This is a genomic window from Gracilibacillus kekensis (assembly GCF_900143085.1).
Lineage (GTDB): Bacteria > Bacillota > Bacilli > Bacillales > Amphibacillaceae > Gracilibacillus > Gracilibacillus kekensis.
This window is the reverse complement of sequence record NZ_FRCZ01000001.1, coordinates 692,059-922,744: the sequence shown is the minus strand read 5'-3', so window position 1 is coordinate 922,744 and position 230,686 is coordinate 692,059. Positions and strand designations below refer to the sequence as shown.

Genomic DNA, 230,686 nt, shown 5'->3' with positions numbered 1-230,686 from the left:
TTAATATAGTGAGAACAACTCTTCTTAGTTGCATTAGGTAAATGAATATGATCTGCTTCCTCCATCAGCCACACGGATTTCTCTGATAAACTCAAGTAATTCGTGTTTATTTGTTCATAGGTATCTCTATCTAGATTTACGAGCCCATTGTTATTAATCAGCCACCTATTTTCAAAGCTGACTAAAACGATATCCTCAATACCAGTCTCAATGGTTTGTAAGTGAATTAAGTCCTTCCGAAGTTTGTGAAATTCACTGAAGGAACTGGCATTCATATCTTGATTAATGAATTCTCTCGTTTGTGCAGAACGTATGAAATAAGTAGTAGATAAATCAATATAACGGAGCACTTGTTCCACATTTGTTTGAATTTGATAAATATTTTGTTTTTTTTCATCATTTGAATAGTCAACAATAGCTTTTGATGACTGCCAATACGATAGACCGCCTGTAATTATTACAGGAACCGTACTTAATATAATTAAAAAAGCAATCAATTGAAAATAATGTTTGGTTGAGAATTTTTTCATAAGTATACTTCCTCATATCGATATATTTTGTGTAACTAAGTATAGCGCTAGGAAGTTGAAAGGGTTGACTCCTCTATCTGTTCTTGTTGTTTTTTTAATAACTGATTAAAACCTATATTGATAACAAACATACTGATATAAGCACTTACACTAAAACTAAAGAAAAGTGTAATACCAGGGAATTTTAGGGAAGTGTAATACATTCCAGCTAAAACAGTTAGCGCACAGATAGAGTAATGTAAATTAACCGCTCCTATTGATACCGCATAACGAATATACTGCCAAAAACCAAGTTCATAATGGACAAACACTGGGCCAATATAAAGGATCAGCAAAACATAAAAAACACTTGCTAATATGAATATGCCAAAAAGCAAAGGATATAAGTCACTTTCACTCATCATTCCTGTATATTTCAAAAACACGGATAAAATGTACCCGATGACATAAAGTACGAGACCGAATAAATTGGAACGAAAGAAGTTACGTTTATATTCCTGAAAAAACAATTTATGAACAGGGAAATCAACTTCTTTTAAAACCCACTTCCGCACAACTGCAAACATAGCAATCGTTGCAGGCATAATCCCAAACAAGATGAAACCAATTAAAGTAAAAACGATCCATAGTATATTTAACCATGCAAATCGAGTAACCCATACACTAATCCGATAAAAACCGCCCCATATTCCTGTTAACTCCATGCAACCCCACCTATTTCTGTAAAATAAATGATAATATATATAGAATACTCGTTTCTTTCCAATCCGTAAATAGTAAAAATGAAGCGCTTTCAAAAAATAATCATCATATTAGTTGGGTGAAGGTCAGATATTTAAAGGAATATTTACTTTTTAGATAAACAAAATAATCATTTTTGCAGATGATTATTAACTAGAATAAATAATGATTGTTTTAAAAAAAATATTAAAATTAATGCTTTATAGGTAAGCGTTTTCAAGTAACTCTGATAAAGTGATTATATACAAAGAATTTTTAACTCCTTACTATTAATGGTGTACACGACATACTGCTGTACAAATCAAATAAAATCTCGGAGGGTGGTTAATTTGAGAAATTGGAAAACGGTAATGGGAATCATGTTTTTACTATTAATGCTTACATTAGTTGCATGTAATAGTGATAGTGCTTCAGAGGATGATAGTGACAACACTTCATCAGAAGAAAACACTAATGAGGAAGCAGAGGATGATTCAGGTGCAGAGGAATCAGAAGAGCCATATGCATTCACGATTATGGCAAACTTACACACACCAGAAGTTCCTAATGAAAAAGTATTAGAAAAAATTGAAGAAGCAACAAACACTGACATTGAGATTCAGTGGGTACCTGATAACAACTATGAAGATCGCTTAAATACAGCTTTTGCAACGAATTCACTACCTGAGGCAGTCTTTCTTAAGAACCAAGCGACATTTATTCAATTCCGTGATGCCATGGAAGATGAACAATTTTGGGAAGTCGGTCAATATTTAGATCAGTTCGAAAATCTATCCAAGCTTAAAAGTAATGTCCTTGATAATACGCGAGTTAACGGAAATCTTTATACATTATATCAAGGTCGTCCATTATCAAGACAAGGTTTAATTTATCGTAAGGATTGGGCTGATAATCTAGGGTTAGAAGCACCAACTACAACAGATGAATTCATGGAAATGGCTAGAGCCTTTACAGAAGATGATCCAGACGGAAATGGTGAAGATGATACATTTGGCGTAACAGATCGTAGTGATTTAATATATGGAGCATTTAAAACAGTTTCCTCATGGTTTGGTACTCCGAATAATTGGGGTGAAAAAGATGGGCAATTATTACCGGAATTTATGTTTGATGAATATAAACAGACCATGGATTTCTTTAGAGAAATGCATGAAAACGGATATATTAATCAAGATTTCCCAGTAACGAGTAAACCCGACCAGCAAGAATTCTTTAAAAACGGAACAGCAGGTATGTATGTAGGATCAATGGGGGACGTAGGAAGTCTCAACAATGACGCTGTTGCCATTAATCCGGATGTAGAGTTTGATGTTCACAATAATATTAAAGGGCCAGATGGTGAATTTGGTATTTGGGCAATTCCTGGTTATGGTAGTTTAATGATGTTTCCGAAAAGTGCAGTTGAAACGGAAGAAGATTTAATGAAAATTTTAGGCTTTATAGACCAACTAATGACACCCGAAGTAATGAACTATGCTTATTGGGGAATTGAAGGAGAACACTACGAAGTTCAAGAAGATCGTGCATTACCAACTGATGATCAATCATTATTTGATCGTGAGGTTAAACCATATCAAGCGCTTGAAATTGGTGAACCAGAGACAAATGGTAGATATGAAGGGTACTTCGACTACGAAGTGAAAGCAAAATCAGAAGAATTATTTAAAGACAATGAAAACTACCTAATCGAAGACCCTACTGTACCGTTATATTCTGAAACATATGTGAATGATGGTGCTATCTTACAAGAAGGTATTACGGATGCAACGTACCAATATATTTTAGGTCAAATTGATGAAGCAGGTTTCGATGCTGCCATCGAGAAATGGAAAAACGAAGGTGGAGATGCAATTATTGAGGAATTCAATGCATCAAACTAATTAAGTACAGAACAAATAGGGCTCTTAAAATTTAAATTTTAAGAGCCCCCTCTATATCACGAAAGAAAAGAAAGCATACAAAACATAAGAATATAAATCAAATTGATGTGTAAAGGAAGATACTGCGCAATATATGATGTGGTAATTTTGAAATTGTTTTAACTGGTTAACATCCGCTCCGGCTGCCCACTTTCCTTTCCGTGGGGTTTTCCCTTCAGCTAACTTTTTCAAGCAAAGAACGCATGAAAAAGTGGATCTTCAGGTAAAACATTCCCACAGGAGTGAAAGTGGGCGGCCTGCGCTATAAATATATTTTACAACGGTTGTAATAGATATCAATTCGAGCTTTCTAGAATTGTTTATTGTTTCGTCTACATGATGAGATAGAAGTCGTTATTTAAACTCTTGCGTTGTTGTAGAACTATACTTTGCGTAGGCGTCCACTTCGACTCCTAGGGGATTAGCTGAAGCCGCGCCCCCTGGTATAGGATACACTGCGAAAGCTTGCTTGAGCAGATGTTGACTTAAGCCCGTGGTAAAAGCGAAGTGGGCAAGCCGGAGCGGTTGTTACACTCATATTTTCTATCAAAGTTACTACAACGCAAAAATTTACTTTACAGCAACCTTTGTATTAAGCAGGTTGTTTGATGATTAAGGATGAAGGTGGGAGATGATCATTATGTTATGTTAGTTGCTTGTATGAACTAATACTTCCACGAAAATACCTGTACAACAGTGATTGAAGTAACTCGTAAGATAATGATTATTTACGTTATATATCCTTTTAACGTACGATTTGAATAAGCCAAGGTAATAGAAAAGAAAACTTTGAGAAAGGATACTGCTTATGGAATCAACTACACTTACCGCAAAAGAAGAATCAAAACAAGTAAAAAGAATGAAACGATCAGAAACATGGAGAAAAGTGAAGCGCAACAAAATGATTTATTTAATGATTCTGCCAGGTTTGATTTACTTTTTAATTTATAAATACTTACCAATGTATGGATTAATTATTTCGTTTCAAGATTATAAACCATATAAAGGTATATCGGAAAGTGAATGGGTGGGATTTGAGCATTTCACAAGGTTATTTACAAGTTCTGAATTTTGGATGATTTTTAAAAACACTTTAGTATTATTTGGTCTTCAAGTATTTATCTTTTTTCCAATACCGATCATTATTTCGTTAATGTTAAATGAAGTACGACATAGTTTTTTTAAACGAGGTGTTCAGACGCTTATTTACATTCCACACTTTATGTCATGGGTTGTAATTGTCTCGATTTCTTATGTAATGCTAACCCTTGATGGCGGTATTGTAAACGCTATCGTGGATTCGTTAGGGTTTGAAAAAATCAACTTCTTACTAAACGATGCTTGGTTTCGGCCAATGTATATTTTACAGGTAATATGGCGGGAAGCTGGTTGGGGTACGATTATTTTCTTAGCAGCGATAACTGCGGTTGATCCTCAATTATATGAAGCAGCACGAATGGATGGAGCAAATCGTTTCAGACAAATGTGGCATATTACGATACCAGCTATTCGAAACGTCATTATTGTCTTGTTAATTTTAAAAATTGGCGATGTTTTAGAGTTAGGGTTCGAGCATGTTTATTTATTACTTAATGCATCTAACCGTAATGTGGCGGAAATTTTTGACACATATGTCTATGTGGCCGGTTTACAGCAAGGTCAATTTAGTTATAGTACAGCAGTCGGTTTCTTTAAAGGTATAGTCGGTTTAATAATGGTTGTATTTGCGAACTGGCTAGCGAAGAGATTTGACGAGGAAGGCATTTACTAATAAATACAACAATAAGCGAGGTGTAAAAAATGGCAAAACAACGAAGAATCTCTGCCGGTAGTAGAGTATTTGATTACTTTAATTATTTTTTATTAGCACTGTTAGCTTTGATAACGATATTACCATTTATTCATGTTGTTGGTAGTTCGTTTGCTACAAGTGCAGAAGTTGCCAGAACTAAATTTTTATTATTTCCAACGGAATTTTCATTAAAGGCTTACGAGTATATTTTTTCAACAGATACGATATTTAGAGCTTTAGGCGTATCAGTAATTATAACGGTGGGAGGAACATTATGGAGCATGTTTTTCTCTACCTTAACCGCGTATGGGTTATCAAGGAGAGACCTTGTTGGAAGACGTGCGATAAATTTTATGATTGTTTTCACATTATTGTTTAATGGCGGAATGATTCCAACCTTCTTGGTAGTTCAGCAAACCGGTTTATTGAATACGTTATGGGCACTTGTCATACCTGTTACGATTAATGCGTTTAATATGATTATATTGCGAAGTTTCTTTATGAATTTACCAGCAGGTTTGGAAGAATCAGCAAAGATAGATGGTGCTAATGATTTCAGTATTTTATTTCGAATCGTTATCCCGATTTCATTACCAGCGATTGCAACGATCTCTTTATTTTATGCCGTAACCTATTGGAACACGTATATGCATGCGATTCTCTACTTAGCAGATGCAGATAAATGGCCCGTGCAAGTATTGCTAAGACAAATTGTTGTGTTGGCGAGCGGGATGAACTATGACGCAGAAGCTTATTCCGATGTACCACCTCCAGAGGTAACGGTAAAAATGGCAACCATTGTAGTTGCGACAGTACCTGTATTACTTGTCTATCCATTTTTGCAAAAATACTTTGCGAAGGGTGCCTTGTTAGGATCTGTTAAAGGTTAATGGTGTCAAGGAGAGGAAGTATCAACAATGAATTGGAGAGAACAGCAACAATTACAATTAGATGGTATGTTTCATGGATTGTTTTATTGGCTGCAAAAGCAGTTTGATCCTGTAACAGGTGGGTTTTATTATGCAAGGAGTTCGGTTAGTGATGACCGATTTACACCCGATATAGAATCGACAGCACAGGCGCTCAATATTTTATTGAGGTATAACCTTTTGGAAGGGATGCCCTTTGCAACTAAAAGTAAGGTTATTCAGTTCTTCCAGTCGAAACAGGGGGAGCATACCGGTTATTTTTATGATAATAATCCACAAATGGCAAAAGACGAAGTAATGGTCCATCGGGCATTAAATTATGCCTATCATTCTTTGAAAAGACTTGGAGCTGAACCGTTATATAAGATGCCGGTGGAGGTAAAGCAAGCGCCCGCCTACACGAAATCATTAGAGGCTTACCAAGAAAAATGGGGAAGTATTGATTTACGAAACAGTTGGCGTGGTTGTGACCTCTTAGCTTCTTCCACCGTTTACATCGCTCAAATGGAGGAAAATAAGAGAGATAAATTTGTGCAGGCAATGACGAGGTTACTAGCAGAAATACAAGATCCCAAAACAGGTTTATGGGGGAAAGGTTCGTTATATGTCCGACTTTCCGGCACTTTTAAATTACACACCTTTTACCGGAAATATCAGATACCGATGCCGAACCAGGAAAAGATTTATCAAAGCATTTTAGCATGTTTGCGAACCGAAGATGCAGTAGATATGTGCTATATTCGTAATCCGATAGATTTATTATCGTATCTTCAAAAAGAGATTCCTGAGCAGGAATTAGAAGAGATTACAAGAATCACGATTACAAATATGGAACGATTAAAAAGAAAGGATGGGGCATTTTCCAGAGAATTAAAACACTCTCCCAAAGCACCAAATGTCGCCCAAGTAAAAGCAGATGATTATTATCCGAATATGCCAGAGCCCGTTGAAATAGGATTAGGTCTTTGTGAAGGTGATATGAATGCAACGACTCAGGCAACCTTAATTCGTCAACAAATACATCAGTTATGGGGGATAACTCCAAATCGATTAATAAGCAGTGATCAATTTTGGCAATTATGGTGATTGTGATCTAAAAACGTTGACAGAAAGAAGTGTACCGCTTGATTCAACAGATGAAACAGAAGCAGGAAAAACGACTATCAGCCCATGCTGTCAATATTTTAATTAATCATGCAATTTTTCAATTCGGTGGTTCGTTATCGATTATATTTGTGAACTTATATTTGTGGCGCTTGACGAATAGTTTATGGGTTAATGGCTTGTATAACTTAATTGCGATTTTAACTCAAGCAGTGACCACTTTTTCAATTGGAAAAATGTCTAAGAAAAAAGGCAGAACGACGATTTACCGCTATGGCATTTTGATGACAGCGCTGTTTTATTTACTTATTGTTATGGTGCAAGAAGAGATTGTTACCTATTTTTATTTGTTCGCATTACTTCGTGGCATTGCTCAGGGCTTATATTGGGTCGCTTATTTTACGATCGTCCATGAAGTGTCATCTAATCAAAATAGGCACCGTTATTTAGGTTGGAATCAGATCGTAATGGGATCGACTAACTTAATCGCCCCAGCATTAGCTGGATTTATGATTAGTCTTTTTAATGGATTGGCAGGGTATTTACTCGTTTTTTCAATTGCTTTTTTGATGTTTTTTGTGGCAACCCTTAGAAGCTTTCAAATTAAAAAGGAATCGATTCGTCATCGGAATTATTATATGAAGTATCTCGGGCAAATTGTGGAACGAAATAAAGCGTTTCGAAATGCGTTAATTGGTTGGTTTATTATTGGCTTTCCCCAAGGGATTCTTATGTATATACCAGCGATTTTAATTTATAGCATTTTTGAAAATGAAAGTATTGTCGGTTATTTAAATGCTTTATTTTTAGCAGTATCAATACTCGCAAGCTTTATTATCTCACGTTTTGCCAATATTCAACAAACGAAGAAATACTTATGGATAGCAGCTACCGGATTTTTGGCATCTGGATTATTTTTAACGTGGGAAATTGCGATTGTCAGTGTCATTCTTTTTATGGTGACCCAAAATGTATTTAAACCGTTACAGGCAAATGCATATGCGGCCTATTATTTCGAGTGGTTAGATCGGATTCCCTTAGGAATTGAATTCCGTGTAGAGTCAGTCGTGTTGCGAGAAACGATAATTAATATCGGAAGAGGATTAGGGATCATCGTCTTTATGATCTTCTCTAATGAAATTGATACGAACACAGTGGCGTATGTGATTGTACTGGCGATGTCGATTCAATTTATTCTACCGATCATTACGAAACTGAAGGAGGAATCATAATGGCAGTTAATCAATGGGAACAGGCAGAACCAGGAGTGAAAAGAAAAATCCATGCACCTGGAAAGCAAGTAATGATGATGGAAGTAGTATTTGAAAAGGGGGCAAAAGGATCTAGCCATAGCCATCCACACGAACAATTAACATATTGCTTATCAGGCAAGCTCGCCTTTCATATCGATGGAAAAGAAATCGTGATCGAAAAAGGGGATTCACTTCATATCCCCTCCAATGCGGAACATGGAGTGACGGCATTAGAAGATAGTCAGTTACTCGACGTGTTTACACCATTACGAGAGGATTTACTATGTAACAATAAATGAACGAAATCTTTTTAGGCAGGTGAAGGCATGAAAACATTTAAAAATCCAATTATACCAGGTTTTTATCCTGACCCCTCTATTTGTAGAGTTGGGGAGGATTATTATTTGGTAACCTCAAGTTTCGAATATTTCCCTGGTGTACCCATCTTTCATAGTAAGGACCTTGTTCACTGGAGGCAGATTGGTCATGTCCTGGATCGTCCGGAGCAGCTGAATTTAGATCAAACCCCAAATTCTCGGGGGATTTATGCTCCTACCATCCGTTACCATAACGGTATATTTTATATGATTACTACGTTTGTTGTCAGTAAGAAAGGTGCTAGACGAAATTTTTATGTAACTGCAGAAGATCCTGCTGGTTCTTGGTCAGACCCTATATGGCTGGAAGGTGCTCCCGGGATTGATCCGTCGTTCTTTTTTGATGACGATGGAAAAGTTTATTATACCGGTAATCGTAAACCACCCGAAGGTCAGCGCTATCTAAAGCATAATGAGATTTGGTTACAGGAACTTGATTTGGAGAAAAAGCAATTAGTTGGACCAACGTATAGTTTATGGGATGGTGCTTTGAAAAATGCCCATGCCCAGGAAGCGCCACATCTATATAAAATAAATGGCTGGTATTATTTAATGATTGCTGAAGGTGGCACAGGGCATACACATGCAGTCACGATCGCCAGGAGTCGAAATGTTACAGGCCCTTATGAAATGACAGAGACCAATCCAGTTTTAACACATCGGCATTTAGGAAAAAATCATCCGATTGTAAACGTCGGTCATGCCGATATTGTCGAGACACAAAATGGAGATTGGTGGATGGTCTGCCTCGCTTCAAGACCATATGGGGGATATTACCGGAATCTCGGTCGTGAAACATTTCTAGTACCTTTCGACTGGGAAGATGGCTGGCCTATTGTAAACAAAGGAAAAGGAATGATTGAATCGAGAGTAGAATTTCCAAACCTGCAAGAACATAAATGGCCGGAAAGCTCTTATGTTGATTCATTTGAATCAGCACAGCTGGATGACAAGTGGAATTTTTTGCGAACGCCTAGAGGAGAGTTTTGGTCACTTACGGAACGTCCAGGTTATCTACGATTAAGGGCTAAAAAAGAAACAATTAGGGAAGAAGAAAATCCTGCCTTTATCGGAAGAAGACAACAACATATTCATTTTTTTGTACAAACAGTCATGGAGTTTCGGCCAAAGTCGGCACATGAAACAGCAGGAATCGTTTTGTTGCAAAATCAGGATTTTCAGTTTCGTGTAGAAGTGTTATTGGAAGATCAGCAGCGAATGATTCGATTAATAAGAAGAGAAGCTGGTGTGGAACAAGTTATTGAAAAGCAACCAATAGAAGCTAAGAAAATATATATGAAAGTAGAAGCAATTGGTCAAGATTACCGTTTTTATTACTCTACAGACCCATTTGACTGGAAGCAGCTCGCTCATAATGTCGATGGGAGAATTCTAAGCACAGATGTTGCGGGTGGATTTGTTGGAGCATATATCGGCATGTATTGTTCTGGCAATGGAAAAGAAAGTGAGAATTACGCTGATTTTGATTGGTTTGAATATCATGGAATAGAGGAGTGAGAGACGGATGACGGTACAGCAATTAACAGCATTAGATTGGGCTAAGGCAGCATGTGATACCTTAATGAACCAGTTCCGGCCTGTTAAATTACCGCCAAGAGACCGTTGGCATTATCATCAAGGTGTTTTTCTTTGTGGCATGCAGGATGTGTTTTCGTACACAGGGGAAGAGAAGTATTTTGATTATTATAAGGAATATGTAGATTGTTTAGTAGATGAGCAAGGTAATTTTTATTTTGCCAGAAGTGAATTGGATGCGATCCAACCAGGGTTGCTATTATTACCTTTATATAAAGAAACGAAGGATAAACGATATAAAATTGCTGCTTCGAAACTCAGACATTTATTAAATACATTAAACAAAACAAAAGAAGGTGGTTTCTGGCATAAGGACAAATATCCTTATCAAATGTGGCTTGATGGCTTATATATGGCAGGCCCATTCGCTATCCAATATGGTCAAATGTTTGATGAGCCGGAATTAATTGATCTTGTAATGGAACAAGAACGGTTAATGCGTACGTATACTAAGAAGGAAAATGGTCTCTATTATCACGGTTATGATGAAAGTAAACAAACACCATGGTCGACAGAAAAAGGTCATGCTCCAGAAATATGGGGAAGAGCTCTTGGTTGGTATAGCATGGTGACAACGAATTTTATCGAAATGTTACCGGTTCATCATCCAAAGCGAGAGGAATTAAAAAAAGTCGTAAAAGAGTTAATCGATGCCATCATTACATTCCAGGATGAACATACAGGTTTGTGGTATCAAGTAGTTGATAAAGCAAGTAAACCGGATAATTATTTAGAAAGCTCCTGTTCTTGTTTGTTCACCTATGCAATAGCTAAGGCAGTGAATATGGATTACATTGACAAAACGTATTGGAAAGCTGCCGAAAAAGCCTACCAAGGATTAATAGAGCATAAGGTGGAAGTGGATCAGCAGGGAGGGTTCCAGTTAAAAGACATTTGTATTGGCACATCTATCGGCACTTACGACTATTACGTGCAACGCGAAACAAGTACAAACGATTTACATGGAGTCGGTGCATTTGTATTAGCGAGTATTCAAATGCAAATCGGAAATGAGGATAGGTAAATGCAATTATTATTAGCTGGTGACTCGACAATGGAAAAGGTTGAAGATTCAAAATATCCTAGAATGGGATGGGGGCAAGTATTGAGTCAATATTTCACCAATGATATCCAAGTGAAAAATCATGCAGCCTCTGGTCGGAGCACAAAATCATTTATCAGTGAAGGTAGATGGGATAGGTTGGAGCAGGATTCCAAAAAGGGTGATTATGTGCTTATTCAATTTGGCCACAATGATCAAAAGCAAGATCGAGAACGGGCCACAGAACCTTTTACAAGCTATCAGGATAACCTTCGTTTTTTCATCAGTCGAGCGCATTCTTTTGATATAACACCTATTCTTTTAACGTCTATTGCCAGAAGACACTTTGATAAAGAAGGGAACCTATTAGAAACGCATGGGGTCTATCCACAAGCTGTTCGGGAACTTGCAAAAGAAGAAAATATCGTATGCATTGATATGTTGGCTAGAACAAGAGAAGTATTACAACAGGCGGGTGATGAGCAATCGAAACAGTGGTTTATGAGGTTAGAGCCTGGTGAATATCGAGCATACCCTGATGGAGAGAAAGACGATACCCATTTAAGTGAAAAAGGAGCACATCAACATTGTCACATTTTTGTTCGTGAATTAATACGTCTAGGTCATCCAATTGCGCATTTCGCCACTGGAAATGGGGTGAGCTCATGAGGAAATTAAATGTTTTAAGCAATCTTAAAGCACAAAAAATCGTAGCAGTGATCCGGACAGATACAGTGGACCAAGCAATAAAGGCAGCAGATGCATGTATTACAGGTGGTATAAAAATAATAGAATTAACATATTCCATCCCGCATGTTGAGAAGGCAGTGGAGAGCCTGCAGCAAAACTATCAAGATGATCCACAAGTCTCGATTGGTGTAGGCACGGTGCTGGATCCCTATACCGCGAGACAAGCAATTTTTGCAGGGGCCACTTTTATCGTTGGACCATCTTTTGATAAAGAAACAGCTAAACTATGTAATTTGTATCAAATTCCTTATATGCCCGGATGTCTAACGGTGACAGAAGTGAAGGAGGCAATGGAAGCAGGAGCAGATGTCGTAAAAATATTTCCGGGAAGTAATCTAGGACCTGCTTTTTTAAAAGCGATTCACGCACCTTTTCCACAAGCAAATATGATGCCTACTGGAGGGGTGGATCTCGAAAATGTCCAGGAATGGTTGAATCACGGAGCTTTTGCAGTAGGAATTGGGGGCAATTTAATAACACCAGCGAAAGATGGAGATTATCAAAAAATCATCGAGTTAGCGAAAGAGTACGTCAGAAAAGTAAAAGAGGTTACGCCATGAAGGTGTTAACATTTGGCGAAATGCTGCTCCGTTTATCATCAGATCCGACTGTGAAATTACCGCAAACCAATCAGTTATTCTTTTATTATGGTGGTGCTGAAGCAAATGTTGCCGTTTCTTTAGCTCATTTAGGAGTACCGACAGAGTATCTGACAAAGGTTCCTGATAACAATATTGGAGATGGCTGTAAACAATACTTATTATCAAATCATGTTTCAATAAATCATCTATTGCTTGGTGGTGATCGACTTGGTCTTTATTTTGTAGAAACAGGAATTGCAAATCGGGTAAGTAACGTCACGTATGACCGGAAATATTCAAGTTTTTCTAAAGTGAAAGCAGAGGAGTTTGACTGGGATACGATTTTAGCAGATGTCGACCTTTTTCATACAACAGGCATTACATTAGCATTATCGCAGGAATTACGTGATATTACGTTACATGCGATGCAAGCTGCAAAAGAAAAAGGTATAAAAGTTAGTTTCGATTTTAATTATCGTGCTAAGCTCTGGTCACAGACAGAGGCGAAAAATGCATTTGAGCAGGTTTTAGACTATGTCGATATAGCATTTTGTAATCATATGGATGCGATCTATTTATTAGGTATCACACAAGCGGAAGCAGATTGGGATGAGGAACAGCAATTAAACTATTATTACCAAAATATCCAAAAGAAATATCCATCTATTCGTTATCTTGCATCCACTACAAGAAAAGTATTTTCTTCTTCCAAACATTTATTACAAGGGAATCTATTTGCTAATGGCAGGTTATATCGAAGTTCAGAATATGCGATTGAGCCAGTTGTTGATCGAATTGGTGGGGGGGATGCCTATGCAGCAGGGATCATCTTTAGCTACTTAAATCAATGGCAGGAAAACAAAATGGTCTCTTTTGCAATTGCAAATGCTGTCTTAAAACATACCATTAAAGGAGATGGAAATGTGTTCAAAGCAGAAGAAGTGGAGCAATTTATGGGAACTGTAAATCAAGAGATTAGTAGATAATCTTAATAGGAGGAATGAATCATGGAAGTACGTTATGCCAATCACCCAGAGGAAATAAGAAGATATAATACCGATGAATTAAGAGAAAAATTTTTAGTAGAAAAATTATTTGAAGCAGGAAAAGTGCACTTAACTTACACCCATGTTGATCGTATGATATTCGGTGGCGTGACACCTGCGTCAGAAGAATTAACAATTACACTGGATAAGCAACTGGGAGTAGATTATTTCCTGGAGCGGAGAGAATTAGGAATTATTAATATTGGTAATCCTGGTTACGTTGTCTTAGATGGAGAAAGGTATGAGATGAAACGTCATGACGGTTTATATGTCAGTCGTGGTACCAAAGAAGTTTGGTTTGGTTCGAACGATCCGGCAAACCCTGCTAAATTTTACACGTTATCATCGCCCGCTCACCATACGTATCCAACAGTGAAAATTGATATTAAAGACATTAAGCCTTTAGAGTTGGGGGAATCTGGAACATTAAATGAAAGAAAAATTCATCAATATATTCACCCTAATGTATGTGAAAGCTGTCAGCTGCAAATGGGCTTAACCATGCTGCAACCGGGAAGCGTCTGGAACACGATGCCTGCTCATACGCATGATCGTCGTAGTGAAGTCTATCTCTATTTTGATATGGAAGAGGATACACGTGCCTTTCATTTCATGGGGGAACCAAGTGAAACAAGACATCTTATTCTCAAAAATGAACAAGCGGTCATTTCGCCAAGCTGGTCGATACATTGTGGAACGGCAACAAGTAATTATACGTTTATCTGGGGAATGTGCGGCGAAAACATTACCTATACGGACATGGATCACATAAAAATGGAGGAATTACGCTAAGGAGGATGTTTTATGGGTGAAGGTTTACAGGATTTTTCAATAGATTATTTTTCTTTAAAAGGAAAAACAGCGATTATCACAGGGGGAAATACAGGATTAGGGCAAGCCTATACCATTGCGCTTGCGAAAGCTGGTGCCAATGTATTTGTCGTAACACATGGCACCAATTGGGGAGAAACAAAAGGATTTCTACGAGATGTGGAAGCTAAAGTGGAATTCTATCAAGCAGATTTAGCGGCTCGTGATCAACTTCAAAAGATTGTGCCCGCGTGTTTAGAGAAATTTAATTCTGTAGATATTCTTGTTAATAATGCTGGTACGATACGACGAAATTCAATATTAGAGTATAAGGATGAGGATTGGGATGAGGTATTGGCATTAAATCTAGATGCAGTCTATTTATTAAGTCAAGCTGCAGCCAAAGTGATGGTTAGCCAAAGCTCAGGAAAAATTATTAATATAGCCTCCATGCTTTCTTTTCAAGGTGGTAAATTCATTCCACCGTATACCGCAAGCAAGCATGCTGTCGCAGGTTTAACCAAATCATTTGCAAACGAATTGGCGGAACATGGTGTTCAAGTAAATGCAATTGCACCGGGATATTTTGCCACAAAAAACACTGCCCCTATTCGAGAAGATGAGAAAAGAAATGCAGAGATTTTATCGCGCATCCCTGCAGGTTATTGGGCAGATCCAAGCGATTTAATGGGTACCGTTGTTTACTTAGCAAGCAAAGCCTCGGATTATATGAACGGCCATGTTCTGGCTGTCGATGGTGGCTGGTTGGCAAGATAAGTGCAAATGACTAGCTTTATATGAAGCTAGTCATTTCTATATGATCACTTAATTAGCGAAAGTGCCCGGATTATGGATAAAAGTGCCCGGAAAGACAAAAAAGTGCCCGAAAAATCATGAAAAGTGCCCGAAATATAACAAAAAGTGCCCGTAAAAAGGAGCTGGTGTAATATGAAGCTGAACTTAGGAATTCGTGGTCATGACATTGATTATCAAGACCCCAATCAAATAGCAAAGACTATAGCCGCAAAAGGATTAGGAGTTGCTCAACTAGCACTAGCGAAATCTTTTCCAACGATTCCAACCAATACGGGCTCGTTAAGTCCAGGATTTGCTAAATATATGAGGAATGCTTTTAGACAAAATCAGGTAGATATTGCTGTGTTAGGATGTTATATTAATATGATTCATCCCGATCAAGAGAAACGTAAGCTATTACTTGATAGATTCAAAGAACATATTCGCTTTGCTAGAGATTTTGGTTGTAGCATTGTCGGTTCAGAAACAGGAAACGTAAATGAAAAAATGGGATACACAGAGAACAATTTTACAGAAGAAGCCTTTCGTAAGGTCGTTGACAGTGTGCGAGAATTAACAACGGAAGCAGAGAAATGGGGAATAATTGTTGGAATAGAAGGTGGTATTAATCATCCGATCCATACCCCTGAGAAGATGAAGCGATTATTAGATGAAGTCAATTCCAATCATCTGCAAGTTATCTTTGATCCAGCTAATTTTATGTCGATGGAAAACTATCAGAATCAGGAAGGTGTATTACAAGAATCATTTCAATTATTTGGCGATCGGATTGTAGCTATACATGCGAAAGATTTTGTCATCGAAGATAACTGGATTAAGATGGTGCCAGTAGGAAAAGGTCTTTTGCGCTATGACCTCCTTTTTACGTGGTTAAAAAAGCATAAGCCATTTATTGAAGTGTTGCTAGAGAATACAAAGGAACCGTTCATCGATGAGAGTATAGATTATTTAAATAAGCAATATGAGAAAGCGAATGACGGATCATGAAGTCATTCGCTTCTTTTGTCTATTTTGTTATAATAGATAAAAACATAAAGGAGCTACAACATGAATGGTACAAAAAGAGATAACATTAGAGTAGGTGCAAAAGTAAGAGTGGTCCAAAAGCAGGATCAACGCTCTGGCAAATTAACCGAAGGCACTGTATCAAAACTACTTACCAACTCTGCGACACATCCTCACGGAATAAAAGTTAAATTAGAAGATGGTACAGTTGGCAGAGTAAAAGAAATAATAAACTAAATGAGGTGATGTAATGAGATCACACCCTCCTGATCAGGAACATACCGATGAGCACATGATAAAAGTGGAAGTGAACTTAGATGACACGCCAGGCGAATGGCTCGGGTTTGTCATGGATAAATTATTTGAAGCAGGAGCCAACGATGTATATTATACTCCGATTTATATGAAGAAAAACCGTCCAGCAGTTCAACTGCAATTATTGTGCAGCCAAACAAAATTTGAAGAGATAAAGCAAATTATTTTATCAGAAACGACAACTTTAGGTATTCGCTATTACCCAATTACAGTCTTTCGAATGGAAAGGCGAACCCGAGTGATCGAGACCGAATATGGAAACATAACCGTTAAAGAAGGCTTGCAAGATCATCAGGTAATTAAGTCATCGCCAGAATATGAAGATTGTAAGCAATTAGCAGAAAAACATAATGTACCGTTGAAGGATGTTTATGCTTCCGTTTGGCGTGAACTAAAGTAAATCAAAACAAGAAATTGTTCATTGTCTTGTTTTGATTAACTTATTTCTTTTTAATAATTCGTTAATAAATTTCTGCTTGTTATCCGGAGAAATTTTAATACTCCCCCAAAATCCACTTTTGTAGAAAATTTCGATTCCATTTTTGGAAGACAATATACGATAGCCTGTCCATAAGTCATGGCTATCTTCTATTCTTGTAATGTCTTCGTAGGTAATTTTATTACGAAAAGGACCACCGATAATTAATAGATAATCCTCGTAAAAGATATACTTTATATGTAAGACTGGCCAAAGTATAAGTATTGCTGAACATAGGAATGTCATCGATAAGATAATGATTGCCTCTAGTGGAACCTTAGGAACGAATAGGATTGGTACTAAGGTAACCCCTGCCAAAATAAAAATGACGATAGTTAAAAAAATTTTTACAGTACGATCCATTTTTGAACGAAATATCAATAATCCCACCTCCCTTATTACATACGAATGTTAAGAGAAATAGGTTTCGTATTACTTAGAAACGGGCCCTGCACTTTGTCTCTCTGTTAAAGAAGGCGTCAATTTTTTTACGGAATCCCCATCTTCATCTAATTCAATTCGCTCTATAATAGCATTTACTATTTCCTCTGCTAATTCATCAACTGGGACACCGATACATGTCATTGGGATTTCCATTGTTTCCATTTGTGGAATATTATCATAGCTGACTAATGATAGTTCTTCAGGAATTTGTATGCTTCTCTCTTGCAGTGCTCGGAGAACCCCGCCACTTATATCATAACTACCCCCAATAATCGCTGTTGGACGCTTTTTGCTAGTAAGTAATTCATCCACTGTACGATAGCCGTCAAACCAGTTCAAGCCATCTGTATTAAATGATTGAGTCTCCAAATTTAATTGCTTCATCGCTTTTTGATAACCCTCTACCTTTTCGTTTTGCAAAGTATCAACGGTATCCGTTAATCCTACATAGGCAATATCGCGGTGGCCGAGATCATAGAGATACTGTACTGCAATTTCCATCGATTTTTCATGATTTGCATCAATAATTGGATAACTGGCTTTATTTTTACCTGAGACTCCATAAGCAACAAGTGGAAAATTGTCTTGTGTAATTGTATGACTGGATTCAGCAAAGACAATCATGCCATCTACTTGGAACTTTTTAAACGTATCCATTGCTGTTTCTGGGGTATCGACGGATAAGATCATGGAATAGGGTGTGGTTTCAAATGCTTTACTGATATTAGTCACCAATGTAGCTAAAACAATTCGTTCTATCGTTGGCCATAGTAAACCAATTACTTCGGTTTTTTTGCGAACCAATTGTTTAGCAGCCAAATTAGGTTCATAACCCATTTCTTTCGCTACTCTTAATATTTTTTGTCTCGTTATTTCTTTAACTAAAGGACTGTTATTCAAAGCTTTAGATACCGTTGAATAACTTACATTTGCTTCTTTTGCAATATCTTTAATCGTTACACTCATTCGTAATCACCTAATTCTTTCTTGAAAAAATTCTTATATTTGTTGTGTTCTATTTTTAAATAGTATATCATAAAAATAACAACGTTGTTATTATTTTTTTAGAACAATATGAAACCGTTCACAATTAAAAGGAGTGGAGAGTATGGAGCAATTTCAGAGAGTAGTAGCTGATATAGTAGCAGGGAAATTACCACAGCAATCGGATAATGTCACCATTTACGAGCGTTCTTTTGAGAAAATTGAGGGATCAAACATCATTATGACTAAATCAGGAACAGAAAAGTATTTAGTCGTAGCGGGAAATGGTGCACTTTATAATGAGTTAGATGGAGAAAGTGTTGGTGACGGAAAGGTTTGTGCACTAACACATCATAACAGCAAAGTATTAAATAAACACTTTGAATATACGAAACCACAAGCTTTTGGTACAGAGATTGCAACAATGGGTCTTGGGGATCGTCTAGGGGTAGCCTCACCAGGACATATTGAAACAGTAATGAACAGAAAAGTGAAGCCGATTTTAGCACAGCAAAGTATTCGTGAATTAACATTATTAAATAGAACGATGACAGATATATTAGACGCTGCTACTTTTGCAGTGTTCCAGGAAGGCTACAAAGACGGTTATGGCGCCGATGCGGACCATATTAAGTTAGAAAAGGATATTGAATATGCATTAGGTCTTGGTTTTTCCTTTCTGACACTAGATTGCTCGGAGCAGATCCGCAATGATATTGAAGGAGCAACAACAGATGATATTCATAAGGAATTTGCAAGTCTCCCGGTAGATCGTAAAGAGTATTATAAAAATCATTATTTGAATAAATCCTTTGAAGTTCAGGGATTAGAAATTAGCTATGATGAGGCAAGTCTTCATAAAAATGTATTAGTGTATGGTGAGGCGATCGATTTTATGGAACACGTCTATACCGAATACATCGCGAAAGCAGACAGAGCGATCGATTTCGAGATTTCAATTGATGAAACAGAAACAGTAACAGCACCAGAAGCGCACTTTTTTGTAGCAGAAGAGTTACGCAGGAGAGGTGTCACGGTTCAAAGTTTGGCTCCAAGATTCTGTGGTGAATTCCAAAAAGGAATTGATTACATTGGTGACATTAATCAATTTGAAAAAGAGTTACACGAACATGCTGAGATAGCAAAATACTTTGGGTATAAATTAAGTATTCACTCTGGTAGTGATAAATTCAGTGTTTTCCCTATTATCGGTAAATACACAGAAGGTTTATTGCACATTAAAACAGCAGGAACAAACTGGTTGGAAGCTGTTCGAGTAATAGCGCAAGTTAATCCAGATCTTTACCGACGCATGCATAAATATGCAGAGGAACATTTTGAGGAAACATTGAAGTATTACCATGTAACACCAGATCTGGACAGTGTCGCACCTCTGGCGAAAACAGCGGATGAAGATTTACCAGCCTATATGGATCATGACGCGTCTCGTCAATTGTTCCATGTTACGTATGGTATTTTATTAACAGCGAAAAGCAGTGAATCTGGTGCAGATTTATTCCGTACCGAATTTTTCACAACATTAATGAATAACGAAGATGCATACAGAGCATCCCTGGTAAAACATATTGGCAGACACTTGGATTTATTAGGATTGTAAGTGTGCTATAAAGTTATCAATTGAATTTTCAACGTATTCAGTGTTCTTCACTGGATAATACATGCTCTTAACGGGATAACTCTCTCGCTTCACGGGATATCAAGACTTATCCCGTCAAGCCAAACGAATATCCCGTCTGCAACATTCAATATCCCGTGAAGCGACTCACTAGTTAGTGTTTTATAAAATTATAAGAAAGTGGGGATATAATGAAGGGATTTATGGATGATAATTTTGTACTAAATAATAAAACCGGAGAGAAGTTATACCATGAATATGCAAAAGACTTACCAATTATCGATTACCACTGTCACTTAAGCCCACAGGAAATTTATGAAAATACTCAATTTAAAAATATTACAAAAGTTTGGCTATATGGTGACCATTATAAGTGGAGAGCGATGCGAGCAAATGGCGTAGAAGAGAAATATGTTACCGGAGATGCCAGTGACTATGATAAGTTTCTCGCATGGGCTAAAACTGTTCCACAATTGATCGGCAATCCGCTTTATCATTGGACACACTTAGAGTTAAAGCGCTACTTTGGTGTGGAAGAGCCATTGAATGAAGATACAGCACCAGCCATCTGGGAAAAAGTTAATACACTATTAAACAGTGGAGACTGGAATGTACGTGACTTCATTGTTAAATCAGGTGTTGAAGTAGTCTGTACAACAGATGATCCAGTTGATTCACTCGAATATCATAAAAAAATAAAAGCAGATAAAGAGTTTGATGTAAAAGTCTTACCAAGCTTTCGTCCTGATAAAGGATTGGAGATTAATCGAGAAGGGTTCACTGACTGGGTCAGTAAGTTGTCAGCTACTTCAGGAATAACGATCGATTCTTATCAAATGTTATTAGAAGCGCTTTCGAATCGAATCGAATTTTTTCATGAGATTGGCGGGCGTGTCTCTGACCATGCGCTAGATAGCATGATGTATGAAGAAGCTACTGAGGAAGAAGTGGCAGCCATTTTCAAAAAGGCATTAAATAGCGAAAAAGTAACAAAAGAAGAAGAGAAACAATACAAGTCATTCACGCTTACCTTTTTAGGGAAAAAATATCACGAAAAAGGCTGGGCTATGCAATATCATATTAATGCTCACCGTAATAATAATGCCCGCAAGTTCAACCAATTAGGTCCAGACACTGGTTTTGACTCTATGAATGATGATTTAATCGCTAAGCCTTTAGTCAAATTGTTAGATTCATTGGACCGTGCAGATGCATTACCTAAGACGATACTGTATTCATTAAATCCACGAGACAATGTCACGATTGCTACTATAATAGGCAGCTTCCAAGGCGGTGGCGTTCCTGGTAAAATGCAATTTGGTACGGCATGGTGGTTTAACGATACTAAATTAGGCATGATTAACCAAATGGAGACCTTAGCAGATATCGGTGTATTTAGTCGCTTTATCGGAATGCTTACCGATTCAAGAAGCTTCTTATCCTATACCCGACATGAATATTTCCGACGTATCATGTGTAATTTAATAGGGGAATGGGTGGAAAATGGTGAGTACCCTAATGATGAGAAAACATTAGGCAAGATTGTCAAGGACATCTCTTACTATAATGCAAAAGAATTTTTTGATTTTTAATGATTAGCGCTCAGTATTTTTCTGAGCGCTTTTTACTTATTGTGAAACTTTTGTTCGTGAAAGGTCGTTAATACTAGTAAGAGTAAAAACGTATAAGAAGTGAATCTTATCACACAAAAATTAAAGAAGTCGGCAAATGATAAGGTATGTATGGAGTTTGTGGAGGAATCACTAATTTCTTTGGCATCTCATCCTTTATTATACGAGCTATTTTTCTTGTAACGATCTCTGTATCTTTTTGGGTTTACGTGTGACTTGTCTGGGCATTAGATGAGGAACCTTCGCTTTAAGGCGAATTGCGAGGAGAAAAAAGGAGTGAGCGAATGATAACAGAAGCTGTGATGCTACAAGTGAAACAAGGGATGGAAAAAGAATATGAACAGGCATTTAACAAGGCATCTACTATAATTGTTTCCATGAATGGGTATATCTCTCATGAATTGCAACGGTGTTTAGAAGTGAAGGGAAAATACTTGTTGATCGTCCGCTGGCAAACGTTGGAGGATCACACTATTGGGTTCAGACAGTCCAAAGAATATCAGGAGTGGAAGAAAATACTGCATCATTATTATGATCCTTTTCCAACTGTCGAGCACTTTGAGGCTATTTAACATAACTTAGTAAGAGGAGAGGGGGAAAAGAAATGTATACGCTAAAAGAATTGATAAAAATAACAAGAAAACAGTTAGCATTAGATTATAATTGTGATATCACAGATTTTGTGAAAAAGGGGAATACTATTACAACGAATGATTTATTAAACGACAGACGTATTTACAGTCATGATGGGTGTTTACTAAAAATATTATGCTATCGTGGTATAGCGATTATTACTACTGATAAAGAGTTAATTCCTTGGGTAAAGGAAAAGTTGAAAGACGAAGATGCGAGCTGGCTTTTTGAGTATCCGAAGCTGCGATTGATTGATAGAAAATTAAATGATTTTGGACACGAAATTGCCGATATCCATCATTACTATATTCCTGATGCTAAGGCACAGTTCATTACACCCTTATTTGATATCAAATGGTATGAGCACCAGGATATTCATCAATTTAAAAATGACGACAGGTTTAATGAAGCCTTGGCATTTGAAGAAACCCATCCTGATATGCTTGCCGTTGCTGCCTTTGATGGTGATCAAATTATGGGAATGGCTGGAGCGAGTGCAGATAGTAAAACTATGTGGCAAATTGGTATAGATGTGCTTCCAGAATATCGAGGAAAAGGTGTTGGTGCGAACCTTACCGCATTATTAAAGCAAGAGATCTTAAAACGAGGTAAGGTCCCTTTTTACGGGACCGTGGAGTCACATGATATCTCTAAAAACATCGCTTTTCGTGCAGGTTTTTTGCCTGCATGGGCAGAGGTCCATTCACAAAAGATGGAAAGTTAAGATTTTTTTTTATAAAAGGAAAGCTGCTAATGCAGTCTTCTTTATCCTACCAATACTTTCACATGAAATTTGCGATTTCGTGGACCGTCAAACTCACAGAAATAAATACCTTGCCATGTTCCAAGTACTAACCTTCCATTTGTTAGAACTAGAGTCTGATTATGCCCTACAGTGCTAACCTTCATATGAGCAGCTGTATTACCTTCCATGTGTAAGTCCTTGGAATGCTCCCATGGATATACTTCACGTAAGCGGCGGAGAAAGTCGGTTTTCACATCGGGATCGGCATTTTCATTCACGGTAATTCCAGCGGTCGTATGAAGCGAGGATACAATGACGATTCCATCCTGCACGTTTTGTTCGCGTAAATAGCTGGCAACTTCAGAGGTAATATCAAGCATTTGATCATGGTGAGTGGTTTTTAAATTAAATGTTTTTTCCATCAGTATCATCCTTTTTAAAAAATGTTGTTATAATTATTCTACTAAAAAACGTTTCTATGTTAAAATTTTCTGTAAGTACAAGATTGAAAGGAAGCGATAAAATGGTAAAAGCAATACATACAGATAAAGCACCCCAAGCAATTGGGCCATATTCTCAGGCAATTGATGTTGGCAATTTAGTATTTGTATCAGGGCAAATCCCACTGAATCCTGAAACTATGGAAGTAGTGGAAGGTGATATTACGGTGCAAACAGAGCAAGTGATGAAAAATTTAGAAGCAATTTTAACAGAAGCGGGCTTAACCTTTGCCAATGTAGCCAAGTTCACCATTTATATTACTAATATGGCTGACTTTGCTACAATTAACGAAGTCTACGCCAAATTCCTGCAAGAACCTTATCCTGCAAGAGCAACTGTAGAAGTTAGCCAGTTACCTAAAGGTGTAGGAGTCGAAATGGATGTCATCGCTAAAAAGTAATATTCAGAACTCCTAGACTAGTAGAAGCTAGGAGTTTTTTAGTCTATAAATTCTCGAAATCATGGTTTAAGAATAGCTATATAAGGAAAAAGTATAGAAAAAAGCCAAAATTTCTTCCCATATTTATAAAAATCTATCATAATATAGGAGTAAGTATAAAGGAAAGGGAGTTAATCTATGAAAAAGATAACATGGATGCTTGTTGTAGCTTTACTATTAGGACTAGCTATGACACCGACTGCTTTAGCAAGTGATGGCGAGGAAGAAGAAGTTATTGACGAGAGATATGGAAAACCGAAAGTAGTACTCGGTGAAGCATTATCTGACTCTGATAAAGATAAAGTAAGAGAACTATTAAGTGCGACCAATCCTGATCAAGTGGAAGAGTATACTGTTACAGCAGAAGATTTAGTTAATTACATTGGGGGCGACCCAAGTTCTAATATGTATTCCTCTGCAAAGATCACACGAAAAGATGAAGGACATGGTGTGGTTGTTCAAGTTGTGAATCCAGAGAATATAACACAAGTAACAAATGAGATGTATGCGAATGCCTTATTAACGGCAGGTGTGGAAAACGCCTTAATTGAAGTGGCTTCTCCGTTAAAAGTTACCGGTCACTCAGCTTTAACTGGTATTTACAAAGCGTTTAATGTCGATGGTGAATCGTTAGATAAAGATCGTATGGAAGTGGCGAATGAAGAACTAGATGTCGCGACGGATTTAGCAGAAGATGCTGGTATTGATCAGGAAAAGGTAAGCGAGCTATTAAGTGAAATAAAACGAGAAATTTCTGAGCAAAATCCAGCTACAAAAGAAGATGTAGAGCGTATTGTGAGCGAGCAATTGGATCAGTTAAATATTGAATTAAGTCCAGAGGATCGTGAAATGCTTACAAATCTTTTTGAAAAGATGCGTAATCTTGATATTGATTTTGGGCAAGTTGCAGACCAGCTAGAAGGTATCGTCTCTGACATTCAAGGGAAGTTAGATGAAGTAACAGGAGAAGATGTTGAAGGATTCTGGCAAGGTGTAAAAGACTTTTTCCAAAATTTAATGAACAGCATCAAAGGCCTATTCAACTAATTTCGAATATATACAAAATACGAAATATAAAACAGTGTCCTTCACAGGATACTGCCTGTTCTTGACGGGATAGTTCCCTCGTTTAACGGGATAACACGATTTCTTGACAGGATAACTAGGTTTATCCTGTCAAGCGATCACTGTATCCCGTGAACACAAACGGTTATCCTGTCTACAGCATTACTTATCCCGTCAAGCAGATCATTATTGCTAATATCTCCATAATTTCAACGATTTGGAGAACTATCTGCTGGCTCTAGTAAAGAAACCGTCACCGTTTGATAGAAACGATGGCGGTTCTTTTTAGACTAATCTCTTTCTAATGAAACCGGATATTTGATCAATTATGGTCACAGTGATGATGATGACTAAAAGGATCATTCCAACCTCTTCCCAATTCCGATTCATATAAGCAAAAGTAATGAGAGTACCGATCCCGCCTGCACCTACGATACCTAGCACGGAGGATGCACGAACATCGATTTCAAATCGATAGATGGCATAAGATAAAAATTCAGGTAATACTTGTGGCATAATACCATAAAACAGTATTTGCATCTTATTGGCACCACTTGCTTCCAATGTCTCAATCACATTCATATCAATGGATTCAATTACTTCGGAATAAAGTTTGCCAAGCATACCGGTGGAACCAATTGCAATTGCCAATACACCAGCAAATGGGTTAGGTCCGACCGCTGCAACGAAAATAATTGCTAGCACAATCTCTGGAAATGCCCTTACTGCTCCCAAAATCCACATTCCAATATTATTTAAGAATTTGTTTCTTACCATATTGGAAGCACATAAAAAGGCTAATGGAACGGCAATTACTGCTGCTGCCAGAGAGCCTGTGTAGGCAATGAATATGGTTTCAATCATCATTTCCATAATCGAACCTGTTTCTTCAAAGGCAGGTTGGAAAAAACGCGGGATAATCCGGTCAATATTCTCTAATGTCCGCACACTGAAAATCGATTCCCACCGAATGCTTATATTAGAAAAGGTCCAAATATAGATAAGTACAATTGCAATTAAAACAATTACACGCTTCACTAATTTGAGTTTACTTTTAGGTTTTTTTGGAAGGGTTAATGGCTGATTTGACATTATACAAGTCCCTCCCTTAATTTTCCGCTAATATAATCAATCACGACAACCACAGCAAATACAATAATAATAATCGTACTTACAGCAGGATAATTCATGAAATTGATCTCTTTATTTAACAATTGTCCGATCCCGCCTGCTCCAACTAAACCTAGTACTAGAGAAGCTCGTATATTAATCTCAAATACGTATAAACTAAATGAAATAAACTGTGGAAGTACTTGTGGAACTATTGCAAAACTTATCGTTTGCAGCCCATTACCTCCTGATGCCCTAATTGCCTCTGTTGGGTTCATATCAATTGTTTCAATCACTTCACTCATCAATTTCACAAGAATACCGATTGCAAAAATAATCAGTGCAATAATACCCGAAAAGGCACCAATTCCAAACAAACCAACAAATACAACTGCTAGAATAATATCAGGAATAGTTCGAGTGATATTTAATAAAAAACGCATGAATTGGTAAATCCATGTAGTTGTTGTCACATTATTTGCTGTCAATAATGAGAATGGGATACTAATGATGACAGCTATAGTTGTAGCAATTATTGCCATATGTATAGTTTCAAAAAGTTTTGGCCAAACTTGCTCAAGGTAACTCCAATCAGGTGGAAAAAAATCACCGATTAATCCAATAACATTAGGAAATTTCACAAAAAAATGCCAAATAAATGACTCTGTTCTGATCGAACTTATTAAATAAAAACTTATGACAACAATCAAAGATAGACTGATGATCAGTATCGTTTTAAATGGATAAAGCCCTTTTGGAACATAGGAAGAATGTTTATTCATCTTCCACCCCTCCTCGCCGATCCTCATCACGGATGGAGCGACCATAGATCTCTTCGAACGTTTTTTCTGTCACTTCACTTACAGGGCCATCAAATACCACCTCACCAGCACGCATACCAATGATTCGGTCTGCATATTCCATCGCCATATCAATAAAATGCAGGTTTACGATCGTTGTGATGTTATCCTCCACATTGATTTGTTTTAAATATTTCATGACTTGGTGTGACGTAGGCGGGTCCAGGCTCGCTACCGGTTCATCTGCTAATATTAATTTCGGTTTTTGAGTTAATACCCGAGCGATGCTTACACGCTGCTGTTGACCACCGCTTAGCTCATCTGCACGGTTATATAATTTTTCCTCAATGTTAACCCGTTTTAAATTCTCATATGCTAACAATTTGTCTTCTTTTGAAAAGATATTCAAGATACTTTGTAATGTACCGGTATAACCTAACCGCCCTGAAATCACATTTTTAATAACAGTTGAGCGCTTTACCAGGTTATAACTTTGAAAAATCATACCAATCTTTGTTCTTAATTGTCGCAGGCCTTTTCCGTTTAGTTGAAGGACATCTTCATCCTCCACAAACAAAGCACCATTTGTTGGCGTTACTAACCGGTTTATACTTCGAATGAAGGTAGACTTTCCAGCGCCTGATAAACCTACAATCACAACAAATTCACCTTCATTTATTTTCACATTTATATTTTTAAGTCCTTCTGTTCCATTTGGATATACGAGTGAAAGATTTTGAAATTCTATCAACGTTTCTTGCCCCTTTCTTTATATGGAAACAGGAGAGAGCATGCTCTCTCCTGCGTAATTATTATTCATCTAGACTGATGCTGTCCCCAAATTTATTATAGGTGCTACGTACCACGTCATATTCACTGTCTTTAGCTTCGATAATGGCATCCCAGCTGTACACATCATTCATGATTTGGATCATTTCCTCATCATCATTAAAGCTTAAGAATGCATCTTTAATCGTTTGTACTAATTCATCACTTAATTCTTCTGTAACAGAAATCGTATCATTTGGAATTTCGTCTGTATAACCTAGAATTTTCGTTTTGTCCATGATGTCTGGGTACTCTTCTTCAAGTTCTCCACGAACATCATCAAAGGTAGTAGCTACATCTGCACGTCCTTCATAAACTTCAATAGCAGAGTTATCATGACCACCCGTTTGGAAAGCTTCAGAGAAAAATTCAGTTTCTGGGTTCTCTACGTCAAACTCATCCATGATTTGTGCTGCGGGGAATAAATAGCCACTAGTTGATGTAGGATCTCCATATGCCCAAATAGCCCCTTCTAGATCAGCTAATTCTTCATAGTCAGAATCTGCACTAACAATATATTGTGCTTTATAAGTACCACTGCCATAACGTTCAGATTTCAAAATAACTTCTACATCATGCTTATCATTAGCTAACACGTAAGCAAAAGCAGGAATGAAACCAATTTGCACTTCATTGGTACCCATAGCTTCGACTAATGCTGTATAGTTTGTCATTACTTTACCTTCCACTGGAATGCCTAATTCTTCTGACAGTTGATCAGCTAATGGAGCAACTGTATCTGCAATTGTTTCAGAGTCTTGTGAAGGTACAAATCCCATGATAATTTCTTCTGGCATATCTGTTTCTTCACTAGCTTCTCCTTCACTTGCATTCGCTTCATCTGTATCTGTTTCCTCATTTGCATTTTCAGTTTCTTCATTTTCACTATCACTTCCGTTTGTATCATCGCTTGTACCACAAGCTGTAATAACAAACATCGTTAGTAGTGCGACAAATAATAGGATTAATTTTTTCATTTTCTCTTTCCCCCTTGGAAATTTTATGTTCTGCGAGAATATTATCGAAGAACATGTTGAATAAATCTATGAGATTGTCTGTCATCCTAATTTCGATAGATTATATCTCGCATGGTCATTATCTATTGATTTTTTGGAAAAATCTATATGATTTACGGAAACAACATAATTTTATAAGTGTATTTACAAATTTTACAGAAGCTTAATACGGATGAATGGAGTAAGCGCTTTAAATTCGCTATAATGAAATATAGAAATAAGACTTTACCGCAGAGCACTAACAAAACCTGTTAATACCGTGTATTATTAGAGGTCGGAAGTCGACTAAACTGCACCGTGATAAAATGGAGGCACATGATGAAGATAATTTTTAAATATGCGGATACATATCGAAAGTCAATGGTCATTGCATTACTTTTAATGATCGTTGAATTAATCGTTGAACTTATACAGCCAATCCTGATGGCGAAAATAATAGATGATGGTATTCTTTCCGAAGACATGAGCACCATTTATGTTTATGGAACTATTTTATTAGGACTGACACTGATAGCTTTTACTGCTGGAATAGCAAGTTCTTTTTTTGCTGCTGAAGTCAGTCAAGGAGTTGGTCACGATTTACGAAGAGATATGTTTCGAAATGTTCAAATGTTTTCTGCGATGAAGATTCAACAATTTGCAACTTCTTCATTGCTTACGAGAATGACGAATGACGTGACACAGGTGCAAAACTTATTATTTGCGTTCATGCGTATTATGCTCCGTGCCCCCTTATTTATTATATTTGGTATTGTCATGTCTTTTACATTGAATATACCGCTAGCTTTGATACTGTTGGCAACAATACCATTATTGATGGTAGCCATGTTTTGGCTAATGATCAGAGGGATGCGACTATTCAGACAAGTTCAAGAGCGAATAGATCAAGTAAATAACGTGATCAGAGAAAATCTGTTAGCCATTAAACTAGTAAAAGCATTTCATCGGATGGCCTTTGAAAATAACCGATTTGCTAGTGTGAATACTACCTTGAAAGATAAAAATAAACAGGCATTATGGGTGATGGAATTTGTTATGCCCATCGTAATGCTGATTATGAACCTCGCCATGATCGGTTTGTTATGGTTAGGATATATCCAATTAGATACGGGGACCGCTCAAGCCGGTGAAGTGGTAGCCGTAATTAACTACGCAACAAGAATGTTAGCTTCATTTGGTGTCTTTTCATTCTTGTTAATGAATGTATCTCGTGGCAGAGCTTCAGCTAAAAGGATCAATGATATTTTAGATCAATCAGCAGATGATGTTGTCAATCATAATCAAAATCGGGAAAAGATCAAAGGGGATGTCCGCTTAGAACGGGTATCTTTTCACTATCCAAAAACAGAATATAATGTACTAAGGGATATTAGTTTTGATGTAAGTTCTGGTGAAAGAATCGGGATTTTAGGAGAAACTGGTTCAGGAAAAACGACATTGCTAAATCTTATCCCATATTTGTTTCACCCGTCAGCTGGAACTATCTATATAGATGGTCGTCCTATCAAACAATTAGGCAATACCGTGAGGCATGATGTTACATTAGTACCTCAAGAAGGATTTTTGTTTTCAGGTACCATCCAGGAAAATATTAGGTGGGGGAATGAACATTTATCTTTTGAACAAGTAAAAAAAGTAGCTAAAGACGCGCAATTACATGATTTTATAATGACCTTACCAAATGATTATCATACATTAATCGGGCAAAGAGGCGTAAATTTATCTGGCGGACAAAAACAACGATTATCTATAGCAAGAGCATTAGCGGATGATCCTAAAATTCTATTATTAGATGACAGCACAAGTGCACTTGATGCCACAACAGAAGCACAAGTATTACGTGCGATAGGAAACAGACGCTGTACAACGTTTGTTGTCTCACAGAAAATAAGTTCGGTGTTGGATGCTGATCAGATCATTGTGTTAGAAAAAGGTGAAATAGCTGGAATTGGTAAACATCAGCAATTAGTAGAGTCCAACTCGCTCTACCAAAAAATCTGGCGCTCACAACAAAAAAAAGGGGTGGTACTTGATGAACACTAAGAGAGCGGTTGTGCAATCACCCCAAGGCTCATCAAAACATCATCCACCTATTGGAAAAAAGCCAAAAGTAAAAAATTTTAGGGCAACCATTACACGGATATGGAGCTATATGGAAACAGACAAAGCAATGTTTTGGATAGTATTAGCAATGATTTTTCTAAGTTCTCTTTTATCATTGTTAGGTCCTTATTTTATTGGAGTTGCGGTAGATGTGATGACAGGTGCAGATTTTTTATTTTCGTTTACAAATATTTTAATTATTCTCATAGTAGTATTCATCATGCATTCGGTTACTTTAGCGTTGCAAAATTATTGGATGATCGATGTATCACAAAAAACAGTTTATGCCATGCGTAAAGATTTATTTGAGCATGTGTTACGGTTGCCAGTGATCCAATTTCAAAAATCGCAAAGCGGCGATTTGATGAGCCGCTTAACCAATGATATTGAAAATGTTAGTCGTACACTCAATACCGCGGTTATTCAACTCTCGACAAGTATTCTTACTTTAATTGGAACACTAGCTGTTATGTTGTGGTTAAGTCCTTTACTGACATTGATGACGGTAGCCATTGTGCCATTAATGTATTTCGGAATGAAATGGATTACGAATCGAACGAGTTATTATTTTAAAGAGCAACAGAAAGAATTAGGTGAGATGACAGGCTTCCTTGAAGAAACCCTTTCAGGCCATTCGATGGTAAAGCTATTCCATCAAGAACATCGAGTGATCGAGCAATATCGTACCCGTAATGAACAATTAAGGAAAGTAGGATACTGGGCACAAGTGTATTCTGGGTTTATTCCAAAACTAATGAACAGTTTAAATAATTTCAGCTTTGCTATTATAGTCGGATTAGGTGGTTGGATTGTGCTATCTACAAGTGCTACGTCAATTACCATCGGGATAATCGTTACCTTTACCACATATGCCCGTCAGTTCACTAGACCACTAAATGATTTAGCAAACCAGTTTAACACGATTTTATCTGCAGTAGCTGGTGCAGAACGCGCATTTGAAGTGATAGATCAGGATGAAGAAGAACTAGATAAAGGAAAAAAAGATATCCATAAGGTAAAAGGAGATATTGTCTTTCGTAATGTTTCTTTTTCCTATCAGGAAGAGGAAGCAGTACTAACTAATGTTTCTTTTCATGCTAAGCCAGGGCAAACCGTAGCTTTAGTCGGCCCGACTGGTGCAGGAAAGACAACGATTATTTCATTGTTAGCGAGATTTTTTGAAGAAGTGAGCGGTGAGATTTTATTAGATGACCAATCGATGAAAACTCTAACGAATAAAAGTATTAGAAACCACCTGGGAATGGTTTTACAGGATTCGTATTTATTTGAGACTTCGATTAGAGAAAATATACGTTACGGAAATCTGGATGCTACCGATAACGAAGTGGAAGAGGCAGCAAAACTTGCGAATGCTCACTCTTTTATTGAACAATTACCTAATAAATATGATACGTTATTAGAAGGAAACGGCCAGGGTATTAGCCAAGGGCAGAGACAGTTAATTGCGATTGCTCGGGCAATGCTTGCGAATCCGACCATACTAATATTAGATGAGGCAACGAGTAGTATCGATACGATCACTGAGATTAAAATTACTGATGCTTTAGAAAAACTAATGAACGGAAAAACCAGCTTTGTGATTGCCCATCGCTTGAATACGATTGAGAAGGCTGATATTATTCTTGTTTTAGACGATGGCCAGATTATTGAAAGTGGTAACCATTCGTCATTAATGAAAGAAAAAGGTTTTTATGCTAATCTAGTTTCAACACAAAAAGTGCATCAATGATTGATAATATAGTTTATGTATTTAGGGAATATACTATATAACAACAGATACACGTCATGGAGGTGGAATCAGTGACAGACAGGCAAGAGAATAAAGACTGGCAACTTGAAAAGAAGCGAGTAACACAGGTTGTACAGGAAATAACCAAAAAAATTACAACGTTAAGATCCCGGGTCAAGCATTTAAAAGAGGATGTTATTGATATTAGACGCGACTTTTGGGAAGACGTTTCCGTCAATATAGAAGAAATGGACGATAAAATAGAAACAGAAGCTAGTATAAAGCAACAAGCTGAATTTCTCTCTGAGCGTGAAAGAAGTCATGGTCAAATCAGTGAACGTTTGGATATATTAAATCGATTGAAAGAAAAGCCATATTTCGGAAGAATTGATTTCAAAGAAGAGAATGAATCCTCAGCACAACCGATATATATTGGTTTAGCATCTGTAATGGATGAGGACGATGAACATTTCCTCGTATATGACTGGAGAGCACCGATTTCGAGTATGTACTACGATTTTCCTCCAGGACCAGCAAATTATGACACAATTGACGAAAATATTTCCGGGGAAATAACATTAAAACGTCAATATATGATCCAACATGGAGAATTAAAAGGAATGTTCGATACAGGATTAACAATTGGTGATCATTTATTGCAATCTGTATTAGGTAATCAGGCAAGTACAAAAATGAAAAGTATTGTATCAACTATACAAAGAGAACAAAATCAAATTATTCGTAATGAAAAAGCGAAAGTACTTATTGTCCAAGGTGTGGCTGGCAGTGGAAAAACATCAGCAGCTTTGCAACGTGTGGCGTATTTACTATACCGTTATCGAGAAACGCTGACGTCAGAACAAATTGTGCTTTTTTCTCCAAATCCGTTATTCAATAGTTATGTCGCCACTGTACTGCCAGAACTTGGCGAAGATAATATGCAGCAAATGACTTTCTATCAGTATCTGCATCGCCAATTAGAGGACAGCTTTCGTCTGGAAACGCCATTTGAACAAATGGAATTTTATTTGCAAAAACAAGATGAAAATTATCAAGCAAGAGTTGAAGCTATGCATTATAAAGCAAGTCTTGCTTATAAGGAAGTGATTGACCACTTCTTAACTATGCTTTCGAAAAAAGGATTAATGTTTCGTAACATCACATTTAGAGACCAAACGGTAATACCTAAAGAAACAATAAAAAAATACTTCTATCAAACAGAAAAAACCTTATCGATCCCTGATCGGTTAGAGAAAGTGGCTAACTGGATATTGTATCAGTTAAAGAAATTAGAACAGTTAGAAAGAGAAAAGGATTGGGTGTTAGAGGAAAGTGAATTATTAGATAAAGCAGATTATGTAGATGTTCATCAGACATTGCAAGAAGAAAATCGTTTCTCGGAAGATACATTTAACGATTATGATCGTGAAGAAGAATTATTACGGAAGCGAATAGTTGCACGGCGTCTGCGTCCATTACGGCAAAAAGTGAAGAAATTGGCTTTTGTTGATCCTTTAAAAACATTTCGACAACTATTTTCTAATGAAAATTGGTCGATTCCCGCTAGCGAGTCTCTACCGACTACATGGGAGGAAATATGTCACATCACTGAAGCGAATTTAAAACAAAAGTTTTTGACTTGGGAAGATGCGCCAGCCTACATTTATTTTGAAAAGAGTATCTTAGGATTTGAAGCTCAAAGGTCGATTCAACATTTATTTGTTGATGAAGCACAAGATTACACACCTTTCCAGTTTGCGTTAATGAAAAAAATGTTTCCAGTCAGTCGTATGACATTATTAGGGGATATTAATCAGGCTATCTATGCACATGCATTAAGAGATGAGACATTATTGTCAGACAAGTGGCAGGAAAGACATGAAAAAATCGTTTTAACCAGAAGTTATCGTTCTACTAAACCGATTGTACAATTTACAAAATCTTTTATGCCTAATGGTGATTTAATTGAACCTTTTGAAAGAGAAGGTAACTTACCAACGCTTCTAGAAGTAGACCAACAAGAAATAGCAAATGAAAAAATTATCGAACAAATTGTACAATATCAGGAGCAAGGTTATGAAACAATTGCTCTCATAGGCAAAACCCTTGGAGAATGTAAAGCAATCTATCAGCAAATAAAATCCCGTTTGCAAATAGAATTAATTACACAGGAAACACATATTTTCGGCAAAGGTATCGTAGTTATACCTGCTTACCTTGCAAAAGGAATAGAATTTGACGCAGTTATTATTGTAGATGCTTCAGATAATAATTACCATGATGCACTAGAACGTAATTTATTTTACACAGCATGTACGAGAGCCATGCATGAACTTTCGCTATTCTCAATCGGAGAGCCAAGTAAGTTTATTAAAAGTGCATCTTTTTCTCAATACAAACACTATAAGATTCATCAAATTTTATTAAATAATGATTAAAGTACCAACAATCAGGGAATGACATTTAGGGACAGTAAATGCAAGTAATCGAGGAGGAATCACTTTGGTAAACAATCTACAATCAACGACAACATTGCACAATGGAGTGAAAATGCCATGGTTTGGTCTTGGTGTTTTCCAGGTAGAAGACGGTGAAGAAGTTTACAATTCTGTGAAATGGGCTTTGGAACACGGTTATAAAAGCATTGACACTGCAGCTATTTATAAAAATGAAGAGGGTGTAGGTAAAGCAATTAAGGATTCAGGCATCCCTCGTGAAGAATTATTTATTACATCAAAATTATGGAATTCAGATCAAGCATATGAAGACGCATTACAAGCTCTTGAAACAAGTTTGGAAAAATTAGGATTAGAATATCTTGATCTATATCTCATCCATTGGCCGGTGCCTGAGCAAAATAAATATAAAGAAGCATGGAAAGCGATGGAGAAGTTATATAAGGATGGTAAAATCCGTGCAATTGGTCTCAGTAACTTTAAGGAACATCATATAGAGGATTTATTAGAAGACGCTGAAGTGGTGCCAATGGTGAACCAGGTGGAATACCACCCACACCTTCAGCAAAGAAGCTTACATGAATTCTGTAAGCAGCATAATATTCAACTTGAGGCATGGTCACCATTAAAACAAGGTCAAATTTTAGCTGATCCAATTTTAACAGATATTGCAAAACGCCATGAGAAGTCAACAGCACAAGTTATTTTGCGTTGGGATCTTCAACAAGGTGTTATTACAATTCCGAAGTCTGTGAAACAGCACCGTATTCATGATAATGCAGATGTCTTCGATTTTGAATTAACAGATGAAGAAATGAAGCTCATTGCAAATATGAACAAAGACGAACGTATCGGACCAGATCCAGATACATTTAATAAAAGATAGAGGAAGAAAAGCATTTAGCGAAACGCTAAATGCTTTTTACATCAGTGTATAAAAAAGTTTTTCACGGGATAACTCCCACGCTTGACGGGATAACATGGTTTATCCCGTGAAGGGAAACAGTTATCCTGTCTACAACATTACATATCCCGTTAGCAAAATCCATTTTTTTACAAAAGTTCATTTTTACTTTTTAGATAAGCAAAATAGGCTGAAACACTTGCATTTTTTGTCGAGAATGCTTTATCGTATAAGGTAGTTCTAAACGATCTAGGGGGATATGAGGATGGCGTTTGTAATTACAGCACCTTGCGAAATGGAGAAATCTGGGGAATGTACAACGGTTTGTCCAGTAGATTGTATTGTAGAAGGTAAAGATCAATTTTATATAGATCCAGATATATGTATCGATTGTGGCGCTTGTAAAGCAGTTTGCCCAGTGGACGCAATCGAAGAAGAATATGATCTTACACCAGATCAGGAAGTATATTTGGAAAAAGCCGAAGCATTCTTTGGTAATGATTAATTGAAGCGACCATGTCATCATGGTCGCTTTTGTTCTAAGTAAAGAAAGTATATAAGCGTTGTCATGTCTAGCTCCGAGCCCCCAGAAACTAGGCGATTTCACGAATCACCTTACGATAAGTCATCATCGGCTCGTAAACTCACCGTGATTCCTTTATCTCAGTTGATGCGCTCCAGTCGCTACGTTTCTAAGCGGGGGCTCTGCGCTTTTCTTATTTGTTTGACACAGGTTGTTGCATAATGGAGGTATTTTTTAATCGGGATAAAATTAACAAACCAATAATTGCCCCTGTAATACTACTGACAAGAAAACCAGGTAAGAAAGCTAGTGCACCTACAGGTGTATCCATTAAAACTTTTGCGTAAGGAACCGATAATAGTGCTCCAACAACACCAGTGCCTATAATTTCACCAACACCTGCTAATGTTTTCTTTTTTGTCCAACGATAGAACACCCCTGCAAGAAGTGCGCCAATCATTCCTCCCGGAAAAGCTAATAATGTACCAAGCCCTAGTAAATTTCGCAATAAACCTATGATAAAGGCAATAATAATAGCTGGGACGGGTCCTAATGTTACAGCTGCCATTACATTTACCGCGTGCTGAACAGGGTATGCTTTCGCAATTCCAGTCGGAAACCATAAAAATTGTGAACCAATGGTACCAATTGCAATAAAAACAGCCATGGTTGTTAATAATAATGTGCGATTCACTTCTTTTCCTCCTTTTTAAAAATAGCGTGTAAACAGTACTTGTAAGGAAAAAAGAAAAACCAGATCCTTATAAAAAAGGACCTGGCTATACCAATTTAGTTTAGCTACTTCCCTCCGCTGGCATAAACCAGATCAGGTCCTTAAGAGTTGAAAAGCTTTTTAGCGCTTTTCTCTCAGCCTATACTTAAAGGCACCCCTAGTAGTGATTACACGTATGAACTTATAAAAATTTTAACAAAAAAGATAAATAAGTCAAGATGCTTTTGTTACGCCATAACTGTCACTAGGATAAAAGGATGCTAAAACTCCGATAAGTATAGTAATCTCTAAATAACTCTCTTTATTTTGGATTCGAGATAATGAATCGTATATAATAGAAGCAACATCTTAGGAAAACGAGGAGGAAAATCAATGGAACTAAAAGGAATCCATCATGTTTCAGCAATCACAGCTAATGCTAAAAAAAATTACCAATTCTATACAGATATATTAGGAATGCGATTAGTAAAAAAAACAGTGAATCAAGATGATCCAAGTATGTATCATTTATTTTATGCAGATGAAGTAGGTCGTCCTGGTACAGACTTAACCTTTTTTGAAATTAAAGGAGCGGGGCACACATATCCAGGAAATAATAGCATTTCGTATACATCTTTAAGAGTAGCAAATGATCAAGCGTTAAAATATTGGGAGGAGCGATTGGATCAATTTGATGTTGTTCACGATGGCATCTCGGACCAATTTAACCGAAAAGCATTATCCTTTCAAGATCATGAAGGACAGCGAATCGTACTTGTTTCCGATCAATCCAATCAAGGGGTAGAAGCTGGTATTCCTTGGGATAAAAGCACTGTCCCGCAGAAATTTGGGATTACTGGTTTAGGCCCCGTCCGATTAACAGTACCAGATTTAGAACCAACAAAACGAGTGTTGCAAGATATTTTAGGATTTCGAGAAAGTGGCTCCTATCCAGCTTATGAAAAGGGACAACCAGATATTCAGGTTTTTGAAACAGGTGAAGGTGGAACAGGTGCGGAAATTCATGTGGAAGTTCGGGATGATTTATCAAAAGAGCGACCAGGAAGAGGTAGTGTACACCATGTGGCCTTCCGTGTTGCAGATTATCAGGAGCTTTCTAATTGGAAGGATAAAATTAGTAAGGAGAGGCTCGCTAATTCTGGTTTAGTAGATCGGTACTATTTTCAATCACTTTACTTTCGAGAACCAAATGGAATTTTATTCGAATTAGCGACAGATGGACCTGGTTTCGCAACAGACGAAGACGTAAATCATCTTGGGGAGAACGTAGCGTTACCTCCATTCTTAGAAGAGAAAAGAAACGAAATCGAAAAAAACTTACATCCTATAAACACAACCAGAAAATAATTTCTTCAACAAGCTCATTCAATATTGATGAGCTTGTTCTCAGTTATTGTTGTTCTTAATTCATGCTATACTAAGGTCTGCTAACTAATAAGGGGGACAAAACATGACCTTTTTTCCAAAAGCTATTTGTTTAGATATGGATGGTACGCTGCTAAATAATCAAAATCAATTAACGGAACAAACGTTAAATATCATTCAATACATCAGGAAACTTGGAGTTCGAACATTTATCGTAACTGGACGTTCCTATAACGAAATCTTTGATTCTGCACCACGAGATCTAGTTTTAGATGGGTTTGTGACAGCGAATGGCATGATCACGTATGTGGATGGTGAGAAATTATTAGAACATACTTTATCTATAGAACTGGTAGATAGAGTAATCCAGTCTGCGAGAGAAAATAATATATATTATGAAGCACATCCAAATGATGGTGAAAGGCTTGCTTTAAAGCAAGATCAACCCTTTATGAGTCAAATGATCAGCGGGGTTAAGCCAGACGAAGTAGCGATAAGTGAATGGCTAGAAAGACAAGCAGCAATCAAGGATGAAATTTTGTGGACTGACAATTTGCCAACACAGAAATATGCTAAAATGTATTGCTTCCATAATGAGCGTCACACAATGAAAGCATGGATTAAAAAACTAGAAGAAATGAAAAAAGAAACAGATTTCACTACCTCATCATCTTCTGCCCATAATGTAGAAGTAATGGTGGAAAATGTGAATAAATCAACAGGTATACAAGCATTATTAAACCATTATCAAATTAATCCAAAAGAAACGATGGCAATAGGAGATAGTAATAATGATATTCCAATGATGAAATATGTGGGATATCCGGTCGCAATGAAAAACGCAACAGAACAAATTAAGAATTTAGTGAAAGAAGAGACAGAATATACTAATGATCAGCAAGGAGTTTACCATTATTTAGAGTCTTTTTTAAAGACAGGGACAGAAGAATTTTATAATTAGTAAATCCCAATGAATAAGCCTTTAATATGCATGCGCTTGGAATTTTATGCGTCTTAGGAAGATACTGCGCAATAACTAACGCGGTAATTTTAACAGTTATTATGAGCGTATCAACCGCTACGGCTTGCCCATTTCGCTTTCCGAGGGGCATGCTCTTCAGCTAACTTTGAAAAGAAAAACACTTTTCAAAGTGGATCTTCAGATCATGCTAATCCCTCAGGAGTCGAAGTGGACGCCTGCGCTAATTTGATATTATACAACGCTAGCATGAGGTTGCATTATGATATTACTTTCATGTGAAAAATTCGTTTATTGGAGTAACAGGCTCAAAATGTTAACTGTCACAATAGTTGTAGAACCATTATATTAGCGCAGGCCGCCCACTTTCACTCCTGTGGGAACGTTTTACCTGAAGATCCACTTTTTCAAGCGATCTTTGCTTGGTAAAGTTAGCTGAAGGAAAAAAACCACGGAAAGGAAAGTGGGCAGCCGGAGCGGATGTTAACCAGTTAAAAAAATTTCAAAATTACTACATTATTTGTTGCGTAGTATCCTTATATTGCGCATCAATATAAATATTGCATCAAGCATGTTTGAAGTTAAGGAAATTATTTATGTATCAATCTCTTTTTTTATTTTTGTTTTCTTCTGTGATAGAATAAAAACAAACATAAATAAAAATTAAACGGGTATTTGTATACGTTTTCAATCAAAAAAGGAGGAATAGGCATGGCGCGTTATATGTTTATTATGGAATGTAAGGAAGGTTCTGAAGAAGAATACAAAAGACGCCATCAGTCCGTACATTCAGAGTTACTGAAAGCATTAAAAGAAGTGGGAATTAGTAATTACAGTATTTTTATGGATGGTACTAAACTATATGCCTATATGGAAGTTGATGATTATCATCGAGCTATGAAAGAGCTAGAAAGAAACCCTGCCAACCGCAAATGGCAAGAATTCATGAGTGATATTTTGGCAATGGATGAAAAAGGTGACCCGAAAATGTATCTTATCGACCAGGAAGTGTTTCACTTAAAATAGCGAAAAGCTTGAATTGTTTCCAATTATTTCATATAGTCAGTAATAGAAATGTTACGATTGAAGAAGGCAGGAGAATCGAATGTTAGTTGCAGAAAGGCATCAAAGGATTGTAGAAGTCGTTAATCAGAAAAAAAGTATACGAGTATCAGAACTTGCACAACTTTTTTCTGTTACAGATGAGACAATTCGTCGAGATTTAGAGAAATTAGAAACCGATAAAAAGTTAGCTAGAAGTCATGGCGGAGCTGTGAGTATTGAGTCCGACAATCATGGACCAGAGAGGCCATTCCAAGAACGAGAAGTAATGTATATGGAAGAAAAAAAAGAGATAGCCCAAGAAGCCGTTAAACATATTGTAGAGTCAGATAAAATTCTGTTGGATGCAAGTACAACAGCATGGTATGTCGCTAAAAACTTACCCAATATTCCGATTACCGTATTAACCAACGCTGTTAATGTTGTTTTGGAATTAAGTAAAAAGAATCGTATTACAGTTATCTCTACTGGCGGGACATTGTTAACAAGGTCTCTATCCTACGTGGGACCATTGGCAGAGCGTTCACTTGATTTATATCATGTAAATAAAGCATTCCTGTCGAGTAAGGGAATCCATTTTGAAAAAGGTTTTAGTGAATCAAACGAACAACAAGCTAGAGTGAAACAAAAAATGATCGATATAGCAGATACAACGTATATATTAGCAAACCATCATAAATTTCACCTTCAGGCCTTTGCCTATGTAACAACACTATCAAATGTGCAACGTATTATTACGGATAGTAATGTGTCCGATCAAGATGTGAGTGAATTACAAGAAAAAGGATTAGAGGTAATAAAAGCACTACGTTAAACGATCCCTTAACGTAGTGCTTTTATTTGATAATTAACACATAAGAGACTTCGTATTCTATCTATAAAAAAAGCGGACATCCCCATTTGTTAGCACATGCTGAACCTATCCCCTTATTCACTTTAACATAAGATAAATACTTTTCAGATTTCTTCATACTAAATTCACTAGTGAGCAGGTTCTGTCGATTGTATATAAAATAGCATGAGTTTATTATAATCAATAGTTTCCTGATTTACTTTTTCATAGTATAATAATACTATTACTTAGGTTATCGGTTGAACAAAGTATGAGTTCTCATGGAGTGTTGTACATGTTTAATTATATAAAAAAATGGAATACGTTACGAAACCAGTTATTGGTTGTCTATTTGATTGTGATGTTTATTGTACTATTTATTGTAAGCACTATCACCTATATCTTAGTGGAGGATTTGCTTCAAGGTAATGCGGAAGATCAAATAAAACAGACTGTAATAGAATCATCAGGACGTTATGATTCATTATTTGAGCAATTGAATATGGTTACAAAGCAAGTATTAACAAATGAAGAAGTTCAGGAAGCTTTGTTAATGGAATCAAGAGGAGAAATTACCTCGTTTAATAACAGACAATCGTTAATGAGTACAACAAACCTGATTCAGGCAAATGCAGATGGCATTTATTCCATTGAGATTTACAATGATGAGTACAAAAGAATTATTCCGATTGATTCTACCATTTTATTAGATCGTATTGACCCTCAATGGATTATTCGGGCAAATGAACAAGGAGGTCGTTTAATTTGGTTAGGTGAAGACCCTTTGGATCAAAACTACTTTCTAGTAGGAAGGCAGATTAATTTAATAGATGATAATTTTAAGCATGGTGGCTATATAATCGCACGAGTCAATCGGAGTTATTTTCAATTAAACCCTAACCAGCAAGATGGTGAAACGAAAGATATTACTATTTTGGTAGACGAAATGAATGAAATGATTGTAAGTAATTATCATGGAGACGATTTTGAAAAAATACTAGCTGAAAAATCAGAAAAGATAGATATTAATAACCAGGAATATATGTTAGTTAAAGAAACTTCACCATTAACTGGATGGACAATGTATAATTTATCACCAGTTAATCAATTGACCTCAGGTATTTCCACTGTGCAATCAGGTATATTGATTGCTGGAGTTATTGGATTATTGATTTTTTTCATTTCTTCACTTTTTTTGTCTACGTTTATTACAAAACCAATTACAAGACTTACTAAGACAATGAGAACAGCAGGTGAAGGGGTACTTGCACATAATCCTGTCGTGAATTCTACAAATGAGATTAATGAATTAAATCAGACTTATAACCAATTAGCAGCAGAAACCAATTATTTAGTACAAATGGTGTATGAAAAAGAAATTATTAAAAACAGAACCGAACTAAAGGCATTACAGGCCCAAATTCATCCTCATTTTCTTTTTAATACATTGGACGCATTATACTGGTCTTTAGATGAAAAAGAGGAAGAAGAACTTGCCAATGTTGTACTAGCAATGTCAGAGTTATTCCGTTATACGATAACTAAAGAAAATCAAGATGAATGGGTAACAATTAAGGAAGAATTGGATCATATTGAAAGATATATGAAGATTATGCGAATGCGTTTTGGAGACCGATTGAATTGGGAGAAAGATGTCGATCCGGAATGGTTACATGTGATGATTCCAAAATTGATGATCCAACCTTTTGTAGAAAACGCAATTTTACATGGAGCCGGAAATGTTGTTGGTAATAGTCATATTACAGTAACTATTGAGAAGGTATCTCATGTTAATAGACTAAGAATTGTAGTTGCAGATAATGGTCCAGGGATGAGTGATGAGAAATTAGCTGAAGTTAAGAAATTGATGGAGGGCGGTCTGAGTCAACAAAAACAACATGGCCTAGCATTACAGAATGTCCAACAACGCTTAAGGATGTATTATGAATCGGAAAGGTGTAGGGAGATTACCATTGCGAGTGAAGAGGGGAAAGGAACAATGGTAAGTTTCGAAATTCCAGTATAAGGAGGTCATTAGTGTGAATGAAAAGGTAATTCTTGTGGTAGACGATGAACCTAGAAGCCGGCAAGGTATTAAAAAAACAATAGAAAGATCTACTGAACATCATTATCAGGTTATTACAGCGGAAAACGCAGAAGAGGCATTAAATCTTATTAATCATGAAAAAATACATGTACTTATTACAGATATACGGATGCCGGAAGTCTCAGGTTTAGAGTTACTGAAACAACTCAAGAAAAAGGCGCAAGATCCAGTGGTTATAGTTATTTCTGCCTATTCTGAATTTGAATATGCCCACGAAGCACTTGAACTTGGGGTAGTCAATTATTTGTTAAAGCCGATAGCTAAAGAAAAATTGATGGAAGCAATTGAGAAAGCCATGGATATTGATAAGCAACGGGAAAAAACAGACATTTTCAATAAAATTGTGGATGATAAATTAATCGAAATGCAACAGTTGAGTAAGTACAATAGAGGCGTAAAAGAAGCGATGGATTATATTGATCAACATTTTAATCAAGAGTTAACATTAAAGGAAGTAGCAAGCCAAGTACATTTAAACGCTAGTTATTTAAGTGCGTTGTTTAAAGAAGAGTTAGAAGTTACCTTTAGTGAGTATCTAACAAGAAAGAGAATTCAAGAGGCTAAAAGGTTACTTCTTTCTACTGACCTGACAGTATCTGAAATTGCCGAGCAGAGTGGTTATCAAACATCAAAATATTTTATTAAATTGTTTAAGCAATTTGAAAGTACGACACCAAATGGATTCAGAAAAATGAATGAAAGCGATTCCTAAAATAAGTGGTATTTTACCTAATCGTTGTTACCTTACAATAGAACACCCTTGGTGCTACACTTTAAGAGTACTTAAAAAACTTATTTTATATGGGGGTATATTCAAATGAAAGATCTATCAAAGAAAATATTATTTTCATTTGCATTAGTTCTATTGTTTGCGCTTGCAGCATGCGGTGGAGATTCTGATTCAGAACAAGAAACAGGCGGAGAAAACACTGACGCTGAATCTACAAGTGAAGAAAATGAAAGCGATTCAAGTGGAGAGGAAAAAACAATCGAGTTTATGCACTTATGGCCTGAAGGAAGTTCAAAACAACACCATGATATTGTAAACGAGATTATTGCAGATTTCGAAGCAGAAAATGAGAATGTATCTGTAGAAGTAGAAATTTTAAGTAATGAACAATATAAAGAAAAACTAAAAGTATTATCGACTTCTAATGAACTACCAGATGTTGGTATGACTTGGGCAGCAGGATTTTTAGAGCCATATGTAAGCGGTAATATGTTTGCTTCTTTAGATGACTTATTAGAAGGTCCATTAAATGACATGTTCGTTCCTGGGACAGCAGAAGCTTATGCTTTAGACGGAACAACTTATGGTTTACCTTTAGAGCTAAACATTACACCTCTATATTACAACAAACGAATTTTTGAAGAAAATGGAGTAGAAGTTCCTGAAACATTTGAAGAATTCAAAGAAGTTTCACAGACATTAGTGGATAATGGCGTAACTCCTATCGCACTTGGTAACAAAGATCGATGGACTGGTTCAATGTGGTATATGTATCTTGCAGATCGTATTGGTGGAGCTCAATTATTAAATGATGCAATCCTAGGTGAGGCGAGCTTTGAAGACCCAGCTTTAATTGAAGCGGCAGAAGAAGTGAAAAACTTAGTAGATATGGGAGCATTCCTAAATGGATTTAATGGTTTAGGAAATGATGAAGCAAAAGGTTACTTCCTTAATGAACAAGCTGCTATGTATCTAATGGGATCATGGGATTTACCTGAATTCACAACAAGTGAAGAAAATTCACAAGAATTTAAAGACTCTATCGATTATATGAAATTCCCGATCGTAGAAGGTGGAGAAGGTGATCGAGATAGCTTTGTCGGTGGTCCTGGTGTTGGTATGTTTGTTGCTGAAAACTCGGAAGTAAAAGACGAAGCAAAAGAGTTTGTTTCATTCTTCGTACAAAAATGGGGAGAACAGTCTGTTGAAAAAGCAGGTGTTATTCCAGCAACTAAAGTGGATACTGAAAGTGTAGATTTACCTCAAATGTATGTTGATGTACTAAATGATCTAAATGAAGCGTCTAATATCACACTATATGCTGATGTTCAGTTAAGCGCTGCTGCAGCGGAGACTCACTTGGATATGATTCAAGCACTATTCGGTGACGCTGTTACACCTGAAGAATTCGCACAAAATCATGAAGAAGCAATATCTTCAGGAGAATAAGGTGAAGCTTCAATAAATTGGGAGTATAGTACTCCCAATTTATTGTTGACGAAACGTACGATCATGGCTACCGTCCGATAATACCCACTAGACTCTTTGTTAATTCTTTTAACGTACAGAGCGGGCATTGCGGACGGTAAGCGCCGTGATAAACAAAAATGTACACGTACCAATGTGGTAACTATAAAAAGTTATAAGTGCTTGCAACCGTTACGGCTGACCATTTCCCAATGGAAGCGAAATGGTCAGCCGAAGCGGATGTCTAGCATATCCTATATTTTAAATTGGAGAACGGGAGTTACTGAACATTCTCTGGATTTAATGAAATCTAATAATTGAAATAAAAATGCGATATTACGACATAAAGGAGCAATAACGATGAACAAAGTAATGTCAAATAAGGCAGTCATTGCTTTATACGTTCTGCCAGCTCTTGTTTTGGTAATGGCTGTTATTTACGGGCCGATGCTAATAACAGGGTATTATGGTTTAATGGAATGGAACGGTATTGGAGAAATGACATTTATAGGATTAGAAAACTATAAAGTATTAATTCAAGATGCAAAATTTTGGGAAAGTGCTTGGCACTCATTCTTATTAGCAATATTCTCAACAATAAGTTTAGCAGGCTATTTAATCGTATCTTTGATTTTAGCAGGTAAAATCAAAGGTTCGAATATATTAAGAAAAATTTATTTAATTCCCATGTTGCTATCTTCAGTTGCGATTGCACAATTATGGGTAAAAATTTACGATCCAAATAACGGGGTATTAAATAGTTTATTATCTTCATTTGGTATGGAGAACCCACCAGTTTGGTTAGCTGACACCGATTTAGTTTTATACGCAATTTTTGTTGCCATACTGTGGCAATATGCTGGTTTCTATATCATCATTTATTATGCTGCACTCAAAGGTATTCCAGAAGAACTAATCGAGGCAGCGCGTATTGATGGTGCTAATCCTGTTCAAATTGCATATAAAATTAAGGTTCCTTTAATTTCTGGTGTTATAAAAGTTACCATCGTACTAGCAATCGTAGGATCATTAAAATACTTTGATTTAATCTACGTTATGACAGGTGGAGGGCCAAACGGAGCAAGTGAAGTAATTGCCTCCTACATGTATAAAAAAGCATTTGATACTTTTGATTTCGGTTATGGTAGTGCAATTGCCTTTTTCTTACTAATTATTACACTAATTGTGACATGGATTACTCGCAAACTTACTGCGTCGGAAGATGAAGTTCAATACTAGGAAGGATGGAAGACAGATGGCTCAGATTCAAAATGAAGGGCAAAATGAAAAAACGATGTTGACTAGAATCGGGATGATTCTTCTCTATATTTGCTTAATCGTTGTTGCCCTTTTTCAATTATATCCATTAATATGGCTAGCAATGTTCTCGTTAAAAACAAATACAGAGGTTTTCGGTTTATCTCCATTTGCTTTACCACAGGACCCACAATGGGTGAATTACCTGAATGTGTGGGAAAATGGCAATATTAATGTCTACTTTTTTAACAGTGTATGGATAACTGTTACTTCAGTAGTATTGACATTACTGTTAGCAAGTTTTGTGACATTTGCGATTACCCGTATGAATTGGAAACTGAATAAATTGACGTTAGGTTTATTTATGGTTGGCTTAATGGTGCCGATTCACTCTGCTCTAATCCCGTTATTTGCTTTTTTCTTAGAGTTGAATATAGTGAACCACCCGTTATCGCTAATCCTTGCATATACAGCATTTAATTTACCATTAACGATTATGATATTGTTAGGTTTCTATTATACATTACCTAAAGAAATCGAAGAGGCAGCGGTTGTTGATGGCTGCTCTGTACACCGTATTTTCTTCCAAATTACGCTGCCAATGACAACACCTGTTATGGCAACAACAGCGATCATTAACATGATTTATAATTGGAATGAATTTGTCTTTGTTAATACCTTTATCAGTTCAGATAAATGGAAGACCTTAACAGTAGGTATTCAAAACTTTATTGGGCAGTATTCTACAGACTGGGGTGCAATTGGTGCTACATTAATGATAAGTATCATACCAGTATTAATTGCCTTTTTAGTATTAAGTGACCGTATTGTAGAAGGTATTGCTGCAGGTTCTGTAAAGGGATAGACCAAATCAAAATTAGTACGTTATTTAAAAGTAAACGAGCTTGGGACAATAGAATTCTATAACTAGAAAAATCCAAACAAATCGTTTGGATTTTTCTGCGTAGTAGGAGTGGTAATTTTGAAATGTATCGTCTGTTAAGCATCCGCTCCGGCTGCCCACTTTCCTTTCCGTGGAGTTTTCCCTTCAGCTAACTTTTTTAAGCAAAGAACGCTAAAAAAAGTGGATCTTCAGGAAAAATGTTCCCACAGGAGTGATAGTGGACGGCCTGCGCTAATATATTTGTTCTACAACTACTATGACAGATAGCATTTTGAGCTGGTTCCCTATTATTTCTTTTTTTCATAATAGAAATGACGTAATGCTATCTCATGCTAGCGTAGTAGAGTATCAAATCAGCGTAGACGTCCGCTTCTATTCCTATGGGATATTTTTATCCGAAGATCCACTTTGGTAAGTGATCTTTGCTTACCAAAGTGCTGAGGAGAAAAAACCATGGAAAGAGAAGTGGACAAGCCATAGCGGTTTTTAAGCACACACCCCATGTCAAAATTATTACTTCATTTGTGTTTTATTTAAAAAAACATTTATGTTCCGGCATTGTCTTCTACTATTGTTTCTTTTTTTACTGCGACTTTTCTAAATGCATGATAACAGGTCCCCATTATAATATAACCGACTAAACTAGCACCAAAAAAGAACAAAGATCCTGGGAACGAATACATTACGTATAATACAGCACCAGCACCAACTACCATAGAGATATTGTGTAGGGGGTGAATAAGCATAACAAGAAAAGCATTTTTCCAAATATCTAAGAAACGTAATTCATAATGAACAAATGTTGGTATAATATATAACAATGTTAAAGAAATTGCTAGCATAAAAATATATAAGGGTACTTTAACAACGTCATAGAATCCACCCTGATAAAACTGAATGAACTGAAAATTAATATAAAAAAGTAGACCGATTACATAAAACACTAATCCTATCAAGTTGCTTTTGAGGAATTCCTTTCTATATGTTTGCCAAAAGCGGGTGAAGACAGGTTCATCTGTATTTCCCATGATCCATTGTCTAATTAAAGTGAACATTGCAACTGTGGCAGGAAAAAGACCAAATATACCAAGGCCTACTATGGTAAAAGCCATCCATAAAATATTGACATAAGCGAATCGGGTTATCCATTCTGTTGCAGCAAATAATGAATTTCTCATGTTTTCTCTCCTAAAATAGTAGTCTATCTTTATTGCGATGTACGTCCTTAATACCCCGCATTAAGATTAGTTTCATCGAGCATAGTGAAAGTTAACGCTCCCACAGATTAAAGTCTCACTTAATCACGGTGTAAACGTCCGTAATACCCAATATCATGTTCGAGTAATAAAAGAGAAGTTAAGTGGGGAAGAACGGATGCTAACTTCCTGATAAGTCTCGCTAACAATCAGCGAGAGTAAAACTCCCAATGATTGAAGTCTCAATTTATTTTACCACAATAAGAAGAACATCAAAACGTTAACGATTAACTAAAATAAACCGTAATACAGTGACAATACAAACTTGTGATAGGTATCTGCCGCGAAATCATGCTTTAAAGAAAAGATAGGAGATAAAAAATGAATAGAGAACAATTACGAAATGTCGCACTTGGAGAAGCGGAGGCAGATTGGTTGTTGACGGGATAACTCCTTCGCTTGACGGGATATTAAGACTTATCCCGTCAAGCGACCACATTATCCTGTGAAGGCAATTAGTTATCCCGTCTACAACATTACATATCCCGTCACGGAATGACCTTTAAAAGTTGTCTCTAGTTAGCAATAATATAAAGAAGGTGAAGCATGGGAATCCCAGCTTCACCTTTGTTTAACCTTTTACAGAACCCATCATACCGGCGACGAAATGTCTTTGCATTAGGAAGAAGACAATTGCAGTTGGTAATGTAGCAATAACGATAGCTAGCATAATAACACCATAGTCAGGCGTGTAACCTGCACCTAAATTCGAAATTAATAATGGTATCGTCTGTTTTTCTGGAGATTGTAGCACTACTAATGGCCATAGATAGTTATTCCAACTATTCATAAAGGCAATAATAGCTGCAGCTGCATAAGTCGTTTTCATCGTAGGTAAATAAATTCGGAAAAAGATACCTAGTTCACTTAGTCCATCAATACGACCCGCTTCCACAAGTTCTCTCGCAAACATTTTTGTATTTTGTCTGAAAAAGAAAATGAAGAAAGCTGTAATGATAGTTGGTAAAAACGCAGCTGCTAGTGTATCTAAACCAATTAATGGCGCATCATTTGATATTTGACCAAAAAGTCGATACAAAGGAATCATAATCGCAGCAAAAGGAATCATCATCGAAAGAATTAAGATATTAAATACCACATCTTTCATCTTAGATCGGTAAATTTCAAAACCGTAACCTGCTAAAGAACCTATCAATAAGGTTAAGAAGGTAGTAATTACAGCAATTACAAGAGAGTTCCATATTGCTAAACCTATTTGAGTTTGCTCTAATAAATTTCTGAAATTCTCAATTAAGTGTGTTCCTGGTATTAAACGACCAGCCGTAACATCCACGGATTTATTTGTCATACTCACAAGCATCCATAAAAATGGAAAAATAGACACGATAGCTGCAGTGCTTAAGAATAGGTATATAAATACACGTTTAAATTTTTTCAATCTCGATCACCTGCCAGTTTAAATTGAATAAAGGATAGTACGACAACTATGATTAAAATGACATAAGAAACAGTAGCTGCATATCCAAAGTCTGGTGTGTATTCAAATGATAAATTATAAATATACATCGATATTGTCATCGTTGCATTACCAGGGCCACCACTTGTAATATTCATTACTTCATCGAATAATTGTAACGTACCAATCGTAGATACAATTGAAGTGAAGAGAATGATTGGTTTTAGTAATGGAATGGTTATAAAGAAAAACTGTTGCAGGGCAGAAGCTCCATCAATTCTAGCAGCTTCATACATTGATTTATCAACGTTTTGTAATGCAGATAAATAGAAAATCATATTATAGCCAGTCCATCTCCATGTAATTGCTATAATAATCGTTATTTTTGCCCAAAATGGATCAGAAAGCCAAGCGATTGGCTCAGACATAAGGTTCAAACTTATCAGCAAGTCATTTACTATTCCATCATTTCCAAATAAATACTTGAAGATTACCGCGTATGCTACCAGTGAAGTAACGGCAGGTAAGAAAATGGCGGTACGGAAAAAACCTCTGAATTTTAATGTAGGATCATTTAATAACACGGAAAATATTAAAGCCAATACAATCATTACTGGAACTTGAATTAACAAGTACAATATCGTATTAGTTAATGCTGTAATAAATGTCGGATCATTAAATAATCTTACATAATTATCGAAACCAACAAAGTCTAAGTTGGCTCCCATCCCAGACTGGAGCGATAGTATGAAAGCTTGCACCATAGGATAAAAGTAAAAAAGGCTGATTCCCACTACAGATAATAAAATGAAAATCCAACCAATATAATTCTTTTTAAAACGTTGCATAAACGTAGGTTTTACTGTTTGTGATAGTTGTTGGTTCAAGATGGTCCCCCTCCTCATATTTCTTAATATAGAAGAGAAAACCCAAAAGAAGGGTTAACTCTACTATTTAAGATTGCTATTCTGTCCAACTTATTTAAATTGGTTCTCAGCTTGAGTCTGTGTATCTGCTAATACATCTTCAATACTTTTTCCATCTAAATATTGTTGTATTTCTGCAGATAGAATATCCTCGATTCCATATGTGTTCATACCATAGTCTACTTGTGGAATTTCTTCCATCCATTGAGAGAATTCATATACTACTTGCTGATTGTTAAAGAATTCATTTTCGAACTGGTATGCATCACCTTCAGAAGCAGGTTTATACGTACCAATCGCACCAATTTCAGTAACTAAATCCTGGTAGAAGTCTACATTAGATCCGAATGTACCACCTAGGAATTCTGCAGCTGCTTCTTTGCCATCGATGTTTAACACATACCATGAGCTACCACCTTGGTTGGAAGCATTAGCCGCACCCTCCATGTCTAAGCGTGGTGTAGGAGCAACTTTCCATAATCCTGATTGAGATTCTTCTGCCTCAATACTAGCTGCAATCCAGTTACCAGCTGGAACAGTTGCAACGTCACCACTATTAAATGCTTCTAAATATTGACTCCAGTCAGAGTTTAATTTAACTACGCCACTATCCATTAGCGCTTTGTAGTTTTCTAATGCCATTTTTAATGGCTCATTACCTTCAATTTGAATTGTTCCTTCTTCATCTGTATACCATGTTCCGGTAGTTTGCATCATAACACGTAAAATACCTAAATCATTAGGGTCTAAAGAAAGCATTGCATGACCTGTTTTTTCTTTAACATCTTTTGCAATTTCAATATATTTTGTCCATGTAATATCTACCAAATCTTCATGAGTATATCCAGCTTCCTCAAGATAATCTGTACGATAGAATAAACCAGTTACCCCTGTGTCAAATGGAAGTCCGTATTGTTTTCCATCAAGACTTGTTGGTGCCAATTTATACTCAGCGAAGTCATCAGGGTTAAAATAATCACCGATTGGGTAGAATGCGTCCGGATAAGACTGTAAGAAACTTTGTGCACGTTGGTCTTCGATTAATACAATGTTAGGCATACCCTGCATTGTTCCAGAACTTAGACCAGTATTTAACTTCTGTACAATATCATCTTGAGCATTTTCAATAATTTCCATATTGAAATCCTCATTGTCATAATGTTCCAAAGCTAATTCTAAAGCTCCGATGTTAAAGTTAGGATCCCAAGCCCAAGCTGTTATTTCTGCGCCTTCATCACCTGAAGTGGATTCACCTTCATCACTCTCGCCACCTTCAGAAGAATCATCATCTCCACCAGAGCATGCTGCTAATACTACTGTTGTTAATAGCGCTATCATTAACAACCAAAATTTCTTTGTAAATGTTTCTCTCACTATAAAAACCCCCTATAAAAAATGTTTTTAACGTTGAAATCGTTTTCAACGCTGTAATGAAATTGTAACAAAAAATACTAAAGACCTCTTGGACGATCTTTAGTAAAAAATGAAACTATTTTTAGAATGTACAGAACCGATAAAAAATATTAGTATTTTTTTTATAATCGGTAATATTTTTAGTAAGAAAATAATGTAAATTAGTGAAATTAAGATTGCAGTGGTAATTTTATTAATACCTTGGTACCTTGTAATGGTTTACTCTCTATTTCAACTCCATAATCTTTTCCATATAACAATTGAATTCTTTCATGCACATTTTTAACCCCTATTCCACTGAATAGCTGTCGCTTCTCTTTCGTTTTTATGGTTTTGTTATCTAGTTGATCAGCTATCATTCCATCACCATTGTCAACAATTTCACAGATTAAATTTTTCTCGCGATTTGCAATCAATATCTGTATATAACCAGTTTTTTTCTGAGTGAAGGCATGAAAAAAAGCATTTTCGATAAAAGGTTGGATCACTAGTTTAGGTATCAACAGATCTAAGCAATCTGGAGAAATTAAGTAATTTACTTTAATACGCTCGCCGTAACGAGCTTGGTTAATTTGTACATAGCTTTTTAAATTATCCAATTCCTGTCTTATAGTAATCGTCTCGTCTACATTACTTAATGAATTTTGTAATAGTGATATAAAAGAGTCGATGGTATTTGATGCTGTTTCTTTTTTCTCTTGTCGTATCATGAATTTTATCGAAGCTAGTGTATTATAGATAAAATGTGGATTGATTTGGTGTTGTAGTGCTTCTAATTCAGCTTTTCGTTGCTTATCCTGTGTGTTCATTAAAATCTGCACATAATCCTGTAGTTCATTTAACATATAATTAAAGGCCTTAGCAATTTTACGTGTTTCATATCCGCCAGCTTCTTTTAATGGTTTATTAAACTGATATCTTGCCATGTCGGATATTTGTCGAACTAATTGACTAATGGAAACGGTCATCTTACGCAAAATTAAAAAGGCAACTAATACAGCCAAGCCAACAATGACGATCGCAATTAATAAAATATCACTTGTATTAATGACATTGTCTGCCACTACCTCTTGATTGATTAAATTTACGAGGTATATGTCCATGCTAGGGATATATTGTGAAAGAAACACAAATTCCTGTCCAAACACATTAATATTACGATATTCTAAATCTTCTCCTCTTACTCCTTCTGCATAGCTCAACAGTTCCAAAGAGGAGTCGCCGATAAGTTCTTCTTGATTACTTGATATAATTTCTCCTTCTGGAGTAATTAATAAGACGTTATTTCCTTCACTTGTATAGCTCTCATAGAACTTTCTTAAATCTGGCTCTGTCAACGAAAAGAATAAATAGCCATATATCTCATCTGATCTTAATTTTAGAGCTTTGGAAGCAATCACCATCGGAACCCCATTCGTTACCTCCGATTGTTCAAACTGATAGACAATATCTGTGTCACTCTTTTCTATGCGATCAATAATCTCATGATTTGCCAATAGCTCCCCATCCACTTGCCATTTAATATAATTCATATTGAAAACATCTTGTTGATTACTTAAAATCACCATATTGGCATCATTTGGATCAACTTCAGCAAATATTTGCTTCATTTCGTTTGTCATATGATAATAATATATTGATTTTTCACTTGCAGTATCATGCTCAACTTGTAACAATTGCTTAATCGTTCCATTTGTTTCCACTTCGAGTGAGGCAGAAACAATCGAATTGGTAAAAAGATTAAATCTTTCTGTAATTTGATCCATAATTTTGGAATTAGTTATACTAAATGTATCAAGAAATAAGTTAGTAGACATGCGTATGCTGTTATAAGTGATCATAATTGATACAGCGATAACGCTTATTACCATCACTAAAAAGATCTTTATAAATAAATTATTTGCTTGAAAGATACCTATGAGTTTCTTCATTTGAGATGTCCTCAATTCTGTCTTTTGTTTTCTTTACGGTAGGTACTAGGAGAAGTGTTTGTCACTTTCTTAAACACTTTTGTGAAATAGCTAGGATCTGAGTAGCCAACTGCTTCACTTATAGAAGAGATAGACTTATCACTAGATTCTAGTAGCTGCATTGCATTTTTGATTCGAACAAAATTTAAATAATCGCTAAAGCCTTCTTTGTGATGTTTGCTAAAGTAACTTGACAAATAAGAAGGATTAAAATGAAAATGCTTTGCTAATGTACTTAATGTAAGATGACTATCATAATGTTCTTCAATATAATCCAGTAATAATTGAATATTGGACATTGCTTCTGCATTTTCGGGTGAAACTTTTTGCTCTACTTTGGATAGAAATTGGTCAAAGGTAGACACTGCTTCTCTTACGTTAAAAGCTTCATTAATCTCTTGGAAATAATGGTATTTTTCTTTTTCGAGTTCTTCAATGGTATAGTTCATATTGCCAAGTAATACAAGGATGTTAAAGATTATGTTTTCCAACCATGATTGAAACTCGAAAACGTCAGTATTGTATTGATTCGATAATAATCCAATGTGTTTGTTTAAGTAAATAAAAGCTTCTTGGAATTGCTTTCGTTTGAATAAGTAGATCATATGATTTAAATCAAATTCAGTATTTGCGATTTCTGGCTCCGGTAAATTATCATAGAAAAGAAAATTCACCTCAGGCAAATAAAAGTGGTATTGGATGATTTTTTTATGAGTTGTTTCATAATTAGTCTTCAGATCTTCCAATGAATCAAAAGGATTGCTTATTAACCATTTTAATTGGTTCGCAGATATATTTTTATCACTATCATATACAGCTTCTTTCAGCTCATTTATCGATATTTCTGAGAAATTAACTAAATAGAGTGCACTTTTTTCTTTAATAGGGATGCTATGAAGTATGGTATTACTAAGCCTATTTTCTAATTGATTTGTAATAATATGATGGGATAATTGCTGATCTGTTCTTATATTCCAAAAAGCTTCAATGAGGATAAATGTATCCTTAGATAAATGTTCACGAGCATAATCCATTTCACGAATGGATTGATATCCAGCTATTATCTTTTGCAAAATCTCCTCAATAGAAGGGGTTGACTCTTTAGATTGAGTCGTTTTCTTTTGTGATTTTGTGACTCTGTTTAATGTTTGTAACAGTTCATTTGTTTGTAATTTTGGTTTTAAGATATAATCAGCAACACCATTTTGAAAGGTCTGTTTAACATAATCAAAATTTTCAAAGCTACTTAGAACAATGATTTCTGTTTCAGGATAAGACTCTTTTACGTTTTTTACTAACTCTATTCCATCCATCCCCGGCATCACAATATCTGTAATGATAATATGGGGGTGATGAGTCTCCATTAACTGCATGGCTTCCACACCATTCGAGGCTTCCCCAATAATTTTATACCCTTCATTTTCCCATTCTATATAATTGATAATGCCTTGGCGAATCAACATTTCATCATCTACAATTAATACTTTATAAAATTCTCTCATTAATATACTAGTCCTCCTTGTATTAGGATTGACAGGTTACGGTATGTTTTACGTATGTACTCCCTATCATACCAAACCATTTCCTATCGAGCGATAATATGTATAAAATCTGAAGTGAGATTTTCGGGTATGGTCAAGCGGATTCTTTTTCAACATCTATAAAAGAGAGTATAATACAATGTGGAAGCGTAAACAAAAAAGGAAGGTGGCATCGTTATGACAAAAGTAGTAATTACAGGCGGAAGTGGTTTATTAGGGCCTTCTGTTATTCAAGAGTTTTTAGACCATGGGTATGAGGTGTTAAATGTCGATCAAAAGCATCCGGAAAACCCAAAATGTAAAACCGTTATCACAGACTTAACAAATCTTGGGGAAGTATATGGAGTATTAGAAGGTGCGGATGCTGTAGTGCATTTGGCTGCAATTCCGGTAGCATATTCCCATCCGAATGAAGTGACATTTCAAAACAATGTGATATCCACCTATAATATATTAGAGGCTGCTGGGACGTTAGGTATTAAAAAAGCAGTGATCACTTCGAGTGAATCCTCTTATGGATTTGTTTTTACAAAACAAAATCTTCAACCATTATATGTACCAATTGATGAAGAGCATCCACAAATGCCTGAAGATAGCTATGGATTATCTAAAATTGTCAATGAAAAGACAGCCGAAATGATTCATCAGCGTACTGGTATGCAAGTTGTTTCTATGAGAGTTGGCAACGTGATTGCGCCGCATATGTATGAAAATTTCCCGGATTTTATCCACAAGCCAGAACTGAGAAAGCCAATTCTATGGAGTTACATAGATGCTCGTGATGCTGGAGCTGCGTATCGTTTAGCAGTAGAAAAAGATGGCCTGGGAACCGTGGAACTAAACTTAGCCGCAGATAATTCCAGTATGGATGTTACAAGTAAAGAGTTAATGGAAACCTCTTTTCCGAATGTGGCAGATATCCGTGAACCAATCGATGGATATGAGACATTATTAAGTAATAAGAAAGCAAAAGAAGTATTAGGTTGGCAACCGGTTCATAACTGGAGAGATTATGTAAAATTCAATGATTAGTTAATGAGAAAGGGAGAGATTATATGCAATACCGTCAATTTGGAAAAACTGATATGAAAATAAGTGAACTAAGTTTTGGTACATGGGCCATTGGGGGCGCTTGGGGCCAAACGAATGATAAAGAGGCGCTGGAAGGTTTAGCACGTGCCATGGATGCTGGTGTCAACTTCTTTGATACAGCAGATGTTTATGGAGATGGACATAGTGAAGAATTATTAGCAAAAGCGACAAAAGGTAAAGAAGATAAAATTCATATTGCGTCCAAATTTTGTCGTGCGGGTGATATCCATGATCCGAAAACTTACTCCGAAGAGTCGGTTACCAATTACGTGGAAAATAGTTTGAGAAGATTACAACGTGATCAACTAGATTTAATTCAAATTCACTGTCCTCCAATCGAAATTTTACGTGATGGGGCAGTATTTGAAGTCTTGGATAAATTACAACAACAAGGGAAGATTCGTCACTATGGCGTAAGTGTAGAAACGGTTGAAGAAGGTTTATTATCGATGGAAAATCCTAATGTTGCGGCATTGCAGGTGATCTTTAATATCTTCCGTCAAAAGCCAGTAACGGAATTATTCCCGGTTGCACAGGAGAAAAATGTTGGTATTTTAGCAAGAGTACCATTAGCAAGTGGTTTGTTGACCGGTAAATTTTCAAAAGGCCATACGTTTGAGGAGGATGACCATCGTAAGTTTAATAAAGATGGGGAAGCCTTTAATGTAGGGGAAACTTTTGCTGGTTTACCTTTTGAAAAAGGTGTAGAACTTAGTGAGCAATTAAATTGGATTGCGGATGGTCGTGGCAACATGACTCGTGCTGCATTAAAATGGATTTTAAGCCATGATGCGATTTCTTCTGTTATTCCTGGTTTTAAAACGGTAAAACAGGTGGAGGATAACTTGGCTGCAATGGATGTCCCAGACTTTTCCGCTGAGGAGCTAGCTAAATTAGAGTCTTTTTATCAAAAAGAAGTACACGACCACATTCGTGGACCATATTAATAAAAAGGAGGTATGGAAACTATTCCATACCTCCTTTTACATACCATAAAAAAAGCATCATTCCTATCATAAAATATATATTGTCACTCAGATACTGAATTAAAGCAGGACTATGCGACATAACTCTTGTGGTAATTATGAGATGTTAGAACTGCGTAGTAAACACTTTGGCTTGCCCACTTCCCTTTCCGTGGGGTTTTACCTTCAGCTAACTTTTTCAAGCAAAAACCGCATGGAAAAGTGGATCTTCAGGGAAAACGACCCCACAGGAGTGAAAGTGGCTGCCTACGTTTAGTGGGACTCTACAACTATTCCAAATGCTAATATTTTGGGTTGTTAAAATTAGACAATAAATCAGCTTATATTGATAACAATGATAAGTAATCTAATGATAAATTGATGGGGAAACGCCAGCATGATTATTCTTGCTTGAATGGTAGAGTTTAAAAAAGCCGGAGCGATTGCAAAGCACATATAACATTTCATAATTACCACAATAGTTATGTCGTATAATACTTCTTAATATACATCTACATCACTACTTAACCTGAGGAATTCTTTAAGTGCAATTGGATATTATGGTATACTTATTAAAGTATATTAAGAAAGTTGGGGGAAACATGCAGCGTGGAAGTTTTCAATGGATGAAGTCATTAAATAAATCAATTATATTAAACAAAATACGTTCAGCCGGCTCGATTTCTCGAGCGCAAATTGCTAAAGAAACACAACTCACACCACCGACCGTAGGAACAATTGTCAAGGAGTTATTAGAACAGGATCTTATCAAAGAAAGTCAGTTAGGTATTTCACAAGGTGGGAGAAAACCTACAATGTTAGTGTTAAATACATCTGGTTTTCATATTATTGGTATAGATGCAGGACCTAGTGATGTGCAATTTATTGTTTCAGATCTATCAGGTAAAATAGTGGACCAGATCAAAAAAACGGTAAATGTAGGAATTGAAGAGGATGATTTTTTGCAAATGCTCGTAACAGGAGTAAAGCATTTAATCTCACAAAATAAATCTTTAAAGTTTATAGGCATTGGTGTCGCTATGCATGGTGTAGTTGATGCTACACAAGGTATAGCCGTTTTTGCACCAAACCTAAATTTACGTAATATGGATATTAAATCAGAACTAGAATCTACTTTTGATATGGATGTAAAAGTAGAGAACGATGCCAAAGCATTAGCACTAGGAGAAGCGTGGTTTCAAAATCAAACAGCGAATACTAGTATGATTGCGATCAATGTAGGAAGAGGGATTGGTGCGGGATTAGTGATAGATGGAAAGTTATATAGCGGGGAACACGGCATAGCTGGTGAAATTGGTCATATGACAATCGATATACATGGCGAAAGATGTACATGTGGGAATGATGGTTGCCTTCAGACAGTTGCTTCAGGCCCAGCTATTGCAGAAAAAATGGTGAAGATGATTGAGCAAGGGAATTCTACTATTCTATCTGAATATAATAATACAGATTTAACAGCAGAAAAGGTGCATCACGGAGCCATAGAAGGGGATAAACTATCAATTGATATTCTAGCAGAGGCAGGAACATACCTGGGTATTGCTCTTACAAATCTAATTCATGTGTGTAATCCAAGTACCATTATTCTTGGAGGAGGTGTCTCTAAGGCTGGTAAGTTCATCCTCAAGCCAATTAGAAAGACGATTCAAAGCCGAGCTATTTCAGAGCAAGCCCAACAGACACCTGTCTATGTATCAAAGTTAGGTGACTATGGATCCTCCCTTGGCGCAGTTGCATTAATTTTAAGTGAACTATTCGAACCAGCTATAGACTAAACTACTATCTATTGAGATAGTAGTTTTTAATAATACGCATTAATAGTATAAATACCCATCAATTCCTACACATAAAAAGGATTATGCGACTCTATTGTAGAAGTAATTATGAGATATTATATGTGATTTGCAATCGCTTCGGCTTATCCGTTTCCCTTTCCGCGGGTTTTTCTCCTTAGCTAACTTTTTAAGCAAAGTGCGCTTAAAAAGTGGATCTTCGGATAAAAACATCCCGCAGGAGTGGAAACGGACACCTGCGCTTTTTGATGCTTTACAACTTAAGTACGAATAAACATGTTAGGCTTTTAATCCATATCGTCCATCATATTATGAATAAAAGGTAAAAAGTTTAGCTGAAGGGAAAACCCATGGAAAGCGAAGTGGGCAAGCCGGAGCGATTGTTACGCAGTTATCAGCTTTCAAAGATTATTTCACAGCAAAAGTTATGTCGCATAATACTTCTTATACGTATGTAATGATAGGGTGAATTGGGGTTTGCTCGTTTTACTGTTTAGTAGAAATATACTATTTTGCGATTATGATAATATCGTTTATAATATAGATATATATAACTATTTACTATGAAAGTAGTGATAAAGTGGCTGAGAAAAAACGTTTTACCTTTTCTGTTTCTGAAAACCCCTTGCCTGTGTATATCGAAAGTATCGGTTATAATCCATATGAATTGGATTTCGACCGACAGGAAGGTTATCCATATTATCATTGGTTACAAACAGTTAAAGGGGAAGGTGTCATTGAATTAGCCAATCAGGCTTTTTCTTTACCTGAAGGCAAAGGTATTTTATTAACACCGTATACCCCTCATAAATATTATTCTGATCACAATGCAACCGTACATTGGGAAACATACTATATTACCTTTACTGGAGCAGCGATAGATCCAATACTGAATGCGTTAGATATGAACTATTCGGCATTTTATGAAGAAACGGATAACATTTCTTTTAAAAATCATATGGATAAAATGATAGGAAAACTAGAACATTATCAGGATCCACATCATTTATCACATGAAATTTCAGCGGATTTATATCAATTTTTAATGCATTTAAAAAAGTATGGTCAAATGAACAATAAACTGTCGGTTCTTCAGTCCTTCGAAAAAATTAAAGCGACAGTAGAATGGTTAGAACAAGTTTATCCTCAAGATATAGGATTGCTGGAAATGTCTGAAAAAGCACAGGTAAGTTCTCAGCATTTAAATACAATGTTTCATGATACATTTGGAATAAGTCCCTATTCCTTTTTAGTTCAATTAAGAATTCGGGAAGCGAAACGGATTTTAATCACTATACCAGGCTTATCTTTAAAAGAAATCGCAAAAAAGGTAGGTTTTAATGGGGTGAGTCATTTCGTCACAACTTTTAAAAAACGTGAAGGGGTTACACCGAGTACTTATCGAAGCCTGCATCAATGAAAGATGCAGGCTTTGTTTCGTTTTTTGAAAGTAGGCTAGAATAATTTGATATATCTATCAAGTTGAAATCGCTTTATAATAAAAAATGTAAAGATAATTAATTTAATTTATTAAGGAGGTCATGAAGTTGATTAAAAACAAAACTTTATGGGGTTTATTATTAATGGTATCATTTGTTCTTTTACTTACAGCATGTGCACCAGAACGTGAGGGAGCAGAAGAAGCTACAGATAATGAAAATAGTAGCGAAGAGAATAATGAAGAAAGTCAAAGTGCAGAGGAAGATAAACCAGAAGAACTAGTAGTATGGATCAATGATGAAGATATTGCTGAAGAAGTATCAACGCAAATGTTTGATAAATATACAGAAGAAACTGGTATTGAAATTAAATATGAACGTGTTGCTATTCCAGATCAAGTTCAGGAATTAGCTTTAGCTGGTCCAACTGGTGACGGTCCAGATTTATTTTTTCAACCACAAGATAGTCTAGGTGACATTGTGGCACAAGGTTTAGCAATGCCAATTGAGTACACAGATGATGAAGCTGGAGCTTTTACAGATGTAGCAATGGACGCATTTTTGTATGAAGGCGAAAATTACGGTGCTCCAGTAGCAATCGAAACATATTTTGCTTTTTATAATAAAAGTTTAATTGACACAGTTCCAGAAACAATTGATGATGTGCTTGCTATGTCACAAGAATTGACAGATCCAAGCAATGACGAATATGGATTTTTAATTTCACCTGAATTCTACTATTTATATTCATTTATGAATGCATATGGTGGTTATGTATTTGGTGAAGAAGGCGGCGTATATGATCCTACAGATATCGGATTAGATAATGAAGGATCTATCGAAGGTCTACAAAAATATAAAGAATTTATCGACGAAGGTTTGCTACCTAAAACGTTAACCGTTGACGTGTTAGATGGATTGTTTAAAGAAGGAAAAGTAGGAATGGTTGTTAGTGGTCCTTGGAATATGCCAATTTATAAAGAAGCTCTTGGTGATGATGTAGCTACTGCACCACTACCAAAAATGAACGGTGAAGTGGCGCCATCTTTTGTAGGTGTGAAATCTTGGTTAGTATCTTATTATAGTGAGAATCAGAAATGGGCAACAGACCTTGCTAAATTTATGACGAATGATGAAAACTCTCAATTGTACTATGAAGTTACGGGTGAATTACCACCTAGACCTGAAATTTTAGATGCAGTGGAAGACCCAATTTATGCAGGTTATACGGAACAAGTCCCACACGGTACATTAATGCCAAATATTCCTGAAATGTCACCAGTTTGGGATATGGATATCGCGATTGAATTGATTAACAATGGTTCAGACGTAGAAAGTGCTGTTACAGATACTGTTCAATCTATTAAAGATAAGATTGGTACGATGGGTACTTCAGAATAAGACGGAAGAGTGGAAAAGAAGTTTCTTTTCCACTCTCCCATTTATATGAAAGAGGTGGAATAGATGGCTCAAAATGAAGAAAATAATGGACATCTACCAAAGAATCAGAAAAAATTAAATCCGAATGTTGCAATGGTACTCTCCATTTTATTAGCCGGATTAGGACAAATATATAACAAGCGCTATATGAAGGGAATTTCTTTCATAATTTTGGAAATTGCCTTTATCTTAGCGACTTTTGATTTTCTTTGGTTAGGTCTGTGGGGAATTACTACGTTAGGTACCATTCCTGGTGTTGATCACTCTATTTATTTGCTTGTTTATGGAATTGTTTCATTGCTTTTATTAGCTTTGGCAGCTATTTTTTACGTATTTAATGTGATCGATGCAAAAAAACAAGCACAAAAAATTAATGATGGATGGGTTATTCCAAGTATTAAACAATCGCTGAAAAATCTCTATGATAAAGCATTCCCATACATTATGACTGCTCCGGGATTAGTACTATTAATCTTTACAGTTGTATTTCCATTGTTATTTGCGATTGCTTTAGCTTTTACAAATTATGATTTGTATAATTCACCACCACGTAATTTAGTGGAGTGGATTGGTTTTGGCAACTTTATGGATTTAGCTACAGTGCCAATTTGGCAGGATACATTTGCAAGTGTTTTTGTTTGGACGATTGTTTGGACAATTGTAGCAACTTCGTTTCAGATTGTCGTTGGATTAATCCTTGCTGTTCTAGTAAACGATAAGCGTGTAAAATTCAAAAAAACAATTAGAACAATTCTAATTTTACCATGGGCAGTTCCAGCGTTTGTCTCCATTCTCATTTTTGCAGCGATGTTTAATGACGAATTTGGTGCAATAAATCGAGATATTATTATTCCATTAATAGGTGGGAATGGACTGCCTTGGCTGACAGATCCTTTTTATACAAAGATTGTCTTAATTATGATTCAGACATGGTTAGGTTATCCATTTGTATTTGCCTTATTTTCAGGGGTTCTTCAAAGTATATCCTCTGAATGGTATGAAGCAGCAGAAGTTGATGGGGCAACAAGATGGCAAAAATTCCGCAATATTACGTTGCCACACGTTTTATTTGCGACTGCTCCATTATTAATTATTCAATATACGACAAACTTTAATAATTTTAATATTATTTATTTGTTTAATGAAGGTGGACCAGCTGTGCAAGGGCAAAATGCCGGAGGTACTGACATCTTGATATCTTGGGTATATAAGCTAACATTTGAAACAAACGATTACAGTATGGCTGCAGCTATTTCATTAATCATTGGTTTAATGGTTTCAATTTTTGCCATTTTCCAATTTAGACGAACGAAATCATTTAAAGAGGAGGGGAATATATAATGAGTCCAAAGTTGAAATCCAATCTAGAATTATTGGGGATCTATGCAATCTTTGCTTTTATGTCCGTCATCATTATATATCCAATTATTTGGGCATTAGGAATGTCGTTAAACCCTGGAAATAGTTTATATTCGGCTACCATTATCCCAGAAAATTGGTCCTTCGAACACTATAAGTGGTTATTTACAGACCCTAATAGTAATTATTTATTATGGTATAAAAACAGTATGATTGTGTCCGGTAGTACAGCTGTGCTATCTGTTATCATGACGTCTTTTGTAGCCTATTCTTTTTCCAGATATAACTTTGTTGGGCGAAAATCTGGATTATATACATTTCTTATTCTACAAATGTTCCCTGTAATGATGGCGATGGTAGCATTGTATATTTTCCTTCATTTAATTGGTCTACTTGATTCATTAACAGGTTTAATTCTGATTTATATTGGTAGTCAGATTCCGTTTAATGCGTGGTTAGTAAAGGGGTACTTAGATACGATTCCAAGAGGATTAGATGAAGCTGCAAGAATTGATGGTGCTGGTCATTTTACGGTATTTATTAAAATTATTATGCCTTTAGCTAAACCGATTCTAGCTGTGGTAGCGCTATTTAATTTTATGACACCGTTATTTGATTTTATTTTACCTTCTATCGTTTTAAGAAGTCCTGAAAACTTCACGATTGCTTTAGGTTTGTTTAACTTTATCAATGATCAATTTTCAAATAACTTTACAAGATTCGCAGCTGGTGCCATTTTAATCGCGATACCAGTAGCAATTATTTACTTGTTTTTACAACGATTCCTAATATCAGGTTTAACTGCAGGTGGTACAAAAGGATAATTATTTGCTTGGAGGAACACAATTATGACACAGGAAAAATTTATTAAGGGTGTCGATTTGTCATTTGTTGATGAAGTGGAAACAGAGGGCGGCGTTTATTATGAGAATGGAAAACCTGCTGATGTGATCGGTATTTTGCATCGAGCAGGGGTTAACGCTGTTCGACTTCGCTTATGGCATACACCCACTGGGGGATATACTAATCTAGAAAGAACGATAAAAATGGCTAAAAGAATAAAGGAATACGATATGGATTTTTTGCTAAATTTTCATTATTCGGATTATTGGGCAGATCCTGGTAAACAAACAAAGCCTAAAGCATGGGAATCATTAATATACGATGAGTTAGTAAAGGCTGTCTATACGTATACAAAAGAAGTCATTGAAGCATTTGATAAAGAAGATATACTACCTGACATGGTGCAAATCGGTAACGAGATAACAAACGGAATGTTATGGGAAGAAGGAAAAATATATAAAGAAGAAAATAGCGAGAAGGTTGAAAATTGGGACGGTATTCTACCGCTTATTAAAGCGGCTCTTGATGGAGTAGAGGCTGCCACAAGAGAAGAGAATACAGTTAAAACGATGATACATATTGATCGTGGTGGTGACAATGAAGGAACTCGTAAATTCTATGACCAAATCACAAATTATGGTCTTAAATACGATGTAATCGGTTTATCCTATTATCCTTGGTGGCATGGTCCATATGGAGATTTTGAAGCCAACTTAGTGGATACAGCTAATCGTTATCATAAAGAGATTATGGTAGTCGAAGTTGCATACCCATGGATTGTACCGGATGAGATTCCCGTAGTGGACGATGCACCAGATTTCCGTGAACATCTGGTACCAGGGTTTCCTGCTTCAGTAGATGGACAGAAAGCCTATTTAGAAAAACTGATAGAAACTGTCAAACAAACCCCAAACAACCTTGGAACAGGGATCTATTATTGGGAGCCTTGCTGGATTCCTTCTAAACAGGAGTGGTCAGTAGGTCATGAAAATAATTGGTCTCATTTAACCCTTTTTGACTATGAAGGTAACAAATTAGAAGGGCTTAATGCATTTAAAGACTAAAACAACAGGAAAGAGTTAGGTGATAACATGAAATTTAATCCAGTAAGTGATAAAATACCAAAAATGCTTCATGGAGCGGACTATAACCCAGAGCAATGGGAGAAGTATCCAGAGGTATTAAAAGAAGATATTCGATTAATGAAATTAGCAAATTGTAATGTGATGTCTGTCGGGATTTTCTCATGGGCAAAACTAGAACCGGAAGAAGGCAAGTTTACATTTGAGTGGATGGATAAGTTACTCGATACTTTTCATGAGAATGGTATCTATGCTTTTCTAGCAACACCAACTGGTGCTAGACCGGCATGGATGTCGGAAAAGTACCCGGAAGTTTTACGTGTAGGTGCAAATCGAGTACGAAATCTGCACGGTATGAGACATAATCATTGTTTTACTTCACCAGTCTATCGTGAAAAAACAAAAATTATGAATAGTAAGCTAGCGGAACGTTATGCTGATCACCCAGCAGTTATTGGCTGGCACATCTCGAATGAATATGGTGGAGAGTGTCATTGTGATTATTGTCAAGATGCTTTTCGTAACTGGTTGAAAGATAAATATAAAACATTAGATGCATTGAATGATGCTTGGTGGACAACGTTTTGGAGTCATACGTACTCAAGCTGGTCTCAGGTAGAATCACCTGCACCACATGGGGAAACGATGGTTCATGGACAAAATTTGGATTGGAAACGCTTTGTTACAGCACAAACATTAGATTTTTACCGCGAAGAAGTGAAGCCATTAAAGTCAGTTAAACCTGAGATGCCTGCAACAGCTAACTTTATGGAGCTATTCGAAGGGTTAGATTATGCGAAAATGGCAGATGATATTGATATTATTTCATGGGATTCCTATCCAACATGGCACGATCAACAAGATGAATCATTTCTTGCAGCATATACAGCGATGAATCACGACTGGTTCCGTTCTTTAAAGTATGGTCAGCCCTTCTTATTAATGGAAAGTACGCCAAGCTTAACGAACTGGCAGCCGATTAGTAAATTGAAAAAACCTGGTATGCATGCACTATCCTCACTTCAGGCTGTGGCTCATGGCTCAGATTCGGTCCAATATTTTCAATGGCGTAAAAGTCGTGGATCGAGTGAGAAGTTTCATGGTGCGGTCGTTGATCATGTGGGACATGAACATACTCGTGTTTTTCAAGATGTGAAGAAGTTAGGTGAGGATTTATCCAACTTGGATGAAATAGTGGGAACTACTGTGAATGCAGAAGTAGCGATTGTTTTTGATACGGAAAATCGCTGGGCTGTAAATGATGCCCAAGGACCACGTAATAGTGGTGTTCATTATGAACGTACTGTAGTTGAACATTACCAAGCATTCTGGGAACAAGGGATTGCAGTAGATGTAATTGATTCAGAAAAAGACCTCTCTAAATATAAGCTTGTTGTAGCACCAATGTTATATATGGTGAAACCTGGTGTTGGGGAGCACATTCAGCAATTTGTCGAAAACGGTGGAACTTTTGTTACTACCTATTGGTCAGGTATTGTTGATGATCATGATTTATGCTTTATTGACGGTTTTCCTGGACCATTACGTAAAACATTAGGCATCTGGTCTGAAGAAATTGACGGTTTATATGATGGAGAAGTCAATACAGTTAAAACCATCGGTAATAATGAATTAGGGCTGAAAGGTGAATATAAAGCAAAAGAATTATGTGATCTTATTCATCTCGAAGGAGCACAAGCATTAGCCTATTACGGTGATGATTTCTATGCAGGCAGACCAGCTTTAACAGTTAACCATTTAGGTGAAGGAAAAGCATATTATATTGCTTCAAGAAATGATCAAGCATTTCAGAAAGATTTTTTTGTTGAATTAGCTAATGAACTTCAACTGAAAAAGGCAATGAATGGCCCATTACCAGAAGGGGTAAGTGCACAAATACGTACAGATGGCAGTAACGAATTCATTTTCTTGATGAACTTCACTAATGAAACAAAGAAAATAGTACTTCATGATCAAAAATATCAAGATATTTTAAATGGAAGTACAGTTACAGAATCATTAACTATTGAAAAATTTGGTGTGAAAGTATTAAAACATTCATAGTACTTCTAGATCCGCCAAATTATATTAATAAAAATGCCTGGTGAATTTCCAGGCATTTTTTTGCGTGTTAGAGACATATTAGTGATGAAGTATATAACTAATCATTTGAGAATCAGTTTCTAATATTCATGATTTACACTTAACGTTGCTTCCAATTGTTTTAACTGATCTAAAATATCTGTATTAGTTGTTAGGCAAGTATCCAAAGTAGCAGTAACTTCTTCTATCGATGCGTTGGATTGTTCACTGACCGCGGCCAAGTCGCTAATGGATTCACTAATGTGCTTTACGGAATTGGTGACGTCTTGCATTAATGTGTCATTGTTCTTCGATAACTGATTTAGATTGATAACAGCTGTATTAATATGTGTAAATGAATTATTTGTTTCTTTTGTTTGTTCGTAGCTTTCTGCCATTCTTTCCGATACTTGTAACATTTTATTACGTGTCTGGTCCGATTGTCTTGTAAAGGACTCCAGTTGTTCAGAAATTTTCTCAGCAGAATCTGTAGTCATTTCGGCTAAATTGCGGACTTCATTTGCTACGATAGCAAAGCCTTTTCCATGTTCTCCAGCTCGTGCTGCTTCGATACTTGCATTGAGTGAGAGCAGATTGGTTTGATTGGCGATTTCTTTAATTGTATTACTAAACTGATTTGTCTCATTTAGATTTTTAATTAATAAACTAATTTCCTGTGACATTGCATCAATCTCTTCTCGGAATTCACCAACCGTTTGAGTAAGGGCATTGATTTGTTGTTGTCCTGTTTCCGATAATTGTTTTGTATTCGCTGATTCATCTGTTAATTCTGTCGTCGTATCTGTCATTTTCTGAAGCTGCTTTGTCATATTTACAATTGCTTCATTAATATCTTGCGCTGATTCACTTTGAGTATTGGATCCTGTTGAAATTTCCTGGAATGCTTGTCCCATTTCCTGGAAAGAGGTATTGTTTTGTTCACTATTATTCGTAATAAGCTCTGTCTTATCACTAATTACATTAATAAGGTTAAGTAGAGAATCCTTCTGTTGTTTCTGCTGTTCTAATAGCTCTTCTGTTGTTCTCCTTGCTTCTTCGGTTCCACTCTTCATAAAATCAGAAACTTTTAATAAAGAGATTACGAGTGTTGCCACTAATATATAATAAATAATGTAAGTAACTTCAGATCCGGCTTCAAAGCTAATCACATTATTTTGGAAAAATACCATGTAAATTACACATATAAGGCCATAAACTAAAGTGAAAATGGATAACTTATAGTTCATATAGATAAGTGCTAAGAATAGTAAATAAAAAACAGATAGAATATTTGTAGTTGACGGCTGATAAAAAATAGTGAAAGTGGTTGATAATACAGAGCCTAAAACTGCAATATATTTAATTTTGAAAATCCAGTACCTTTTAAAGTGAAGGAACATAAAGGACAACCAGACAACTATTTGAATCGTACTGAGAAACACTAAATGGCTGGTTAATTCAGTAGAGAATATAGAAAGTAACACTAAAACAGATACAAAAGATAAAGCAAATAACACAATAGAATTCCTTCTTACTATATCTTTCCCTGCAAAATCTAATTTGACATCAACTTTCTTTCTTTTATTAAAGACCATCTTTTAATCAACTCCCTGATTTATAAATAACAAAAACAATAGTTCAATTATACCATAATTTCCACTAAAAGATATCATTTTTAGTAATAATAATTTATTTATCATTAAAATAAATGGGTAATAAGTTTTATGGTTAAGTAACATTCTAAAAATGTATTCCATTTTAAAATAATTTGACGTATCTAACATAAATCAGTAAACTAAATGTATTCCATATTATAAAAAGATGTTCCGAATTGTGGAACAGAAATGAGGGTGGGGTTGTGACGTGGTACAATCTGTTGAACGGACATTATCTATATTAGAATTGTTGGGTAAACATCCTGATGGTTTAAGCATGACAGTATTAGCGAAGGAAATAAACTTAGCAAAAAGTACAACACATCGTCTGTTAAACACATTATTGGTTAAAGGTTATGTACAACAGGATCATCAGACTGGATATTATGCGCTTGGAACCCAATGTCTTGTTCTGGCTAGTCACTTGCTAAACAATATGGATATACGAACTGTTGCTAAAGAAGCATTACACAATCTGAGTAGAACTACAGCGGAAGTGGTACATTTATGTATTCATGACAGAAATGAAGTCGTTTATATAGATAAAGTGGAGAGCAAACAGACGTTAAGAATGTATTCACAAATTGGAAGAAGAGCATACATGCATTGCACAGGGGTGGGTAAGGTATTACTAGCTGATTTTGAGCCTGATGAATTAGATCAGTATATAAAAGAACAAGGGTTACCGAAGTTTACAGGTACTACGATTATAGATTCGGATCGATTACAAGCGGAATTAACTATGATCAAAGAAAAGGGTTACGCAATCGATGAACAGGAACATGAAAATGGTATTCGTTGCATTGCTGCACCGGTATTTGATCATGAAGGTAAAGTAGTCGCTGCAATTAGTATTGCAGGACCTGTAGAGAGAGTAACCAAGAAAAGAGTAAATGGAGTTTTGGCTAAAGAAATTTTAGAACAGAGTAATAATATATCAAGTAAATTAGGATATATTTAAAAATAAATGAGAGGATGATTACTATGAAAATAACTAAAATAGAAACATTTATTGTGCCACCTAGGTGGTGTTTTGTCAAAGTGGAAACAGATGAGGGCATCACCGGATGGGGAGAGCCCGTTGTTGAAGGTCGAGCTGCCACTGTAGAAGCTGCGGTGCTTGAATTAGCTGATTATTTAATTGGAAAAGATCCATGTAATATTGAAGATCACTGGAACGTTATGTATCGGGCGGGTTTTTATCGAGGTGGACCAATTTTAATGAGTGCGATCGCAGGTATCGATCAAGCATTATGGGACATTAAAGGAAAATACTTTAACGCCCCTGTCTATCAGTTGTTAGGCGGCGCATGTCGTGAATCGATTCGGGTCTATTCTTGGATTGGTGGCGACCGCCCAAGCGATGTGGGAAGCGCTGCGAAACAGGTAGTAGATGCAGGGTTTACAGCAGTAAAAATGAATGGAACAGAAGAAATGCAGTATGTTGATTCCTATGAAAAGATTGACCGAGTAGTAGAACGGATTGCTTCTGTTCGTGAAGCGGTAGGGGGCAATATAGGCATTGGTATTGACTTTCATGGAAGAGTGCATAAACCGATGGCAAAAATATTGGCTAAAGAATTAGAGCCATTCCGCCCGATGTTTATTGAAGAACCTGTTTTACCAGAAAACAATGAAGCTTTAGCTGAAATAACGAAACATACGAGTATACCAATTGCTACTGGTGAACGAATGTATTCTCGTTGGGATTTTAAGCCTTTATTTGAGTCTGGTTATGCGGATATTATTCAACCGGATTTGTCACATGCTGGTGGGATTACCGAAGTGAAGAAAATTGCGTCAATGGCAGAGGCATACGACATTGCTGTTGCGCCACATTGTCCTTTAGGACCGATTGCCTTAGCGTCATGTCTGCAGGTCGACGCAACTGCACATAATGCCTTTATTCAAGAGCAAAGTCTAGGCATTCATTACAATCAAGGAAACGATTTATTAGATTATATTACCGATAAATCTGTTTTTGATTACCAGGATGGTCATGTCAAAATTCCACAAGGACCTGGACTCGGAATCAATATCAATGAAGAAAAAGTGATCGAAATGGCTAAAGAAGGTCATCGTTGGCGTAATCCAATATGGCGACATAAAGATGGAACGGTCGCAGAATGGTAGGAGGGATTACAATGGATGTCGTAACAATAGGGGAAAGTATGGCATTATTCACACCAGATACAACTGGAAAAATGAGATATGCATCCACCTTTTCCAGAAAAATTGCTGGTGCGGAAACGAATGTGGCGATTGGCTTACAACGTTTAGGTTATCAGACAGGCTGGATTAGTCGAGTTGGAGATGATGAGCTAGGTCAAACGCTTGTTTCCTTTATAAGGGGCGAGGGGGTTGACGTTTCACAAGTTACTAGAGATGAAAAGGCTTCAACCGGTCTTTATTTCAAAGAATTACGAAAAGTAGATGATGTCAGGGTTTATTATTATCGTGCAGGATCCGCAGCTAGCAGATTAGAGCCTGCGCATATCAATGAACAATATATTGCTAATGCAAAGTATCTTCATCTTACAGGAATTACTCCTGCTTTAAGTGAAACGTGTTATCAAACGATCATACATGCGATCGATATCGCAAAAAAACATGGAGTTCCTATTATTTTTGATCCTAATATTCGTGAGAAACTTTGGTCATCGAAGCAAAAGGCAAGGGATGTTCTGTTGGAAATTGCTTCCGAAGCAGATATCGTTTTGCCAGGGGTCAGTGAAGCAAAATTCTTTTTCGGTGAAAAATCAATTGATGAATATGCTCAACTTTTCAAAGCAAATGGTTCCTCTGTCGTTATTTTAAAAGAAGGAAGTAAAGGTACCCATTATTATACGGATGATGAAAGTGGATTTGTTGCGAGTTATCGAGTTGAACATGTTGTCGATCCGATTGGAGCTGGTGATGGTTTTGCAGCTGGCGTGATTTCAGGTTTATTGGAAGAATTACCACTAGACCAGGCAATTGCGCGTGGAAATGCGATTGGAGCTATTGTGACGATGGTAAATGGAGATGTCGAAGGATTGCCAGACAAAGAAGAGATCGACCGTTTTCTTCAAGACGATAAAGAAGATGTAAACAGGTAGAGGAGGAACCAACTATGGAAACGTTACAAAAGATTTATGAAAATAAACTAGTAGCGATTATTCGAGGTGTGCCATCTCATCACGTGCTAGATGTAGCAAGAGCTCTTCATCAAGGTGGTATCAAAACGTTAGAAATTACAGTGGACACGCCGAATGTATTACATGCAATTGAACAGGTGAGAGAAGAGTTTGCCGATGAAATGATTGTTGGTGCTGGAACTGTATTAGATGCAGAAACAGCTAGAGCTGCTATCACGGCGGGCTCACAGTTTATTTTTTCACCAACAGTGGACATGGATACCATTAAACTGACGAAAAGATACGGGGTCGTCAGTATTCCGGGTGCGATGACACCAACAGAAATTTTGACGGCTTACGAAAATGGTGGGGATGTTATTAAAGTATTCCCTGCAACGGTTTTTGGTCCAAACTATTTAAAAGATCTTAAAGGGCCATTACCACAGATTCCATTAATGCCAACTGGTGGGGTGAATCTAGAAAATATTTCTGACTATTTTAAAGTGGGAGCAGTTGCTGCAGGACTAGGAAGTGCTTTAGTGAAAAAACAAAATTCCTATACGGCAGAAGATTTAGCCGAGTTAACAACAAGAGCAAAGCAATTTGTCAGTCAATTATAGAACAGGAGTGAACAACATGACAAAGGACTGGGAACAATTGTCTGTTCTGCATCGAAATCGTGAAGATGCGAGAGCTTATTATATCCCTTTTTCAAATAAAGAAACAGCATGGACAAATCAAAGAATACATTCTGAGCGGTTTCAATTGTTAAATGGCACCTGGAAATTTGCTTATTATGAAACCCCTCAAGAAGTGCCTGAACATGTAGAGGAGTGGGATGATTTAGTGGTCCCATCTAATTGGCAAATGCATGGATATGGTATTCCGCATTATACGAATAAGCAATATCCATTTCCAATTGATCCACCAAAGGTTCCAACGGAAAATCCAACCGGTATTTATCAACGAGAGTTCGATATCGATTCCTCATGGGAGCAGGAACAAATTTTCTTGCGATTTGAAGGAGTCGATAGTGCCTTTCATCTTTGGGTAAATGACAAGGAGGTCGGTTATAGTCAAGGTAGCCGTATCCCTGCTGAATTTGATATTACCAACTACATAAGTGTTGGAAAGAATATCGTTACCGTCAAAGTGTATCAGTGGTCAGATGCTAGTTATATCGAAGACCAAGATATGTGGTGGCTAAGTGGTATTTTTCGTGATGTCTATCTACTAGCGAGACCACATTATCATGTGAAAGATTTTTTTGTGCAAACCGTGTTAGATGATCAATATGAGAATGCTACTTTGCAAATTGAAACCGTTTTGAATGATCATCCAATAGAGGATTGCGAACTGCAATTTCAATTATTTACGGCAGATGGTTTGCTTGTTAAGGAACAACAAGTAAAGGTATCAGAAGAAGCCGTTGAAATGGAAATCTCAAATCCACATAAGTGGTCTGCGGAAGATCCGTATCTTTATCAATTACTTATTTCGTTAATGCAAGACGGGGAGCTCATAGAAGTCATTCCTGAAAAGGTTGGCTTTCGATCCATTGAATTAGCAGATGGTTTGATGTTAGTTAATGGTAAGGCGATTAAACTGAAAGGAGTTAACCGTCACGATCATCATCCTGATCACGGAAAAGCGGTACCGTTAGATTGGATGATGGAAGATATTAAGATGATGAAGCGACACAACATTAATGCAGTACGAACGGCACATTATCCCAATGATTCTCACTTTTATCAACTCTGTAATGAATATGGACTTTATGTCATTGATGAAGCGGACCTGGAATGTCATGGTTTTGAATATATCGGCACCCCTCATTTAATCAGTGATGATATAGCGTGGCAGGAAGCTTATCTAGACCGCATGATTCGCATGGTAGAACGAGATAAGAATCAACCATCGATCATAATGTGGTCATTAGGGAACGAATCAGGTTATGGAAAAAATCATGATGCAATGTATCAATGGACGAAGGATCGTGATTCCTCCCGTCTTGTTCATTATGAAGGAGAATGCCGTACCATCATGAATGCGAGTGATAAAGATCCACAAGATGATCCTGTTTCGTCTGACGTTTTTACAACGATGTATACTGACATCGATATTTTAGAGCGGCTCGGTAAAAAGAACTTTCTGAAAACACCGCACATCGTTTGTGAATATGCACATGCAATGGGTAACAGTCCTGGAGCATTAAAGGAATATTGGGAAACCTTTTATCAATATCCGCGCCTTCAAGGTGGTTTCGTTTGGGAGTGGATGGATCATGGGATTCGAAAAACAACAGCAGACGGGGAAGAATATTTTGCTTATGGTGGCGATTTTGGTGATCAACCCAATGACTCAAACTTTGTGATGGATGGACTCGTGATGTCGGATCACACACCATCTCCTGCATTACTGGAATATAAAAAGGTTCTGGAGCCTGTTATGATCGATTCGATCGACTGGCAAACACAGAAACTTCAAATTACCAATCGGTATGATTTCATTACACTTGATCATCTAAACTTAATTTGGACACTTGAAGCAGATGGGAAAGTAATAAAAAGCAACACGCAATCCCTTGCAGATATGAAAGCTGGTGAAACAGAGGAAATAGGCATTCCTTTTTCATTACCTAAGAAGGCAGATTTTAAGACCGATTATTATCTTAATGTTAAAGCAGTATTAGCGGCGGATACGAATTGGGCTGAAACAGGATATGAAGTAGCATGGTCTCAGTTTGTAGTACCAGTAAATTCTATAGGAGGGCCGATCGAACGAATACAAAAAGGACAGTTGCAAGTAGAGGAAGAACAAACTTTCATTACAGTAAAAGGTAATAACTTTACTGCAACATTTAGCAAAATAAACGGATTACTAGATAAATGGTTGGTGGAAGGTTCAGCTATGATCAGCGAAGCACCTAAGTTGAACTTTTGGCGAGCGCTAATCGATAACGATATCTATGAAACCAATCAGTGGAAACCTGTTAGTAATAAGAAATACTGGGAACAATACGGAGTACACTGGTTACAGCATCGCTTAGATGACTTCACTTATGATATCCAATCAGATCAGAAGAAGGTTGTCGTAAAAGCTAATGTACGTATCGCACCACCTAAATTGGCATGGTCATTATCAACTGTATATACTTATGAAATATTCGCAAGCGGGGATATTTCGGTGACGGTGGATGGCGCTTTTTCAGGTGACATTCCAGAAACATTGCCTCGTATCGGATTGCAAATGAAGGTGCCTGGTGTAATGGATCAGGTGAAATGGTATGGAAGAGGCCCAGGTGAGGCATATGTGGATAGCAAACAAGCGAATCGATTTGGTGTATGGACAAGTAATGTCGATGATTTATTTACGAGCTATGCGGTACCACAGGAAAATGGCAATCGACACGAAGTCAACTGGATGTCGATTTCTGGTAATGCTTATGGCTTATTAGCGATCGGTCAGCCAAACTTTGATTACAGTGCGCATCGATATACGCTTGAAAATATTGATCAAGCAAGGCATACGTATGATTTAGTAAAGCAGGATGAGATAACCTTAAACCTGGATTATCAACAACATGGCTTAGGCTCAGCAAGTTGTGGACCAGATGTATTAGAGAAATACAATCTGAAAACCGATAAATTCCAATTCAGTGTACGCTTAGTACCATATCAGACTCATGATAATCCGGTCCATTTAGCTAAAACGTCTATCGTGGACATGTAAATCATTTTATTGGACACTTTTGATGTATTACTGGACACTTTTCATACTTTGCTGGACACTATGAACGGTTTATTGGCCACTTTTATCTATTTACTGGACACTAACAAAAATACCCCTCGCTTTAAAATTTAGCGAGGGGTATTCTGATTATAGACCGCATTTCAATTGTGCACCACAGTTGGTACATGTGTTACAGCCACCAATATCTTCGATGCTTCCCTGGCGACAAACTGGACAGGTATCGCCAACTTCGGAACCGATCGACATATCTGTCTTATCAAGCTCATTTACCGTATCCACGATAACGACTTTCTTTTCTTCTTCTTCAAACAATTCCGTTTGTTCAGAACGGTTATTTTCCTCTGCTTTAAGTGTTAGTACTTGGGAGTCACGGCTTCCATCCACATAAACCGTACCACCTTTAGCACCACCACGATAGAGACGGCGATATACTTGTTCCACTTGATCGACTTTATAGCCTTTAGGAGCATTTACCGTTTTGGAAATCGAACTGTCTACCCAACGTTGAATCACGCATTGTGTATCAGCATGCGCCTCTGGCGATAGACTCATTGCCGTAACAAACCATTTTGGTAAATTATCAGGATCTTGATCAGGATTTCGATCCAGGTACTCTTGAACAATGTCTGCTTTTACTTCGATAAATTTACCTAAACGCCCACTTCTGTAGTAAGTAAACGAGAAGTATGGCTCAAGTCCTGTTGACACACCTACCATTGTACCCGTTGAACCTGTTGGAGCAACCGTTAATAGGTGAGAGTTACGAATACCGTATTTCAACACACCTTCACGGATATCCTCAGGCATTGTTTGCATATAGCCGGTAGAAATGAAGTTTTGTCGCAGGCTTTGTGTTTCTTCTTCCGTTTCTCCGATTAGGAACGGGAAGCTTCCTTTCTCTTTTGCTAATTCAATAGAAGTGCGGTAAGCAGTTGTAGCAATTACTTCAAAGAGTTGATCGACTAATTCATTACCTTGTTTAGACCCGTATTCTGTTTCACAATAGATGAGTAAATCATGAAGTCCCATCACACCTAAACCGATACGACGTTCACCTAAAGCTTGTACGCGATTTTCCTCTAAGAAATATGGTGTAGAATCAATCACGTTATCCTGCATACGTACACCAATTTCAACGGTTTGTTTTAATTTCTCGAAGTCCGGTATTTTACTATCTTTATCTGCCACATTTGCTAAATTCACTGCTGCTAAGTTACAAACAGAAAACGGAGCAAGTGGTTGTTCTCCACATGGGTTTGTTGCTACTACTTTTTGTCCATAAGCTGTTGCATTTGTTTTATTGTTGGCGTTATCGATGAAGAAAATGCCAGGTTCAGCAGAATAGGTCGCACAAACGTTAATTAAATCCCACAGTTCTTTTGCTTTGATACGCTTGTACACTTTCACACCAAATCCGAGCTTTTCCCATTCACGAACATCACCAAATTCATGCCAGTGTTTATTGTAGTAGTCCATTTCTTCTTCCGTATAATTCTCTACATCTGGAAAACGAAGATCATATTCCTGGTTGTTTTCTACAGCTTCCATAAATTCGTCTGTAATACATACAGAGATATTAGCACCTGTTAAAAATTCAGAGTTATGAACTGAATAGGAGCCACCGTCTCTTAATTCAGCTTCAGCTTTTTCAATGTTGGCATCGGTGAAGCCACCTTGGCCAGGCATATTTTTGAAATTTACAATACCTTGATAAAGCTGTACATCATCATTCGAAAGCGGTGTGAAATTGAGTTTATCGCTTGCTAACTGTCTAATACTTTCATCTTGACTATTTTCGATTAAATAACGCAAAATTCGCGGATTTTGCATTTTAGAAATAATAAATTCAATTACATCAGGGTGCCAATCGTTTAACATGATCATTTGAGCTCCGCGTCTTGATCCACCTTGTTCCACAAGATGTGTCAATTTAGCAATATCATCTAACCAGGAAACAGATCCTGAAGATTTACCATTTACCCCTCTTGCTAGTGCATTGCGAGGTCTTAGTGTGGAACCGTTTGTACCAACACCGCCACCACGTGACATAATTTCCATCACTTGTTTACGGTGATCACTGATTCCTTCACGGGAATCTCGTACAAATGGCATAACATAACAATTAAAGTACGTTACATCTGTGTTAGATCCTGCCCCATATAGTACGCGACCAGCAGGAATAAAGTTTAATTGAGATAGTTCCTGATAAAACTGTTCAAACCATTGATTTTGTTTTTCCTCTGTTTCTTCAACGGATGAAAGACCTGTTGCATTACGTTTCGCTATTTGCTCATAGTAAACTTCTAATGGTTTATCCATAACACTTAGCGAACGTTCGATAATGCCGGTTTCTCTTTCCTCTTCTTTTTCTAAAACATGGACAAAGCTTTCTTCAACTTGAATGCGTGCTTTTCGTTGTACATTATCAATTTCAAGAATAAAGCCTGTACCTCTCGCAGGGAATTTAGGATCCTCTTTAATCGTCAATACGACAAAATCTCCTGCTTTTAAAGTCTTTTTCTCTGTGTCCTTAAATGCATAACGATCTAGCATAACAAGCCGGGATACACCTTTATGAGTGGTGTTCATATCGGGTGTAATCGGATGAACCTGGGGAAATTCTTTGATGTCCTCATTTAACTGTTCCACATTAATGGCTAATGATTTTTCTTTCGTTGATTGCATGGATGGATTGCCTCCTTTATCTATGTCAAAAAATAAATGAATACCAAGATTAGTTCCTTTATAGCTTATCAGAATCATCTAATATAATCAATATCTAGTGGTCCATAATTCTGATTGTCACAATATATTGATAATAGCGCGAAAAAGCACTCTCCTCAAGGTGAAGAGCGCTTTTTCTATTATACCTGCTATTATCTTTTTGACCTACTATTATGCTTTAATAACACAATCTACTCTATTGTATCAAAAATAAAAGTAGTTTTGGCAAAATATTTTTCATCTTTATCCAACCAAATCGATGGGAAGCCTTCATGATGGATCGACGCGGGTGATCCTTGCGTTTCTAAACATAGTCCTAGATACTGTGCAGAATCACGCTCGCGTAATTTCAAACCTTCAGATAGATTGTTAGAGGTATACATGACTACACCTGGCTGGTCTGTTACAACCGTTAGTTGTCTACCACTCGTTTCTTCTCGAACGATCGCACTTTCTTTTTTATTATGATCGAAAATAAAGTAATGATCATAACCATGATTTGCGACTAAGTTTTGCTTGAACTCAGATGTTACGCCATCTTTCATCGGACGGCCATTTCGGAAGTCATATGTTGTATTATCGACATCGAGAATAGTTCCGGTTGGAATTAATTCTTCGTCAAGTTCAACAAATTTACTGCTATCTAATGTAATTTGATGATCTTGAATATCTGACTTCAAGTTGCCGCTCAAGTTAAAGTAAGAGTGGTTCGTGCTTGTTAACACCGTTTTTTGATCAGAAACGCCTTCATAGGTAATCGTAAAGGCATTATCGTTATTTAACGTATACGTAACAGTCATTCGCAAGTTACCGGGATATCCATTTTCTAAATCTTTACTTTCAAGGGTAAGCGTTAAGCCTACTTCTTCATTATTTTCAAAAGGAACAACTGTCCATATGGTATTATGGAAACCTGGATTTCCACCATGTAAATGATGCTCTCCTTCATTTTTAGGAAGCGTATAAGGCTTACCATCGATTTCAAATTGGGCATTTTCAATTCGACCAGCAACACGACCAATTAATGCCCCAAAGTAGCCAGGATTAACGAGGTAATCTTGATAATTTTCAAAACCTACAACAACATTTTCTAGTTTTCCATCACGGTCCGGTGCTAATATTTTGGTAATAATGCCACCAAAGTCAAGAATAGAAACCGCCATTCCATTGTCATTTACTAATGTGAATTCTTTCCACTGCTGATCTTGTACTTTTATTACGTCTGTTATTACTTCCATTTGCTCGGTTCCTCCTACTTATGCCTCATTAAGATTTGCTAAAAAACGTTTGAATGCCAGGCGTCCAGCTTTATCTGTTTTATACACGCCAGCATCTTCTAGAACGCGTGCGAATTTTTTGCCTAATTCGTTTTCAACGATTACTTCTGCGTTTTGTTCTGTAATGTTTTTATGCTTCTCTTTTATTGATTGTACCCAATCGAGATGATATTCTGCAACCGTTACCTTTTCACCCAGGAGATATTTTTTAATATCTGATAGTTCATCTTTTAAACGAGGAGGAAGTACGGCTAGACCCATTACTTCAATTAAACCGATATTTTCTTTTTTAATATGATGAACATCGTCATGTGGATGAAAAATACCCATTGGATGTTCTGTTGATGTCCGGTTATTACGTAATACTAGATCGATTTCAAATAGACCACCACGCATGCGAGCAATTGGTGTGATTGTGTTGTGCGGTGTGTCTTTAGAATAAGCAAGGATATCTGCTTCAGGATCACTGTAATTACGCCACTTTTGTAAAATGTAATCTGCTGCATCTACAAGTTTGTTACGGTTCGAATGACGTAAGCGAATTACAGATAGTGGCCACTTTACAACAACAGCTTCGACATCAGCAAAGTTATCCAATGTGAAATGGAATTCCTCTTCTGCATTTGTCATCGCAAATGTATAGTGTCCACCTTGATAATGATCGTGTGACAATATACTACCGCCAACAATTGGTAAGTCTGCATTAGAACCGATAAAGTAATGTGGGAACTTTTCTACAAAAGCAGTTAGTCGAGCAAAAGAATCACGGTTAATTTTCATTGGTCGGTGTTCTTTGGCAAACACGATACTATGCTCATTGTAATAAACATATGGTGAATATTGTAGAAACCATTCTTCATCTTCTAACGGCACCTCAATGATACGATGATTGGAACGGGCAGGGTGACCAATACGTCCGACATATCCTTCATTTTCCGCACATAGCAGACACTTAGGATATGCAACATCCTGCTTCATTTCTTTTTCACGTTTAATTTGTTCTGGATCTTTCTCTGGTTTTGATAAGTTAATGGTAATGTCTAAGTCACCATAAGGGGATGCAGTTTTAAACTGAATGTTATTGGCAATTCTTTTTGTTTGAATATAGTTGCTATCTTTACTTAATTGATAGAAATAGTCGGTTGCTTTAACCGGTGAATCTTGATAGTTTCTGTAAAATGCTTCATTTATTTCGGATGGTTTTGAGATAAAAACATCCATTATTTTGGCTGTTAATTGTTCGCGTTCATCGAGCAGGTCTTCGATTAGTCCTCTATCAACGGCATCGTCTGCTAAGATGTCTAATACATCTGGAATGTCCTGATCACTACGTGCAGTCTCTTTCTGATAGTTTGCGATACCTAAAAGCCCCAGGATTTGATTACGCGCATAGATTTGATCACTGGCTTGTATTAACTTTTTGTCAATCGCCTTTTCTACAAGTGTCTCCACTAAAGATGAATGGTTTACCATGTTTACTCCTCCTCGTTGTAACCATTAGGATTCGCTTGATGCCAATTCCATGCATCTTGGATAATTCGATCGATATCTGTTCTGGTTGGGTTCCATCCGAGTATGCGTTTTGCTTTATCAGATGCCGCAATTAAGGTACTAGGGTCTCCAGCTCTACGAGGCGCTACTTTTGCAGGAATGTCATGTTTAGTAACCTGACGAGCTGCATCAATGATTTCTTTAACAGAGAATCCTTGACTGCTTCCAAGGTTGAAGACATTACTGTCGCCACCCGCTTTTAAATAGTTAAGTGCTAAAATATGAGCATCAATTAAATCTTCGACATGGATATAGTCACGAATACAAGTACCATCTGGTGTATTATAGTCATCACCAAAGATGGAGATATGTTCCCTTTGATTTAAAGCTACTTGTAATACGATTGGAATTAAGTGTGTTTCCGGGCGATGATCTTCCCCGATTTCACCGGTACCACGTGCACCAGCGACATTAAAGTAACGAAGCGAGACATAACGAATATCATGAGCTGCTTCTGTCCATTTCATCATTTTTTCCATCGTTAATTTTGTTTCACCGTACGTATTGGTCGGTTGTGTTGGCATCGTTTCGGTAATTGGTACTTGTTCTGGTTCTCCATATGTTGCCGCTGTAGAAGAAAAGACAATATTTTTAATATCAAATTCAGTCATTGCCTGTAGTAATACCTGCGTACCATAAACATTGTTATCAAAATATTTAAGAGGGTCTTCCATCGATTCACCAACCAACGAATTGGCAGCAAAATGAATGACACCATCGATTTTTTCATGGGAGAATACTTCACGTAAAAATTCGATGTCTCGAATATCTCCATTATAAAACGTTACTTCTGGATGAATTGCTTTTTGGTGTCCCGTTAATAAGTTATCGATGACAACCACTTCATTACCTTGATCGATTAATTGATATACTGCATGTGAACCGATATAACCTGCTCCACCTAATACTAAAATACGCATAATTAAACTCCTCCTTAGTTTGAAATTTCTTTTGCACCGTCGCCAATTGCTGCTACATAGAAGGTTGGTGCATAGCCAATTTCGTCTTCATATGCTTGTTGAATAGCTGTTTTCACATCTTGTACTTCTGATTTTTCTACAATCGCAATGGCGCAACCACCAAATCCAGCCCCTGTCATTCGTGCACCGATGACACCTTTTTGTTGCCATGCGGTTTGGGCAATTGTGTCTAACTCAATACCGGTAACCTCATAGTCATCTCGTAAAGAAATATGTGATTGATTCACTAATTCTCCAAACCTTTCTAAATCACCTGACTGAAGCTTTTGAAGGGCTTCAATAGTGCGCGCATTTTCGTAAACCGCGTGTTTTGCCCGTTGCTGATTCGTTCGATCTTTGATTAAGGAACGGTTTGCTTCAAATTGCTCTGGCGTTAGCTCTCCTAAGCTCCCGATATCCAATTGTGTTTGTAAGTCTGCTAAGGCAGCCTCACATTGGCTACGTCGTTCGTTATATTTAGAATCTGCTAATTCTCTTCGTTTATTGGTATTTATGATAATGATATCATGATTTTCTAATTTAATTGGAGCATATTCGTAATTTAACGTATCACAGTCTAACAACATGGCGTGATCTTGTTTTCCCATCCCAACTGCAAATTGATCCATGATTCCACTGTTCACACCAATATATTGATTTTCAACTTTTTGACCAATTTGCACTAGGCGAATACGATCGATATCAAGTTGATACAAGTTTTCTAAAAGAACCCCTGTGACAAGTTCAATTGAGGCAGAAGATGATAAGCCAGCCCCATTCGGAATATTTCCGTAAAATAATACATCAAATCCTGTTGGAATGTCATAACCTTCTTCTTTCAAGTACAATATCATTCCTTTAGGAAAATTCGTCCAATCATCCTCATTTTTGTAAGCAAGATCATCTAAACTGCTTTCTAATATACCTTTTTCGGGAAAATTGTCAGAATAAAAGCGTATTTTGTTGTCTGTTCGCGGTGTGGCAATAGCATAAGTCCCGAAAGAAATAGCTGCCGGAAAAACATGACCACCATTATAGTCTGTGTGCTCTCCAATTAAATTAATACGTCCTGGCGCAAAGAAAGCCCTTGGTTGCACCTTTGTTTGAAACGTATCTTGAAATTTGTTCTTCAGTTTATTTATATCCATTCTATATTCCTCCTTTAATATAAATTATCGACTTAATTAAATTAATTTACTAAGGACATTGTACGTCATTTTAGTGACGGTTACAAGAAAAATAATGTAACTGTTTTTAATAATTACATTAACAGAAATTAACAAACTCTTTACTATCTGTTTAATCAATTAATATTTTTACTTGCTAGTATGAAGAGGTAAGCAAGTTAGAATACAGGGAGGAAAAACATTGAAACGTCAAAAACATGTAATGAGAGCCAGTTTATTATTAGCAATCGTACTGGTTTTTAATCAATTATCGAGCGCATTTATGCCTGTTATGCAAATTCAGGCAGAAGAGACAACGTCTATTTCTGTATCGCAAGCATTATCAGAAAATCAGGGTACAGAGGTTACAGTAAAAGGTTATATCGTAGCGCCCTTTAATAGTCAATATGCGATTAAAGTGGCAGATGAAAACAATGATGAAGCAGCAACTATTATTGTAAAGCTAGAAGCCGATCAGCGAGAGATGTTTAGTCCCGAATTGAATGAAGAAGCGATTGGGAAAAAGGTTATAGTAACGGGAACAAGGGATGAGTATTCAAATCAAGAAGCAATTGAATTTGTGACAAGTATTGAATTTGCAGACGGAGATGTTAATGAAGGAGAAACGCCACAAGGCCAGACAATTGCAGAAGCACGTCAACAACCAGATGGAACAAGTGTTACAATCGAGGGTGTTGTAACTGCAGATAACTTAGCAGATCCATCCGGTGATCAACTATCGACGTACATACAAGATGAGACAGCAGGTATTAATATTTTTGCGTTTGATGGATCAGATTTACCTGAATTAAATGAAGGCGATCGGATTATCATCACTGGAGAGCTAGATACCTACAATGGATTAAAAGAAATTATCCCAAATAGTGGATCAGATATTGAAATTCTAGCAGAAGGTGAAGCAATACCTGCAGCAACATCTGTTGAATTATCAGATTTAGCTGATGAAACTGTTGCAGAACCGTTAGAAGGACAATTGGTTTCTGTGAATGGTTATCTTGAAGATATTCCATCCAGTCCTGCTGGTGGTGGTTATAACTTATCTTTTATAGATAGTGATTTTAATAGTACCACCTTAAGAGTGATGGAAGGGACATTAGACCTTTCTGAACTAAATGAAGGAAAATGGTATGATATTACAGCAATTTTAAGTCATTACAATAGCTATCAACTAGTAACAAGATCTATTAACGATTTTATGGCATCAGAAGAACAGCCGGAAGCACCGAGTGCAAGTGGCGAATATACATCTACGGTTCGTTATGTTTCAGATGGTGATACGATTCGTTTAGAAAAGCCTGTTTTAGGAGCAGACCGGGTTCGCTTCGTTAATATGGATACACCTGAAACGAATGTAGCCGGAGCTAACGGTGTCGATGAAGCGAATCAAAAAGAACATGGAGCAAATGCGACAGCACGTTTACAGGAATTATTACAAGAAGGCGATCAGGTTACATTGAAAATCGGTGAGCAGCCAACAGATGATTACGGTCGCTTGTTAGCGGAAGTCATTAATAAAGATGGTGTCAATACGAACTTGCAAATGGTGAAAGAAGGGTTGGCAACCTCTTACTTTATCTGGCCAATCGGTGATGAAGAAAACTATCAGACTTATCAAAAAGCTACAAAAGATGCAATCGATGCAGAAGTAGGTATTTGGAATCCAGAAAATCCATTAAAAGAATTACCTTTTGAGTATCGTGCAATCTCAGAAGGTGGCGATTTCCATCGTTATGTTGGAAACTCGGATACAAAAGAGTATGTAGAACCAACAGAATATGAACAAGTACCTGTAGAAGTACGGATATTTTTTGCAAGTGCAGAAGAAGCAGAAGCACAGGGTTATACAGCTGTCTCTGAAGAACCTTTAGGAGAGATACTAGAGCTTCAACTTTTAAGTATGAATGATCTCCATGGAAAAATAGATCAGGAATACACATTAGATCGAACTGGTGAAGAAGCAGTTTATGGTCGCATGGATTATACCGCACAAGCGATTAAAGAAAGAGAACAGGAAAATGAAAACACATTGCTTGTCCATGCTGGAGATATGATTGGTGGAAGTTCCCCAGTTTCCGCGTTGTTACAAGACGAGCCAACGGTAGAAATTATGAATGAAATGGGCTTTGATGTCGGGACAGTTGGAAACCATGAATTTGACGAAGGATTAGCAGAATTAAAACGAATGGTAAACGGTGGCGACCATCCAGAAGGACTTGGCACTACTGGATATCAAGGCATGAATTTTGATATGCTTTGTGCCAATTGTATTCAGGAAGATACGGGTGAGACTTACTTACCACCATATGCAATCAAAGAAGTCGATGGAGTAGAAGTAGGTTTTATTGGAGTTAATACACAAGAAACAATGAACATGGTGATGCCATCTTCATTAGAAAATGTGGCATTTACAGATGAAGCAACAGCAGTAAATGATGCAGTAGAGGACTTGCAAGCACAAGGTGTCGAAGCGATTGTTGTCTTAGCACATATGCCTGCTACTCAGTCTGGGAATTCTGCAACAGGCGCATCAGCAGATTTAGCACGAAATGTCGATGATGCAGTAGACATCATTTTTGCGGCACACAACCATCAGGAAGTCGATGCAGTTGTAGATAATAAATGGATTATTCAAGCATCAGAATACGGGAAAGCTTTTGCAGATGTCGACATTCAAATTGATCGTGAAACAAAAGATATTCATGATGTCGAAGCGGAAATTGTTTTTGCTAACCAAGCCGATTATCAGCCAGATCCAGCAGTAAAAGAGATTCTTGATAAATATGCAGTGGAGATTGAAGATATTGTAAATGAAGTAATTGGATACAATGCTCAACAACTAGAAGGACAATATACAAATGATGGAGATCATGGCTTAGGTAATTTAATTACGGACGGTATGAAATGGGCCATGGATGCAGATTTTGCAATGCATAATGGTGGTGGCATTCGTGATATCTTAAATGAAGGTCCGATAACATGGGGTGAAGTATTTAATATTTTACCTTTTGCCAATACGGTGATGTCTGTTGATATTAAAGGGAAAGATTTAATTCCAATATTGAATGATAATTTATCAAGCTATGGCTCTGATTATAGTGTGTCGGGTTTACACTACACGTATAATTACGATTACCAGCATGTGGTAGATATAACATTTCCAGATGGAACACCAATTGATCCAGAAGCAACTTATACATTAGCAACCAATAACTATATCGGTACCCAAGATGGTCCAATAAGTAACTTAGGAACAAATGAAACGATGGGACCAGTCGATGTAGATGCAGCGGTGGATTATATTAAGTATTTAGCAACAACAGAGGATAATCCACTTGTGATTGGTTCAGAAGGTCGTATTGCCAAAACGGATGAGATCCCGGATGTAGAAGAGGATGGAGACGTCATTGGCTACAATGGTCAGGAGTTAGTCGGCACCTATACAAATGGAAGAGATCATGGCTTGGGTAACCTGATCACAGATAGTATGAAAGATGTGATGGATAGTGATTTTGCAGTTACAAATGGTGGAGGGATTGGTTCTTCATTATTAGAAGGTAACATTACTACTTCATCGTTGGAAAAAATTCTGACCCATGGTAACACATTAGTGAAAATGGAAGTGACAGGAGAAGAACTAGAAACTATTTTAAATGCTCAACTTTCAAAAAACGGGTCCGATTATAGTATAGCAGGGTTTAGCTACCGCTATAATCAAAAGAAAGAAAAAGTTGTCTCGATTACATTACCAAACGGCAAAAAGGTTAAAAAGAAAGACACTTATACATTAACAACCAACAGTTATTTAGCTTCTCGTGGTGCTTTTGCTTCAATTGAATCAGAACGAGAAGAAGGACCAGTTGATGTAGAAGCACTTGAAAACTATATCGTGTCTTTAGAAACAACCGAGAATAATCCATTAATCTATGGTTCAGAAGATCGGATTTCTACTGTGCCAAACGTATCAGATAATAAAGTAGAAATTGATGATCGTATTTTTACTAATGTGGATATGGATGGAAATGTTACTATTGACTTAGAAGGATTAGAAGATATTAATGAAAATAAGCCTGTTGAAATTTCGTTAACATCCGACCAAATCACAACATTAAAAGAAAAAAATGCGACCTTAACCATTAAAAAGAAAGATGTCACCTTAGATTTTCCGCCATCTATCTTTAGTGGTGAGCAAGATACATCCATTATTATTGAAAAACTTCCTGCAGTTAATGGCTCAAAAAGTGCTGTCTATAACTTTTCCATAAATGAAGGTGGAAATCTAATAACTGATTTTTCCCATGCGGAAGGTGTACTGCTAACATTCTCTATTACAGATAAAGATGTTGAAAACACTGACCTGCTTAAAATCTTCTATTTGAATCCTGAAACAGGAGAATGGGAAGAAATCGGAGGAACCTATCAAGACGGTGTGGTATCTGCAACTACTACTCACTTCTCTACTTTTACTGTTATGGAATCAAGTGAAGAAGAGGAATCTGGAGAAGGTAACGAAGATAGTGACACCAATAACGGTGCTGAGACAGATAATGGAGAAGGCGGAAACACAGATGGATCCACAAAAGGTGAAGAAACAGGTACAGATGAAGGAACTAATCAAGATCAAGAAGAGTCTGGATCTGATAATGCTAAAAAAGAAAATTCATCTGTAGAGAACAATGAATTACCAGAAACAGCAACTTCTATTTTTAATTACCTATTAGTAGGTCTAGTGATCATCACAATTGGATTGCTGTTGTATATTCGAAACAGAAAAACAGTTTAAAAAAAGAGATTGGAAAAAAGAATTATATAATTAGAATAATCCAAATGATTCAAATAGATTTTTGAGTCGTTTGGATTTCTATGCGTATTAGGAAGTTACTACGTAATACTGGATGTGTATTTAATAGCAAAAGTGGAAATTTTGAAATGTGTTATGGACTAGTAAACCGCTCCGGCTGCCCACTTCCCTTTCCGTGGGGTTTTCCCTTCAGCTAACTTTTTCAAGCAAAGAGCACTTGAAAAAGTTAGCTGAAGAGCATGCCCCCCGGAAAGCGAAACGGGCAAGCCGCAGCGGTTTCTAAAGCACAAACATCAATGTCAAAATTACTACATCATTTATTGCACGGTTTCCTTATATTGCTTAAAAAAATATAGCCGTCCAAGCAAGAAATGTTAGTTTTGTTTAATAGATACATATTTTTCTCGTGCAAGCTTAGCTGCTTCAACCATTTTCTCAAGGGCCGCAATGGTTTCAGCTTCTTTTCTCGTCTTAAGTCCACAATCAGGGTTGATCCAAAATTGTTCTACTTCGATAGTTTCTAAAGCACGCTTAATGTTGACCTCAAGTTCAGCAACACTAGGCACACGAGGGCTATGAATATCATAAACACCTAAGCCAATATCTTTTTTATAATGATTGACTTCAAATGTTTCGACCATTTCCCCGTGACTACGGGATGTTTCAATTGAAATTACATCCGCATCTAACCCATCAATTGCTTCATATATTTCACCAAATTCTGAATAACACATATGGGTGTGAATTTGTGTTTCAGGCTTCACTGTTGAAGTTGCCAAACCAAAAGCACGAACAGCTGCATCAAAATAGGCTGGCCATTTCAGTTTATCTAATGGTAACCCCTCCCGTAACGCTGGTTCATCAACTTGAATGATCTTAACCCCAGCTTCTTCTAAGGCTAAAACCTCTTTTTCCAATGCTAAGCCGATCTGGTCCTGCACGGTAAAGCGCGGAAGTTCTTCATGAACAAACGACCAATTTAAAATCGTCACAGGTCCTGTCAGCATACCTTTTACCGGTTTTTCTGTTAGCGATTGGGCATAGGCTATTTCTTTAACTGTTATTGGCTTTTCCCATTCCACATTACCAGCTAACAATGGTGGTTTGACACATCTGGAACCATAGGACTGTACCCAACCATACTCTGTTACGGCAAAACCTTTTAACTTTTCACCAAAATACTCTACCATATCTGTTCGTTCAAATTCGCCGTGAACCAAAACGTCTAGTTCTAAATCTTCCTGGATTTGAATCCATTTTCTAGTTTCAGCCTGAACAAATTGATTATATTGCTCGTCTGATATGTCGCCTTTACGCCATTTGGTGCGTGTTCTTTTTACTTCGGTAGTTTGAGGTAAGCTTCCAATGGTTGTGGTAGGTAATATAGGTAAATTCAAATCTTTTTGTTGTTGTACTTTTCTTTCTGCAAAAGGTACATTACGTTTCACATTTTGTTTGGTAACCTCCACCGATTGGTTACGATAATTCGATTGATCTAAGCGATTGATCGCATTTTCGCTAGCCTCAAATGCTGATGCTACAGATTGTTTTCCTTCCTTTATAGCTGAGGATAATAAAGTAATTTCAACTAATTTTTCATCGGCGAAGCTAAGTCCGTCTTTTACAATGGTGTCTAGCTTTTCTTCTAATTGTTTTGTAACAGGCACATGCAATAAAGAACAAGATCCTTGAACGACCAATGATTGAGGATTTGCCGCTTCTTTAATAGCCTCTAACAGCTGATACTTATCTTCAAGGTTCGCTCGCCAAACATTTCGTCCATTAATAATACCTGCACCTAGTACTTTATCAGCAGGGAATCCATATTTTTGAATAAGTGACAAGTTGTCACCATGTACAAAATCTAAACCAATTCCATGAACAGGTAACTTCACAATCCGCTGGTAATGCTGTACCGTTTCGAAATACGTTTGTATAATAAGTTGAATTCCAGATACGTTGTTATCGAGTCTTTGATATACTTTTTCGACAAGCTGCAATTCTTTTTCAGAAAGGTTGGTGCCTAGAATCGGTTCGTCGATTTGCACCCATCGCGTGCCAGCCTCTGCTAATTCAGTGAGAACTTGCTCATATAACGGTAATAGTCGGTTAATCCATATCTCTAGTTCGTTTTCCTGATATCCTTTTGCTAACTTTACAAAGGTTACCGGTCCAACAATTACAGGTTTTCCGTCGATTCCTAGCTCTTCTTTTGCCTCTTGATAATAATAAAGTGCTCGGTTTTCTACAAGTTGAGGTGAAACGTCATTTAATTCTGGCACAATATAGTGATAATTGGTATTAAACCATTTTGTCATTTCTGCTGCTACAGCATCCTTTTCCCCGCGGGCAATCGCAAAATATGTAGATAACTCGCTAGGATTATGATGTTGAAAACGTTTAGGAATAATGTTAAAAGCAACTGCTGTATCTAATACGTGATCATAGAAGGAAAAATCTCCAACAGGTATTAGATCGATTCCTTGTTCTTTTTGTTTTTTGAGATTGTCTAAACGTAATTTTTGTGTTTGGTCTTTAAGTGCTTTCTCCGTGATATCGCCCTGCCAAAAAGCCTCAATCGCTCTTTTCCATTCTCTTTTCTCTCCGATTCGTGGATAACCTAGGTTCGAACTTAAAATTGTTGTCATGTGATTAACTCCCTTTTTTATATTTTTGTGACTAATTGTGTCTTTTCATGGACATATTTGGTTAATTCTACGGTTGATGGATAATGCATGAATGGTGTGATGATATAGACTCCATTAAAATAATTAATGGTGGTATCAATTAATTCTTTCGCTATTTGAATGCCTTCACGCAAACTATCCTGTCGGTTGTTATGTTGCTGCATTCGCGCTCTCACTTCATCTGACAACTTCATACCAGGAACTTCATGATGTAAAAATTCAGCATTGCGATGAGACGTGAGCGGCATAATGCCAATAAATATAGGTTGTTCAATATCTTTGGTCAAACGGTGTAATTCAATGATCCTTTCATGACTGAAAATTGGTTGAGTCAGAAAGTAATCAGCCCCATTGTCAGCTTTCTTTTTCATCCTTTTCACAGCTTTTTCAAGGTTGGCAACGTTTGGATTAAATGCCGCCGCAACCTGAAAATTAGTATTTGTTTTTAATGAACTTCCTGAAAAGGATAAACCATCATTACATTGTTTAATCAGTCGGGTTAGTTCAAATGAAGTGACATCAAAGACAGATGATGCACCAGGGAATCCGCCAATCCTAGTAGGATCGCCAGTGATCGCCAGAATTTCATGAAAATTTAACGTATGTAACCCCATTAAATGTGATTGAAGTCCAATTAAATTTCGATCTCGACAGGTTAGATGTATTAATGGCGTTACCTTGGAACCAGCCTGTTTCATTTTTACTGCCATTGCTAGATTGCTGATTCTTGGAGTGGCTAATGAATTGTCAGCAAGTGTGATAGCATCAACACCAGCTTTTTCTAAAGCAAATACGCCATCCATAAAAGTTGCAATATCCAGATGTTTAGGCGCATCTAACTCAACAATAACTGTGTGTTGTTTTTTTGCTTTATCTGCTAATGAATCATTATTATTCCGCTGTGAATGGCTAGTGTTTTCTTTAGTCAACAGTGGTTTCGTTTCTTTACTTGTAATAGGTGCTAAATGAGTGACACCATCCTTCAGGGCACGAATATGCTCAGGTGTCGTCCCACAGCAACCACCGATTAACCGAACTCCCTGATCTCTAAAGGCTTTTGCACATTGTTTAAAATAATTACTATGTTGATTGTAAACAAGCTTGCCGTTTTGATAAGATGGAAGACTAGCATTCGGATATGCGGCTAAATAGGCGTTTTGTAATAATGGTACCGTTTCTAATGCTTTGATCATATAATGAGGACCTAAGTGACAATTAACACCAACTACATTAGCTCCAATATCGTCAAGTGTTTGTAACGCGGTTGGAAGAGCGATGCCATTTTCCATTACACCAGGCTCGTGCATCGAAACATTGGCAATGATGGGCAGATCTGTTTCCTGTCTTGTGATTTCCAGTACCTGTTTAATTTCGTCAAAATCATAATATGTTTCTAGTAAAAGTCCATCGACACCTTCCAAAAGAAGAGAGAAAAGCTGTTCCTTAAAACTTCTGATAATCTCCTTTTTAGATGTTACTAATTTTTGTACTCCTCTAATGCCGCCTATCGTACCGAGCACATAAGCATTCTCTTTTGCTGCTGATTTTGCAATCTGAACAGCTTTCGTGTTGATTTGATGTACGTTATCTTCTAACCCAAACCGGTTTAATTTAATATAATTTGCACCATACGTGTTGGTTTGAATCACTTCTGCTCCAGCATCTAAATATGATTGATGTACGTTTAGGATTTCCTCGGGATGTGTCAGGTTATAGGACTCAAAACACCGATCCACCCCATGGGCGTATAGCAAAGTCCCCATCGCGCCATCTGCAATCATTATTTGGTCATTTAATTTAGTTAAAAGTCCTGACATTTTATCACCTCTTTTCTTAATAAAATAAAAAACTCCGTCTACTAAAAAGACGGAGAATCATTAGAAAAATCTCTCATCTTCCAAGCATCATTTCGCTTGCTGGAATTAGCACCTTGTCTTTTTAGACGGTTGCTGAGGTATCATAAGGCCAGCCCCTCCACCTCTCTGGATAAGAATCGATTATTTAATTAGTAACATTTGTAAGTATATTACAATAAAAAGGAAATTATTACAAGTATAATTTGGAAAATAATAGAATTTACCTAGATGAGCGTCTTGACAGTCTTTCTTACTATGATATGATAAAATACAGTTGAAAATGATTATCATTAACAAAAAAGGGGGATTTCCTCATGGAGTTGCGACAACTTATAAAGGAACGTCGATCGATAGCATCCTATCAGGATAAAGATGTCTCAAACGAATTAATAGAAGACTTATTAAATACAGCAATTTGGGTACCCAATCATAAACTAACAGAACCATGGCGTTTTGTTTTTATTCAAGGTGAGGCGAAAAAAAGGTTAGCAGAAATAAACCGGCAAGTAGCATTATCTAAAAGTAATAGTAACTCAGATGAAGAATTAGAAATAGTAGGTAATAATGCTTACCAAAAAATCATTAGTGTACCTTTTCTATTTTTTGTAATTAACAACATACACCCACAAGAAAAACTACGAGAAGAAGATTACGCCTCGACGAGTTGTTTAATTCAAAACTTTAGCTTGTTAGCATGGGAACAAGGTCTAAGTACCTTCTGGAAATCAGGAAAGTTAGCTTATTGTGAAGAAACTGCAGAGCTCATTGGCTTAAAAGGAAATGAAAGGGTAGTAGGCCAAATACATGTAGGCTATCCCGCAAAATCACAGTCACCAGTTCCACGAGTTCCTGCACAGGAGAGAATAACCGTCATCAATTAAATAGATTAGTAATATTAAAGGATCGGGTTCATTTAAAGAACCACGATTCTTTTTTTTGTAACAAAAAAGCTTCACAGGATAATATCTGCTCTTGACGGGATAACCTCTTCTCTTCACGGGATAATACCTCGTCTTAACGGGATATGATGACTTATCCCGTGAAGCCAGCGGGTTATCTCGTCTACAGCGTTACTTATCCCGTTAAGATAATCTCTCAACCTTTTAGCTTGTTACAAAAAAGAATGCCGATGAGATAGTTCATCGGCAAAAGAAAAAGGGGCTATCATTTTGTGAGAAAGCAATCTTTGCAGCATTGCTCAATTTGGAACACTTTAACTATAACAAATGATTGAAAACTGGGTGTTAAATCCAAGTTAAGATATTGTAAACTTTTTCCTCAAAAAGAAAAAGATCGTTATAATAGAAGAAAAGGGGGATAAACGAGATGAGACTATCCATATGTGTGACCAGTGATGTACATGGCTATATTACACCTAGCAATTATCGTAATAGAGTAGAAGAAAATATGGGATTAGCAAAAGTCGCTACTTTATTAAATAAGCTTAGAAAAAATAAGGATACCATATTAATTGATAATGGCGATTTCATCCAGGGAAGTCCGTTCACCTATTATTTTGCTAAAAAGGCAACAAATTATAAAAATCCAATGATTAAAGTTGCGAACCAATTAAAATATGATCTCGCGGTAATTGGCAATCATGAATTCAACTATGGGATGGACTATTTACAAAGAGCTGTCAATGAGTCGGATTTCCCCTGGTTATCTGCAAATGTGGTAAATACAATGGATCAGGAACCATTTTTAGGAAAACCTTATGTAATCAAACAAATTGGAGACATCCGCATTGCTGTATTAGGAATGACGACACATTTCATCCCTAATTGGGAAGACCCTAATCATATAAAAGATTTACAATTTGAAGATGTATGTGAATCCACCAAAAAGTGGGTGCCATTAATTCGCGAGTTGGAAAAACCAGATATCATGATCGTAAGTTATCACGGCGGATTGGAACGAGATCCTGAGACAGGGGAAGCTACAGAAGAGTTAACAGGTGAGAATCAAGCCTATCAAATTTGCCAAGAAGTAGAAGGAATAGACTTATTGATCACAGGGCATCAACATCGCTTTTTAACGGGAGAAATAAAGGGAGTTCCATTTGTGCAGCCTGGAAATAATGGGCAGGCACTTGCAGAAATAAAAATAGAGTATGATGAAAAAATATTGTCTATTAAACCAACACTTCATTATGTAGATAACGAAACAAAAGTCGATCATCATGTAATGGAACGAATACGAAATGATGAAAAACAAGTTCAGGACTTTCTTGATCAGACGATCACTACAGTTGAAGGTGACATGGAAATTACAGATCCAATGGGAGTGCGTCTCAAGGGGCACCCGTTTATTCATTATATTAATCAATTACAAATGAAGGTAGCGGAAGTTGATATATCATGTACAGCATTATTTCATGATAAATCCCCTGGGTTTCCAAAGCAGGTAACAATGAGAGATATTGTATCAAATTATATATATCCCAATACTTTGAAGGTGTTAGAAATAAGCGGTTATGACATAAAAGCGGCTTTAGAGAAGGCTGCCAGCTATTTTCAAGTAGAAGCTGGAGAGATAGTTGTAAATCCGAGCTATTTAACCCCTAAGCCACAACCCTACAACTATGATATGTGGCAGGGGATTTATTACGAAATATTGCTATCAAATCCAATGGGGGAGCGAGTAATAACCATTAATTATCATGGGAAACCAATGGATATGAACCAAACCTATCATGTAGTAATGAATAATTATCGAGCAAGTGGTGGTGGGGATTATTCCATGTTTAAAGGCAAAGAGGTAGTAAAAGATATTCCTTTGGATATGACAGAAGTAATCACAAATGATCTCTTAAAGAGAGAAAAACTTCAAGCAGAATACAAAAAACATTTTCAAATATTCGCGAACTAATTCAAGATTTCAAAAGTATAATAGCTATTCTTGACGGGATAACTATTCTGCTTCACGGGATAATATGTTTGCTTGGCAGGATATCAAAACATATCAAGTGAAGCGGTCACTATATCCTGTGAAGACGAACGATTATCCCGTCTTCAAGACTAAATACTTTTAATATTTTCATGTTTACAGTGATTGTGTGCCTACTATGAATCGTTTGAAAATAACTAAAAAATGATATTTTTATAGAAAATATTACGAAAACATGTATAAAATCTATTAATGTTGCCCCATAATGACGAATGTGACAAGCCAGTGTAATATAGTAATCTTTGTTACAGACTCTTAAACTCCCTGTAACCACACGGGGAATTAATCTATGTTATATTGGTCCTTGTCAACATGAAAGGAGGCAACTTTGATGAGAAAATTTTTAGTGTCAATGGGTTTTGTTGCAACTAGCTTCTTTTTCGTGCTACCACTTTCGGCGGCAGAATATGAAGTAGAAGAGGGAGATAGTTTGTGGAAAATCGCAGAAGAAAATAATACATCAGTTGCGAAACTTAAGGAGATTAACAAATTAGATTCAGATGTTATTCAACCAAAACAAATACTAGAGATAGATAAAGAGATCACTTACATTGTTGAAAGAGGAGATTCATTAAGTAGAATCGCTGAAGAACATAATGTAACTGTTAGCGAAATAAAAGAATGGAATAACCTTGAAACAGACTTAATCATTATAGGGGAAAAATTAACAATAAAAGAAGTAGATAAAGATCCGTCTGAATCTAACAAAGTAGAAAAAGAGACAAGCAATCAAGAAGAAACGCCAAAAGCATCTGAACCAAAAGTAGACAAAAAGGAAGCGAAAGAAGTAACTCAAACAAAAGCAGAAAACAACCAAGAAACAAAAGAAGCTTCTTCAAGTCAAGATGGTGAAACTATCTCTGTGTCAGCAACGGCTTATACAGCAAAATGTGAAGGTTGCTCAGGTATTACTGCTACAGGGATTAACTTATTGGAAAACCCTAACATGAAAGTAATTGCTGTTGATCCAAATGTAATTCCACTAGGAACTAGAGTGCATGTCGAAGGATATGGTGAGGCGATTGCAGGAGATACTGGTGGAGCTATCAATGGAAACAAAATTGATTTACACGTTCCAACAAAAGACGAAGCATATGCTTGGGGTAGAAGAACGGTAGACGTAACTATATTAGATTAACAATGTAACTTGAAACTCTCTCGTATAAGCGGGAGAGTTTTTTGTATGTAAGAAACCATTTATCTAAAAAAAATGCTAACCTTTTATATATCCGATAAAACATGAAATTAAAAATTATTAGATTATAAGTTGCTATTTTAAGATTAATATTTTATAATTTTAACAACGTTGTTATTTTAAAAATGTGAGCGATTTCAAAAATGATTAGGGGTGTTCAAATTGAAGAAGAAATATGTGTTGATTGGAACTGGTGGACGTGCTGAATTTTTTTATGGAGCAATGGTGCAGGACTTCAAAGAGACCTGTGATTTGGTAGCGTTTTCTGATTCGAATCAAACAAGATTGGATTATGCAAATACATTATTGAAAAATAAATATGGAGTAGATGAAATAAACACCTATACAGCAGACCGTTTTGACGAAATGATTGAAACAGAGAAACCAGACATTGTTATTGTAACTTCTATGGATAGAACACATCATCGTTATATCATTCGAGCAATGGAATTAGGGTGTGATGTCATTACGGAAAAACCAATGACGGTAGACGCGGAAAAAACACAGGCAATTATTGATGCGATTGAAAGAACGGGTCAGAATGTTAGGGTAACGTTTAATTACCGATATGCACCACACAATACCAAAATTCGTGAGTTAATTCGTGATGGAGTAATTGGTCAAGTTAATTCCGTTCATTTTGAGTGGGCATTAGATACTCAACATGGTGCAGATTACTTCCGTCGTTGGCATAGGGATAAACGCAATAGTGGCGGTTTGCTCGTTCATAAGTCAACACATCACTTTGACTTAGTAAATTTTTGGCTGGATACAGAGCCGGATGTTGTTTACGCTACGGGTGGTCTTCGTTTTTATGGAAAAGAAAATGCTGAGGAACGTGGTGTAACACAGTTTTATGAAAGGGCACACGGGAGTGACTATGCAAAAGATGATCCGTTTGCTATTGATTTAAAATCCAATGAACACCTTAAATCCATGTATTTGGATGCCGAAAAAGAAGATGGTTACCACCGGGATCAGAGCGTTTTTGGAGACGGGATAAATATTGAGGATACGTTAGGTGTTAATGTAACGTATAAAAACAAAGCAATTTTAACCTATTCTTTAAATGCTTATTTACCTTGGGAAGGGTTTCAAATTGCATTTAATGGGACGAAAGGTCGAATAGAAGTCCAGGTACGTGAACAATCTTATATAAATTCTGGTGGAGAAAAAAGTGATGAAGGTAAATTAGATGAAAAAACACTTCGCGTATTACCGATGTTTGGTGAAGCCTACGAAGTCGAAGTAGAGGAAAAAGAAGGTGGCCATGGTGGTGGTGATCCTGAATTATTAAATGATTTATTTGGTGTACCAGCAGATGACGAGTTTAATCGTGCAGCCTCTCATGTTGACGGCGCTATCTCCATTTTAACGGGGATTGCAGGTAATAAATCACTTGCCACAGGCCAAGCAGTGAAAGTTGATGATTTAGTCGATCTCAAAAGAAAATAAAGATAGAAAAGAATAAATGTTGCTCTTAACTTAAAACACGAACAATCCGCTATGCGTTGTTACGCTATAAAAGAAAAGTGTGACACAATTGTAGTGGTAATTATGAAATATTATATGTGCTTTACAACCGCTACGGCTTGCCCGTTTTCCTTTCCGCGGGTTTTTAGCCTAAGCTAACTTTTTAAACAAAGTACGCTTAAAAAGTGGATCTTAGGATAAAAATATCCCGCAGGAGTGAAAACGGACGCCTACGCTTTTTTATACTCTGCAAATTTAGCAAGAGGATGCATGTTTGCTTTAATCACTATGATTTGTTGTAATTATTTGTAGAAAGAACCCAAAATATTAGCATTTGCAAAAGGTGTAGAATTTCATTGAGCGTAGGCGGCCACTCCAACTCCTATGGGATCCTTTTTCCTGAAGATCCACTTTTCCATGCGGTTTTTGCCTGGAAAAGTTAGCTGAAGGAAAAAGCCCATGGAAAGGGGAGTGGGCAAGCCGAAGCGGATATTAAACATATACATCATGTCAAAATTGCCACCTCAATTATGGCGTATCCTTTCTCCTACGAATAAAATCCAAACGAATCGAAAATAGTTTTCGAAATCGTTTGGATTTTTCTAATTAAAAAATCTTTTGTTGTTCCTTCTATTTTTCCTGCTCCATTTCGATTACATCGTCTTTTACAGAGTGAGTACTAGTGGTATACCCGACTACACTGAAGCCAACAATCAATAGAAGAAATAACACTACTAATAACATGCGCATAGGTTAGCCTCCCATTTGTAAATCCAAGATATATTGTATATGATTATCGTTATGAATGCTATGTAATTTCTGTGGAAAAATGAACAAAAATATGAATGGGGGTTAAAAGTTGGAAAGTAACCTGCAAGAAGCTGAAATCATCCGAACAGAGTCAATTGGAGAAGGATCCCGAGTGTGCTTAGATTTTGTTGATCATTTAGAGCCAACAGAAGGCATTTTATTAGGAAATACTGGTCATGGCTATCTATTTGTGTTAGCAGAAAATCGCACAACGGATACGTATCCGGCCAGACCATTTCGTATTAATAGTGGAGCGATCCATCATTATGTCTTAAAAGAATCTTCTAAAACGGCCTATTTAGCCGAATTGAAACCTGGAGATAAAATAACTGTCTTAAATGCAAAAGGAGAAACACGACAGGTTGCGCTTGGTCGAGTGAAAATAGAGAAACGGCCATTAATGCGCATCGTTGCCCGTATATCTAACATGGAAGTTTCGGTAACACTTCAAGAAGCAGACAGTGTCCATTTGTTATCGGCAAATTATAAAGAAAAACAAGCGATATCGCTAGTAGAGGGTGATCGAGTTTTAGTGCAATTGGATCAGCCTGGGCGCCATCTAGGTGAAAAAATAGACGAAGAGATCATCGAATACTAAAGATTATTTAATTTTCTGAAAACGTTAATAAAAAGTCATTGACAAAACAATGTGAGCATACTATGATAGTAACAACAATTGAAACGAATTGGCGTTGACGAAGAGAAGTAGCTTATCGCATGCACAATAGAGAGCTGATGGTTGGTGTGAATCAGTGTGCAACATTAAGTGAATGGACTTCAGAGCCCCAAACCGAACGTATTTCTAGTAGGCTTTGGCGAGAGATCCACTCGTTGCAAAGGGATAGTGTTAAATAATTTTCATTTGGCATGAAAAGTGAGCTGTTTTAACAGCTAACAAAGGTGGTACCACGGGTTTCCTCGTCCTTTTAGGATGTGGAAACCCTTTTTGTATAGATTATGATAACTTAAATCAATGAGAAGGATTAGTACAATCTCCCACTGTAGCCAAGAGAGCCGGAATTGCTGGAAACCGGTATACACGGAAATTGGAATGGACCTTTGAGAGTGCTCTGGAAAATACAGTACAGTGCAACGGCTTATCCTCGTTAATGGATCAATGAAGTGGAAGGAAATTACAGATAATACTCCTTCAAATAGTGGTGGCACCACGGTAGAAATAACCGTCCCTATTCCATACATCGATGTATGAATAGGGACTTTTTTTATACCCGGAAATTCAAAACGATTAATAAAGGAGTCGAAGCAAATGGTCAACTATAAAAGTACGGCGCTTAACGGAGATACGATCACACCTATCTCGGTCTATAATCGGATAGCTGGCAAGAAAAAATTCTTACTGGAGAGCTCTGTTAATCACGGAGAAAAAGGCCGTTTTTCTTTTATTGGATTAAATCCTTATAAAGAAATTATCGGAAGTGCTAACGAAACAACGGTGATTAATCATACCAAAGGAACCAAAGAGACCGTCCAGCAAAAGCCGTTAGAGATTGTCAAAGCACACATACCTAAGGAAGATTTGCCATTGCCCTATGCCTTTTACGGAGGGGCAATAGGATTTATCGGTTATGATGCGATTCGTCAGTATGAAGAAATCGGGAAGCTTTTAGAAGATGAAATTGACATGCCAGATGTTCATATGATGTTTTATCAAGACGTGATTGTGTTCGACCATATGAAACAAAAAATCACAATGCTAACCATTAACCTAGATGGCACAAGAGATGATGAAATGCTAGAAGAGAAGTTGCATCAGCTTCAAGATCAAATTTGGACACCTGAAACGACCATGTCAGATGAAGAGTTACATGTTAGCTTTACACCGTCGATTGAAAAAGAAGCGTACTTGAACATGGTCAGAACAGCAAAACAGCATATTGTCGATGGTGACATTTTTCAAGTGGTATTATCACAGCGAATGAAGGCAAGTTTTGATGCAGATCCGTTTACCTTTTATCGTAGATTACGAGTATCCAACCCATCTCCATATATGTATTTTATCGATTTTGATGACTATATTGTCTTGGGGGCATCACCTGAAAGTTTAATTAAGACAACGGGTAAGCATGTGATAACAAATCCGATTGCAGGTACAAGGCCGAGAGGTAAATCAGAAGTAGAAGATCAGCAATTAGCAACGGAATTATTAGCGGATGAAAAAGAATTAGCAGAACATAAAATGTTAGTAGATTTAAGTCGTAATGACCTTGGGCGTGTCTGTGAAATTGGATCGATTACAATTCCGAAATATATGACGATTGAACGTTATCAACATGTGATGCACATTGTCTCCGAAGTCCACGGAGAATTAACAAAAGATTATACAGGATTAGATGCGCTAGTCTCCACTTTACCAGCTGGAACGGTTTCAGGAGCACCAAAAATTCGTGCAATGCAAATCATTAACGACCTGGAAGACAAAAAACGTGGTGTTTATGCAGGAGCAGTTGGTTACATCAATATGAACGGCGACCTCGACCTGGCGCTGGCCATTCGAACAATGGTGATCAAAGGACAGAATGCTTACGTGCAAGCAGGAGCGGGCGTTGTTTATGACTCTGATCCCGAATCAGAATACCAGGAAACCTTAAATAAAGCCAAGTCGTTATTGGAGGTAACTAAAAGATGATTCTCTTAATCGATAATTATGATTCCTTTACGTATAACCTGTTTCAATACATGTCAGAGCTAGGTAAAGAAATCGAGGTCGTTCGAAATGACAAAATAACACTAGATGAAATCAGACAAAAAGATCCAGAGGCGATTATCCTTTCACCAGGACCTGGAACACCAAATGAGGCTGGTATTTGTATCGATATTGTTAAACATCTGGCAAGTGAATTTCCGATTCTAGGTATCTGTTTAGGTCATCAAGCAATTGGTGCCGCGTATGGGGCAACGGTAACACATGCTCGCCAAATCAAACACGGAAAAACATCGATGATCCGCCATCAAAATGATGAGATTTTTAACTATCTCGAGCAACCGTTAGAGGTGATGCGATATCATTCTCTAGTAATTGAGAAAAATACGATACCTGATGAACTATTAGTAACAGCAACCGCCATGGATGATCAGGAAATCATGGCAGTAAAACATACTTATTTACCTATCTATGGATTGCAATTTCATCCAGAGTCGATTGGTACGGCAAAAGGCAAAAAGTTATTAAATAATTTCTTTGAAGCAATTGGAAAGGGGCAAAAAGCATGAAACAATTCCTGAAAAAAGTGATGGAAAAAGAGAATTTGACACTAGCAGAAATGGAAGAAGCAGCAAGATACATTTTTGCAGAAGATACAAGTGATATTGCGATCGGCGCATTCTTATCGGCATTAAAGACAAAAGGAGAAACAGTTGATGAGATTACCGGTCTAGTAAACGTCATGCTAGAAATTTCTCCGCTCGCATTGCCTGATGAGCTGACAGATGCAATGGATAACTGTGGTACAGGTGGAGACGGTTCACAGAGCTTTAATGTTAGTACGACCTCCGCTTTTGTGATTGCAGGTGCTGGTATCACAGTAGCGAAACACGGTAATCGCAGTATATCAAGTAAAACAGGAAGTGCAGATGTATTAGAAAATCTGGGTGTACCATTAGAATTTACCCGACCAGAAACCTATGAGATATTAAAAGAAAACGGTATTGCCTTTTTATTTGCACCTAATGTACATCCAGCAATGAAACGGGCAATGAAGGTGAGAAAAGAGTTAGGTGTACCGACCATTTTTAATGTGATTGGCCCCTTAACAAATCCAGTTAAATTAACTTCTCAATTAATGGGAACCTATCGTCGTGATTCTTTAGAGACCATGGCAGCTGTATTGCATAAATTAGGTCGCAAACGTGCATTAATTATTAATGGCGCAGGTTATATGGATGAAGCCTCTTTAGCTGGTGAAAATCATTTGGTATTATTAGAAAAGGGAGAAATAATGAAATTCACACTAAAACCAGAGGAAGTTGGTTTGCCTACAGTAGATAATGAGCAAATTAAGGGCGGCGATTCCAAGGAAAATGCCGAGATTTTACGAAATGTCCTGGAAGGTAAACAAGGACCACACAGAGATACCGTATTATTCAATGCGGGGTTAGGGATTTTCGCCAACGGAAAAGCAGAGACGGTCCAACAAGGTGTGGAGCTTGCACGTGAATCAATTGATTCAGGTGCAGCGTTAGCCAAATTAGATAATCTGATCACCATTAGTAATCGAATTAAACAAGAGGTGTAATATGACCATTTTAGATAAAATTTTAGCAGAAAAAACAAAAGAAGTAGCAGACTTAAAGCAAAATTATCAGCCAGGCTCCATTAAAGGGAAAAAAATAAAGGTCTCCTTATATGAAAGCTTTATGAAATCAGACAAAATGAGTATCATTGCTGAAATGAAACGTGCTTCTCCTTCAAAAGGGTTAATAAATGATGGGGTCGAACCAGCTGAGCAAGGTCAGCTTTATCAGAGCTGTGGTGCTGGAGCGATTTCGGTATTAACCGATACACCTTTTTTTCAAGGGAAGATGGAAGACATGCAAGCGGTGAGAGAAGTTGTGGATATACCCGTTCTAAATAAAGATTTTATAATCGATGAGATTCAAATTGACCGTGCCTTTGATGCTGGTGCCAACCTGATATTATTGATTGCAGCAGCTTTGCCTGAAGAAAGGTTAGCGGCATTATATAATTACGCATCTGATAAAGGGTTAGAAATTTTATTTGAGGTCCATAACGGAGAGGAATTAGCGGTTGCTCAACGAATTGGTGCCAACATTATTGGTATTAATAATCGCGACCTTAAAACATTTGAAGTGGATCTTGCCGTGACAGAACAACTGGCAGCAAAAATAGATACAACGAAAACGCTTTTGATTAGTGAAAGTGGCATGAAAGAAAAAGCGGATGTTGAACGCGTGAAACAAGCTGGTGCAAAAGGTATACTTGTTGGAGAAACAATGATGCGCTCGGTCGATTTAAAAGAAACGTTTGACATCTTAAGAGTGCCGTTAGGAGAATAATTTATGGTACAAGTAAAAATATGTGGACTCCGTAATAAGGAAGCAATTCAGGCTGCAGTAGATGCGGATGTAGATTTTATCGGTTTTGTTTTTGCGAAAAGTAAGCGAAGAGTTACCATGGAGGAAGCGGTAGATCTTGCACAATATGTACCCGATCACGTGAAAAAAGTAGGCGTTTTTGTTAACGAATCGATCGAGACAATTGAGGAAATTGCAGAAGAAGTCGGACTGGATTATGTGCAGTTACATGGTGATGAGACACCTGCATTTTGCGAACAACTAGCATTTCCGGTAATTAAAGCATTTGAAGTAAAGTCAGCGGAAGATCTGGATCGCGTCGCATCCTATGACTGTGCTTATTATTTATTAGATAGTCCTGGAGGTAAATACCGAGGTGGTAGCGGTGAAACCTTTGATTGGTCATTAGTACAAAAACATAACTTTTTAACGAAAAAAATCTTACTTGCTGGTGGTTTGAAAGTAGACAATGTCGAAGAAGCCATTAAAGAGGTAGCGCCAGCTGGAGTGGATGTTTCCAGTGGTGTTGAGACAGACGGTGTCAAAGATTTAGAAAAAATAAGAGCATTTTTAGATGCAGCAAAGAAAGGTGATACAAATGGCAAAATATAATGCACCAAATGAAACCGGCCATTACGGAGATTATGGTGGACGTTTTGTCCCCGAAACTTTAATGCCAGCCGTTTTAGAATTAGAAAAAGCCTATAAAGAAGCAATCCAGGATCCCGCATTTTTAGATGAATTTGATTATTACTTAAAAGACTACGTTGGCCGGGAAACACCCCTTTATTATGCAGAACGTTTTTCAAAAAGATTAGGTGGACCGAAAATTTATTTGAAACGAGAAGACTTAAATCATACCGGTGCCCATAAGATCAATAATGCCCTCGGTCAAGCATTGTTAACGGTACGTATGGGTAAGAAAAAAGTAGTTGCTGAAACGGGAGCTGGTCAGCACGGTGTTGCTACTGCAACCGTCTGTGCTTTACTCGGTTTAGAATGTGTGATCTTTATGGGGAAAGAAGATGTACGTCGTCAAAAGTTAAATGTGTTCCGTATGGAATTATTAGGCGCACGCGTCGAGAGTGTGGACCAAGGCAGTGGAACATTAAAAGACGCTGTGAACGAAGCGTTGCGATACTGGGTGAGTAATGTGGACGACACTCATTATATTATCGGATCTGTAGTAGGTCCTCACCCATTCCCGCAAATTGTCCGTGATTTCCAAAGTATGATTGGATCAGAAACCAAGAAACAAGTACAACAAACTGAAGGACGTTTGCCAGATGCTGTTGTCGCATGTATTGGTGGAGGGAGCAATTCCATGGGTATGTTCTATCCTTTTGTGGAAGATGGAGAAGTTCGCCTATATGGTGTCGAAGCAGGTGGTAAAGGTGTTGATACCGATCAACATGCCGTGACCTTAAGCTATGGAAAAAAAGGTATCCTTCACGGTACAATGACCTATCTTCTACAGGATGATAATGGACAAATTCAAGAGGCACATTCGATTTCTGCAGGTTTAGACTACCCTGGTGTAGGACCAGAACATAGTCATTTGCGTGATATTGGTCGAGTCAACTATGTCGATATTACAGATGAAGAAGCTTTAGAAGGACTACAGGAACTTTCGCGAGCAGAAGGCATCATTCCAGCACTTGAAAGCTCTCATGCAATTGCGTATGCGACAAAACTTGCCAAAGAAATGAAAGAAGAAGAAATTATGGTCATCTGTCTCTCAGGTCGAGGAGATAAAGATGTTGAAACGGTACGAGAAGCATTGGATGGTGAAGCAAATGGGTAAAGCAAAAATAGATCAGGCGTTTAAGCAAGTATTGGATCGTGGAGATAAAGCCTTTGTTCCTTATATCATGGCCGGAGATGGCGGCTTGGATCAATTAGATGAACAGTTAGCTTTTTTAGAAGAGGCAGGTGCAACCGTTGTCGAGCTTGGTATCGCTTTTTCTGATCCGGTAGCAGACGGCCCCACCATTCAAGAAGCAGGGTTACGAGCATTAGCAAATGGTGTATCACTAAGTGCTGTTTTAGAAACTTTGAAAAAAAGCAAAGCAGAGCGTAAGATACCAATTGTACTGATGACATATATAAACCCGATCCATACGTATGGAATCGAAGCATTTGCGAAAAGTTGTGAGGAAGCTGGTGTAGACGGATTAATTATTCCAGATTTGCCTTTAGAGGAAGAAAGATTGATTGTACCTACTTTGCAAGAAAATAAAATCGCGCTGATTCGTTTAGCAGCTTTAACGAGTACAGAAGAACGTTTAACCGAGATCGCCAAACGAACAGAAGGTTTTCTATATGCGGTAACAGTAACTGGAACAACCGGTGCACGTGCTTCTTTCCAGGATGAGTTAGGTGCCCATCTGGCATCATTAAGAGAAAAAAGTAATGCACCTGTATTAGCAGGATTTGGTGTATCTACACCAGAGCATGTCCGCTCATTAACAGAACACTGTGATGGGGTGATTGTTGGCAGTAAAATTGTAGATTCGCTTTATAAAGGTGATCGAAAAGTCATTAGAGAATTAATAGAGTCAGCTCAATTAAATTGATAAAAATAAAAGAAAAAACTTGCGGAGTCATTCCGTAAGTTTTTTTTTGTGAGTATAGCTATGAATTTGTAAAAAAAAGGAAGGTTATGGAACGTGGTAACGAATAAGAAAGTTTAAATAACAGACAATTAAAATCCAAAAATAAGATATGTAATATAAAAAATGTGGATTCACAGGATCATATAATAATGGCATACTATAAATAACTTCTATTGCAATAGATGAGTTAAATGTACGAACAACAGTATGTGTAAAAATATTTTATTTTTTTATCTCGTTATGAAAGCGATAACAATTTTATGCTGTTAGACAGAAAAAATATTTTTTTCTTGATTTCATTTCTAAATAAATGATAGGTCAATAGTCACTGAGTTAGCTAATTTATTTATCAGGAGGGAAAATTGTATGTTCAAAAGAATAACATCGATTATTTTAATTGGTTTATTACTATTCTTAGCGGCATGTACTAATGATGAGGAAACGAATAATGAAGCGGAAGAAACGGAAGATGGAAGAGTTGTTCTTACAGGTCTTATCACAAAGCATCCTCTAACAAAAGACTTGGAAGATATGGAATGGCTAGAAGAAGTCGAAGAACGTGCAGGAGTAGAAATTCAGTGGGAAGAAGTGACAGCAGACTGGGACCAGAAAAAAGGAGCCATGTTAGCTGGGGGAGATATTCCAGACATTATTGTTGGCCCTAATGCCGTTACCGATGCAGATTTCGCTCAATTCCCGGGGTTATTTGAAAACCTAAAACCATTAATCGATGAACACGGTCCAAATATCCAGGCAATGTTTGACGAACAGCCGAACACAGAGGTGCTTTCTACACAAGCAGATGGTGAAATATATGGTCTATCTAAGTACCAGCAATTTTGGCCAGAGACAGCTACTATGCAATTCATTAATCAACAGTGGTTGGATAATCTAGGGCTGGAAGTACCAAAAAATTGGGATGAGCTCTTTGAAGTGTTGACAGCCTTTAAAGAAGAGGACGCAAACGGCAATGGGGATCCGAATGATGAGATACCAATGGATTTTGCGCCTGTTGGAGAAACAGGATTTGGATATTTTCAGCCAACCGTATTGTTGGGAAGCACTGGTATGACGATTACTGGTGGCGGTGGTCAAGGGTATTTTCTAGAAGATGATGAAGTGAAAAACTTCTTTATCGATGATAGATATCGTGAGTTTGTAAGCTTCATGCATAAATTATATTCGAACGGTTTAATTAGTGAGGAAGCATTCACTCAGGACTATTCGCAATATCAAGCTGTGGCTAGAGGTGAAGGTGAAAATGCAAAAGTCGGTTATACATTTGGTTGGGAGAAAACAGACCGTTTTGGTTTAGGAGTTTCTGATCAGTATGTGAGTTTTACCCCAATGAAAAAATCAGCCAATTATGATGGTGAAGTTTCTTGGTCTTATGATTACAATGAGTTAAATTACGGTGTGAATTTTGTTCAAATGTCCTCTCAAACAAGTAATAAGGAAGCGGCAATGAGTTTTATAAATGAACTGTTTGACCCGGAAGTGAGCTTGCAAGTTCTGTTTGGTTCCATAGGTCCGAACATTGAGGAAACAGGTGAAAATTCATACAAAATTCTTGAACCCCAAGATGAAGAAATGGATCCAGGTACATGGAAATGGACTTCTACATGGGCAGATAATGGTCCAATGTTTATTTCAGATGAGTTAGAGGTTGAGTTGCCATCTGATATGCAATCAGTGGATGAGCAACAAGCACCATATAATGAAGTGTTTGAGTCGTTAGATCATGAAAATAATGTTTTCCCAGGCATGATGTTGAAATATTCTGAAGAGGATCATAATCAGATGACACTGGTAAACACAGACTTTATGAATATTGCCATTTCTAAATTTGGTGAATGGATCACATCTGGAGGTATTGAAGAAGGATGGGACGATTATATTCAACAGGTAGAGCAAATGGGTCTTCAAAACAACATTGATATCATTCAGGGATATTATGATAATTACCGTGAAGAGCTAAATTAATATTATGAAAGGGGGGTATCGATTTCTTTACAAGGTATCTCCCTTGTTAAAGGAGAGTCATTTCAATGGCCTTTGCACAAACGGCGAAATCTAAAAGTGTGTCAAAACCTAGAAAAGCGACTGTCATTAATACATTCCGCAGAGATTATCAACTATGGATTATGATTCTACCTGCAATCATCTGTGTAATTATATTTAATTATATACCAATGTATGGTATTCAATTAGCATTTCGCGAATATGATTTTACGGCTGGTTTGACAGGTGGAGAATGGGCAGGATTAAAGTATTTTGAGCAATTTGTCAACAGTCATTTATTCTGGGACTTAATTAGAAATACGTTATTAATTAGTGTTACTACGATACTAGTTGGTTTCCCGGCACCGATCGCGTTAGCTTTATTAATTAACCAAATTCGTTGGAAACGTGGTAAACGGATTCTGCAGACGACTGTGTATTTACCACATTTTATTTCGATTGTGGTGTTGGTTGGTTTATTAAATGTTATGTTGTCGCCAAACACGGGTGTTCTAGGCTTACTATTGGCAAAGTTAGGTGTGGAAGGAAATCTATTGGCATCAGTAAACGCATTTATTCCAATTTACGTTCTTTCTGACGTCTGGCAACATGTAGGGTGGAATAGTATTATCTATTTAGCTGCATTAGCATCAGTAGATCCCCAACTTTATGATGCAGCTAAAATAGATGGAGCGAATAAATGGCAAATTATTCGTAATGTGGAGATACCGGCTATTATTCCAACGATTATTATTCTATTAATTTTAAATATGGGTACAGTCATCAGTACCGGTTTTGAAAAAATCTTCCTAATGCAAAATTCATTAAATTTACCTATTTCAGAAGTTATTGAAACATATGTATATAAAACGGGTATTGTTTCAAATCAGTTTAGTTATGCGGCGGCTATTGGTCTTTTTAATACATTAATTAATTTTATGATGCTCTTAATTGTGAACACGATAGCCAAAAAAGTATCGCGTATCAGTTTATGGTAAAATATCAAAATCCAAAGGAGGATTAGAGATGCCTTCTATCTCGATAAATAAGATAAAAGATAGAAAACCATCAGATATAATTTTTGATGCTTTTGTGATTTTTATATGTATTTCCATGTTTTTTATTGTCGCATATCCTATTTATTTTATTGTAATTGCTTCTATTAGTGATCCGACATTAGTTTCAACGGGAGATGTATTATTTACACCACAGGGTTTTAGTTTATTTGGTTATGAACAGATATTTCAAGACTCAAGAGTGTGGATCGGCTATCGAAATACTTTATTTTATGCAATTTTCGGTACGGCTATAAATCTATTATTCACTTTGCCGGCAGCTTATGTGTTATCGAGACAGGAATTCAGAGCAAGAAGATTTCTAATGTTTTTCTTTATCTTTACTATGTTCTTTAATGGTGGCTTGATTCCAACATATATGCTAATGAGAGATTTAAGTTTAATTGATACACCTTGGGTATTTATTTTTAACCCATTAACAGTTAATGTTTTCAATTTAATAATTACCAGAACATTTTTTGAGAATAATATTCCACATGAAATGTTTGAAGCAGCTACGATGGACGGGTGTTCACACTTTAAATTTTTCTCGACAATTGTCTTACCTTTATCGAAGGCTGTAACTGCGGTAATCGGACTCTATTATTTGGTTTGGCATTGGAATGACTTTTTTACAGGTTTGATTTATATACGGAACTACGACCTGCAACCATTACAAATTGTTTTAAGGGATATACTCTTATCGAATCAGGTATTTGCTGAAGGTGCTGGAAGTGGAGGTACTGGCGGAGGATACGCGCAACGTTATGCTGACCAGGTAAAATATGGAGTAATCATTGTCTCCTCATTACCTGTGTTAATATTATATCCATTTATCCAGAAATACTTTGAAAAAGGTGTTTTAATAGGATCAGTTAAAGGTTAAGGTTATAGAAAAAGCAGAGCTGATTTCAGCTCTGCTTTTCTTCGATTTGAAAAGATGAATAGGAGACTCTCATAATAATATATGCTATTAAACTACCACTGATAGCGGGGATGAACCCAGGAAACTGATAGAAAAAATAACATAGAACAGCTAAGGATAACAATAAGAATAACGTTTGCAAGGGTTTGCCTATGAATAATACTGCTGAATACTTTATATACCCAATAATAGAAAGGTTATAATGTACATAAATTGGAAAAATATAAAGGGAAACAAGAAAGACAATCCCCATTAGAATATAAGTAACAATCATTAGGCTGGAATTTAGTGTGCTGAATTCGATATTACCTAAAATTCGGATATTTATAAATAATATCCCCATTATTAAGACAAAGAGATAACCTAAAATATTGCCCTTAATGAATTCTGACTTGTAATAACTAATAAAGGTTTTGAACAGTTTACTGTCATCTTCTGATTTCAAGTCTTGTCGAATAGTCGCAAATAAAGCGACAGTAGCTGGAAACAAGCCGAGAAAGAGCAAGCCAAGTACTGTAAACAGGAACCAGTATAAGTTTAAAAGTATAATTTTAAAAAGCCATTCACCAATACCTATGTATACATTGATCCCTTTATGCAATCACTTTCCCTCCCAATTTTGCTAATTATACCAAGCATACACAAAAATATATTCTTGGTAAATCTCAAATAAAGATTTCTAAAAATAGGATATACATTTAAAAAAATAGATAGTCCATAAAAAAGTCGCTTGAGGTTCCCTCAAGCGCCCAAAATGCAAGAAGAACAGTCCAAAATCAAAGAGAAAATACAAAAAAGAGCTAGCAACAAGCTAGCTCTTTCATTTATGCGTACATTGCAGCAATTTCTTTTTGTAACTTTCGATCTGCTACATACTCGTCATAGCTAATTTCCTTATCGACAATTCCATTAGGAGTAATTTCAATTAGGCGATTCGCAATACTATTAATGAATTGGTGGTCATGTGACGTAAATAATATCGAACCTTTAAACTTAATTAAACCGTTGTTTACAGATGTGATCGACTCTAAATCCAAGTGGTTGGTAGGCTCATCCATAACTAACACATTGGAATTGCTAAGCATCATTTTTGATAGCATACAACGCACTTTTTCTCCACCAGACAATACATTGGCTTTTTTCAATGCTTCTTCACCAGAGAATAGCATACGGCCAAGGAATCCTCTCAGGAATGTTTCGGTTTGATCATCTGGAGAATATTGACGAAGCCACTCCACTAGAGTCATATTATTTCCTTCAAAGAACTTGGAGTTGTCTTTAGGAAAGTAAGACTGTGAAGTAGTCACGCCCCATGTATAACTTCCTTCATCTGGTTCCATTTCGCCCATTAAAATATCGAATAAAACAGATTTTGCCTGTTCATTTGGACCAATAAACGCTACTTTATCATATGGTTTTAACGTAAAGCTAACATTATCTAACAACTTTACACCATCAATTGTTTTGGAAAGACCTTCTACACGCAACAAGTCATTACCAATTTCGCGATCTGGTTGAAAGGCCACATAAGGATAGCGACGTGATGATGGTTTAATATCATCTAGCGTAATATTATCCAGCATTTTCTTACGAGAAGTTGCTTGCTTTGATTTCGATGCATTCGCACTAAACCTAGCAATAAAGTTTTGCAGTTCTTTCATTTTCTCTTCTTTTTTCTTGTTTTGATCTTTAGCCATTTGTAAAGCTAATTGGCTTGATTCATACCAGAAATCATAATTTCCAACATACATCTCGATTTTTCCGTAATCAACGTCTGCTATATGTGTACACACTTTATTTAAAAAGTGACGATCGTGAGAAACAACAATTACTGTATTTTCGAAATTAATCAGAAATTCTTCTAACCATTGAATCGCATGAATATCAAGGTGGTTCGTAGGCTCATCTAATAATAAAATATCCGGATTGCCAAATAATGCTTGAGCAAGTAATACTTTTACTTTTTCAGAACCAGAAAGCTCCGCCATTTTTTTCGTGTGAAGAGCTTCTTCAATGCCAAGTCCTTTTAATAAAACAGCTGCATCAGATTCTGCTTCCCAACCATTCATTTCAGCAAATTCACCTTCTAATTCGGCAGCGCGCATTCCGTCTTCTTCTGTGAATTCACCTTTTGCATAGATTGCATCTTTTTCTTGCATTACTTCATATAAACGTGTATGTCCCATCATTACGGTTTTTAACACTTCATGTTCCTCATAAGCGAAATGGTCCTGTTTTAAAACAGCGAGTCGCTCACCTTTTCCTAATGAAACATGACCGGATTGTGGATCCAGTTCACCAGATAATATTTTTAAAAAAGTTGATTTACCGGCACCATTTGCACCGATTAATCCGTAGCAATTTCCTGCTGTAAACTTAATATTGACATCTTCAAATAACTTTTTATCACCAAAACGTAAACTTACATTGGTTGCTTGTAGCATATCTCCATAATTCCTCCATTATCTCATATCATAAAGCAAGCTTAAGCGATTTGGAGAGGGAAGTCAATTAAAGGAGTGATTTTCTCAGAAAATTCGTTATGATAGAGAGAAGGGAGGTATTCGATTTGAATTCATATTTAAAGCACAATACATATGGTTTTCGTTTCAAAGGGGAGTACCAAAGTCGTGTAGCAGGCTTACATTCCATTGGTAAAGAATCAAGAACAGAGTATACTTATCAATGGAATGGATTGGAACGGGGAGAAAAAGGTAGAATCGTTTTTCAATATACATTAAATGGTCAGGGAGCAATACGAATTGGAAGCGAGACACATTCGTTGAAAAAGGGTGATGCTTTTATGGTAAATATACCGAGCGACCATAGCTATTACTTACCAAAAACATCAAACAAATGGGATTTTATTTATATAACTGTTTATGGAGATGAAGCAAGTAAACATTATCAAACAATAACAGGTAATCATGGTCATATATTTAAGTGGCCCAGTCATTCCCGTCCGATAAAGCACATATTTCGTATGATAGAAATAATTGAAACAACGGGGATCAATCATGGATATGAAGCTAGTGGCTATGCATATTCCTTTTTAATGGAATGCATGCAATATTTAGAATATGATCAACAAAAGGATGGGGATTTACCTATTGCAATTGCAAAGGCAGTTACTTTTATGAAAGAGAACTATAAGGGAGATATTGGGCTGGATGAAATTGTAGCTGTGTCGGGTTTATCTAAATATCATTTTACAAGGTTGTTTACGAAAACAGTAAAGGATACACCGATACAATTTTTAACGAAGATACGTATAGAGCATGCATTGGAGATGTTACAACATTCAGAATTGTCAATTGATGAAATAGCAAATAAAGTAGGATATTCAACTAGTAATTATTTTAGTAAAGTATTTAAAAGTTTACTAGGGGAATCCCCAAGTATTTATCGTCAAAAGAAGTCTATTATGCCAGTAGATCGACTATTTATTGATTAGTGTTACAGCAATATATTGCACATTTTAGATTATTTTACGATTGAAAACGTTATAAAAACTCTATATTATAGGTTTTATAGAAAAGCAATTTCGCGCAAAATAATAGGAGGTAAATATATGAGTAAAATTACATTTTTAGGTGCAGGTAGTACTGTGTTTGCTAAAAATTTACTAGGTGACTGTATGACAGTTGACGCACTGCAAGATTTTGAATTTTCGCTTTACGATATTGATCATGAACGATTAAAGGATTCAGAGATGATGTTGAATAATTTGAAAAAAAGTCTAAATTCAACAGTAAAGGTGAAAGCATACCACGACCGTAAAGAAGCGTTAAAGGGAGCAAAATACGTCATCAATGCGATACAGGTAGGTGGCTATGATCCGTGTACTATTACTGACTTTGAGGTACCAAAGAAATACGGGCTTCGTCAAACGATTGCAGACACCTTAGGTATTGGTGGTATCTTTCGTAACTTAAGAACAATTCCAGTTATGCAAGAATTTGCTCGAGATATAAAAGAAGTGTGTCCTGATGCTTGGTTTTTAAATTATACAAACCCTATGGCAGTTTTAACCAACATTATGTTAAAAGAAGGTATTAAAACAGTAGGATTATGTCACAGTGTGCAGATATGTGCGGATCACTTGTTAGATTCACTCGATATGCCAAAAGACAATATTCAATGGAAAATAGCAGGTATTAACCATATGGCTTGGTTGTTGGAGATTACAAGAAATGGTGAAGATCTATATCCAGAAATTAAAAAACGTGCTAAAAAGAAACAACTGGAAAAACATGATGATATGGTTCGTTTTGAAATGATGGATAAATTCGGCTACTATATAACAGAATCTTCCGAGCATAATGCGGAATACCATCCATACTTTATTAAAAGTCAATATCCAGAGTTAATTGATCGATTTAATATTCCGCTGGATGAATATCCGCGTCGTTGTGTGAACCAAATAGAAGGCTGGAAGAAAATGCGTGATGACTTGGTGAGTGACCAGAACCTTCAGCATGAACGTACACATGAATATGGGTCACACATTATTGAGGCAATGGAAACAAATAAACCATTTAAAATTGGTGGGAATGTTCTGAACACAGGACGCTTAATTAGTAATTTACCAGAGAATGCAGTAGTTGAAGTTCCGTGTTTAGTAGATGCAAATGGTGTGAGCCCAACATATGTAGGAGATCTTCCTGAGCAATTAGCAGCATTAAATCGTACGAATATAAACACACAGTTATTAACTATTGAAGCAGCATTAACACAAAAGAAAGAAAAAATCTATCAAGCAGCAATGTTAGATCCACATACTGCAGCAGAGTTATCGATGGATGATATCATCGCGCTATGTGATGACTTGATTCAAGCCCACGGTGATTGGCTTCCAGAATATAAATAATAAATATATATATGAAAGGGATATTATGCGTTCTGCATGATATCCCTTTTTTTATAAGCAAGGAAAGCATATAATCAGCGGTATCATGGCATTTGTTATCAAAGTAGTTATTTTGAGACGTAGTGTGTAGGAATCCACCGCTTCGGCTGTCCACTTCTCTTTTGCCACGGGCACAAGTGCAACATCTACTCAAGCTAGCTTTCGTAGTGTTTCCTATGCAAACGCGCCCTTTGGAAAGCTAAGTGGGCAAGCCGGAGCAGGTTTTAATTCTATTATCCATTTCAAAAAATTACTACTAAAAAAGACCGAATGGGCTTTCCCGGTTTTTCTTATGTGTTGATAAAGATTAATTTGAAGGGCGGTTAGTAAATATTTAATAAATAAAGTAAAAAAACACGAAAAAATTAGTTGAAAGCGTTATTATAGTATGATAGTATCTAATTATATTGATAAAACTTTACTAAATAAAATTAAGTGAAACGTTTACAATTTACTAAATGGGATCGTGATGGAAAATGGCAACGATTAAAGATATAGCTATCAAATCAAAAGTATCACCTGCAACCGTATCAAGAGTATTGAATAATGATCAATCATTATCTGTGGCAGAGGATACAAGACAACGAATTCTGGAAGTTGCAAAAAGCTTAGACTATACAACTATCCGTTCACGTAAGAAACAAATAGAGGAAAAAGCCTCTACCTATAAATTTGGAATATTTCTATGCCAATCGATAGAAGAAGAATTAAGTGATCCTTATTTTTTATCGATTCGACAAGGAGTGGAAAGACAATGTAGAGAAATTGGTGTAGAAACAGTAGAAATTTACCGTATTCATAATCAATTATCTCAATTAAATGATGAGCTGGACGGATTAATAGTGATAGGCAAAATTCATACAGAAGTAGTGGAACAATTAAAGCAGAAAATTAAACATTTTATTTACGTTGATTATTCTCCAGATGAATATCACTTTGATTCAGTTGTCATCGATTTTGAAAAAGCAACCAATCTAGCATTAGACCACTTGTTTAATTTAGGCTATCAGAAAATAGGATATATTGGTGGACTTCAGGCAGAGCATTCTAAAAACAAACAGACTCGACATTTTAGTGATGGACGACATAAAGCATTTAATGAAAAGATGAAAAAAATGGAAATAAATGCATCTGAACATACGTATATAGGTGACTTCACTATGTCTGAAGGTTACCGATTAATGAAAGAAGCGATACTCAAAGGAGAATTACCTGATGCATTTTTTATTGCAAGTGATCCGATGGCTGTTGGTGCCTTACGAGCCTTGCAAGAAGAAAACATAAAAGTACCTGATGAGGTTGCAATTGTAAGCTTCGACAATGTGGAAATGGCAAAGTTCGCTAGTTGCCCGTTAACAACCATTCATGTGCCGACAGAAACGATGGGTAGAACAGGTGTGAAATTGTTAATGGATCGGTTAGATGGTCGTGAATTACCTTTGAAAGTAGTAGTGCCTACGAAGTTAGTCATAAGGGAAAGCTGTGGGTCACATATCAAATAAGTAACTTCACTTTAAGGGGGTGATGTTTCGTTTTGAGAGAAATTGCAGTCATCAAAAAGTAGCCCTAGAAAGTACTTTTGGCGAAGATTACTAGGACTACATTGGCACTCTTGAACGCAAGAGTAATTCTATTATATAGAAAAAGAGTGCTCCTTACAATGAATCGATATTAAATATGATCAAAGAAAAGGGGTAAAATTTAATGAAAACGTATGTAAAGTCATTTTTATTTATTACAATTCTTTCTGTTTTATTAATTGGTTGTTCAAGTGATGATAGTTCAAATGAAAGCGGTAGCAATGATGGCGGAGATGAAGGTTCAGGAGAAGTTACTTTATCTTTATATTCCACAGTAACAAATGAATCAGATCAGGCAGCAATGGAATCTGTTATTAAAAAGTTTGAGGAAGAACATTCTGACATTAATATCGATTATAATTTCCCTGCCGGAGAATATGAAAGCCAGTTACGCGTTAAAATGGCTGCAAATGATATGCCAGATTTATTTGACACACATGGTTGGGCAAAGAATCGTTATGGTGAATATACCATGGATTTAAGTGATATGGATTGGGTAGAAAATTTGGATCCTTCACTAGAAACGATTTTCACTGACGAAGAGGGTAAAGTTTATGCATATCCAATCAACCAGGCAAAAGATGGGTTGACTTACAATAAAAACATATTAGATGAATACGGAGTAGAACCACCGGAAACATTTGATGAATTTATGACAGCATTAGAAACGATTAAAGAAGAAAGTGATGGAGAAGTAACGCCTTTCTGGTTTGCAGGTAGTGAATTTGGTGCTTTTGGTCAATATTTTGATCAATTTGCAACACCATTATTAATAACTCATCCGGACCATGATTACAGTGAGGAACTATTAGATGGTTCATTTGATTGGGAACCATATACGTTCTTACCTGAAAAATTATTAGAAATGCAAGAAAAAGAATTACTTAATGTAGATGCTTTAACAGCTCAAGTACATGAGCAAACACAATTATTTGCACAAGGAAAAATTGCATTTGTAATGGCCACAGTACCTATTAATGCAGTACAAGAATTAAATCCAGATACCGAATTAGGTGTTATGCCAGTCCCAGCTATTCATGAAGGTGGCGAGCAAAGTTGGATAGGTGGCGAACGTCACACAATGGCTGTTTGGAAAGACTCCGAGCACCCTGAAGAAGCAAAAGCATTTATTGAATTCATCTCACAACCAGATATCGTAAAAGAACTGGCTGAAGGTACAGCATTACCGGCTGGGTTAACAAACGCTTCAGCTGATATTTACTATCAACCTTATTATGATGAATATTCTGATGTGATGGTAGAACCGTATTTTGACCGAGTATTCTTACCAAGTGGTATGTGGGAACCAATGGGGACTGCTGGACAAGAGTTACTATCAGGCTCATTAGATCCAGAGGGTGTCTCAGAAAAAATGAAGGACGAATATACGCGCTTACTTGAACAAGAAGCTTCTGAATAAAACATATGCATAACGAGTAGGAGTAAATCTCCTGCTCGTTACTAATAATAGGAGTTGAAAGTAATGGGGTTCAAAAAAGCAAGAAAAAATAATTTGGAGCAAAACTCTTCCTTATGGTGGATGTATGTGCCAGCATTCCTGTTTGTTGCGTTCTTTATTGTTTATCCGTTTATTAATGGAATTCGAATTTCTTTTACAGATTGGAATGGGTTTTCTCAATCATCTAATTTTGTAGGAATTGACCAATATACACGAATGCTGACAGATCCCGATACATGGTTAGTTGTCCGAAATACTCTCTTATATGGTATTGGCAGTACGGTTTTTCAAAATGTTTTAGGTTTGGCTTATGCTTTGCTTTTAAACCAGAGTATTAAATTTAAAGCTATTACAAGAACAATTGTCTATTTACCGGTAATCATTAGCCCGTTAATCATGGGTTATATATGGTATTTCTTTTTTGCTTATCAAGGTGGAGCATTGAACGATGTGTTAATTTGGTTAGGGATGGAGCCTATCAATGCATTAGGTAATCCAGATATGAACATTTGGATCATTGTCTTTGTAAATACTTTTCAATTCGTCGGAATTGCAATGATTATTTATTTAGCAGGTCTGCAAAGTGTTTCAAAAGACTTTTACGAAGCTGCTGAAATTGATGGAGCATCTTCGTTTCAACAATTTAAAAATATTACATTCCCACTATTAATGCCTTCGATCACAATTAATATGGTTATAAATATTATTGGTGGGTTAAAACTATTTGATGTTATTGTTTCTCTAACTGGTGGTGGACCTGGTAATGCATCACAATCTATGTCTACTTTTATGTATGATTTGTATTTTTCAAGACAAGATGCCGGTTACGCTGCAACCCAGGGTGTACTAATGATGGTTATTATTTTAATTCTTAGTCTGTCTGCACTAGTATACTTCCGTCGTAAGGAGGTCGAAGCATAATGAATTATACTTCTAAACGTAAAAAGACGATACTATCCATATTTGCGATTATGATTGCGTTATTGCATTTTATGCCGTTTTACATTTTAATAACGACTGCCTTAAAGGCTAAAGGGGATTTTAGTTCAAAATGGATTTTTCCTACTGAAATCAATTGGGTTAATTTTAGTGAGGCATGGGAAAAGGCGAATTTAGGAAATGCATTAATGAATACTGCGATTATTACATTCTTTGCCGCGATTTTGTTAATTATTGTTGGTTCACTTGCAGCATATCCATTAGCAAGAAGGCAAACGAAATTGAATAAATTTATGTATATGTTTTTTATTGCTATTATGGTTGTACCACCATTGGCAGCATTAGTACCACTCTATCAACTTGTGGTCAGTATTGGCTTAATGAATACACATGAAGTAGCGATATTTAACAATGTAGCGTCATTTTTACCTCTGACGATCTTTTTATATGCTGGTTTTATTCGTTCTACCATTCCAAAATCCTTGGAAGAAGCAGCGAGAATTGATGGTGCAAGTACAATAAATATCTTTTTTAGAATTGTATTTCCATTATTAAAACCTGTAACAGCGTCGGTATTAATAATCGCGTGTGTATTCATTTGGAATGATTACCAATTTGCGATTTTCTTCCTTCAAGATAAATCAGTACAAACGATGACAGTAGCATTATCAGGATTTTTTGGAGAAAATACGAATAATCTGAATCTAGTTGCATCTGCAGCATTAGTTGCGATGACACCGATGGTAATCTTATTCTTATTCCTGCAAAAATATTTTATTAAAGGTTTAGCATCAGGGTCAGTAAAAGGATAAAGGAGAATCAGCATGGCAATTATTTTTAATGAAAAAACGAACGAATTTCATTTGCAAACAAATAATAGCAGTTATATTTTCACAATACTTGAAAATAAACAATTAGGTCAGCTCTATTATGGAAAGAAAATCAGACATAAGAATTCTTTCGACCACTTACTTGTCAAAGGTAATCGTCCGAATACACCTTATTTAAAAGAAGGAGATATGAGTTTCTCTTTAGAACAAACAAAGCAAGAGTACCCAAGTTATGGAACGACAGACTCTCGAGAGCCCGCATATCAGATTCTGCAGGAAAATGGCAGTAGAATTACCGATTTTCAATATAAAGATCACAAAATCTATCAAGGAAAACCAAAATTAGATGGTCTACCTGCAACGTATGCGGAAGCCGGTGATCAAGTCGAAACACTAGAAATTACACTCTATGATGCACTAATTGATGTGGAGTTAACATTACTATATTCCGTTTTTGAAGAGATGGATGCGATCACACGAAGTGCAAGGTTTGATAACAAAGGATCTCAAAACGTTAATATTACAAGAGCAATGAGTGCCAATCTCGATCTATTTGACGCTGATTATGAAATGATTCAACTTTCGGGTGCCTGGTCCCGGGAAAGACATGTAATAACACGTAAATTAGAAACAGGTATTCAGAACATTTCAACATCAAGAGGTACAGCAAGTGGACATAACAACCCGTTCCTTGCTTTAAAACGATCAAGTACGACCGAATTCCAAGGAGAAGTTTTAGGCTTTAGCTTAGTATATAGTGGTAATTTTCTTGCTCAGGTAGAAGTAGATTATTTAGATGTTGCACGTGTTAGTTTAGGGATCAATCCATTCGATTTTAATTGGTTACTTGAAGCAAATCAAAGTTTTCAAACACCTGAAGTAGTTATGACATATTCACATAACGGCTTGAATGGTATGAGTCAAAATTTCCATCATTTATATCAAAAACGTTTAGCACGTGGAAAATGGCGTGATCAAGTTCGCCCGGTATTAACGAATAATTGGGAAGGAACTTACTTTGATTTTAATGAAGAAAAAATTGTTGAAATGGCCAAACAATCAAAAAAATTAGGTGTTGAATTATTCGTATTAGACGATGGCTGGTTTGGTAAACGTGATGATGATACCACCTCGTTAGGGGATTGGTTTGTCGATAAGCGAAAGCTTCCAAACGGAATTAAAGGATTAGCAGAAAAAGTAACGGCACTCGATATGGATTTTGGCCTATGGTTTGAACCAGAAATGGTTTCCAAAGTAAGTAAATTATATGAAAATCATCCAGACTGGATCATACATGTACCAAATCGTAATCAATCACACGGACGAAATCAATATGTCCTAGATTTTTCACGGAAAGAAGTAGTTGATGCATTGTATGAAATGATGTCTGTTATTTTACGAGATGCTCCAATCTCTTATGTGAAATGGGATATGAATCGTTTTATGACCGAGATTGGATCTGCTGCACTTCCTGCTGACAGACAACAGGAAGTAGCTCACCGATATATTTTAGGTGTATATGATTTATACGAACGATTAACTTCTGAATTTCCTGATGTGCTATTTGAGTCGTGCGCGAGTGGTGGGATGCGTTTTGATCCAGGAATGCTTTATTACGCACCACAAGCGTGGACAAGTGATGATACAGATGCCGTGGAGCGTTTGAAAATTCAGTATGGAAGCTCGTTAGTTTATCCTTTAAGTTCAATGGGTGCACACGTATCCGATATACCTAATCACCAGGTGGGTCGTTCTACAAGTTTGAAAATGAGAGCAGAAGTAGCTTTCTTTGGTGCATTTGGATATGAATTAGATGTGACTACGATGAATGATAAAGATAAAGAAGAGATGAAACAGCAAATCGAATTTTTCAAACAACATCGATCATTATTCCAATTTGGTACCTTCTACCGTATTGAAAGTCCTTTTGAAAAAGACGGTAACCGTACTACATGGATGGTGGTAACAGAAGATCAATCAAAAGCAATTGTTGCAGATTACCATGTACTTTGTCGGCCGAATGAAAAATTCAAACGCTTATTACTAAAAGGCTTGGACCCTGAAGCAAGTTATCAGATCGAAGGGTATGAAGGTATTTATCATGGTGATGAATTGATGGAAGTCGGTATACAGCTAGATCATTATATCTTTCGAGAACTTGATGACTTTGAAGTTCCCGGAGATTTCTACTCGCGTTTATTTATATTAAACAAACAATAAAAGAATGACAAAGAGAAACCGATCGATACTAAATTAATTCGATCGGTTTTTTATTGCAATATCAGGATACTACGTAATAAATGATGTAGTAATTTTGACATAATGTGTGAGCTTAGCAATCACTGCGGCTTGTCCGCTTCCCTTTCCACGGCTTTTTCTCCTCAGCTAACTTTGGTAAGCAAAAACCGCTTGCCAAAGTGGATCTTCGGATAAAAACATGCCGTAGGAGTTGAAGCGGACGCCTTCGCTAAATTGATATTCTACAACGCTAGGATGAAGTAGCATTATGCTATTTCTCTCACTCAAAAAATTCCTTGATTGGAGTAACAGCTCAAAAATGCTACCTGTCCCAATAATTGTAGGATAATTAGAATAGCGCAGGCCGTCCACTTTCACTCCTATGGTCGCTTTTTACCTGAAGATCCACTTTTTCAAGCGATCTTTGCTTGGAAAAGTTAGCTGAAGGTAAAAACCCACGGAAAGGGAAGTGGGCAGCCGGAGCGGATGTTAACCGGTTTAAACTATTTCAAAATTACCATACAGTTTATATTGTAGTTTCTTTCTACAAAGTTGCTGTTCACATATATGAAGTGTTATTTGTGTGCTGGTATTGGTGTTAATTTTTCCTCATTCTTTGCTTTCAGTATTGGTTCTGCGACTTTTATTCGGAAGAATTGAACCATTGGACCTGTGAAGAAGGCAAATATAACGGTAGCAATCCCAACAATTGCACCAAATGAAAAACCGACAATGACGCAAGTGATATCTGTTGCAATTCGTGCGATAGCAAAAGGAATTTTATTATGTGTCACCTTCTCAATAACAAAAGCTAAAGCATCATATGGTGCCATGCCTAATTTCGGAGTTATATATAAAGCCACACCGGAACTTGCAAAAAATACCGCAGACAACATCATGATTATTCTTACCACTAATAATTCGATATTTTCAAAAAATAAATGATAGCTATACACAAAAAAGTCTGAAACAAATCCAATGCTTACCATGTTGATGATCGTACCAATGCCGATGGAGCTTCGATAAAATAAACCGACAATGATTAATAATAAAAAATTAAAAAGTAATTGGTATACTCCAAAAGATAAGTTAAAGAAATTACTTAAACCCAGATTAATTGTTGTGAAAGGGTCGGTTCCCAGAGTGCTTAATCGCAATAACGAGACGGCAATCCCGATAAATAAGTTTCCAATTAAAATCATAATAAGCTTCTTCAGTAGTTGTCGATTCATCACGTTGTCTCCTTCTTTGTTTATAAATAATATATTTGGGAAAAAGAACATTTTATCTATCTAAATAAATTTAATTTAATAAGAAATTAATTCATAGAAAATATTGATTGTCTTCCTTCTTTATTATATCGAAATAAATCACATGTGGATAGAAGTAATTGTTGAAAAACAGCGAATGTACCGAATTTGTGAATAGATCGAGAACATAGTCAACTCGAGCTAAAAGGAAATATAAAAAAGAAGTTTGACATAGAACAGATTCTTTTGTATAGTAATACCCACAGGGGTAATAAAAGTTATTAAATATAATATAAATAACAAATTTTTTTATAATAAAATATACCCTAATAGGTATTAGGAGGTACTAATATGGAGAACATTAAGACAAATCAAGTACTAGATGCAAAAGGCTTAGCATGCCCAATGCCAATTGTTAAGACAAAGAAAGCAATCAATGGATTAGAAGCGGGACAAGTAATTGAGGTACAAGCAACAGACAAAGGATCTACAGCAGATATTGAAGCATGGGCAAAAAGCTCAGGTCATCAATATTTAGGAACAAAAGAAAATGGAGATGTTTTAAAACACTATCTGCGCAAATCTTCTGATGAAGAGACAACAGAAAAGAAACACCCACACACAGTAACAAACGAAGAGTTAACCGAAAAATTATCAACTGAAGAAGATATTGTTGTATTAGATGTAAGAGAAGAAGCGGAATATGCATTTGGTCATATCCCTGGTGCACAATCTATTCCACTTGGTGAATTAGAAGAACGTCAACAAGAATTAGATAAGGATAAAAATATTTACGTGGTATGCCGTACAGGGAGTAGAAGTGATTTAGCTTCACAAAAGCTATCAGAGAATGGTTTTGCAAATGTCGTGAATGTTGTACCAGGTATGAGTGAATGGAATGGAGAAACAGAATAAATAAATATTGCAAATAGGAGGAAATGAACATGAGTGAAAAAGTAGCAATTATCGCAAGTAACGGTGGTTTATTTGACGCTTTAAAATATACAATATAGCAACTGCAGCAGCAGCTTCAGATAAAGAGGTAGCGATTTTCTTTACATTTGAAGGATTGAACTTAATTCATAAAGAGGCACATCAGAACTTACCAATGCCAAAAGGAAAAGAACATTATGCAGAAGGGTTTCAAAAAGCAAATGTTCCTTCGATCCCTGAATTAGTGGAAATGGCAAAAGAATTAGGTGTGACATTTATCGGATGTCAAATGACAATGGACGCAATGCAATTAGAAAAAGAAGATTTCATTGATGGAATTGACGTAGGTGGCGCAGTAACCTTTTTAGAATTTGCAAAAGACGCGAACGTAAGCCTAACTTTTTAATCAAAAAACGTAACGGAGGTATCAATAAATGACTTTTCAACCAATGAAAGCTAGTGAAGTAACAAAAAAAGTTTTTAATAAAGAAGAACTATTTATTTTAGATGTAAGAAATCAAGATGCATTTGAAGATTGGAAAATTGAAGGAGACCACTTTGACTATTTAAATATACCTTATTTTGATTTAATCGATGGTGTCGAGGATATTTTAGACAAAATTCCATCAGATAAAGAAACACTTGTTGTATGTGCAAAGGAAGGCTCATCTGTAATGGTAGCAGAAATGTTATCAGAGGCTGGAAAAGATGTTTATTATTTTGAAGGCGGAATGAAAGCATGGAGCGAACACTTAGAACCTGTAAAAGTAGGTGACCTTAAAGACGGTGGCGCGATGTATCAATTCGTACGTATCGGGAAAGGCTGTCTATCCTATATGGTGGTATCAGAAGGCGAAGCAGCGATTATCGACGCAACTCGTATGACAGATGTATTTACCAATTTTGCCAAAGAAAAAGGTGTTGAAATAAAGCATGTTTTTGATACACACTTACATGCTGACCACATCTCTGGTGGACGTAAATTAGCAGAACAAACTGGCGCAACTTACTGGTTACCACCTAAAGATGCAGGTGACGTAACGTTTGAATATGCAGCATTGAAAGATGGCAACAAAGTAACAGTAGGTAATACCGCAATTGATATTAATGCCTTGTATTCGCCGGGCCATACGATCGGCTCTACTTCATTTGTAGTGGACGACCAATACTTGCTATCTGGTGATATTCTATTCATTGATTCGATCGGGCGTCCTGACTTAGCAGGTAAAGCAGAAGACTGGGTAGGTGACTTAAGAGAAACCTTGTACTCTCGTTACAAAGAGCTATCGGAAGACTTAGTTGTACTGCCTGCTCACTTCATGATCATTGACGAACTAAATGAGGATGGAACAGTAGCAGAAAAATTAGGAACACTTTTTGCAGAAAATCATGGCTTAAACATTGAGGATGAAGATAAATTCAGAAGCATGGTAACAGAAAATCTACCACCTCAACCGAATGCGTATCAACAAATCCGTGAAACAAATATGGGTAAAATTATACCAGAAGAAGAGGAACAACGTGAGATGGAAATCGGTCCAAATCGTTGTGCAGTAAGATAAATCAATTAATTAATATATTTAAAGGGGAGATAATATAATGAACGTAAAAAAAGTATTAGACGCAAAGGGATTAGCATGTCCAATGCCAATCGTAAAAACAAAAAAAGAAATGGAAACCATTGAATCAGGAGAGATTTTGGAAATCCATGCTACGGATAAAGGAGCAAAAAGTGACTTAACTGCATGGGCAAAATCAGGTGGTCACGAATTATTGCAAGATTCAGAAGAAGACGGCGTACTAAAATTTTGGGTGCAAAAAGGATAACATGTGATAATACGGTACGGCTCAAGCACTGAAATATTATGAAATTAGCAAAATCCAAACGGCAAATCGAACCAATTCATTCGGTCCGTTTGGATTTTGCATACATAGAAACAAAATGTTCAAAATTTGTTCATGAACATGGACGAAGAGTAATATATAATGATAGAAGGAGGGATGACATGCCACAAGCCTTTATGTTAGGTTCGCTCGTTATTAAAACAGAGCTTATCATGATCATTGCAAGTTTTGTGATCGGGTGTATTTTATTCTATTTTCTTTCGCCTTTCGATAAAAAACAAACAAGACAACTGTTAGATACTGCTTCGAATATTCTTTTTACACTAATTATTTCATTGTGGATTGGAAAAGTATTATGGAACATAGATGTGTTTTTGAGTGATCCGATGGCAGTTTTAACGTATCCCAGTAATACCATGGCATTGTATCTTGCCCTCATTCTGACGATTGGATATAGTTGGTGGAAATGGATACGTACGTTTCGTAGTTATCAAGGCCATTTGTATGTATTAATCACGATATTTTTACTAGCCAGTTTTCTACACAGTTTTATGGAGCAAATCTTCTTTCAGACAAGTTGGCAATATTTAGTAGGGTTATTGATCCTTCTTAGTTACCTAATTGCGTGCAGTGGTAAGAAAGCTCCTGGTGTTTTAGCGAATACCATGTTAATTGGTTGGGGACTCTTGCAAATGATCATCAATGCTCCAGTTTTTCAATTTGCACCAAGCCTTATCTTTTACATACTGATTGTTGTGCTAGGTATACTGCAGAAATATTTGCATTACAGTAATGGAGGTCGACAGTTTTGAAAAAATGGATCATCGCAATTCTATTAATAGCCATGATGGCATATGCTGTTATCGATTTTTTGATCGGTAATCAAGAATCAGAGAACGAAGAGGTAGGTCTGGATATAGGTAATGTCGCTCCTGATTTTGAATTGCAAACACTAACTGGTGATACGGTATTGCTATCTGATTTTCGTGGCCAACCGGTAATGCTCAATTTTTGGGCGACATGGTGTCCACCTTGTCGGGCGGAAATGCCAGATATGCAACAATTTCACGAAAACACAGACATCACTATCCTGGCAATTAATCTTACTACTACAGAAGCAACTGAAAAAGATGTTCCCGACTTCGTGGAAGAATTTGGTCTCGAATTCGCTATACCGATGGATCGAGAAAATAAAGTGGCTGACCTCTATCAAATCCGGCCTATCCCAACATCCTATCTGATTGATAGAGACGGTGTAATTCAATTTTACACATTTGGTCCACTTAATTATGAACAGATGATGTTAGAATATAATAAACTACAATAACTTCAAACACATTGATACGCAATAACAGAAAAATTCGAAATAACTGTAGTGATAATTTTGACATGACGTACGTGTCTGGGATCCGCTTCGGCTTGGCCACTCCCCTTTCACCACGGGCACAAGTGCAACATCTACTCAAGCAGAGCTTTCGTAGTGTTTTCTATGCCATGGGGTTTTTCCTTCAGCTAACTTTTCCAAGCAAAAATCGCTTGAAAAAGTGGATCTTCAGGAAAAACGAGTCCCGTAGGAGTTGGAGTGGCCGCCTATGCTCAATGAAATTCTACAATTTTTGCAAATGCTAATATTTTGGATTGATACTACAAATAATTAGCATAAAAGAAAGTGATTAAAGCAAAAATGCATTCTATTGCTTAAGTTGTAGAGTTATAAAAAAGCGGACAAGCCGGAGCGGTTGTTGCGCAGTTCTAAAATTTCATAATTACCACCAGAGTTATGTCTCATTATCCTTCTGAGTATGAAATTCTTGTGTTTTAGCCTCTTTTGGTTGCTTGGTGCTGTGATAAAAATACGCACTCATAGCGGCTGTGATCGGGATTACTAATGCGATCCCTGTATTGGCCATTAAGATCGCAATCAATTCATCACTGAACACTTTTGCATTTACCATCTCTCCAAGGCTATAATCGAAATCCTTTAGCCAAATTAATAATCCTAAATAACCACCGAAAAAGGCGAAAAACAACGTGTTGGTACTTGTCCCTAAAATATCTCGTCCAATCGACATGCCAGACTTAAATAGATCCTTTCTGCTGATCGTCGTATTTTGCTGGTGAATTTCTTGCATGGGTGAACTAATTGCAATAGCAGTATCTAAAATTGCGCCAATCGTACTCATAATAATAACGGATATTGTAATTTCGACAAAATCAAGTCCAATCGCTAGTGAAAAAAGATACAAGCCATCTGCTTCTTCTGGACCAAATCCTTGTATCATCGAACGATCTGTAATGATCACAATGAATAACAGTAAGAGGATGGTAGTGACAATCGTAGAGAAGAAAGCCATCACCATTTTACGGTTAACCTCATGGATAAAAAAGAGTGTAATCATACTGATGATGATACTGGCTATTAACGTCAATAGCACTGGACTTGCATTCGGGTCATTCATTATTAATATCGTCACTAATAGTACTCCAAAATTAAGGAATAGAGCTATAAATGTTTTTACCCCTTTTTTTCCTCCAATGAGTGCCATCAGAATAAATAAGATTAGCGATAATAAAATTAATGCATTCATGACAATACCCTCTTTCTTTTACTCACAACGTAATCGTTCATAATTCCTGGTTTTTAGAGTCTCTCTTGATAAAGAATAACGTAATGTAGATCGCGATTGGGATGGTCAAGACGATCCCTATACCACCTGCCAAGGCTCGGGCTAATTCGATGGAGAGATTAATTGTTAAGGTAAAGCCTAATGGTGAGTCATTCTTTAAATATAAGAGCATCATCGGAATCGATCCACTCACATAGGCGAAAAAAATGATATTTGTCATCGTTCCCATAATATCTTTACCAATCTCAAGACCTGATTGTCTCAACTTTTTTACTGAGATTTGCTTGTTTTTCTCATATAATTCAAATAAAGAGGAGGACATTGTGATCGCAACATCCATTACCGCACCTAATGCCCCAATTAACAATCCAGCCATAAATATAAGCTGAGGGTTACGGGTACTAAGAGACATTTCTTCATAGCGCAAACCTTGTTCCCCTGTTATATCTAATGCAAAGTAGGCAATTATCAACGAACTTAAAGTCCCTACTAGCGTCGCGATCATGGCAGCATATGTTTTCTGATTTCTTCCGTTTACTATTAAAAGGGATAGAATCGTAAAAAGAACAACGCTTATCCCTGAGATCCATAACAAGCTGATATCTGAGTTGTGCATGTAAATATCTAAGGCAAGCGATAGTATGAGTGCATTGACTGCCAAACTGACAAAGGATAGTACCCCTTGCTTTTTGCCAACAGCAATTAAGACTAAAAGAAACATCCATAAAACGAAAACCACGTAAATATCCCTTTTTACATCCAGTATTTCCCCTGTCTGATTTTCTGAGTCCACAGAAACAAAAAACTCGTCACCAACTTCAAAGTGGTGATCAATTGCTTGAGACTCTGTGTAGTGATTGTTAATCGACAATAAGGATCCTTTGTGATCACCATTTAATATTTCAGCCTTTAACTCTTGTGTTACTTCTATATCGCTATTGTCGTGTTGATCGATCGTTTCTGTTCGCTCTAGCTCTGTAGTCTCTACTACTTTAGCAATCGGGCGATCATAAAAACTGTGATTATTCTGAACAAAAACGAGAGATGCTGTAAAGCAAATTATTAGTAAAAGCGAATAGATGATATGTTTTTTTGTTATTTTTTCTTTCCATCTGTTCAATTCAGATCACTCCGTGGCGTCTTAAGGTACGCAATAATTATGCTATTCATGGTATCATAATAGTAGAAAATATGAATGTATGCTAGTTGAAAGGGTGAAAAATGTGGCAACACCATTAAAAGAAATGTATACTCTAGCATTTTTTGAAGATCTATCGTTAAAAATACAACAAGTATATCCAGCCTTTAATAATGAGCGTTTTATCGATCTTATCTATTCAAAAGACTGGGATCAGCTCGAATTAAAACAGCGAATTCGACATATCACAGAAACTTTAGGAAAGCTGTTACCAGATAAATATGAAGAGGCGATTTTGATCCTGGAGGATATAGCCCCAAGCTGTAGTGGATTTCCATATTTATTTTTCCCTGATTTTGTCGAACGATTTGGACAAGAGAATTGGGAATTATCAATGCAAGCTTTAGAAATTTTTACGAAGTACAGCAGCTCAGAATTTGCTGTTCGTCCTTTTATCATCAAAGATACAGACAAAATGATGAAGCAAATGTATCAATGGTCACGACATGAAAATGAGCATGTTCGCAGATTGGCCAGTGAAGGCTGCAGACCGAAGCTTCCTTGGGCGCAACCTTTAAGGGAATTTCAAAAGGATCCCTCACCGATTCTTCCGATATTAGAAGAGCTGAAAGAAGATCCCTCGCGATATGTACAGAAAAGCGTAGCCAATAATCTCAATGATATTTCAAAAACTCACCCAGCCATCATTATGGAATGGCTTCAACAGAAAAAAGCGAAACATTCAATAACAGACTGGATTTTACGACATGCAAGCAGAACCCTTCTCAAAAAAGGGAATAAGGACGCTTTACGATTATTCGGCTACCAACAACCGACCTCTATCACTGTTCGTTCTTTAGAACTTAGCCGAGATACGTTAACAATTGGAGATACACTTCATTTTTCATTCTATTTAGAGAATCGTTCACCAGATTCGCTGTTATTGCGTGTCGAATATGCGATTGATTACCAAAAAGCAAATGGCAAAGTGAGTCGTAAAAAATTTCATTTATCGGACAAGCATTATGCTAACGGCAGTCATCTCTTAAAATGTAAGCAAAGCTTTGCTGATCTATCTACTCGAAAGCATTATAGTGGTCAGCATAAATTGATTATTTATGTGAATGGGGAGGAAATCGAGCAGAAAACATTTATTTTGCAAGGTTAATAATGAGATGTTGTCCATCGGTTATAATAACTGATCAAATTTAGAAAAAATAAAGGCGATTTTTCTAAATAGTAATTCAAAACATCTTCTCACTTTCATAATAAATTAAAAGTTAATTAAACATTCAGATATATGCCGTTCTGAACAGTTCATAAAATGGAAATAAAAGGGCTTAATAAGAGACTTTTGAACCTTTTGTTATTTAATTACTCATATGTATATTGACTTACATGTGTATCATTAGTAAGATTATAGTCATGTAATCAGAAGCGAATAAATACGGGATACTAAGTCATTTGTACCCCGTTTGGCAAACTTATCGAAAGGTAAGGGCGCAAAACCACAGGTCTAAAACATTGAAAAATGTTATGACGGCTGGGCTGCTATGAAGAAGTATGGAAGCATTCTAAGTTGTTATAAGCTTAGAGTGCTTTTTTATGTTTTAGAAAGTATACTAACTCAACTAGAAAAACCTCCTAGATAAATCAGAGAAAAAGGAGCTTGTATTTTGTATGGAATTTTTCCGAGTACTGAAGAAGGTTTTGGTCTTATTATTAGTTTTTATTATCATTTTTACAAGTCTACCGATTTACCCAAACAATATGCAAAGTCAGGCAACAGCTAATGTCGATAATGAGCTTGCTGATTTGATGAATCCAAATTCTATCATGGATTTTATGCCTCGCACAGAGCAAGACCCTATATCAACACCGAATCCGATGGAAAATATTCAACCACCAATGCCTGCTGCGGTGGATGGAAACATGGCACCGACAACTGCACCACAACAAAGAGGGTCAACCGCTCCCACAGATAAGCTATCTTATCCTATTGAAAATCCAGTTGATGTTATGTCAGGGTTTGTAAAGCTGGATAGTACCGATCTATCCTTACCAGGGATCGGCATGGATTATTTAATTGAACGAACCTACCTAGCAGATGATGACAGCATCGGTGAGTTAGGTCAAGGATGGCACATTAATATGGACTCAAGACTGGAAATGTATGCAGGTTATGACCTAGGTGAGAGTAGGTTAGATGGCAGTGTTCATACATACGCTTTCGTCATGGAGGATGAGGATGCCTATGTGACAAGCTATGACGATGATCCAATGATTAATTATGAGTTAGATAAAGGCTATTATGAAAAGTCAGAAAAAGATATGTCAATTGAACGTGTCAATCAGCAGGAATATGTGGTAACACATGCTGATGGTACGAAAATGACTTACCATGGTTATTATGCTGCATGGCGTGATGAACAAGACGCTAAAGCAGGAAAGATGATTCAATATCAAGATCGTTATGGGAATAACTTCCGTTATGAGTATGATAATCAAGGAAGAGTATCGACTATTACAGATACTACTGGTCGTACTATCACGATTGATTGGAATAACCAAGTCATTAATCAAATAAAAGATCCATTTGGCCGCACCGTTGATTATACATATGATACGCAAGGAAGATTAGAGAAAGTGAAACAAGCGGATGGTCGTATCATTCAATATGGATATGATTCAGCGGATCGCATTACTAGTGTAACAAAAGATCAAAAAACATTTGAATTTTCATATAATACAGAAAACCAAGTAACGAGTGTTCAGTTATTTGGTGAAACTTATTTCAACTTGTCTTACTCTAATGGAAAAACGACGGTCACAGATATCAGTGATGAAGTCTGGGTATATGAACACCAAGATGGTAACATACATAAAACTCAAAATCCGCTAGGCGCAGTTACCAATTACAACTATGATACTGATGGCAATTTGAAAAAAATTCAATCAGAACAAGGGACGATCAGCTATTCGTATGATGAAAACGGTAATCAAACAGAGCAAGTAAATTTAGGTGGAGGAAAAACCGTTTATGAATATCATGAAAAGTGGCAACTACCTACCAAAATAACAGATCCTCTCGGTGGAGAAACAATCTTTGAATATGATACGCAAGGAAATCTGATTAAACGAATAGATGCAACAGGCATTTCCATGACCTTTAAATATGATAAAAAAGGTTTGATGACGAAATTAATTGATGAAGAGGACAACGTAACCGAGTTGGTATATAACGATCAAGGGTTAACAGAAGAAGTAATAGATCCTTCCCAACATAAAACAAGCTATACTTATAATGATTTTGGACGTGTCACACAGGAGAAGCGTCCTAATGGTACAACCGTGGCCTTTACGTATAATGCTCAAGGAAAAATATTGACGGAGGATGCAGGAAATGGTGTAAAAACAAGCTATACGTATCATGCGAATGGACAGGTGGAAACTATTACAGATCCTGTAGGCCGTACTACCACTTATTTTTATAATTCAAAAGGACAGATAGAAAAGATAGAAGGTCCGTCAGGCACAACGGCTTATACGTATAATAAGTTAGGTTATATAAAAACAATTACCAATCCGCAAGATGAAACTACTGTGTTTACGAGAGACGAGCTTGGTCGAGTAATTCAAGTAGAGGCGCCAATGGAGACCATTGTATACAGTCATGGTCCATTTGGGGTGAAAAATGTTGAAATCAAAGCTGGCACTAGTGAAAAACGTTTTGAATATACGTATGATAAACGAGGGAATATTCAGGAAATAACCGATCAGTATGACCGTACGATGTCCTATACGTATGATGGATTAGGTAATCGCACAAAGTCTATTGATCCGTTTGGCCGCACCAACTATTGGCAATATGATGCGGCAGGACGTCAGAAGGAATGGACCGATCCTAATGGTAATAAAACAGAGTATGTGTATAATACTGTCGGATTATTGGAAGAAACCCATCATCCAAAGGGAACGATAACGTCTTATACATATGATGCGAATCAGAATCTCATTGAAAAGAAATTACCAGATGGAGCAGTAGAAAACTATACGTATGATAAAGCTGGTTGGCTGAAAAGTAAGATAAATGGTGTTGGAGAAACCACTTCCTTTACCTACGATGGTCAAGGAAGAATGACAGAATTGACGGATCCGAATGGTGATGTGACAAGCTATACCTATGACAATGCAGGGCGTTTAATCGAAGAAAAAAACCCTTTAGGAGGAGTCACCACTTATGCCTATGATCCACAAAATCGTATAAAAGAACAAACAGATCCAATTGATCGAACGGTCTCTTTTACCTATGATGACTTTAATCGTTTAACGAAAATGGTCGATAAAGGAAATCGGACACATCAATGGCAGTACAATCAAGAAAATAATCAAGTGACGTATGTACGACCAGACTCTAAGAAGACCATTTATCAATATGATGAAGATAACCAGTTAACATCGATTACTAACCCAAAAGCACACGTCACTTCATTTTCTTACGATGAACGTGGTAGATTAGTAGAAAAAGAGAACCCATTAGGCGATACATACGAATGGAGTTATAATGAGCAGGATTTAATGGTTAAAGAAATGGATGAAGAAGGGAATGCCACTTCCTATACCTATGATGCTCTCGGTAGAGTAGAAACGATTAAGAATGCTCTTGGTTTAACGGAATCTTATCGTTATGACCAATTCGGTCAATTAAAGGAGATCGAGAACCACCGCGGTGCTATCACTTCCTATACGTATGATGCACTAGGTAGACAAACCTCTGTGACTGATGCTAAAGGTAATACAACGTCAAGTGACTACGATGCAGCAGGTCGACTTGTGAAAGTGGTAGACGCACTAGGACAAACAACAAAGTATCAATATACTCCGAATGGAAACGTAAGTAAGGTGACAGACCCTTCAAACGGTGAGTGGATCTTAGCTTATAATGCTCTCGGACGTATGACAGAACAGACAGATCCGAATGGAAATACAACCAGCTATCAATATGATAAAGTAGGAAGAAAGATATCACAAACAGATGCCATGGGATATGCTTATCAATGGGAGTATAATCCATTAGATCAAGTAGTAAAAGAAACGAATCCAAAAGGACATGAAACAACGTATGCTTATTCTGACTTAGGTGAAGTGGAATCTATCACAGATGCTTTAGGGAATCAAATAGAATATCAATATGATTCCTTAGGTCAACCTGTAGAGGTGACAAATGCAGAAGGAGCTACGACTTCATATGCGTATGATGAATTAAGTCGGATCATTAAGATAACGGATGCCCTTGGTCAAAAGGAATCTTTTGCTTATGATGCATTAGGTAATGTGGTTAAGCATACTGATGTCCTAGGAAATACAGAATTTTTTACTTATGATCCATTAAATCGTTTAATAAGTGAAACTAATTTCCGTGATCAGACAACGACCTATAGTTTTGAGGAAAAGAACGGAACTGCTACTATCACCAATAGTTTAGGCGATCAAACCTCTATTCAATATGACTTGTTAGATCAAGAAAAACAAGTAACGGATGCTGATGGCCAAACAACATCTTATCAATACGATGGGTTAGGACGTACGATTTCGGAGACTGATCCACTTGGTAATGCGTATCAGTATGAGTACGATGCCATGGACAATAGGACGGCTGTGATCAATCGGAATAATCAAAAGACAAGCTACGAATATGATGGAGTAGGTAATGTAACCAAAGAAATAAACCCACTTGGACAAGAGACTAGTTATGAATATGATGATAATTATCGTCTAACCATGGTGACAGATGCGAGAGGTGGAGAGATACACTATGCGTACGATGCGCTTGGTAACCCAGTATTAGAAAAAGATGCAGAGGGTGGAGAGTGGCAGTATGAATATGATGAACTAAGTCGCATAACTAAAGTTTTAAACCCAAATGGCAATACTCAATCTTATCGATATAATTCCCAAGGGCAAATATTGAAAGAAGTCGATCCAATTGGGTTTGAAACTTCTTATGAATATGATGCATTAGGGAGGATGACAGAACAATCTACACAAGATGGACGAACTTGGCATTATCAATATAATGCTAAAGGGTGGCTTACCGATAGCACAGATCCATTGGATGAGGAAACCTCCTATAAGTATGATCCGAATGGGAATCTAATACAGGAAAAAGATGCTCTTGGTCATAAGAAGCAATATAAATATGATGCTGTAGATCAATTGGTTGAATATATAGATGCCGATGATTATAAAACATCATGGGATTATGATGCTTCCGGTAATATTATAAAAGAGACCGATTCATTAGGTTATACAACCAATTACGAATATGATGCACTATCTCGTTTGATAAAAGAGGAGATGCCGAGTGGTTCTGAATGGAATTATGCCTATGATGCGGAAGGAAACATGTTATCTCAAACCAATCCATTAGGTCATTCAACAGAATATGAATATGATGCGTTGAATCAGATAGTCAGTGTAGCTGACCCGTTAGAAGGTAAGACCTCTTATCAATACGATCCTACTGGAAATATAACCAAAACAACGGATGCAAATGGTAATACGAGAAAGTGGAGCTACGACTTGAACAATCGTGTTACACAAGAGGTAAACGGATTAAGTAATGTGCACAACTATCAATATGATAAGGCAGGCCAGCTTACGGAAGAAACGAATCGTAATGGACAATCAATCGAGTATGCTTATACGAAGCGAGGGCAAGTTAGTGAGAAAAATATCGACGGACTCAACCAGACGTATAGCTACGACAAAGCAGGCCGACTTGTATCGATGGAATCTCCTGATTCGAAGGATACTTTTGAATATGATGCCCTAGACCGTTTGACTGTCCAACGAAATGATACTATTGATAAAGAGTTATCATTTTCTTACGATGCAGTAGGCAATATACTAGAGATGACAAACAGTGAGGATCGCACTATTTCTTATCAGTATAATAAACGGAACCTTATGTCGGAAATGATGGATCCCGATGAAAATACAAGTACGTTTCAATATGATGGATTAGGACGTATAGAGGAGCAACACTTAGCTAATGGAAACGCGATTTCACAATCCTATACACCAGATGGTCATTTAGAAACAATAAAGAATCAAGGGGATAATGGTGTTATCTCATCCTTTACGTATAGTTATGATGATGCTGGTAATCGAGTAAAGCTAATCGAAGAGGATGGAGCCATCACAAATTATTCGTATGATGCATTGAATCGATTGACAGAAGTGCAATATCCTGTTGATAAGATAGAAGAGGTAAAGGAAGAGCCTAACTTTCCAGAGAACCGAAAGCATCACCGTAATGAAGAAGAGGAAAATACCGAAGAAGCTGTAAATAATTTAAGTGAAGATACAAAAGAAAAAGAGCAATCATTGGCCGAAACAACTAGTTCTTCTAATGATGCTGACGTTGTCCAAGATACGGATGTAGAGACCAGCGAATTAGAAGTTAACACTTCAGCTGAAGGTGTTGATAAAGCAACAGGAGAGAATTCTCACGGAGGACAGAGTAAAACAGAAAATGATCAGAACATAGAGGATAAGCAAGGTTTCTTCCAAAAAATTGGTCAAGCCATAGCTAACTTCTTTAAAGGTATCTGGAACGGAATCAAAGACATATGGTCAGGGTTTATCAATTGGTTTAGTTCGATTAGCCTCGAAGCGGCAGAAAATGAAGAAGAGACATCCGACAGTGGATTTAACGAACCAAAATATTTAATGGATCCAGCCAGGAAAATAAGCTATACCTATGACGCTGTTGGGAACCGCCTAACGGAAACAGTGGATGGCGACAACATTTCCTACACGTATAATGAAAACAATCAGCTATTACAGGCAGGGGCAACCGAATTTGAGTATGACAAGAATGGAAATCTGATTAAAGAAGTAAAAGAAGAGGAAGAAACCACATATACGTATGATGCAACTAATCGTTTAAGGTCTGTCTTATTTGGCGATGAAAGTTATGTTACCTATGGCTATGATGCTTTAGACCGTAAAGTAACCCGAGAAAGTGGTATGTGGCGATCATTAGATGACCCATTAGGAAACCAGCATCCAGGCAAAAAAATTGGTTTAGAGAAAAAAGCATACCCTGGACAAGGAAAAGGAAATAAGTCCAATAAAAATCCAGGCAAGGGCAAGGGACCAAAATGGGATGAGCACCCAGGTCAAGGAAATGCATGGGGATTGCATAAACAACGTAATGGAAGACAGAAGATGGAAGTCGTGGATAGTCACTACTTGTATCAAGGAATGACAACAGGTATCCATAAAGAATATAGTCAAACGGGCTCTCCTTATGGAGAATATTATGTGGGACCAAATGAAAGAATCGTCTCTCAAAAAATGTTTGGTTATCACGGTCGAAGCATCCCAGGTCATGATCCAAGTATGAAGACCACAGGTGGTATGATGTACCATCAATATGACGGGATGTCCACAGTGAGCGAATTAACGGATCGTCATGGAGACATTATTGAGCGCTACCGCTATGATGCCTTCGGTGGTATCACGGCAGGAATTACTGCTCCGTATAATGTAAGTAGTTATACCGGACATCAATTCGACCAAGATGCCGGTCTTATCGATATGCAAGCACGCTTTTATGATGCATCCGTTGGTCGATTCCTCCAAGAGGATACGTATCAAGGTACAATCGATCAGCCTTTATCTCAAAACCGTTATGCATATGTGATGAACAATCCGATGAAGTATTGGGATCCAACAGGAAGAACGGCAGAAATCATTAAACATGAAGGAGATATTCCACAGGAAGTGTTAAATCATGATGCATCGTTTGTGGAGGAAAGAATCTATAATCGTCATGACGAAGGTTGGGAGTATCATTATCAAAACCATGAATCGAACTCATGGACAGAAAATTATGTTGAAGAAACGACGAACAAAGAAAAAATCATTACATGGGATGAAGTAAAGGCCGAAACATGGTATTATAAGGCCGAGCATATTTGGACAGATGCTCCGAATGGTGAGCGTTTTGAGTGGAATCACCCTGAAGAGTACGCTGAATATCACGAGTACTATCAGCAAACTCGAACAGGAAATCAAACGATTATTACTGCCGAAGACATGATGGAGGCTAATTTTGAGAAAATCCTAGCGGAAAGTGGTACGTTACCGGGTGAACGAAGGACATTGTTCACGGAGACTACTACTTCGCATAAAAGCTACATGCGAGAAGTGACCAAGCCAGGCGCAATGCAGACACAGGATGTCGTTGGTTCTATACGAGCGGGTTATGGTCATCACGCCATCCCAACCGTTTCGCAACCATCGATACCATCGAAGAATACCAAGGATTCCTCTTCCTCTCTGTTTGGTAAAATGACGTCATGGGTGAAAGAAAAGGTACAAAAAGTCCAGGTCAGTGATATTATTCATGGATCACTAGATGCAGCAGGACTGGTTCCGGGAATCGGTATCATTGCGGACTCAGCGAATGCCTTGTATTATGCGGTAGAGGGAGATTATAAAAATGCAGGGTTATCCGCATTAGCAGCTGTTCCTGTTATAGGATACGTGGGTAACGGGATAAAATACGGATCGAAAGTAGCGGATATCAGTAAGACCACAAGGAGTAAGGGTAATTATGGTAGGTCAGGTAAACAAAGTAGACTTAAAGAGATTGCGAATGATGATAAAGTATCTACTGCTTTAAGAGGTGAAATAAAGCGTGATATAAATGAAATAAAACTAGGAAAAAGAAAAAATATAAGAGTTCCACAAGGATATAATTTGGCACATAGACGTGGTTATGAAGCAAGAAAAGGTTATGGATATGAATACAGTGATCTTCAAACTATAAGAAGTCATAGAACCCAGCATAAACATGATGGCTATGGAAAGAGGAAAAAATAGAGGAGGTAATGTTATTGAATAATAAAGAGATTGAAGTAGTTAGTAAACTCCCTACTTCAAAAAGGTATGAATACTTTATAAAGAAAGTAGCTGACTTTGAGGAAGTTTGGGGATTATTCGATGATGGGTGGGCAATCTCAGAAGATGATAATGGAAATCCTCTAATGCCCTTTTGGCCGAAAAAAGCATTTGCAATTTTATGTGCAGTTGATGAATGGAAGAATTATAAAGCAGAACAGATAGAACTTGAGGACTTTATACAGGAATGGTTACCTGGTATGAAGGCAGATGGTATCAAACCTTCAATTTTTTGGAATAATTTAGACTCTGCAATATTAGATATTGATACATTAATCTTAGATTTAGAAGCTGAGTTAAAAAAATATTAATTATTAAAAACCTTGATTGGCTAAATGCCTTTCAAGGTTTCTTTTTGGTTGGTGGGGCTACAAAGAAATTATCAGAAGGCAAAACAAATAAACAAGCTCTTATATGTATCCTGAGAAGGCTTGTGAACATCATTTATGTCATGATAAAGAATAAGACAGCATATATCATGCCTGAACAAGTAAAGATGAATGGATAAAGGTGGCGGTGATATTCATCTGTCACCTTATCTCATGTATAATTTAAGAAAGAACTAAGGGTACGGTTAATAATGTTAAATCTCCAACCCTACAGACAGGTAAAGGATATGATGCAGGTGATGCTCCTGTAAGTATTAAAGGTCCATGGACAATTAATGATTTAAAGCAAGGTTTATTGGGGCATTCTCCAAGAGAACTTAATAAACCAGATTTACATCATGGAGGACAAATGCCAGGTGGAGCAAAGCATGAGATAATTCCTTCGCAACATCGAAATAATTCTGTGCTTCACCAGAATAAATATAATCAAGGTGTTACTCCTGAAATTCGTCAATCAGATAGACAATTGCATTGGTGGTATAGAGCGAGGGAACAAGGTGCTGATGATTTGTTACCTGAATGGATCTACGATAAATAATCCTTTTTGGAGTTGATTTGAATGAACTATAAGGAATTCCTTCTAACTGTTAATGAAGCAAGAAACAAAAGACCAATATGGTTTGGATTAGAGTCAGAACCTAAATGTAATGATAATCATATTGAGAAAGTTGAAAGAGTGTTATCACTCTCCCTGCCCGATGAATATAAGATCTTTGTAAAAGAGCTTGGTGGTGGCTATTTTGCTTTCACAAATATTTTTTCAGTAAATGATATTGGTGATTGGTATATTGTCAACTTAAATAATCAAATTGGTCTTTTGGAAACACATTCTTTTTTAGCTGTTTCCGATACTGAAGCGGGTGATTATTATGGGTTTACGATTGAAAAAGGTGTTTGTAGTTCAAGGGTTATGTTCTATAACCATGAAATTAATAAAGTTGAAGAAACGAAGTATGAAAATTTATATGATTATATTTTAGACGTTGGACTAAATCCAAGATAAAAGTATTGAGTAGAGAGCCTCGGTAAGTTTAAAACTTTCGAGATTCTTTATTTTCTAGGGTTAATAATTAGTTCCTGTTTGAATTAAAAGCAATGATGGTAAGCAAACGTACAAAGTTCGTGGCGATAAACAATGAGTAAACTTGAAAGGGCGTTCTTATTCTACCTTGGCTAAAAAATTATGGTTTGTATTTTTACAAAAGACGGTCGTATGAATCAGTATTACCAAACTGAATGAAAAAGCATTTGAAATTGAAATGTTGGCTCATCTTTTTCTCCCTGCCCTTTAAATTTTTTCGTAACTTTTACAAACATAAACAGATCGCTGATTTCTTTAGAGGCAAATGGAATGGAACAAGTATGAAGACCACGGGTGGGATGATGTATCATCAATATGACGGGATGTCCACGAATTCAACCAGGATGCTGGCCTTATCGATATGCAAGCACGCTTTTATGATGCATCCGTGGGTCGTTTCCTCCAAGAGGATACGTATCAAGGTACAATTGATCAGCCTTTATCTCAACATCGTTATGCGTATGTGATGAACAATCCGATGACGTATTGGGATCCATCCGACGGGAAGAACGGCAGAACCGATCCAACATGATGGGTCGATTCCGCAAGAAGTATTAGATAAAGAAACTTTTATGGAAGAAAGAGGAGCTGGCGTACACCGTGTTGCAGGTTGGGAGTATCACTATCAAAATTATGATACAGATACACGAATGGAACATTACCATGAAAGGACAACCACTAAAGAAAAGATTATTACGTGGGATGAAGTAAGAGAAGAAACATGGTATTATAGGGCAGAACATATCTGGGACAGATGGTGGCCAAGTGGCGATTATACGGAGCAAAGTGGTACGTTTGAAGATCACGAATACCATCGAACGACTCGCACAGGTTACGAAACCATCATCACAGTAGAAGACATGATGGAGGCTAATTTCGAGAAAATCCTAGCTGAAAGTGGTACAGTACCGGGCGAACTCAGGACATTGTTCACGGAGACTACTACTTCGCATAAAAGCTACATGCGAGAAGTGACCAAGCCAGGCGCAATGCAGACACAGGATGTCGTCGGTTCTATACGAGCGGGTTATGGTCATCACGCCATCCCAACCGTTTCGCAACCATCGATACCATCGAAGAATACCAAGGATTCCTCTTCCTCTCTGTTTGGTAAAATGACGTCATGGGTGAAAGAAAAGGTACAAAAAGTCCAGGTCAGTGACATTATCCATGGTTCACTAGATGCAGCAGGACTGGTTCCGGGAATCGGTATTATTGCGGACTCAGCGAATGCCTTATACTATGCGGTAGAGGGAGATTATAAAAATGCAGGGTTATCCGCATTAGCAGCTGTTCCCATCGTAGGATACGTTGGAAATGGGATAAAGTACGGATCGAAAGTAGCGGATATCAGTAAGACCACAAGGAGTAAGGGTACAGAAAAAACTTATCAGACATATACAAAAACTAATCCAAAAACTGGAGAAGTATACACTGGTAGAACAAGTGGTACAGGAACTCCTTTAGAAAATATCGCAAAGCGAGATGCTAATCACCATATGAATAAAGAAGGGTTTGGGCCAGCAATACGTGACAAATCTTCAACAAATAAAGATGCTATCCGTGGAAGAGAACAGCAACTTATTGACCTCAATGGTGGTGCAAAATCGACTCGTGGTACTTCTGGTAATAAAATTAATGGAATATCAGATAGTAACCCTAATAAACAAAAGTATATAGATGCAGCGAATAAGGAGTGGTAAAATGACTAAAAGAAATAGGGTAAAAATCGGTGATGTTTTTGCAATCCCTTTACCAAACAGTAAGTATGCATTTGGAAGAAGATATAGGGATGCGTCTATCGGGATATATAAGCATATCGGGGTAGATGTAGATGATTTACCACAACAGGAAGAATACCAATTTATTGTTGGGGTATATGATGATGTTTTGAAGTCGGGGAAATGGCCAATTGTAGATAATCGACCATTTAATAATGAAGAGGAAGAATGGCCACCCCCTTATTACATTAAAGACCCCATCACTGGGAAATATTCAATTTACCATAAAGGTCAAGACCGTAAATCGACTGAACAAGAGTGTAAGGGATTAGAAGTTGCTGCAGTTTGGGAAGCAGAACATATTATCGATAGGATAATGGGTAGCGATAAGTGGAATAAAAATTAGGATTGAAACCTTGATTGGCTTTATAGCCTTTCGAGGTTTTTTGAACAGAGGAATTAAAATATACTAATTTTGAATCAAAAGCTCATGATGGTTGACTGATATATGAGATTGGTTACAGTGACAATTAAATAAAAGAACCACACTTACTACTCGATTTATATTTGCACACGAGAATGACAAAGATCGTAGTGGTAAAGGCGGAAATACACTGATACATAAGGCAAGTGAACAAAAAAGAGATAAAGAATTTATGAATAGGACAACATGAATGATATTTTCTCTGAAATTCATAACTCATGATGGTTGTACCGTCATGGAGTATCAAGTTAATACTTGGAATAGCTGACAAGAACGAGAAATAGGCGAGATGACATTTTACATGGCAGGGGTAGTTATGACATGGAGTAACTAACAAACTAACGAGATCGTACATGCTCGTGGCGATAAACAATGGGTAACGTGTAAAAGTGTTTTTTATTGACTTTGGCTCATAAATTTTGGGTTGTATTTTAACAAGAGACGGTCGTATAATACTCGCTATTCGTCTAAAAAGCGTTACGAAAATTACAATTTATGTAACGGGAGGGTGAAATGTTGAACGTTGTTGGGTATATACGAGTCTCGATTCAAGGGCAAGCTAGAGATGGATACAGCTTGAAATATCAAGAAGATGAAATTAAAGCATACTGTGAAGAACAGGGTTTTAACTTGATACATATTTTTAGAGACGAAGGAATTAGTGGCGCCAAACTGAATGAAGAAGCATTGGAAATAGATAGGGTGGGCTTACAGGAAATGTTGGCTCACCTTTCTTCTGTCCAAATTAATTATGTGGTAGTGCTCAACACAAGCCGATTATGGCGGTCAGATATTGTGAAGGTGCTGATACAACGAGAGTTGAAAAAATATGGTTGTGACATTAAAAGTATTGAACAACCCTTTTACAGTATCCATAAGAAAGACCCTAACGACTTTTTGGTCAACGGCTTGATGGAATTATTAGACCAATATCAAAGGCTTGAAATTGCTTTAAAACTAACGAAAGGGAGAAATAAAAAGGCAAAGGAAGGTGGATACGCAGGAGGAAGGGCAACATTTGGTTATACAAAACAAAAGGGTGAAAAGGAACTCAAGATACATAACGGTCATGCAGAAGTTGTGAAACGGTTGTTTGAACTTAAACACTTTCATAAGAATTGGTCACTGTCTAGGTTGGCAGAAGCATTGAATGATGAAGGCTATCAAACAACACAAGGTAAAGCATTTACGAAAGTGCAAGTGAAACGCATTTTAGACCGAGAAAGTTTTTATCAAGGAATTTATACATACGGACATATAAAAGCAAAGGCAAACATGAAGCAATAATTTAAAAGGTTACTTAAAAAAGGGACTCATTTTCTTATAAGTTCTTCTGTAAGGTTGAAAATGGATAGGCTTTCGTACCAATGCGCACCGGATGGTGAACGCTCGAACTAAGGTTGCCGGCATTTTCATTTAATTGAATAGGGGATGAGAAAATGCATGAAAAACAGAAATACTTGTATGTAGGTGTTGACTTGCATAAACAGCACCATGTGGCAGTGATTATTAATTGTTGGCAAGAGAAGCTAGGGGAAATAAAGTTTGAAAATAAATCGTCTGCCTTCTCCACGTTTTTACTGGACATTGATAAACTTATAGATGATGGATTGACACCCGTATTTGGTTTAGAAGATGTGGGTGGTTACGGTCGAGCACTGGCACAATATCTAACGGACCATGGACAAGTTGTAAAAGAGGTTAACCCAGCTCTTTCTTATGCTGAACGAAAAAGTCATGTAACCGTACAAAAAAGTGATAGCTGGGATGCGGAATGTGTGGCACGAATATTGTTTAACAAACTCAATCACTTGCCGGATGCAAAACCACATGATTTATATTGGTCGATACAACAATTGGTTACTAGAAGAAATGCATTAGTAAAGGCACAAGGTGCTTTGAAGAACCAACTGCATATTCAATTGAGCCACCATTACCCAAGCTATAAAAAGTTTTTCTCAGAAGTGGATGGAAAAACAGCACTAGCATTTTGGGAAAGGTACCCTTCACCATCTTGCTTAGAAGGTGTGAGTGTACAACAGTTGACCACTTTTTTATTAGAAGTGAGCAACAATACTTGTTCGGTAAAAAAGGCTAATGACATATTGAGGCTAGTGAAAGAAGATGGACATACAGCAAAAGAACATCAAGAAACGCGAGACTTTCTAGTAAGAAGCATCGTTCGAGACATTGCGTTTAAAAAGAAGGAAATGAACTATGTGGAAAGAGAATTAAAAGAGTTAATGAGTTTACTAGACTTTCAACTAGACTCCATGCCAGGTATTGACCTTGTGACAGCTTCCGCTTTAATTGCGGAAATAGGTGACGTTAGACGTTTTCCGAATGCCAACAAATTAGCACGATTCGCGGGGATTGCGCCTGTTTATTTTGGCTCTGGTGGGAAAGGTAAGGAACAAAAAAGCAAACAGGGCAATCGGGCGCTACACGCTTTATTTTACAACTTGGCAGTACAACAAGTACAAGTGGCAAAAGGGAGTAAACTGCCAAGGAACGCAGTATTCCATGCTTACTACCAACGAAAACTGAAAGAAGGCAAAACAAAAGGGCAAGCATTGGTGTGCATTATGAGAAGGCTTGTAAACCTTATTTATGGCATGATGAAGCATAAAACAGCCTATAAATTACCGATAGTGCAAGAAAAAGAAGTAGTTTAATAAGGTTTTAAATGGATGACTTTTTTATTTTTAGCTTTTAAGATTACAACATAGGGTACGGTAAAATCTAAGCCATACTCCAACCCTAAAAACAGACCCAAATATGAAGATGGTCAGGCTGACAAAGTTTGGGAAGATGCTAAAGATATAGATGGGAAAAGTATACGATCCAAACACAGGGGAAGAGTTGTTATGGGATAATAGTAAATCAAGAGCTGGACAATGGGATATGGGACATACGCCTGAAAACAAATATAGTGAATGGCATAAAAAGTATTTAAATGATGAAATAACGAAACAGGAGTTTCTAGATTGGTATAGAAATCCTAAAAATTATAGACCAGAAAGTCCCTCTGCAAACAGAAGTCATAAATATGAATAATAAAGTGGGAGTTGAATAATATGCCAACAGAGAATGCAGATATTTTTACTTTAGCTAAATTTGGTGACCTAGAAAAATTTAAGGACAGTTTTGATATTAAGTTAGTGAATAAAAAAAGTAGTAATGGTTCTGGATTGTTGCATTACGCAATTTCAGGAAATAATTTTGAGATTGCTTCTTTTCTTTTGGACAAAGGGATTGATATTAATATGACAAACGTTGATGGTCAAACAGCATTACATCTTATTTGTGTAAATCAAGATTTAAAAGTTGCAAAAGAGCTGTTACAAAGAGATATAGATATAAACATAAAAGACAAATATGGTAATAATGCATTGTGGACTGCTGTATTTAATTGCAAAGGTAAAAATTATGAAATGGTCGAGTTACTTATGAATTATCAATCAGATATTTCAAATGAAAATAATGCTGGAAGGTCACCTTTAGATTTTGCAAAGCAAGTAGGTAATGAGCGGTTAATAAATATATTGAAAGGGAAATAAAAAATAGTTTACTTTACCTTGATTGGCTAAATGCCTTTCAAGGTTTTTTTACTATAAGAACTTTATGGTGAAAAACAATATGACTTTTGAATCAATAAGTCATGACGGGGTTGTACCATCAAGGAGTATCGTTTTAATACTTGGAGGAACGGAATAAGATCGAGAAAGGTGCGAGATGACAATTTACATGGAGGGGTAGCTATGGCATGGAATTGGTAACAAACTAACGAGAATGACAAAGCTCGTGGCGATAAACAATAGGGTAACGTGAAAGTGTGTTCTGTTGTTGCTTTGGCTTATTAATTTTAAGTTGTATTTTTACTAGAGACGATCGTATAATACGCGCTATTCGTTTAAAAAGCTACAATTAGTGTAATCCTAGCACCCGGATCAGTGACATTATTCATGGTACACTAGATGCAGCAGGACTGGTTCCGGGAATCGGTATTATTGCGGACTCTGCGAATGCCTTGTATTATGCGGTAGAGGGAGATTATAAAAATGCAGGGTTATCCGCATTAGCAGCTGTTCCTGTTGTAGGCTACGTGGGTAACGGGATAAAATACGGATCGAAAGTAGCGGATATCAGTAAGAGCACAAGGAGTAAGGGTATAGATAATTCTAAAGTTGTTTATCCAAGTAAGCCACATATAAATAAAACTGCTGGACATTGGGAAACAATGGTGGATAAAGCAAATGAATTAGCAAAGAGTGATAATATATCTAAAGTTTATTTAAATAAAGGTATTTCAAATGAGATACCAGGGGTAAAACCTAATAGACGACCTGATATTATGGCTGTAAGGAAAGATGGTAAAATAGACCAATATGAAGTGCCAAGTAAAACAGACGATGTTAATGCTTTAATAAACCGAATGCAAGATACTCAGCGATTATTGGGAGATAGAGCAGGTAATATCAATATTCTAAGAATTAAATAAGTAGGTGATTTAATGTCAGAATTTATGACTAGAACGGTTGTTTTATACGGAACAATTAAAAAAGATGGCTTGAATGAATGGCTAGAATTTTATAGAGCAACTAAAAGTATGCTGACTGAATTTGGGTTAGAAGCAAACTATCTAGGGGTAGTAGGGGACTCATTCACTTCGGGAAAGGTAACTAAATTAAAACGAACAGAAAAAAAGTTGATAAATTCATTAAAAAATAACGAAAGTCTTACTTCACTATCTCTTTACACTTTGCCTTCAGACTTTGAAATAGCAGCTTTTGATTATCAAGCATATATAGGAAGAAAAGTTGAAGGAAATCATGGTTATATTATTGCAACATTTCTTAAGGACTCTATAGATAGTAGTCATATGGAAAATCTAGTACAAGAATTAAAAAAATATATTGATTTTATGAGTGGAGAAGTTTTTGATATGTTAAACGTGGAGAGTCCACAGATTTATGTATCAAAGGTAAATGATGAAAGTTCTTTTAAGTCTTTAAGAATTATAAAAAAGTTATAAATGTATTTAAAAACCTTGATTGGCTAAAATGCCTCTCAAGGTTTCTTTTTTTGTGGGGTGGGGCTACACAGTAACGAATAGTTCATTTCTTATACAGAGGATGTGAGTAACCCCTGTAAGCCCTATAGTGACATTATCCATGGATCACTAGATGCAGTAGGACTAGTTCCGGGAATCGGTATTATTGCGGACTCTGCGAATGCCTTATATTATGCGGTAGAGGGAGATTATAAAAATGCAGGGTTATCCGCTTTAGCAGCTGTTCCTGTTGTAGGATACGTTGGCAACGGGATAAAGTACGGATCGAAAGTAGCGGATATCAGTAAGACCACAAGGAGTAAGGGTAAAGATGTACCTTCAGGAGGTGCATATAAGGATGTTCCAAGTAATGGTGGAGAAGTCCATCATATGCCAGCTAATTCTGTTAGTCCGTTAAGTAGAGGTAATGGTCCTGGTGTTAGAATGGAAACCATTGACCATAGACAAACAGCAAGTTGGGGTAACTCAAGAGAAGCAAGAGCATATAGAGCACAGCAAAAATCTTTAATAGAACAAGGGAAATTTAATGAGGCTCAAAATATGGACATTATTGATTTAAGAAATAAGTTTGGGAATAAATATAATGAAGGTATCAGACAAATGTTAGAATATACTAAAAGAACAAAATAATCTAGGGATGGTGTAAAAAATTGAATGAACTTATAATAACTCCTAATAAGGGAGTAGGTCCAATAAGTTTTGGTATGACAAGAGATGAGGTTAGAAATGTTTTAGGAGGAAATGTAGTAGAATTTAAAAAAACGCCTATGTCAGATACTTTTACAGATGCATTTAATGACTATGGAATACACATATATTACGATAGTAACGATACGTGTGAAGCAATTGAAATGGCACTACCAGCAGACCCTGAATTTTCACATAAACACATGATTGGAAGACCCTTTAGAGAACTGAAGTCAACTATTATTTCACAAGATAGTGATGTTGAATTGGATGAAACAGGCTTATTATCTTTCAAACTAGGTATTGGACTTTTTGTTCCTGAACTTGAGGACTCTGAAGATAGTCTTGTTGAAAGTGTAATTGTTTTTAGAGAGGGCTATTACGAATAATAGTGGAGGACAGTAGGTTTTAACCTGCTGTCTTTTTTATATGTTTATTATTAACTTTAACTTTAAGCAAATGGCTTACTAACCCCTTATGTACTTTTGGGGGGAGTGCCGAATAAAACGCTTGTTACTTAAAATATAGACATAACGCTCGTAAGCCCTATATGATGTTTTATCGAATAATATAGTGCGTACAACAACTGTAAATAGTATGCCCCATTTAATGTAATGTACCTTCTGAAAGTAATTACAAAATCATCAGTTACCATCATTTCTATTCTCCAACAGGCTACCTTCGCTTTCTCCCTGCCTTTTAAATTTTTTCGCAGCTTTTACGTACATAGAACGATGACTATGACGAGAGGACTACTCCACCTCGATTAACTCCTGAATGTCGATGTCTAACGCTTTGCATACCGTTTCTAATGTCGATAAATAAACTCTGTCCACGTTGTCTGAACACAAATGGCTTATTGTATTTGGTCGTAGCCCTGTCATTCGTGCCAATTCACGTTGTGAAAGGTCACGTTCTTTAAGAATTTGCTTTAGTTTGATTGATATTGGCATGATAGTTCCCTTCCTCTTTTCATTGTTACTTTTACGATACACAATAAAATTGTATCGGTAAAGGGGTTGGATGTATCGTTAAAGCCATGATCCAAGCATGAAGACCACAGGTGGTATGATGTACCATCAATATGGTGGCATGTCCACGGTGAGCGAATTAACGGATCGTCATGGAGACGTCATTGAGCGCTACCGCTATGATGCCTTCGGTGGTATCATGTCCGGAATTACTGCTCCGTATAATCTCAGTAGTTATACCGGACATCAATTCGACCAGGATGCCGGTCTTATCGATATGCAAGCACGCTTTTATGATGCATCTGTTGTTCGATTTCTCCAAGAGGATACGTATCAAGGTACGGTGGACCAGCCTTTATCTCAACATCGTTATGCGTATGTGATGAACAATCCGATGAAGTATTGGGATCCGACGGGAAGAACAGCAGAGACCATTTCGCATGATGGCGATATTCCGCAAGAAGTATTGGATGGTACATCTAGTTTTAGAGAAGAAAGATTCTTAAATCGATATACACAAGTATGGGAATATCGATTGCAAGACTACGTATCAAATAAGAATACGGAAAATTATCAAGAAGTAACGACTAGTAAAGAAAAAAGAATTACCTGGGATGAAGTGATATCGGATTCATGGTATTATGAAGCCGAGTACCTATGGACCGAAACACCAGACGGTATACTGGATAATGATGAAGCCTTTGAAAATCATGAATACCATCGAACGACTCGCAACGGTTATGAAACCATCATCACAGCAGAAGACATGATGGAGGCTAATTTCGAGAAAATCTTAGCGGAAAGTGGTACGGTACCGGGCGAACGCAGGACCTTGTTCACGGAGACTACTACTTCGCATAAGAGTTACATGCGAGAAGTGACCAAGCCAGGCGCAATGCAGACACAGGATGTTGTTGGTTCTATACGAGAGGGTTATGGTCATCACGCCATCCCAACCGCTTCGCAACCATCTATACCATCGAAGAATACCAAGGATTCATCTCCCTCTCTGTTTGGTAAAATGACGTCATGGGTGAAAGAAAAGGTACAAAAAGTCCAGGTCAGTGACATTATCCATGGATCACTAGATGCAGCAGGACTGGTTCCGGGAATCGGTATTATTGCGGACTCAGCGAATGCCTTATACTATGCGGTAGAGGGAGACTATAAAAATGCAGGGTTATCCGCATTAGCAGCCGTTCCTGTTGTAGGCTACGTTGGAAACGGGATAAAGTACGGATCGAAAGTAGCGGATATCAGTAAGACCACAAGGAGCATTCCGAATCAAACTTCTTCTGTCCGACCTATAAATCGTCAAGGTCCAATAGCAGGGGATAATGTTGGCGTTAATTTAAGCTCTAAGGGTAAGGATAAAGTTGATGATTTTGCTAAGGAACCTTTCTTACCAGATGAGGCATATGGAAAAAATCTTCCTAAGTTTGTTGAACCAGGAACTAAGAGTCTCAACAAGTATGATGAATTAGGTAACCTTAAACAAACTAAGTATTATGATGGTTATGGTAGAGAAAAAGGTTGGGTTGACTTTACAGACCATGGGTATCCTTCAAACCATAGTGTTCCACATTGGCATGAAGTTCAATGGAATGAAAGATATCCAATAGGTGGATACAAGATTGACCACCGTATGGATACTAACATACCGTTCAAGTAAAGAGGTGTAATTATGATTAAATTTCAATATTCTGATGGTAATAACAACAGCAATTTTATCAAGGGATTAATTAATGTTATATCAAAAGAACAAAACAATATATATTGGGGGGTAGGAGATTTAGATATTATTCCAAGATTTTCAGGAGACTATCCAGGTTCTGGCACCCATAAAAATCAAGAAATTGCATGGAATTTCGGGGAGAAAGTTGAAAGTGAAAAAATAGTATTTTTAGAGGGAACAACTCTTTGTGAAGTTCTGGACGATACTCAAACAATTAGGAGAGGGGTATTTGTTTGCTTTTTCAATAATTCCCCCTATGATTATAACTTTCGTCCAAAGGTGGAAGTTAAAGAAGTTAATACCATACAACATTCCTTATCGTATTTAGAAATAAGAATTTTAGATGGTGACATGTTTTTCATCCTAACCAAAGATAGTAAGATGAATAGTAAATTAGAAAATGAATTCTCCGAATTTCTTCTTGATTAATCAATACCAAAAAACCTTGATTGGCTAATTGCCTTTCAAGGTTTCTTTTTTTGGTGGGGCTACCTAGTGCAGAGTAAACCGATTTTTATTAAGAGAATAAGGGTGATCATCGTAAGCCCTATAAGATGTTTTTACAAACTATATAGACGTACAATACCTTTGAAACGTATGACCTATTTAATGTATTTTACCTCATGAAATTACTCATAAAATCATCAGTTACCACCATTTCTATTCTCAAATAAAATACCTTCGCTTTCTCCCTGCCTTTCAAATTTTTTTGCAACTTTGACGTACATAGAACGATTACTAGAGCAAGAGGCTACTCCACCTCGATTAACTCCTGAATGTCGATGTCCACCACTTTGCATACCATTTCTAATGTTGATGATAGATATATTCTGTCTACGTTGTTTGAACATAGATGATTGATTGTATTCGGATGGCTATGATGCTTTAGACCGTACAGTAACCCGATAAAGTGGTATGTGGCAATCATTAGATGATTCATTAGGAAACCAGCATCCAGGCAAAAGAATCGGTTTAGAGAAAAAAGCATACCCTGGACAAGGAAAAGGAAATAAGTCTAATAAAAATCCAGGCAAGGACAAAGGACCAAAGTGAGATGAGCACCCAGGTCAATAGAATCCGTTCAGTGGCATGAAATTGATTCGATTGTAGAAGAAGGCGGACTACTAATCGATGTACGTGATCCAATCGAAAGAGAATCGGGATTCATTAAAGGATCGATAAATATACCATTAGCAGTTATTCGAGATCGCTTGGATGAAATTCCAAAAGAAAAAACGGTTTATGTAACATGTCAAGTCGGTTTACGTGGATATCTTGCAACTCGAATTCTAACTGCGAATGGATACAAAGTGAAGAATATTGACGGTGGCTGGAAAACATATTCAGCAGTTTTTCAACCATAAAAAACAAGCTCTCCTTTTCATTAAAAAGAGGGCTTGTTTTTTGAAACATAATTTACAGTTGACAATATACCCGGCAGGGTATAATATAGAGTGTGTGAGATCGAAATATTTATTTCAAAGGAAAGGCAAAAGAGGGGTAGGACCCGCTTTTTATTAATAATAATACCTGTACGGGTAAAAACATAGGAGGATTAATATGTCAGAGAAGAAAAAAACAACAATAGTATTATTTAGTGGTGATTACGATAAAGCGATGGCAGCATATATAATTGCAAATGGTGCAGCTGCTTATGATCATGAAGTAACGATTTTCCATACATTTTGGGGATTAAATGCGTTACGAAAAGATGAAAATATCCAAGTGAAAAAAGGTTTTATGGAAAAAATGTTTGGAAAAATGATGCCGAGAGGCGCAAATAAAATGGGCTTATCAAAAATGAATTATGCAGGATTTGGTCCTAAAATGATCAAAGATGTTATGAAAAAACATAACGCAATTCCGTTACCGAATTTAATTGAAATGGCACAAGAACAAGATGTAAAACTAGTAGCTTGCACAATGACGATGGATTTATTAGGGCTGCAAAAAGAAGAATTATTAAACGATATCGATTATGCAGGTGTTGCAGCATACCTTGGTGATGCAGAAGATGGTAATGTTAACTTGTTTATCTAAATAATGAACGATTAGTTGGGGGACGATAAAATGGAATACGTAAACTATATTTTATATGCTTTAGTAATTTTCTTGATCGTAAAACGTTTTATGCCAGTTAAAGGGATCAAAAATATCTCGACAGCTGAACTAAAAACAGAACTAAAAGTCAAAAATAAGCAATTTGTAGACGTCAGAACTCCAGCTGAATTTCAAAGGAATAAGATAAAATGCTTTAAAAACATACCACTTCATACGATTGCGAAAAGTGCCACAGACCAACTTTCAACAGATAAAGAGATAGTGGTCATTTGTCAAAATGGAATGCGAAGTCAAAAAGCTTCTAAGATTCTAAAAAAACTAGGCTTCACCAATGTCACAAACGTTAAAGGTGGTATGAGTGCCTGGAGATAAACAGGGTAACGGAGTTATTTACAATGAAATATTAAAGAGGAGTTGGATAAATATGAAAGAGATATCAACAAAAGAACTACAGAATTTAATTGAAGCAAATAACGAGTTGAATATTATCGATGTTCGCGAGGTTGATGAAGTAGCAACTGGGAAAATAAAAGGAGCAGTAAACATCCCACTAGGCTTACTTGAATTTCGTAAGCAGGAATTAAATAAATCAGAAGAATACATTATGGTTTGCCGTTCTGGAGGCAGAAGTGGCCAAGCAACAAAATATTTAGAAAGCCAAGGCTTTAACGTCACGAATATGACTGGCGGTATGTTGTCGTGGGAAGGCGAAGTTGAATAATTTTTTTGTTCGTTAAAATACCCCTATCGGTAAAAAGTGAATAAAATGAAGCATTAAAATGTTGAAATAAGAAAAACTAAAAAGGGAGGGAAATAGATGGATATTGGTTTTATTATTATTATATTTTTGATTGGTTTTGTTGGCTCGTTTATCTCGGGAATGCTTGGTATTGGCGGATCGATTATCAAATATCCAATGCTTTTATATATCCCACCATTATTCGGATTAGCCGCATTTACAGCACATGAGGTCTCGGGAATAAGTGCTGTTCAAGTTTTATTTGCAACAATTGGTGGTGTATGGGCCTATCGAAAAGGTGGTTATTTAAATAAATCGCTGATTATCTATATGGGTATCAGTATTCTTATCGGTAGTTTTATTGGTGGTTTTGGATCTAAATTATTATCAGAGGGTGGAATAAATCTAACCTACGGGATTCTTGCATTAATAGCTGCTGTTATGATGTTTGTTCCAAAAAAGGGAATTGATGATATTCCGTTAGATCAGGTGAAGTTTAACAAAACGTTGGCAGCATCTTTAGCTTTAATTGTCGGCGTTGGAGCAGGAATTGTTGGAGCAGCTGGTGCGTTTTTATTAGTTCCGATTATGCTTGTCGTTTTAAAAATTCCTACACGTATGACGATAGCTTCATCTTTAGCAATAACCTTTATATCCTCAATTGGAGCAACGATTGGAAAAGTTACAACAGGTCAAGTTGAGTATTTTCCAGCTGCAATCATGATTCTAGCTAGTTTAATTGCCTCCCCATTAGGTGCAAATGCTGGTAAGAAAGTGAACACCAAACTATTACAAGTTATACTAGCTGTGCTAATAGCCGGAACTGCCATTAAGATATGGATTGATATATTTTAAGTTGTCTATACTCGAAAAACGATAAAGGTCACATACCTTTATCGTTTTTTATTTACTTTCATCAAACTTTAACATTACTTTTGTATTCTGTTAAGGAAGGTTAAGTTGAATTTTTTAAACCAATGAATCAGCAAATAATTATTTCAGAAAGAGGGTTGAACAATGATTGCAGCAGTTGATATAACAATATGGCTTGCTTTGGGCGCAGGAATTCTTTCTTTTCTTTCACCTTGTACCCTCCCTATTTTTCCAGCGTACTTATCCTATATTACTGGAATGACAGTTAAAGAAATACGAGGACCACAAGAGATAAAGGTACGAAGAAAATTATTGACCCATGCCATTTTATTTTTGCTGGGTGTGTCTATGATTTTCATTGGTTTAGGTGTAGGTGTATCAATGCTTGGCCAATGGGTTCAAGGATTGTTATCAGGTCAATCTGGTATTTTCCTTCAACGAATTGCGAGTATTTTCGTTATCATTATGGGTTTGTTCGTTGCAGGTTGGCTTGAGTGGAAAGGATTAATGAAAGAGAAAAGATTTCACTTTAACAAAAAGCCTGTGGGGTATTTAGGTTCTATATTTGTAGGAATGGGATTTGCAGCTGGCTGGACTCCATGTATTGGACCTATCTTTGCATCTATTCTAGTGATTGCTGGAAGTAATCCGACACAAGGAGCTATCTATACCATCATGTATGTGATTGGTTTTGCCATACCATTTCTTGTATTGACCTTCTTCATTGGCTCAACAAAATGGCTTGTTCGCTATAGCCAGAAAATAATGAAAGTCGGTGGGGCGGTCATGATTGCTATGGGAATTGTACTTTTCACTGGTCAATTAGCCAGCATTTCCAACTTCTTATTAAAACTGGTGCAGGATAGTTGGTTCGCTAATTTAGGTTAAGGAGGTAATAGTAAATGAAGAAAATTATTATTACGGTTGTGCTTTTGTTAATGTTTGGTTATGCTATATTCGATTTAACAAAAAGTGAGGAAAGCAATCAAGCAACTGAGGAAGAAATAATAGTAAGTAAAAAAAAGGAAGATACATCTAAAAAAGATACATCATCGGATATACAAGAAGGTCTTGAAGTAGGAGATGAAGCTCCGGATTTTCAACTACAGACCTTAAATGGGGAAAACTCAAAATTGTCTGATTACAGAGGACAAAGAGTAATGCTTAATTTTTGGGCAACATGGTGTCCACCATGTCGTGCGGAAATGCCGGACATGGAAAAGTTCTTTCAAAACAAAGATGTTGAGATCTTAGCTGTTAATTTAGCTGAAACAGAGGCAAGCATTGAAGATGTGCATGATTTTGTAGAGGAATTTGGTTTGTCCTTTTCCATTTTATTAGACGAAGGTAACCAAGCAGCAACAACATACCAAATCCGTCCTATTCCTTCTTCTTATATGATAGATTCTATGGGAATCATTCGCTACAAAGCCTATGGTCCCTTAAACTATGAAATGAAGGTGTCTGAATTTGAAAAAATGCAATAAGAATAGGTGATTCAATGAAGCAAACCATTTTAATCGTGGAAGATGATAAAATGATCCGAGAACTTATATCGGTCTACTTAACGAAGGCCGGTTACGAGGTGAAAGAGGCGGAAGATGGAGAAGCTGCGAAAGAGGCATTCCTAACTTATCATCCATGTCTAATCATTCTTGATTTAATGTTACCAAAATTGAGCGGAGAAGAATTTTGTATGTGGGTACGTGAACAAGAGCGAAATGAAGTTTCCATCATTATGTTGTCGGCAAAAGTACGTACGGTAGATAAAATAAACGGCTTAAAGCTAGGAGCGGACGATTATTTAACAAAACCATTTGATGGAGATGAACTTGTTGCACATGTGGAAGCAGTTCTGCGGAGACCAGGGCATTTTTGTCAAAAGCTAACTTTTGATGGTCTTTGTATCAAACCAAGAAAAGGAGAAGTAATCCTCTACGATAATCAAGTTCATTTAACTAAGTATGAATTTAATCTGTTATATTACTTGATGGAGAATCCAAATATTGTTTTATCAAGAGAACAGTTGATTGATCAACTTTATCCCAATACAGATAAAACTATCTTAGATCGAACAATTGATGCCCATATTAAAAAACTTAGAGAAAAAATAGAAGATAATCCTGCTACTCCCTTACGAATTCAGACTGTTAGAGGAATGGGGTACAAATTTGTACAGTAAACGAAGAAACTGGTTACCAAAAAGTTTATTTTAAAGCTCACACTATTAAACATCATTCTTGTCACCACTTTTATTTTAGTTACAAGTTGGGCACTCTACAATACGGCCTGTTATTTAGTCGAAGATATGCCGATGCAAGAACAAATATAAAATCAGTTTAGATCTACATTGTTTGATTATTTATTACTTTTTAGTTTATTTGCTGTTGCAATTGGCAGCACCCTTCAGTTTTACTTAAACCGAAAATTAATCAGTCCATTGAAAGAATTAATTGAATCAACACGAAAAGTAAAGGAAGGCTCTTATCCTAATCCGATTGAAGTTCATACAAACGATGAAATGGGAGAATTAATTACTCATTTTAATCAATTGACACACCAGCTAAAAATAAATCAACAGCAACGACAAAGGCTCGTATCTGATTTATCTCATGAATTTCGTACCCCTTTATCTAATTTAAATGGTTACCTTTCAGCTTTAAAAAACGGTGTGATAGAAGGGGATCCAAAACTGTATCAATCGCTTTTAGAAGAATCGAAGCGAATAACAAAATTAGTTGCCCAAATGGAACAATTAAAAGAATGGGATATCGAATCAACCCTTCCCTTATCAGACAAAGAATATATAAATATAAAAGCATTGATGGAACAATCAATCGAAATGTTTCGATGGTTACTAGATAAAAAAGCAATTCCGTATGAAATGAAAATAGATAATCAAAATATTAGTGTCAATACTCAAGGTATTACCCAAGTGATAAGCAACTTAGTAGATAATTCGATTCGATATTATCAGGGAAATGATCCGCTTATTATTAAAGGTGAATGCCTTGAAAAAGTATATAAAATATCAATCACTGGCGAAGGACAACAGATACCACTAACAGAGCAAGAAGATATTTTTGATAGATTTTATCGAGTGGACCATTCCAGAAGTCGTGAATTAGGAGGAAGTGGTCTTGGTTTAGCTATTTCAAAAGAAATCGTGGAAAGACATAAAGGAGAAATCGGCATGACTTCTAATGGTAAGATTCATACTTTTTGGTTTACGATTCCTCTTTAAAAATTACCTTACCTATTTCCACACTGTCTAAATAATAGTGGCACACCAGAATTTATGACTATGGTGTGCCTTATGAATGGATTATTATAAATTATTTACATAGAGTTGTTGAAGATCATTTAGTAGGTTCAAGTTCATCTTCTGTAACCCATTTGTGATTAGTAACCTTCTCTCCAGAGGTCGTTAATTCAAAATCTACCATATATACAGTTGTTTCTGTTGCAGAGTCAATTTCAGCCGTGGCTCCTTTCATTCCTTTCATATGGTCAGCGGTTACCGTTGCTTCTTCTCCTGTTACTAAAGATTCTTTACCTGGATTTTCTAACTCTTCATGAATGACCCATTTATGATCGGTTACTTTTTCACCACCGTTGGTAGGAGTATACGAAATGGCATAAACAGTTGTATCATACGCGCCAACAATGGTCGCTTCAGCACCATTCATACCTTTCATATGATCTGCATTAATAATAGCTTGACTACCCTCTGGATAAGTTGGATTGGAAGCTTTCTGTAGATCTTCTGGAACTTCACCAGACCCGGACATATTCATGTCAGAGTGATCCATTCCATCCTTTTCTTCATCGGAATCAGAATCGTTTTCCTCTTCTGTAGAAGAATTTGGTTCTGTAGTACTCTCTGGATTTGTCTCCTCAGTTGTATTACAAGCCGCTAATACGAAGATAGTTAACAGTAATGTAAGTAAGATTTTGATTTTAGTCATTTTAATTCCTCCATTTCGTCATTTATTGATACTATTTATTATCTAACAGTATTTTATTACGAATTATTTTTAAGCTTTTGAATAAACAATTTCTCACCAATAAAGGTCAGAATTAATACAACAAGGGACACAATCACGATTAATAGATCTGATTGTATTTTCACCCAAACAAATGCTGTTAAAACAATGGCATCGAGCGTAAAGGCTGCACCGACAACGAATAGATTTGCTTCTACTTTTTCTTTTAGTTTTGTAAGTAGTCCCCAATGAATGATCATATCCATAATTAAATAGAGAATAGCACCCATTGAAGCGATTCTGCTTAAATCAAAAAAGATCGTTAATATCATCGCGATTACTATTGTATACACGAGTGTATGGCGTTGAATACTACCAGGCATGCCAAAGTGACGATGAGGGATTAATTTCATGTCAGTTAACATCGCTAACATACGAGATACCGCAAAGACGCTGGCAATAATACCTGAAATCGTAGCAATGATCGCGATAATAACCGTAAACCAAACACCAAGGTTACCTAAAGCAGGTTCAGCTGCTGCAGCAAGAGCGAAGTCTTTCTTTTCTATTATTTTCCCTATTGATAAGTTGCTTGAAACAGCCCAAGCAATAAGAATATAGACAAACAAACTAATTAAAATCGAAAATAAAATAGCTCTACCAACATTTTTTTTAGGATTTTCAATTTCTTCCCCTTGATTGGTGAGTGTTGTAAAACCTTTAAACGATAATATCGTTAATGCAATGGCTGCAATAAAACTAGTAATGGTAGTCTCAGGTGATTGACCAGAACTTTCAGCAGGTTGAAAAGAAAAATTCGCAACAATAAGCCCTGCTCCGGCAAAGATTAATAATCCAATAATTTTTAAAAGCGAAATGACCGAAGTAAACGATTGTATAAATGTATTACCAGAAATATTCACTAGAAAGGCAAAAATTAGTAATCCAACACCAAGAATTGGTACCCAGATACTGTTTTGGTTGATATCAAATAATTGTAAGGTATAAGTACCAAAAGTTCTGGCTACTAAACTTTGATTAATCACCATAGAAAAGGCCATTAATAACGCTGCAAAGGCTGCTAATGTTCCTTTTCCGTACTCTTTTACCAGATACATGCCAATCCCGCCGGCAGAAGGATAAGCTTGACTTAATTTTTGATACGAGTAAGCGCTAAAACCAGTAACAATTCCGCCAATGATGAAGATAAAAGGAAAATATTTTCCTCCTAATTCAGCGACTTGACCAAGTAAGGCGAAAATCCCAGCACTAATCATTACACCGGTGCCTAATCCAATTGCTCCTAATAATTTGATACTGTTCTTTTTATATTGCGACATCGTGAAATTTCCTCCTTGTTGATTGCTATATCATATAATTACCCGTAAAATTCACAGATCATGCAAACGATAATTATAGTTAAAACCAAAACTCACTCTGCATGGAAGAATCATGCTTATAATTATTTGAAATTTTTGTTGACATTTCAAGCAAAGAGGAGTAGTTTTATCAATATTAAATAGGAAAATAAAAATATCAATCCTTTAATCGCTGAATCTTTAAAGAGCGGGGGAACCATTACTGGTAGTGAAACTACTATCTTGGGGTGAATCTTACTTTGTAAGAAGGGATACTCTCAATTCCTAATCCGACAGCTAACCTCGTAAGCGTTATTAATATCGAAGAGAGAAGGGTCCGCTTTTATAAAAAGGCCATTCTTTAGATTGGTCTTTTTTGTGCATTAGAAAAACATGAATTATTAACGATTGAGTAACTTAATTAAGTGAAACTAACTAAAAGACGAGATGGATGCTGATTTTTTTCTAATATTTCAAAAGAAAGGAATGAAACAAAATGATAAAAAAACAATTTGTAGTAATTGGATTAGGTAGATTTGGCAGTACAATCTGTAAAGAATTATTTTTACAAGGACATGAAGTCTTAGCGATTGATCAATTGCCGGAAAATATACACAAAGTTTCTAAATATGCTTCACATGTGGTAGTAGCAGATGCTATAGATGAAGATGCATTGAATTCACTAGGATTACGTAATTTTGATCATGCGATTATTGCAATCGGTGAAAAAATTCAGCCAAGTATATTATGTACATTAATTTTAAAAGAAATGGGAATTAAAAAAGTCTGGGTGAAAGCACAAAATGAACAGCATGAGAAAGTGTTGGAAAAAATAGGAGCAGACCGAGTGATACATCCTGAAAAGGAAATGGGGATAAGGATTGCAAACCAATTAAATTCGGAAAGAATCATTGATTACATTGAATTGTCTAAGGAATATAGCATCATTGAACTAGTGGCATCTAATAAAGTATCTTCACAGACAATAGAAAATTTGGATATAAGAGCAAAGTATGGATGTACCTTATTAGCAATAAAAAATGGTGAAGATATTAACATATCTCCATCTTCAAAAGACACAATCTATGAAGGTGATATTTTAATTGTAATGGGACAAAATAATGATTTAAAAAGATTTGAAGTACAAGGTCTTTAAATAATAACAATTATCAGGGGGAACACAGGATGAAAATACTAAGAATAGATAATTTAAGACCATCACAAATCATTGTTTTATTTTATTTGTTTGCGGTGATTGTCTCTGTTTGTTTATTAAGTTTACCGATCACAGTAAAACCAGAGGTTGACTGGACATTTTTAGATGTATTATTTACCGCAGTAAGTGCAATTAGTGTGACTGGACTTACAGTAGTGTCAACAGCTGATACGTTCAGTACGCCTGGAATATTTATTTTACTATTTATTCTTCAATTTGGCGGTATTGGTATCATGACGCTTGGAACGTTTTTTTGGCTTTTGATTGGTAAGAAAATAGGACTTAGGGAAAGGCGTTTAATTAGTACAGATCAAAATCAATCGCATCTATCAGGACTTGTTAAATTAATGAAACAAATTCTAGGCATTATTGTTTTAATTGAATTTATCGGTACCATTATTCTAGGAACTTATTTTTTGAATTACTTTGAAACGTGGCAGGAAGCGTATTTACAAGGGTTGTTTGCTGCGGTAAGCGCCACAACGAATGCAGGGTTCGATATTACGGGAAGCTCGTTAATTCCTTTTGCCAATGATTACTTTGTACAAATAATTAATATCATTTTATTAACTCTCGGCGCTATTGGATTTCCTGTGTTGATTGAATTAAAGGATTATTTAAAGAATAAAAAGATCTATCAACGAAGTCATTTTAGTTTATACACGAAACTAACAACAGTTACCTTCTTTTCGTTGATGTTATTCGGTACTTTGGTTATTTTATTATTTGAGTGGAATCATTTCTTTGCAGGTAAATCGTGGCATGAATCGATCTTTTATGCGTTTTTTCAATCTTCCACAACTAGAAATGGTGGTTTAGCAACAATGGATGTAAGCGCGTTTTCTAATCCCACTTTATTAGCCCTTTGTTTTCTTATGTTTATAGGTGCTTCTCCAAGTTCGGTTGGTGGGGGAATAAGGACAACAACATTTGCGGTTATATTGCTCGTCATTTATTCTTTTTCTAAAGGTCAAAAAGACATTAAAGTGTTTAGAAGTGAACTTGATCCTGAGGATATTCGAAAATCAGTGGTTGTTACTTTTCTTGCAATCATGATTTGCTTAATTTCTTTGGTTATATTATCTGCGACAGAAAGCTTTACACTGATGCAATTAATGTTTGAAATTAGCTCTGCTTTTGGAACAACAGGTCTCTCTATGGGAATCACTCCTGAGTTGAGTGGTATTGGAAAAATTGTAGTCATTGCTCTTATGTTTATCGGGAGAATTGGGATATTATCATTTATATTTATTTTTCATCACAAAGATCAAGAGGTCAATTATCATTATCCAAAAGAAAGAATTATAGTTGGTTAATTGGATTAGCCAACTATAATTAGGAAAAAAGTACAAACAACGAATGAAGCAGGCGAGCGAGTGTTCATTTTGAATTAATATGTTAAAGTAGAAGGAATGAAATATTAGGAAGGTGTAGTCAATGAGTAAAACAGTAGTGATCGCAGAAAAACCATCTGTGGGACGTGATATAGCACGCGTATTGAAATGTAATAAAAAAGGAAACGGATATATCGAAGGTCCAAGTTATATAGTAACATGGGCGCTTGGCCATCTCGTTACATTAGCGGATCCAGAAGCGTATGATAATAAATATAAAACATGGAAGTTAGACGAACTGCCTATGTTACCTGACAATTTAAAATTAGTAGTCATAAAAAAAACAGGTAAACAATTTCAGGCGGTAAAAAGTCAGGTGATTCGAAAAGATGTAAAAGATATCGTGATTGCGACCGATGCTGGACGGGAAGGCGAACTTGTCGCAAGATGGATACTAGAAAAAGTTCGAGTGAATAAACCGGTCAAACGTCTTTGGATCTCGTCTGTCACAGATCAGGCGATCAAACAAGGTTTTCAAAATTTAAAACCTGCTAAACAATACGAGAACCTGTATCAAGCAGCAGTGGCACGTTCTGAAGCAGACTGGTATGTCGGCTTAAATGCGACACGGGCATTAACAACGAAATTTAACGCACAATTATCAAGTGGCCGTGTTCAAACGCCGACCCTTGAAATGATAGCAACAAGAGAAAAAGAAATTAATCAATTTAAACCGAAAAAGTATTATCAAATAAAAGCAAAAACAAACGATGGTATTACGTTATCATGGCGAAATTCCAAAAATGAATCACGAATTTTTGATCAGTCCAAAGCACAACAATTACTTTCAAGCTTGAAAAATAAAGATTTATCGGTTAAAAGAATTGAAAAAAAGAACAAAAAGACCTTTGCACCAACGTTGTATGACTTAACAGATTTGCAACGTGATGCCAATCGAATTTTTGGATATTCTGGAAAACAGACCTTATCGATTATGCAAAAGCTATATGAGCAGCATAAAGTATTAACCTATCCAAGAACAGATTCGAAATATATCTCAACCGATATTGTACCTACTTTAAAGGAACGAGTTGCCAGTTGTGGGGTAGGAGCCTATGCAACAGTCGCCAATAAAATAAAGAAACAACCGATCAAAGCGCATAAATCGTTTGTCGATAATAATAAGGTATCTGACCACCATGCGATTATTCCGACAGAAGAGCCAGTCTATATATCAAAGCTTTCGGATCAAGAACAAAAAATCTATGATCTGGTTATTAAACGCTTTTTAGCAGTACTATTGCCACCTTTTCAATTCGAACATATTCAATTAACGGCTGAAATAGCTGGGGAAACATTTACTGCAAGTGGAAGAAATGTAATAGACCAAGGTTTTAAAGCCGTCTATGATCATGATACCGAAGAGGTAGATGAACAAAAGATCTCTAATATTTCAGAAAAACATGTATGGAAAAATCCAAATTTAACACTTGTTGAAGGAGAAACAAAACCACCAGAACGATTAACAGAGGGTACGCTTCTACAAGCGATGGAAAATCCGGCTAAATTTCTGCAACAAGACGAAAAGCATGCAAGTATTACATTGCAACAAACTGGTGGATTAGGAACGGTAGCAACACGTGCGGATATCATTGAGAAATTATTCAATACTTTTTATATGGAGAAGAGAGGGAAATACCTTTACTTAACATCAAAAGGTAAACAGTTATTAGATCTTGTTCCATCTGATTTACGTTCCCCTTTATTAACGGCAGAATGGGAGAAAAAGCTGACACAGATTGCCCAAGGACAATTGAAAAAGACTGCCTTTATTAGTGAAATAAAAGGTTACACAAAACAAGTCGTCCATCAAGTGAAGACAAGTGATGCAAGATATAAACATGACAATATGACAGGAACCAAATGTCCGAGTTGTGGTAAGTTAATGCTAGAAGTCAACGGCAAAAAAGGACGTATGCTTGTTTGTCAGGACCGTGAATGTGGCGAACGAAAACCAATCGCCAAAAAAACAAATGCACGATGTCCAAATTGTCATAAACGAATGGAAATGCGCGGGCAAGGAGAAGGTCAAACATTCTCTTGTGTCTGTGGTTATCGGGAGAAACTATCTACTTTTCAAAAACGAAAAGAAAAACAAGGGAAAAATAAAGCAACCAAACGAGATGTTAATAAATATATGAAAAAACAAGACGACGATTTTGCCAATACAGCGTTAGCCGACGCACTAGCGAAGCTGAAGAAATAATACGTAGCTTTATAAAATGACGGATTAACCTTCGTCATTTTTCTCGTTATCAGACCATAATGGAACAACAATAAGCTAATAAGTATCGCTTCAAAAATTCAGCTTGCGCAATACTATAAAATATACTATAGTTAAAATACAGTGAAATAGTATTTTTTTCCACATGGACGAAAAACATCTCCATGTCAGTAAATGTTTGCAAGGGGTGGATGGAAGTGAAGATGAGAAAAATATATCTTCTTTTCACAGATACGGGCACGATGTTATCACGAATGATCAATCTTTGTACAAAATCCACACTTAATCACTCATCAATTGCCTTTGACTCATCTTTGACAGAAGTGTACAGTTTTGGACGTAAGCAAGCCTATAATCCTTGGAGTGGTGGATTTGTAAAAGAGAATTTGCGTACACCTTTCTTCAGCCATTCCAAATGCGCCATTTATCAATTAACGATTACTGATGAAATGTACCAATTGTTATGGCAAAGGATTAAAAAGATGGAAGTTGAGACCGAACAATATCGATATAATTTACTGGGATTATTCGGTGTACTTTTTAACATGGAATTAAACAGGCAACACGCATATTTTTGCTCAGAATTTGTTGTTACCTTGTTAAAAGAAGCTGGTATTTATCTCAACGATAAACCCGCTTGTCTCATTAAACCTCAGGATTTAAAAGAGTGGCATGCTCTAAAATTAACGTATCATGGTGATTTACCTGTGTATTTACAACAACACGGTGGATACGAAGTGCAAGTACCGTTATGGAAAAGAATTTATAATTAACAGCTATTATTTATATCATACCGAAAAGGCCTTTATGTTCATCATAAAGGCCTTTTCTTTTCCTATAAGAGTAACATATCTGACAGATTATAATTAAACTGCGAAGTAAGAGTCGTGATAATTTTGAAATGGTTTGCCTATTAGTCATCCGCTCCGGCTGCCCACTTTCCTTTTACCACGGGCACAAGTGCAACATCTACTCAAGCAAGCTTTCGTAGTGTTTTCTATGCAGTGGGGTTTTCCCTTCAGCTAACTTTTTCAAGCATAAACCGCTTGAAAAAGTGGATCTTCAGGTAAAACATTCCCACAGGAGTGAAAGTGGGCGGCCTACGCTATAAATAGGTTCTACAACGGTTTTAACAGTTATAAACTTAGCCTTTTCTACAGATGATGAGATAGTAGTCATCATTTTAACTCTTGCATCCATTGTAGAACTTTAGCTAGCGCAGGCGTCCACTTCGACTCCTCGGGAATTAGCATGATCTGAAGATCCACTTTGAAAAGTGTTTTTCTTTTCAAAGTTAGCTGAAGAGCATGCCCCCGGGAAAGCGAAGTGGGCAAGCCGTAGCGGCTGTTGCGCACATACTTTCATTCAAAATTACCACTCTGCTTACTTCGCAGTTTGTGTCTACTGCATATGAGTAGATTTTTTTGTTTTTAGGTGACTGTCACAAAACAACTATCGGTGTACATAAACTATTCTGAATAACTGATTTTCAGTAGGAGGAATAATATGTACTCAAATTACGAATATGGATACCCTTACCAGGGCTATTATCCATACCCATTTTCACAAACTCAAGCATCATATCAAAATCACGTAAGACAGAATTATATGAAAGGACAGGCGACATGGACAGAAGGAGGAGCTGTAACACAATGTAATATTCCTTGGTCCTACAATCAATACATGACAGCGGCAGTTAGTAGCAATTCTCCTTATCAATGTAGGCAAACATTAAAAGTGAAAAATCCCCAAAACGGAAGAGAAATTATCGTCACTATTGTCGACACTGTACCTAATGCACCTGCCACAAACATTAATTTACACCGTAGAGCTTTTGAAGCACTAGGAGCAAACCCATCGATTGGTGTACTTGCCATTGAATTTCAACCATCCCCAGAACTTGAAGAGGAAAAATGGGGGAAATATTTACTGGAGGTAACTCAAACTGCTTATCCTAATTACAATGTTACTGATTATCTTTTTGTAGAAAAAACGCAACCTGCTTCTAATCAAATTAAAGAAATCTATGATTATACACTACAGTCACAACAGGAAAGAATCAAAGTAAGAGGAACTGTAGTCTACAATCCTACTACAGAAAGAGTAATCTCCTTTGATATTAAGGAATTATAATAATAAATTGCCCGGTTATCAGATAAAAGTGCCCGTATTACGTCTAAAAGTGCCCGGAAAACATTAAAAAGTGCCCGAATTATGCTGAATAGTGCCCGAAATATATCAAAAAGTGCCCGGATAATAGATTGAAGAGCTGGTCCTCGAACTAGCTCTTTTTTGCATATCAAAAAATAAGCCTCAAGTCTTAGAGGAAAATATATCTCTAGCCAGTTATCTTATTTCTTTAGACAAGCTATCATTAAGTCATGGAAGGAGGGAACACAAATGAAAACATTTTTACTCATTTGTTTAGCGGTTATTGCATCAATTATTTTATTAGCAAACCTAGGCCCAATGATTATGTTACTGATTAGTGTTGCTATTGCATATTATGGTGTTCGAAAATTTGTTGTAGCAGACACAACTGGCAAAAAGGTTGGATGGGGGATTGTGATATTAATTGGTGTTTCGATGTCACTATCAAATATCCCGGCACTAATCGGTGTGGTTGCCTTAGTTGTTTTATATTACACCTATAAAAAATGGCAACAAGAAAAAGACAATTACTATAAAGATGACTACTTAACATGGGACAAGCTTTAATTATATAAAAGGAGGAAACTAAAATGACAAACTTATTTACTCGTATTAAAGATTCAGTGATGGCAGATTTACACGATTTAATGGACCAAAAGGAGGAACAAAATCCGATTGCACATGTTAATCAGTATATTCGTGAATGTGAACAGGAAGTAAAGAAAATTAAACGATTGGTAGAAAAGCAGTATGAGATTAAACAAGATATCTCAAAAGAATTAAATCAAGCCAAAATGATGGTGGAAAAACGCAAACGTCAATTCCAGCTTGCGGAAGAAATGCAAGAAGCAGAATTAGCACAGGAAGCAAAATCCGAGTTAGACCAATTCGAAGTAAGAGTGACTCAATTGAATGAAATGTCTGATAAAGCAATTAAAGATTTGGAAATGCTAGAAAACAAATATGTTCAAATGAAACAAAAACTAAAAGATTTATATGTCAAACGCTTGGAATTAAAAAGCAGAGAAAATGTTGCCAGGACCAAACAAGGCATGAATAAAGTGTTAGAAACAGAACTTGTCTCTAAAAGTGCTTCAAAATTTGCAGAATTAGAAAGTTATATTGAACGAATTGAACAGCGAGTACAATCCGAATATCGATTGCACACATTAGATGCCCGTTTTCAAGATTTAGAAAAAAAAGCTACAAATTCCAACTAAAAACATGCTATTCTTATAAGTGAGGCTTTATTCAGTGAAAGTTTTACAGGTGATAACACTGTGATAAAAGGTACAGGAAAATCTGTACCTTTTTATTACATAATGAAACTACTATTTGGAAGGAGGCCAATTCAAATGTCGAAAAAAACAAGTTCCGATCTATTGCAATTATTAGTCATTATTGGCTGTGCGCTCTTACTTATTGAATTTATATTTCTGGATACCGGCCTCCTTTTTCTTGCTGTATTAGGGGCTTTTGGACTGTACATCGGGAAAAAATCGTTTGACACTACCACCGGAAAAACAATCTTTTGGGGTGGCGCCTTTTTCATATTCCTGGCAGTGATCAATACGTTTGTCATCCGTTTTTTCATTTTTGTCATTATTATCTATTTTGTCTGGAATTGGTATCAAAATAAAGAAAAAGAAAAAAATCGACCAAAATTTATTGATGTAACCGAAGAAACATTATATGAGGACCGTGTGATTAAAAATAAGTGGTTTGGAAAATATCATACTACGGAAGAAGCTTTTGCCTGGCAGGATCTCAATATTCAATCCGCAGTCGGCGATGTTGTTGTTGACTTAAATAATACGATGTTACCTAGAGAAGAATCTGTTATGGTCATTCGCCATTTAATAGGAAATATTACGATAATTGTCCCTTATGATGTGGAAGTAACAATTGATCACTCGATCGTTTTTGGAGATATTGAAGTCTTTGACCATCAAGAAAAAAATGCTTTTAACCGAACAATTCAATTACAAACAAAAGGATATCAAGAAGCACCTCAAAAAATCAAAATATATACACAATTGATTGCCGGAAAGCTTGAGGTGAGAAGAGGATGAAGTTATATACCAGAATTATTTCTACTAGTATATTATTTTCTTTCTTATTATTTATCATCTTAAGTATCTTTTTTTACTTGGCCTTTCCATTGGAAGACATTCGTTTGTTATGGACGGTTAAGGTGTTAGAAATTCCTTTTATTATCATGCTTCCCACAGTGACAATATTGTTCGGTTGTATTATAGGAGCAGTGGCGGCTGCATTTTGGCAGAAGCGAATAAAATTTTTAGAGAAGAATTTAAGCAGATTATTGAAAAACCAGACATTCTCAGATCCATTGTCATATGAGGAAATGAAGATTGTCCTGGATCGCCTGAAGGAAGTGCAGAATTATATTCAAGAACAAACCAAACGAACACAGAAATTAATAGAAGAGAGAGCTAGTGCCCAAGAGGAAACGATTAACCAGGTAATTTCTGAAGAACGGAATCGTTTAGCTAGAGAACTCCATGATTCGGTTAGTCAGGAATTGTTTGCTGCCTCAATGCTGGTTTCAGCTGTTTTGGCTGCGGAATCGGATCAAAGCGAAGTGAAAACAAAACAGCTACATCAAATTGAAACAATGATTCAACAAGCTCAACTCGAAATGCGGGCATTACTGTTACATTTAAGACCTGTTTTACTAAAAGACAAGTCATTAAAAGAAGGTATGGAGCAATTGCTGGAGGAATTACATGCAAAAGTTCCAATGGCGATAACGTGGCGAATTGAAGAAGTTGAAATTAATAAAGGATTAGAAGATCAGCTCTTTCGGATATTGCAGGAAGCATTATCTAATGGATTAAGACATGCACAAGCAGAAAATATTGATGTACTGCTAATTGAAAGAGACGCGTTTTTAATCTTGCGAATTGCAGACGATGGAGTTGGATTCAATTTAGAAGAAAAAAGAGAGAGTTCATACGGACTTACCAATATGTATGAACGAGCAGCAGAAATTGGCGCACACCTAAATATTGTAAGTATTCCTGACGAAGGAACGAAAATAGAAGTCCGTGTTCCATTAATCAGCGAAGGAGGGGACACAGAATGATTCGAGTGTTATTTGTCGATGACCATGAGATGGTTAGAATCGGAGTCAGCGCATATCTTTCGACACAAGCAGATATCGAAGTGGTCGCAGAAGCAGACAACGGAAAAAGCGCAGTGGCATTAGCATTAGATTTAAAACCCGATGTGATCTTAATGGATTTGGTGATGGATGAAATGGATGGTATTGAAGCAACACGTCTCATTATCGAAAAGTGGCCACAAGCAAAAATATTAATTGTTACTAGTTTTATTGATGATGATAAGGTTTATCCTGCACTAGAGGCAGGAGCTTCGAGCTATATATTAAAAACATCCAAAGCAGATGTGATAGCAAAAGCGATTCGAGATACATACGCTGGTGAAGCTGTTTTTGAAAAAGAAGTTACTGCCAAAGTGATGGCGAAAATGAGAAATAAGCATACCCCTGTTTTACATGAGAGTTTAACCAATAGGGAAATGGAAATCTTATTATTAATTGCTCAAGGCAAAACAAATCAGGAAATAGCGGATCAGCTTTTTATTGCCCTGAAAACAGCGAAAGTTCATGTTAGCAATATTTTAAGCAAATTGGAAGTACAAGACCGCACCCAAGCAGCGGTCTATGTCTATCAAAATGGGTTGTCCGAGTAGGTAGACAAAATGTAAAACTGGTGCCTTTTTTATAAGCAAGGAAAGTATATAATCCACGGTTTCAGGGCATTTGTTATCAAAGTATTCATTTTGAGATGTAGTATGTAAAAATCCACCGCTCCGGCTGTCCACTTCCCTTTTACCACGGGCACAAGTGCAACATCTACTCAAGCAAGCTTTCGTAGTGTTTTCTATGCAGTGGCGTTTTCCCTTCAGCTAACTTTTTCGAGCACAAACCGCTCAAAAAAGTTAGCTGAAGACACGCCCCTTGGAAAGCGAAGTGGGCAAGCCGTAGCGGGTTTTACATCTATTATCCATTTCAAAATTACTACTAAAAGGACCGGGTGGACTTTCCCGGTTTTTCTTATAGGCTTTTACAGCCCTAAAGTTTTGTTTGGTATTTTGATTCGAAACGATATGTTATCATTCTCAAGATCGATTTGTTGTGCTCTGACACGAAAGTTACTTCTTAGTTCCATTTGTGTCAAAGCAATGTAAATTTGTTCTTCCTTTGGATCGATGGTAATCCATTCGGGCGTTTCGACACGACTATTGACATATTGTAATATTCGGTCTTCAGGTAAACGCAGAAGACCGAGAGACATACTTTTAGCTTGTAAAACAATATCGCCATTTTCCTGAACAATTGGCTCAAAAGTAATATTTACAGGTACTTCTGTTGAAAAAGCTTCGACAGCACCCATTAAATTTACTTCCTCATCCAATTTAACAGCGTATTGAATATTAGAGGGTTGTGGCAATTTATCAATATAAGCATTTACTAATTCATTTAAATTTTCTTTGCTGGATTGCACGGTGAATTCTGCGCCTGCTTCGTCTTCAAGAAAAACTTTCTCTGGAAGTTCTGCTCCAGGTGCAGGCAAAAACACAAAAAGTATTATTCCTATTGCGATAATAGCATTAACTAATACTAAAGAAAGGAATAGTTTTTTCCAATTGGTTATTTTAGACTCTTTCATATCCTGTCATCCTTTAATTTTGAGCTTCTTGTATTTCATTTTCCAAATAAGTAATCACTCGCTCTGCAATTAATTCATATCCTTTGCTATTGGGATGAAAGTGATCTTCGGCAAATACATTTTCTGTTTCATTTTGATAAATGTCTTGCATCGGAATATAGTTGACTTGTTCATATTGATTGGTCACTTCTAAGCTTGTATTACTCCAACGGGTCAATATTTGTTCTAAAGCTTTTATGTCACCAAAATATTTCTCAAAAGGGTTAAAGAAACCTAATAAATAGATATCTGTTTCTTCATTAACAGAAAGGATATATTCGAATATTTCAGATAAACGGTCACCATACGGTTCGCGTTCTTTCATAAAAGGTTCTTCGGTTAAATTCATAAAGTTATCTTTCATGATTTGCATGATATCATTAGCACCGATTGTTATCAGCACCATATCTGCCTCTTCAAGTGATTCTGTAATCTCTGGGTCATCCTTTAATCTTTTTAATAAGTGATCGGTTCTGTTCCCTCGTTTTCCGAAGTTATCAAAGGTCACATCGTAATCTTGTTCATTTAAACGGTCTTCTAAAATCCCAACATAACCTTGATTATTTGTTTCATCCCCAACACCTTGTGTAAGGGAATCACCAATAGCGACGATATGAGTATCTTTTTTAAAAAAGTTGAGAGCATCAATAACTTCTTTTACACCATCTTGAATATTTTGTGATATAGAGTTTTGTTCCTCATCTCCTGATTCTTCAGTTAAATCTTCTTCTGAAATTTCTTCTGATGACTGCTCATCAGGCTGATCCACTATATCAGGTGGTGGATCCGATTGTATAAACGTTAGAAATACAACAGACAAAATTGCTAAAACAATGATTAGAAGTACGATATATGTCTTTTTATGCATGAACAACACCTACATTATAAATTCTCTTAAATAATTATACCCTTTAATTAATCTCAGTTAACATCATCTCCACTGTGTTATACAATATGCAATCATTTAGGATATCATGCTGGAACGACAGCGAAACTTATCAAGAAGTTTAACGTGCGATGAAATTAGGGATAAATGATATGTATTGTAGCATAAGAATGTTTGAGAGGTAAATAGGTAAATAGATAGCAAAAGAATAAGACCACAAACCCCGAAAGGAATGTGGTCTTATTTATATATATTTATCTTGGGGAGATAAATAACAATAATCAGGGAGAAATTTTATTCTCCACGGCGTAAGCGATCTGCTTCCTGGAAAGGACATTTATTTTCAACAACAATTTGTCCATTTGCTTCCGCCTTACTTTTTACATTCTCATCTGTTTCTCCTTCGGCAAACCAAACAATTTTTGCTTGATCAGTATAAGCATTAGCTGCTTGGTTACGATCGACAACAAATAAAAGGTCAATTTCGCCTTCTACAGTGTTTGCTGTTGCTACGTTATAACCTAATTTTTGCAATTTAGCTAACGCATCCGATTTTTCGATATCTCCAGCGACAGCAATAGTCTTAGGACGAATATCGCCATTCTCTCTAGCTAATGGAGAAGACAGTGCCCAGCTAATCGCTTTATCAGCAGTAGCTTTAATAGTTGGTTCACTATTAGTAGCTTTAGCAATTGCTGAATCTAAATCTGCGATAATATCATCCGCTGATTCGATACCGACGGAAAGGCGAATTAATTCTTCTGTTACACCTGAAAGCTTTAGTTCCTCTTCATTTAACTGTTGGTGTGTTGTCGAAGCTGGATGAATAATAAGCGATTTTGCATCTCCTACATTGGCAACATGTGACCATAAATTTACATTATCAATCACTTGTCTACCTGCTTCTTTTCCACCCTTAATACCAAAGACGATCATAGAACCAAAAAGGTTACAGAAAAAATATTTTTTTGCTAATTTATTTGATGGGTGATTCTCAAGACCAGGATATGACACCCATTCTACTTGTGGATGATTTTCTAAATAATTCGCAACTGTCTTGGTATTGTCACTGTGCTGTTTAATACGTAAATGCAATGTTTCCAGACCTTGTAAGAAATAAAATGCATTTTGTGGACTTAGTGATGGACCAATATCACGTAACAATTGCACACGTAATTTGATCGCAAATGCAGGTGGCCCAATATCAATACCAAAACGGATACCATTATAAGATTCATCTGGTTCAGTGAATCCTGGGAAACGATCACTATTCCAGTTAAAGCGACCACTATCTACTACAACTCCACCAATAGACGTACCATGCCCGCCAATCCATTTCGTTGCAGAATGAACGACGATGTCTGCTCCCCAACTAATTGGTTTACAAACGTATGGAGTAGCGAACGTATTATCAATAATTAAAGGGACACCATTTTCATGGGCAATATCTGCAACAGCTTCAATATCAAAGACATTTAAACTAGGATTTGTAATTACTTCTCCAAAGATGGCTTTGGTTTTAGAAGTAATCGCTGTTCGAAAGTTTTCCGGATCCGTACCATCAACAAACTTCACATCAATTCCATATTTCGGCAAAGTTTTGTTGAATAAATTAAAGGTTCCGCCATATAGATTACTATCCGCAATTATTTCATCCCCGGCATTTGCTAAATTTAAGATAGCTAAAGTGATAGCAGATGCACCTGAGGCTGTGCCTACCGCTGCAACCCCATCTTCAAGAAGCGCAATACGTTGTTCAAAGGCATCAACGGTTGGGTTCATGATTCGCGAATAAATGTTACCCATTTCTGCTAATGCAAAAAGGTTTTGCGCATGTTCGGTATCATTAAACACATATGAAGTAGTTTGATAGATTGGAACAGCACGGGAATTTGTAGCAGGATCAACTTGTTGCCCGCCATGTAATAGATTTGTTTCGCTTTGTGGAAATTGAAAATTTGTCATTATGTACCCTCCTAAAATAAATTAAAAAACCTCTTCATTACTAAAAGTAAGAAGAGGCTGTGTATACAAAGTTCGTCCTCCTCTTATCTTTCAGGTCTAACCTGTAGGATTTAGCACCTTTTCAATTTGATGCTTCAAACTGACGGTTGCCGGGCTTCATAGGGCCTATTCCCTCTGCCACTCTAAATAAGAGTCTTGCTAGATTCAATTGACTACATTATAAGGTATATTTTGGATGGAGTCAATTGAAAATTCAGATAATTCCAAAATGAGCAAATAGTTCAGAATTGCATAATATATAGTTGAAGAATAAATGGAAAGGAGTGACATCATGGCACAACAAAAGGGGAATATCCCAGAATGGGGAGAAGACTTTATTAAAAAGCTGGATGCTTTTTTGTATGAGAAGCCGACTCGTAATGTCATGGAGAGAATGGATAGTTTTTTTGAACAGGCAAAAATATCGAAACAAATACCTGTGGATGTTGTGGAAACGGCTGACGAATGGATCGTAAAGGTAGACCTGCCCGGAGTGAAAAAAGAACAGATTGAATTACAGTTGCTAGGAAATCAAATAACGGTTTCTGTTAATTATAATGAAGAGACAGAAAAATTTGATGAAGCTTATCATTATTATCACAAAGAGAGAAGACGGCAGCGCAATCAACGAACCATTACACTTCCATACGCTGTGGATAAAAAATCGGCAAAAGCAAGTTTTCATAATGGTGTATTAGAAATTAAAGGACCAAAAAAACAAACAGACAAAGGCAACATCACGATCGACTAGTTACCATAATTACCTCCTAAATTGCGACATAACTCTGGTGGTAATTATGACAATTTAGAACTGCGTAACAACCGCTCCGGCTTGTCCGTTTCCCTTTCCGCGGGTTTTTCTCCTCAGCTAACTTTTTAAGCACAGTTCGCTTAAAAAGTGGATCTTCTGATAAAAACTTCCCGCAGGAGTGGAAACGGACGCCTGCGCTTTTTCATGCTTTACAAATAAAGTAAGTATAAAAACGTTGGCTTTATTCCATTTTGCTTATGAATTTGTCTTTAGATTAATTATCGTTATTAACAAAATAAGCTCACATCTGTAATAATCCAAATTGCTAGCACCTGCAATCATTGTAAAATCTCATTCAGCGTAGGCGTCCACTTCGACTCCGCATTTGTCAGCGCGATCTGAAGATCCACTTTGTAAAGTGCTCTTCTTTACAAAGTTAGCTGAAGACGCGCCCCCTGGAAAGCGAAGGGGGCAAGCCGTAGCGGATATTACACACATATATCGTGTCAAAATTTCTATCAGGTTGTGTCACGTAATCCTGCTTATCCACACTAAGTTGCTTTGACAATCTATATAAAGATGCAAAGTTTATTACTATAAGTATATGAGGCCAGTTTCTAGAAACGTAAACTCTGATTAAGCGAAGTGGATCACGTCTTCGCTGAATTGGATGTTCTGCTATTTTCTAGTAAATATGCTATATTAGGTGTAGATAAGACATTTGAAGGGGGGGCTTTGATTGGAATTAACACAACTAATTATAAGTTTTATTTTAATTTTTAACATATTACTTTCACTGACGATTATTTTTTTAGAGCGCAAAAATGCCACATCAACATGGGCATGGATCATGGTATTAACGTTTATTCCGATAGTTGGATTTATTTTATATCTTATATTTGGAAGAAAGCTTAGTAACAAAGCCATCTTTACCTGGGATACAAAAAGTAAACTAGGGGTAAAAACAGCAGTACAGCATCAACTTCGTGAAATAGAAAATGGAGATTTCTTTATAAATGACCCACGAATGTACTATTATAAAGATTTATTTTATTTGCACTTGCGAAATAATGACGCGATTTATTCACAAGATAATAGTGTCAATGTTTTTACAGATGGGAATCGTAAATTTAATTCATTACTGGAAGATATTGAACAAGCAAAAGATCATATTCATATGCTCTATTATATTGTGAGATCAGACAATCTAGGGAATCGATTAGCAGACGCCCTCATAAAAAAGGCAAAAGAAGGCGTAGAGGTACGTTTTCTTTATGACGACTTAGGATCACGTACCATGAGTCGAAAGTTAATCCGAAAAATGCGACATGCCGGTATAGATGTTGAAGGTTTCTTTCCGCCACTAATACCGAAAGTGAATTTTAAAATCAATCATCGTAATCACCGGAAGTTAGCGATAATGGATGGAAAAATTGGCTATATTGGTGGCTTTAACATTGGTGATGAGTACTTAGGCGAAGATAAACGCTTTGGTTATTGGCGTGACACACATTTAAGAATTATCGGTAGTGCAGTGAAAAATTTGCAAACACGGTTTATTCTCGATTGGAACCAAGCTTCACGTCATGACATTGAATACGATGAGCGTTATTATGACGCAGTCCCTTCCGGACATACAGGCATGCAAATAGTTTCTAGTGGACCTGATTCCGAATGGGAACAGATTAAACATGGATATATTAAAATGATCATGTCTGCTAAAGAGTATATTTACATACAAACACCTTATTTCATTCCAGATGAAAGCCTATTGGACGCACTAAAAATCGCCTGTCTTTCTGGAGTGGATGTGCGAATTATGATTCCGAATAAACCTGATCATCCTTTTGTATATTGGGCAACTTATTCTTATATTGGCGAAATGCTAAAAGCAGGTGCAACGGTTTATATTTATCAAAAGGGATTTTTACATGCAAAAACGATTGTAGTCGATAACAAAGTTGCATCGGTCGGAACGGCGAATATTGATGTAAGAAGTTTTCGTTTGAATTTTGAAGTCAATGCCTTTTTATATAATGAAACATTAGCTGAAATGCTTGTGGATGAATTTGAAAAAGATATGGAAGATGTGACACAACTCACTTATTCCTTATACCAGCAAAGATCTTTATGGATTCGCTTCAAAGAGTCGATTTCAAGATTGATTTCACCAATCTTATAAAGTGAGACTGTCATCAGTGAAAGTATTCCAACCGAGATAATTTAAGCTCGTTTTCTTCTAGAAAGGATAGATAAAATGCGTGGTATGAAAGTAGAGAATTTAGTCAAGACATATGGGGAAAAATCTCTGTTTGATAACATTTCCTTTTCGATTACCAATACCGACAGAATCGGTTTAATTGGTGTAAATGGCACAGGAAAATCAACCCTTTTAAAAGTGTTGGCAGGTATCGATAATGCTGAACAAGGAAAGATCGATCATCCGAATGATTATCATATTGAATATTTAGATCAAGATCCTCAATTGACTGAGGGAGATACTGTACTGAATCAAATATATTATGGTGATGCTGCAATAATGGTGACACTACGGCAATATGAAGCTGCTGTATTAGAACTAGAGAAAGAACCGGATAATCATAAACAACAAAATCTATTACTACAAATGCAAGAAAAAATGGATCAACATGAAGCTTGGGACGCGATGACCCTAGCGAAAACAATTTTAACCAAGCTAGGTGTCCCATCCTTTGATAAAAAAATCGATAGTTTATCTGGTGGTCAGCGCAAGCGTGTTGCGATAGCAAAAGCATTAATTCAACCAGCAGATTTACTGATTTTGGATGAGCCAACGAACCATCTGGACAATGATTCCATTGAATGGTTAGAAGAGTACTTACCAAATTATGACGGGGCGATATTATTAGTAACCCATGATCGCTATTTCTTAAATCGGATTACCAACCGTATTTTTGAACTGGATAAGGGTAATTTATATACATATAGTGGTAACTATCAAACCTTTTTAGAACAAAAATCGTTACGAGAAGAACAAGAGGTCCAGGCCGAACAGAAACATAAAAATATTCTAAAAAAAGAAATTGCATGGTTACGAGCTGGAGTGAAGGCCAGGACAACGAAACAAAAGGCCCGAATTGACAGAGTTGAAGGCATGAAGGAAAAAACATTTGATACGAATAAACAAGACGTCAGTTTCTCCGTTGGTTCGACTCGTCTAGGAAAAAAAGTAATGGAGATTCAAGATTTAAAAAAGTCTTATGATGGTAACATTTTATTCGAAGATTTCTCCTTTTTAATAAAACCTGGAGACCGACTTGGTATCGTTGGGGCAAACGGTAGTGGGAAAACCACTTTGTTAAATATTATGGCTGGAAAAATTGAAGCCGATCAAGGTACGATTGATATTGGGGAAACAGTCAAAATTGGTTACTATACACAGGACCATCCACCACTTGATGACTCCGTAAAGGTCATCGATTTAGTCCGTGATGTCGCGGAAGTAGTTCATACGATTGATGGTAATGTGATAACAGCGGAGCAAATGCTGGAACGTTTTTTATTCCCGCGGTCTCAGCAGTGGACTTATGTTCGTAAACTGTCAGGTGGCGAAAGACGAAGACTCTACCTTTTGACTGTATTAATGAAGGAACCAAATGTATTGTTCCTAGACGAGCCGACCAACGATCTGGATACAGAGACACTTACCGTTTTGGAAGATTATTTAGAGCAGTTTCCAGGAGTGGTGATTACTGTGTCACATGATCGTTACTTTTTAGACAAAACGGTCGATCAAATCATTGCTTTTACAGGCTCGACAAACTTAACGAAATTTTATGGGAACTATTCAGAATTTCGCCAGCAGCAAAAAGAACAAGAAGTAATATCCAAACAAATTAAGCAGTCAAGCCAACCACCAAAAAGAAAAAAGAAGAAATTATCGTATCATGAACAAAAAGAGTGGGATACGATCGAAGAGGATATTACGAAGTTAGAAGAAGAATTAGAGCAAATAGCATTAGAAATTGCCGAAGCAGGTAGTGATATTGGCAAAATCCAACCACTCTATACAAAACAAAATGAAGTCGAACAGCAATTAGAAGAAAAAATGGAGCGATGGGAAGAGTTATCACTTATGGTAGAAGAATTAAAGGAGGAATTTTGATGGCAGATCAAAAACTACTAGACAAATATGCAGAACTAGCATTAAAAACAGGTGTTAACTTACAGAAAGATCAGGCTTTAGTGATTAACTCGTCTATTGAAGGTGCAGATTTTACTAGGATTGTCGCCAAAAAGGCATATGAACTAGGTGCGAAAAATGTCCATATTAATTGGACAGATGATGAACTAACCTTATTAAAATTTCAATATGCATCAGAAGATGTGCTTACGGACATTCCCGAATGGCAAGTAGCGAAGCATTTAGATTTTGCCGAAGATGGCGCAGCACTTTTAGCGATCCGTTCGACAAATCCAGATTTATTAAAGGATATTGATCCAGGAAAAGTTGCCAAAGCGAACAAAGCGAGTGGTGAAGCAATGAAAGAATTCCGGCAGTACACGATGAATGATCGAATTCCATGGTCAATCATCTCCATTCCAACCGGTGACTGGGCACAAAAAATATTCCCGGATAAAACAAAGGAAGACGCAATCGAGAGTTTATGGGATCAGATTTTTAAGATCGTACGAGTAGATCAAGAAGATCCAGTATCGGCTTGGGATCAACACAACAATACCTTGAAAAAAGCTCGCAATTTTTTAAACGAAAAATCGTATAAAGCACTTGTTTTCAAATCAGAGGGTACAGATATTCGCTTTGAATTACCTGAAGGACATATTTGGAAAGGCGGAGCGGCTCTAACACCAAACGGAAATGCATTTAATCCAAATATGCCAACCGAAGAAGTGTTTACCTTACCACATAAATACAAAGTAGACGGAAAAGTTACTGCAACAAAGCCGCTTGTTTATGGAGGTAATATGATTGATGGCTTTACATTAACGTTTAAAGACGGAAAAGTTGTTGATTTTGAAGCAGAACAAGGCTATGAGACATTAAAGCATTTATTAGAAACCGATGAAGGTGCTACAAGGCTAGGTGAACTTGCGCTTGTACCACATGCATCCCCAATTTCACAATCTGGCTTGATTTTTTACAATACCCTTTTTGATGAAAATGCTTCATGCCACATTGCATTAGGGAAAGCATATCCTACCAACCTTGAAGGTGGATCTGATATGGATGAGGAAGCGTTGGATAAGCATGGGGTCAATGATAGCTTAACGCACGTCGATTTCATGATTGGTTCAGAAGATCTAGATATTGACGGCGAAACCAGCGACGGATCAACTGAACCTGTTTTCAGAAAAGGCGCATGGGCGATTAACTTCAGCGAATAAAAAATTCCGCTTCTCTTTTATAAGAGGAAGCGGATTTTTTATAGGATCAGACCGTTCAAAAGCTAGAAAGCTACACGATGAAATTGAATATTGTCCAAAAGGAGTGCTCCACATTCCTGGGTTTGACCGATAGATCTATATATCGCCCAAAAGGGGTGCTTCACGTCACTGGGTTTGACCGATAAATCCGTATATCGCCCAAAAGGAGTGCTCCACGTCCCGGGTTTTGTCCAATAAATCTATATATCTCCCAAAAGGGGTATTCCACCTTCCAGGTTTTGTCCGATAAATCTATATATCGCTCAAAAGGTGGTGACCATACTCACCAGTTTTAACCGATATATTTACCTTTCTTACAAAAGAGGTGTTTCATTCTTTCTTTACATCAAAACTACTTGTTATTGTTGTTCTGTCAAACACTCTAAAAATAATTCTCCGTATTGTTCGAATTTTTTCTCGCCAACTCCGTGTATCTGTAGCATTTCATATTGGGTCTGTGGTTTGGCAACAGACATTTCGCGTAAAGACTTATCCGAAAAGATAACATAAGGGGGAACCGCTTGTTCATCTGCAAGGGATTTTCTAAGCGATCGTAATTGTTCAAACACTTCTTCATCATATTCGACCACTTCTTTTTTCTCCACTTTTGCACTTTGAACAAATACTTGTTCTTCTCCTTTTAGTACATCCACTGCTCGACTACTCAGCTTTAATACTGGAAAGCGACCGCCTTCTGCTACTAAAAAGTTTTCAGCAACAAGGAATTGGATAAAGGAGACTAATTCTTTTTCAGTAAAATGCTTTAATAATCCATATGTAGTAAGCTTGTCGAAACGAAATTGCTTTACTTTCTTATCATTAGAGCCTTTTAAAACTTTAGCAACTAAACTTGCTCCAAATCGCTCTCCCATTCTTTTTACGCAGGACAATACCATTTGGGCTTCTTTTGATCGATCTACCTTTTCCAAATCATTACTACAATTAGAGCAGCGACCACACTCTTGATGATCGGATATCGTATCATTAAAATACTCTAAAATATATTGTTGTAAACATTGATCGGTATGACAATAATTAATCATCGATTGTAATTTTCCGTATTCCCCAGACTTCTTAATCTCATCCATTTCGGATTGATCAATTAGATATTTTTGCAAGGTGATATCCTGACCAGAAAAAAGCACAATACATTGACTAGGTTCACCATCACGTCCGGCACGACCTGCTTCCTGATAATAGCTTTCTAAGTTTTTCGGAAGTGCATAATGAATAACATAACGGACATTGGACTTATCAATCCCCATACCAAATGCATTAGTCGCAATCATTACCTGAACATTGTCATAAATAAAATCATTTTGCGCCTTTTTACGGGCATCCTCTGTCATGCCAGCATGATATTTTTGAACAGATATTCCTTTTTCTTTTAGTATATAATGCAATTGATCTACTTGTTTTCTAGTGATCGCATAAATAATTCCTGCCTCATCCTTGTGGTTGTTAACAAAATCGACGACATAACGATTACGATCATGGCCTTTTACCATTTCAAAAGTTAAATTATCCCTTGCAAAGCCAGTATTAACAACCTTATCTTCATTAACATGCAGTAACTGTTGTAAATCTCTTATGACTTCTTTCGTTGCGGTAGCTGTTAATCCGATGAGAGTAGGTTGATTTCGTAATCGGAAAACCGTTTGGATGACGGTTCGATAACTTGGACGAAAATCGTGTCCCCATTGAGAAATACAATGTGCTTCATCAAAGGCTATCAAGGAAATATCGAGTGCATCGATTGTTTGAAAAAAAGTATTTGAATCAAAACGTTCTGGCGCCACATAAACAAACTTGTATTTGCCATTTTTAATTTCTGCTAAACGTTGATATTGTTCACTTGATGTTAATGAACTATTGATATAAGTTGCGGCAACTCCTAATGCTTTTAGTGAATCCACTTGGTCCTTCATTAACGAAATAAGTGGGGAGATGACGACTGTAATTCCATGTGACGCGAGTCCGGGAATTTGATAACAAATTGATTTTCCACCCCCTGTGGGCATGATCGCAAGAGTATTTTGTTGTTGTAGTATATGATCGACTATTTTTTTTTGTCCAGGACGGAACGCTTCATAACCGAAATATTCTTTTAATATAGGTAATGTATCTGAAACCAATTAAATCATCCTTTTTCATTTTACATGCTTTTTATCACCATATAATCGTCCTAAATGAAAAGATTCGAATGTCACTAAAAGGAGATTAATGGACGCTAACTTTACCCATCACAGGGAACCTAAAACTATCACTGTTGGAACTCATACACTATCATAACATTTTTATTAGAGATGAATAACTGAAATAAATATATTTACATCGTTCCAGTTAACCTATAAAATAATTCTATCTCGATAGAAGGAAAGTAAAACAGATAAGCTTTTTGAGTAGAGGGGGAAAACAATGGATTCATTATTATTAATCTTGATGCTTATTGCTGTACTCGGTGTCGGGTCTCAATGGGTAGCATGGAAATTCCAATTACCAGCTATTGTTGTGATGTCCATTGCCGGACTTTTGGCAGGGCCAATATTCGGTCTTATGAATCCTGAAGAAGCATTCGGAGATTTGTATCGTCCGTTCATTTCGATAGCTGTTGCGATAATTTTGTTTGAAGGAAGCTTGAATTTAAATTTTAAAGAAGTAAGAGGCTTGGGAAAACCAGTATTTCGGATTGTAACATGGGGAGCTTTTCTAGCTTGGATTTTAGGCTCATTAACTGCGCACTATATCGCTGGGTTATCTTTAGCGGTTTCCTTTGTGATTGGTGGTATCTTTATTGTAACAGGTCCTACTGTAATTTTACCACTATTAAGGCAATCAAAGTTAAAACCCACGCCCGCTAAGATTTTAAAGTGGGAAGGGATTATTGTTGATCCCTTTGGAGCCTTATTAGCGTTATTTGCGTTCGAGATTATTTTATTTTTATCAGCAGATGGAAGAGACGCTACCGCATTGTTGTATTTCTTTTTAGCATCATTATTCGCGGTTGTGCTCGGAATTGTTTTTGGAAAAGTGACCGGTTGGATGTTCGAGTCCGGGCATTTACCAGAATTCTTAAAATCCCCTGCAGTGTTTGTGGCAGTTACGACCTGTTTTATTATTGCAGATGAGGTAAAACATGAAACAGGGTTACTAGCTGTGACAGCAATGGGGATGACGCTGGCTAATTTAGGAATCTCATCCATCAAAGATATGCGTCATTTTAAAGAAAACATTTCCATATTGCTTGTATCGACTGTTTTCATCTTATTAACAGCTTCCTTAACGAGGGATACGCTAATCGATGTATTTAGACCGGAGATTATCGGGTACGTATTATTGATGCTCTTTATTGTAAGACCATTGTCTATTTTCCTCTCAACTGTAAAATCAGGACTTTCTTTACGGGAAAAAACATTAGTGGGCTGGATCGCACCAAGAGGTATTGTGGCTTTAACTGTTGCTAGTTATTTCGCAACGATTTTAGCAGATGAAGGGTTTGAAGGTGCTTCTCTTGTCACTCCTTTAACTTTCGCGCTCGTATTCTCGACGGTTGTGGTGCATGGATTTTCGATTGGATGGTTTGCTAAGAAATTAGATTTATCATCAGAAGGATCACCAGGTGTTTTAATAGTTGGGTCCAATCGTTTTACAAATTCGATTGCGAAGGTGATGAAAGAGTTGGATATTCCGGCAGTTGTGGTCGATTCTTCCTGGGATCGTTTAAATCGTGCACGTAAAGAGGGCATTCAACATAACCATTGTGAGATTTTATCAGAACAAACCGAATATACCATGGATTTTACGCCATATGACTATTTATTGGCAGCAACCGAATATGATTCATATAATGCATTAGTCTGTTCGACATTCCTGCCTGAGTTTGGTCGGAAGCATGTATTCCGCTTGCCAAAGCAAGGGGACAGTGGGGACCATATTGTAGATATCGATCATACAATTGGTGGAAAAGAAGTTTTCGTACCGGCAGAAGGTTTAGAAGAATTAAAATATAAACTTAAAAGTGGCTATGTATTGAGAAAGACAACATTAACTGACAAATATTCTTTTGCAGATTATAAAAATGACCGTGATGATGAGACGATCTTATTGTTTATCCTTAAGCAATCGAAGCAAATTGAATTTTTTGCTGAGGATATGGAAGCTACTTCATCAGCTGGAGATACAATCGTAAGTATGACTCCGCCAAGTAAAGAATTTAATAAAATCCAAGAAAAATTAGAGGAAAAACGAAACGGAAAAAGCTAGCAACAAAAGAGTTGCTAGCTTTTTCTGTGTTGCAATTGTCGACGTAGAGATGCTATCTGTTGTGCGATACGTTCTAATTCTTCTTCATTATGTTCAGTTCTTCCACCTACATAGACTAATTTTTCTAAATCTGCAGAAAGCCTTGCATAATCTGCTTTTAGATCTTCAATTTCTGCTTCTATTTCTTGTGGCGTCATCTATGTCACTCCAATTATTTTACGTTTAATTTTCAAAAAGTTCGCAGATGTCTAGCTCCGAGCACCCATAAGGCTACTTCACGAATCGCCTTACGATATAGAAGACTTGCCGATTGCTGGCTTAATTGCACTTAATCTGTTAAATTTGGTTTTGTCCTGCAGGCCTTTGCCACAGTTGATGCCAAAGTCTCTACATTTCTAAGCTGACGCTCTGCGCTTTTCTTAAGCTTAAATCAATCCATGCATAATAGCAAGTTACTAAAAAAGGTGGCAGGATAACACAAAAGAATGGATAGCAAATATGAATAGAACCGTTTTCAGAGTAAAATAGATTATTTTTAAGCATGTGCCATTATATATCCATGATTTGCTAACATTTTTTTAATTCGCGAAAATATGTCGTTTAATTGTTCTGAATCAGGGTATAGTAAATTTGTGAAGTTTGAAACATTTTTGTAACATAAGGTATATGAGAAAGTCGGTAATTGTGAATAAGGGGGGATGGATGAATGAAGTTTTTAAATATAATCGATAAAATCGTACTCAAAATAGAAGAATTCATCTTAAGTGGTTCGATTATAGTAATTGCAATTATGATTTGTGCGAATGTAATAAGCCGTCAATTTTTTGGGCCGAGTGTGGCTTTTCACTCAGAAGTAGCTAAATTTGCAGTAGTCATTTCTACATTTATGGGTATAAGTTATGCTGCAAGAAAAGGACGTCATATAAGTATGTCGGCGATTTACGATACGGTACCATGGCGTGTTCGTAAGGCGATGGCAATAATTATCCCATTGGTTACCGCGTTTATTTTATTCTCGTTAGCATACGTATCCTATGATTATGTTATGGGGGAATATCAAAGAGGGACAACAACCGCATATTTGAACATCCCTACTTATCTAATGTATATGTTTATCCCGCTAGGTTTCGTGATGGGTGGAATCCAATATGTTAGAAACCTTATTGTGAACATCTTCAATAAGGAAGTATATATTGGTACCGATGCACTAGACTATAACGATATAAAACCAGAGGATAGAAATGCTGAAGATCAAATGCAAGTATAAAATGGAAAAGTGAGGGCGCCAATATGCTTACAATTTTATTAGCAATCATGGTTATTTTACTTCTATTAAATTTCCCAATGATGATTCCACTAATTGTTGCACCATTTATTGTAGTGTTGCTAGGTTATACGAAAATTCCGATCGAGCCCTCTGTTATGGTAGGTCAATTAGTTACTGGTATTGAATCTTATCAATTGTTGTGTGTGCCACTGTTTATTTTTGCGGCAGACATTATGACAGCAGGTAAGACTTCTCAACGATTATTAGACTTTATCGGTTCTTTTATTGGCCATATCCGTGGGGGCTATGCTGTTACAACTGCAGCAGCCTGTTCCTTATTTGGTGCGATTTCAGGTTCTACACAGGCAACAGTTGTTGCGATAGGTAAACCTATGCGAGAAAGACTTTTAAAAGTAGGATATAAAGATTCAAGTGCGATGGCTTTAATTATTAACGCTAGTGATGTGGCTCTGTTAATCCCGCCTAGTATCGGATTAATTATGTATGGTCTTGTATCAGGAGAATCCATAGGTGAGTTATTTATTGCTGGTATTATACCGGGAATCATTGTATTTTTAGCTTTTACAATCTATAGTGTCGTTTATGCAAAAGTAAAAAACATACCATTATCTGATAAAGCAACATGGAAAGAAAGATTAAACACGTTTAGAAGAGCTCTATTACCGTTAGGGTTTCCGATACTTGTTATCGGTGGTATTTATTTAGGATGGTTCTCAGCAACAGAAGCAGCGGGTATTTCTGTGCTATATGCTTTAATTTTGGAAGTTGTGATCTTTAGATCGGTTCATCTTAAACAAATACCTAGCATTGCCTTATCAACAGGATTAGTAACATCAGCGGTATTTGTATTAGTAGCAGGTGGGCAAGTATTTACTTATTTAGTGAATCTAGAACGAATACCACAAATGTTATCTGATGCAGTATTGGGATCAGACCCAAGTACAACATACGTACTAATCATTGTTACATTATTTTTCTTTATCGGGTGTATGTTTGTCGATCCGATTGTTGTTATTTTAGTACTTACACCAATTTTTGCTCCAATAGCATCGCAAGTTGATATCGACCCAATTCATTTAGGAATTGTTATTACCTTCCAAGCTGCACTAGGATCTGCGACACCACCATTTGGGGTGGATATCTTTACAGCCAGTGCAGTGTTTAACAAGCCATATATGGAAGTTATTAAAGGGACACCACCTTATATAGCTATTATGGTCTTTATCTCGATTTTACTAATTGTGTTTCCACAGATTTCTCTTGCTTTACTTTAAGAGAATCTATAATATAAAAAATTTATTAGGGGGTTTTTATTATTTTTAACAAAAAGTTTTCACTACTAGCAATATTATTGTTAGCACTAGGTCTTGTATTAGCAGCATGTGGTGGCGATTCTTCAGAAGAAGAAGAAACTACTGATGAAGGTTCAGAAGGTGGCGAAGAAGCTTCTGGCGATTTTGAAGAGCAAGAATGGTTATTTATTACTGAAGAAACTGGTGAGCAAGTTCAAATGGCTTACGCAGACGAATTTGCGAAAATAATTGATGAGAAATCTGGTGGGAATATTACTGTCACAACCTATGAATATGGTGGTTTAGGTACTGAAAAAGACCAAATTGTACAACTACAAGAAGGTACTGTCCAGTTGGCCGTTACATCTCCAGGGTTTATCGGTAATACAATTAAGGAAAGCCAAATCTTTGGTTTACACTTTTTGTTTCCTGATAGTGTAGAAAAAACTCATGAAATTTTAACTGAAAGTGAAGCAATTAATGAAGATTTAGTAAAACAGTATGAAGCAATTGGAGTTAAACCACTTTCGTTCTGGACGGAAGGTGCTATGCAATGGACAAGTAACAAACCATTAGAATCACCAGCAGATTTTGAGAACTTTAAAATGAGAACACAAGGTTCTGATCTGCAAAACGAATCATACCAAGCATATGGTGCTAACCCTGATGGTTATAGCTGGGGTGAATTATATACAGCATTAGAAAATGGTACAATGGAAGGTCAAGAAAATCCAATCTTCTTTATTGCGGATGCTTCTTTCCATGAAGTACAAGATTATATGACACTTTCTAACCATAACAACTATGTGGCATCAACTACCGTAAATCAAGAATGGTATGAGGGTTTAACAGAAGATGAAAGAGCACTTGTAGACGAAACTGTAGATGAACTTCAGAGTTGGGTGTTTGAAGAACAAAAACGTCAAAACGATGAATATCTATCTGTTATTGAAGAGACAACTGAAATTATTGAGTTAACAGAAGAACAGCGAGCTGAATTTGAAAAGCTTGCAACACCAATCCGTGACTACTACCGTGAGAACATCTCAACTGTTGACGGTGCAATCTTAGATAAGTTGGAACAAGAAATCGAAGAAATGACAGCAGAATAATAATTTCCTTTAAAACCCGTTTCTAATTAGAAACGGGTTTTTATATTAAGATATAAAAAAGTATATCTTTCTCGAAGTTGTTGAATGCGCTTCCTTTGACTTATGAGCCATTTAACCATATAATTGAAATTAGAATGGGATAATTATCTTTAAAAAAGGAGTGGATTTAGTGAGGACAGATATAAAAATATGTACACTTGATGATTTATTGTCGTTACAGCAAATTGGAACAGAAACGTATAATGAAACATACAGTCATTTAAATACACCAGAAGATATTAATGAATATTTGGAAAACGCCTTCAATAATGAACAACTTCAAAAAGAATTGTCCAATCCATCATCAACCTTCTTATTTCTATATGTAGACAAGATCATTGCAGGATATCTCAAAGTAAACGAAGGGGATGCTCAAACCTTCAACGTTGATGAAAATGCTTTAGAAATTGAACGAATTTTTGTAAAAAACAATTTTCACAGTAAGGGTTTAGGAAAGTTCCTTTTACAGAAGGCGATTGATATCGCAAATGAAAGAGATAAAAATACGATCTGGTTAGGCGTCTGGCGAAAAAATAAAAACGCTATCGATTTTCATAAAAAGATGGGATTTGAATCAAGAGGATCCTACTCCACTTATATAGGTGACGAAGAGCAGATAATGTATATTATGGCAAAAGCTCTAAAATAAAATGGAAAGAAGGCTTTCGCTATAATTATGCGAAAGCCAATGTAAGGGGAATTTAAAATAAATCTGGATCATCTTCAGGTTGTTTTCGTTGCCACTCATGATAAAAATGAGAAATAATTGTTTTGATAACCGCATATGCTGGAATAATAAATAACAAACCAATAAATCCGGCAATCCCACCAGCGGCTAAGATTAAAGTGATAACTGTTAATGGGTGAAGAGATAATGCACGTCCCATTACATTTGGTGAAATAAAGTTACTTTCAATCTGCTGTGCCACCACCATAACAACGGTCGCCCATACTGCCAGCATTGGATCTTGGAAAAAACCTACTATAATAGCGGGAATGGCAGATAAGAATGGTCCCACAAATGGAATGAAATTCATCACTAAACCAAACAAAGCTAATGTTAAAGAATAATTTAATTCAATGATTAAATAGCCAATATAAAGCATTGCGCCGACACATACACTGACAATAAATTGACCTTGAATAAATGAAGAGAGTGTATGATTAATATTTGCTGTCAATGTTTTGAAACTTTCTGCTTTAGCAGGACTTAAAAACTTTGTAACGAACGGTACGAATTTATAACCATCTTTCAACATAAAGAATAAGAAAAAAGGAATTAAGAAGATGGCAAATATGAAACTGAAAATTTGCCCGATTACCCCGATGATACCTGATGTTATCCTTTCCGCATAACCACTTAAGTTATCGATCATATTTTGGATCGCATTTTCAAATTGTGGAGGAATTATATTTTGATTTTCTTGCCACATCTCAAAGAGCTGAATGGTATTATCAACCATTTTCGGCACACTATCCACAAAGTTAGAAAATTGTTTTTGAACAATTGGTGCAATAAATTGAATTACAATCGCAACAAAGAAGACTACTAATAAAAAGACAATAAACGTACCAGCAATTCTTGGCACTTTCTTTTTTTCTAACCAATTAACAATAGGATTAGTGATATAGAAAATAATGCCTGCTCCAATTATTGGTACAGCAATAGCGGTTAAATAAGCACCGACCGGTTCGAAGATGAATCTTGTTAAGTAAATTAAATAGACTAGCACGAAAATTAAAATCAAGGTAATTAAGATACGTATACTTCTTTTTTGGAACACCCACTACACAACCTTTTCTGCTTAATATAATATTATTCTAGCATATAAAAACTACAATATGGAAATAGATGTATACAATTTATCAATAACAGTTCGCATAAATTTTGTGCCATTTTAGACATAATAAGTTAAGATTAGAAACGATAGAAAGACTATGCTACTATATATCATATATAATGATGTTTTTTAAGGGGGAAATCAAATGTCCTGGCAAGATACACTAAAGAAATGGACTTCTTTCACAGCACTTGATGAAAAATTATTAAAACAATTAAATGAGTTAACCAAAAATGAAAAAGATTTAGAAGATTCCTTCTATAAGAACCTTACTTTTGGTACCGGCGGCATGCGTGGCATGTTAGGACCTGGTACAAATCGAATGAACATTTATACGGTTCGCAAAGCGGTAGAGGGTTTAGCTAATTACATAACCGACAATGTCGATGACGCTCATAAAAGAGGAATAGTGATAGCTTATGATTCGCGGTATATGTCACAAGAATTTGCTGTAGAGGTAGCTAGAGTTTTAGGTGCGCACAATATAAAAGCGTTCGTATTTGAATCACTAAGGCCTACACCTTTATTATCCTTTGCTGTACGTCATCTTAAAACGGCAGCAGGGATTATGATCACAGCAAGTCATAATCCGCCAGAATATAACGGATTTAAAGTGTATAACGAAGATGGTGGCCAAGTACCATTAAAAGAAGCCACAGCTATTATTGAAGAAGTAAATAAAGTAGAAGACGAGTTACTTGTCCCTGTAAAAAGTCAAAGCGAGATAGAAGAAGCTGGTCTTTTGGAATGGGTGGGAGAAGCGGTTGACCGAGCCTATTTACAAGAATTAAAAACAATTCAGAAACAAAAAATTGATAATCAAGTAAAGATTGTTTTCACACCTTTACATGGTACTGCTTATGATTTAGTGATGAAAGGATTAGCACAAAGTGGCTTTGATAGTGTGGATGTGGTAGAAGAACAAGCTAAACCAGATCCTGAATTTTCTACCGTTTCCTCTCCAAACCCTGAAGAGCATCAAGCATTTGAAATGGCAATTGCGCAAGGGAAAAAGAAAGACGCGGATATTTTAATAGGCACAGATCCAGATGCCGATCGTCTTGGTGTTGCTGTTAAAGATGGTAAGGGATCATATCAAGTCCTTACTGGTAATCAACTAGGATCTCTTTTATTAGACTACACATTATCCCAACAAGATCCAAATGCATTAAGGAATGGCCAAGTCATCAAAACAATTGTAACAACCGAAATGGGCCGAGCAATCGCGTCTTATTATGGTGTAAATACTATTGATACATTAACTGGTTTTAAATTTATTGGTGAAAAAATCAAACAATTCGAATCCAATGACAACCATTTCCTTTTTGGATATGAAGAAAGCTATGGTTATTTAATAGGTGATTTTGTCCGTGACAAAGATGCCGTTCAAGCAGCTGTGGCAGCCTGTGAAGTCGCAAGTTATTGGAAGGGGAAAGGTAAGACGCTGCTCGAAGCTCTAGACACACTGTATGCGAGACATGGTTATTATCTGGAAGGTATGCAATCCTTAACATTAAAAGGTAAAGATGGTGCAGAACAAATTCAGTCGATTATGAGTGATATTAGAAAACAACCTTTTGAAAGATTAGGTGGTTTAGATGTAATTGCTGTTGAAGATTATCAAATAAGTGAAAGATCACTACCATTGGAAAATAAACAGGAAGAGATTATCCTACCGAAAGAAAATGTCATGAAATTTTTGTTAGAAGATGATGCATGGGTTTGTTTCCGCCCATCTGGAACAGAGCCAAAGATTAAAAGTTACTTTGGAGTAAAAACGAATAGTGCAGAAAAAAGTAAATCTCTATTAGAAAAAGTTCAATCGGAAGTAGAAGATCGAATCGATACAATAATTAATGCATAAAGCTTTGTTAAGAAGAAGAACCTATGACTATCTGACGGATGGTAATGGGTTCTTTTTTTATGTTAGAAGTAAATATTGACTTCTTGACCTAAAAGAGCTATAGTAAAAACATACATAAAGGGGAGTAGCTGCACAATAAATGTCGTCATTTCGAGAAATATCTCCGGCATTATTGGCAACTCTACGTTGTTAGCGAGACCTTTACCGTCCATGGTAAAGGTCTCGTTTTTTGTGTGATCTTTACCAATGGGTGGAGATTATTTTTATTCACAAGGAGATGGAGTCGAATGGAATTACTCATAGAATATGGGTGGGTATTAATCGTATTAATTGGTTTGGAAGGTATTCTGGCTGCAGATAATGCATTAGTTTTAGCCATTATGGTGAAACACTTACCAGATGAACAGCGAAAAAAAGCACTATTTTATGGTCTGGCAGGTGCCTTTGTATTACGCTTTGGCTCATTGTTTATTATTTCTTTCTTAGTAGATGTATGGCAAGTGCAAGCGATTGGGGCAGCATATTTATTATTCATTTCAATTAAACACTTGTATGATACATTTAAAAAGAAAAATAAAGAAGACCTGATCGAAGAAGGAAAAGAAAAGCAAGGAAGCAGTTTTTGGATGACGGTATTTAAAGTAGAAATGGCAGATTTAGCTTTTGCTGTTGATTCTATATTAGCTGCGGTTGCGTTGGCAGTAGCACTTCCTGCGACAGGTTTAGGAACGATTGGTAGTCTGGACACCGGACAATTTTTAGTAGTGCTTGCAGGGGGTATGATTGGTTTAATTATCATGCGTTTTGCTGCAAATGTCTTTGTGAAATTACTCCATGATCGACCAGGACTTGAAGTAGCGGCGTTTGTAATTGTCGGTTGGGTTGGTATCAAACTAGTTGTAAGTGTGTTAGCACATGAAGATGTACATTTATTATCTCATGACTTTGCTCATTCCTTACCATGGAAGTTAACCTTCTATCTAGTGCTTGTTTGTATAGCAGTAGCAGGTTGGTTTTTATCCAGCAAAAAAAATCAAGAAGCGGCTTAAACAAACTATTTTGTCCTACTGATTGGCACCTATATAATTGTTGCTAGGAAGGGTGATAAAATGACTTTGCATCAATTTTCATTACAAGCATCATGGCCTGGAGGCCGAAATGAAGCAGGATATATCGAAGCTGGTAATTTAAAGACAAAAATATCAATACCACCTGAAATGGATGGACCCGGTATTGGCACCAATCCAGACGAAATGTTATTAGGTGCAGCTGCTACCTGTTATTTAATTACCGTGGCAGCAATGATTGAAAGAGCAAATTTACCATTAAAACAGCTAGAATTAAATTCTGTTGGAAACGTAGATGTAACCAATGGTGTATTTACTTATAAACGAATTACCCACAGACCGAAAGTGGTGTTACAAAGTAGTGCAACCAATAAACAGTTTTCGCGATTGCAGGAAATTGTAGATCAAGCAGAATCTTCCTGCATGATCTCTCGAGCGATCAAAGGAAATGTTGAACTCGTTTTAGAAGAAAACATATCCGTAGATAGATAATACAATACCTTGCTGTGACTTTTGTGCATTGCCAAGATGATTCCCTATTTAGAATAGGGGTCATCTTTTTTTTATGCTAAGTCCGCCTGAACAAAAGCAATTTATAAGAAACCCATCAACGTGAGAAATAGTATAATAAAACGTATGAGATATTTAATATAAAAAGGAGATGGAATTATGTCCAGTATCGAACATTTTCAAGTGATCAACCGTCCAGTTCAGCATGTTTATGAGGTATTGACAACGAAAAAGGGACTGTCCGAAATATGGACAAATGATTTACATTTTATTAATGAAATAGGTGCGATCAATGTCTTTCGTTTCGGCGAAGGAGATGAGAGTAAAATTCGTGTAGAAGAACTAGTTGTTGATAAAGAGATTGTTTGGAAATGTATTGAATCAGATGAATCAGAATGGATAAACACAATAATTTCCTTTGATTTAAAAGAAAACAACCAAAAAACGGAGATTATTTTCCGACATACAAATTGGCAGGATATTACCACATGCTATCGTAGTTGTAATTACAATTGGGCAATCTTCTTATACAGTCTGAAACAATATTGTGAAGAAGGAAAAGGTATGCCGTATCAAAAAAGAACGATAAGTGATATTACATAGTTTCCAGTCATTATTTAACTGCATCCTTTTAAAGGAGATGATTTCTATATTGAAATAGATATCATCTCTTTGCAATTTCTCTCGAATTATAGTTGTGAATAATTTAAAAATTATCAAAATATAAACTTATGCATAGGACATCCTGTTTTAAACATAAATTTGAATAGTAATAACCATTTTTATCTGCAAATTATATGTTTGACATAACTATAGATTGGTAGTAATATAATCAGAGTATTTCAATCGGATTAATCAAAAAAAGGAGGAAAAGTGAATGGATACATTATTTATTATTATTAATATTGTTATAATGCTATTATTTATAGGTATTCTAATTGGGATGCAAAGAAAGTTTGTATCATTCAGTAAAAGAGTATTCGCAGGTCTTGGCCTGGGGATTCTACTAGGTGCTTTTTTACAGATAGCTTATTCAGTAGACTCTGAAATAGTCAGCACTACAACAGATTGGTATAACATCGTAGGTAGAGGGTATGTCCGACTATTAATGATGATTGTTATTCCACTTGTAATGGTTTCTATTATTCAATCAATTATCAACTTAGAGAAATCGTCTGAATTAGGAAAAATGTCTGCATGGATCATTGGTATTTTAGTATCTACTGCGATGGTTGCGGCAGTAGTGGGTGTAGCAAGCTCATCCATCTTTAATCTAAGTGCAGATCAAATCGAAATGGGTCAGGCAGAAGAAGATCGCGGGTTAGCTCTTGAAGAAAGATTAGGTTCTCTTGAAGGGATGACAACACCGCAAAAGATTCTTGAATTTATTCCATCCAATATCTTTTTAGATATGACTGGTGAACGCGCAACTTCTGTTATCGCTGTTGTAATTTTCTCGATATTGGTTGGTATAGCTGTTTTAGGAGTTAGAAGAAAACAACCGGAACAAGCCGAGAAATTCGTAGATATTGTCAATACTATTTACACGATAGTGATGAGAATTGTTACGATTATCTTACGACTTGCTCCATACGGTATTTTAGGTTTAATGGCAAATACAGTTGCACAAACAAATGTAGCGGGTATCATTGAACTCGGAAAATTTGTCGGTGCTTCCTATGTAGCATTAATCGCAATGTTTATTATCCACTTAATTATTTTAGGGATCTTTGGATTAAATCCAATGACATATGTACGTAAAGTATTACCAGTGTTGAGTTTTGCATTTACGTCCAGATCAAGTGCAGGTACGATTCCATTAACAATCCAAGTACAGAAAGAAAGTCTTGGAGTGCACAGTGGTACAGCAAATATGGCAGCATCATTTGGTGCAACAATTGGTCAAAATGGCTGTGCAGGTATTTATCCTGCAATGCTAGCTGTAATGATTGCACCTACGCAAGGTATTGATCCATTATCACCAGGCTTTTTAGTATCGTTGATATTAATTATTGGTATTAGTTCTTTCGGTGTAGCTGGTGTTGGTGGTGGTGCAACATTTGCCGCACTAATCGTATTGTCTTCGATGAACTTACCTGTAGCGTTAGCAGGTCTATTAATTACTGTTGAGCCATTAATCGATATGGGGCGTACGGCATTGAATGTAAATGATTCAATCCTTTCAGGAACATTAACATCGAAAATAATGAAAAAATTAAACATCAAAAAATATAACGATAAAGAAGCAGTCAACAAAGACATCGCACTATAAGAAAAAATCCCTCAAGCGGTTTAGCTTGAGGGATTTTTTGTATTAAAACAATACTGCGAAGTAAGAGACGTGACAATTTTGAAATGTAGGTATTTGTGTAACAACCGCTCCGGCATGCTCTTCAGCTAACTTTGAAAAGAAAAACACTTTCCATAGTGGATCTTCAGATCATGTTAATCCCCTAGAAGTCGAAGTGGACGCCTGCGCTAGATGAAGTTCTACAATGAGTGCGAGAATTGAAATAACGACTTCTAACTAATTATTTCATTTGAATTCATATAGATAGCTCAGATTGATAACTGTCATAAATGTTGTAGAATAAATTTATAGCGTAGGCCGCCCGCTTTCACTCCTGTGGGAATGTTTTTCCTGAAGATCCACTTTTTCAAGCGATTTGTGCTTGGAAAAGTTAGCTGAAGGAAAAACCCCGCGGAAAGGAAAGCGGGCAGCCGGAGCGGATGTCTAGTAAATAAAACGTTTCAAAATTACTACTTTGACCAATAAATTTACAACAGTTTACTTCGTAGCTTTTGTCTACTTAGTACCGATTTCTAATAGTCTTATACGGATGTTTTATTGTTCTTTTTGGTGCTGATGCGGTTCATTGTAATATAGAATGCTGGTAACAGTAATAAGGTTAATATCGTCGAGAAGATTATCCCTGATACGATCGATACGGCTAATGGCTTAAATAAGACATCCCCCATAAAAATGATCGGAGTTAAAGCAGCGATTGATGTCAGCGTAGTTAGAATAATTGGCCGTAATCTCGCACGCCCAGCGGCAATAATTGCCTCGACAATATTGTTATCATATTTCTCCTTGTTTTGTTCAATAAACTCAATAATCAGGATCGAATTTCGTACAACAATCCCCGATAGGGAGACAATACCTAAAACAGCTAAGAAACTTAACGGTTGGCCACTAACAAATAAACCAACGATAGCTCCGGTTACAGCTAAAAAGACCGTGCTCGTAATTAAGACTGGTGTAAGTAATGAATTAAACTGAATTGCCAGTGTGATATAAATTAAGAACAAGACGATGACAAACAGTTTCGCGACTTCCACAAAAAACTCTGTTTCAGCACTTGCTTCACCATCCTGATTTAATGCATAATCTCCATCTAAGGATGCCAGTTCAGAACGCATATTATCTATCACTTCTGTCGTCTCAGCAGTAAAGTCCCCATTTTCCGCTTCATAAGCAGAAATCGTAATTGTGCGATCACCATTTTCATGTGTGATTGCAGCAATTTGTTCATCCGTATTAATGGAAATAAATTCATCATACGTATAAAATTCAGGTGCACCCTCATCCGTTGATACAACCGCAGTTAATGCGTTCAGATCAATAGCGTCTTGCTGTCCTTCATCCAATGTCAGCTCCATACTGGTTTGTTCATTTTCTACTTCTATATCAGATAAAGGTAAACCAGAATTCGCTAGTTGGAGTGTGCCGGTAATTTGGCTAATAGGAATATTGTTTTTCGCCAAAAATTCACGATCGATATCATATGTTTTTACCGGCTGACTTGTGCCTGCATTAACCGTCGCGATCTCAACCGAATCAAGTGCATTTAATTCTTCTTTTAACGTTGTCGCATTCTCTAATAAAGTATCTAATTCTGGTCCTTGTAACTTTAACTCCAATGCGGCAGAAGGAGGGGGACCAGATACAATCGTTTCTAAGAAAATCTCGCCATCGGGAAACTGATTACGTAATTCTTGCTGGTATTGATCAATAAAATCACTAGCGGAAGTCTTATCACGGTCGACTCGTACTACAAGCTGACCGGTATTATCACCTGACCTGTTTAAACCTGAATTAAAGATGTTTGGTAAACCTCCACCGGTGTATCGGGCGGTTTCATTGATGTGGTCTACATTGCTTGTAATATAATTTTCAATATCTGCTAAAAATTGATCGGTCTCCTCCATCGATGTCCCCTCATCTAAAGTTAAGGAGAGTGTTACCTCTTCCCGGTCCGCAGCAGGGAAAAATTCAAATGGAACTTTGATTGCTAATAATAATAAAAGGATACAAGCGATTACACCACTAATTACGGTTAACCAAGGTTTTTTGATCGTTGCTGGCAAAATCGTATTGGCATAGCGGTCTTCCAGCCACCGGAAAAAGTTTGTCAGTAAGCCTATCCGTCTTTTTTTTGAACGATAAATTGCTAGTTGTCTTGTATATTGCACGGTCGGAATGACGGTAAGTGCTAATAAAGTGGACGCAATAATCGTTCCCATTAATGCAATTGGTAAAGCACGGATAAAAGCACCATTACTGCCTGATAAGAAAGTTAAAGGAAAAAAGCTAAAGACGATCATTAGTGTAGAGGTTACGATCGATACACCTACTTCTTTAACCCCTCTTTTTGCCCCTTCTAAAGGAGCGTCTCCTAGTTGATAACGGCGCATGATATTATCATTGACGACAATAGCGTCATCCACGAGTATCCCTATTGCCACAATAATCCCTATTATGGAGATTTGGTTAAGGTCGACACCAGTGTATGGCAGCGGGATTAATCCGACAATAATCGAAATCGGTATAGCAAATGCTACTAAAATAGCAGATGATAATGGTAAGCCTAATATCATAATTACAACAACAGCTAGCAAAGATATCGCGAAAGATACTAATAAATTGGTGTACACTTCATCTATAACGGTACTTTGAGAATAAAAGCGTTCTGCAGTTACTTCTTCTGGCAATTCCTGCGTTAAACTGGTCACCTTTTCATCAATCTGTGATTGCAGACTTGTAATATTGACACCATCCTCAGCAAAGATGGTTAAGGACAATGCGGCTTGATCCTGGAAGGTAATCATGTCTTCTAATGGTTCATTTTCAACAGAGATAGCTGCGACATCTGATAAATTGATAGCACCTTCATTTGTTGAAGTGATAGGTATTGTATTTAATTGATCTAGTTTTTCAATCGATTCAATATTTAATAAAATATTTTGCTGCTCATTTTTTTCAGTTCCTAAAGCGGCGGGGCTAAGCTCATTTTGCAGTGTTTCAATGACCTGGTTCGGTTGGATTCTCTCTTCTGACATTTTTTCTTCCTCTAGAGAGATAACGACCTTTTGCTCTGGTAATCCTTTTACCGAAATAGAATGAACACCACTGATTGCTGTAATCGTTTCTTTCCATGTATCTATATGTTCTCTTATTTCGAATAATTGCTCACGATTATCGCTCAAAAGGTGGTATGTAGCAACACTAGAAGTAACAAGATCTGTCGTGACATCTGGGGACAATGCTTCATCTGGAAAGTCTTTTTGTGCATCCTGGACAGATTGCCTTATCGTGGAATATACGGCATCTGCATTATTCGTATCATCGAGTGTGATGGTCACCGTAGAAAAACCATTAGTGGAGGCCGATGTAACCTGATCTACGCCTTCAATTTTCAATACCTTTTGCTCGATCGGTGTTGTAATGGCCTGTTCAACAATTTCAGGGTTTGCGCTTGGATAAACGGTGGAAACAGAAGCAATATTTTGTTCAATTTCAGGTATATCTCGCTTAGGAGTCTGTAAATATGTAAATACTCCCGTAATAATAAATAATAATACAAAAATCCATACAATCTTACGGTACTTTATCAATGTCTCCAATTCATTCACCTCGTCTATAAACTCTCTATTTCTATTAATGCCACACCTTATCTTAGAAGTAAACAAATGAAGTATACTATTTGCATTTTTCAATTAGTGAGGTAGCATATTATAATAGTACACTAAACCAAGGAGGTTCAAACATGAAACTATTGAAGAAATACGCACAATTAGCATTACGTACAGGTGTTAACTTGCAAAAGGATCAAGGCTTGCTAGTACAAGCGCCGATAGAGGCAATTGAATTTGTTAGAATTGTTGTGAAAGAGGCATATGAAGTCGGTGCAAAAAATGTACATGTAGAATGGAAGGACGATGCTTTAACCTACCTGAAAATGAAGCATGCACCAATGGAAGTGTTAGAGACTTTTCCAAAATGGCGTAAAGATGCAATGATAGGCATGGTAAAAGAAGGGTATGCTGTATTAAATATATATGGAGAAAATCCGGATTTATTAAAAGATATTGAGGGTAGCCGAATGGCGGCTGTCACCAAGGCAAGTTCAAAAGCGTTAAAAGAATATCGTGATTATATGATGAATGACAAAGCACGTTGGTCAATTGTTGGTTATCCGACCACTGAATGGGCAGAGAAAATCTTCCCAGAACTACCAGCGAATGAAGCGAAGGATAAATTATGGAAAGAGATTTTCCGTATTGCGCGTGTCGATCAAGAGGATCCGATCGAAGCTTGGAACAAACATAACCAATTGCTAAAAGATGCTCGTGAGTACTTAAATCATAAGAATTATCAGAAACTACATTTTCAGGCTGAAGGTACCGATTTAACGATCAAGTTACCTCAAAATCATATTTGGCATGGTGGAGCAGCAAAAGCTGCAGATAACGTAATATTTAATCCTAATATACCAACAGAAGAAGTATTTTCAATGCCACATAAATATGGTGTCAATGGTACAGTGACAAGTACAAAGCCGCTAAGCTTTCAAGGACAGTTAATTGAAAACTTCACTTTAACATTTAAAGATGGAAAAGTTATCGATTATACCTGTGAAAATGGAGAGCAGGCATTGAAACAATTATTAGAAGCAGATAATGATGGCGCATCACGTCTTGGCGAAGTTGCGTTAGTGCCACATGAATCTCCTGTATCTCAAGCAGGCATTATTTTCTATAATACGTTATTTGACGAAAATGCCTCTTGTCATATCGCGTTAGGCAAAGCATATCCAACCAATATTAAGGGTGGATCAGATATGAATGACAAAGAAATGGATCAACATGGTGTCAATGATAGTATTGTGCACGAAGATTTTATGATTGGTTCGGCAGATATGGACATTGATGGCATTACTGTTGATGGAGAAAGGGAAGCTATTTTCCGAAACGGGGCATGGGCGATTACTTTTTAACATTCCTTTTAAAAAGATAACAGCGGAATTACATTTCGTTAACAATCACCTGATTTACTTTTTGTTCTTCCTTTTAGGGGGTATTATTGAATAAAAGCGTTAAAAGGGAGAATAAAACATGCAAAGAGAAGCTTATTTTGACAATGCGAAACTCCTGTTTATATTTTTGGTTGTATTTGGTCATTTAATTCAACCATTAAAACATCATATTGAATTGGTTGATGTATTGTATCAATGGATATATATCTTTCATATGCCAGTCTTTGTGTTAGCAAGTGGCTTTTTTGCAAAAGGATCAAGTGATAAAGGATATATCATCAAGTTAGCGAAACGGATTTTAATACCATACTTTTTGTTTCAAATTTTCTATTCGATCTACTTTTTAGGTATCGGGAAAAACAGTTGGGATAATACTTTGTATGACCCACATTGGGGACTATGGTTCTTATTAAGTTTATTCAGCTGGCATATTTTATTAATCGCATATCGTAAAATGTCACCATGGGTAGGTATATTCACAGCCTTCACTATCGGTATTGCCATTGGATATGTACCTATGATTGGACCAGATTTTAGCTTATCGAGAACATTGGTTTTCTTCCCATTTTTCTTAATTGGCTATTGGTTATCGAAAAAACAACTGTTCCGTTGGCAAACGGCCAATAAGAAGGCGATAGCTGTTGGTATCTTAATCGCTGTATTTGTTGTAAGTTATGTGACACCAACAATTCCGGCACAGTGGTTGTTTGGTTCCCAATCCTATCAAGCACTAGATGCAGCTTTGAGTGGCGGAATGTTTAGGGCAGGATTATATGTAGTTGCCACCTTAATGGTGTTTTCCGTCATGCTATTAGTACCCCGCCAACGGTTTTCGTTTACTCCATTAGGGCAAAATACGATGTATGTCTATCTATTACACGGTATTATTATCCAATATGGACGCCAGGCAAACTTGCTGGCTGTTGACCATAACCTGGACACGATTGGATTAGCAGTAATTGCTGCAGCTATTGTCTGGTTTCTATCCTCGAAATGGGTGGCGCTGTTTGCTCAACCTATCGTTGAAGGAAAGACAGATGGTTTGCAGCAATGGTTGGATGAACGAAGTAAAAAGGAAACATATAATTACAAAGAAAAGTCATCGTAAAGATGGCTTTTTTGTTTGGAAAAGTGTTCTTCACGGGATAACTTGAGCGCTTAACGGCATAACATGACTTATCCCGTCAAGCGAGCAATATATCCCGTGAGCAGGAGTAATTATCCCGTCTACATTACCTCGCCTATACTGTGTAATGTTTAAGTATACGGTCAACGCTGGTTCCGTAACCTTCACCGAAAAGGTTTAAATGAACCATTAGGTAAAATAGTTGATATAGTGGTTTGATATCCTCGTAATAATCCGCTAATGGTAAGATCGATTGATAGCTAGCGTAAAACTCTCCCGGAAATCCACCAAATAGTTCGGTGAAGGCTATTTCAAATAATGGATCACCATAAACGATCGAAGGATCAATCAGATAAGGCGTCCCCTTTAAACCTGCTAACCAGTTGCCACCCCATAAGTCACCATGTAATAGCGACACGCGAGGTTTAGAAGGAATGTATTGATCAAGCCTAGATAAAAGCTGTTCCATTCGTTCTAATCGCTTCCCGGACATTCTACCTTTTGAAATCGCTAAATTCATTTGAGGTTGTAGACGTTGTTCTCGATAATAATCAAGCCAATTATCAAAAAGAAGGTTTTCTTGCCTGATCTCACCTACAAAGGTCGAACTGTCCAACCCATATTGTTTACCAACATGGGTTGAATGAAGTGCTGCCAGATCTTCTCCTAACCATTTTCCGGTTGAAGTATGCTTTTCACCTTCCACCCATTCCATTAACAAGTATATTTCTTCGTCGTTGTGTGCAATATCATAATGAAATACTTCGGGTACATGAATGGTTTTCGTATCGCGAATTCGATCTAAACCTTCTGCCTCTACTTGAAAAAAGTCTGCCGGAACTTGTTTATTAGTCTTGATGAAATAGGTTTGTTCTGCAGTTTCCACAAAATAGGCCTGATTAATGTCACCGCCTGAGACCGACTGAATCATTTTTATTTTGGAGTAATCACCAATTGATCGTAATTTATCTTCCATTCTGCCACTCCTTTTACAATTGATCTATAGTAAGTATATCACCAAAAATTCGAGGTAGAAAAGGATACTGTGATCGTGTACAATAGGGAAGGCTTTATAATAATAGAGTGAGGTGACAGAGATGGAACGTGAAAATTGGGCGTCGAGACTTGGATTTATGTTAGCAGCGATGGGCTCAGCAGTGGGTCTTGGGAATATATGGCGTTTTTCCTATGTTGCAGGTGAAAATGGTGGAGGCGCCTTTTTAATATTATATATTATTAGTGTTTTAGTGATTGGGATTCCCTTATTGTTAGTGGAAGTGAGTATCGGCAGGAAAGCACAACAGGATATTGTTGGTTCTTATAAGAAATTAGCACCAGCTCAACCATGGTTTATGGTTGGTTATTTAGGTGTAGCGAGTGCCTTTTTAATCCTAAGCTTTTACAGTGTTGTTGCGGGATGGGCCTTGTATTATTGGTGGGGGTATGTCACTGGTGTAATGGCTGAAATGCCTGATATTGGTTATGGCGGCTCTTTTGATGCCTTTATTACTCAGGATTATGCGCCATTATTTTGGCACGCATTATTTATGGGAATTACCATGTTGATTGTATTAGTAGGTGTCAAAAAAGGAATCGAGCTTGCCAATAAAATATTGATGCCTGTTTTGGCGTTAATGATGATTGGACTTGCGATTTATAGTGTCACGTTACCTAATGCAAGCGAAGGGTTAGCCTTTTTATTTCAACCGGATTGGTCTGTGTTAGAGGATCCTTCTGTTTATATTGCAGCTTTAGGACAAGCATTCTTTTCTTTAAGTCTTGGAGTAGGTACGATGATGACCTATGGAAGCTATTTATCGAAGCAGCATCAGCTGCCAGGTGCCACAGTGGGGATCGGAGTAATGGACACATTATTTGCGATCATCTCAGGTGTCGTGATCTTTCCAGCGGTATTTGCGTTTGGCATTGATCCAAGCGAAGGACCACCACTGGTTTTTATTACGTTACCAGAAATTTTTTATCAAATGAACTATGGAGCAATTATAGGATTGGTTTTCTTTACAGCGTTAAGTTTAGCTGCTGTCTCGTCATCAATCTCTTTACTAGAGGTACCTGTTGCCTATGTGATGCGTGCTGCAAACATGTCGCGAAAACTTGCTTCTTTTTTAGTTGGTGTGGTCGTCTTTATCTCAGGTGTGACAGTATCCTTGGGAATGGGGCGATGGAGTGGAGTGACTTTGATCGGGGATCGAAATATTTTAGATTCGATGGATTTTCTTTCATCTAATGTCTTTTTGCCAATCGGTGGTGTAACGATGGCACTGTTTGTTGGCTGGTATTTCACAAAGCAAGAAGCAATGGAAGCATCGGATCTAAGCAATCAGTCTATTGGCCAATTGTGGTATATCCTAGTGAAGTTTATCGCACCGTTAATCATTGCTATCATTTTCTTAAATTCGTTAGGAATTGTATAATAACATTAAAGGGGATGTGCAACGATGGCGATTACCAATCAGCAAATTTTAAGAAAGATTATTGCAGAATGTGAACAAGCATTGCAAAACGAATCAAAAGTAAGAGAACACGCAAAAGCGGTTCATTCATTAACAGACTTATTGTTAGACCAGGATAGCCCTGAACAAGCTTCAGCAACTACTTCAGTTAATGAACTGGAATGGCGTAAAATGGTCGGCGAACAAGCACCTAAACATGAGGTGAAACAAGAGAAAAAGATAGAGTCAGACGGTGCTAATGGTGATTCATTGTTTGACTTTTAAATGGGGAGGGACATAGATGAAAGTCTTTTTATTGTTAGGGATTATAAATGGTTTTCTTGCAGTGGCATTAGGAGCTTTCGGAGCTCATGGTCTTGAAAGTAAATTATCAGAGAAGATGTTGGCAACCTGGGAAAAAGCAGTAAACTATCAAATGTTCCATACGGTAGCTTTATTAGCAACAGGATTATTAATGCAAAAAATAACAGCAGGTTCGATTGTTTCCGCTGGTTGGTTCTTTTTTGCAGGAATTATTTTGTTCTCAGGAAGTCTTTCCGTTTATTCCACAACATCTATTAAAACATTTGCGATGATTACACCAATTGGTGGTTTGGCATTTTTGATTGGCTGGGTCCTGTTAGGGTATGCGGTTGTAAAGTATATATAAGTGATAAATAGATTTAAAAAAGTGTGGGAAACCACACTTTTTTTATATGATAAAAAATACCAAGATTAAAATAGCCCATAGGGCAAATCCTCTTAGCAAATATTGTGAAAAGAAAAAACGATTCCCTTTCTTTCGTTCTTTATAAGCTTCAATAAAAAGATTTCCACTTAAACTAATAAGAGCAAGCGTACCTAAGAATAAAGAGTTGTTCCGCCAAGCAAGCAGAATTAATAAAAGAGTAATACTGAAACAGGCAATCGTTATTTCATGAATGGAAGCCTTATTGTTCATAATCAAATCCTTTCTGAAAGTGCCTCTATAAGTATATATTGTTTTGATTAATTCATTTTAGATGTTATTAGTGAAACTTTTCTTCTATTTTGCAACTGAAAAATCCGAACGGTTACAAATTCTACTTGAAGAATTCGCAGTAATCGTCCGGATTTTATTAGTGCTCCATCTGTTGACGTCTCACTTTAACAACGAAGTCTCTATCTCGGTGAATAGGAAGCCATTTGATTATACGGATAATCATAGGCAATTTCTTCATCAAACGTAATATAATCTAAGTACACCATCAATAAAATATACCTTTTCCCTGTTTCCGGATCACTCAAAATGATATGGTCCCGTCCAGCTGCTTCGACAATTCCTTTAAATACTTTCGCATTCCAACGGTCATTATTCTCAAACGTCATGTATACTGTTGCTTTTTTACCTTTATTCAATCGTAAAATGTTTTCTATATAAGACTCTTCGACTGGTAGCATTCCGGGTGTATCGGATACTTTTGGCTGTTGTTGCTGTTGCATTGGCTGCATTTGCCCCATTTGATTCATTTGACCAGCACCAGGATATTGATATCCACCTTGCTGTCCATAAAAGGCCTGAGGATTATACTGAGGCATGCCTGCCCCTTGTTGATAAGGCTGTTGCCTGTTTTGATTTAGGCTCATCCGTGTGTCTCCTTTCGTGATCGGGAATTAAATTCGAGCTCATTCCTACTAGCCATCTATATGCAAAAGCAAAAGTAAACATGCATAAAAAAAGTACACGTCTTAAACGTGTACTTCGCTAAATAGCTAAAAACTCTGGAATGGCATCCGTTTTTAAAATGTTTCCGACATAGAAAGGTCCGAATTCACCATAGCGTGCACTAACCACATCAAATCTCATTTCATAGACGATTTTTTTCAGTTGCAGGACATCTTTTGCAAACAGAGTTACACTCCATTCCCAGTCATCAAAGCCCATGGAGCCTGTAATAATTTGTTTGATTTCACCTGCATATTTTCTTCCTGTTAAACTGTGCTCATACATCAATTGACGGCGTTCATCCATCGGTAACATGTACCAGTTGTCATTACCTTCACGACGCTTGTCCATTGGATAAAAACAGATGTGATCCCAATCAGGTAATTTTGGTTTAAGACGTGCCCGAACTCCCGGATTTTCCTCAGGGTTGTCCCCTTCTTTGGACATATACTTCGATAATTCCACTACAGATACATACGAATAACTTGGTGTAGTGAACTCAGCAAATTTCGATTTATTAAAGCGTAATTCGATGTTACTTAGTTCTTGCATTGTCGGGCGAAGGATCATTAAAATAAAATCCGCTTTTTGCCCCATAATTGAATAAAAAGCATGACTACCATCTCTTGCTTCTGCAACATCTTCCCATTCATAAAGCATCGTTTGTAGTTCATGAACAGCTTGCTGACGCTCTTCTTCGGAAGCTTTTTTCCATTTTGTCCAATCTATTTTACGTAAATCGTGTAAACAATACCAACCATCCATTGTTTCAACTGCTTCTGGCATATTCGTCCACTCCTTTAAAATGCTACTTTCGTTTAATATAACATATTTGGGGAAAAATACTTATTGAAACGCAATGTCTACTGGTTGATATATGACAAAATGTTGAACGTTTTAAAAATCTTTCTAAGAAATTTGCTTTGCTTATATCTTATACTTTCATTATTACACAAAAAGGCGTATCATATAATACAGATACTAATATGGAGGGTTTAAATCATGAGTGATTTATTTACGGAAATTAAAAGTAGAATGGAAGAAAAAGCTAGTAAAATAGTATTTCCTGAAGGGTTGGATGAACGGATATTAACAGCGGCTAGCATGTTAAAAAAAGAAGGATTAGTTGACCCTGTATTAGTCGGAATTAAGGAAAAAATAGAACAGAAGGCAAAAGAAATACAAGTTGATATTTCTGAAGTAGAAATCTTAGATCCAAGCACCTATGCAGATTTCGAAGAGATGGTCACAGCATTCGTGGAACGACGGAAAGGAAAAAATACAGAAGAAGACGCGCGTAAGATGTTATTAGATGAAAACTATTTCGGTACGATGCTTGTTTATATGAATAAAGCGGACGGCTTAGTAAGTGGTGCCGCTCACTCTACAGCAGATACCGTACGCCCAGCACTGCAAATTATAAAAACAAAAGAGGGCGTAAAGAAAACTTCTGGAGTATTTATCATGGTTCGTGATAACGAGAAATATGTATTTGCTGATTGTGCTATCAATATTGCGCCAAATAGCCAAGACCTGGCAGAAATTGCGATCAGCAGTGCCAAAACAGCTCGTCTCTTTAATATTGATCCCCGTGTAGCGATGCTAAGCTTTTCTACAAAAGGCTCTGCCAAATCAGAAGAAACCGAAAAAGTATCTGAAGCAGTTTCAATTGCCAAAGAAATGGCTCCAAATTTAACATTAGATGGTGAATTTCAATTTGATGCTGCCTTTGTACCTTCCGTTGCTGAGAAAAAAGCACCAGGCTCTGTACTAAAAGGCGATGCTAATGTCTTTGTTTTCCCAGGACTTGAAGCAGGGAATATCGGATACAAAATCGCTCAACGTCTTGGCGGTTTTGATGCAGTAGGGCCAATTCTCCAAGGACTCAACAAGCCTGTAAATGACCTTTCCCGTGGCTGTAGCAGTGAAGATGCTTACAAATTAGCCTTAATCACAGCAGCTCAGGCAATCGAAGCACAGTAGATTTCTACTGTGCTTTTTGCTATACTTTTTGAAAAAGGAAAGGAGTGGAAAAAGTGATTCCACCATCCTCACTCAAGTGGCAGCAATATCGAGCACTACTCGAACTTCTTCCTGAACAACATCCCGAGTATCCCAACGTGTTAAGCCAATTTCGAAGGCAGGACGCCGGGCAGGCAGGAGAAAATCGCCTCGAATTTTACCTTCAACAAGCTCAATTATCTAACCTCACTTTTTTAAAAAGGCTTCGAATAGAACATCATCATCCTTTTCAAATTGATTGGATTGTGCTGACTTCAAGCTTTCGAGTGATTTTTGAGGTAAAAAATTTTACGGGTCCCATTTATTTTGATGCCAAGTCTAATCAACTCACCCGTGAAATTGATGGCACTACAAAAGCTTTTGATGATCCCGTTTTGCAGGTGGATCGGCAGTATATCAATCTTCGAGCATTTTTAATCGCTCATGATAAAAAGCAATTACCAATCTATCGTTATGCAGTCTTCGTTAATCCAAATGTAATACTCAAGCTCCATGATTACCCCGATTATCATCGTATTCTCACCGGTCAAGCAGTTCCAAATCTATTAGAAAAATTAGCAGCAAAACATCCAACAACCACCTCAGATCCTGTACCACTAAAAAGCTTCTTAGAAGAGAATCATCAAGAAAGATTGATCCCTATACTAGAAAAACATCAGATTTTGTGGGAAAATTTAATTCAAGGAATACCATGTCCAAATTGTAGCAATCGCCCAATGCTTCGCGAACGCATGTGTTGGCAATGTTTAAACTGTGGAGAGCGGAGTGCAGATGCGCATAAAGCAATGTTATATTCATTAGCATTGCTTTCAGGTAACCAAACAACCAAGAACTTAGCCGCTCACTTCTTATTAATGGATTCTCCAGATGCAGCTCGTAAAATGCTAGGGCGTGCAGGGTATATTAAAATAGGTGCAAATAAAACAGCATACTATGCTCACCCTGAATTACTTGAAATTACGAAAAGTGTCCAATAAATAAGCGAAAGTGTCCAATAAATCATAAAAAGTGTCCAGTAAAAGCTCCAAAGTGTCCAATAAACTGATAAAAGTGTCCAATAACTACTGTAAAGTGTCCAATAAATGAATATCCTATTTTAAAAGGAGCCGCTCAACATGCTAGCTTTCGAAAAGTTGATAATTCACCGATTTAAGATGCCGCTTAAGCATCCATTTGCAAACAGCATAACTACGATAAAGGATAAAGATGTGATCATCACCGAACTAATTGATGAGAATGGAATAAAAGGATATGGCGAGTCTGTGGCATTCGCATCACCTTGGTACACAGAGGAAACAACGGATACGGTTCAGCATATGATCGAGCATCATCTCTGGCCGTTGATCAAGGCACAAAGAATCGAGCATCCGCGAGAACTCGAGCTTCATCAAGTCAGACGCAATCATATGGCAAAAGCAACCATTGAAGGCGCTGTCTGGGATCTTTATGCCAAACAACAAAAAAAACCGCTCTATCAAGTGATAGGCGGTACAACGAATAAAATCCCTGTCGGAGCAGCGATAGGTATGCAATCAGACGATCAGCAATTGCTCATTAAAATCCATGAAGCATTAAACGAGGGGTATCAACGAATAAAATTAAAAATTAACCCAACTCAAGACCTTCATATCTTAGAAAAAGTTCGCGAGCACTTCCCGACAATACCATTAATGGTCGATGCTAATTCTGGTTACACGCTGAAAGATATCGATCATCTAAAACGGTTAGATCAATACAACTTGATGATGATCGAACAGCCATTAGCACATGATGACTTTATCGATCATGCCAAGCTTCAAGAACAGATAACAACACCGATCTGTTTAGATGAGAGCATAAATACTTTGGCAGATGTGACAACCGCTATCGAATTAAAAAGCTGTAAAATAATCAGCATCAAATTATCAAAAGTCGGAGGTTTCACAAATGCGATCGCCATTCATGATTATTGCCAGGCTCATAATGTTCCAGTATGGTGCGGTGGGATGCTCGAAGCGGGTGTTGGACGCAGCCAATCACTAGCTTTAGCAACTTTACCAAACTTTCAATTCCCAGCAGATCCAGGTGCATCCACACGTTATTGGCATCAAGATATAATCACACCTGAAGTGGAGGTGCATAATGGTTATGTCACCTTGCCAGAACAACCAGGTATCGGCTATCAGGTATATCTACCAGCACATCAGAAAGTACTCACTTGAGTGCTTTTTGATTTCGATCGATCATTTGCTGCATTCTTTTTTCAAATATCATCAGTTCATCCCGAGCTAAATCCTCAAAAACAACATCACCTAACATATTCAAAACACGTACAATACTATCTTCTACCGTCATCTCGACGCCTACTAAGTCGGATAGTGAGCGCATTGTATCTGGCACCACTTCGGGATAATCAAAACGCTCTGCCTCACTAGCAAGACCTTCAAGATAGAAATCACGAATCATTTCCGCACGCTCCACACCACTTCCACGCATACACAAATATATTTGCACGGCAATCCCTTTTTTTACCCGGCGTTGCGAGATACCAGCAAACTTTTTGCCGCCAATACTTAAATCATAATCTCCCGGACAATAAGAACCAACGACTTCAAACGCTTCAATTCCGCCTGTTACATCCCGATACATATCCTGCACAAATGCAGTCATCAGCTCATAACCAGAATGAATCCCCATCTCCTTTGAATCCGGTAAAATAAACGAAAAATTTAACACATCCTGATCCAATACCACCGCAAGTCCACCAGAATTACGGACAACAACATCATATCCTTTTTCTTGTAAAAACAGGACTGCGTTGTCCACGTCAGGCAATCGACTATCTAATATTCCCAGAACAACCGTGTTGTCATGGACCCAGAATCTGCACGCTATAGTGTCAGTGCTTCGTCCAACGCTTTCGCACAACGCATCGTCGACCGCAAAAGATGCCATCGCTGTGCCAAGTACTTCCGGATCGCGATGGTCCACAATCCGAACCTGTTTATCTTTAAAAAATTGCTTCCAGTCTTTCATGAGAATCCTCCAACCCTATTTGTTCACTTAATACATAATAATATTATAAATCAATAGAGATTGAAAGGACCGCGATACTTGATGTGCGTTTTAAACGAAATAGAACTAGAGTGGTTTATTTTTTCGGCATTAGAAAAAGGTGTTTATCAATACTTTCTGGATGGTATCCAATGATGTGATTTTTATCATCAATAATAATTGCAGGGGTTAGATAGATATTTTCTTTCTGTAATTCATATAATGCATCTTTGTTCTCCGTTACGTTTATAGTAAGAAAAGAGACATTATATTTATTTAAATAGTTTATTAATTGGTCACATTCTTTATTGTTTTCACTAATATAAACCTTAATAGTTTTTTTCATAATTCTCCTTTCCTGATAATTATTTTATGTTTCACATTATGTACTATCCCTTAACTTGAGTAGATGTAAACCTTTATTTTGTTCATAATTCAAAATAAAAAAGCATAAAAAGATGCTTTTTTATAATGGTTTGTTATGAAATTGTATTGATAAATTTTAATGCTGACTTAACATTAGCAAATGTATGGATCTTATTTATAGTATCAACGATTCCCGCAGTTTTCATCGCTAAATCCGGGCTAACCCCTGATAAAACAGTTTGTTTTCCCATTAACGAAGCAAGTTGACTAAGCTGGAAAAATCTCGATACGACATATGTATCCATTTCATATAAACCTGATAAATCTATAATAATATAATCCTCTTCCGCTGTTTCTAAGTAATAGGATAACCGGTTACTCATGTTTTCGAAGCGTTTCTCCGTAAAATCACCTATTAAAGGAAGGATTACAGCATTATCTGTAACGGGGACTATCGGTGTGGAAATAGTATCAATTTCATTTAATGTATTTTCTAACATTTGCGTTTTTTCTTTTTCTTGAGTAACGTCTTTTTGGATACCAATAGAGTAAGTTTTTTGTTCTTCTTCTAACCATACTGGATCAATAATTAACTCATTCCAAAAGCCTGTACCATCTTTTTTATAATTATACAACTGAAGTTCGACACGCTCCATATTAGTAAGTGCTCTTCTAATTTGATTCACACTGTCTGGATTCGTTTTTTTACCCTGAAGGAATCGACAATTCTTACCTATAATCTCCTCGCTTGTATATCCTGTTAATTGATGAAAACCTTCATTAGCAAATATGATAGGATTATCTTTTTTTGATGGATCAGTAATGGTAACTCCAACTCTGGTATGATTGATTGCTATCTCAAACAATGATTGCTTTTTCGTTCTAATCTCCTCCTGCAATCATGTAAGTTGATTTTATCATGTTTTTTTCATGCAATACAAATTAGAAATATAGCCTGAAATGTGTTGTTGCCTTTTCACATATTTAATAGTAAAGTATTGGTATAATAAGGTTTTAAACAGGTGATGCATTAGTTAAGAAAAGACCTTAATTGCAGGAAAAAAGAGGAAGGTATTTGCCATGGCTTATAAAGATGATCAGTTACATGAGGAGAAAGTTTTCAAGGATCCTGTCCATCGTTACGTGCATGTAAGGGATCTTGTTATTTGGGATTTAATTGGCACCAAGGAATTTCAGCGATTGCGACGGATTAAGCAATTAGGTACATCCTTTTTAACGTTTCACGGAGCAGAACACAGTCGATTAAATCATTCCCTGGGTGTATATGAAATCGTTCGTAGAATCTTAATCAACTTTGAGGACAGGCCTAATTGGAATCGGGAAGAACGGATTCTCTGTTTATGTGCCGCATTATTGCATGACCTCGGACACGGACCTTTTTCCCATTCATTCGAAAAAGTATTTAAATTAGATCACGAAGAATTCACAAGGGCAATTATTTTAGGGGATACAGAAGTACACCAAGTATTATCAAAAGTAAGTAAGGAATTTCCGCAAAAAGTCGCAGATGTCATTAATAAAACCTACCATGACAAATTAGTAGTCAGTTTGATTTCAAGCCAAATTGATGCAGATCGGATGGATTATTTGCAACGAGATGCTTATTTTACAGGTGTAAGCTATGGTCATTTTGACATGGAACGAATCTTGCGGGTAATGCGCCCTGTCGAGGATCAGGTTGTCATTAAGGAATCAGGCATGCATGCGGTCGAAGATTATATTATGAGTCGCTATCAAATGTATTGGCAAGTTTATTTTCATCCTGTGACAAGAAGTGCGGAAGTGATTTTGACAAAAATTCTTCATCGGGTGAAAGAATTATATGGGCAACACTACCAATTTAAAGTAGAACCTACACCTTTTATTTCTTTTTTCGAAGGTAAGGTATCACTGGAAGACTACATACGTCTCGATGAAGCAGTGGTGCTGTACTACTTTCAGATGTGGGCAGAGGAAGATGACTCAATATTAAGTGATTTAGCCTATCGTTTTGTCAATCGTCGTTTATTTAAATATGCTGAATTTAATCCAAATCTGCAAATGAATGATTGGATGGAATTATATCAACTTTTTAAAGATATTGATTTAGATCCTGATTATTATTTAGTAGTCGATTCTTCTTCAGATTTACCATATGACTTTTATCGACCCGGTGAAGAAGAGGAACGATTACCGATTCATTTACTAATGCCAAATAATGAATTGCGTGAATTATCACGCCAGTCCGATATTGTCGAAGCCATTTCAGGGAAAAAACGAACAGATCATAAGCTTTATTATCCGAAAGACCTGATTGAAAAATTGGCAGACGATCGTCCGGAAAAAGCAAAAATACAAAAAATATTAAATAAACAAGAACGTTAAAGAAACTGGGGTGTTTTCATTGCTAGATAATCATGCAAAACTTGTTAAAGTCATTGCAGCATCTGATGGAATAGTAGGACGTAAGAAGTTACAAAAAATTATTTATATTTTAAAAAAGTTGGGACTTCCTTTTGAAGAAAAATATACCTTTTATTTTTATGGTCCCTATTCTGAAGAACTTAGCCTTCGAATAGAGGAAATAACCAATCTCGGATTTGTAACAGAGATAAAAGAACAAAAAAGCAATTACTATCAATACCGCTACCAGGTAACCGATCAAGGGCAAGATTTCTTAGAGCATTCAAATGCAGATGTTCCATTGGTGGAGTCGATTGTTCGAGACATGAAGGAACAGAGTTCTCGTTTTTTGGAATTAGTTGCTACCATGCTTTATTTCGATCATTTACCTAAGGATGAAATCGAGCAAAAAGTACAGGAAGTAAAGAAAAAATCGAATTATACTTCCGAAGACATTGTAGAAGCATGGTCATTTATTGGGAAAATAAATTTAAAATAAATCATTGAAACGAGTATGAAATCGCGAGGGTTTTATACTCGTTTTTTATAAGCAAGGAAAGTATGTGTTACGAGTAATAGCCAATAAAAAGTGACTTCAGTCACATATTTTGCTGAATTTTCAGAATTTTCTTGATCTTTTATCATGAATATGCTTTTATTGTAGTTAATCGTACCTAATAAGCTCGTTTTATATGTCTCGATTAACTACTTTTTTAATGGGAGGGAATGTATGAACAGAAAGAAACTTGTCATACTGGTTGTTGTATGTACTGTTGTTTTACTAACCGCAATAGGTATTAATGCTTTAATGTCATTTTCGTTTGAATCTAACACCGTAGAATCAAGTGAGTCAGAAGTAACAGTAACTGAAAACGAAGAAAACACATCACAAGAGAAGAATTCAGATGTTACAAATGAAGAAGCTGTTAGCGATACAGTTACATTAACGAATGTTACTGGAGATGTCTTAGTTATTAGAAATGATACCGAATTAGAAATCACCTCAGATACTGAATTAATAACAGGCGATAGAGTAATATCTAAAGAAGACGCATCAGTGGAACTAATCGTAAACTCTAATGAATCGGCAATCTTAGGCGCTAATACAGAAATAGAAATAATAGATATTTATTCAAACGAAAAAGGAATTAATCTTTCGATGCGCCAACTAGCAGGTACGGTATACCACTCTGGCAAACATAATGATTACTCGGTGCAGATGGGTGATGTTCAGTCAGTGGCAGAGGGTACTCACTTTATAACGTCCTATGATCCGGTAGTTGGCGAAAGTAGTATTATGGTTGTCTCAGGAATCGTTCGTGTAACAGATTCAATGACAGAATCTAATTCAAGAACCGGTTTACTCATCTATCCTGCACTACAGGCAAATTTTACTAATAATGATAATGAAACGTCTCAGGTTCTTATTAATGATATAAGTATAAATAATTTAGTTGCAAACTCAGATCCAAGTATTATTGAAGCGTTGCTACGAAATAAAAGAAACATAGATCAAGAGAATAAAGATTTAATAGACCGATTAGAACAAGACGGAGATATACTTGAAACAATCGGTTTAAATGCTGATGCTTATATGCGTTATCAGGAAAATCTCAACAATACAATTAATAGTATTGCTACTGAGGCTTTCAATCAAAATAAATTAAGTAAAGAAGAAATCAATCGGATAAATGAGCAGATAAATGTAGATAAAACCTCTCCGATGAGGGATGTTTTTGACGAGAGAAAAGCAAGTGCATTAGAAGAAATCAGAAGAATACAGCAGATGAAACAAGCACAAGAAAAGCAACGTCAAGCACGAAAGCAACAACAAAATCAACTTAATAACCTGTTACAACAAATTAAGAAAGCACAAGAGCAACAAAAAGAGCAAAATGAAAAACAGATAAATCAAAAACAACAACAAGCGGAAGAGCAGTTTAAAGAAACACTCACCGATCAACAAAAACAAAGGCTTCGTGAACAAAGAGAAGAACAACGAAAAGAACAAGAAAGACAAGAAAAACTTCGTTTGGAAAAAGAACGAGAGAAACAACTTCAATTAGAAAGAGAAGAAGCTATAAAAGCAGATATTCAGTCAATTACAGGCCAAAAGCTTCAATTAGAAAATGGAATCAAAATTCTTGATCTAAATGATTTTTTCAAAATAAAACAATCGCTAACATATGCAATACAGTCAAACGATCCAAGCGTTGCAGAGGGAGAAATTGATGGTACACAATTAAAAATAGTACCTCAAAAGAATGGTCAAGCCACATTCACTTTATCTGTTGGTCTAGGCTCTTTCAAAACAACAAAGAAGTTTTCTGTTTTAGTGGAAAGCAAACCATTACAAGCACCAAAAGCAGTACACTTTACTGATATCGATCCTTTACAGAATAAAATAAGGGGGACTTTGACTGTTGAAAAAGCAGTAGAGGAATCCAATATTAGCCACTATAGTTTGTATTGGGCAAATAGTAGTCAGCAAAAAATGGGTGAAGCCATTAAGAAAATCACTAAAACGGGAGAAGATTTAACATATACTTTCCCAAATGGCACTGATATACCTGAAGGTGCAACGGGAATTATTGCAGTTTCAATCAACAATTTTGGACAGTCAGAGAAATATGTATATACATCGGTTCAGGATTTGAGTGAACCTTGGATACAAAAGACAATTCCTGATACCAGGTTGTATTTATATGAACCATCTCATTTTGAATTTGTTAATTACTTTGTTGATCCATATGGTCAATCCATAGATGGTTTTAATCAAGATTATTCATTCGAGATAAGAAGTGGTGATGCTACGATAGCAGAAGCTGGAATCGATGGTAATGTTTTTTATCTAAATGGATTTTCTGAAGGGTCTACTAAGATAACAGTAAGCCTCCTAGACAGGGAAACGAATGAACAGGTGCTATCCACCACATTTGATGTAAATGTGAATTTGTTACCTTTACCTGATGCACCGACAACTATTCAGTTTCACGATGAAAACCCATTAAGTGGCGAGTTCAGTGGAACAGTGAGTGTCACTAAAGCCTTGGATGAAACCTATGTGTCCAGCTATGAATTATATTGGGTAAATGATGAAGCACAAAAAATCGGGGATCCACTCACGATCTGGTCACCTACAGGAACGGATTTAGAATTCCATTTGGCGGATACCCAAATGCCAGAAGGAGCAACAGGCCTACTTGTTCAATCCAGAAATAGCACAGGTGTATCCGAAGGTAACGCTTATGTGGAAGTGGAAGATTATAAAAGTGTCTGGATCAACAATACGATTCCAGATCAAGTAATTACAGAAGGAAGCATACAAGGGATTGAAATACCGGATGTTTTTATGGATGAATATGGTGAGCCGATTTCTGAATATTCTAATTCCTATAAATTAATAGCAGTAAGTAGTGATGAATCGATCGCAAGAGCATACAATGATGGAGGAATTTTCATCGAAGGAAACGGAAAAGGTGTAGCAAATGTAATAATACAAGTTACTTCCTGGCAATCGACCGAAATACTAGCTTCGACAACATTTGAAGTTACTGTGGAATAATCTTTGCTACAATCAATATTAATTCGTTTAAAGATTTTAAAAAACAAGTGGTCTAATCTATCAAATAGAACCACTTGTTTTTTTATTTGATACTACTCTGATGTAATTTTTAGTGAATTCAACACGTTTGAATCATAACTGATTGCAATCAAATTATGTTAAAATTTAACTATTAACATAATCAGTTTTTATCACTTATCGGCGGAATAGAGAGGAGCAGCAGTAGTGAACAGTAAAGATTATACGGAAGCAAACAGAATGGCATGGAATCAGGTGAATCAGAGTCATCAAGTTAAGAAGGAAGAGAATGGGAAGTTTAAGAAATTTGCACAATCAGGATACTCAACACTAGATAACGTAATCACTGAAAAATTATCTTTCTATGGGTTGATAGGAAAAGCTATAGCTCAAGTTTGTTGTAATGATGGGGAAGAAACAATGTCCCTAAAGAACTTGGGTGCTAGAGAAGTAGTTGGTTTTGATATATCGGACAATGCAATACAGTCGGCGCGTCTCTTATCTAAAAGGGTGAATGTAAAATGTGATTTTGTTCAAACCGATATTTATGATATTTCTGATGATTATAACAATCGCTTCGACATTGTATATATTTCAACAGGGAGTCTAATGTGGTTTCCGGATATATCAAAATTCTTCAAAGTAATTAACCGTATGTTAAAGGTTAATGGACATGTTCTCATCTACGAAATTCACCCTTTCTTGTTATTATTAGATGAAGAGAACCGCGAGAATCCTTATGAATTAAGATATTCATATTTTAAAAATGGACCACTTGTGTTTAATGATGGATTAGACTACATTGGCAAAGTGAAAAATGAATCCGCGTTACCAAGTTATAATTTTGACCCTACTTTTTCTCAAATAATAAATGGATTAATTCAAAATAAGCTGAGTATTGATCAATTTGAAGAATACAATCACGATATATCCTCATTATTTGGTCATTTAGATAATGATGACATACAAATTCCGAAAAGTTTCTTTTTATGTGGAAAGAAGGCAAGTGATTAATAAGAAAGCAATCCATCTAAAATAGCAGGGAGAGATAAAGATGGGAATTGATTTTCATAGTAAAAAAAATCGAATTACCTATACAACTCGCGAGGCGGATAGCTCTTGGAGAGAAGCAATAAAAGCCCTTGTACCAATTGAAAACATAGAAAAGGCTCTCGATATTGGCTGTGGTGGTGGAATTTATTCGAAAGCTTTATCGGATATGGGAGTAGAAAAGGTAACTGGTGTTGACTTTTCTAAAGCTATACTTGAAGGAGCAAAGGAAAATTGTAAAAACTACAATAATATTACTTTTGTTAATGGGAATGCCTATGAAACCAGCTTACATAGTCAAACATATGATTTGTTAATGGAAAGAGCGTTGATTCATCATCTTAATGATTTGCGTTCTTGTTTCTCAGAAGCATTTCGATTGTTAAAAAGGGATGGGTTTTGTATTATACAAGATCGAACGCCAGAAGATTGTTTCATAAAGGGGGATAATAATCATATTAGAGGGTATTTTTTCGAACTTTTTCCTCGCCTAATGGAATGGGAAGAAAAACGCAGGTATACGAGCGATTTTGCGATCAAAATGTTGCAGGAAGTGGGATTTAGCCACATTGAGGAAGTGAAGTTATGGGAAACGAGAGCCTGTTTTAAAAACAAAGAGCGATTGTTAAAAGATATAAGTAATCGAACGGGGAGGAGTATCTTACATGAGTTAGACGATAATGAACTGAAGTTGCTCCTTAAGCATATCGATAAGTCACTGCCAACTGATACTAATATCATCGAAAAAGATAGATGGACGATTTGGAAAGCAATAAAATAATAAAAATAGAAGTTCAAAGTGTTAACTCTGAACTTCATAGCCTTTTAATATGTACATTAGGCAATTTTATGATGATTTGTCATTTGTTTCGTTTAAAAGCTTATCTAGCTTTTGTTCCACACGGTCTAGTTGGTTTTGTGTCCTAGATTTTGAACGTCTAATGATTAGAATAAACATGACGATTGCTACGATAAAGAATAGAAGCAGAGAAAAAAACATATCTCCGGCTTGAAATCCATCTATACTTACATAAATCATTAACAACACACTCCTAATCGATCAGTCGTTTGCCACCTACTCCATAGTTGCGTTTATCAATATCTTCAATAAATACTACTACCTTTTCACGAGAAGCACCTGTTGTTTCCACTACTGCATCTGTGACTTTTTCAATTAACGCTTTACGTTGCTCATCGGTGCGCCCCTCTAACATCTCTACTGTTACATATGGCATACGTATCTCTCCTTTTAATTAAATGTATTTTCATTGTATCGCAAATCTTGCTAGAGGGAAACACAGAAGATGAAACCACCAATTCAAACATGATACAATGAAAAGTAGACGCATAAGTTGCGTTTTATTCAGAAAATAGGTTCTTCACGGGATAACTTTTGCTCTTCACGGGATATCCATAGTTGTTGACGGGATACTTGCTCTTGTTCACGGGATAAAGCAATTTATCCCGTGAACAGCATTAGTTATCTCGCCAACAGCCCACATTATCCCGTGAAGAGCAATACAAAACTAAGTGGCAGTTAAAAAATATAATTAAAATAATAAACTCAGTATAAATTAGGAGGCGTTGTCATGAGTGAAGAAAAGAAGAAAAAGTCAAATGCGTTTACGATTATGAAAGACGATTCTACAGATGGTCATGGGGGATATGGTGTAGGTTCGGTCAGTTTGGAAAACATCTCACCAGTCATCATTGATCCGAATGAAGATCGTGCCTTTGTAGATATGGGGGCGATGCATGCTCGCAGTGAAGTAGAACGACGAGTGAAGTTCATTCCAGATCGAGAAGTAGTGAAAAACGGTAAATTATATTGGATTGTATGGGTAACGGTAGAACGGGGAGAGAATGGAGCCTATTATCATGGGGTTACAGGTTGCGAGGTTGTAGTAGACCGTTCGATTAAACGTGCTTATAAATCAATGCCAGAACATGTGAATCATATGGATAAATCGATGAAAGGTCATGTTATCGTTGATCATATGGATGATAAATCAAAAAAATTATTAGCTGATTTTTTACGTGAATTTGATGCAGAAATGTGGGAAAATTCGACGGATGAATTAAAGCAAGCATTACCTGAATAATGAACATTTTGTGAACTTTGTCTAAAAATGAACAATTATACTTGTCCTAAAGGATCTTTGTTTATAAAATGAATACACATGGTAACTCTTAGTTACTAGGACCGGAAAAGGCTGGGCTTCTGCCCAGCCTTTTTCCGTTCTAATAAAAAAAGATTTTGGCATTGCTGCTTTTGCGTAGCAAACAATTAAAAATTAAGGCATCAGCCTGATGCATAAAAGAAAGATAGTACGGCATAACCTAGGGGGTAATTGTGAGTTTTATATGTGCTAAGCGGACGCCTGCGCTTTTTAGTACTCAGCAACTGAAGCAAGAATAATCAAGTTAGTTTATTCACAATTTCCTATCAACTTATCATTTAGATTAATTTTTTGTTATCTATAAAAGCTGGTTTATTGTCTAATGGTAAGCGTAGGCGCCCAATTCAACTCCGGTGGGACTGTTTTCCCTGAAGATCCACTTTTTTAAGCGGTTTGTGCTTGAAAAAGTTAGCTGAGGGGAAAACCCCACGGAAAGGGAAGTGGGCAAGCCGAAGCGGTTACCAAACAGTTATAAAATCTCAAAATTCACCATCAAATGTATGTCGTATAATCCTTCTTTTGTGAAGTTTATTGTTCATCTTTCCCAGTCCACAACCATTCCCACCAATTGTCGATCAGGTCATCTTCAGAGATGATTTCATCAAACTCTTCAGGATGTTCGTGTTGATATTCTTCTAAATGTAAGGTGCAATATTTTGTTGGTTCGGTACCTTTGACAAATAGTAGTGTTGCCGTATGGCTACAAGCATCTGAAGCAAGCAAACCGGTATTTAAATCGATCGAAGCTTCCACAACATTTTCAGGACGAACAACACTCTCTACAGGAATATCTTTATGTGCTTTTTCCATAAAATCAGCCCATACTTCTTTGGCGTATTGCTGATCACTAGTCTTCACAATCTCTCGATTATCATCGTAACCGGTCCAAACACCTGTTGTTAATGACGGACTAAAACCAATCATCCAATTATCAGAATTGGTGGTTCCAGATTTTCCAGCGTATTCATGTGTCAATTGATTAGCGATTGATGCCCCGGTAACACTCATATAGCCATTTAGCTCTTCTTGAAACATGCCTTTCATCATCTCAGATAAAATGTAGGTATATTCTTCATTAAGTATTTGATTATTATCTTTCTTTGAAAACAAACTCCAAGCTTTATCTTCAGATTCGCTTTCTTGGCGATCATATAATACTTCTCCGTGTGCATCTGTCACTTTTGAGATCGTATAACTATTGATCTTCTCTCCGCCGTTAGCAATCATACTGTATCCTGTTACCATCTCCTTCATCGTAACCACTTCTGTTCCTAAAGCCAGAGAAGCAACAGGTGCCAGTTCACTTTTAATATTAAATTTGTCCTTTGCTACCCGGACAAATCGGTCAGGAGTTACATACATGTTTGTTTTAACAGCGAAAATATTATCCGATAAGGCAATCGCTTGAGCCATGGTGATCGGTTGGTTGGCATAATAGTCATTGTAATTACTTGGTTGATACAGCTTACCATCCGCTAATTCAAAAGTAGTAGGTTTACTCATCAAGGTTGTTGCAGCTGTCATACCTTGTTCTAAGGCGGTATAATAAAGAAACGGTTTAAAGGCAGAACCAGGCATTCTTTTTGCTTGTGTCACACGATTGAAAGAGGAATCCTGATAGTTTCTACCTCCCACTAGAGCTTTAATGGCACCAGTTGAGGGCTCCATGGCCACCGCGCCTATTTGTAATTCCGGGTTCTCGATTAAACGATCGGTAGTTGCTTTTAGTTGTTGTTGTTGTTCGACGTTAAGGGTGGTATATACTTGATAACCACCAGAACGAATTTCTTCCATAGTAACCCCTAATAAATCCTTTAGTTCCTCGACGACCAGATCTTGATAATAAGGTGCAAGTCCCTTTGTTGTAATCATCCGTTCTTCAGAAAAATTTAGGGTTTCCTTTATAGCAGTTTCATAAGTCTCGGAATCAATCACTTGCTGTTCATGTAAATTTTTCAAAATTAATTCCTGTCTGGATTTTGCTTTCTCATAATCATGAAAAGGTGAGTAGTGGGAAGGCCCTTTAGGAATGCCTGCCAGCATAGATGCTTCGGCCCACGTCAAATCGGAAGCTGACTTAGCAAAGAAGTATTTACTGGCTGCTTCAATTCCATATGCACCATGGCCATAATAAATGGTATTTAAATAACCCTCTAATAACTCATCCTTGTCGTAAAACATCTCTAAACGTATGGTATAAAAAGCTTCATATAATTTTCGTTTCCACGTCTTCTCATGTGTAAGAAAAAGATTACGAGCATACTGTTGGGTAATCGTGCTGGCTCCTTCTTTTAGGGACAGTGTTTTTAAATCTTTCCAAATAGCGGATGCAAGGCGTTTGAAATCAAAACCAAAATGATCATAAAAATGTTGATCTTCCGTCCAAATCGTTGCCTGCTCTAAAGTATCATCTATATTATCTAAAGTCATCCAGTATCTTTTTTCAGACCCGAACTCTTCGCCAATCACTTCATCATTTTCGCTATAATAAATCGTATTTTGGGATCGATCTAAAGATGGCGGTCCAAGTAAAAAGCTTGCAATTAACAAAACGGCAGAAAAAGATCCAATTAAAAAGAATAGAAAGACAAATAATTTCCATAACCGCCGCTTCCTCCTCCGGCTCCTCCGACCCATAACACACCCTCCCTTGTAAACAATGACAGGAAAACGCCATCAAGCGTAAAGACAGCTGACTATCCTCTGTTTTGTATTCTAGACAGAATCCCTGCATTTTTATTCATCGTTATTAGCATTATGGTTCAAAAAAGCAGGGTATAAACATACTAAATAAATAATTATTTGATTTTTTGTTAAAAAACTCTAGAATAGTATTATTTACAATAAAAGATCGTAAGTAGGTACATATTATAGAAGCCTGTCAAAAGGGAAGGTAATTTACTGAAAAATGCTATCGTTAATTCTGCCGTAAGAGTAGTAAGTTTGTACGTGAAATATTGTTAGGTTGGGTAAAATGAAAAAAGAGAAATAAATGTAACAAAACCGTTAAGTATGATAAAATATGTAACGACTTTATAAGAGGGGTAACCGTTCGAAATCCTCCACTTTAAAATTCGAACAAAAGCAAAATACTAAGTGGGAGATAAACGGATGCTAGCAATTAGAAGGAGATTAAACCTCGTACTGATTGCAGTCTCACTTTTTTATGAATTAGGGGATTGGAATGAAAAGAAATCAAATTGTGAGTGAATTTATGGCAAATGATACAGAGATGCCATTACACGTTATTTATCAGCAGCTTAGAGGACAGAGCCATGAGTTAAAAGATATGAGTGAAATCTGTTTAGCGACTGAAAATGAAGAAAATCAGCGAACGGCTATGGAATATTTATATGTGAATGGTTTATTTGAAGAATTAAAAGTAATGATTGATAAGATAAAATATGCAACAAATAGAGTTAATCGTAAATCAGCTCGAATCTATCAGATTATGTATGAACGTAAAACGATAGCCTCCACACAAATAAAACCAGAAACACCATCCAAATATATCAAAGCTGTCAATCGTATAAAAATTTACGAAGAGGATATTACCGTTCGGATCCTCAAAGATCTTGTTCATATTTATGGCTATTTTGATATGCATCATTACGGTAAAATCGGAACTTTCAATGAAAGTATTAAACGTCTTTTGATACAGGTAAAGGACCCGTTACTCTATGAATTGTTTGAGTCTCGCTTAAATGAAACGTTATTTATTTATCATTGGAAACGCAATGAATTAATTTTGTCTAGAAAATATGGCTATCAACTATTAAAAAAATCAAATAACCTACGTAAACAAATCGATATTCATAATATTCTGGCTCAGGGATACTTGTTTGATGGTTATGAACAGGCAATGCATCATATCTCTGTAGCTATCGAGATGGCTCAACAATTGTCATATGAGCGAGCAACTTACGGATTGAAGAACTATACCCTTCCATTTATCTCAGCTTACTATAAAAAAACAGAGGGTATTTCGAGTCAGGATTCTGCTGAAAAAGCTCATATTGCCCTTGCAGAAGGTGATACGGAAAAATGTATTGAAATATTATCTGATTTTGAACAATTAACACCTTTTCAGCAATATTATTTGGGACAAGCTAAACAAGACAAATATTTATTACGCACGGCTTATCAGCGATTTATCGAAGAGCGTGATGATTATTTTTATGCAAGATTACCTCTTGAGGCGTTAAACGCCCTTGATCAATAGAAGGATGTTTGATAAAGTGTTGAAAACTCAAGTAGCGATTAAAATGACGATGGAAATTTTGGATGCAGGAAAACAAGACGTCACCATTGTTGAAGAAAAAGGTCAACTATTGGAAAAGGCGAATACTACTGTATTGAAATTTAGTGAAGAGAATGAAAATAAGGAACGAACAGATTCACTGATTACCATTCATTCAGATAGAGTAAGTGTGAAACGCTCTGGGGCAGTATCGATGTTGCAGAAATTTGATGAGAAACGAATAACAGAAAATGTTTATCGGCATCAATTCGGCACCATTCATATGCAAACAGAAACAGAGCAAGTAACGTATCAGCCACCTCAAGCAAATGAGGATGGAAAACTATTTATTAGCTATTCCACTAGTTTAAATAACGATAAACCTAGGCGTCATCTATTAACCATATTGGTAAAAAAAGAAGAGTAATGGAGGCAGGATTATGAACGTGATGCAACAAATGCAGGAGACCTTGAAATCAGAAATTAAACAAGCTGTTTTAGCAGCCGAATTGGCATCAGAAGCAGAAATGCCTGCGATTGTGCTTGAACAGCCAAAGGATAAAGCACATGGTGACTATGCAACAAATATTGCGATGCAGCTTGCAAGAATTGCTAAAAAAGCACCACGGCAAATCGCGGAAGACATTGTGGCACAATTAAATCAAACGACAGGTTCGATTAAAAGTGTAGACATTGCCGGTCCAGGTTTTATTAACTTTTTCATCGATAATCAGTACTTAACAAAACTGATTCCAACGATTTTGGAACAAAAAGAAGAATATGGATCTTCTGATACTGGTAAGGGAGAGAAAATTCAAATAGAGTTTGTCTCAGCCAATCCAACAGGTGATTTACATTTAGGTCATGCTCGTGGTGCGTCTGTTGGTGACTCGATGTGTAATATTTTAGCTAAAGCGGGTTACAATGTCTCTCGTGAATATTATATTAATGATGCTGGTAACCAAATCAATAATCTAGCGTTGTCTGTTCAAGCTCGTTACATGCAAGCACTAGGTAAAGAACAGTCAATGCCGGAGGACGGTTATCACGGTGCCGACATTATTGGAATTGCTGAGACACTTGCAAAAGAATATGGTGAGCAATTATTAGAGAAGTCTGATCAGGAACAACAGGCATTTTTCCGTGAATACGGCTTAAAGTTCGAATTAGATAAATTAGCGAAAGACTTAGAGCAGTTTCGTGTCACATTTGATCACTGGTTTTCGGAAACATCGTTATATGAAGAGAACAAAATCACTCCTGCGATCGAGTTATTAAGGGAGAAAGGCTATATCTATGAAGAAGACGGTGCAACATGGTTCCGTTCGACAGATTTTGGTGATGACAAGGATCGTGTATTAGTGAAGCAAGATGGCTCCTACACCTATTTATCACCAGATATTGCTTACCATAAAAATAAATTAGACCGTGGTTTTGATAAATTGATTAACATTTGGGGTGCAGACCATCATGGGTATATTCCGCGTATGCATGCTGCAATTCAGGCACTTGGCTATGATGCTGATACGTTAGAAGTTGAAATCATTCAAATGGTCAACCTTTTTGAAAATGGCGAAAAAGTAAAAATGAGTAAACGTACCGGTAAGGCTGTTACGTTACGCGAATTAATGGAGGAAGTTGGCATTGATGCGATGCGCTATTTTTTCGTGATGCGTTCTGCTGATTCCCACTTGGATTTTGATATGGACTTAGCAAAGTCCCAGTCGAATGATAATCCTGTCTATTATGTACAATATGCCCATGCCCGGATCTGTACAATGTTAAAACAAGCAGGAGAGAAAGGGATCGATTTCGCGGATTATGAGGCAAGTCTTCTGCAATCTGAAAAGGCAGAAGAGTTAATGAAAAAATTGGGTGA

195 protein-coding genes, 5 pseudogenes, 5 riboswitches and 2 other annotated features (2 of these 207 running past the window's edge) are annotated in these 230,686 nt (G+C 36.7%); of the genes and pseudogenes, 150 read left to right on the top strand and 50 right to left on the bottom strand.

The features are described 5' to 3' along the window. Together BUC25_RS04210 and BUC25_RS04205 are read right to left on the bottom strand one after the other, a co-directional pair. On the bottom strand, window positions 1-530 hold the start of the coding sequence (locus BUC25_RS04210; RefSeq protein WP_073199938.1) for an AraC family transcriptional regulator. It extends 1,774 nt beyond the left edge of the window; 530 of the gene's 2,304 nt are visible here — the first part of the coding sequence; its start codon is at window positions 528-530; its stop codon lies beyond the left edge, outside the window. A gap of 47 nt (window positions 531-577) precedes the next feature. Then, the gene (locus BUC25_RS04205; protein WP_073199937.1) at window positions 578-1,234 is read right to left on the bottom strand and encodes a YesL family protein; all 657 of its coding nucleotides are present in this window, start codon (window positions 1,232-1,234) and stop codon (window positions 578-580) included. A 387-nt stretch (window positions 1,235-1,621) separates the two neighbouring features. On the opposite strand from BUC25_RS04205, the gene BUC25_RS04200 reads away from it, so the two are divergent. From BUC25_RS04200 to larC2, 16 genes are all read left to right on the top strand, one after another. Next, a complete protein-coding gene (locus tag BUC25_RS04200; RefSeq protein WP_073200497.1) occupies window positions 1,622-3,151 on the top strand; it encodes an extracellular solute-binding protein in 1,530 nt (509 codons plus the stop codon). Window positions 3,152-4,049: 898 nt separating this feature from the next. Beyond that, window positions 4,050-4,961, top strand: coding sequence for an ABC transporter permease (locus BUC25_RS04195; RefSeq protein WP_244535140.1), 912 nt, complete (start codon window positions 4,050-4,052; stop codon window positions 4,959-4,961). A 29-nt stretch (window positions 4,962-4,990) separates the two neighbouring features. Then, complete coding sequence (locus tag BUC25_RS04190) at window positions 4,991-5,872, top strand: carbohydrate ABC transporter permease (protein WP_073199933.1); 882 nt, start codon at window positions 4,991-4,993, stop codon at window positions 5,870-5,872. 27 nt (window positions 5,873-5,899) lie between these two features. Further along, window positions 5,900-6,997, top strand: coding sequence for a hypothetical protein (locus BUC25_RS04185; protein WP_073199932.1), 1,098 nt, complete (start codon window positions 5,900-5,902; stop codon window positions 6,995-6,997). A 38-nt stretch (window positions 6,998-7,035) separates the two neighbouring features. After that, entirely contained in the window at window positions 7,036-8,247 is a 1,212-nt protein-coding gene (locus tag BUC25_RS04180; protein WP_073199930.1) for an MFS transporter, read from the top strand. After that, window positions 8,247-8,567 carry a cupin domain-containing protein gene (locus BUC25_RS04175; RefSeq protein WP_073199928.1) on the top strand — a complete coding sequence of 107 codons (321 nt, stop codon included), beginning with the start codon at window positions 8,247-8,249 and terminating at the stop codon, window positions 8,565-8,567. The genes BUC25_RS04180 and BUC25_RS04175 overlap by 1 nt, the downstream gene beginning before the upstream one ends. Window positions 8,568-8,594: 27 nt before the next feature. Next, a complete protein-coding gene (locus tag BUC25_RS04170; protein ID WP_073199926.1) occupies window positions 8,595-10,163 on the top strand; it encodes a glycoside hydrolase family 43 protein in 1,569 nt (522 codons plus the stop codon). A 7-nt stretch (window positions 10,164-10,170) separates the two neighbouring features. Beyond that, window positions 10,171-11,265, top strand: coding sequence for a glycoside hydrolase family 88/105 protein (locus BUC25_RS04165; protein ID WP_073199924.1), 1,095 nt, complete (start codon window positions 10,171-10,173; stop codon window positions 11,263-11,265). Next, window positions 11,266-11,952: a rhamnogalacturonan acetylesterase gene (locus tag BUC25_RS04160; protein WP_073199922.1), complete on the top strand. Its 687-nt coding sequence runs from the start codon at window positions 11,266-11,268 to the stop codon at window positions 11,950-11,952. It abuts the gene before it with no gap. Then, the gene (locus BUC25_RS04155) at window positions 11,949-12,593 is read left to right on the top strand and encodes a bifunctional 2-keto-4-hydroxyglutarate aldolase/2-keto-3-deoxy-6-phosphogluconate aldolase (protein WP_073199920.1); all 645 of its coding nucleotides are present in this window, start codon (window positions 11,949-11,951) and stop codon (window positions 12,591-12,593) included. Before BUC25_RS04160 ends, BUC25_RS04155 begins: the two co-directional genes overlap by 4 nt. Then, window positions 12,590-13,600, top strand: coding sequence for a sugar kinase (locus BUC25_RS04150; protein ID WP_073199918.1), 1,011 nt, complete (start codon window positions 12,590-12,592; stop codon window positions 13,598-13,600). Before BUC25_RS04155 ends, BUC25_RS04150 begins: the two co-directional genes overlap by 4 nt. Window positions 13,601-13,621: 21 nt before the next feature. Then, the gene (gene kduI / locus BUC25_RS04145) at window positions 13,622-14,452 is read left to right on the top strand and encodes a 5-dehydro-4-deoxy-D-glucuronate isomerase (RefSeq protein ID WP_073199916.1); all 831 of its coding nucleotides are present in this window, start codon (window positions 13,622-13,624) and stop codon (window positions 14,450-14,452) included. A 12-nt stretch (window positions 14,453-14,464) separates the two neighbouring features. Next, window positions 14,465-15,247, top strand: a complete 783-nt coding sequence (kduD, locus tag BUC25_RS04140; protein WP_073199915.1) for a 2-dehydro-3-deoxy-D-gluconate 5-dehydrogenase KduD — start codon at window positions 14,465-14,467, stop codon at window positions 15,245-15,247. A gap of 171 nt (window positions 15,248-15,418) precedes the next feature. Next, entirely contained in the window at window positions 15,419-16,273 is an 855-nt protein-coding gene (locus tag BUC25_RS04135; protein ID WP_073199913.1) for a sugar phosphate isomerase/epimerase family protein, read from the top strand. 60 nt (window positions 16,274-16,333) lie between these two features. Further along, window positions 16,334-16,528, top strand: a complete 195-nt coding sequence (locus tag BUC25_RS04130; RefSeq protein WP_073199911.1) for a YwbE family protein — start codon at window positions 16,334-16,336, stop codon at window positions 16,526-16,528. Window positions 16,529-16,541: 13 nt separating this feature from the next. Continuing rightward, window positions 16,542-17,006: a nickel pincer cofactor biosynthesis protein LarC2 gene (gene larC2, locus BUC25_RS04125; protein ID WP_073199909.1), complete on the top strand. Its 465-nt coding sequence runs from the start codon at window positions 16,542-16,544 to the stop codon at window positions 17,004-17,006. A gap of 18 nt (window positions 17,007-17,024) precedes the next feature. On the opposite strand, the gene BUC25_RS04120 is transcribed toward larC2, so the two are convergent. Further along, window positions 17,025-17,465, bottom strand: a complete 441-nt coding sequence (locus BUC25_RS04120) for a PH domain-containing protein (RefSeq protein ID WP_073199907.1) — start codon at window positions 17,463-17,465, stop codon at window positions 17,025-17,027. A gap of 51 nt (window positions 17,466-17,516) precedes the next feature. Further along, window positions 17,517-18,494, bottom strand: coding sequence for a LacI family DNA-binding transcriptional regulator (locus tag BUC25_RS04115; protein WP_073199905.1), 978 nt, complete (start codon window positions 18,492-18,494; stop codon window positions 17,517-17,519). 142 nt (window positions 18,495-18,636) lie between these two features. On the opposite strand from BUC25_RS04115, the gene BUC25_RS04110 reads away from it, so the two are divergent. The 5 genes from BUC25_RS04110 to BUC25_RS04090 all read left to right on the top strand — a co-directional run bounded on the left by BUC25_RS04110 (window position 18,637) and on the right by BUC25_RS04090 (window position 23,136). Continuing rightward, window positions 18,637-20,130: a tagaturonate epimerase family protein gene (locus BUC25_RS04110; protein ID WP_073199903.1), complete on the top strand. Its 1,494-nt coding sequence runs from the start codon at window positions 18,637-18,639 to the stop codon at window positions 20,128-20,130. A 209-nt stretch (window positions 20,131-20,339) separates the two neighbouring features. After that, on the top strand, window positions 20,340-21,740 hold the full coding sequence (gene uxaC, locus BUC25_RS04105; protein WP_073199901.1) for a glucuronate isomerase: 1,401 nt from the start codon (window positions 20,340-20,342) through the stop codon (window positions 21,738-21,740). Window positions 21,741-21,886: 146 nt separating this feature from the next. Next, complete coding sequence (locus tag BUC25_RS04100; RefSeq protein ID WP_244535120.1) at window positions 21,887-21,994, top strand: PspC domain-containing protein; 108 nt, start codon at window positions 21,887-21,889, stop codon at window positions 21,992-21,994. Between the two features lie 69 nt (window positions 21,995-22,063). Next, window positions 22,064-22,351, top strand: coding sequence for an antibiotic biosynthesis monooxygenase family protein (locus tag BUC25_RS04095; protein ID WP_073199899.1), 288 nt, complete (start codon window positions 22,064-22,066; stop codon window positions 22,349-22,351). Window positions 22,352-22,383: 32 nt separating this feature from the next. Then, a complete protein-coding gene (locus tag BUC25_RS04090; RefSeq protein ID WP_073199897.1) occupies window positions 22,384-23,136 on the top strand; it encodes a GNAT family N-acetyltransferase in 753 nt (250 codons plus the stop codon). Window positions 23,137-23,177: 41 nt separating this feature from the next. On the opposite strand, the gene BUC25_RS04085 is transcribed toward BUC25_RS04090, so the two are convergent. Beyond that, complete coding sequence (locus tag BUC25_RS04085) at window positions 23,178-23,579, bottom strand: secondary thiamine-phosphate synthase enzyme YjbQ (RefSeq protein ID WP_073199895.1); 402 nt, start codon at window positions 23,577-23,579, stop codon at window positions 23,178-23,180. A gap of 101 nt (window positions 23,580-23,680) precedes the next feature. Here BUC25_RS04085 and BUC25_RS04080 point away from each other — a divergent pair, with 101 nt between their 5' ends. Further along, on the top strand, window positions 23,681-24,058 hold the full coding sequence (locus tag BUC25_RS04080) for a RidA family protein (protein WP_073200495.1): 378 nt from the start codon (window positions 23,681-23,683) through the stop codon (window positions 24,056-24,058). Between the two features lie 177 nt (window positions 24,059-24,235). Then, entirely contained in the window at window positions 24,236-25,144 is a 909-nt protein-coding gene (locus BUC25_RS04075) for a DUF1002 domain-containing protein (RefSeq protein WP_073199893.1), read from the top strand. Between the two features lie 303 nt (window positions 25,145-25,447). Here BUC25_RS04075 and phnE (BUC25_RS04070) read toward each other — a convergent pair whose 3' ends face one another. From phnE (BUC25_RS04070) to BUC25_RS04055, 4 genes are all read right to left on the bottom strand, one after another. Then, window positions 25,448-26,254 (bottom strand): phosphonate ABC transporter, permease protein PhnE, encoded by an 807-nt coding sequence (phnE, locus tag BUC25_RS04070; RefSeq protein ID WP_073199891.1) that lies wholly within the window; start codon window positions 26,252-26,254, stop codon window positions 25,448-25,450. Further along, window positions 26,254-27,054 carry a phosphonate ABC transporter, permease protein PhnE gene (gene phnE / locus BUC25_RS04065; protein ID WP_073199889.1) on the bottom strand — a complete coding sequence of 267 codons (801 nt, stop codon included), beginning with the start codon at window positions 27,052-27,054 and terminating at the stop codon, window positions 26,254-26,256. The genes phnE (BUC25_RS04070) and phnE (BUC25_RS04065) overlap by 1 nt, the downstream gene beginning before the upstream one ends. Further along, a complete protein-coding gene (phnC, locus tag BUC25_RS04060; RefSeq protein WP_073199887.1) occupies window positions 27,047-27,823 on the bottom strand; it encodes a phosphonate ABC transporter ATP-binding protein in 777 nt (258 codons plus the stop codon). Before phnC ends, phnE (BUC25_RS04065) begins: the two co-directional genes overlap by 8 nt. A gap of 61 nt (window positions 27,824-27,884) precedes the next feature. Beyond that, complete coding sequence (locus tag BUC25_RS04055) at window positions 27,885-28,877, bottom strand: phosphate/phosphite/phosphonate ABC transporter substrate-binding protein (protein WP_073199885.1); 993 nt, start codon at window positions 28,875-28,877, stop codon at window positions 27,885-27,887. Between the two features lie 357 nt (window positions 28,878-29,234). Between BUC25_RS04055 and BUC25_RS04050 the strand changes: the two genes are divergently transcribed. The 5 genes from BUC25_RS04050 (at window position 29,235) to BUC25_RS04030 (ending at window position 36,634) form a co-directional block, all read left to right on the top strand. Next, on the top strand, window positions 29,235-30,959 hold the full coding sequence (locus tag BUC25_RS04050) for an ABC transporter ATP-binding protein (protein ID WP_073199884.1): 1,725 nt from the start codon (window positions 29,235-29,237) through the stop codon (window positions 30,957-30,959). Then, complete coding sequence (locus BUC25_RS04045) at window positions 30,949-32,769, top strand: ABC transporter ATP-binding protein (RefSeq protein ID WP_073199882.1); 1,821 nt, start codon at window positions 30,949-30,951, stop codon at window positions 32,767-32,769. The genes BUC25_RS04050 and BUC25_RS04045 overlap by 11 nt, the downstream gene beginning before the upstream one ends. 71 nt (window positions 32,770-32,840) lie before the next feature. Then, on the top strand, window positions 32,841-35,207 hold the full coding sequence (helD, locus tag BUC25_RS04040; RefSeq protein WP_244535119.1) for an RNA polymerase recycling motor HelD: 2,367 nt from the start codon (window positions 32,841-32,843) through the stop codon (window positions 35,205-35,207). 112 nt (window positions 35,208-35,319) lie between these two features. Next, a complete protein-coding gene (locus BUC25_RS04035) occupies window positions 35,320-36,111 on the top strand; it encodes an aldo/keto reductase (protein ID WP_073200492.1) in 792 nt (263 codons plus the stop codon). A 283-nt stretch (window positions 36,112-36,394) separates the two neighbouring features. Next, entirely contained in the window at window positions 36,395-36,634 is a 240-nt protein-coding gene (locus BUC25_RS04030; protein ID WP_073199880.1) for a ferredoxin family protein, read from the top strand. Between the two features lie 211 nt (window positions 36,635-36,845). On the opposite strand, the gene thiW is transcribed toward BUC25_RS04030, so the two are convergent. Next, window positions 36,846-37,346, bottom strand: coding sequence for an energy coupling factor transporter S component ThiW (gene thiW / locus BUC25_RS04025; protein WP_073199878.1), 501 nt, complete (start codon window positions 37,344-37,346; stop codon window positions 36,846-36,848). A 92-nt stretch (window positions 37,347-37,438) separates the two neighbouring features. After that, a riboswitch (TPP riboswitch) is annotated at window positions 37,439-37,554 on the bottom strand. Between the two features lie 203 nt (window positions 37,555-37,757). Between thiW and BUC25_RS04020 the strand changes: the two genes are divergently transcribed. From BUC25_RS04020 to BUC25_RS03980, 9 genes are all read left to right on the top strand, one after another. Next, a complete protein-coding gene (locus BUC25_RS04020) occupies window positions 37,758-38,732 on the top strand; it encodes a ring-cleaving dioxygenase (protein ID WP_073199876.1) in 975 nt (324 codons plus the stop codon). Window positions 38,733-38,835: 103 nt separating this feature from the next. Further along, complete coding sequence (locus tag BUC25_RS04015; protein WP_073199874.1) at window positions 38,836-39,711, top strand: Cof-type HAD-IIB family hydrolase; 876 nt, start codon at window positions 38,836-38,838, stop codon at window positions 39,709-39,711. 729 nt (window positions 39,712-40,440) lie between these two features. Beyond that, the gene (locus tag BUC25_RS04010) at window positions 40,441-40,755 is read left to right on the top strand and encodes an L-rhamnose mutarotase (protein WP_073199872.1); all 315 of its coding nucleotides are present in this window, start codon (window positions 40,441-40,443) and stop codon (window positions 40,753-40,755) included. A gap of 79 nt (window positions 40,756-40,834) precedes the next feature. Then, window positions 40,835-41,605: a DeoR/GlpR family DNA-binding transcription regulator gene (locus BUC25_RS04005; protein ID WP_073199870.1), complete on the top strand. Its 771-nt coding sequence runs from the start codon at window positions 40,835-40,837 to the stop codon at window positions 41,603-41,605. A gap of 313 nt (window positions 41,606-41,918) precedes the next feature. After that, window positions 41,919-43,649 (top strand): sensor histidine kinase, encoded by a 1,731-nt coding sequence (locus BUC25_RS04000; protein ID WP_073199868.1) that lies wholly within the window; start codon window positions 41,919-41,921, stop codon window positions 43,647-43,649. A gap of 13 nt (window positions 43,650-43,662) precedes the next feature. Further along, window positions 43,663-44,442 carry a response regulator transcription factor gene (locus BUC25_RS03995; protein WP_073199866.1) on the top strand — a complete coding sequence of 260 codons (780 nt, stop codon included), beginning with the start codon at window positions 43,663-43,665 and terminating at the stop codon, window positions 44,440-44,442. A gap of 105 nt (window positions 44,443-44,547) precedes the next feature. Continuing rightward, window positions 44,548-45,909 carry an extracellular solute-binding protein gene (locus BUC25_RS03990; RefSeq protein ID WP_073199864.1) on the top strand — a complete coding sequence of 454 codons (1,362 nt, stop codon included), beginning with the start codon at window positions 44,548-44,550 and terminating at the stop codon, window positions 45,907-45,909. A gap of 378 nt (window positions 45,910-46,287) precedes the next feature. Continuing rightward, window positions 46,288-47,166 (top strand): carbohydrate ABC transporter permease, encoded by an 879-nt coding sequence (locus BUC25_RS03985; protein ID WP_073199862.1) that lies wholly within the window; start codon window positions 46,288-46,290, stop codon window positions 47,164-47,166. Between the two features lie 16 nt (window positions 47,167-47,182). Continuing rightward, a complete protein-coding gene (locus BUC25_RS03980) occupies window positions 47,183-48,049 on the top strand; it encodes a carbohydrate ABC transporter permease (protein ID WP_073199860.1) in 867 nt (288 codons plus the stop codon). Between the two features lie 584 nt (window positions 48,050-48,633). Here the strand turns inward: BUC25_RS03980 and BUC25_RS03975 are convergent. From BUC25_RS03975 to BUC25_RS03950, 6 genes are all read right to left on the bottom strand, one after another. Next, window positions 48,634-49,266 (bottom strand): YesL family protein, encoded by a 633-nt coding sequence (locus BUC25_RS03975; protein WP_073199858.1) that lies wholly within the window; start codon window positions 49,264-49,266, stop codon window positions 48,634-48,636. 649 nt (window positions 49,267-49,915) lie between these two features. After that, window positions 49,916-50,743 carry a carbohydrate ABC transporter permease gene (locus BUC25_RS03970; RefSeq protein WP_073199856.1) on the bottom strand — a complete coding sequence of 276 codons (828 nt, stop codon included), beginning with the start codon at window positions 50,741-50,743 and terminating at the stop codon, window positions 49,916-49,918. Further along, complete coding sequence (locus BUC25_RS03965) at window positions 50,740-51,609, bottom strand: carbohydrate ABC transporter permease (RefSeq protein WP_073200490.1); 870 nt, start codon at window positions 51,607-51,609, stop codon at window positions 50,740-50,742. Before BUC25_RS03965 ends, BUC25_RS03970 begins: the two co-directional genes overlap by 4 nt. Window positions 51,610-51,738: 129 nt before the next feature. Then, window positions 51,739-53,025 (bottom strand): ABC transporter substrate-binding protein, encoded by a 1,287-nt coding sequence (locus BUC25_RS03960; RefSeq protein ID WP_073200489.1) that lies wholly within the window; start codon window positions 53,023-53,025, stop codon window positions 51,739-51,741. A gap of 245 nt (window positions 53,026-53,270) precedes the next feature. After that, a complete protein-coding gene (locus BUC25_RS03955; protein WP_073199854.1) occupies window positions 53,271-55,031 on the bottom strand; it encodes a sensor histidine kinase in 1,761 nt (586 codons plus the stop codon). 11 nt (window positions 55,032-55,042) lie between these two features. Further along, complete coding sequence (locus BUC25_RS03950) at window positions 55,043-56,572, bottom strand: response regulator transcription factor (protein WP_073199852.1); 1,530 nt, start codon at window positions 56,570-56,572, stop codon at window positions 55,043-55,045. Between the two features lie 216 nt (window positions 56,573-56,788). On the opposite strand from BUC25_RS03950, the gene BUC25_RS03945 reads away from it, so the two are divergent. From BUC25_RS03945 to BUC25_RS03905, 9 genes are all read left to right on the top strand, one after another. Then, window positions 56,789-57,643 carry an NAD-dependent epimerase/dehydratase family protein gene (locus BUC25_RS03945; protein WP_073199850.1) on the top strand — a complete coding sequence of 285 codons (855 nt, stop codon included), beginning with the start codon at window positions 56,789-56,791 and terminating at the stop codon, window positions 57,641-57,643. A gap of 23 nt (window positions 57,644-57,666) precedes the next feature. Beyond that, the gene (locus BUC25_RS03940; RefSeq protein ID WP_073199848.1) at window positions 57,667-58,650 is read left to right on the top strand and encodes an aldo/keto reductase; all 984 of its coding nucleotides are present in this window, start codon (window positions 57,667-57,669) and stop codon (window positions 58,648-58,650) included. A 620-nt stretch (window positions 58,651-59,270) separates the two neighbouring features. Then, on the top strand, window positions 59,271-60,464 hold the full coding sequence (locus BUC25_RS03935) for an ROK family transcriptional regulator (RefSeq protein ID WP_073200487.1): 1,194 nt from the start codon (window positions 59,271-59,273) through the stop codon (window positions 60,462-60,464). Between the two features lie 598 nt (window positions 60,465-61,062). After that, window positions 61,063-61,902, top strand: a complete 840-nt coding sequence (locus BUC25_RS03930; RefSeq protein ID WP_073199846.1) for an AraC family transcriptional regulator — start codon at window positions 61,063-61,065, stop codon at window positions 61,900-61,902. A 127-nt stretch (window positions 61,903-62,029) separates the two neighbouring features. Next, complete coding sequence (locus tag BUC25_RS03925; RefSeq protein ID WP_084543348.1) at window positions 62,030-63,322, top strand: sugar ABC transporter substrate-binding protein; 1,293 nt, start codon at window positions 62,030-62,032, stop codon at window positions 63,320-63,322. 63 nt (window positions 63,323-63,385) lie between these two features. Continuing rightward, window positions 63,386-64,702 carry a carbohydrate ABC transporter permease gene (locus tag BUC25_RS03920; protein ID WP_073199842.1) on the top strand — a complete coding sequence of 439 codons (1,317 nt, stop codon included), beginning with the start codon at window positions 63,386-63,388 and terminating at the stop codon, window positions 64,700-64,702. Further along, window positions 64,702-65,544 carry a sugar ABC transporter permease gene (locus tag BUC25_RS03915; RefSeq protein WP_073199840.1) on the top strand — a complete coding sequence of 281 codons (843 nt, stop codon included), beginning with the start codon at window positions 64,702-64,704 and terminating at the stop codon, window positions 65,542-65,544. Before BUC25_RS03920 ends, BUC25_RS03915 begins: the two co-directional genes overlap by 1 nt. 24 nt (window positions 65,545-65,568) lie before the next feature. Then, the gene (locus tag BUC25_RS03910; protein ID WP_073199838.1) at window positions 65,569-66,627 is read left to right on the top strand and encodes a glycoside hydrolase family 53 protein; all 1,059 of its coding nucleotides are present in this window, start codon (window positions 65,569-65,571) and stop codon (window positions 66,625-66,627) included. A gap of 27 nt (window positions 66,628-66,654) precedes the next feature. After that, entirely contained in the window at window positions 66,655-68,709 is a 2,055-nt protein-coding gene (locus BUC25_RS03905; RefSeq protein ID WP_073199836.1) for a beta-galactosidase, read from the top strand. A gap of 119 nt (window positions 68,710-68,828) precedes the next feature. Here the strand turns inward: BUC25_RS03905 and BUC25_RS03900 are convergent, their stop codons facing one another. Next, window positions 68,829-70,322 (bottom strand): methyl-accepting chemotaxis protein, encoded by a 1,494-nt coding sequence (locus BUC25_RS03900; RefSeq protein ID WP_073199834.1) that lies wholly within the window; start codon window positions 70,320-70,322, stop codon window positions 68,829-68,831. A gap of 268 nt (window positions 70,323-70,590) precedes the next feature. On the opposite strand from BUC25_RS03900, the gene BUC25_RS03895 reads away from it, so the two are divergent. The 5 genes from BUC25_RS03895 to BUC25_RS03875 are packed head-to-tail and all read left to right on the top strand — an operon-like array spanning window position 70,591 to window position 77,230. Next, window positions 70,591-71,343, top strand: a complete 753-nt coding sequence (locus BUC25_RS03895; protein WP_073199832.1) for an IclR family transcriptional regulator — start codon at window positions 70,591-70,593, stop codon at window positions 71,341-71,343. 23 nt (window positions 71,344-71,366) lie between these two features. Then, on the top strand, window positions 71,367-72,515 hold the full coding sequence (gene dgoD, locus BUC25_RS03890; RefSeq protein WP_073199831.1) for a galactonate dehydratase: 1,149 nt from the start codon (window positions 71,367-71,369) through the stop codon (window positions 72,513-72,515). Window positions 72,516-72,526: 11 nt separating this feature from the next. After that, entirely contained in the window at window positions 72,527-73,480 is a 954-nt protein-coding gene (locus tag BUC25_RS03885; protein WP_073199829.1) for a sugar kinase, read from the top strand. A gap of 14 nt (window positions 73,481-73,494) precedes the next feature. Then, window positions 73,495-74,118 carry a bifunctional 4-hydroxy-2-oxoglutarate aldolase/2-dehydro-3-deoxy-phosphogluconate aldolase gene (locus tag BUC25_RS03880; protein ID WP_073199827.1) on the top strand — a complete coding sequence of 208 codons (624 nt, stop codon included), beginning with the start codon at window positions 73,495-73,497 and terminating at the stop codon, window positions 74,116-74,118. 16 nt (window positions 74,119-74,134) lie between these two features. Beyond that, window positions 74,135-77,230, top strand: coding sequence for a glycoside hydrolase family 2 TIM barrel-domain containing protein (locus tag BUC25_RS03875; RefSeq protein ID WP_073199824.1), 3,096 nt, complete (start codon window positions 74,135-74,137; stop codon window positions 77,228-77,230). Between the two features lie 147 nt (window positions 77,231-77,377). Here BUC25_RS03875 and BUC25_RS03870 read toward each other — a convergent pair whose 3' ends face one another. The 5 genes from BUC25_RS03870 to BUC25_RS03850 form a co-directional block, all read right to left on the bottom strand. Beyond that, complete coding sequence (locus BUC25_RS03870; RefSeq protein ID WP_073199822.1) at window positions 77,378-79,936, bottom strand: vitamin B12-dependent ribonucleotide reductase; 2,559 nt, start codon at window positions 79,934-79,936, stop codon at window positions 77,378-77,380. A gap of 230 nt (window positions 79,937-80,166) precedes the next feature. Next, on the bottom strand, window positions 80,167-81,213 hold the full coding sequence (locus tag BUC25_RS03865; RefSeq protein WP_073199819.1) for an aldose epimerase family protein: 1,047 nt from the start codon (window positions 81,211-81,213) through the stop codon (window positions 80,167-80,169). Window positions 81,214-81,231: 18 nt separating this feature from the next. Then, window positions 81,232-82,725: a UDP-glucose--hexose-1-phosphate uridylyltransferase gene (gene galT / locus BUC25_RS03860; protein WP_073199816.1), complete on the bottom strand. Its 1,494-nt coding sequence runs from the start codon at window positions 82,723-82,725 to the stop codon at window positions 81,232-81,234. Between the two features lie 2 nt (window positions 82,726-82,727). Further along, window positions 82,728-83,723, bottom strand: coding sequence for a UDP-glucose 4-epimerase GalE (galE, locus tag BUC25_RS03855; protein WP_073199814.1), 996 nt, complete (start codon window positions 83,721-83,723; stop codon window positions 82,728-82,730). Window positions 83,724-83,737: 14 nt separating this feature from the next. Next, a complete protein-coding gene (locus BUC25_RS03850) occupies window positions 83,738-84,910 on the bottom strand; it encodes a galactokinase (protein ID WP_073199812.1) in 1,173 nt (390 codons plus the stop codon). 220 nt (window positions 84,911-85,130) lie between these two features. Between BUC25_RS03850 and BUC25_RS03845 the strand changes: the two genes are divergently transcribed. After that, a complete protein-coding gene (locus BUC25_RS03845; RefSeq protein ID WP_073199810.1) occupies window positions 85,131-89,729 on the top strand; it encodes a 5'-nucleotidase C-terminal domain-containing protein in 4,599 nt (1,532 codons plus the stop codon). A 392-nt stretch (window positions 89,730-90,121) separates the two neighbouring features. Here BUC25_RS03845 and metE read toward each other — a convergent pair whose 3' ends face one another. Continuing rightward, entirely contained in the window at window positions 90,122-92,395 is a 2,274-nt protein-coding gene (gene metE, locus BUC25_RS03840) for a 5-methyltetrahydropteroyltriglutamate--homocysteine S-methyltransferase (protein WP_073199808.1), read from the bottom strand. A 17-nt stretch (window positions 92,396-92,412) separates the two neighbouring features. Next, on the bottom strand, window positions 92,413-94,251 hold the full coding sequence (locus BUC25_RS03835; RefSeq protein ID WP_073199806.1) for a bifunctional homocysteine S-methyltransferase/methylenetetrahydrofolate reductase: 1,839 nt from the start codon (window positions 94,249-94,251) through the stop codon (window positions 92,413-92,415). A 70-nt stretch (window positions 94,252-94,321) separates the two neighbouring features. Further along, a riboswitch (SAM riboswitch) is annotated at window positions 94,322-94,427 on the bottom strand. 177 nt (window positions 94,428-94,604) lie between these two features. On the opposite strand from BUC25_RS03835, the gene BUC25_RS03830 reads away from it, so the two are divergent. The 15 genes from BUC25_RS03830 to BUC25_RS03765 all read left to right on the top strand — a co-directional run bounded on the left by BUC25_RS03830 (window position 94,605) and on the right by BUC25_RS03765 (window position 112,326). Next, window positions 94,605-95,171, top strand: a complete 567-nt coding sequence (locus BUC25_RS03830; protein WP_073199804.1) for a nitroreductase family protein — start codon at window positions 94,605-94,607, stop codon at window positions 95,169-95,171. Window positions 95,172-95,616: 445 nt separating this feature from the next. After that, the gene (locus BUC25_RS03825; protein WP_073199802.1) at window positions 95,617-97,161 is read left to right on the top strand and encodes a bifunctional metallophosphatase/5'-nucleotidase; all 1,545 of its coding nucleotides are present in this window, start codon (window positions 95,617-95,619) and stop codon (window positions 97,159-97,161) included. Between the two features lie 409 nt (window positions 97,162-97,570). Next, window positions 97,571-98,377 (top strand): 3D domain-containing protein, encoded by an 807-nt coding sequence (locus tag BUC25_RS03820; RefSeq protein WP_073199800.1) that lies wholly within the window; start codon window positions 97,571-97,573, stop codon window positions 98,375-98,377. 219 nt (window positions 98,378-98,596) lie between these two features. Continuing rightward, window positions 98,597-99,889, top strand: a complete 1,293-nt coding sequence (locus tag BUC25_RS03815; protein ID WP_073199798.1) for a Gfo/Idh/MocA family protein — start codon at window positions 98,597-98,599, stop codon at window positions 99,887-99,889. An 877-nt stretch (window positions 99,890-100,766) separates the two neighbouring features. After that, window positions 100,767-101,315 (top strand): 3-dehydroquinate synthase II domain-containing protein, encoded by a 549-nt coding sequence (locus BUC25_RS03810; RefSeq protein ID WP_073199796.1) that lies wholly within the window; start codon window positions 100,767-100,769, stop codon window positions 101,313-101,315. A gap of 85 nt (window positions 101,316-101,400) precedes the next feature. Beyond that, window positions 101,401-101,646 (top strand) — a binding site (T-box leader). 35 nt (window positions 101,647-101,681) lie between these two features. Next, window positions 101,682-101,909: a binding site (T-box leader), on the top strand. Between the two features lie 75 nt (window positions 101,910-101,984). Continuing rightward, entirely contained in the window at window positions 101,985-103,364 is a 1,380-nt protein-coding gene (gene trpE / locus BUC25_RS03805; RefSeq protein ID WP_073199793.1) for an anthranilate synthase component I, read from the top strand. Further along, window positions 103,361-103,948, top strand: a complete 588-nt coding sequence (locus BUC25_RS03800) for an anthranilate synthase component II (RefSeq protein WP_073199791.1) — start codon at window positions 103,361-103,363, stop codon at window positions 103,946-103,948. Before trpE ends, BUC25_RS03800 begins: the two co-directional genes overlap by 4 nt. Beyond that, window positions 103,945-104,970 carry an anthranilate phosphoribosyltransferase gene (gene trpD, locus BUC25_RS03795; protein ID WP_073199788.1) on the top strand — a complete coding sequence of 342 codons (1,026 nt, stop codon included), beginning with the start codon at window positions 103,945-103,947 and terminating at the stop codon, window positions 104,968-104,970. Before BUC25_RS03800 ends, trpD begins: the two co-directional genes overlap by 4 nt. Window position 104,971: 1 nt before the next feature. Then, window positions 104,972-105,751 carry an indole-3-glycerol phosphate synthase TrpC gene (gene trpC, locus BUC25_RS19535; RefSeq protein WP_244535118.1) on the top strand — a complete coding sequence of 260 codons (780 nt, stop codon included), beginning with the start codon at window positions 104,972-104,974 and terminating at the stop codon, window positions 105,749-105,751. A 3-nt stretch (window positions 105,752-105,754) separates the two neighbouring features. Beyond that, the gene (locus BUC25_RS19530; RefSeq protein ID WP_244535117.1) at window positions 105,755-106,381 is read left to right on the top strand and encodes a phosphoribosylanthranilate isomerase; all 627 of its coding nucleotides are present in this window, start codon (window positions 105,755-105,757) and stop codon (window positions 106,379-106,381) included. Further along, window positions 106,368-107,573, top strand: coding sequence for a tryptophan synthase subunit beta (trpB, locus tag BUC25_RS03785; RefSeq protein ID WP_073199786.1), 1,206 nt, complete (start codon window positions 106,368-106,370; stop codon window positions 107,571-107,573). Before BUC25_RS19530 ends, trpB begins: the two co-directional genes overlap by 14 nt. After that, window positions 107,566-108,345 carry a tryptophan synthase subunit alpha gene (trpA, locus tag BUC25_RS03780; protein WP_073199784.1) on the top strand — a complete coding sequence of 260 codons (780 nt, stop codon included), beginning with the start codon at window positions 107,566-107,568 and terminating at the stop codon, window positions 108,343-108,345. Before trpB ends, trpA begins: the two co-directional genes overlap by 8 nt. Before the next feature lie 405 nt (window positions 108,346-108,750). Then, window positions 108,751-110,367, top strand: a complete 1,617-nt coding sequence (locus tag BUC25_RS03775) for an extracellular solute-binding protein (RefSeq protein WP_073199782.1) — start codon at window positions 108,751-108,753, stop codon at window positions 110,365-110,367. A 65-nt stretch (window positions 110,368-110,432) separates the two neighbouring features. After that, window positions 110,433-111,383: an ABC transporter permease gene (locus BUC25_RS03770; protein WP_073199780.1), complete on the top strand. Its 951-nt coding sequence runs from the start codon at window positions 110,433-110,435 to the stop codon at window positions 111,381-111,383. A gap of 28 nt (window positions 111,384-111,411) precedes the next feature. Further along, window positions 111,412-112,326, top strand: a complete 915-nt coding sequence (locus BUC25_RS03765; RefSeq protein ID WP_073199778.1) for a carbohydrate ABC transporter permease — start codon at window positions 111,412-111,414, stop codon at window positions 112,324-112,326. A gap of 25 nt (window positions 112,327-112,351) precedes the next feature. On the opposite strand, the gene BUC25_RS03760 is transcribed toward BUC25_RS03765, so the two are convergent. Continuing rightward, entirely contained in the window at window positions 112,352-112,966 is a 615-nt protein-coding gene (locus BUC25_RS03760) for a YesL family protein (protein ID WP_073199776.1), read from the bottom strand. A 223-nt stretch (window positions 112,967-113,189) separates the two neighbouring features. Then, entirely contained in the window at window positions 113,190-114,809 is a 1,620-nt protein-coding gene (locus BUC25_RS03755) for an ABC-F family ATP-binding cassette domain-containing protein (protein WP_073199774.1), read from the bottom strand. A 125-nt stretch (window positions 114,810-114,934) separates the two neighbouring features. Between BUC25_RS03755 and BUC25_RS03750 the strand changes: the two genes are divergently transcribed. The 7 genes from BUC25_RS03750 to BUC25_RS03720 all read left to right on the top strand — a co-directional run bounded on the left by BUC25_RS03750 (window position 114,935) and on the right by BUC25_RS03720 (window position 124,302). Then, window positions 114,935-115,819, top strand: coding sequence for an AraC family transcriptional regulator (locus BUC25_RS03750; RefSeq protein ID WP_073199771.1), 885 nt, complete (start codon window positions 114,935-114,937; stop codon window positions 115,817-115,819). A gap of 117 nt (window positions 115,820-115,936) precedes the next feature. Beyond that, on the top strand, window positions 115,937-117,235 hold the full coding sequence (gene melA / locus BUC25_RS03745; RefSeq protein ID WP_073199769.1) for an alpha-glucosidase/alpha-galactosidase: 1,299 nt from the start codon (window positions 115,937-115,939) through the stop codon (window positions 117,233-117,235). Window positions 117,236-117,750: 515 nt separating this feature from the next. Further along, window positions 117,751-118,776 (top strand): LacI family DNA-binding transcriptional regulator, encoded by a 1,026-nt coding sequence (locus BUC25_RS03740; protein ID WP_073199767.1) that lies wholly within the window; start codon window positions 117,751-117,753, stop codon window positions 118,774-118,776. Between the two features lie 202 nt (window positions 118,777-118,978). Continuing rightward, window positions 118,979-120,274: an ABC transporter substrate-binding protein gene (locus BUC25_RS03735; RefSeq protein ID WP_073199765.1), complete on the top strand. Its 1,296-nt coding sequence runs from the start codon at window positions 118,979-118,981 to the stop codon at window positions 120,272-120,274. Window positions 120,275-120,337: 63 nt separating this feature from the next. Further along, window positions 120,338-121,234, top strand: a complete 897-nt coding sequence (locus BUC25_RS03730) for a carbohydrate ABC transporter permease (RefSeq protein ID WP_073199763.1) — start codon at window positions 120,338-120,340, stop codon at window positions 121,232-121,234. Next, window positions 121,234-122,064 carry a carbohydrate ABC transporter permease gene (locus BUC25_RS03725; RefSeq protein ID WP_073199762.1) on the top strand — a complete coding sequence of 277 codons (831 nt, stop codon included), beginning with the start codon at window positions 121,234-121,236 and terminating at the stop codon, window positions 122,062-122,064. Before BUC25_RS03730 ends, BUC25_RS03725 begins: the two co-directional genes overlap by 1 nt. A gap of 12 nt (window positions 122,065-122,076) precedes the next feature. Further along, complete coding sequence (locus BUC25_RS03720; protein WP_073199760.1) at window positions 122,077-124,302, top strand: alpha-galactosidase; 2,226 nt, start codon at window positions 122,077-122,079, stop codon at window positions 124,300-124,302. A gap of 593 nt (window positions 124,303-124,895) precedes the next feature. Here the strand turns inward: BUC25_RS03720 and BUC25_RS03710 are convergent. Beyond that, entirely contained in the window at window positions 124,896-125,552 is a 657-nt protein-coding gene (locus tag BUC25_RS03710; RefSeq protein WP_073199757.1) for a YczE/YyaS/YitT family protein, read from the bottom strand. A 369-nt stretch (window positions 125,553-125,921) separates the two neighbouring features. On the opposite strand from BUC25_RS03710, the gene BUC25_RS03705 reads away from it, so the two are divergent. From BUC25_RS03705 to BUC25_RS03680, 6 genes and pseudogenes are all read left to right on the top strand, one after another. Then, window positions 125,922-126,485 carry a sulfurtransferase TusA family protein gene (locus BUC25_RS03705; RefSeq protein ID WP_073199755.1) on the top strand — a complete coding sequence of 188 codons (564 nt, stop codon included), beginning with the start codon at window positions 125,922-125,924 and terminating at the stop codon, window positions 126,483-126,485. Between the two features lie 29 nt (window positions 126,486-126,514). Next, window positions 126,515-126,909 (top strand): annotated as a pseudogene (locus BUC25_RS03700) (DsrE/DsrF/DrsH-like family protein). Window positions 126,910-126,937: 28 nt separating this feature from the next. Next, entirely contained in the window at window positions 126,938-128,065 is a 1,128-nt protein-coding gene (locus BUC25_RS03695) for an MBL fold metallo-hydrolase (protein WP_073199753.1), read from the top strand. Window positions 128,066-128,102: 37 nt separating this feature from the next. Then, window positions 128,103-128,330: a sulfurtransferase TusA family protein gene (locus tag BUC25_RS03690; RefSeq protein WP_073199751.1), complete on the top strand. Its 228-nt coding sequence runs from the start codon at window positions 128,103-128,105 to the stop codon at window positions 128,328-128,330. Window positions 128,331-128,509: 179 nt separating this feature from the next. Then, window positions 128,510-129,160, top strand: a complete 651-nt coding sequence (locus tag BUC25_RS03685; RefSeq protein ID WP_073199749.1) for a hypothetical protein — start codon at window positions 128,510-128,512, stop codon at window positions 129,158-129,160. After that, window positions 129,157-129,675, top strand: coding sequence for a peroxiredoxin family protein (locus tag BUC25_RS03680; RefSeq protein ID WP_073199747.1), 519 nt, complete (start codon window positions 129,157-129,159; stop codon window positions 129,673-129,675). Before BUC25_RS03685 ends, BUC25_RS03680 begins: the two co-directional genes overlap by 4 nt. 451 nt (window positions 129,676-130,126) lie before the next feature. Here the strand turns inward: BUC25_RS03680 and BUC25_RS03675 are convergent, their stop codons facing one another. Beyond that, complete coding sequence (locus BUC25_RS03675; protein ID WP_073199745.1) at window positions 130,127-130,936, bottom strand: YibE/F family protein; 810 nt, start codon at window positions 130,934-130,936, stop codon at window positions 130,127-130,129. Window positions 130,937-130,973: 37 nt separating this feature from the next. After that, on the bottom strand, window positions 130,974-132,095 hold the full coding sequence (locus BUC25_RS03670) for a YibE/F family protein (RefSeq protein ID WP_073199743.1): 1,122 nt from the start codon (window positions 132,093-132,095) through the stop codon (window positions 130,974-130,976). Window positions 132,096-132,198: 103 nt separating this feature from the next. Here BUC25_RS03670 and BUC25_RS03665 point away from each other — a divergent pair, with 103 nt between their 5' ends. The 17 genes and pseudogenes from BUC25_RS03665 (at window position 132,199) to BUC25_RS03590 (ending at window position 151,913) form a co-directional block, all read left to right on the top strand. Continuing rightward, window positions 132,199-133,281 (top strand): DNA alkylation repair protein, encoded by a 1,083-nt coding sequence (locus BUC25_RS03665; RefSeq protein ID WP_084543347.1) that lies wholly within the window; start codon window positions 132,199-132,201, stop codon window positions 133,279-133,281. Between the two features lie 299 nt (window positions 133,282-133,580). Beyond that, a riboswitch (cyclic di-GMP riboswitch) is annotated at window positions 133,581-133,669 on the top strand. Window positions 133,670-133,793: 124 nt separating this feature from the next. After that, window positions 133,794-142,010, top strand: a complete 8,217-nt coding sequence (locus tag BUC25_RS19110; RefSeq protein WP_073199740.1) for a polymorphic toxin type 8 domain-containing protein — start codon at window positions 133,794-133,796, stop codon at window positions 142,008-142,010. A gap of 8 nt (window positions 142,011-142,018) precedes the next feature. After that, entirely contained in the window at window positions 142,019-142,399 is a 381-nt protein-coding gene (locus BUC25_RS03655) for a DUF2750 domain-containing protein (protein ID WP_073199738.1), read from the top strand. 62 nt (window positions 142,400-142,461) lie between these two features. Continuing rightward, a pseudogene (locus BUC25_RS19825) lies at window positions 142,462-142,596 on the top strand (IS110 family transposase); the annotation flags it as partial. A 230-nt stretch (window positions 142,597-142,826) separates the two neighbouring features. After that, window positions 142,827-143,015 carry a hypothetical protein gene (locus BUC25_RS19485; protein ID WP_211619543.1) on the top strand — a complete coding sequence of 63 codons (189 nt, stop codon included), beginning with the start codon at window positions 142,827-142,829 and terminating at the stop codon, window positions 143,013-143,015. A gap of 21 nt (window positions 143,016-143,036) precedes the next feature. Beyond that, entirely contained in the window at window positions 143,037-143,480 is a 444-nt protein-coding gene (locus BUC25_RS03645) for an SMI1/KNR4 family protein (protein WP_073199735.1), read from the top strand. A 421-nt stretch (window positions 143,481-143,901) separates the two neighbouring features. Then, window positions 143,902-144,090 (top strand): annotated as a pseudogene (locus BUC25_RS03640) (RHS repeat-associated core domain-containing protein); the annotation flags it as partial. Between the two features lie 40 nt (window positions 144,091-144,130). Next, window positions 144,131-145,261, top strand: coding sequence for a hypothetical protein (locus BUC25_RS19480; RefSeq protein ID WP_211619541.1), 1,131 nt, complete (start codon window positions 144,131-144,133; stop codon window positions 145,259-145,261). Window position 145,262: 1 nt separating this feature from the next. Next, window positions 145,263-145,685, top strand: coding sequence for an Imm26 family immunity protein (locus tag BUC25_RS03630; protein WP_073199733.1), 423 nt, complete (start codon window positions 145,263-145,265; stop codon window positions 145,683-145,685). Window positions 145,686-146,279: 594 nt separating this feature from the next. After that, window positions 146,280-147,055: pseudogene (locus tag BUC25_RS03625) on the top strand (recombinase family protein). Between the two features lie 147 nt (window positions 147,056-147,202). Continuing rightward, window positions 147,203-148,438 (top strand): IS110 family RNA-guided transposase, encoded by a 1,236-nt coding sequence (locus BUC25_RS03620; protein ID WP_073199731.1) that lies wholly within the window; start codon window positions 147,203-147,205, stop codon window positions 148,436-148,438. A gap of 151 nt (window positions 148,439-148,589) precedes the next feature. Further along, window positions 148,590-148,820 carry an HNH/ENDO VII family nuclease gene (locus BUC25_RS03615; protein ID WP_244535116.1) on the top strand — a complete coding sequence of 77 codons (231 nt, stop codon included), beginning with the start codon at window positions 148,590-148,592 and terminating at the stop codon, window positions 148,818-148,820. 20 nt (window positions 148,821-148,840) lie between these two features. Then, complete coding sequence (locus BUC25_RS03610; RefSeq protein WP_073199729.1) at window positions 148,841-149,323, top strand: ankyrin repeat domain-containing protein; 483 nt, start codon at window positions 148,841-148,843, stop codon at window positions 149,321-149,323. Between the two features lie 470 nt (window positions 149,324-149,793). Next, the gene (locus BUC25_RS03605) at window positions 149,794-150,264 is read left to right on the top strand and encodes a hypothetical protein (protein WP_073199727.1); all 471 of its coding nucleotides are present in this window, start codon (window positions 149,794-149,796) and stop codon (window positions 150,262-150,264) included. 12 nt (window positions 150,265-150,276) lie between these two features. Then, window positions 150,277-150,798 carry a hypothetical protein gene (locus tag BUC25_RS03600; protein WP_073199725.1) on the top strand — a complete coding sequence of 174 codons (522 nt, stop codon included), beginning with the start codon at window positions 150,277-150,279 and terminating at the stop codon, window positions 150,796-150,798. Window positions 150,799-150,900: 102 nt separating this feature from the next. Continuing rightward, window positions 150,901-151,467 (top strand): hypothetical protein, encoded by a 567-nt coding sequence (locus BUC25_RS03595; protein WP_073199723.1) that lies wholly within the window; start codon window positions 150,901-150,903, stop codon window positions 151,465-151,467. A gap of 20 nt (window positions 151,468-151,487) precedes the next feature. Continuing rightward, the gene (locus tag BUC25_RS03590) at window positions 151,488-151,913 is read left to right on the top strand and encodes a hypothetical protein (protein WP_084543344.1); all 426 of its coding nucleotides are present in this window, start codon (window positions 151,488-151,490) and stop codon (window positions 151,911-151,913) included. A 363-nt stretch (window positions 151,914-152,276) separates the two neighbouring features. Here BUC25_RS03590 and BUC25_RS03585 read toward each other — a convergent pair whose 3' ends face one another. Continuing rightward, window positions 152,277-152,477 (bottom strand): helix-turn-helix domain-containing protein, encoded by a 201-nt coding sequence (locus BUC25_RS03585; protein ID WP_073199721.1) that lies wholly within the window; start codon window positions 152,475-152,477, stop codon window positions 152,277-152,279. 115 nt (window positions 152,478-152,592) lie between these two features. Here BUC25_RS03585 and BUC25_RS03580 point away from each other — a divergent pair, with 115 nt between their 5' ends. Continuing rightward, entirely contained in the window at window positions 152,593-154,167 is a 1,575-nt protein-coding gene (locus BUC25_RS03580) for an RHS repeat-associated core domain-containing protein (protein ID WP_170862633.1), read from the top strand. A gap of 12 nt (window positions 154,168-154,179) precedes the next feature. Next, the gene (locus tag BUC25_RS03575; RefSeq protein WP_073199717.1) at window positions 154,180-154,659 is read left to right on the top strand and encodes a hypothetical protein; all 480 of its coding nucleotides are present in this window, start codon (window positions 154,180-154,182) and stop codon (window positions 154,657-154,659) included. Window positions 154,660-154,981: 322 nt separating this feature from the next. Here the strand turns inward: BUC25_RS03575 and BUC25_RS03570 are convergent, their stop codons facing one another. Further along, window positions 154,982-155,158, bottom strand: coding sequence for a helix-turn-helix domain-containing protein (locus tag BUC25_RS03570; RefSeq protein WP_244535138.1), 177 nt, complete (start codon window positions 155,156-155,158; stop codon window positions 154,982-154,984). Here BUC25_RS03570 and BUC25_RS19265 point away from each other — a divergent pair. From BUC25_RS19265 to BUC25_RS03525, 10 genes and pseudogenes are all read left to right on the top strand, one after another. After that, on the top strand, window positions 155,146-155,283 hold the full coding sequence (locus BUC25_RS19265; protein WP_170862613.1) for a hypothetical protein: 138 nt from the start codon (window positions 155,146-155,148) through the stop codon (window positions 155,281-155,283). The genes BUC25_RS03570 and BUC25_RS19265 overlap by 13 nt on opposite strands. 17 nt (window positions 155,284-155,300) lie before the next feature. Next, window positions 155,301-155,594 (top strand): annotated as a pseudogene (locus tag BUC25_RS03565) (rhodanese-like domain-containing protein); the annotation flags it as partial. A gap of 196 nt (window positions 155,595-155,790) precedes the next feature. Next, window positions 155,791-156,270, top strand: a complete 480-nt coding sequence (locus BUC25_RS03560; RefSeq protein ID WP_058308798.1) for a DsrE/DsrF/DrsH-like family protein — start codon at window positions 155,791-155,793, stop codon at window positions 156,268-156,270. A 30-nt stretch (window positions 156,271-156,300) separates the two neighbouring features. Next, a complete protein-coding gene (locus tag BUC25_RS03555; protein WP_073199713.1) occupies window positions 156,301-156,663 on the top strand; it encodes a rhodanese-like domain-containing protein in 363 nt (120 codons plus the stop codon). A 52-nt stretch (window positions 156,664-156,715) separates the two neighbouring features. Beyond that, a complete protein-coding gene (locus BUC25_RS03550; RefSeq protein ID WP_073199711.1) occupies window positions 156,716-157,012 on the top strand; it encodes a rhodanese-like domain-containing protein in 297 nt (98 codons plus the stop codon). A gap of 96 nt (window positions 157,013-157,108) precedes the next feature. Next, the gene (locus BUC25_RS03545; protein WP_073199709.1) at window positions 157,109-157,885 is read left to right on the top strand and encodes a sulfite exporter TauE/SafE family protein; all 777 of its coding nucleotides are present in this window, start codon (window positions 157,109-157,111) and stop codon (window positions 157,883-157,885) included. A 162-nt stretch (window positions 157,886-158,047) separates the two neighbouring features. Continuing rightward, entirely contained in the window at window positions 158,048-158,791 is a 744-nt protein-coding gene (locus BUC25_RS03540) for a cytochrome c biogenesis CcdA family protein (RefSeq protein WP_073199707.1), read from the top strand. 14 nt (window positions 158,792-158,805) lie between these two features. Beyond that, window positions 158,806-159,390 carry a redoxin domain-containing protein gene (locus tag BUC25_RS03535; RefSeq protein ID WP_073199705.1) on the top strand — a complete coding sequence of 195 codons (585 nt, stop codon included), beginning with the start codon at window positions 158,806-158,808 and terminating at the stop codon, window positions 159,388-159,390. 14 nt (window positions 159,391-159,404) lie between these two features. Further along, window positions 159,405-160,085 carry a response regulator transcription factor gene (locus tag BUC25_RS03530; protein ID WP_073199703.1) on the top strand — a complete coding sequence of 227 codons (681 nt, stop codon included), beginning with the start codon at window positions 159,405-159,407 and terminating at the stop codon, window positions 160,083-160,085. A 168-nt stretch (window positions 160,086-160,253) separates the two neighbouring features. Next, on the top strand, window positions 160,254-161,147 hold the full coding sequence (locus BUC25_RS03525) for a sensor histidine kinase (RefSeq protein ID WP_244535115.1): 894 nt from the start codon (window positions 160,254-160,256) through the stop codon (window positions 161,145-161,147). A gap of 115 nt (window positions 161,148-161,262) precedes the next feature. Here BUC25_RS03525 and BUC25_RS03520 read toward each other — a convergent pair whose 3' ends face one another. Beyond that, on the bottom strand, window positions 161,263-161,871 hold the full coding sequence (locus BUC25_RS03520; RefSeq protein WP_073199701.1) for a YdhK family protein: 609 nt from the start codon (window positions 161,869-161,871) through the stop codon (window positions 161,263-161,265). A 56-nt stretch (window positions 161,872-161,927) separates the two neighbouring features. Beyond that, window positions 161,928-163,229: an APC family permease gene (locus tag BUC25_RS03515; protein WP_073199699.1), complete on the bottom strand. Its 1,302-nt coding sequence runs from the start codon at window positions 163,227-163,229 to the stop codon at window positions 161,928-161,930. Window positions 163,230-163,428: 199 nt separating this feature from the next. Then, a riboswitch (cyclic di-AMP (ydaO/yuaA leader) is annotated at window positions 163,429-163,574 on the top strand. Window positions 163,575-163,743: 169 nt separating this feature from the next. On the opposite strand from BUC25_RS03515, the gene BUC25_RS03510 reads away from it, so the two are divergent. From BUC25_RS03510 to BUC25_RS03465, 10 genes are all read left to right on the top strand, one after another. Then, window positions 163,744-164,403: a potassium channel family protein gene (locus BUC25_RS03510; RefSeq protein ID WP_170862632.1), complete on the top strand. Its 660-nt coding sequence runs from the start codon at window positions 163,744-163,746 to the stop codon at window positions 164,401-164,403. A 29-nt stretch (window positions 164,404-164,432) separates the two neighbouring features. After that, entirely contained in the window at window positions 164,433-165,779 is a 1,347-nt protein-coding gene (locus BUC25_RS03505; protein ID WP_073199698.1) for a TrkH family potassium uptake protein, read from the top strand. A gap of 121 nt (window positions 165,780-165,900) precedes the next feature. After that, window positions 165,901-168,063, top strand: coding sequence for a DNA topoisomerase III (locus BUC25_RS03500; protein ID WP_073199696.1), 2,163 nt, complete (start codon window positions 165,901-165,903; stop codon window positions 168,061-168,063). Between the two features lie 221 nt (window positions 168,064-168,284). After that, entirely contained in the window at window positions 168,285-168,854 is a 570-nt protein-coding gene (locus BUC25_RS03495; protein WP_073200481.1) for a hypothetical protein, read from the top strand. Window positions 168,855-169,587: 733 nt separating this feature from the next. Continuing rightward, window positions 169,588-170,214, top strand: a complete 627-nt coding sequence (locus BUC25_RS03490; RefSeq protein ID WP_073199694.1) for a DUF3889 domain-containing protein — start codon at window positions 169,588-169,590, stop codon at window positions 170,212-170,214. 267 nt (window positions 170,215-170,481) lie between these two features. Next, on the top strand, window positions 170,482-170,799 hold the full coding sequence (locus BUC25_RS03485; RefSeq protein WP_073199692.1) for a lmo0954 family membrane protein: 318 nt from the start codon (window positions 170,482-170,484) through the stop codon (window positions 170,797-170,799). Between the two features lie 23 nt (window positions 170,800-170,822). Then, a complete protein-coding gene (locus BUC25_RS03480; protein WP_073199690.1) occupies window positions 170,823-171,452 on the top strand; it encodes a PspA/IM30 family protein in 630 nt (209 codons plus the stop codon). A 135-nt stretch (window positions 171,453-171,587) separates the two neighbouring features. Then, window positions 171,588-172,304 carry a cell wall-active antibiotics response protein LiaF gene (gene liaF / locus BUC25_RS03475; RefSeq protein ID WP_073199688.1) on the top strand — a complete coding sequence of 239 codons (717 nt, stop codon included), beginning with the start codon at window positions 171,588-171,590 and terminating at the stop codon, window positions 172,302-172,304. Then, window positions 172,301-173,338: a sensor histidine kinase gene (locus BUC25_RS03470; protein WP_073199687.1), complete on the top strand. Its 1,038-nt coding sequence runs from the start codon at window positions 172,301-172,303 to the stop codon at window positions 173,336-173,338. Before liaF ends, BUC25_RS03470 begins: the two co-directional genes overlap by 4 nt. Beyond that, entirely contained in the window at window positions 173,335-173,967 is a 633-nt protein-coding gene (locus tag BUC25_RS03465) for a response regulator transcription factor (protein ID WP_073199686.1), read from the top strand. The genes BUC25_RS03470 and BUC25_RS03465 overlap by 4 nt, the downstream gene beginning before the upstream one ends. A 374-nt stretch (window positions 173,968-174,341) precedes the next feature. Here the strand turns inward: BUC25_RS03465 and BUC25_RS03460 are convergent, their stop codons facing one another. From BUC25_RS03460 to BUC25_RS03450, 3 genes are all read right to left on the bottom strand, one after another. Continuing rightward, window positions 174,342-174,947: a YpmS family protein gene (locus tag BUC25_RS03460; RefSeq protein WP_073199685.1), complete on the bottom strand. Its 606-nt coding sequence runs from the start codon at window positions 174,945-174,947 to the stop codon at window positions 174,342-174,344. Window positions 174,948-174,960: 13 nt separating this feature from the next. Then, on the bottom strand, window positions 174,961-175,854 hold the full coding sequence (locus tag BUC25_RS03455; RefSeq protein WP_073199684.1) for a GDSL-type esterase/lipase family protein: 894 nt from the start codon (window positions 175,852-175,854) through the stop codon (window positions 174,961-174,963). Between the two features lie 312 nt (window positions 175,855-176,166). Continuing rightward, window positions 176,167-177,837, bottom strand: a complete 1,671-nt coding sequence (locus BUC25_RS03450; RefSeq protein ID WP_073199683.1) for a PLP-dependent aspartate aminotransferase family protein — start codon at window positions 177,835-177,837, stop codon at window positions 176,167-176,169. Between the two features lie 80 nt (window positions 177,838-177,917). Then, window positions 177,918-178,030, bottom strand: a riboswitch (SAM riboswitch). A 138-nt stretch (window positions 178,031-178,168) separates the two neighbouring features. Here BUC25_RS03450 and BUC25_RS03445 point away from each other — a divergent pair. The 4 genes from BUC25_RS03445 (at window position 178,169) to BUC25_RS03430 (ending at window position 184,012) form a co-directional block, all read left to right on the top strand. Further along, window positions 178,169-178,627, top strand: coding sequence for an Hsp20/alpha crystallin family protein (locus BUC25_RS03445; RefSeq protein ID WP_073199682.1), 459 nt, complete (start codon window positions 178,169-178,171; stop codon window positions 178,625-178,627). A 739-nt stretch (window positions 178,628-179,366) separates the two neighbouring features. Continuing rightward, complete coding sequence (gene cls / locus BUC25_RS03440; protein WP_073199681.1) at window positions 179,367-180,809, top strand: cardiolipin synthase; 1,443 nt, start codon at window positions 179,367-179,369, stop codon at window positions 180,807-180,809. Window positions 180,810-180,884: 75 nt separating this feature from the next. Then, window positions 180,885-182,771 (top strand): ABC-F family ATP-binding cassette domain-containing protein, encoded by a 1,887-nt coding sequence (locus tag BUC25_RS03435; protein WP_073199679.1) that lies wholly within the window; start codon window positions 180,885-180,887, stop codon window positions 182,769-182,771. Next, on the top strand, window positions 182,771-184,012 hold the full coding sequence (locus tag BUC25_RS03430) for an aminopeptidase (RefSeq protein WP_073199678.1): 1,242 nt from the start codon (window positions 182,771-182,773) through the stop codon (window positions 184,010-184,012). Before BUC25_RS03435 ends, BUC25_RS03430 begins: the two co-directional genes overlap by 1 nt. A 398-nt stretch (window positions 184,013-184,410) precedes the next feature. Here BUC25_RS03430 and recQ read toward each other — a convergent pair whose 3' ends face one another. Further along, window positions 184,411-186,186, bottom strand: coding sequence for a DNA helicase RecQ (recQ, locus tag BUC25_RS03425; RefSeq protein ID WP_073199676.1), 1,776 nt, complete (start codon window positions 186,184-186,186; stop codon window positions 184,411-184,413). Between the two features lie 283 nt (window positions 186,187-186,469). Here recQ and BUC25_RS03420 point away from each other — a divergent pair, with 283 nt between their 5' ends. Further along, window positions 186,470-188,314: a cation:proton antiporter gene (locus BUC25_RS03420; RefSeq protein ID WP_073199674.1), complete on the top strand. Its 1,845-nt coding sequence runs from the start codon at window positions 186,470-186,472 to the stop codon at window positions 188,312-188,314. A 14-nt stretch (window positions 188,315-188,328) separates the two neighbouring features. Here BUC25_RS03420 and BUC25_RS03415 read toward each other — a convergent pair whose 3' ends face one another. Further along, entirely contained in the window at window positions 188,329-188,511 is a 183-nt protein-coding gene (locus BUC25_RS03415) for an SE1832 family protein (protein WP_073199672.1), read from the bottom strand. Window positions 188,512-189,020: 509 nt separating this feature from the next. Between BUC25_RS03415 and BUC25_RS03410 the strand changes: the two genes are divergently transcribed. The 4 genes from BUC25_RS03410 to BUC25_RS03395 all read left to right on the top strand — a co-directional run bounded on the left by BUC25_RS03410 (window position 189,021) and on the right by BUC25_RS03395 (window position 192,694). Further along, complete coding sequence (locus tag BUC25_RS03410; RefSeq protein ID WP_073199671.1) at window positions 189,021-189,581, top strand: TRAP transporter small permease; 561 nt, start codon at window positions 189,021-189,023, stop codon at window positions 189,579-189,581. A gap of 23 nt (window positions 189,582-189,604) precedes the next feature. Next, entirely contained in the window at window positions 189,605-190,876 is a 1,272-nt protein-coding gene (locus tag BUC25_RS03405; protein ID WP_073199669.1) for a TRAP transporter large permease, read from the top strand. A 77-nt stretch (window positions 190,877-190,953) separates the two neighbouring features. Next, a complete protein-coding gene (gene dctP / locus BUC25_RS03400; protein ID WP_244535114.1) occupies window positions 190,954-192,006 on the top strand; it encodes a TRAP transporter substrate-binding protein DctP in 1,053 nt (350 codons plus the stop codon). Between the two features lie 169 nt (window positions 192,007-192,175). Beyond that, window positions 192,176-192,694 carry a GNAT family N-acetyltransferase gene (locus BUC25_RS03395; protein WP_073199665.1) on the top strand — a complete coding sequence of 173 codons (519 nt, stop codon included), beginning with the start codon at window positions 192,176-192,178 and terminating at the stop codon, window positions 192,692-192,694. A 52-nt stretch (window positions 192,695-192,746) separates the two neighbouring features. Here BUC25_RS03395 and BUC25_RS03390 read toward each other — a convergent pair whose 3' ends face one another. Next, window positions 192,747-193,829 carry an AI-2E family transporter gene (locus BUC25_RS03390; RefSeq protein ID WP_073199663.1) on the bottom strand — a complete coding sequence of 361 codons (1,083 nt, stop codon included), beginning with the start codon at window positions 193,827-193,829 and terminating at the stop codon, window positions 192,747-192,749. A gap of 202 nt (window positions 193,830-194,031) precedes the next feature. Between BUC25_RS03390 and BUC25_RS03385 the strand changes: the two genes are divergently transcribed. From BUC25_RS03385 to BUC25_RS03365, 5 genes are all read left to right on the top strand, one after another. Continuing rightward, window positions 194,032-195,750 carry a phospho-sugar mutase gene (locus BUC25_RS03385; protein WP_073199661.1) on the top strand — a complete coding sequence of 573 codons (1,719 nt, stop codon included), beginning with the start codon at window positions 194,032-194,034 and terminating at the stop codon, window positions 195,748-195,750. Window positions 195,751-196,037: 287 nt separating this feature from the next. Further along, window positions 196,038-196,799 carry a TerC family protein gene (locus BUC25_RS03380; RefSeq protein WP_073199659.1) on the top strand — a complete coding sequence of 254 codons (762 nt, stop codon included), beginning with the start codon at window positions 196,038-196,040 and terminating at the stop codon, window positions 196,797-196,799. A gap of 60 nt (window positions 196,800-196,859) precedes the next feature. Continuing rightward, window positions 196,860-197,309, top strand: a complete 450-nt coding sequence (locus tag BUC25_RS03375) for an OsmC family protein (RefSeq protein WP_073199657.1) — start codon at window positions 196,860-196,862, stop codon at window positions 197,307-197,309. A gap of 177 nt (window positions 197,310-197,486) precedes the next feature. Next, entirely contained in the window at window positions 197,487-197,930 is a 444-nt protein-coding gene (locus BUC25_RS03370) for an SRPBCC family protein (RefSeq protein WP_073199654.1), read from the top strand. Between the two features lie 274 nt (window positions 197,931-198,204). Then, window positions 198,205-199,599, top strand: a complete 1,395-nt coding sequence (locus tag BUC25_RS03365; protein WP_073199653.1) for an L-cystine transporter — start codon at window positions 198,205-198,207, stop codon at window positions 199,597-199,599. Window positions 199,600-200,159: 560 nt separating this feature from the next. Here BUC25_RS03365 and BUC25_RS03360 read toward each other — a convergent pair. Further along, window positions 200,160-203,234, bottom strand: coding sequence for an efflux RND transporter permease subunit (locus BUC25_RS03360; RefSeq protein WP_073199651.1), 3,075 nt, complete (start codon window positions 203,232-203,234; stop codon window positions 200,160-200,162). Between the two features lie 143 nt (window positions 203,235-203,377). Here BUC25_RS03360 and BUC25_RS03355 point away from each other — a divergent pair, with 143 nt between their 5' ends. Further along, on the top strand, window positions 203,378-204,607 hold the full coding sequence (locus BUC25_RS03355) for an aminopeptidase (RefSeq protein WP_073199649.1): 1,230 nt from the start codon (window positions 203,378-203,380) through the stop codon (window positions 204,605-204,607). A 118-nt stretch (window positions 204,608-204,725) separates the two neighbouring features. Next, entirely contained in the window at window positions 204,726-205,754 is a 1,029-nt protein-coding gene (locus BUC25_RS03350; RefSeq protein ID WP_073199647.1) for an acyltransferase family protein, read from the top strand. 133 nt (window positions 205,755-205,887) lie between these two features. Here the strand turns inward: BUC25_RS03350 and BUC25_RS03345 are convergent, their stop codons facing one another. After that, a complete protein-coding gene (locus BUC25_RS03345) occupies window positions 205,888-206,748 on the bottom strand; it encodes a fructosamine kinase family protein (protein WP_073199645.1) in 861 nt (286 codons plus the stop codon). A 121-nt stretch (window positions 206,749-206,869) separates the two neighbouring features. Between BUC25_RS03345 and BUC25_RS03340 the strand changes: the two genes are divergently transcribed. Genes BUC25_RS03340 through BUC25_RS03330 form a run of 3 tightly spaced genes read left to right on the top strand, consistent with a single transcriptional unit; the run spans window position 206,870 to window position 208,895 of the window. Continuing rightward, window positions 206,870-208,207, top strand: coding sequence for a sodium-dependent transporter (locus BUC25_RS03340; protein ID WP_073199637.1), 1,338 nt, complete (start codon window positions 206,870-206,872; stop codon window positions 208,205-208,207). Window positions 208,208-208,231: 24 nt separating this feature from the next. After that, complete coding sequence (locus BUC25_RS03335) at window positions 208,232-208,510, top strand: YwdI family protein (RefSeq protein WP_073199635.1); 279 nt, start codon at window positions 208,232-208,234, stop codon at window positions 208,508-208,510. A gap of 16 nt (window positions 208,511-208,526) precedes the next feature. Then, on the top strand, window positions 208,527-208,895 hold the full coding sequence (locus BUC25_RS03330) for a DUF423 domain-containing protein (RefSeq protein WP_073199633.1): 369 nt from the start codon (window positions 208,527-208,529) through the stop codon (window positions 208,893-208,895). Window positions 208,896-208,937: 42 nt separating this feature from the next. Here BUC25_RS03330 and BUC25_RS03325 read toward each other — a convergent pair whose 3' ends face one another. The 3 genes from BUC25_RS03325 to hemQ form a co-directional block, all read right to left on the bottom strand. Next, a complete protein-coding gene (locus BUC25_RS03325) occupies window positions 208,938-209,186 on the bottom strand; it encodes a hypothetical protein (protein WP_073199630.1) in 249 nt (82 codons plus the stop codon). Between the two features lie 200 nt (window positions 209,187-209,386). After that, window positions 209,387-209,851 carry a spore coat protein GerQ gene (gene gerQ, locus BUC25_RS03320; RefSeq protein WP_073199628.1) on the bottom strand — a complete coding sequence of 155 codons (465 nt, stop codon included), beginning with the start codon at window positions 209,849-209,851 and terminating at the stop codon, window positions 209,387-209,389. A 118-nt stretch (window positions 209,852-209,969) separates the two neighbouring features. Then, a complete protein-coding gene (hemQ, locus tag BUC25_RS03315) occupies window positions 209,970-210,716 on the bottom strand; it encodes a hydrogen peroxide-dependent heme synthase (RefSeq protein ID WP_073199627.1) in 747 nt (248 codons plus the stop codon). Window positions 210,717-210,932: 216 nt separating this feature from the next. On the opposite strand from hemQ, the gene pta reads away from it, so the two are divergent. The 3 genes from pta to menC all read left to right on the top strand — a co-directional run bounded on the left by pta (window position 210,933) and on the right by menC (window position 214,153). After that, entirely contained in the window at window positions 210,933-211,913 is a 981-nt protein-coding gene (pta, locus tag BUC25_RS03310) for a phosphate acetyltransferase (RefSeq protein WP_073199625.1), read from the top strand. Between the two features lie 44 nt (window positions 211,914-211,957). Then, a complete protein-coding gene (locus BUC25_RS03305; protein ID WP_244535113.1) occupies window positions 211,958-212,929 on the top strand; it encodes a nuclease-related domain-containing protein in 972 nt (323 codons plus the stop codon). Between the two features lie 138 nt (window positions 212,930-213,067). Beyond that, the gene (gene menC / locus BUC25_RS03300) at window positions 213,068-214,153 is read left to right on the top strand and encodes an o-succinylbenzoate synthase (protein WP_073199621.1); all 1,086 of its coding nucleotides are present in this window, start codon (window positions 213,068-213,070) and stop codon (window positions 214,151-214,153) included. Here the strand turns inward: menC and BUC25_RS03295 are convergent. The 3 genes from BUC25_RS03295 to ytvA all read right to left on the bottom strand — a co-directional run bounded on the left by BUC25_RS03295 (window position 214,146) and on the right by ytvA (window position 216,217). Beyond that, complete coding sequence (locus BUC25_RS03295; protein WP_073199619.1) at window positions 214,146-214,967, bottom strand: lipoate--protein ligase family protein; 822 nt, start codon at window positions 214,965-214,967, stop codon at window positions 214,146-214,148. The genes menC and BUC25_RS03295 overlap by 8 nt on opposite strands. Before the next feature lie 115 nt (window positions 214,968-215,082). Beyond that, the gene (locus BUC25_RS03290) at window positions 215,083-215,331 is read right to left on the bottom strand and encodes a glutaredoxin family protein (protein ID WP_073199618.1); all 249 of its coding nucleotides are present in this window, start codon (window positions 215,329-215,331) and stop codon (window positions 215,083-215,085) included. 133 nt (window positions 215,332-215,464) lie between these two features. Further along, window positions 215,465-216,217: a YtvA family blue-light photoreceptor gene (ytvA, locus tag BUC25_RS03285; RefSeq protein ID WP_244535112.1), complete on the bottom strand. Its 753-nt coding sequence runs from the start codon at window positions 216,215-216,217 to the stop codon at window positions 215,465-215,467. Window positions 216,218-216,431: 214 nt separating this feature from the next. Between ytvA and BUC25_RS03280 the strand changes: the two genes are divergently transcribed. The 5 genes from BUC25_RS03280 (at window position 216,432) to BUC25_RS03260 (ending at window position 223,168) form a co-directional block, all read left to right on the top strand. Next, window positions 216,432-217,736 (top strand): HD domain-containing protein, encoded by a 1,305-nt coding sequence (locus tag BUC25_RS03280; protein ID WP_073199614.1) that lies wholly within the window; start codon window positions 216,432-216,434, stop codon window positions 217,734-217,736. Window positions 217,737-217,755: 19 nt separating this feature from the next. Further along, window positions 217,756-218,253 carry a YwgA family protein gene (locus BUC25_RS03275; RefSeq protein ID WP_073199612.1) on the top strand — a complete coding sequence of 166 codons (498 nt, stop codon included), beginning with the start codon at window positions 217,756-217,758 and terminating at the stop codon, window positions 218,251-218,253. A gap of 231 nt (window positions 218,254-218,484) precedes the next feature. Further along, entirely contained in the window at window positions 218,485-221,319 is a 2,835-nt protein-coding gene (locus BUC25_RS03270) for an MAP7 domain-containing protein (protein ID WP_073199610.1), read from the top strand. Between the two features lie 225 nt (window positions 221,320-221,544). Then, on the top strand, window positions 221,545-222,351 hold the full coding sequence (locus BUC25_RS03265; RefSeq protein WP_073199608.1) for a class I SAM-dependent methyltransferase: 807 nt from the start codon (window positions 221,545-221,547) through the stop codon (window positions 222,349-222,351). Between the two features lie 40 nt (window positions 222,352-222,391). Continuing rightward, window positions 222,392-223,168, top strand: coding sequence for a class I SAM-dependent methyltransferase (locus BUC25_RS03260; protein WP_073199606.1), 777 nt, complete (start codon window positions 222,392-222,394; stop codon window positions 223,166-223,168). 66 nt (window positions 223,169-223,234) lie between these two features. Here the strand turns inward: BUC25_RS03260 and BUC25_RS03255 are convergent, their stop codons facing one another. Both BUC25_RS03255 and BUC25_RS03250 read right to left on the bottom strand, forming a co-directional pair. Continuing rightward, the gene (locus BUC25_RS03255) at window positions 223,235-223,426 is read right to left on the bottom strand and encodes a hypothetical protein (RefSeq protein WP_073199604.1); all 192 of its coding nucleotides are present in this window, start codon (window positions 223,424-223,426) and stop codon (window positions 223,235-223,237) included. Between the two features lie 13 nt (window positions 223,427-223,439). Then, on the bottom strand, window positions 223,440-223,622 hold the full coding sequence (locus BUC25_RS03250; RefSeq protein ID WP_058308733.1) for a 2-hydroxymuconate tautomerase: 183 nt from the start codon (window positions 223,620-223,622) through the stop codon (window positions 223,440-223,442). Window positions 223,623-223,976: 354 nt separating this feature from the next. On the opposite strand from BUC25_RS03250, the gene BUC25_RS03245 reads away from it, so the two are divergent. Beyond that, window positions 223,977-224,489, top strand: a complete 513-nt coding sequence (locus BUC25_RS03245; protein ID WP_073199603.1) for a YwhD family protein — start codon at window positions 223,977-223,979, stop codon at window positions 224,487-224,489. Window positions 224,490-225,095: 606 nt separating this feature from the next. On the opposite strand, the gene BUC25_RS03240 is transcribed toward BUC25_RS03245, so the two are convergent. Next, window positions 225,096-227,204 (bottom strand): transglycosylase domain-containing protein, encoded by a 2,109-nt coding sequence (locus BUC25_RS03240; RefSeq protein ID WP_073199601.1) that lies wholly within the window; start codon window positions 227,202-227,204, stop codon window positions 225,096-225,098. A gap of 547 nt (window positions 227,205-227,751) precedes the next feature. On the opposite strand from BUC25_RS03240, the gene BUC25_RS03235 reads away from it, so the two are divergent. The 3 genes in view from BUC25_RS03235 to argS are tightly spaced (at most 16 nt apart) and all read left to right on the top strand, a layout consistent with a single transcriptional unit that may run on beyond the window. Next, window positions 227,752-228,789 (top strand): AimR family lysis-lysogeny pheromone receptor, encoded by a 1,038-nt coding sequence (locus BUC25_RS03235; protein ID WP_073199599.1) that lies wholly within the window; start codon window positions 227,752-227,754, stop codon window positions 228,787-228,789. Between the two features lie 16 nt (window positions 228,790-228,805). Then, complete coding sequence (locus BUC25_RS03230; RefSeq protein ID WP_084543339.1) at window positions 228,806-229,234, top strand: YwiB family protein; 429 nt, start codon at window positions 228,806-228,808, stop codon at window positions 229,232-229,234. 13 nt (window positions 229,235-229,247) lie between these two features. Further along, window positions 229,248-230,686: the 5' portion of an arginine--tRNA ligase gene (argS, locus tag BUC25_RS03225; RefSeq protein WP_073199597.1), read on the top strand. 229 nt of this gene lie beyond the right edge of the window; the window shows 1,439 of its 1,668 coding nt (coding positions 1-1,439); the start codon lies at window positions 229,248-229,250; its stop codon lies off the right edge, out of view.

Coding starts and splice junctions, on each gene's coding strand:
- BUC25_RS04205 (WP_073199937.1), bottom strand. CDS start 1,234: ATGGAGTTAACAGGAATATGGGGCGGTTTTTATCGGATTAGTGTATGG.
- BUC25_RS04200 (WP_073200497.1), top strand. CDS start 1,622: ATGGGAATCATGTTTTTACTATTAATGCTTACATTAGTTGCATGTAAT.
- BUC25_RS04195 (WP_244535140.1), top strand. CDS start 4,050: ATGAAACGATCAGAAACATGGAGAAAAGTGAAGCGCAACAAAATGATT.
- BUC25_RS04190 (WP_073199933.1), top strand. CDS start 4,991: ATGGCAAAACAACGAAGAATCTCTGCCGGTAGTAGAGTATTTGATTAC.
- BUC25_RS04185 (WP_073199932.1), top strand. CDS start 5,900: ATGAATTGGAGAGAACAGCAACAATTACAATTAGATGGTATGTTTCAT.
- BUC25_RS04175 (WP_073199928.1), top strand. CDS start 8,247: ATGGCAGTTAATCAATGGGAACAGGCAGAACCAGGAGTGAAAAGAAAA.
- BUC25_RS04170 (WP_073199926.1), top strand. CDS start 8,595: ATGAAAACATTTAAAAATCCAATTATACCAGGTTTTTATCCTGACCCC.
- BUC25_RS04165 (WP_073199924.1), top strand. CDS start 10,171: ATGACGGTACAGCAATTAACAGCATTAGATTGGGCTAAGGCAGCATGT.
- BUC25_RS04160 (WP_073199922.1), top strand. CDS start 11,266: ATGCAATTATTATTAGCTGGTGACTCGACAATGGAAAAGGTTGAAGAT.
- BUC25_RS04155 (WP_073199920.1), top strand. CDS start 11,949: ATGAGGAAATTAAATGTTTTAAGCAATCTTAAAGCACAAAAAATCGTA.
- BUC25_RS04150 (WP_073199918.1), top strand. CDS start 12,590: ATGAAGGTGTTAACATTTGGCGAAATGCTGCTCCGTTTATCATCAGAT.
- kduI (WP_073199916.1), top strand. CDS start 13,622: ATGGAAGTACGTTATGCCAATCACCCAGAGGAAATAAGAAGATATAAT.
- kduD (WP_073199915.1), top strand. CDS start 14,465: ATGGGTGAAGGTTTACAGGATTTTTCAATAGATTATTTTTCTTTAAAA.
- BUC25_RS04135 (WP_073199913.1), top strand. CDS start 15,419: ATGAAGCTGAACTTAGGAATTCGTGGTCATGACATTGATTATCAAGAC.
- BUC25_RS04130 (WP_073199911.1), top strand. CDS start 16,334: ATGAATGGTACAAAAAGAGATAACATTAGAGTAGGTGCAAAAGTAAGA.
- larC2 (WP_073199909.1), top strand. CDS start 16,542: ATGAGATCACACCCTCCTGATCAGGAACATACCGATGAGCACATGATA.
- BUC25_RS04115 (WP_073199905.1), bottom strand. CDS start 18,494: ATGAGTGTAACGATTAAAGATATTGCAAAAGAAGCAAATGTAAGTTAT.
- BUC25_RS04110 (WP_073199903.1), top strand. CDS start 18,637: ATGGAGCAATTTCAGAGAGTAGTAGCTGATATAGTAGCAGGGAAATTA.
- uxaC (WP_073199901.1), top strand. CDS start 20,340: ATGAAGGGATTTATGGATGATAATTTTGTACTAAATAATAAAACCGGA.
- BUC25_RS04100 (WP_244535120.1), top strand. CDS start 21,887: ATGTATGGAGTTTGTGGAGGAATCACTAATTTCTTTGGCATCTCATCC.
- BUC25_RS04095 (WP_073199899.1), top strand. CDS start 22,064: ATGATAACAGAAGCTGTGATGCTACAAGTGAAACAAGGGATGGAAAAA.
- BUC25_RS04090 (WP_073199897.1), top strand. CDS start 22,384: ATGTATACGCTAAAAGAATTGATAAAAATAACAAGAAAACAGTTAGCA.
- BUC25_RS04085 (WP_073199895.1), bottom strand. CDS start 23,579: ATGGAAAAAACATTTAATTTAAAAACCACTCACCATGATCAAATGCTT.
- BUC25_RS04080 (WP_073200495.1), top strand. CDS start 23,681: ATGGTAAAAGCAATACATACAGATAAAGCACCCCAAGCAATTGGGCCA.
- BUC25_RS04075 (WP_073199893.1), top strand. CDS start 24,236: ATGAAAAAGATAACATGGATGCTTGTTGTAGCTTTACTATTAGGACTA.
- phnE (WP_073199891.1), bottom strand. CDS start 26,254: ATGTCAAATCAGCCATTAACCCTTCCAAAAAAACCTAAAAGTAAACTC.
- phnE (WP_073199889.1), bottom strand. CDS start 27,054: ATGAATAAACATTCTTCCTATGTTCCAAAAGGGCTTTATCCATTTAAA.
- BUC25_RS04055 (WP_073199885.1), bottom strand. CDS start 28,877: ATGAAAAAATTAATCCTATTATTTGTCGCACTACTAACGATGTTTGTT.
- BUC25_RS04050 (WP_073199884.1), top strand. CDS start 29,235: ATGAAGATAATTTTTAAATATGCGGATACATATCGAAAGTCAATGGTC.
- BUC25_RS04045 (WP_073199882.1), top strand. CDS start 30,949: ATGAACACTAAGAGAGCGGTTGTGCAATCACCCCAAGGCTCATCAAAA.
- BUC25_RS04035 (WP_073200492.1), top strand. CDS start 35,320: ATGCCATGGTTTGGTCTTGGTGTTTTCCAGGTAGAAGACGGTGAAGAA.
- BUC25_RS04030 (WP_073199880.1), top strand. CDS start 36,395: ATGGCGTTTGTAATTACAGCACCTTGCGAAATGGAGAAATCTGGGGAA.
- BUC25_RS04020 (WP_073199876.1), top strand. CDS start 37,758: ATGGAACTAAAAGGAATCCATCATGTTTCAGCAATCACAGCTAATGCT.
- BUC25_RS04015 (WP_073199874.1), top strand. CDS start 38,836: ATGACCTTTTTTCCAAAAGCTATTTGTTTAGATATGGATGGTACGCTG.
- BUC25_RS04010 (WP_073199872.1), top strand. CDS start 40,441: ATGGCGCGTTATATGTTTATTATGGAATGTAAGGAAGGTTCTGAAGAA.
- BUC25_RS04005 (WP_073199870.1), top strand. CDS start 40,835: ATGTTAGTTGCAGAAAGGCATCAAAGGATTGTAGAAGTCGTTAATCAG.
- BUC25_RS04000 (WP_073199868.1), top strand. CDS start 41,919: ATGTTTAATTATATAAAAAAATGGAATACGTTACGAAACCAGTTATTG.
- BUC25_RS03990 (WP_073199864.1), top strand. CDS start 44,548: ATGAAAGATCTATCAAAGAAAATATTATTTTCATTTGCATTAGTTCTA.
- BUC25_RS03985 (WP_073199862.1), top strand. CDS start 46,288: ATGAACAAAGTAATGTCAAATAAGGCAGTCATTGCTTTATACGTTCTG.
- BUC25_RS03980 (WP_073199860.1), top strand. CDS start 47,183: ATGGCTCAGATTCAAAATGAAGGGCAAAATGAAAAAACGATGTTGACT.
- BUC25_RS03975 (WP_073199858.1), bottom strand. CDS start 49,266: ATGAGAAATTCATTATTTGCTGCAACAGAATGGATAACCCGATTCGCT.
- BUC25_RS03965 (WP_073200490.1), bottom strand. CDS start 51,609: ATGCAACGTTTTAAAAAGAATTATATTGGTTGGATTTTCATTTTATTA.
- BUC25_RS03960 (WP_073200489.1), bottom strand. CDS start 53,025: ATGATAGCGCTATTAACAACAGTAGTATTAGCAGCATGCTCTGGTGGA.
- BUC25_RS03955 (WP_073199854.1), bottom strand. CDS start 55,031: ATGAAGAAACTCATAGGTATCTTTCAAGCAAATAATTTATTTATAAAG.
- BUC25_RS03950 (WP_073199852.1), bottom strand. CDS start 56,572: ATGAGAGAATTTTATAAAGTATTAATTGTAGATGATGAAATGTTGATT.
- BUC25_RS03945 (WP_073199850.1), top strand. CDS start 56,789: ATGACAAAAGTAGTAATTACAGGCGGAAGTGGTTTATTAGGGCCTTCT.
- BUC25_RS03940 (WP_073199848.1), top strand. CDS start 57,667: ATGCAATACCGTCAATTTGGAAAAACTGATATGAAAATAAGTGAACTA.
- BUC25_RS03935 (WP_073200487.1), top strand. CDS start 59,271: ATGCAGCGTGGAAGTTTTCAATGGATGAAGTCATTAAATAAATCAATT.
- BUC25_RS03920 (WP_073199842.1), top strand. CDS start 63,386: ATGGCTCAAAATGAAGAAAATAATGGACATCTACCAAAGAATCAGAAA.
- BUC25_RS03915 (WP_073199840.1), top strand. CDS start 64,702: ATGAGTCCAAAGTTGAAATCCAATCTAGAATTATTGGGGATCTATGCA.
- BUC25_RS03910 (WP_073199838.1), top strand. CDS start 65,569: ATGACACAGGAAAAATTTATTAAGGGTGTCGATTTGTCATTTGTTGAT.
- BUC25_RS03905 (WP_073199836.1), top strand. CDS start 66,655: ATGAAATTTAATCCAGTAAGTGATAAAATACCAAAAATGCTTCATGGA.
- BUC25_RS03900 (WP_073199834.1), bottom strand. CDS start 70,322: ATGGTCTTTAATAAAAGAAAGAAAGTTGATGTCAAATTAGATTTTGCA.
- dgoD (WP_073199831.1), top strand. CDS start 71,367: ATGAAAATAACTAAAATAGAAACATTTATTGTGCCACCTAGGTGGTGT.
- BUC25_RS03885 (WP_073199829.1), top strand. CDS start 72,527: ATGGATGTCGTAACAATAGGGGAAAGTATGGCATTATTCACACCAGAT.
- BUC25_RS03880 (WP_073199827.1), top strand. CDS start 73,495: ATGGAAACGTTACAAAAGATTTATGAAAATAAACTAGTAGCGATTATT.
- BUC25_RS03875 (WP_073199824.1), top strand. CDS start 74,135: ATGACAAAGGACTGGGAACAATTGTCTGTTCTGCATCGAAATCGTGAA.
- BUC25_RS03870 (WP_073199822.1), bottom strand. CDS start 79,936: ATGCAATCAACGAAAGAAAAATCATTAGCCATTAATGTGGAACAGTTA.
- BUC25_RS03865 (WP_073199819.1), bottom strand. CDS start 81,213: ATGGAAGTAATAACAGACGTAATAAAAGTACAAGATCAGCAGTGGAAA.
- galT (WP_073199816.1), bottom strand. CDS start 82,725: ATGGTAAACCATTCATCTTTAGTGGAGACACTTGTAGAAAAGGCGATT.
- galE (WP_073199814.1), bottom strand. CDS start 83,723: ATGCGTATTTTAGTATTAGGTGGAGCAGGTTATATCGGTTCACATGCA.
- BUC25_RS03850 (WP_073199812.1), bottom strand. CDS start 84,910: ATGGATATAAATAAACTGAAGAACAAATTTCAAGATACGTTTCAAACA.
- metE (WP_073199808.1), bottom strand. CDS start 92,395: ATGACAACAATTTTAAGTTCGAACCTAGGTTATCCACGAATCGGAGAG.
- BUC25_RS03835 (WP_073199806.1), bottom strand. CDS start 94,251: ATGTCAGGACTTTTAACTAAATTAAATGACCAAATAATGATTGCAGAT.
- BUC25_RS03830 (WP_073199804.1), top strand. CDS start 94,605: ATGGAGTTGCGACAACTTATAAAGGAACGTCGATCGATAGCATCCTAT.
- BUC25_RS03825 (WP_073199802.1), top strand. CDS start 95,617: ATGAGACTATCCATATGTGTGACCAGTGATGTACATGGCTATATTACA.
- BUC25_RS03820 (WP_073199800.1), top strand. CDS start 97,571: ATGAGAAAATTTTTAGTGTCAATGGGTTTTGTTGCAACTAGCTTCTTT.
- trpE (WP_073199793.1), top strand. CDS start 101,985: ATGGTCAACTATAAAAGTACGGCGCTTAACGGAGATACGATCACACCT.
- BUC25_RS03800 (WP_073199791.1), top strand. CDS start 103,361: ATGATTCTCTTAATCGATAATTATGATTCCTTTACGTATAACCTGTTT.
- trpD (WP_073199788.1), top strand. CDS start 103,945: ATGAAACAATTCCTGAAAAAAGTGATGGAAAAAGAGAATTTGACACTA.
- trpC (WP_244535118.1), top strand. CDS start 104,972: ATGACCATTTTAGATAAAATTTTAGCAGAAAAAACAAAAGAAGTAGCA.
- BUC25_RS19530 (WP_244535117.1), top strand. CDS start 105,755: ATGGTACAAGTAAAAATATGTGGACTCCGTAATAAGGAAGCAATTCAG.
- trpB (WP_073199786.1), top strand. CDS start 106,368: ATGGCAAAATATAATGCACCAAATGAAACCGGCCATTACGGAGATTAT.
- trpA (WP_073199784.1), top strand. CDS start 107,566: ATGGGTAAAGCAAAAATAGATCAGGCGTTTAAGCAAGTATTGGATCGT.
- BUC25_RS03775 (WP_073199782.1), top strand. CDS start 108,751: ATGTTCAAAAGAATAACATCGATTATTTTAATTGGTTTATTACTATTC.
- BUC25_RS03770 (WP_073199780.1), top strand. CDS start 110,433: ATGGCCTTTGCACAAACGGCGAAATCTAAAAGTGTGTCAAAACCTAGA.
- BUC25_RS03765 (WP_073199778.1), top strand. CDS start 111,412: ATGCCTTCTATCTCGATAAATAAGATAAAAGATAGAAAACCATCAGAT.
- BUC25_RS03755 (WP_073199774.1), bottom strand. CDS start 114,809: ATGCTACAAGCAACCAATGTAAGTTTACGTTTTGGTGATAAAAAGTTA.
- melA (WP_073199769.1), top strand. CDS start 115,937: ATGAGTAAAATTACATTTTTAGGTGCAGGTAGTACTGTGTTTGCTAAA.
- BUC25_RS03740 (WP_073199767.1), top strand. CDS start 117,751: ATGGCAACGATTAAAGATATAGCTATCAAATCAAAAGTATCACCTGCA.
- BUC25_RS03735 (WP_073199765.1), top strand. CDS start 118,979: ATGAAAACGTATGTAAAGTCATTTTTATTTATTACAATTCTTTCTGTT.
- BUC25_RS03730 (WP_073199763.1), top strand. CDS start 120,338: ATGGGGTTCAAAAAAGCAAGAAAAAATAATTTGGAGCAAAACTCTTCC.
- BUC25_RS03725 (WP_073199762.1), top strand. CDS start 121,234: ATGAATTATACTTCTAAACGTAAAAAGACGATACTATCCATATTTGCG.
- BUC25_RS03720 (WP_073199760.1), top strand. CDS start 122,077: ATGGCAATTATTTTTAATGAAAAAACGAACGAATTTCATTTGCAAACA.
- BUC25_RS03710 (WP_073199757.1), bottom strand. CDS start 125,552: ATGAATCGACAACTACTGAAGAAGCTTATTATGATTTTAATTGGAAAC.
- BUC25_RS03705 (WP_073199755.1), top strand. CDS start 125,922: ATGGAGAACATTAAGACAAATCAAGTACTAGATGCAAAAGGCTTAGCA.
- BUC25_RS03695 (WP_073199753.1), top strand. CDS start 126,938: ATGACTTTTCAACCAATGAAAGCTAGTGAAGTAACAAAAAAAGTTTTT.
- BUC25_RS03690 (WP_073199751.1), top strand. CDS start 128,103: ATGAACGTAAAAAAAGTATTAGACGCAAAGGGATTAGCATGTCCAATG.
- BUC25_RS03685 (WP_073199749.1), top strand. CDS start 128,510: ATGCCACAAGCCTTTATGTTAGGTTCGCTCGTTATTAAAACAGAGCTT.
- BUC25_RS03675 (WP_073199745.1), bottom strand. CDS start 130,936: ATGAATGCATTAATTTTATTATCGCTAATCTTATTTATTCTGATGGCA.
- BUC25_RS19110 (WP_073199740.1), top strand. CDS start 133,794: ATGGAATTTTTCCGAGTACTGAAGAAGGTTTTGGTCTTATTATTAGTT.
- BUC25_RS03655 (WP_073199738.1), top strand. CDS start 142,019: ATGTTATTGAATAATAAAGAGATTGAAGTAGTTAGTAAACTCCCTACT.
- BUC25_RS19485 (WP_211619543.1), top strand. CDS start 142,827: ATGCCAGGTGGAGCAAAGCATGAGATAATTCCTTCGCAACATCGAAAT.
- BUC25_RS03645 (WP_073199735.1), top strand. CDS start 143,037: ATGAACTATAAGGAATTCCTTCTAACTGTTAATGAAGCAAGAAACAAA.
- BUC25_RS19480 (WP_211619541.1), top strand. CDS start 144,131: ATGGAAGAAAGAGGAGCTGGCGTACACCGTGTTGCAGGTTGGGAGTAT.
- BUC25_RS03630 (WP_073199733.1), top strand. CDS start 145,263: ATGACTAAAAGAAATAGGGTAAAAATCGGTGATGTTTTTGCAATCCCT.
- BUC25_RS03620 (WP_073199731.1), top strand. CDS start 147,203: ATGCATGAAAAACAGAAATACTTGTATGTAGGTGTTGACTTGCATAAA.
- BUC25_RS03615 (WP_244535116.1), top strand. CDS start 148,590: ATGGGAAAAGTATACGATCCAAACACAGGGGAAGAGTTGTTATGGGAT.
- BUC25_RS03610 (WP_073199729.1), top strand. CDS start 148,841: ATGCCAACAGAGAATGCAGATATTTTTACTTTAGCTAAATTTGGTGAC.
- BUC25_RS03600 (WP_073199725.1), top strand. CDS start 150,277: ATGTCAGAATTTATGACTAGAACGGTTGTTTTATACGGAACAATTAAA.
- BUC25_RS03585 (WP_073199721.1), bottom strand. CDS start 152,477: ATGCCAATATCAATCAAACTAAAGCAAATTCTTAAAGAACGTGACCTT.
- BUC25_RS03580 (WP_170862633.1), top strand. CDS start 152,593: ATGATGTACCATCAATATGGTGGCATGTCCACGGTGAGCGAATTAACG.
- BUC25_RS03575 (WP_073199717.1), top strand. CDS start 154,180: ATGATTAAATTTCAATATTCTGATGGTAATAACAACAGCAATTTTATC.
- BUC25_RS19265 (WP_170862613.1), top strand. CDS start 155,146: ATGTGGCAATCATTAGATGATTCATTAGGAAACCAGCATCCAGGCAAA.
- BUC25_RS03570 (WP_244535138.1), bottom strand. CDS start 155,158: ATGATTGCCACATACCACTTTATCGGGTTACTGTACGGTCTAAAGCAT.
- BUC25_RS03560 (WP_058308798.1), top strand. CDS start 155,791: ATGTCAGAGAAGAAAAAAACAACAATAGTATTATTTAGTGGTGATTAC.
- BUC25_RS03555 (WP_073199713.1), top strand. CDS start 156,301: ATGGAATACGTAAACTATATTTTATATGCTTTAGTAATTTTCTTGATC.
- BUC25_RS03550 (WP_073199711.1), top strand. CDS start 156,716: ATGAAAGAGATATCAACAAAAGAACTACAGAATTTAATTGAAGCAAAT.
- BUC25_RS03545 (WP_073199709.1), top strand. CDS start 157,109: ATGGATATTGGTTTTATTATTATTATATTTTTGATTGGTTTTGTTGGC.
- BUC25_RS03540 (WP_073199707.1), top strand. CDS start 158,048: ATGATTGCAGCAGTTGATATAACAATATGGCTTGCTTTGGGCGCAGGA.
- BUC25_RS03535 (WP_073199705.1), top strand. CDS start 158,806: ATGAAGAAAATTATTATTACGGTTGTGCTTTTGTTAATGTTTGGTTAT.
- BUC25_RS03530 (WP_073199703.1), top strand. CDS start 159,405: ATGAAGCAAACCATTTTAATCGTGGAAGATGATAAAATGATCCGAGAA.
- BUC25_RS03520 (WP_073199701.1), bottom strand. CDS start 161,871: ATGACTAAAATCAAAATCTTACTTACATTACTGTTAACTATCTTCGTA.
- BUC25_RS03515 (WP_073199699.1), bottom strand. CDS start 163,229: ATGTCGCAATATAAAAAGAACAGTATCAAATTATTAGGAGCAATTGGA.
- BUC25_RS03510 (WP_170862632.1), top strand. CDS start 163,744: ATGATAAAAAAACAATTTGTAGTAATTGGATTAGGTAGATTTGGCAGT.
- BUC25_RS03505 (WP_073199698.1), top strand. CDS start 164,433: ATGAAAATACTAAGAATAGATAATTTAAGACCATCACAAATCATTGTT.
- BUC25_RS03500 (WP_073199696.1), top strand. CDS start 165,901: ATGAGTAAAACAGTAGTGATCGCAGAAAAACCATCTGTGGGACGTGAT.
- BUC25_RS03495 (WP_073200481.1), top strand. CDS start 168,285: ATGAGAAAAATATATCTTCTTTTCACAGATACGGGCACGATGTTATCA.
- BUC25_RS03490 (WP_073199694.1), top strand. CDS start 169,588: ATGTACTCAAATTACGAATATGGATACCCTTACCAGGGCTATTATCCA.
- BUC25_RS03485 (WP_073199692.1), top strand. CDS start 170,482: ATGAAAACATTTTTACTCATTTGTTTAGCGGTTATTGCATCAATTATT.
- BUC25_RS03480 (WP_073199690.1), top strand. CDS start 170,823: ATGACAAACTTATTTACTCGTATTAAAGATTCAGTGATGGCAGATTTA.
- liaF (WP_073199688.1), top strand. CDS start 171,588: ATGTCGAAAAAAACAAGTTCCGATCTATTGCAATTATTAGTCATTATT.
- BUC25_RS03470 (WP_073199687.1), top strand. CDS start 172,301: ATGAAGTTATATACCAGAATTATTTCTACTAGTATATTATTTTCTTTC.
- BUC25_RS03465 (WP_073199686.1), top strand. CDS start 173,335: ATGATTCGAGTGTTATTTGTCGATGACCATGAGATGGTTAGAATCGGA.
- BUC25_RS03460 (WP_073199685.1), bottom strand. CDS start 174,947: ATGAAAGAGTCTAAAATAACCAATTGGAAAAAACTATTCCTTTCTTTA.
- BUC25_RS03455 (WP_073199684.1), bottom strand. CDS start 175,854: ATGCATAAAAAGACATATATCGTACTTCTAATCATTGTTTTAGCAATT.
- BUC25_RS03450 (WP_073199683.1), bottom strand. CDS start 177,837: ATGACAAATTTTCAATTTCCACAAAGCGAAACAAATCTATTACATGGC.
- BUC25_RS03445 (WP_073199682.1), top strand. CDS start 178,169: ATGGCACAACAAAAGGGGAATATCCCAGAATGGGGAGAAGACTTTATT.
- BUC25_RS03435 (WP_073199679.1), top strand. CDS start 180,885: ATGCGTGGTATGAAAGTAGAGAATTTAGTCAAGACATATGGGGAAAAA.
- BUC25_RS03430 (WP_073199678.1), top strand. CDS start 182,771: ATGGCAGATCAAAAACTACTAGACAAATATGCAGAACTAGCATTAAAA.
- BUC25_RS03420 (WP_073199674.1), top strand. CDS start 186,470: ATGGATTCATTATTATTAATCTTGATGCTTATTGCTGTACTCGGTGTC.
- BUC25_RS03415 (WP_073199672.1), bottom strand. CDS start 188,511: ATGACGCCACAAGAAATAGAAGCAGAAATTGAAGATCTAAAAGCAGAT.
- BUC25_RS03410 (WP_073199671.1), top strand. CDS start 189,021: ATGAAGTTTTTAAATATAATCGATAAAATCGTACTCAAAATAGAAGAA.
- BUC25_RS03405 (WP_073199669.1), top strand. CDS start 189,605: ATGCTTACAATTTTATTAGCAATCATGGTTATTTTACTTCTATTAAAT.
- BUC25_RS03385 (WP_073199661.1), top strand. CDS start 194,032: ATGTCCTGGCAAGATACACTAAAGAAATGGACTTCTTTCACAGCACTT.
- BUC25_RS03380 (WP_073199659.1), top strand. CDS start 196,038: ATGGAATTACTCATAGAATATGGGTGGGTATTAATCGTATTAATTGGT.
- BUC25_RS03375 (WP_073199657.1), top strand. CDS start 196,860: ATGACTTTGCATCAATTTTCATTACAAGCATCATGGCCTGGAGGCCGA.
- BUC25_RS03370 (WP_073199654.1), top strand. CDS start 197,487: ATGTCCAGTATCGAACATTTTCAAGTGATCAACCGTCCAGTTCAGCAT.
- BUC25_RS03365 (WP_073199653.1), top strand. CDS start 198,205: ATGGATACATTATTTATTATTATTAATATTGTTATAATGCTATTATTT.
- BUC25_RS03355 (WP_073199649.1), top strand. CDS start 203,378: ATGAAACTATTGAAGAAATACGCACAATTAGCATTACGTACAGGTGTT.
- BUC25_RS03350 (WP_073199647.1), top strand. CDS start 204,726: ATGCAAAGAGAAGCTTATTTTGACAATGCGAAACTCCTGTTTATATTT.
- BUC25_RS03345 (WP_073199645.1), bottom strand. CDS start 206,748: ATGGAAGATAAATTACGATCAATTGGTGATTACTCCAAAATAAAAATG.
- BUC25_RS03340 (WP_073199637.1), top strand. CDS start 206,870: ATGGAACGTGAAAATTGGGCGTCGAGACTTGGATTTATGTTAGCAGCG.
- BUC25_RS03335 (WP_073199635.1), top strand. CDS start 208,232: ATGGCGATTACCAATCAGCAAATTTTAAGAAAGATTATTGCAGAATGT.
- BUC25_RS03330 (WP_073199633.1), top strand. CDS start 208,527: ATGAAAGTCTTTTTATTGTTAGGGATTATAAATGGTTTTCTTGCAGTG.
- BUC25_RS03325 (WP_073199630.1), bottom strand. CDS start 209,186: ATGAACAATAAGGCTTCCATTCATGAAATAACGATTGCCTGTTTCAGT.
- gerQ (WP_073199628.1), bottom strand. CDS start 209,851: ATGAGCCTAAATCAAAACAGGCAACAGCCTTATCAACAAGGGGCAGGC.
- hemQ (WP_073199627.1), bottom strand. CDS start 210,716: ATGCCAGAAGCAGTTGAAACAATGGATGGTTGGTATTGTTTACACGAT.
- pta (WP_073199625.1), top strand. CDS start 210,933: ATGAGTGATTTATTTACGGAAATTAAAAGTAGAATGGAAGAAAAAGCT.
- menC (WP_073199621.1), top strand. CDS start 213,068: ATGCTAGCTTTCGAAAAGTTGATAATTCACCGATTTAAGATGCCGCTT.
- BUC25_RS03295 (WP_073199619.1), bottom strand. CDS start 214,967: ATGAAAGACTGGAAGCAATTTTTTAAAGATAAACAGGTTCGGATTGTG.
- BUC25_RS03290 (WP_073199618.1), bottom strand. CDS start 215,331: ATGAAAAAAACTATTAAGGTTTATATTAGTGAAAACAATAAAGAATGT.
- BUC25_RS03280 (WP_073199614.1), top strand. CDS start 216,432: ATGGCTTATAAAGATGATCAGTTACATGAGGAGAAAGTTTTCAAGGAT.
- BUC25_RS03270 (WP_073199610.1), top strand. CDS start 218,485: ATGAACAGAAAGAAACTTGTCATACTGGTTGTTGTATGTACTGTTGTT.
- BUC25_RS03260 (WP_073199606.1), top strand. CDS start 222,392: ATGGGAATTGATTTTCATAGTAAAAAAAATCGAATTACCTATACAACT.
- BUC25_RS03255 (WP_073199604.1), bottom strand. CDS start 223,426: ATGATTTATGTAAGTATAGATGGATTTCAAGCCGGAGATATGTTTTTT.
- BUC25_RS03250 (WP_058308733.1), bottom strand. CDS start 223,622: ATGCCATATGTAACAGTAGAGATGTTAGAGGGGCGCACCGATGAGCAA.
- BUC25_RS03245 (WP_073199603.1), top strand. CDS start 223,977: ATGAGTGAAGAAAAGAAGAAAAAGTCAAATGCGTTTACGATTATGAAA.
- BUC25_RS03240 (WP_073199601.1), bottom strand. CDS start 227,204: ATGGGTCGGAGGAGCCGGAGGAGGAAGCGGCGGTTATGGAAATTATTT.
- BUC25_RS03235 (WP_073199599.1), top strand. CDS start 227,752: ATGAAAAGAAATCAAATTGTGAGTGAATTTATGGCAAATGATACAGAG.